The organism is Leptospira langatensis (genome assembly GCF_004770615.1).
GTDB classification, from domain to species: domain Bacteria; phylum Spirochaetota; class Leptospiria; order Leptospirales; family Leptospiraceae; genus Leptospira_B; species Leptospira_B langatensis.
Genome location: NZ_RQER01000006.1, coordinates 288,358 through 519,043 on the forward strand (window position 1 = coordinate 288,358; position 230,686 = coordinate 519,043).

A 230,686-nucleotide genomic window follows, 5' to 3' on the forward strand; every position below is an offset into this window, starting at 1 on the left:
GCCGTATTAGCTTACACATATTTTAATAAAAATCTACGTCATAAGCTCCCTGTTTCGGCTAACGATTAACGGCTAAAGGTAGCTATTGATTGGAGAAAGCCAACGTTAAGTCGTTTTATACCAAATCACGACAATTATGGAAATTTATTTCCAACACCCAATCATATAACGGAGTACTTGTGCAAGATCATAGATAAATAAGACGATCCAAACTAACGCCGTAAAGCCGAGCCTTTAAGGGATATTCAAATAAAATTCACCTTGAGAGTAAGTCTTATTACTTGAAGGAGAGAAGGCACAAAACCGTTGTTTTAAGATGGATTTTTTCCTGAAAATAAGTCATATTTCTTTACAGGAACCTTCCTTACTCGTAGGCAAAATGAAACTTCTTCCGAATCTAAACTTAAGATCCAAAGCTGTATTTTGCGTCTTTTTGGCGTTTGCTGGATTCAACAACTGCAAGCAAACTCCTAAAGAGAAAGTAAGAGCAGTTCTTTCCGATGCTAGTATGTCCGAAGAGGAAAAGATAAAGGCCGTCGCACTTACTCTTTTTGGTGAAAGGTTAAAGGAAATAGAGATCACTTCCAACCAAGATGAACAAGGCTCCAAGTACGATATCTATATGGGCTTTGGTGGTACTTCCGCACTTACTTTTTTAGAATCTAGCCAGTACGCGATCCGGATGAAAGTGGAGTTAGCTTTGGAAACCTATCGTTTCCTACAGGCATTAAATGAAATTCGTTTTGGAAAGTATAGAATGAGTCTGATCAAGCCATTCTTCATAAAGAACGGAGCCACTAGAGGGATCGAGGAATTCGAGATCTTTAGATTTAGAACGAATGCCGAGGAGATCAAGGCCATCTCCGGATTTAATGAAACGGATTCCTTCGACGCGGATCGATTCGACTCACCGAGTGCGCCGGTAATGATCGTATTAAACGAAATGATGAAACTCTGGCAGATCGAACTGGATCAATTCGCAAGAGTGGAAGTCAAGTAAGCAAAGACCTCATTCTTGCAGGGAAGTTGGTAAAGATCCCGTCTACTCCCAAACTGATCCCTTTCTTGAGTTCTTCTTCCGAATTCAAAGTATAGACTAGGACTTTAAAGCCTTCTCCTTGGATCTTGGAAACGATCTCGGGGTCCAGCTCATGTATCGAAAGATTCAAACTAAACGCATTCAGACGAAATCCTAACTCTAACGCGTCCATCCAAGAAGAAGACTCTTCTCCGATCAATATCCCTAACTTTGCATCTACGGAAAGCTCCCTCAGTCGAGCGAGAGAATCCCAGCAAAAGGAAGAGAATAAGGTCTTGGAAAAAAGGGAATTCTTCTTTGCGTAATCGATCAATTCCTGTTCGATCGCGGTCTCGATCGGTATCTCTTCGTACGCTGTGGATTTGATCTCTACATTCAAACCGATCTCCTTGTCCTTTAGAAAGTCCCAGACTTCCCAAAGATTCGGGACCGGTTCCCCTTTGAATTTAGGATGCTTCCAAGAACCCGCATCCGAATTGCGGATGGCATTATAAGAAAGATGACGGATCTCTCCTTTTTTATCGGTGGTCCGATCCAAGCTATCGTCATGAATGACTACGATCTGATTGTCCGCAGAGTAAGTGATATCCAATTCTATCCAATCTGCTTTGATCTCTACAGCTTTACGGAAAGATAATAGAGTATTTTCCGGATATTCCCCGCTATCCCCTCTATGCGCGATGACCCACGGTTTAGGAATGGAAAAAGGATCGAGGCCCACTAGAATGCAAGGCCCACAAAAAGGTTCAAGCCGAAGCTAGTACTAGGCAATCTCTCGCTATTCTGATAGGCATATTTCCGATACAGTAGATCTCCCGTGCTTGCAACTCGATCCGAATAATAGAGATCCGAAACGGAGAAGGAACTTTTGTACGGAAAATACCAATTATAAACCGCTTCCCATCCGAAGAAGAAGCCGGACTGGGTTTGGAATCGGAAGCCCGTCCCTATACCTGCAAAATTACGAGGTCCCGAACTGAAGGAATCCTTTTCGAATCTGTAGGTCTTACCTGCGGCCTCCCAATAAAAATTGGATTCGTTCCTCAGATAGTTTTCCCTTCCCAACCAAAGAGAAAAGAAGAAGGGAGAGTCCAACAAATATCTCTGCACGAAAAAGGCTCCGCCCCTGTATTTATCTTCGATGTTTCTCAATCTTCCGAAAACGTTTTGACTGGGATAGAGAGCATAACCTACATCATTATCGAAACGGTTCACATAAGTATTGCTATATGCGTTAAACCCGATCGCCCATTGGGAATCCAACATTCGGGCCACTTGGACCGAGTAATATCGATCAAAGGCAAATCCGCCGATCTGGTTCTTGAATTTTTCCCTTAGATCCGACTGACTGGGCTCCGCCGGTTTTCTATCCGGAGGAAGACCGTTTAAAGGACTTGGTCTGGGAGCATCTTGGGATTTTTCGATGGTAGGAGCCTCTTGCCCAAAGACCCGGACAGAATGAAAGAATAAGACGGATAATAGAACAGTCGAAATAGAAAGGAATCTGAAGATCGAATTTCGGGGGAAGGACATCCCTTGCATAGACACCCGAATGGGCAAAATGTCAAGCAGGGCGAAACAGATAAGAGGAAGAAATTAGCAGGCGAGAGAGATCCCACGCCCGCTTTTAGAACAAAGGGATTAAGCTTTTGCCTTAGTAGCAGTAGCTTTGATCGTGTCAGCTACTTCAGCAAGTTTTGCTTTAACAGCCTCGAGTTGTCCTTCCGGAACGCGTTTCTTAATTTCTTCAGAAATTTGGTTGTACTTTTCTACGATTTTAGAGCGAGTATCTTCGTAGTTTTTTCCAGCCACAGTGGAAACTTCTTTAATCTCGTTCAGAAGCTTGTCAACAGACTCGCGGATCTTAACGGAAGTTTCGGAATTGTCAGCAGCACCTTTAGCGACTAGTTCACCGTAAGTTTTTTCTAGGTCGCCTTTCGCTTTGTCTAAACCTTCCTGACCTGATTTCAAAAGACCGATACCAGCGTTCAGAATATCCAACAGTTGCTTTTCCATTTTTCTCTCCTTTAGGCCCGCGTATTTAGTGCGGCGCACAATCCACTTTTATTGCACCGCACAAAAAGGGTCAATCGAGAATTCATAAAAAGGGAGAAAAAATAGAAAAAAATTATTCTTGGGAAGAAGGAAGTTTTAAGGCCGGATGCAGCTCGGGATAGGTTAGATCCATCTTCTCCAGACGTTTTCTGACTGCCTTTGTGATCAGATAGTCCCGGAACCATTTCTTATCTGCGGGGATGATCTCCCAGGGAATGGCATCCTTGGAATGATTGAAGATGAATTCGTATGCGTTTTGGTACTCATGGAATTTTTCGTGGGCGTCCAGATCACTCGGATCGAACTTCCAATTCTTAGTAGGATCGACCATTCTCTCTTCGATCCTTTTCTTCTGTTCTTTCTTAGAGACATTTAGAAAGAATTTTAGGATCTGAGTATCATTCTCTCGCACCAGATGATCCTCGAAGAAGCAGATCGCATCCAATCTAGAGTGAAGCCTCTCCTTATCCAAGGACCCTTGTACATAAGGCACAAGTATATCCTCATATTGAGAACGATTGAAGATCTGGATCCATCCCTTTGCAGGAACCGCCTTGTGGATCCTCCACAGGAAATCGTGACTCAGTTCTTCGTTCGTAGGAGCCTTCCAAGCCTGGCAAGTACAGCCTAACGGATTCAGGCCTGCGAATAATTTCTTAACGCTGCCGTCCTTTCCGGAGGCGTCCACTCCCTGCAAAACGATAAGCAGGGATTTTTTCTTACTCGCAAATAGCCTAGTCTGTAACTCTGAAATTTTTTCGAGATCCTCTAGACGGATCCTTTCCGCTTCTTCCTTTTCGATGGATTCCGTAGGTTCTGTAGAATATTCAGAGAGTTGGATCATGTATTTTACCAGCGAGCGATATGATTCTCGGCCCAGCCTTGTCCGCTTTCAATCCTAAATTCGTTCTTACCGACTCGAAGCACTCCGTCAAAACTTCCGATCATCTGGTCTACTTTAGAGGCGATGATCCCGAAATTAGAAGCTGCCTTTCGATGGAAGTCTGGAGTGAATACCAACTCTACCGCCTTGCTCTCTTTGCTGTAGATCATCCAAGGTTTTTTCGGATCCTTCTTATCGAATTCAAATGCAACCACAGAAGGGATCTTATAGATCCTACCGTTGATCAATAAAGCGTTCTCAGTGGTTCCCGTTCCGTCTGTCCATCCTCCGCCCAGATTGACCCCGTACACCTCGTTAGATACGGGTCGGTACGACATGGATGCCCAATTCCAGTGAGTGGAATAAGGCCAGACCCCTCTTCCGTAATCCAGAACGGCAAAAGAATCCTTGGGTTGGAACTCGTAGGATCTTGTACCGAACTCTACCTTTCCCTTTACACCAAGTCCGAATAATTTATGAGTATATTGAAAACGATTTGCGCTCCAAGGAACGACAACATTCAGGCTTTCCCATTGATTAGGGATTTCTAATATAAGATCCGCTTTAATGGCCTTCGGGCTACCTTTCATAAAGTCTACGGAGATCAGATAAGCCCCGTCTTCTCTTGTTTTAAAATCCAAGAAACCTTGTTTTCCTTCGAAACGAGCGCTACTAGAAACGGTTTGTCCAAGGAGAGTGCCTTTTCCAAAAGGAGTGATCACTGTACTTTCCTGGAATTCTCCTGTCTTACGATCCAACCAATAACAGAAAATGACTCCCGCATAATCCAGATCGGAAATCGTAAAGGAGGCTAAAAAATTCTTATCATAGAAGCACCAGTAATTCCATTTTTTCTTTCTGGGCCAGTGACCTTGGACATTACATCTATGTATCGGGGTCTTGGACCAACCGATCCCGTTGCGATTTACTTTTCCATTCGGGCTGCATAAAACCGAAGCCTGTTGGATTTCCGTTTCTAAATTCATGTGCGCTTACGACAATAATCCGAACGGATTCTGACTCACAATGATTTAATCTAGATCTCTTTTGCGATTTTTCCCAAGGTTTGGATTGCGGATAAAACCCTAGGACCCATAAGAACTCCTGCATTGATCCTGAAATTACTCACGTATTTTCCGGATAAGGAGAAAAGATTTCCTGGTACCAAACTGATCTTTTTCTTAGCCGCTTGGAATCTAAGTCTCCTGGAATCTTTTCCCTTCGGAAGTTCGATCCAAAGTAAGAAGCCTCCTTTCGGGATCGGCACAACGGTTCCTTTCGGAAAATGCTCCAAGAAAGAATCCGCATAAGATAAGACGAGTCCGCTCAACCTTCTTCTAAATTCCCTTAGATGCCTTTCGTGAGCCAAGGAACCGATAAAATAAGAGGCCGCCAACTGGGGAACGGCCGGCAAGGAGATGGATTCTACCAATCTCAATTGTCGTGCCTTCTCCACTTGGTCTTTTGCAGTGATCATCCATCCGATCCGTAAGCCGGGATTCACTGATTTAGAAAGAGAAGAGACCTGAATGACTATGCCTTCCTTATCCAAAGAAAGAAGAGAAGGAGGACGAATTCCTCCCGCATGTTGCAGGTCCCCGTAAATATCGTCTTCTAAGATCCTGATCCCGAATCGATTCGAGATACGAAGTAGTTCTTTCTTAGATTCTGTGGGCATAAGACTACCGCTCGGGTTCGAGAAAGTAGGGATCGTGATCAGGAACTTAGGAGCTTCTTTCTTGGCGACGGAAAGATAAGAATCCAGATCCAATCCTGTATAAGGATTCGTGGGGATCTCAACCGCCTTTAGTTTCAATTTTTCTAATATTTGATACAAAACAAAATGAAGAGGAGATTCCACCGCAACCTTGTCTCCGGGCTTCAAAGAAAGACTTAACGCGGAAAACGCCGCCTCGGAACAACCCAACGTGATGAAAACCTCTTCGGGAGAAACCCTTCTTTCCTTTCCGGAGGCTCGTATCGCGATCTTCTTTCTAAGCTCGAATAGACCTGCTGCGTCAGTGTATTTATATACTTGCTGATCCTTTAAGGATTCCTTATATGCTTTTTGCAAGGCCGAATTCGGCAAGAACTGTGGATCGGGGACAGCCGCACCGAAAGGAATAAAACTAGGATCCGCTAGCTCCGACATCAAGGAACTGACTTCCTCTGGAACGCTAGGGTTCGGAACTCGTACCGGTTTTCCCAACCTGAATTGGGAGAATACTTCCGGACGAGGAAGAACATAATATCCGGATCTCTCTCTTCCGCTGATAAATCCCCTCTCTTGCAAGATACCGAATGCTTCTACAGCCGTAGAGAGATTGCATTCTTCCGAGGAACAGATCTTTCTTAAGGAAGGAAGTTTGGAGCCCGGAGGAAATTCTCCTGATTCTATCCTTCCGATCAGCGAGACTGCGATCCGAGAGTATTTTGTATGAGCCCGATCTGTACTGGTCATAAAATTGATTTCTGTATCTGTATGGGAGATCTGAAACAATGTATAAACAATCCATAAGGCATGAGCAAGCTAATTACAAGATCCGGGTCGAATTTTACGGAAAGCTTTCGACCTTCTTCCAGAACGAGCAAGACCCCAGTCTCGGTTACTAGAGATATACTCAAGGTTATAGATTCGCCTAACGTGATCTCTTTTGCCGGAGGACTTCCTGACGATTCCTTGTTCCCAGTGCAAGAATTGACGGAGATCTTTCAGAGATCGGCGCTTCAAAAAGGACCTAAATTGTTCCAATATGCGGACACGCAAGGTCATCCGGATCTAAGAGCCTGGATCGCAGAACGATATTATCATGGATCTTCTCCCGAAGAGATCATTATTACTAGCGCTTCCCAGCAAGCATTGGATCTTGTCAGTAGATATTTTATTGAAGAAGGTTCCAATATCATCTTAGAAAGACCAAGCTATCTAGGAGCCATCCAAGTATTCTCTTCTTATTCCCCCAATTTTCTTGGAGTGGATTATGATCCGGAAGAAGGTCCGAATACGGAGCAACTGGAACATATCTTGCGAACTTCTGCTCAGAAGCCCAAGTTCTTCTACTGTATTCCTGATTTCCAAAATCCTTCCGGAGGTTCTTACTCTTCCAAGGTTAGGGAAAAACTCAGCGAGATCTCTTCGTCGTATGGTCTTCCTCTTTTAGAGGACACTGCCTATAGAGAACTCAGCTTTAACGGAAATATTCCGATTTCCTTATATGATCTGGATCCGGAGCGAACGGTTTCCATTGGGACCTTCTCCAAGACATTGTCCCCTGGCCTAAGAGTGGGTTGGATCCGGGCCCCTAAACCTATGATCCAAGATCTGATCGTTCAAAAGCAGTCTATGGATCTGCATTCTCCTACCATCGGCCAAGAACTAGTATTCCAATTCGTTTCTTCTTCCAAGTACGAGGCTCATCTTTCTAAGATCAGGGACGTATATAAACGAAAAGCCCTGCATACTTCCAAATGCTTGCAAGATACATTCGGATCTTCGATCCCCTTTCGTGTTCCGAATGGAGGTCTCTTCTTCTGGCTGGAATTTCCGAAAAGCATCGATACGGACGTGCTCTTTCGAAAATCATTACAGGCGGGACTGGCCACTGTTCCTGGCTCCGCCTTTTATATAGGAGAACCGGTCCGCAATCACCTTCGCTGGAATTTTTCTAACGCAAGCGAAGAAGAGACCGAAAAAGGGATCAAACGACTTTTCGATATTTATTCTTCACTCTGAGAGCAATCGCTCTTCCCTACTTTTTCAACACGCACATGGATCAGGACGCGAAGTAGAGCCGAAAAAATAAGCTGTTAGTAGTTTAGGTTTTTATGAAGTAGAAAGGAAGGAAAAAATATTCGGCGGGAAGAAACTCCCGCCGATATGGGAGGTTCAAAGGGCTGATTAAGCAGTTTTCTTTGCTGGAGCTGCTGGAGCAGGAGTTGCTTTTTTAACAACAGTCTCAGTAACTTCGCTGAATTTAGCCTTAATAGCGTCAATTTGCTCTTGAGGAACGATTTTCTTAGCTTCCTCAACAATTTGGCTATAGATTTCAAGGGCCTTAGCGCGAGAATCTTCGTAGGTTTTGTTAGCTGCGGTGGTCAGTTCTTTCGCTTCGTTCAAGAATTTGTCTACGAACTCACGAACACGAACAGAAGCTTCTGAATTGTCGGAAGCGCCTTTAGCTGCGAGTTCTTGGAAACTCTTAGTAAAATCTGCTTTCGCTTTTTCCAGACCTTCTTGACCGCTCTTAACAATACCGAGACCTGCGTTTAGGATATCTAGAATTTGTTTTTCCATTTTGTGCTCCTTGGGCGCGTCGTTGTGCGACGCACAATCCACTTTTAGTGCATAGCACAACGGTCGTCAAGGAAAAAATGAAAATTTTTTCCAGAGCCTTTTTTTGGCCCGAAAAATGCAATGCGACGCAATTATGTCAGAGATTTTGGGTTTATTCGCGATTTGGAGCGAATCTGAATAAGGATTTGTTTAGGAGGCGAATATTCATTTCGGTCGCTGTCTTTAGACCGGAATAGAGAAGCAGGCTCTTCTTGGCTATGGACAATCGTTCGTTCTTCTTTTCTTCTAAGGTAAGTTCCGTATCATAACCCTCTGTGATCGCCAAGATGACTCTCTGTAAACTGATGCCCAAAAATTCGGTCAGTCCTTTTTTCGAACTGATCGCATCGTCTATGGAGGATATTTCGCGTAACGCGACTCGGATAGAATCCTTGTCCTTCTCTCCTTTTTGGATGAGGTCGTAGATCTTCTTAGACAAGGCTTCTCCCTTACCTACTTGGATCTTGAATTCTTTTAATTCCTTATGAACTTTGAGAAGGGATCCCAACATGTTCTTCCGATCGATTGCCGGCTCTTTGGGAGATCGTATCTTAAGCCGGACTTCCTCTACTGCTGACAGATCGGTAGGATTTTCTTGGAACCAATTGGCAAAGTTTGTAGCGATAATTCCCTCAAGCCTCGCCCCGTCCTTGCCTAGGTTTCTCCAAGGACGATCCTTTTGTCTTTCTTCAAACCATTTCTTAAAGATAAGAAGTTTTTCGTTTGTCCTTAGTTTCTTTCCGTTTACAGACTCTACCCATTTTGCGGGAAGCGCAGTCATTTGTTTATAGTTATGATGTTCCCGTCTAAACTTACGTGATTCTTGGAAATTCAGTCTTTCCTCCAAGATTGCCCCCTTACAATGGGCTTGTGTGCCCGGAAAGGAAAGATCCTGCCCTAGCAATAGTATGGATCTTGCATCCATCTTCTCCGCAAGACTGGTTGCATTCGTAGAAACAGATCCTCCGAAATCTACGGACCCTAATCCTTCTGGGGTCGCTTCTTCTACCAGTTTGATCCAAGGAAAAGGAGAAGAAGTTATAAATTGATCTCTCTCCATATAAGGCATTCTTAATGAATGATAGGAAGTGGTCGGATCGAATACAAACCTGGCCTTGCCGGTATAGCCTTCTAAATATTTGGAATTGAGAGGCTGAGGATCCACGCTGAATACTAGATCCGGATCTATTCCCATTTTTTGAAGGATGAGTAACGCAGTATCTACCGCGATCAGTAGGAAATTTTCCCTATATTCCTTTAACTCAGGTAAGGAAAGATAGAGAGAAGGACCCGCTCCGCAGACCACCACATCCACTTTGGATCTGCAGATACCGAAGAGTTCTCGGATCGGTTGTAGATCCGCTAACTCCGGAAGATTTCTGAGAAAATTCCCGGTCCAGACCTTCTCAAATCTAGTAAGTGTAGCTGTATTTACATCCTTTTTATGAAAGAATGTTTCCGCAAGAAATCTGAGTTCCTGGTATTCTTCCGTCTTCCATTGCAAGCTTCCTCTATGAGGGATAAAACTGACCGGCAATCCCGAGATCCCTTTAAAGCCCTCGTAAAACGCATTTTCCTCATACGGAGGAAGGAATACTCTCAATCGCCCGGATTTTATGAATTCGGAAAAATCGTAGATAGAGAACGCATAACGTATGATCTCCGGAAATGGTTCCATCCAGACACAGATGATCTTATCGAATTCGAGAGCATGCCTGATGGAATAACCGAGCCCTGCCCCGAAGAAAAGGAATGCTCTCTCTTCGTCTCCCTTATTCAACTCGGCTAGTTGTCGAACGGATTCTGTCCAAGGATCTCTCGTACTATGTAAATAAACGGTACCGATCTTAAGAGTAGGAAGGCCTGTATTCGTTTCTAAGAGCTCTAATTCCTGTTCAGAAGATTCGATCCTCTCCGCAGCCTCTGGAGCTAAGCTTCTAAGGATCTCCAGGTTTTTCTCTAACAGTTCCGAGTTAACCTCGTTCATTGGAAGAATATATTGATCCTTTTTCCTTCGTACGAAGATCCTGCTGCAGGTTCTTGTTCGTAACAGAATCCGCTTCCGTGCAGTTTATAAGGAACTTCTAATGGAGCGAGTAGCTCTATGACTTCTCTCTTGCTTTTCCCGGAAAGATCAGGTAGACGATCCGACTTGTAATGCAAAGGTTTGCGATCCAGCTTGGGAAGTCGAACGTCTACGGTTCTTTCTCCCTGCTCTATGATAGGAATGATATTCTCTACCACTTCTCTGAATACGGGAGCGGCAAGTCCTCCTCCCGTATGGCTGTCTCCTCTCGGCTCATCGAATAAGATCAAGCCAACGACTTTAGGCTTATCCGCAGGAAAAAATCCTAAGAAGGACGCGGACCATAATCCGTCTTGGTATCCTCGACCGGATACGGATTTCTGTCCTGTTCCGGTCTTTCCGGCGATGGAATATTCTTGGATATAAGCGTTCTTTCCCGTTCCGGCTTGGACCACTCTGGTCATCGCTCTCAAAAGTTTTTCGGTACTATATTCTTTGATCCCCACGGGAGCTTCTTCGGAGCGGAATTCATGCAGCACCTCTCCGTATGGATCGGTAATATGGGAAACTACTCTAGGAGTGATGAACCTTCCCCCATTCACAATGGAAGCGGCGGATGCAACTAGCTGGATCGGAGTTACGGAGATCCCCTGTCCGATCGCCATGAACATAGGAGTCGTAGGAGTCCATTTGTTCAAGTTCGGCATGTATCCGACCGACTCATTCGGAAGAAGTCCCGATCTGTCCCCAAAACGAAATCGCTTCATATATTCGAAAAGTACATCGTTCGGGATCTTAGAAGCCGCTTTGATAATACCGGCATTGCAAGAATACTGCAATATCTCCTCTAAGTTGACCTTTCCGTGGACGTGAGTGCATTTGATCCTGGTCTTTCCGTAATCCACATAACCTGGACATTCGAATTTTTCGTCCGGACGTATTAAATTTTCATTAAGTAATATACTCGCGAGAAAGATCTTCATCGTGGAACCGGGTTCGTATACGTGACGAACGGCCCAGTTGGTATGAGTATATTCTTCGAAAGAGGCATATCGATTCGGATCGAAAGAAGGAAAACTCGCCATAGCCAATATTCTTCCAGTATGGATCTCCATTAGGAGCCCGACTGCTCTTTTGGCTCCTGTCTCTTCGAATCTTTTGCCTAATGCTTTTTCTAATTTGAATTGTATAAGACCGTCCAAGGTCAAATGCACGTTAGCCCCTCGAGTCGGATCGCTATCCGTCGGGGTCATGAGTTCTCGATTATAATAATATTCTAAACCGGAGAGAGCCTTATCGTCGTCCATTCCTGTAAAGCCGATAAGGCTCGCCGCGAGACTTCCATGAGGATATACTCTCTTGAATTCTCTTTCTCTACGAACTCCGGGCAAGGCCATTTCCATGACCCGACTCGCTGTCGTATCGTCTATCTCTCTCTTTAAAAGAAAGTATCTGCTCTTCTCTCGGATCAAGGACTCGATCCTTTCCGGAGGAATGTCTAGATATGGAGAGATCTGTACTGCGGTAAAGTTCGGATCGTACACATTGCCTGGGTAGATCCCTATGGTAGAAGAATCAATGGAAAGAGCCAGTTCAATCCCTCTCCTATCGTAGATGGCTCCTCTTAGGATCCTTTCTCCGTTCTTGAATGCGATCTCTCTATCGTTGAAGAAAACTAGAAAGCCGACACGAAATAGGAGCCCTGTAAAAAATACGCAGAGTAGAACGAATAGGATCGTGAACCGTTTGCGGTTTAAGAGATTATAATCCATTCCTTCGATTCTTTCCCATTTCTAGTTTCGGCCTTTTTCAGAATAGGAGAAGAGCTTTTTCAGTACAAGTGAAATCTTCTCCTTTTCCTTAGACTAAAACCCATTAAGAACGGAGCTTTTCGAAAGAAGTCAGTTCCCACATCTCGAAGTTGGAAAGACCCAAAGGAACCTGCAATGTCTAGAAACTTGCGATCACCTTTCCTCTGAGTTTTCGAAAAGGGATCAGCCCATAGTTTCGGGAGTCGGTGGAGAACTCTCTGTTATCCCCTAATACCAAAATATATCCCGGAGGAATGCGACCCGAATCTCCTATCTCAATATTCCCCGCAACACCGATCACAGGAAGAATGGAATTGGAAGGTGGCTGTGTTTTATAACCTGAATTGATGAATGGCTCTTCGAGAGAAGAATCGTTGATGAGTATCCTTCCCTCCGAAAAACGAAAGAAGTCTCCTTCTAGACCGACCACTCTTTTTAAACTGAGTTCCGTTCCGATCCCATCCAAGACAAGAACATCGAATCGATCCACACTCGGATCCCAGAGAGGAATCACCCAAGGACCGATCTGAGCCGGGAAGCCCCATTTTTTTACGATGACCCAATCATTTTCCTTATAGCTAGGCATCATGCTAGTCCCACTGATCAAATAGAATTGGATCACGAAGATACGAAGAAAGAGCACAAGGAAAACGGCAAAGAGTACCGGGAAGGCTAGCCTAATCCATCGAAAGATCGGATGATTCAATGAAGTAAAATAACGAATCAATGACTGCATGGATATAAACTGACATATTTATACTTAAACTCCGAGTGATCGAGAAAGAAATTGTCTTGCAGGCTTTTAAATTTTCTCCGAATCTTAAGCAATGTCCTCGAACAGTCCAGTCTCCAGCTATATTTCTAGATTCCAGGCCGAGAAAGGTTCCATAAAAGCCTTTTTATCCAAGTTTCCTTTTTACGGAGACATCCTGAAAAATCATCAGTATTATGATGCGGACAGACTCGCAAGAGCGGAGCTTTCCAAAAGATTGGATTCCTTAAAAGAACCGATCCGAAGGATCGAAGAAGATTTCGTAAAAGACAGAAGGTTGGATCTAATCGGCTCTACAGAGGTCTTACTTTCACTAGTGGAAAGATTGAAAAACGAGATCGTCGGTGCAAGCTACGGATTGAACGGACTAGGTACCGGTTTCAAGGCTACCGAATCCGAATTAGAAGCGCTTGCAGAATGGGATTATTCCCTTCTTCATCATGCCGAAGAATTAGCCGAAAAGTGTAAGGCTCACGGTCTGACTAGGGAGTCTACAATGGACTCGGTAAGAGATTGGGTAAGCAAGTTCCGAGGAGAACTGGACGAATTCGATTCCGCTTTGAAGAAAAGAAGGGATGTCTTTCTAAAACAATAATCTGATTTTTGATTTGCCCTAAGTTAATACGGGAATAAAATATTTCCAAGGAGTTTGTATGGCATTAATAGACGTGATCAAATACGAGGGACAACCGGGAGAAGTTGTCTGGAAATTTCCCAGAAACGATATCAGTACTTTCGGACAACTCGTAGTAAACGAAAGCCAAGAGGCTATCTTCTTTAAGGAAGGGAAAGCCCTGGATGTTTTCGGAGCGGGAACCCATACCTTAAAGACCGGTAACGTTCCTATCTTGGAAAAATTGGTGAACCTTCCCTTCGGAGGACAAACTCCTTTCACTGCCGAAGTGGTTTTTATCAACAAGGCATTGGTGCAATTGAAATGGGGAACTCCCGCACCTGTCCAAGTCGAAGATCCGAAGTACATGATCACTCTGGGTCTGAGAGCAAACGGTTCTTATAATATCAAGATCACGGATTCAAAAGCATTCGCAGTGGGAGTAGTAGGAGCAAGAGGCGCTTACACCCAGGACCAAATTGATAGCTTCTTGCGTCCTATGATCGTGACCAGACTGAGTGATTTTCTGGCAGAAGTGGTCTTAAAATCGGGCGAGCCTATCACCAAGCTGAACCAATATCTGGAAGAAGCTTCCTCCGCAGGAAAAACAAAGATACAACCGGACTTCTCTAAGTACGGAATTGAGGTCGTGGATTTCTTCGTACAATCCATCAACTTCGATCAGAACGATCCGAATTTCCAAAAGATCCAAAAAGTACTCACAGACAAATTCGAGATCGAAACCCTCGGCGGAATGTACCAACAAAAAAGGATGTTGGATATCGGAGAGGCTGCAGCCAAGAACGAAAGCGGAAATGCAGGCCAAGGAATGTCTGCGGGCCTAGGTCTTGGTATGGGAATGAACATGGGAAATATGATGTCCGGAATGGCAGCAGGCCAGAACAATACCGGAGCAGCAAATAACCAAAACGATGCGAGCGCTCGTCTCCAGAAACTGAAGAGTATGCTGGATCAGGGCCTGATTTCCCAGGAAGAATTTGATGCCAAAAAAAAGGACATTTTAAACTCTATCTAAAGTATGAGTTTAACCTTCACCAAGTTGAAAGCGGAGTTCCGCTGTATCAACGATTCCTGCGGAGCTACTTACGATCTGAACGAGGTCGTATACGAATGTCGTAAATGTGGGAGCCTTCTACAAGTCTCCCACGACATAAACGCTCTCAAGGAAACTTCCGGAAAGGAATGGAGGGAATTATTCGACTCTCGATTGGGTTCGGTAAAATTCCCGAATACTTCCGGCATTTGGAATAAGAGAGAATGGGTTCTTCCTCAAGTAGAAGATTCCGAGATCGTAAGTTCCGGTGAAGGTCTATCGCATTTATTTCATTCCGAAAGACTGACCAAGCATTTCGGTTTGAGCGGATTATGGATCAAACAATGTGGGATCTCTCACACCGGTTCCTTCAAGGATCTTGGCATGACCGTTCTTCTCAGCCAGGTCAAACATATGTTAAATGCCGGAGTCAAGATCCGTGCAGTTGCCTGTGCGAGCTCCGGAGATACTTCTGCTGCCCTAGCTTCTTATGCTGCCAAAGCAGGAGTTCCAGCCATCATCTTCTTGCCCGCAGGTAAAGTCTCTCAGGCACAATTGATCCAGCCAGTTTCCAACGGAGCAAAAGTAATCGCACTCGAAACAGACTTCGACGGTTGCATGAAGATCGTAAAAGAAGTCACCAAAGAAGCCGGGATCTACTTGGCAAATTCCATGAACAGTCTCCGCATCGAAGGACAGAAAACGATCGCGCCTGAGATCGTGCAGCAGTTAGAATGGAATGTTCCGGATTGGGTGATCATTCCTGGAGGAAATCTAGGTAACGTGTCTGCATTAGGCGCAGGCTTCGAGATGGCCAAGGAATTAGGACTCATCGATAAACTACCGAGGATCGTGCTTGCCCAAGCGGAGAATGCGAATCCATTATACCTTTCTTATTTAAAGAATTTTGAAGAATTCAGTCCTATAGATGCAAAACCTACTCTTGCTTCCGCAATCCAGATCGGGAACCCGGTCTCCGTGCAAAAGGCAATCCGCACCTTAAAGAAATTCAATGGGATCGTAGAACAAGCGAGCGAGGCTGAACTTTCGGAGGCTTCTGCCAAGACGGACCTATTTGGATTGTACAATGATCCTCATACCGGGGTTGCGCTTGCGGCACTCTACAAACTCAGGACCAAGGGAACCATTTCCAAGGGAGAAAAAGTGGTCGTCATATCTACCGCTCACGGTTTGAAATTCACCGAATTCAAACTCAAATTCCATGAAGGAAAGATCCAAGGGACGGACCCTAAATTGGCGAACGTTATTCGCTCCTGCAAGCCAGAGGTAGGAGCCGTAATGGACGAAATTAGCGGTTTTTTGAATTCAGGTACGACTCTTAATCTAAAAGATATTCTGTAAGGTTTACCTGGAAAGGGCAGAAGACTTATTTCCTTACAAGTAAACGCTTGTTTTTTTTCAATTTTGCCTGAAATTATCTCTTCTTTTTTCGTAACACATTTTCGTTTTTTTCTCGTAAGCGAGGTAGGGTCCGTATAATCGAGAATCCAAATGTACGAGGGAATCGAGGAACTTCCCCAAGAATTCCTCTTCGAGGTCGAGACGGCCGTAAAAAAAGAAGAGCCGATATCGATCATTACCTACGTCCTGAGTACTCGGGGCGAAAATAAACTCAAACATATCCTTCAAAGTATACTCTCTAAATATCACAGAGAGGATCTAATCGAATTACTATTCACTTCCGCAAAAGAGCTGATCGTTAACGCGACAAAAGCAGCCATCAAACGCGTTCTATTCAAAGAGCTGGGTTTGAATATAGGAGATCCATCCCAGTACGACCTAGGAATGGAATCTTTTAAGGAAAACCTGGTCAGCAGAAAATTCCCTTATTATCGCAGAAAGATGAAGGAGCATGGTCTCTTCGTAAAAGTTACTGTGAGTTTTTCTTCCGATCGGATCGTTCTTCTCGTGCAGAATAATTTTACATTAGCAATACGAGAAGAAAAGAGGATCCGAGAGAAATTCGTTCATTCGAAAGAATTTGACAATCTCTTCGAATACTATATGAAATACGGTGATACCACAGAAGGTGCAGGAATGGGTATCACAATGGTTGAGATACTGGTAGCCCAAAGCGGCTATGACCGGCATTTGTTTACTATCTATAGTAGGCAGTCCGAAAATAGAACGGTTGCCAGAGTCGAGATCCCATTAGCGGATTCTTATGTACCTCGAAGACAAAGATATCAAAAATGGTTACAAGAAAAGGCTAGTGGCTTAGCATGACCTAATAAAGCCGCTAATATCGGTTAGGCCTGAGCAAACATGGAACAGAACCCGCAAACAAGCAAGCTCCAAGAACAGGCGAATCAAATGAATCTTGCCTTGGAATCCGTTCATACCGAAGAACAAGCAATCGAATTAATCCAAGGCAAAATCAAAGACGCCTATTTACTCAAACTACGGATCGATATCGAAAATAGAGCCGGAGTAGTTTTGGGATTACTCTCCCGATACAAGAACGAATTTCTGGAATTATACTCTTTATTCTCCAACGCTCCTACGATCCGTAAGATACGGACTTTCGAGGACTTCGGACAGATCTCTCACGATATCGCCGAAGCTGCGAGAGAAGAAGCTCCCGATCCGGGATTGTCCGAACAGATCGGAAGAATACTTCACACGAAGTTAAATAAACAAATATTAGAACAATATTATCCTATGTGGGATCGTAACGATCCTTCTGCTCTGATCAATCTCTTGGAGAATCAGATCAAGACTGCGATGAAGATCAATATGATCCGAGTCCAAGCCGACGTAGAATTCGTTTCCAGTTTGAAATGCAGAGGAAAGAGTTTCTTCACAGGTATAATACAGCCTATCGCAAAACCTCCTGAAGAAGTTGCCGAAGGCAGCGGTCCTGTGGACAATATCGATCCGGAAAAAGCGGCAGTGCTTAGACAGATCGAGACTATTCGCAAGGGCTTCGGAAGAGTGGTACAGGCTAAGACAATTCTCTCCCCCGTAAACGGGATCGACTTCGACGAGCTAAATGAAGGAGACAAGATCCTTCTGCAACTCCCTGCGGTTTCTCCTGAGGAAAAGGCGATCGCTAAGACCTTGGGTGCGATGGACAAGGATGGGAATGTTAAGCCTGTAATCGGTACCTTTGTAGGGATCGCTTCCGGCAAGAATGAATATCATATCTTTGCAAAAGGACCAGCAGGTGCGCTCTTGCAAGCCTTCGAAGAAAGACCAGTCCGTTTAGCCAGACCTAAGACTGCCGGAGGGGCTGCTCCTCGTCCTGCGGGAATGTCCGGCAAATCCGAATCCGGCGGTACTCTCAACTATGTGATCTTAGTGGGAGTGGTTCTCCTAGTGGGACTGCTTGCGTTTATTCTTTTGAAATAAGGAAACACGAGCGAACGGCTCCAAGAAAATAAAAAAGCCTCTCAGATCCGAGAGGCTTTTTTGTATCAGGATCGATCTTCTTAATCTTCTTAACCGACTACCAGATTCACAAGTTTGCCAGGAACATAGATCTCCTTTCGGATCTGCTTGCCATCCAAGAAGACTTGCACTTTGTCCAAGGCCTTTGCGATCTGGAGAGCTTCCTCCTGTCCTATTTCTTTCGGGGCCTTGAATTCTCCTCTTAGCTTTCCGTTTACCTGTACTACGATCAGTATCTCGTCATCCGTTAAATACTTTTCTTCGTAACTTGGAAAGGCTTCATAGGTTAAGGAATCCTTTTTGCCTGCCAGGGCCCAAAGCTCTTCCGCCAAATGGGGAGCGAACGGTGCGATCAAAAGCAGGAATGTCTCCAAGATCTTGCGTGGCCTACGAGTACTAGGTGTCAGCTCGTTCACGAAGATCATCAACTGAGAGATCGCTGTATTGAAGGAGAAATGATTGATATCGTCTTCTATCTTCTTGATGGTCCTGTGAAGTATCTTTAATTCGTCTTCGTTCGGCTCTATGTCTTCCAAACGGAAAGATTCCTCTGCTCCGGAATGATACAATCGCCAAACTCGATTCAGAAAACGAAAGACACCTTCGACTCCTCTGGTGCTCCAAGGCTTGACCATCTCGAACGGTCCCATGAACATTTCGAAAAGTCTCAGACTATCCGCTCCGAAATTTGTGACTACCTCGTCCGGATTGATCACATTCCCGAGAGACTTGGACATTTTTCTTTTGTCTTCCCCCAGGATCAGACCTTGGTGAACCAATTTCTTAAAAGGCTCCGGAGTGGTCACATGCCCAAGGTCGAATAGTACCTTATGCCAAAAGCGAGAATACAATAAGTGGAGTACAGCATGTTCCGCTCCGCCCACATATAAGTCCACGGGCATCCATGCCTTTTCCAATTCGGGATCCACAAATTGTTTCGGGTTCTCCGGATCAATATAACGCAGATAATACCAGCAAGAACCAGCCCATTGAGGCATGGTATTCGTTTCTCTGATCCCGATTTCTCCGGTTTCCGGATCCTTGTATTTCAACCAATCTCCTGCTAAAGCCAAAGGAGATTCTCCCGTTCCGGAAGGTTTAAATTCTGATAAATTAGGAAGTTCTAATGGAAGTTCCGATTCTGGGATTGCCTTACTGACCCCGGAAGGATAATGCACGAGAGGGATCGGTTCTCCCCAGTATCTTTGGCGGGCAAAGAGCCAGTCTCTTAGCTTGAACTGTACTTTCTTACGGCCGATATTCTTCTTTTCCGCCCAATCGGCGATCTTTGAGAATGCATCCTTGTATTTGAGACCGTCTATGGAGATCTCAGTAGAAGAAGAATTGATACAAACAGATTCCTTGGAATCGAAGGCACCTTGAGAAAGATCTCCTTGGATAACAGGTACAATTTCCAGGCCGAATGCCTTTGCGAACTCGTAGTCTCTTTGGTCATGGGCAGGAACAGCCATGATAGCACCTGTCCCATATCCATATAGAACGTAATCTCCGATCCAAACTTGGATCTTCTTAGAAGGATCCGCAGGATTCAAAACATAAGCACCCGTAAAGACTCCGGATTTTTCTTTAGAAAGTTCTGTTCTATCCAAATCACTCTTGAGAGCAGAAGTCTTTTTGTATTCCTGCACCTTCTCCCATTGTTCGGAAGAAGTAAGTACATCCACTAAAGGATGTTCCGGCGCAAGGACCATATAGGTCACACCGAATACTGTATCCGGACGAGTGGTATATACCTTCACACCACCGAGGCTGAGCTCTTTTACATTCCGAAGTTTTTCGTCCAGTTTTGCTTTCGCTTCTTCTACCCTTTTGGAAGTAGAAGATTCAAAAGGAAAAACGAGTTCAAGTCCCTCACTCTTTCCGATCCAATTCTTTTGCATTTCCAATGTGGATTGAGGCCAAGAAACAAGACTTAAGTCCTCTAATAATCTCTCCGCGTACGCGGTGATCCGCATCATGTATTGGCGCATCGGCTTGCGAACCACTTCGTAGCCCTTGCCTACCCATTCCTCTACTTCTTCGTTTGCAAGAACGGTTCCCAAACCGGGACACCAGTTTACAGGGATCTCCGCTTGGTACACTAAACGGAAATCGGAGAGTATCATATCCTTCTTTGCATTTGGATATTCCTTCCAATCCTTTGCGGAGAAGGCTTCGAGGTCCTCGAATCCTTCCGATCCTTTGGTCTCGAACCTTTTGATCAACTCGGAGATCGGTTTTGCTTGGGAAGCCTGCGGATCGTACCAGGATTCATACAGTTTCAGGAAGATCCATTGGGTGAATTTGTAGTATTTCGGGTCTGTGGTGGAGATTTCTCTATCCCAATCGTATGAAAGACCAATCAATTTGATCTGTCTTCGGAAATTATCCACATTTTGCTTGGTAGTTAAGGCAGGATGGATGCCTGTTTGCATAGCATATCGTTCTGCAGGAAGACCAAACGCATCCCATCCCATCGGATGAAGGACTTCAAAGCCTTTCATCCTCTTGTATCTGGAAACTATGTCCGTTGCCGTATAGCCCTCAGGGTGTCCAACGTGCAATCCCGCGCCTGAGGGATAAGGAAACATATCTAGACAATAGAATTTTGGCTTCTTAGAGTGTAGATCCGTCCGAAAAGAAGAGCCTTTTTCCCAGTATGATTGCCATTTTGATTCAATTTCCCGAAACGGATAGTCCATACCGTGAAGTTTTTTAGTCCGGCCTAGAATCCAATTCTTTTTTATGAAGCAGAAGGACCTTTCAGAAAGGGAACCTTACCGTACATACTCGGTCAGAAATGAAGAAAGCCGGTAGAAACCGGCTTTTAAGGAGCAAACTAAGCTGTAATTGCTTAGATGTAGTTAAAAATGGGATGGAAGGAAACGAACTTATTTACGTATGGAGTCAATAACCTTAATCAATCGTTTAAAAGTTTGGTTCAAGCAGTCACGACATAGATCGTACTGAAAGAGATTCGGCGTTTGTTTGCCGCATCCTTTGCAATTGAGTTGCTTGCTTTGCGCTCGGGTGAGTTCCGCTTCTTGTTCGTTGAATTCCGTCACAGTTAGTAATTGCATTTTGCTCCCAGAAAAATCCATCTAATATGTTTTTATTTACGGAGTGTAAATAAGTCCGAAGGTGAGTTGCGTTTTCGGCTCTCGACTTCCGTATGTCGAGAGTTACTTTATAAAATCGGCTCATTCTAGAGTCAAAAAAAATTAGGTTGGATGTTTGTGAAAATGACTGCAATTTTTTTGAAAAAAAATTCCAAGCGCGCTTTCCTTTGGAATAGTTTTTCAAGTACGGTTTTTTGCGAAGAAAATAAATTTCCGATCAAATGCCGAGTTTAGGTCAGTCAAAAACAGAAGGTAGGTGCACATTGTTATCGATCACAGGCTTAAACAAGTCTTACACAGTTGCTGATCAACAGTTTAACGTATTAAAAGACGTTTCATTCCAGATAAAAGAAGGAGAATTTGTTGCGATCATTGGTCCTTCCGGCTCCGGCAAGTCTACGTTACTAGCTGTTTCAGCAGGATTAGATAAAGCAGACTCAGGAAAAGTATTATTAGATGGAATATCCTTGTTCGAAAAAACGGAAGACGAACTTGCTAAGATTAGAGGAAAGCAGATCGGATTCATATTCCAAAACTTTCAACTGATCAAAACGTTAAACGCACTAGAGAATGTTTGCCTTCCTCTCGCTTTGACCACAAACCTATCCGAAAAAGCGATCCAGGATAAGGCTATGTTCTGGTTGGAAAAAGTAGGCATCGCCCATAGAGCGCATAACTTTCCTAGCCAACTCTCAGGGGGTGAAGAACAAAGAGTTGCAATCGCAAGATCATTTATTCATGAGCCTAAGTTATTATTCGCCGACGAACCTACTGCAAATCTAGATAAGAAGAATGGAGAGAATATCATGGCTCTCTTGAAAGGATTGAACAGGGATAGAAAATCCACTCTATTAGTGGTCACTCACGATCCCAAAGTAGCAGCGATCGCAGATCGTGTCCTAGAAATGAGGGACGGAGTCATCTTAAACTCAGGAAAGTCCAAACCTTCTCCTAAGAAAGCCATTCAACGCGGGAAGAAGAAATGAACCTAAGCTTCTTCATCAAGGTAATGTTCCGAGAGATCTTCTCGAAAAAGACTTCTTCCTTACAGATCATATTAGCGATCACGATCGGAACAGGTGCCGTACTTGCAGTGCACTCATATAGAGATCAGTTTTCCCAATCCATTCTAAAAGAAGCCAAGAATATCATGGGAGCGGATCTGGTTGCCACTTCGCCTTCTCCTCTTAATGAGAAACAAACAGCGTTTTTAAGGGGAGAATTGCCAAAAGGAAGCAAATCCTCCGAATTAGTGCAGTTCCCTTCTATGCTTCGAAATCCTAAAAACCAAGACTCTAGCCTTTCGTTAGTAAAGGCGATCAAAGGGGAATATCCTTATTTTGGAGAAGTAGAAACCGATCCTAAGGGTGCGTATAGAGCATTAAAAACGGGAGAGATCCTTCTCGAAAGCAGCCTGATCCAGAACCTGAAGTTAAAACCTGGTGACGAAGTTCAATTAGGGGAATCCGTTTTTATCTTAAGAGGAAGTCTGCTCAAAGAACCTGGTATGGCAGGGAATTTTCTTTCGATGGCTCCAAGCTCCATCATTCATAAGGATTCTCTTGCAGAAACCGGATTGGAACAAAGAGGCTCTAGGATCAATTACCAGATCCCCGTCCTTCTTCCTAAGGGAACAGATGCAAGCGAATATAAGAAAAACAAGTTTAAGGAATTTGCAAGAAACGATCTGATCCTGTACGAAAGCACGGAAGCAAACTCAGGGTCTCAAAAATTCCTTACAAATACTTTGGATTTCTTTTCCTTATTGGCATTGTGCGCGTTTTTCTTAGGCGGGATCTCGATCCTTCTTACAAGCAGAGCTCTCATTCGATCCAAAGCGAATACATTCGCTATCTATAAATGTTTAGGCGCAGGTCCCAATCTAGTCTCCGGTTTAGTACTAGGAGAACTTTTGCTTCTCTCCACGATCGGTGCCTTATTAGGCTTCGGATTCGGGATCTTCTTACAGAACCAGATCCCGAATTTAGCGGATAGTGAGTTCCGTTTCGAACCCAGTTCCGTTCCTACGTTAAAGGCGTTCTTATGGGGATTCGTATTAGCTTGGGTAGTTCCCTTAGTCTCCGCTTGGGAAAGTCTCTCTAAGTCCAGAAACCTGAGTCCGATGTATGCATTGAAAGCGGACTTTGCAAGCGAGCTTTCTTCCGTTCCCAAACCGGAATGGAGGCAATCTATTTCCTTCGTAGCGGTATTCGGTCTCTTCTTCTTGCTTGCTTGGTGGGAAACTGGAGATTGGATCAAGGGACTGATCCTTTGTGCAACCCTTCTGTTCTTGCCTGTATTAGTATATTTAGGAATTTTAATATTCCGGTTCGGGCTCAGATTCGCGCTAAATAAACTGGAATTGTCCGCAAGTCTTAGGATGGCCTTTCGAAAATTGGACAGACCTAGAACAGGATTGCCTTGGGTGGCGGTCGGACTCGGATCTTCCGTGTTCGTTCTTCTTCTCAGTTTGTTCTTAAGCGATAGTCTCTTGGAATACAGCGGAGCAAAGGACAAAGAAAGAAGACCGAATATGTTCATTCTAGATCTTCGTCCGGAACAACTGGATACGTTTCAGCACACCGCTTCCAAGTTCAAAGCAGAGAAGATGATCATCTCTCCTGTCATAGGTGCGCGCTTATCTCACATCAACGGAGAATTGATCAAGAGAGAGGACATGGAACTCTCCGCACTTCGAAGAGATTGGAGATCCACTGCAAGAACTAGAGAATACTTCTTATCGTATCGGGAGAATTTATATCCTACGGAAAAAGTGACGGACGGAGACTTTTGGAGGAAAGGAGAAGAAGACCAGATCTCAGTAGAGAAGGAATTCTCCAAGAACCTAAAAGTGGATCTCGGAGACAAACTCACCTTCTCCATTGGTGGAGTGGAAGTCACAGGAATTATCCGGAATTTCAGGACAGTGAACTGGTCCGATATGAGGCCGAATTTCGTGGTCTTATTCTCCAAAGGTATCTTGGAGAAGGCGCCTAAATTCTATTTGAGTTCCTTCTTACTCGAATCGGCCCAAGATAGATATGCTTTGCAAAAAGAGCTGATCAACGAATATCCGAACCTGACCATCGTCGATACCGAAAAGGCGATCCGATCCTTCTTAGTGATCCTAGAAAAGATCTCCTTTGCAATCCAATGGATGACTGCTTTGATCGTAGTATCTTCCTTATTACTCATCCTATCTTCTTTGGAATTGAGTAGAAAGGAAAGATTAGAAGAGACCTCTCTTTTACGGATCATAGGTGGATCCAGAGATTTCTTGCGAAAGTATTTCTTAGCGGAATCCCTTCTACTCGCAAATATATCCTTCTTCTTGGCGTTCGGGCTGGTATGGGGAGTTTCGGAATATCTTTCTCAGGCAATCTTCGAGATCCAAAGCACCATCCCTTGGCTGCAGATCGCGATCTATTATCTTGGATTGAATGTTGCAGTAGCAGGAATGTATTTCACTGCCTTACGCAAAGAATGGAAGCGAAGTCCGACTCTATACTTAAAAGAAGTCTAATAGAGTAGAATTATCTTTGAAGGAAGCTCCTTCTGCAGAGATGCGAAGGGGCTTTTTTATGGAATGGGAGAAATCGACGGGCGCAGTCGGCTTTTTCGATCAGTAAAAATGCGGTCTTTATCGTAAGGATCGAGCGATCAGGTTCTTGGTCTTCGTTTCGTTCAGAGCGGAACAGACTTTGTAGTTGGAAGCAGTAGGACATGCAGCAGTTCCTGTGATCTTGCAACCCTTGCTTTCGCAGCGTTTGCGTGTATCGAAGGAATCCGTTCCGGAGAATCTACAATAATCCCTGCACATATCGGAGCTTCCTTCTGCACAGAGATAACAACCATCTGCGGAGACCGATTGAACGGAAAAGAAAAATACGAAGATAGGAACGAGAAGAAAGTAACGAAGCAAGCCTTGCAAAAAAATCACCCAGGTTCTGTATTCACCTGGATCAAGAACATCAACCCTTGGGTTGGCGATCAAGGTTTTTCTTTTCCGCCTTTTCGTCCAAAAATTCGGCGAAATCGATCTGCCCCTGGATGAATTTCAGATTATAACGGCTTTCGTACAATAAGAGTCCGCTCGCAACGAAAAGAAAGACTCCTCCGAATAACGCCAAACCGGTGGAGATCCAAGCAGCGGAACTTCCTGCAGCTACTATAATTCCTAAACTCAAACTAGAAGCTACAAAGAAGAGAGTCGCAGTATAAAGTGCGGCCATGGATTTTTGGATGAGGTTTGCTCTTTTCTTTTGGACCTTGAGTTGTCTGCGAAGATATGCGGAGCGTTCTTCCGGATAAGAAGTCCTTCCGTCCACGATACCTTCTATCTCGTTCTTAAGAAGATTCACTCGATCGAAGATCCTTCCTAATCGATTTGCTGTAGAGAAGATAAGACTGGCACTTGCGGAGATCAATACTGCGGGAGCGATCATCCCGCTTAAGGTCTCTGTTCCCAAAAGAGAAGTAAGCATCTAGTTCAGCATCGGATCTTTGGTATGTTCTACGAAGTACTTGTACAATCCGCCCTTGCTCTTCAAGGCCTCTTGCCAAGTTGCTTCCGGATCTTCCGTAAAGATCCATTCTGCATTCGGATCGTGAACCACCCAAGATTTGCGTTCCATTTCTCCTTCCAATTGAGCTGCTCCCCAACCGGAATATCCTTGGTACACATTGAACTTAGTTTTATCAGGATGTTCTAATAATTCGATCAGAGCCTCAAAGCTTCGAGCTAAGTAGACTCCAGGAATCACTTCGATCCCAGGTTGTTTCAACTTAGGGTTATCATGAAGAATGGAAACATAGGTTGGATCCACAGGACCCCCCGAATAGATCGGAAGAGAACCGTCGATACCATCCGGGATCCCTTGGATCACATCGTTCAAGGAAACTTCCATCTTCTTGTTTAAGACTAGGCCGAACGCTCCGGAGTTATCGTGCTCGACCATGAGGATCACAGTACGATTGAAATAATCCGTTACGATAGAGGAATTTGATATTAGTACTTTGCCGCTGAATCCGTTTTCCATACTACCCGATCAGTTTTTATGGATTTCTTTCAAAATTCTATACGCGATTTCCAAGGTCTGGATATCGGACTTACCGTCCACCAGAGGTTCCGTTTCCTTCAAGATGCATTTCACGAAATGTTCCTGCTCCTGTTTTAACGGATTATCTTTGTGCACAAAGATCTTCTCGACGATCGACTCTTGGCGGTATTTGATCTCGCCTGTCCTGAGTAGAATGTCCGAAGTCGCCTGTCTGTGCAGTTCGATCTCTTGATCGCTGAAATCCAAAGTGATATAAACATCCTTTTGAGTGATGTTTAAGGTCCTAATTTTCGATTGGGTATTTCTGCTTGCGGAAATATTTGCGATAGTGCCGTTCTCAAAATGAAGAATGACAGCCGCAATATCCTCGTGATTGGAAACCACTTTAGTTCCCACAGCACTTAGATATTTGACGGGAGATTTTACAAGATTCAAAACGATATCTATATCGTGGATCATCATATCCAGTACGACACCTACGTCTTTGATCCTAGGGTTGAATGGGGCCAATCTCCTGGATTCTACGAGCAAAGGCTCGGTTACGATCTTGCCTAACTCCAGAACGGCTCCGTTGAATCTCTCTACGTGACCAACTTGCAGGACCAGATCGTTCTTTTCGGAAAGAGCGACGAGTTCCTTTGCCTGCTCCAGGGTTTCTGCGATCGGTTTTTCCACCAGAACATGTTTGCCGGATTCTAAAGCCTTCTTCGCGATTTCATGATGTAAGAAGGTAGGAACTGCGATCACGACTGCGTCCACATTCTGGATCAGATCGTTTACCGTGGAGAATGCGGAAGTCTTATGCTTGTCCGCCATCTGTCCGGCCCTCTCCGAATCGGAATCATAGATACCGATCAGTTCCGCATCGCTTAAGCTTTTTGCCACGTTCACGTGGTACTGGCCCATATGGCCTGTTCCAATTACTCCGATCTTGACTTTTTGGGTCATGAAACTTCCTTTATGCAGGTTTACTTATTCGTAAAAATCTTGCCCTTGGAACCGGAGACTCCTTCTCCTGATTCGCGGGCAAATTCTTCGATCAATTCTCTTTGTCGTCTAGTTAATTTTTTAGGGATCTCGATCTTAACGATCACATGTTGATCCCCTTTTCCATATCCGCCAAGATATGGAATTCCATGTCCCTTCAAACGGAAGACCTGTCCGGATTCAGTTCCTTCCGGGATCTTCATCTTAACTTTCTTGCCGTCGATGGTAGGAACTTCTATGTCCCCGCCTAAGATGGCTTGGGTAAGACTGATCTTCTTACTTAAGATCAGATCGTTTGCTTGGCGCTCGAATAATTCATGTTTCTTAATATGTGTTACCACATACAGATCGCCGTGAGGACCACCGTTAGGTCCTGCTTCCCCTTCTCCGGAAACTTTCAAGCGGCTGCCTGACTCGATACCGGGCGGGATCTTGATATTGATGGTGCGACGTTTTTCGACCAAGCCTTGTCCATGACAGGTCTTGCAAGGATTTGAGATAATGGTTCCTTTGCCTCTACAAGTACCGCAAGTAGTGGCAACGGAGAAGAAACCTTGGGATCTACGGATCTGGCCTGAGCCTCCGCAATCCGGACAGGTAGAAGGAGTACTTCCTTTTGCTGCACCGGATCCTCCGCAATCAGAACAGGTTTCCAGTCTTGGGATTTCTATCTTATACTCTCTGCCTAGAGCAGCGTCTTCGAGAGAGACTTCTAGATTATAACGAAGATCGGAGCCTCTCAGCGGGCCTGACCTGCGTCCACCGCCGCCTGGCCTTCCCCCACCACCGAAGAAGTCTCCGAAAATATCACCGAAATCCCCGAAGATATCAGAGAAGTCCGTATAGGCTCCTCCTCCGAATCCGCCTGCGCCTCCGGCGCCCACACCTGCCTTGCCGTATTGGTCATACGCTTTGCGTTTATTCGCGTCGCGTAAGACCTCGTAGGCCTCTGTGGCTTCTTTGAATTTTTCTTCGGCGGCTTTATCACCCTGATTCTTATCAGGGTGATATTTGATGGCTAGCTTCCTGTATGCGGACTTAATTTCTTCGTCAGTCGCAGTCTTGGAAACCCCGAGGATATCGTAGTAACTCTTGTCACTCATGTCTTAGTTACTTTTTCTCATCGTCCACTACGGTATAGTCCGCGTCCACGACCTTTTCTCCCTTTGCTTGGGAATTGTCGGAACCTTCTCCCGCACCGGCACCGTTTGCCTCAGGACCTGGCTCTTGTCCAGGAGCACCCTGAGAATAGATCTTGGTACCGATCTCGGAAGCAAACTTGGTCACGGATTCCTTAGTAGCGTTGATGCGGTTCAAGTCACCGGACTCGATCGCCTCTCTGGCTCTCTTGATCTCGTCGGCAGCCAATTGCTTCTCGCTGTCAGAAAGTTTGTCACCTGCATCAGCGACTGCTTTCTCCAGAGAATAAGTAATGGTGTCCAACTCGTTCTTGGCTTCGACTAGGGATCTCGCGGCCTTGTCCGCAGCAGCATGCGCTTCTGCATCTTTTACCATTTTAGAGATCTCATCTTCGCTCAATCCGGAAGAAGATTCTATGCGGATCTTCTGTTCCTTGCCGGTTCCCAGATCTTTTGCGGAAACATGAACGATACCGTTCGCATCGATATCGAATGTAACCTCGATCTGAGGAACTCCTCTTGGAGCAGGAGCGATCCCGATCAGATCAAATCTTCCTAATGTACGGTTTCCTGCCGCCATATCCCTTTCTCCTTGGAGAACATGGATAGAAACAGCGTTTTGGTTATCCGCAGCCGTGGAGAATACCTGAGACTTCTTAGTCGGGATCGTAGTGTTTCTCTCGATCAACTTGGTCATAACGCCACCGAGGGTCTCGATACCCAAAGAAAGAGGAGTTACGTCCAGAAGAAGAACATCCGAAACTTCTCCCGCAAGCACACCACCTTGGATCGCAGCACCGATTGCCACTACTTCGTCCGGGTTCACGGAACGGTTCGGCTCTTTGCCAAAGATCCCTTTTACAAGTTCTTGGACCGCAGGAATACGAGTAGAACCGCCGACCAGGATGACCTCATCGATATCGGAAGCTTTCATACCTGCATCACGGATCGCGTTCTCACAAGGAATACGAGTTCTTTCCACTAAGGCGCGAGTCAACTGATCGAACTTCGCTCTGGTAAGGTTCATATCCAAGTGTTTTGGACCGGTTGCATCCGCAGTGATGAACGGAAGGTTGATCTGGGTCGCCATGGTTCCGGACAACTCGATCTTTGCCTTCTCCGCAGCTTCTTTCAAACGCTGCACAGTGTTCTTGTCTTGGGAAATATCGATCCCGTACTGCTTCTTGAATTCGTCGATCATCCATTCCATGATGACCATATCGAAGTCATCACCGCCTAAGTGAGTGTCCCCATTTGTGGACTTCACTTCGAAGACGCCGTCGCCCAACTCAAGGATGGAAATATCGAATGTTCCACCACCTAAATCGTAGACAGCGATCTTAGCATTGCTCTTCTTCTTATCGAAACCGTAAGCGAGAGCGGCTGCAGTAGGCTCGTTGATGATACGTTCCACTTCGAGACCCGCGATACGACCCGCATCTTTGGTTGCTTGGCGTTGCTCGTCATTGAAGTACGCAGGAACAGTGATAACAGCCTTGGTTACTTTATGGCCCAGATAGTCTTCTGCAGTCTGCTTCATCTTCTGAAGAACTCGTGCAGAGATCTCTTGTGGAGTGAACTCACCGGTAGCGGTCTCGAATTTCACGCCGTCATTGCCGCTACGAACCACTTTGTAGGAAACGTGTTTCATTTCCTGTTCGGCCTCATTGAATCTGCGACCAATGAAACGTTTTGCGGAACGCACGGTATTCACCGCGTTAGTAATTGCTTGGTTTTTAGCGAACTGACCGACTAAAGTTTCACCCTTTGCGGTAAAAGCAACGATAGACGGAGTGGTCCTAGCACCCTCGGAGTTCTGAATAACGACAGGATCCCCGCCTTCCATAACGGATACGCAGGAGTTTGTGGTCCCTAAGTCGATTCCGATGATCTTCTCTTTTGACATTTTGGTTTCTCCTTTCCGCCGGTCCGAAATCCATTCGACCGAAACGGATCATCATAAATCCTAAATCTGCGGCCACAAAGCCGCTCCGAAGTTAAGCCTTCGGTTTCCCTATCCTAACTCTCGCAGGTCTTAAGGAGAACTTATCCTCGTTATCCTTAATATAGAAGCCTGCCTGATAAACTTCGATCACAGTCTCTTCGGAATACTGATCGCCTTCTTCCGAAGAAAGAGCTTCCATCAGAGTAGGATCGAACGGTTCTCCCTGAGGAGCATGTCTAAAAACATTCGATTTCTCTAATACGGAATAGAACTCTTTCAAGATCATTTCCACACCTTCAACGAAAGGCTTAAGCTCTTCCGTAACGTTTACACCGGACCTTACACGATCCAAATTATCGATCGGAGTCAGAAAACTCGCCACGAGAGACTTGACCGCTTCTCTCTTGATATTGGAGAATTCTTGGGCGGTCCTTCTCTTATAGTTCTGGAACTCCGCTCTCTCACGGGTCCAGGAATCCTTTAAGGATTCGATCTCTTTCTTTGCAGCATCCAATTCCTTGCGCAAAGAATTTTCTGCGGTTTCCGGTTGTTTTGCTTCTCCAGGATTCTCTCCCGAAGAGGTTGCTACCGCTTCTTCTTGGCTCATCTCTCTATCATTTCCTTGCATAGATTCATTACTACTTACTAATGCGCGTGATCATCTCCGAAACGAGTTTCGAAGTAAAGTCCACCAAAGGAAGGGCACGATGGTAGTCCATTCTCTGAGGACCAATGATCCCCATGGCACCGATCCTCTTCTCGCCCATCCTATAACCGGATGTGATAATGCTCACACCGCCCATCAAACCGTCACCGTCCTTGCCGATCACGGTATACACACCGTCATGTTCGGAATATTCCCCAAACATACCCGTCAGGAACCTCTTATCGTCCAGAAGAGCGAGGACCTGATTCAATCTCTCTTCTTCGTCGTCCCGGAACCTACCGTAGAGGTTCTTGAGCCCGTCGATATAAAGCGAAACCTCCGAATTATCGGGAGTCATCGCCGCAGAAAGCACATTAGACACTTTATAAAAATCTAATGGACCATCCTTTCTCAGAAGAAGGGAAGGGATCACCTTCTCCTGGATCTCGAACATGTCGTAGCCCTTGGCGTTATCGTTCAGATACTTGGAGATCTGATACAATTCCTCCTGGCTATAATTCCGATCTAAGAATACGCTACGGTTCAGGACCGCACCCGATCTCATGACCATGATCATGAGGACCTCGTCCCCATGCACATGGATCAATTCCACATGCTTGAGAGTATCCAAGCTCTTGGCAGGACCGAGAACCACACCCGCAGAGTTCGAAAGGCTCGCAAGAACGCTTGCAGTCGCTTTCAGGATCTGATCCAGCTTAAACTGCATCTTCAGGTATTCTTCTTGGATCCTCTGCTTCTCCTTGATCGTGAGTTCGTAAACCACCACCAAAGAATCCACATAGAAACGATACCCACGCTCTGTAGGGATCCTACCGCCCGAGATATGACGGGAAGCAAGATAGCCCATGTCCTCGAGCTCTTTCAACACCGTCCGAATGGACGCCGGAGAAAGACCAATATCATGCTTATCAAACAAGGTCTTGGAGCCAACCGGACGATTCTCTTGAATGAATTCGTCCACAGTGGCCTTGAGGATCATCCTATGTCTCGGGGAGAGTTCCATTCCTTTCCTTTAGCACTCTGGCTATTAGAGTGCTAATCACTCCCTCAAGTTTCCAAAAGATTCGGAAAAAAGTCAAGAATTTTGGGTTTTTACAAGGGAAAGGAAGGTGGAGTGAGCCCCGACTGGCCCTTGAGGGATGGATTTCGCTGTGAGAGCGCAGGGAATGGGGAGGAAGGAAGGAGAGGGGAATGGTGGGCGAGAGGGAATACCTCCGTTTGGAATATTACCATGGTACCGCTGGGCTCGGTTTTTGGTTGCGGGGTAAGAAGTACGGCTGGTGGAAGTGGGGAGGAAAGTGGATGGGAATACGGGTGAGTTTGGTGGATTGTGGGGGAACGGTTTAGGGGGAAGGGTGGAGAGTGGGTGCGGCGATTTTTAATGAGAGAGTAACGTACGTACTTTACAGATTTTTGATGGGATGGAAAGTTACTCGCGGTTGATTAACATTCATTGAGCCCAAAAATTAGGAGATTTAAATGCTAGCTCTTAAACAATTCCAAACTGTAATAGATACAGACTATCGCGAGTATGTGACTATTCGGTCCGAAGAAAATAGATTTAAAAATGAAGACATCGATAATTTACTCCTAACCAGATCTTTGGTAGCATTCTATTTAAAAAATTTCGCAGGTTGTGCGGAAGATAAAATTATTAAACATATAGTGGATGGCTTTAAAGATGGGGGAGTTGACGGAATTTATTTTAGCGAGATCGATAAAACATTGCATTTAGTGCAATCAAAATGGATTAAAAATGGCACCTCCGGTATAGATCTAGGAGATATAAACAAGACTATCTCAGGAATAAAGAATGTAATGATTCCTAAATTAGAGGACTTCAATAAAGAAATAAGGGATTTGGAAGAAGAGGTTAACAAAGCATTACTTGATCCAAATATTAAAATAATCTTTTCAATAGTATCGACTACTGAGCAACCTTTGTCAAATGAAGCTAAACAGGCGATCGAAGATTTCTTGGCTGAACAAAACCGAGTTACAAACTTCATTCATTTTGAATATATCAATATAAAATCATTACACGATGTTTTGCGAAGAGGAGCAATGGATGTTCCAATCGATACCGATATTATGCTTTTAAACTGGATTGACATTTCCTTACCAGTAAAAGCTGTATATGGGATGATTAATGGAAGCGATCTCGCTACATTACTTGAAGAGAATAGTAAACGAGTCTTTTCTCCTAATATTCGATATTTTTTAGGAAGAACAGAAGTAAATGAATCCATAATAGAAACAGCAACAAAAAACCCTGATCTCTTCTGGTATTTAAATAATGGCATCACCGCAATTGCAAAGACTTTTACAAAGAAGGCGATTGGAGGAGCATCTCATGCAAACGGAATATTCGCTTGTCAAGGTTTATACATAGTTAATGGCGCCCAGACAACAGGAGCCTTACTCGAAGCTAAAAGGCAAGGTATTAACCTCGAAAAAGTCTTAGTAGGAATGAGAATAATAGAGGTTAGCGAAGCAAATGTAGAGTTTGGCACAAGCGTAACTAGAAGTAATAATACTCAAAATCGAGTAGATAGTCGAGATTTCGTGGCACTTGACCCAGTTCAAGAAAAGATATATCAAGAGCTTTTATTGGAAGGTATTGTTTACACTTATAAGTCGGGAGATATAATTCCGGAAAACACGGAAGGATTTAGTTTTGAAGAAGCAGCTATTTCACTAGCTTGTGCATTAGATAATGTTGAAATTATGGTTCTTGGCAAAAGGGAAATATCTCGCCTGTGGTATCAAACGGATAAAGCACCTTATAAACGATTATTCAATCAAAGCACAGAGGGCCCGTATATATTTAGAAAAGTTAAGATAATGAGAAAAGTCGAGAGTTGGATAAAAACAAAGCGAAGTGGAGCATCAAATAGGGACAATCTAATCCTCGTCCATGGCAATCGCTTCATCTTAATGCTAGCCTTTAACATATTGGCAAAAATTCCAGACGTCGAAAATGAGAATTACTCGGAAAAACAATTAGATTCATCAATAAACTACGCTTTTGAATCTCTTAAATCGATAATTGACACTTACTACAATGAAGATCAGTTAGCGAGTTTATTTAAGAATAATGAAAAATGCAATATGATAAAGCAGCTTTCAAATCTTTAAAAGAAATGCCGCCAAACCTTTCTCCATAAAGTCACTATAAAATGATGAAAAAGAAAAAAGATTCAAAAGTTGTAATAATATTGGGTGCAGGATTTTCTGCGGGGACAGATCTTCCGATTCAAAGCCAATTGTTAAAAGAAGTCGAAAAACACTTTTCAAAGCGAAAAACAGGAAGTTGGTCAAGATTTAACAAATTTTTTCGTGAAATTCTGGGGAAAGATATAGCTGCGTTCCCAATCGAAGATATATTCACCATTTTAGACAAATGTCTAATTGACTACGAGCAATTTCATGGTCGCTCAATAGAAGAAATAGAAAGCGCAAACCAAGATATTCTTCATTCCCTACGTAATTTCTTAATTACTCGAACAAGCGAAGTCTTCAAAAAGCAAAAAAATAAATTTAAAAAATATTCTGAACTTGCGAACGGATTGTTAGCTATTCGCAAGAAATTTAAAAAGAAAGACAAGATATCAATTATTTCTTTAAATTGGGATAATTACTTTGAGAAAATGCTACTCTCAAAAAGGACTAACTTTAAAAAGCTTGGCTTAGATTATTGTACATACGATTATTCATTTGGAAATAATCGGTGGATTCCTAGTATTCTTAGAAAAGCAAAAGGTCAATTAAACTTAAAAATATTAAAACCACACGGTTCAATTAATTGGGGATATTGTAATAATTGCGGACGGTTATATATCACCTTTGGTGAGGCTCGGCTTCAAAAATTTCAATGTATAAAATACTGTAATAAAATTTTTCGGAGAGGTATTCATTTAACTCCATTAATGATTACACCTACTTTTTTAAAAGAGATATCCAATAGAAGTTTGATAGATATATGGAACAATGCAGGTATAGAACTGTCTGAGGCGTCCAGAATAATTTTTATTGGTTATAGCTTACGACCTGAAGATTTTCATTTTCGTTTTTTACTTTTGAAACATGTATCTCCAAAGGCAGAAGTCTATGTTTTCGATCACGTTGATCAGAACAATGTGAGTAAAAAAGAAATCGAAAGAGAATTTTATAACCGCTACAGAAATTTCTTTCAAAAGAATAAAACTTTAAAATTATCTATTGCTGGTTGGGAAAATGAGATCGAAAAAATCTTAGGACTTTTAGAATAAAATTTTTCGAACGATTGTTCTGTGTAAACTCTTAATTTCAGGACTCTCCGTACTACTTTTAATTAATAAACTATAAACTCATTTTATAATAAAGGAAAATTAATTGTCTAAATTTGTATTTGTTCTTGGGGCAGGGGCATCGGCAGAAGCCGGAGCGCCAGTCATGACTAATTTTATTCATCAAGCTGAAACGCTCTATCGAAATCCTGGGCTTGAGTTAGATCGTAATAGCTTTGATTTAGTAATAAAAGGACAGGGCCTATTGCAAAACGCAATGGCAAAAGCAACGATCGACGTTAATAATGTCGAAGATTTATTTACCGCTTTTGAAATGGCGGCTTTATTTGGAAAGTTAGGAGATCTTCCTGAAGATCAAGTAAAGATGTTGCCAATGGCTATGAAACGATACATTTTAGAAACTATCGAATATTCAGTAAAATTTCCAGCTCAGGGTTCTTCTTTTTCTTCAACACAAGGGCATGAAAATATGATTCATTATATTGGAAAGCTAAAGGAGGCAGATTTTTTAAAATCTTGGGACGATATTACTTTGATAACATTCAATTACGACCTTTGCATTGAAACAGCACTTTTATCTTCAGGAATTCCTTTTTCATATTGTATTGATGATTCTCAGAAAAGAGATACTGTCAGAGTATTAAAATTACATGGATCAATAAATTGGGAATTAAACGATAAGGGATTAATTGAAGAAAAAATATCGGTTCGACAATTAAGAAATTTGATTTTCGTTCCCAATGGATCAAAAAGGATACTTCGAGTAAGCAAATCTGTTGAAAATGCATATATAGTTCCACCCAGCTGGAATAAATTATATCATCATGAGAAACTAGCCAAAATTTGGAGGGAAGCATGTGATAGTCTAGGTGATGCGAATCAAATTTTTGTCTTTGGCTATTCTTTTCCTGAATCAGATCTTCTTTTTCGTTACCTATATGCAATTGGATCGATGGGAATTTCGATTATAAAAAATTTTTTCTACATTGATCCAAATATATTAAATACTCAGAAAGTTCAGGCCATATTAGGACCCGCTGTAGAAAAAAAATTCATACCGCTTAATCTAAAATTTGGTGATTCTTTTGCTTCACTATCTGACGATTTTTATTTTTCTAAGTTGTAATTTCTCCCCCCAAATGCTCTACCTTATCCTCAAATACCTCACCACCGCAGCCTTAGTCGTACTCATCTCCGAGATCGCACGACGAAACGATCGAATTGGCGGACTCATCGCGGCTTTGCCGATCGTAACACTACTAACTTTACTCTGGCTGAAATTTGAGGATGCGGGAGAGGAAAAGATCTCCAATCATGCGTATTATACGTTTTGGTTTGTGCTTCCTACTTTGCCGATGTTCTTAGTGTTTCCGAAATTGAATCTACTCTTTGGATTTTGGATCGCTCTTGCTTTGAGTGTGGTTCTGACGATCGTTTTGTTTTTTATGTTTGTACTTGTTCTCAATCGCTTTGGGATTAAGCTACTTTAGTTTTCAGGACTAACGGCCTTGTTGGTCTACATGTTTTAAAACGGACTTTACATTCGAAAGATTTTCCCTTCTTTTGGTTGCACCTATGAAAACCAAGATCCGATCTGCTCTCCACTGGTTACTCGGTCGTCACATTTCTGCAGGTCTGCCTGAAGAAGAGCGACGCTCTTTTCAACTTACCGCCAATACTCTTCTGAGCCTAGCAATCATAGTGTTCTTGTCTTGGCTGCCGCCTGTTCCAGAGAACCTAGTCGGACTCTTACGCGCAGTGAATATTGCCGGCTTACTGGAACTTACCATTAGCTGGGTTCTGTTGCGAAGAGGCTATATGCTGGCTGCACAGATTTTCTTGTGTTTTGCTACATGGATCCAGTTGCTCACTATCATTTTCACTCTTCCCGGCCAACAAGCATACATGTATCTATCGGTAGGAATGCTTCTACCGTTGCTCGTCGTTGTTCGCAAACATAAAGTTGTAAGAATAGTTCTTGCTCTGATCCCATTTTGCCTGCTTATCGCGCAGCAGACCTATTTTAAGATCCTCGGAGGCAAAGCCCTCTATGGCGAGGAGCCTAAGGTTTTCCGAGCTGACGAAGTCCTTGTGGATGTGGTCGGAAGTCAGTCACTTCTTCTTTTGCTTGCATATCTATTCATTCGTAGTCGAGACGAGGCAGAAGCGAAAATACAAGCAGAGCATAAAAAGTCGGAACAACTTCTTCTCAACATATTACCGGAAGAAATTGCTCAGGAATTAAAAGAGAAGGGAGTGTCCGAACCGCGACTCCATCGCAGCGCAACAGTTTGTTTCACCGACTTTAAGGGCTTTACCCAAATCGCAGAGACCATGTCACCCACGGAACTTGTCGCAGAGCTCGATCGCTGCTTCTCTTATTTCGATAGTGTAATGGAGAGACACAATCTAGAGAAACTCAAGACGATCGGAGACAGCTATATGTTTGCAGGTGGCGTCCCGGAGTCGAACAAAACGCATGCGATCGATTGCGTAATGGCTGCTCTGGAGATCCAAGCGTTCATGAATCAGATGAAGGAGATCAAGGCGAATCAAGACCTTCCCTATTGGGAACTTCGCCTCGGCATCCACTCCGGCAATTTGGTAGCAGGTGTTATTGGTGAGAAGAAGTTTGCGTATGATGTTTGGAGTGATACTGTCAATACAGCGAGCCGCTGCGAATCATCCGGCATCCCGGGTCGTATCAATATTTCCGGTGCTACCTACGAATTGGTAAAAGACTTCTTCGATTGCGAATACCGAGGTGCTGTGCCTGCCAAGAATAAAGGAAAAATCGAAATGTACTTTGTGAATGGACTCTTGGCTGATCTTAGACGAGCAGGAGAAGAGCGCATTCCAAACGAAGAGTTTCGTAGACGATATGAAGGACTGAAGGGTATGTAACCGATCTTTGCCAGTGCGCTTATTCCCCAGCAGGTGGTTCCCACAACTCTACTTTATTTCCTTCCGGATCGATCACCCAACCGAACTTGCCATATTCCGAGTCTTCGCCCTTGTCCGGTACTTTGAATCCATCTTTTCGAAGTGAGTCCAAGAGTTCTGTGAGATTATCCACTCGGTAATTGATTTGGTAGGAAGAGTTGCCTAGTTTCTCACTATCAGGTCCGAATATGGACCAAGCAGTGCTGCCCTTGAACGCATTGCCCGCTTCGTCCGCCCATTCGAAGACCGCTCCACCCCAATCGTTTACAGGAACACCTAAATGTCGTTTGTACCATTCCCGTAACGCGACTGGATCCTTTGCTTTAAAGAATATTCCACCGATCCCAGTTACTCTTGCCATAATCTTTCTCCATTTTTATTCGTTAGAAAATTACTTTCAATCCCGTTTATACACTCACGACCGATCTGTCTTCGGTAACGAGCATGCTTCCTTCTTCTCCGCGTAAATTGACTGCGTCTTTTCCGGGTGTGACTCCGAAGAAGCGTTTATACTCTCTACTAAACTGAGAAGGACTTTCGTATCCGACCCGGAGAGCTGCGTTATGCGCATTGAATCCGTCCAATGTCATTAGGATTCGTGCTTTGTGCAAGCGCACGTTCTTGATATATTGCAAAGGCGACGCGTTTGTGACCGCCTTGAAATTTGCATGGAATGTGGATACGCTCATCCCTGCATCCGATGCCAATGTCTTGATATCCAAGTCTTCATGAAAGGACTCATGGATCCGGTCCAACGCCCTCGCGATCTGGAAGAAGCGTCGATTCCGATAGGCCAAGGCCTGGAGCGCCCCTCCTTCTTCGCTGCATAATACTCTATAAATGATCTCTCGTACGATCATGGGTCCTAAGATCTTTCCGTCTCTTTGCGAGGCTAATGCTTCTAAGAGTCGTATAGCCGCGTCTACAAGCGTGTTCGTAACCGGAGCCGAATAGATCCCTTTAGGTAAGGACTCCTCATGATACTGAGGATCTTCCATATCGAGCAATATCTCTCCTACAGAAGCGGGATCTACTGTAATATAAATTCCTAATACTGGTTCCTTCGCACTCGCCGTTGTTTCGCATTCGATCGGTAGCGGCACGGAAACAACCAAGTAGTTCGTAGGATCGTAGGTATATACTTCTTCACCCAGAAAGACCCTTTTCTGTCCTTGGGCGAGGATCACGATCCCTGGTTCGTAAGACTTCTGCACTCTAGGCGCGGAGCTATCCCTTCTGAAGATCCGCACTCCTTTCAAACCGGAGGCCTGGACTCTTTCTTCCGGTAAGAGTTGCATGAGTAACTCTACCATTCGCGCTCGTCTTTCTTCAGTGACCGATTCGGCTTTTCCCTTTCCCACAAAACTATCTTAGCATACTTCGTAAAAGAAAATGTCATTTTTTATGGTCATTCGTAGAATTAGGCAAGAATAAACAGGATTCGATATTGATAGGACGTTTTTTTTGGATTAAACTGTAGCTACTTAAGTAAGCCGATCCTTACTTGAATACGGAGAAACAAATGAAAATCCTTACATCTAGAGAAACGATACTGCAATGTTTCATAATAATCCTCTCACTCTCCTATCTTTCTTTGGCCTGTGCTTCGACTCAGCCAGCGGCTTCCGATTCCGAAAAGGGATCTTCTCAAATGAAGATCTCTTCCAGCGATCAAAGGCCCGCTGCTTCCGGTCCAAGTGATTACTTTACAGGTGCTGTTAAGATAAATCCGCTTTTCCAAACAAATGAAACTTTCAGAAGCGCAGGAGCCTATGTTACCTTCTCTCCGGGAGCACATAGTGCATGGCATACTCATCCTCTTGGTCAAATGTTGATCGTAACGGAAGGTTCCGGCTTAGTACAGGAATGGGGAGGTAAGATCCAAGTGATCAAAAAAGGTGACGTAGTCTGGACTCCGGCAGGAGTTAAGCATTGGCACGGAGCTTCACCTAAAACTTCCATGACCCATATTGCGATCCAAGAAAGTTTAGAAGGTAAGGTTGTGAATTGGTTGGAAAAAGTAAGTACCGAAGAATACAATGCTTTCTCTAAAACCAATAAATGAGTTTTCCTCTCATCCTTCTCCTAAACTTTTGCATTGGAGCGATTATTTAGCAACATGCAACAGTTCGAAAACGTCACTATTATCAAAAAAGCGAATGTTTACTTCGAAGGAAAAGTCACTAGCAGAACAGTGATCTTTGCTAACGGGGAGAAAAAGACCCTGGGCATACTCATGCCGGGAGAGTATGAATTTGGGACCGCAGAAAAAGAGATCATGGAGATCTTGGATGGCGATCTACTCGTTCAACTTCCAGGCGATCCGAATTGGAAAGAGATCAAAGGCGGGCAGTCCTTCGAGGTCCCTGCAAATTCCAAATTCAAACTCAATGTGAGATCCTTAAGCGATTACTGCTGTTCTTACTTAAAGAATTAATGATACAGGGATCTTCTTTCACCGGAATTAATCCCTCCTGGTCCTATTTATAGGCCTTTCACTCTAGTTCTCCCACTTGACAAATTCTATCAAGTGGTTACACTGCGGTCCTTGAGTCTGCCTAATCCGAGAAATCGGAGCGGAGGAACCATTTTTTGGGGCAAACCGCTAAGCGGGGGATATCTCTCATTCCCAGCCCGTCAGCTAACTTCGTAGGCACGGAGAGAAGACCTGGAGGACGCACCTCCCATTCTTCCGGCTCATCATAAAAAGACCAAAGCCTTCTCATATCTTCTGATCCAGGAGAAGGCCCAAAGATTAACCGTCGGAGAATTGAAATGAAAGTTTTGATATCGTTCGCCAATCCCAAAATGGGCGCCAAACTTTTCGGTTTGGCTCGCGCCTTGTTTTCCAAGAGCGCAAAGAACCTTTTCATTGTGGCCCTTCATGTGGTTTCGGTTGAATCCGAATCCGAAGGATTTCCCTTATTAGCAGAAGATGAGATCTTCCAAGCAGTGAGAGAAGAAGCTGCCGGATCCGAATTCCATTTTGAGACAGTCGGCTTTCCTTCCGATTGGATCGTACCGGGGATCGTTGAAACTGCTAAAAGCAAAGAAGTCGACTTACTTCTGTTAGGTGCTTCTCGCTCTCTCTTCTCCGACGATCTATTAGGGGGAAAGGTAGGTGACGTGCTGAGAGAATTATCCGATCTGGACATCGCAGTACTAGCGGATAACGGATTGAATTCCCCGATCGAACCGATCATCTATTCTCCCGGCTTGGAATCCGCTCCTCTCTTTCCTTTCTCTAGCGGGCTTTCCATGTTCATAGAAAAGCCGATCCCGGTCCTGGCCGGTTCGGGACAAGGAGAATACAGTTTAGAATCGCCGGACAAATTCAAGCCCTGGCTCCCCTTCTCCTTAGCCGCACCGGATCCTGCGAAAAATCTGAATCTTGCCATAGTAGAGTACGGAACCTACAAATCCTTTCATTCCGTTCTCCTGGACAGAAAACATCTTTCTTTTCTGATCTTGCGTAAGGGAAGATAATTCGAATTCTATAAGCTGATCATAAGTCGACGTATTTCTAGAAAATACGAAATCAGGTGAAGATTCCGCCAAGCCTTTCCGTCTTACATAAAATGGCCACTATCCTGGACTTCGTTCATAGCGTTTTCACCAAAGTCTATTCCAAAGACTCCTTTATTTTTAAAGAAGGGGACGAATCCGACGGGAACATGTATTTTCTATTCCAAGGGAATTTGAAGGTCTTCAAAGATCGTCCCGAAGGTTCCGACAAGGCCATCAAAGAACTGTTCCCTGGAGAATTTTTCGGGGAACTGGCGCTCATCTCCGGACGCACTCGCGCCATGTCTGTGCAAGTCCTTTCTCCGAACGCAAAAGTGGGAGTCTTGAACAAATCCGTTTTCGAGAAACTCGAAAAGACCAGTCCTCAATTCCTTCTTCTTCTTTTAAAGAATACTTTCGAAAAACTGAATCGAGCCGAAGCAAAACTAGAATCCCTATACGCCGAGATCCATAAAAAAGAAGAAGAAGCCGGCCCCGTTCCTACGATAACGCCGGCAAGTCCTTCGGAAGGAGCAATCATATGAGCATCAATATATTAGAATTCATTAATAATGTTTCTGTCCGTACATTTTTAGCAGGAGAGACGATCTTTCGGGAAAAAGATCCTTCGAACGGAATGATGTATTTCGTTTTTACAGGAGCCTTGGAGATCCGAAAGTCTTACGACGGAGAAGAAAGGGTTATCCGTAAACTGGAGCCTGGAGCATTTTTCGGAGAGATCGCACTCATCAATAATGTTCCTAGAGCGGCTACCGTTAAGGTCATCACGGAGAAATCCAAGATAGGTATCTTGGACCAAGATATGTTCTACAGGATAGGACAGACCAATCCTAAATTCTTTTCCCTTCTTCTAAACACTACCATCCAAAGATTGGTTTCCGTAGAAGATGAGATTGCAAGGATCAGCTCCGGCCAAGTCATCAATCCTTTGAGAAAAATGGACTGAGCTTTTTAAGCGGCCTTTTTCTTTTCGGATGTGTCTGGCCTGTTATTCCCTGCAAAATATCTTTCTAACAGAAATGTGAATAAGTAACAGCGAGATACTCCGTGCCTTCTTGCAAGTAATCCCAAACGAGCCCAATCCCCTGGATCCGGCCTAAAATTCAATCGCGTCCATTGTACCTTTGTTTCTTTTCTTTTTCTTTGGTAGAGTAGAAGGTTTAAGTGAGGATTCATTTTCTCTTTTTCCTCCATTTCCTTAGAATATAAAAAAAGAAGATCCTTTAAACAACTGGCTTCCGCTCTATCTTCTTTCCATTCCATTCTTATCTTCCGATGGAAATTCTTAGGAAGTAGGAGCGTACAAACAGGCATCGCGTTGCTCGCAGAACGTGCCTTTAAGGACCTGGACTTGGTCCTCTTCGGGTTTTCGATCAATTTCAATTTCATAGAAGGACAGGGCCCTTTCGAAAAAGACTGCTCGCACTTTTTAAGAATTTATTCGAAAATTGTTTCTAGGATCCGATTTCAGTCTTACTTTCTTTTGCAAATCGGATCTAATATACGAGGAAAAACCAAATGTCGGATCGAAACGATTTAGAATACGCAACTCTTGGTGGAGGATGTTTCTGGTGTGTCGAAGCCATCTACCAACTCGTGGAAGGTGTGGAGTCCATCGTTTCCGGTTATGCGGGAGGTTCGGATCCTTCTCCCAATTATCGTTCTGTTTGTGAAGGCCGGACAGGCCATGCAGAAGTGATCCGTATCGGCTTCGACCCGAAGGTGATCTCTTTCAAGAATATCCTGGATATTTTTTGGGAAGCTCATGATCCCACGACCCGAAATCGCCAAGGCAATGACGAGGGTCCTCAATACAGAAGTATTATCTTATACGAATCTGCGACTCAGAAAGAGATCGCGGAAAAGTCTAGAGAAGAATACGGTCCTAAGTTTTCTTCTCCCATCGTGACGGAGATCGTTCCTCTGGAGAAATTCTTTCCGGGAGAAGGGTACCATCAGAATTATTTTAGGACCAACCCGGCACAACCATACTGTCATTATGTGATCCGTCCTAAGATCGAGAAGTTCTTAAAGAAACACTCAGTTGGGTAAGTTCACAAAGAAAGTAGTCCCATCCGGAGATGTCTCGAAGTGTATGGAACCGTCGTGATTTTCCACGATGCGTTTCACTATATCGAGTCCGAGTCCGGATCCTTCTCCGGGAGCCTTGGTCGTAAAGAAAGGCTCAAAGATCCGTTCCTGTATGGATTCAGGAATTCCAGGTCCTGTGTCTGAGATCCGTATCTGTATGGATTCCATCTTTGGTTTGCAGATCTTGATCTTTAGGATTCCTTTAAAGTTCATCGCCTGCGCCGCATTGTAGATCAGGTTGGTCCATACATGCAATAGATCGTCCGAATAAGCTTGGATCGCAGGCGTATGTTCGTATTCTTTTACGATCTCTATTCCGGACTTCAATTGGTTCTGATAGATCGTGAGCACTGTATCAATGCTTTCTTTCAGATTTACTTCGGACTTAGGCCCGCCCGTCCTGAAATGAGAAAAGTTCTTGAGAGCATATACGATCTTAGAGGTCCGATCCACGGACATTTCTATGAGCTTAGAACTCCTATTCGCAATAATTTCGTCTAACGCGTACTGCAGGATCTCTCTTGTCTTTTCTCCCTGAAATAATTTAGGATAATCCTCCAACGCATTTTCCAGGCCGGCCTCCACCAGTCCTTCGGCAAGATTTCTGGATTCTTCGATACCAAGTTCTTTCAACTTTGCCTCTAAGATCTTTGTCTTGGCTCTTACTTCTTTAGGAGGAAGGATCTCTTGGTACCTTCTCCCCTGGGTGAGAAGGTCTTCGAAATCCTTGGCAGTCTCCACATTCAAATTCCCTAATACAAAAGCGGCTGCCTTCATTTTTTCTATCGGGCTCATAAAATGGCTCTTTACGGATTCGTTTGCGGCACGTATGACTCCGATAGGATTATTGATCTCATGTGCAATCCCGGCTACGAGTTGTCCCAGTGCCGCCATTTTTTCGGAAAGTACCAACTGATTTTGGGTCTTTTTTTGGTATTCGAGTGCCTCTTCTAATTCTCTCTTGTTCTTTGCGATGAGTTCGTTTTGTGCTGAGATCTCGTTGTTCAAGATCCTCAACTGTTCCGCTTCTTTCCTTTCGGAGATGTCCTTGACCATATTGATCATTCTGGCCTCTCCGTCTATCATCGCAAACCTTGTGGAGAATTCGACAGTGAAGATGCGTCCGTCTTTTGCTCGGAACAGAGTCTCTTCGTTGTATAGAAATCCTTCCTTAGCGATCTGCTCCTTGAAGTGATCCCTATCTTTCGGATCGGCCCAGATACCAAGCTCTATACTCGTCTTTCCGATCGCTTCTTCTCTAGTGTAGCCCATCAAACGAGTGAATCCGTCGTTGATATCTATATATCTTCCGTCCTCGAAATTGGAAATGGAACTCGCATAAGGACTCAGTTTAAATACTTTGGAGAATAATTCCTGGCTCGCCTTGATCTCTTCTTCCGCTAGATATTTTTCAGTAATATCTTGGCCAGTGCCGTAAGCCAAAGAGTGATCCTTGTATTTTCCATGTACGAGAATGTATCTCTGTTTTCCGTCATCTCCCTTGGCTTGAAAAATAAAATCCGCAGAGTAATTCGGATCCTTCCTATAATTCAATGCTTCTTGTAGGACGAGTGAGATCCTTTTACGATCCTCTTCGGCCTCCACATATTTTTGTAAGAAGGTCTCGAAACTCAATGTGATGGATTCCTTCGCATCTTTTTCTCCTAGTAGGATCCGATATTCCTTGCTAAGGGTCAAGACCAAGGTATCCACATTTAGGATCCAGCCTCCCAACTTTGCAGTCAGATGGGCCTGTGAAAGTTCCTGTCGGACTCGATTGAGACCTCCTAATCCGAAACGCATCAGAACGAAAGTCACAAAGAAACCGATCGAATTACCGACTAACGCGGCCCAGTGCTCAGGAAGTGTAGGCGCCGGGATCTTTCCCTTTTCCATCAGGAAAATACTGAACGCTCCCGCAAAAAAGGAAGCGAGCGCATACATCAATGCCACGAAATTTCCCAAGAGCATGGACGCGAGAAGTATGATCACCATGAAGAGAGAGAACGCTGTCGCATGCACTCCTCCTTCTTTCCTCATGACTAAAAGAAGTGCTAACCATTCCAAAAGAATGAATAGATGGGCTCCTAGTTTGATCCTACCTTTCTTTGCAAGTATATGACAAACGATCACTGCAGCAGGGATCAGATAGAAAGAATAGTAAACATCCTTTGGTTGTGAAACTAGAGGATGAATGATCCTGAATAGAACGGCCACGATCAAAGTGACATACATTAAACCATAAAGAAGCCGAATGGATACAGCCTTCTCCGCATCGGTATGGACCGGCGGGGCCAGTATCTTTTTTAGATAGGAAAATAACATGCGAATCGAAGGACTCACTGATAATAAATGAGCGGAGGTCAAAAGCTGGAAAGCCTGATTTCAGATTTCGGGAAAAATTGACTAAGAATTCCTCCTAATCCGAAGTACATAATATTGCTTTGAACTAAGTCTCTTACCTATTTCAAGTGATCCGCCTTCGATTTTTAGTTCTTAATGGGTGCTTTCATGAAAAAAATTTTTGCCTTACTAGGTCCGGATTGGATAATGTAGGCTATGAACTTCCTAAGAGTCTTGTTCCCTTCTCCTTTTAAAATCCATAGATTGATCGAAGTTCTGAGCGTTTTTTTATTTTTGATCTTATCAGCACTCTCCATCTGGAAGTTTAGTGTACTGGCAAAATCCTCCTTTTTAGATTCTTATGCTTCTCTCTCTTTTCGATTATTAGGTCTCTTATTCTTGGCTTATATAACCGCAGACTTTGTTTCCGGCTTCGTTCATTTCTTGGGAGATAGTTTCGGAGATGAAAATACTCCGTACGTGGGTCCTGCATTTATCTTTCCATTCAGGGATCATCATGTGGATCCGAAAGGGATCACTCGGCACGATTTTGTGGAGACCAATGGGAACAATTGCCTGGTCTCTCTCCCCATTCTTCTCTATTGCTTTTATGCACCGTTAGAAAGCGGTATATTTCCTTGGGCCAGGACTTTTTGGATCCTAGTATTGATCGGTATTTTCTTTACGAATCAGATCCATAAATGGGCTCATCAGGAAAAGCCTTCCAAGCTAGTCCATTACTTGCAGAAAAAAAGATGGATCCTTTCGCCGGACCATCACCAGATCCATCATACTACTCCGTATGACACTTATTTCTGCATTACCACGGGTTGGTGTAATCCTTTTCTGCACAAGATCCGCTTCTTTCCCTTCGTGAAAGGAACGATCCGATCGATTATAAACGTTTTCAGCTTCTCGAATAAAAACAAACATCGTTCTTAATGAGACTCTAAAACCCTTTTATGAATTTTCCTTGATTCATTTCTAGGAGAATAGAGCATCGCGGGTATGCTTCGTTTCATTTCGGCGCTTCTCGCCTGTGTCCCGCTAATCGTTTCCTGCTCTGCAAGCATAGCTCTCAACGGAGAACTAGTGCATCCCAAGACGTCTGATAATTGGGATCTGACTCTGGAACATTTTCCTCCCGCGGCAGGTTCTTCCGCAAAAAAATATCCTGTCATTCTCTGCCATGGTTTTATCGCGAATCGGATCTACTTAAAGATAAATGAAAAGTCTTCTATCGTTGCGAACCTCCAAAAAGAAGGGTACGATGTATGGCTTTTGGATCTGAGAGGAAAACAAGCGGCAGGTTCTCCTTCCTTATTCTTCGGAGATAAGACATTCGATTATTCCATAGATGAGTACATCAAACAGGATGCGGATGCCGCCATCCAGTATGTACAAAAAGCCACCGGAAAGGATAAGGTAAATTGGATCGGACATAGCATGGGGGGAATGTTGCAATACGCTCGCCTAGGGAGCCTTGGCGAAAACCGAGTTGCGAACTTTGTAGCGATTGGATCTCCCGTGATCATGGATCCACCTTCCGATGCATTGAAACTCTGGTCTGCATTCACCTGGGCCACTCATCTTTGGCCTGCAGTTCCAACGGAAACTTGGTCCGGCATCCGGGGAGGGACTGGCATCCCCTTCTTCCCTAAGAAAAGTTTCGAAGAAGTCTTTTGGTATGAACCGAATATCGATCCTAAGATCGTAAGCGGAGTATACACTACTTCCATCGCGACAGTCACTAAAAGAGAAGTCCGACAAATGGAGAAGATCATAGAAACAGGTTCCTTCCGATCCGAAGACGGCAAAATGAACTATGCAGAAGGTCTTTCCAATATTAAGATCCCTGTTCTTTTGGTCGCAGGTAGAAGGGACAAACTAGGTTTTACTTATTCTCTTCGCTACGTGTACGATCAGTTGGGAAGCACCGACAAGACCTTATTCATTCTGTCCAAAGGAAAAGGCCATTCGGAGGATTACGGTCACACAGATCTAGTCGTCGGTAAAAAGGCGGACGATGAAGTATTCCCCACCATTCTACAATGGTTGAACAAGAGAAATTAATCCGGATCAAATCATGAAATTACAGAAACAAATCGGTTTTATCTTAGCCCTTCTTTCCCTCGCTTTATCCTGCACAAGATATGCGGTGATTACCGAGGAAAAATTCAGAAAACAGACCGCCAATATTACGCCTAACGTATATCTCACCACATTCTCGGATGTGAACTCGGAATATCCTCCAGTGCTTTTGCTAGATCCAGTACTCGTAAACAAAAAGTCCCTCTATCTGGGTGACTATCATGGATTGATCGGGGTATTAAGCGGGAACGGTTTCTCCGTATGGTTGCTTCACTTTGAGACCTATCCGGGCTTGGATCTAAAGGATATCGGAGAAAAGCTGATCCCTCAGGCGGTCTCTCAGATCCAAAAAATAAGCGGCAAGAAAGAATACATCCTAGGTGGAGTTTCTTTAGGAGGACAGGCAGTCCTTCAGTACATTCGATCTAAAAAAGATCCTTCTATTTCCAAGGCTTTCTTCTTAGGAACAGGAATGGATTATAAGTACAACGACAGTTTCTTGGACGATATGAAAAAGGAGAAGAGACTGGGCACAGATGTATCTAACGCCTGCAAGAACAAGGACAGTTTCTGTTCTCGTTTCATTTCCTTGGACGAGGACAATCCTACCACTCTGTATCTCTACCAAACACTTTGGAACTTCCTGCCCAACTTGGAGGAAAATCCGAAAACTTGGACCGATTTCGAAGCAATGGATTTTCCCACACTCTTTATTGCGGGCAAGATAGATAACATAGCAACTGCAGAATCCATTCATCCTGTGTATCGTAGAAAAAGAGGAGCCACTCAATTCTACGAAGCGGGCAGAGACAACGGAGGAAGCATAGACTACGACCACCTCTCCTTGTTCGCCCACGAAGACGCACCTTCTGAAATATATCAGAAAATCGCAGACTGGCTTTCCAAGAAGAAGGGAGACTGATCCTTCTATCGGCCCGAGCACTCGGGCCGATCCTCTCAAAGATACAATATTATACTTTTATTAAATACAAAAAAATCGGATCTACAATCCGTAAAACGATTTGGAAAGAATCCAAAAAACTGCGTATGCGCAAACCAGCTTCAGCCCGGTCTCTTCCAGCCTAACTTATCCAAGACTTTTTTGATATCTTCCCAAACGTCTCGCTTGAGGGGACTGTTCTCTCCGCCATTGCGGATCACATAGCTCGGGTGATAGGTTGGCATCACAGGGATCCCATGAAAATCCCCCCACTGGCCTCTCAGTTTAGTGATCCCTTCTTTCGTCCGAAGAATGAACCGAGTAGAAGGATTTCCCAGAGTAATAATCACCTTAGGTTGTATAACGGAGATCTGACGGAGTAAGAAAGGAGAGCAAGCGATCACTTCGTCGTCTTCGGGAGGACGGTCCTTCTCGAATTTCAAATCCACCGTGGGACGGCACTTAGTGACGTTTGCGATGTATACGTGTTCTCTCGGAACTCCCATGCCTTTCTCGATGATACGAGTCAGTAGTTCACCGGCCTTCCCTACAAAAGGGCGACCGGTCAGGTCCTCTTGTTTGCCGGGACCTTCTCCTATAAACATGACTTCCGCATTCGGATTTCCTTCTCCGAAAACGGTTTGGGTCCGAGTACTACTCAACTTGCAGCGAACGCAAGGCTCCACTTCTTTTTGGATAGAAGCTAGCTCTTCTGATTTCGAAGACTCACTCATCTTGGTCTTACCGATAAAGAGAACCCATTATCCTGCAACCAATTTCCCAAAAAGAGACTGGCCGAATTTTCACAGATCTTATAGTTTAGATCCATGCACGGGCATCACCATTCTCACGAGGATCATGACCACGACCATTCTCATCCGTTCGGTCATCATCATGGACCGGAGCCGGAGAATTCCCGAGCATTTTTATACGCGTTCGTACTCAACTTCGGATTCGCTTTAGTTGAATTCGTAGGAGGATATTTCTTCCAAAGTCTTGCGATCTTATCCGATTCCTTACACGATCTAGGCGATAGCGGCTTCTTGGCATTAGCTTGGATCTTCCAAAAGATTGCGAATAAACCTAGAACCCAGACTTTTACCTTCGGCTACAAACGACTCAGTCTTTCCGCAGCACTTGTGAACTCTTTCGTCCTATTTGTAGGTTCTCTCGCAATCCTCTTCTTTGCAGTCGGCAAATTGCAATCTCCTGCTTCTCCGAACGGTTGGGGAATGTTCGGTCTTTCCATATTAGGTGTGATCGTAAACGGAGCGGCGCTTCTCAAATTAAAAGGCGCGTCCGGATTGAATGCAAAGACCGCCTTCTTGCATCTGCTCGAAGACGTATTAGGTTGGGTCGCAGTGCTTATCGGAAGTATTGCAGTCATCACTCTGGGTTGGGGCTGGGTGGATCCTTTCCTTTCCATCCTCATTTCTCTTTGGGTGGGTTTTCAATCGTTTCGTAATTTACGAAAAATTTTATTACTTCACTTGCAATCTTCTCCTGAAGGGATCGATACAAAGGCATTGCAAGATCGTATCTTAAAACTGAAAGGCGTCCAATCCGTTCACGATCTTCATCTCTGGTCCATGGACGGGGATTATCATGTACTCACTCTGCATGTGGGAATGAAGGGAACTTCTATCCTAGAAGCCCAAAAGCTAAAGGAGAAGATCCGAACGATCAGCCAAGAATTCCATATTCCTCACGCCACGGTAGAGGTGGAACCTGCCGGGGCCGCATGTCCGTACCAAGAATGCTAAGAGAATAAGAACCAAGGAAGTTCGGAATTATACTTTTGTAATGGGACATAATCCCTATTTGCAATAAGCCCAGGTTTTTATAGGATCAGATCAGAAGAAGGAGGATCCAAAGCCTCCGATTTTTCGGGCCCTTCTCCTTTCTTATAAAGTCCTCTACCCACTGCTCCCTTCTCTACTTGACATCGTGGCTGACCCCCGGATTTTGGTGGTTATGAACCAAAAAACGGCTAAACTTCTCAAAAAATACGCGGAAGCAAAAGGTATTAACGAGAAACAGATCAAACGCGAATGGCTGGTTTTAAACGAATTCCAAAAAGACCAGAAAAGACAGGAAATCCTGAAAGAGTTGGTTAAAAAGTAATCTTCCCTTTTTGTTCCTTCAGACCGACTGAGATCCGTCGGTCCGTTTCCTTCTCCGCATTCTATCTTTAGGATCCGAAAAGAAAGTCTGCATTCCATTCAACTTCTTTCGTTCGTCCTTTTATCTCCATGGAAGAAATAGAACTCACCAAAGAATTTCGCTTCGACGCGGCCCATTTTCTCCCCAACGTACCGGAAGGTCATAAGTGCAGAAGAATGCACGGTCATAGCTTTCGCTTCAAGATCCATCTGAAAGGTCAGATCGATAAACATACCGGTTGGCTCATGGACTTCGCAGAAGTCAGCAAGGTAGTGAAACCTCTTCTGGAAAATCATTTAGACCATTATCTTTTGAACGAAGTACAAGGTTTAGAAAATCCAACGAGTGAGAATATCAGTGTTTGGCTTTGGAAGAAATTGAAACCGGAACTTCCTCTTCTGCACAGGATCACTCTTCACGAAACCTGCACAAGCGCCTGCGTATATGACGGCCCCGCTGAATAGATCGGTTTTTCATGAAGTCAGAAAGACCTTCTTCTAAATCGAACGGCGTTCGAAAAAGTTCCAAGCTCCCAAAAGCTGTCGTACTTTTTTCGGGAGGCTTAGATTCCACTACTTGTCTTTATAAAGCGATCCAAGACGGTTATTCCCCTACTGCTCTTTCCTTCGATTATAACCAAAAGCATAAGGAAGAATTAAGATCCGCAAAGAAGATCGCAAAACTCTTAGGCATTCCTCATCTCATTCAAAAACTACAACCGGACTTCTTTCAAGGTTCTTCCTTAACGGAGAAGAAGATCCGAGTTCCTAAGAATGCTTTGGGCCATACAAAGATCCCGAACACCTATGTGCCCGGCAGGAATATCTTATTTTTATCCTTCGGTGTTTCTTTGGCGGAAGGGATTTCTGCCGAACGCCTGTACATTGGTGTAAACGCTTTGGATTACTCCGGTTATCCGGATTGCAGACCCGAATTCATCAAGGCTTATGCCGAGGCGATCCGTTTGGGAACCAAGATGGGAGCCGAAGGAAATCCTCTCGAGATCTGCACTCCCTTGCAATACTTGGATAAGAAAGAGATCGTTCTTTTAGGTTCTCGTTTGGGTGTTCCCTTCTCCCTTACACATTCTTGCTATGATCCGATCCAGGGCAAACCTTGCGGAAAATGCGACTCCTGCTTGCTTCGAAAAAAGGGTTTTCAGGAAGCAGGCATCCCAGAAAAGTGAACGAACAGATTTTAGGGGTCCGGTTTTCTTAAGTTTTCTCACCGGTTGCCCTCAAGGAAGCTAATATGGAACAGTTCGTAAGCTACCTGACGATATTCTTGATCGCAGTATTCGTAGGAATCGAGGTTATCAACCGTATTCCTCCTCTTTTACATACCCCTCTTATGTCAGGCTCGAACGCTATTTCGGGAATTACCATTATCGGGGCCATCTTAACTCTTCATGCTTCTCACAGTTGGATCATACAAGTTCTAGGATTTATCGCAATCGTGGGCGCGACCATCAACGTGATCGGAGGGTTCGTAGTAACTCACCGCATGTTGGGAATGTTCAAGAAAAAGGATTAAACTCTAAATGGAAAAAGCGTACATCAACCTCCTTTATCTAGTCTCCAGTATCCTTTTCATTATCGGATTAAAACTTCTATCTCACCCTAAGACTGCAGTGAGAGGGAACTTTACCGGAGCATTCGGTATGTTCCTAGCAGTGGTGGGAGTATTCTTAGAATACGGAACCATAGAGCGCAGCGATATCATTCTGATCGGCTCGGCTATCTTAGTAGGAACTGCGATCGGAGCGTATATCGCTCTGAAAGTGGAAATGACAGGAATGCCTCAACTAGTTGCTCTATTAAACGGCTTGGGCGGACTAGCTTCCTTCTTAGTCGGTGGGAACTCCCTTATGGAGATCCTGGAAACCGGAAAGAACACCGAACTGCTGAATAATCTTCAGTTCACCATTTCTACTGCAGCAACTGGTATCATCGGTGCGGTAACCTTGACCGGTTCCTTAATCGCTTTCGGAAAACTACAAGGCTTGGTTTCTGAGAAAGCTGTCCGCTACTTCGGAGATCAGATCGTAAAAGTTCTCTTCTTGATCGGAGCCATTTATTTAGGATACCTGAACGTTACCCAACCTACTAAGATCGAATGGTATTGGTACGTCGTCCTTGTTTCTTCCATCTTAGGAGTTCTATTAGTAATGCCTATCGGTGGCGCCGATATGCCGGTAGTGATCGCGCTTCTGAACTCTTATTCCGGACTTGCTGCTTCCGCAACCGGATTCGTATTAGGAAATAATGTTCTTATCATCTCCGGATCTCTTGTAGGAGCTTCCGGGATCCTACTCACACAGATCATGTGTAAGGCAATGAACCGTTCCCTTCCGAACGTTCTATTCGGAGGATGGGGAGCTGCGGCTTCTTCTGCTCCGTCTGGAGATATTTACGCTGGTAAGACCAAAGCTACTTCCGCAGAAGAAGTGGCAATGTTACTGGATATGGCGCAAAGAGTCGTAATCGTTCCTGGTTATGGAATGGCGGTGGCTCAAGCCCAACACGCAGTCCGTGAACTTTATAACCAGCTCACCGACAAGAATATCGAAGTTGAATTTGCGATCCACCCGGTTGCGGGAAGGATGCCTGGACACATGAACGTTCTTTTGGCAGAAGCGGATATTCCTTACGATAAAATGAAGGAAATGGACGAGATCAATCCTACCTTCAATACCGTAGACGTTGTGATCATCAACGGAGCGAACGACGTGGTAAACCCTCTGGCTAAAACAGATCCAGGTTCACCAATCGCAGGTATGCCGATCCTGGATGTAGACAAGGCAAAGACGATCATTGTGATCAAACGTTCCTTGAGCCCGGGATTTGCGGGAGTTCCAAACCCACTCTTTATCCAAGATAATTGTCTTATGTATTTCCAAGATGGAAAGAAAGCCACTCAGGAAATCGTAACAGCTCTCAAAGAGACCTGATAAAACGCAGAAAGAATTTCATTTTTAAGGAAATGGTTCTTGAAAAAGGGAGGCTTGCCTCCCTTTTTTATTGGAATAAGCCGAAATGAACGGATCGTACGAGGTAGAACTTGGCTCAAGAATTCAAGGATTATAGCGACGAAGTTAGATTGCACAGGTACAGCATTGTGCGTTATCTGCTCGTCATCGTTGGGACTATTTCTCTTGTACTCGGGATTATCGGGATATTTACCCCAGTACTTCCTACGACTCCGTTTTTGCTCTTAACGGCAGCCTGTTATGCCCGAGCCTCTCAGAAATTTTACAATTGGCTGATGAACAATAAGTACTTTGGGAATTTTATCCGGGACTGGAGAATTCACAAAGCCATCCCGCTTAAGGCAAAGATCATCGCGGTCGCTTCTATTGTGATCACAATGACTATAAGTGCGATCTTTGCCCCCATTATCTATGTGCGGATCGGAATGGCAATCATAGGGATCTGCGTGATCGTTTATATCCTACGTTTTCCTACTAAGAAGAAGGAAGACTGAACTTCATTATGCTCTCGTGAATGTAATCAAGTCAGAGAGGCCTCCATTCCCATTCGGATAAAGAGGGTTTCCCCGATCTTTAAGAAAGATTTCTCAATTATTGTAAGGATTTCTAGAAGGAAGCATATGATAGACTTTCGGATCGTTATCTTTGATCAGTTCAGCAACATCCAACGCTTCTTGGATCTTGAGTTTCTTTTCCGGTTCTTCCGCCATCCAAGAACTTACGAATAATTCCAATCTTCTATAATCTCGGATGAAGACTAAAGAGCGAAGATAGTTGATCTTGTCCTCTTCGGACAGGATCTTAGACCCTGCTATGACAGAGTATGTATTGGCGGAAGCCCTGTAATTCGAAGTATGAAAATATGCATGTGCCAGAAACCGTTTCTCATTGAAGGAAAGATCCGGAAATTGGTTATACAGCTTGATCGCTTTTCTGAAATTCTTATCCAGATCCATAGTCAGACGAGCGTAGATATGCGCAAATTCCCGATGTAAGAATCCTTCTTTAGCGAATTCCTTGCATTGGGCCAAGGCCTCCGCCTTATTCCCCAATAGAAAATTTACTTTCAATAAAACTAATTTAGCATTTCTATAATTCGGTTTTAGTTCTATTCCCTTCTCCGCTTCGGCTTTTGCTTTGATATACTGTCCTGTTTCGAAATACGCAAGAGCCATATTTAAACGGTAGAAAGGATTATAATTCGCAAGCTCCACTGCTTTCTGGAAATAAGGAACGGAAGATTCCCATTTGCTTCTTCTTACGAAGATCATTCCGAGCAAATAATAGGAAGGATCATGTCCCGGATTCAATTCTACGGCCTTGAGTAAAGCCTTTTTGGATTGAGGATATCTTCCGAGAGCGTACAAATAAGCGCCCGTCAGATAATGGAATTCCAAACAATCCGGATCCAGTTTTTTCAGTTTCTCGATATTTGCCTGTGCCTTAGAAAGATTATTAGATCTTAATAGATTGATCGTTTCCGTATTCAAGGCAAGGATCTGGTACTTCCTACGTGAAAGTTCGCTCTGATCCGTAGGTTGCGGAGGAGGAGGAAGTTCTCCTTCGGGAGAAGGAGCAATGATCGACTGGTTCTCATCCGCTCCCGCCTCGGCTTCCTTGGCTTGCAAAGAAGTCCCCAAGACAAGAACGGAACTAAAGAAAAGAAGAAGTATCTTTTCTCTGCAAAGGATCATTCGGCTACGACGCCAACCTTCTTATAGATCTCCGTATTGTTCAGATCCGGATTGAAAAGCTCCAATTTATCCCTATCCGCTTTCAGGATAATGTAGCGGATCTGAAAGCCTAGATTCAGGAAACGGAACAATAGCTCCGGAGAATTGGATTTCGTATTCTTCTCGAATAACTCGTATTCGATCTTTCTTTGCTTTTCGGAATCTTCCGGATTTTCATAGATCGCAAGTCCGGGACGAAGAAGGGTCAGCTTAGAAGCCTTGCCTGCGACGGCGTCTTGGCATTGTCCTTCAGGAGTGCAAGTGGAGGTTCTTTCCCAGATCCCAAGGATCCTTTCCTGTATAGGAGCGGAACAACCGATCGCAAAGGAAAAGATCAGGAGAGAAAAAAGAATTTTTTTCATGGGAGCCAGGCTAACCGGCCTAAGAAAGATGTCCAGGGAATTCCGAGCTCGGAGAAGGATAGATACGCCCCTACTTTAAATTCGCTGAAAGTACTCGTCTATCTTCAATACTTCGAAGGTTTTCAGAAGATCCGGATGGATCTCTCGGATATCGATCTCTATTCCTTCCGATTTGGCGTTTTTACAGAACCAAACCAAGGAACTGATGGAGATAGAGTTCATCACAGGGATTTTGCCCAGATCCAAGACGATTTTCTTGGGTTTTTTGGCGATCGCGTCCATCAGCTCGTTTCTGAACGCATAATAGTCATTGAAAAGGGCTGTTAGTTCCGGTTTGATCTCGATAATCTCCGAATGTTCTGCCATTTTCAGTTATATCCCTTTTTTCGGCCTCTCAGCTAAAATTTTCGGCCAGATTCCTTTTTTTATCTTCGGGAAATTTGAAATTCAACCGAAATTTTATTCGGGAGAGCTTTATGTTCCAAAAAACCCTTTTCATGAAGACCCAGGACCTGTTGGAAAGAGGAATGAATACCGCTTCTTTAAAAAGAAGGGTAATTTCCGATAACATCGCAAATGCAGATGTTCCTCATTTCAAGAGAAGTGAAGTAGTTTTCGAATCCATGATAAAGCGAGCGTTGGAATCCGAGAAGATCGAGGAATCCAAAGCAATTCCTACGCGTATCGAAGACGAACGTCATATATCATTTTTTACTCCATTAGATTATCGTACCGTAAAACCGAAGGCCCAGGTAGACTACCTGACTACAATGAGAGCCGATGGGAATAACGTGGATCCTGAAAAGGAAGTCGTGGATGCATCCAATTCCCAAATGCAGTACATGATGATGTCAGAAAGACTGAATGCGAACTTCAGGGATTTAAAGAACGTAATGAGGCTAGCCTAATCTCGCTTTGGCGACATAGCTAAGAAATAAGGGAAGGATCATGGGACTTTTTACTGCAATCAATACTTCCGCCACCGGGCTTTCCGCACAAAGGCTCCGGATGGACGTTATCGGAAACAATATCGCGAACGCCACTACGACTCGTAATACGAACGGAGATGGACCGTTTCGTAGGGACAGAGTCGTTCTCACTCCGGTCAATCTCAGGACCCAATGGAGAAGTCCTGTCTATCCTTTCGGCCTAGACGCTGGCGAAGGAAGAGGAGTAAAGGTAATGAAGATCGAGAAGGACATGAGCCCTCTCCGATTGGTTTACGACCCGACCCACCCGGATTCCATACAGATCGGTCCTAAAAAAGGCTATGTAGAAATGCCGAACGTAAATATAGTCACCGAAATGACGGACATGATCTCTGCTTCACGTTCCTACGAGGCAAACGTACAGATGATCAACGGCTCCAAGGCAATGTTCAATAAGGCTCTGGAAATCGGAAGAGCGTAATTTAGGAGATTCTAATGCAAGTAGACTTCAATTCCAAACTATGGTACACTTATAATTCAGGTTATTCCGATTCCCGTTTTCCTCTTTCTCCAAAAGGAGATAAGGTGAGCGTAAATGTACAAGACGATCGTCATTACGCCGACGTAAAAGAGCCTGTCTCTCCCGATTTCGTTGCCGAAAGCTTTTCGGAAGCGATGAGAAACGCATTTCAATCCGTAAACGATCTGCAAGTAGAAGCAGATAATCTGACCCAAAAAATGGTCTATGATCCGAACAGCGTGGACGCTCACGAAGTCATGATCGCATCCGAGAAAGCGAGAGTGGCGCTGACCTTCACCAAAACATTGGCTGATGGTGTAGTCAGAGCTTATAGAGATCTCACTTCGATGAGATAATCTTTCTAAACTAATTTTAGATTCGACTATTCCTTCTTAGGAATAGGATGGGACCATGTCCGATCTGTTTGGTTGGTTCCTTGATGGGCTCATTCTATTTGGAGGATTCCTATCTCTTCTTCTCTTTGTAGGAGAATTTCCTTCGGATAGAAGGAACCTATTCCAAGTATTTTTAGCACTTACTCTAGCAAGCATAGGTTGTATGCAGCTTTCTAGTTCGTTGGTATTGAACCAAAATTCTGGCCAAGACCAGGCCTTGAAATTTTGGACCCTACCCTTGCTCTATCTTCCACCGGCCTTTGCTTTTCTCACGGTTCTATCTCTTTCCGAAGACGATTTTAGATTCCGAAGTCGGCATCTTATTTTCTTTTTACCTAGCCTGCTAGCGCTCGGAGCTTCGATCTATTTTAGAAGTAGCGGAGAATATGTAAGACCTCCTTGGAATTTTGGGATCGGTTCGGGTCCTGCTTTTTCCGGGTTAGGACTCCTCTACTTAGGCGCAGGTTTTTTTTCTCTTAGCTTTTCCTTCCCTATCTTGAAGGCGCTTTTAGTAATAAAAGAAGCTAGGGCCAAATTCCTATTCACGATCTTCTGCTTGGATTCGCTTCTAGTTTCCGTTCTAGGGATCTTAGGTTTGCTATACCATCCGATCTTCTTGAAGCTTTCTCTCGTTGTTGTTTCTCTCGCAGTTTCTCTAGTATATTATATACGTAGAAAGTATTTCGATCTTCCGGAAGTGTTGCGTTCCGACTTGATACAGGCTAAATATGCGCGTTCTAGGCTCCAAGGTATGAACACCGAACCGATCCTGGAAAATTTAGATCGTCTATTTTACGCGGAGAAGTTGCATAGAAGGGAAGATCTGACCCTTGCCGAACTCGCCAAGGAACTTTCCATCACATCGCATCAATTGTCGGAACTATTAAACAACCGCTTAGGCAAAGGATACTTTTCTTTTATCAATCAGCATAGGATAGAGGATGCAAAGGAACTTCTTAAAGGAACAGACAAAACAGTTCTAGAGATTGCGATGACGGTCGGGTTCAATAACCGCTCTTCCTTTAATGAGGCTTTTTTAAGGATTACCCAAAAAACTCCGATTTCCTTTCGAAAAATGTATAAGCCTTTATAACGCCGGACGACGAGGACTTTTCTTTGTCGTATCTTCTTCTCATCAACTCCTTGAGAGGAAATCAAATGCAAACACATACAATCTCTACGACAGGCAGATCAGAGACTTCGCCTTGGATCGGCTTAATAACTAAGGTCTTTCTCGGGATGAACCTTGCCGTTTATCTCGCATTTACGATCGCTTTCTTCCTGTTTCCGGTCCCTTTGGCGGGAATGATCGGACTCTCCGTCCATTCCAGCGCGGCATTAGCGGATCTTAGAGCGATGTATGGAGGAATGTGCTTCGGAGTAGGACTGCTGATCTTTTACGGTTTGAACAAAGAGGATTTTAAGATCCCGGCGATCTTACTTTCCGTTGCCAGCGCGGGAGGTCTTTTTCTAGCAAGACTCTATACACTGTTATTGGATGGTCCCGGAAACGAATACATTTATCTAAGCATGATCACCGAGATCGGCTCGGTCTGTATAGGACTCTGGCTCTTGAAGAAACGATAAAACAAAAAAGGCGGGATGAAACCCGCCTTTCTCATTTATGGACCGTAGACGATCCTAATTTTCCGGATCTTTACGGCTTGATCTTCTTGAGAAGTTTCAGATCCGCCTTGTTAAACACTGCGATCTCGGTTTTACCGGAAGCTTCTTCTTTTCCGGTCACATAGATCTTCTCACCAAAGAAAGTAACGTTGGAGTTAGGAGAGATCTCCTCTTCCGTTCCTGCGGTCTTCTTCAGGCCCTTATCGAAGCGGCTCAGGAAATATTTTCCATTCCTTTCTTCGAATGCGTAGATATCCTCTCCTTTCAGGATCATAGGAGAACGCCAGAACACGGAATCAGCGGACCAAACCGCAGGCTTTAAGGTCTCTTGATCGATCAGGATCAATTTATGAGCGGCAGAGTGGTCCGACTCGTAACCTACTACCAAGGCCTTTCCATCTACGACTTCAAAGGTACGTCCGCAGATCTTATTGAAGTCCCCTTTGAAGATGGTATCGTCTTTTGCAGGGTCCAATAATTGGAGTTCGTTGCTATAATGTCCGTCGGACGTATACTTCAGAGTTTTTAAGAAGAGGATCTTTCCTCCGACCACGTTTTTGTCGAAGTCTTCTTTCTGCTTCTGTTCTTCCTTAACGGTTTCCAGTTCTTTCTTGGTATCGGAGAGTTCCTTCTTCAATTCTTCTTTGGATTTATTATCATCCGATTTAGAGGAACTGCTAGAACCTCCGGAAGAAGAAGGAGAATCCTTCTTTGAATCGCTCGAAGAGGAAGATGAGGAAGAAGATTTGGAATCCGATTTACGGGACTCTTCCTTCTTAGCGATCTCCTTTTCTTTTTCTTTTAACTGTTGCTCTTCTTTCTTAGCGGCTTGTTGCTGCTGTTGAGCAGTTTTACGCTCTTCTTGCTTTTGCGCGATCTTCTGTTTGTTCTTAACAGGATCCTTGTTCAGCTCTTGTAATTCTTTCTCTGCGGCTCTGTCTTTTTGAGAAGCAGCTTCTTGTTGTTTTTTGTTCTCATCTTTCTTTTCTTGGAGCTTGCGCTTTTCATCTTCCAACTTTTGTCGCTGGAGATCGTCCATTTTCTTCTTGTCTTCTTGGCCTTCTTTCTTTTTGTCCAGGTCCTTGTTGACTTCGTGCTCTAGCTCGTCCGTATGCAGATCCTTTCCGTCTTCGGAGAGAATGCTTGCGACAATTGGAATAATGATCTGGGTCTTTCCCGCCCAATCCGTATAACGTCTAGCGATACCGATCTTATCGGCCTCGACATTCTTCACGACCTCGTCGTTGTATTTGCGTTTTACGTAATTTGCATTCTTGCGATGGATCGCATTGTAATATAGAATATAGGTTGCGAGTGTTTCCGAGTTCTGTTCCGAATACCCGAAATTGGATTTTACATAGCCTGCGATGATCCTTTGTACGGAATTAATATGTCCGTACTCGGCATCTTTTCCTAGGCTGATCAGGTCGGCTCCGAACTTCTTTTCTTCCGGAAGAATTCGGATCGCAGTGATCCCGTCCGTGCTTGCAGGAGATTTCGGATCCTTCTTCAAAGCCTCGGCGAGGGCTGCTCCGGTCTTAGCATTGCTACCCTTTGTCTCTTCATCCGCTCTCGCAGCAGATCTGTTTACGAAGTTTACTTTTCCGGAAGATCGAACTTCTCTTTCTCCCAATCTGGGTCCGCCTTGAGCGAGCAAAGGAAGCACCAAACTCCCTGCAAAGAAAATGAATACTGCCAGTCGAATCCGTGACATGATGAGGAACTCCTTAGAAACGCAGATATATCCCTGAAAAAAAGGAATCGGGATACGATTCGCTATCATACGATTTTAGCAAGGACTCTGCCAAGGATTTTTCCATGCTTCCTGGGATGCTCCCTCGGAAGAAAGTTGCCTCTCAGGACTGGGTTTTTACCTTAACCTCATGAGCGAATTTGAACGTCGAATTTACAATTTCTACGGTGGCCCGGCTATGTTACCTACCCCAGTTATGGAGAAGGCAGCCTCCGAGTTCCTAAACTACAGACGTTCCGGCATGTCCATCATGGAAGTGAGCCATAGAGGAAAGCTTTTCGAGAAGGTCCTGGACGAATCTCTGGCACTCTTGAGAGAACTACTTTCCGTTCCTGAAAATTACGAAATTATGTTTCTATCCGCGGGTGCGAGCCTTCACTTCTCCGCCCTCCCCCTCAATTTATTGCACGAAGGTGAGTCCGCTGATTTTGCGATCACTGGGATCTGGGCCAAGAAGGCGATGGAAGAAGCGCTTCGTTTCAATCCCGTAAAAAAGATCTACGACGGCGAAGATCATAAATACACCGAGGTTCCCGAGCTGGACGACTCCATGGTGAATCCGGGAGCGGCCTATGTGTATATCACTTCCAATAATACTCTATTAGGATCTCGTTATCCTAAATTCCCGAAACTCACCAAGGCTCCTTTGATCGCAGATATGACTTCCGAGATCCTTTCTCGCAAGATCGATATCAGTCAATTCGGGGCGATCTTTGCCGGAGCCCAGAAGAATATCGGGCCTTCCGGTCTGAGTGTATTAATTATTCGTAAAGATCTTTTGGGACGTTCCAAGAGAACCATCCCTGTCCTGATGGATTACGCTTTGACCGCAAAGAATAAATCCATGTACAATACTCCCCCTACTTACTCTATTTATATGTCCAAATTGGTCTTCGAATGGCTCAAGGAAAAAGGCGGAATAGATGCGATCGAAAAGATCAATGAGGAGAAGGCCAAACTTCTCTACGATTATCTGGACACCACTTCCTTCTATCAGGCTGCTGTGAAACCTTCTAGCAGATCCGTTATGAACGTGGTCTTCACTCTCCAAGATAAAAATCTGGAGTCCAAGTTCTTAGCCGGTGCGGAAGAGAAAGGACTCGTCGGATTGGAAGGTCATAGATTAGTAGGCGGACTCAGAGCTTCGATTTACAACGCAATGCCAAGAGAAGGCGTCGTCGCTCTTATCGATTACATGAAGGAATTCGAGAAGAAGGCTTGATCGAGGCTACGCAGATGAAACGGAACCTTTGCATTCTCAGTCTTCTTCTATTCGGTTTGCAAAGCCTTTCCTCGGCTCCCTTATTCTTTCGTACGAGCATTAGCACTGGGAACTGTTTCTCCGCAGGGAATGGTTCCAAAGAAGTAAAGGATTTCTATAAATCCAAACTTTCTCCCGAAGAACGAACCAAGCTTGCCGATCTTCTCGCAGAAGAAGAGGCCAGGTCCCTACTCAAAAGTCTGGACTGCGTCCAAAAACTGAATCTTTCCAAGGAAGATAAGAACACTCTGATCTTGGATCATATGAGGCACAGGGATCTAAGAGACGCACTGTACTCTCATTATGAGAATCATCTACTCTCCGACGAAAAGACCATCCGACTTTCCGCTTACGAAGAAAAGACTCTCCGTACATTCTTAAGCGCAAAGAAAGAGCTATTGTCCAGGCTCAACCGAGCGGAGTTGGAATCCTTATCGGACAGACCCTTACCTTTTTCTTCCTTCCAAAGTACGTACCTAGCGATCTTTCTGCAGCATTGGGAATTCTATCAGATCGCTCCCGACTTTATCAAAGAAGCTTTATTCGATTAAGGTCTTTTTCTTCTTTTTCGTCATTCTACTGTAAATTGCTTGAACGGGGGAATTCTCGTAGGTACGGTACCCTTAGAACATGAAAAAAATTGGTATCGCTTCCGATCACGGCGGTTTCGAACTAAAAGAATACCTCCGAAAAGAATTAGGAAACTCCGTTGAGATCGTTGACTACGGAACAAAGGACGAATCCTCCGTAGACTATCCCTTAATCATTGCAGAAGCCTGTAAAAAAGTTCTTTCTAACGAAGTGGAAGGATTGATCGCCCTTTGCGGAACAGGGATCGGCGCTTCTATCGCAGCCAACCGCCATAAGGGGATCCGAGCGGCTCTCTGCCACGACGAGTTCACTGCCGAAATGTCCCGCAGGCATAATAACGCAAACGTTCTTGTATTAGGCGGAAGGGTTCTTGGAAAAGACCTCGCAGTTCGCATCGTGCAAAAATGGCTCACCACTACTTTCGAGGCTGGACGCCATGAAAGAAGAGTGGGACAGTTAGACACCATCGTTTAATCGGATCATATTCTGGGATGCGAAACAAAGTCTTATTACCAATCTCTCTGGTCGGTTTAATTTGTTTCGCTGTCCTGATCGTCTCCACTATCTCCGCGGAGACAAATTCCTTCTCCTTAAGTTCCTTTGTCTTAAAACAGATCCGTCTGAGTACAACGGAGAATGGGACTCCCAAATTGGATCTAAGCCCAAGAGATAGAAAAGAAGGCGCGGATCTATTCTTAGACTTCGAAGAAAAAGAAGCCTCGGACCTTGCGGACAAGGCCGGCGGCTATAGAATATTATCTTCTTCTTATTTACCAGATCCAAGCAAGTCTCACTCGGGAAAGAAATCGGCGGGATTCGTGGGCAAACGCTCCGGGATTAAGATCTCCGGCAAGACAAAAGGAATACTGACCAGCTCGGATATCAAAGAGGAATTTTATATCTCCTTCTTCTTGTTGCCTGGGACCCTGGACAAGGAAGCCGTCCTTCTTTCTAAGGAATTATATACCAGAGGACGAAAGTTCGGCTGGGATCTCAGGATCAAGGACGAGATCCCTATATTAGAATTCCGTAACTTTTTCCAAAAAGAAGACAAGACCCATGTCTCTCTGAAACTTGCGGGAAGATCCAGGATCTCCCGCTCCGAATGGAATCATTTCATTATACAGATCCGCCCCGCCCAAAGAGAAGTAGTCTTCTATATCAACGGAAAGGAAGTAGATAGATCCTCCGTTTCTAACAAGGAACCGATTGTCCGGATCGGATTCCATCCGGAAGACAGCACTCCCTTCAAAATAGGAGAAAGCTTTTACGGATGGTTGGATGATTTCTTGGTCGCGAAGGGTGCGCCCGATCCGGAAGCGCTTTCTACTTCCTACGAAGGACAAAAGTACGATCCTTCTTCCTTTACTGCTGAAGCAAAATTCGGAACGGCTCTCTCTCCTGTATATCGTACTAAATATACCAATTCATTTCCTGAAAGCGTCTTCATAAAGGCGAATGTACCCAAGTCTTCCGTGCTTGAGCTGTATTTCCGTTTTTCTCCTAAGATCTTCGGAAGAACGGAGGAAGGACCTGCCTGGAGATCCGTCGACCTTAGAAAGATAGAAGAGGAATATAAAGAAGACGATCCAGCCCGAGAAACCGAGGAGGAGTCCGCTCCTAGAGGGAAGGCATCCAGCTATAGAATTCCTTTGGATCGGATCTGGAACGGTAAAGTTCCCGGATTCAAATACTATCAGGTAAAAGTGAAATTCAAAGCGGACTCATTAGCAAAGACCAGTCCGGAACTAGAAGCATTATCTTTTTCTTATAAAGAAACCCTTCCTCCCGTCAAACCTATGGGCTTGAAGGTAGTCTATTTCGACGACAGCTATCCGGAAGCAGGGGACAGCCCTCGGGTCTGCCTGAGCTGGACTCCGAACCCAGAAAGGAATGTACAACAAAAAGGCGGATATGTGATCCACTACGGCGTGGGTCCGAATCGAATGGTGGGCATTCTAAAAGGCACGAGCAAAGAATTAGAAAAAGGCAAAATGCCTGTTCTAACCACGAACGGAAAGACCAAGCTAGCCATGAGCGAATATCTGGATCCGATCCAGGGAGAGGATTCATCTTGTCCGAAACGGAACGAAATGAGTGGACCAAAACTCTGCCAATGCGTGGACAATCGACTCATCAGTCTGAACGCAGAGAAACCGGAAGAAGATTCGGAAGATCTTCCTAAGCCCAAAAAAGGAAAGGGAAAACGAAAACCGCTAAAAGATCCGTACGATAAAAAGCTTTTATTCCTACAGAAGGGTCTAACGTTCTATTTCAAGATCGCAGCCTATAATTCTTTCTACGATCCTTCGACGGGTGCGGACCAGTTGAGTCCTTTAAGCGACCCCGTCGAGGTCTACTTCCTGAGCGAGTAGTATTTTTACCAGGCTCTGCTCCTTCCACTTCCGATCCAGACAAAGTATTCCATCCAGATCCGCAAGAGAGGCTGTAGCAACTTCCACCCATTCTTCCCAGCGCAAAGAAGTAGAAGAAGAAAGTCGGATCGCGAGACTGATCTCCTCTTTTCGAACAGGAAGGAATTCTAAGAATAAATTCTTGGCCTGATTCCAAAGGATCTCCCGTTTCACAGGATCCGATTCTTTTGCTAATAGGTTTTCTAAACTCGGAAGGGCTAATACAAATAGATGATTCTTTTTCGTGAGGGATTCCATTGCCGAAAAGACAGAGCGTCTAGAAGTCGCAGAACCTCTGACCAGCTCTTTGAAACATTCTGAGGACAATAGTAATTTCAAGCAGAAGCTTCCGGATAGATTCTAGTCAGCTCTCTCAAGGCTTCCAATCTTTGGTAGGAATCGGATCGGAAGATCTCGTTTCGAAAGCAAGTGCGAAGCAGCTCGGAGGCGGAGAGCTCTCTTTTCTCCGCTTCGGTCCTTAATAGTTCGAATTCCTCTTCCGTGAGGAGCATTTGAAATCTTCTTTCGACACGTGCCATTACTCCTCTTCTTTCAGTTCCTTTTCGTTTTTCAAGTAGGTTCCGTAATAAATTTTAGAATCTACGATCTGACCTAGGCTCTCATAGATCGCGGCAATATTGAAATTGGCCTGGTTCAAACGAAAATCCTGCTTGAATGCTTTCTTAAAAAGCTGGATCGCCCTGTCCTCTCTTCCCGCATACCATTCGGTCATGGCCCAAAGAAAAAGCCATTTTCCCAGGTCCGGATCTCTGGGAGCGATCTTACTCAAATGCCCCAAGGCCTCTTCGAAAATGCCGGCAGATCTCAGATAGTTCTCGCGGATAGCCTTGATCTTTTCCATGCGCGAGAATACGTCTTCGGAATGCTCGGGAAGAGGAAGATCGGCCCTCCAAAAAAGAGCGCGAGCCAAGTAGAGACGGAACATCAGCTCACTCGGGTTCTTCTTCACATATTCTTCCAGAAAGGGAAGACTCTCCGCTTCTTTCCCATTCTGTTGAAAAGCTAGGATCTTTTCTTTAGCCGCCTTATTCCATTCCCTACGGTTCTCCTCTTGGGCAAAAACGGAAACCGAGAATAGAAGAAGAGATAGAACTCCTAAGAGGCGTATTAAGAAAATCTTAAATATAAGTATAGAGATTCTTTCCATTTTCCGGATACGGAAGGGTCTGTATTTCATACGGTTGACCCAGTGATTCCATGATCTCTTTTAGCTGACCTTGTCTTTCTTCTCTGGAGAGAACGAAGATCTCGGAAGGAGAAACGCCGAAGCCGTAATCTTCCGAATCGAGGATGGGCTGGATCTTTTCCAAGGCATTTCTTCTCCATTCTTCTAGAACCTGGTATTGCAAGTCCACCGAAGGTCGGATCTTATACAGATTGCATCTGCTTCTTTCTCCGTGGGTCGCCCAGCGCAATAAAAGGAATTGGATCTGGACCAGGTCCCGTTTGTCTTGGATCGCATGAGAAGCCTGCTCTATCTCTAATTGTAGGAAAGCATCTTCTACAGGTTCTATCGAGTTCTCCACATTATCACGGATTTGATCGGCCAAATCGTTGTTTGGTGGATCGGGGAATAATAAGAAAAATCTAAAGTCCAATCCCGATCTAAAAAGCGGAAAGGACACGATCCTCATCACTCCGTCCAGATCGGCCATATCGAACTTCTTTCGAAAGAAGTGATCGTTCCTTTTTTCTTCCGTTACGTCTATGATAGAAACGTCTCCGGTCTCTTTTCCTAAGAATTGGTCCCCGTATAAGAAGATCATATTCTGGCGACTATAAGGTTGCAGTCCATACGAGACCACTGGAAGATAAGCGCCTCTTCTTCTATCGTAAAAATGGATACTGAAAGATCTTAGATGCAAAGAGGAGAAGATCGTTAAATAATATTTCAACAGAGAAGACATGGGAGTATCCAAACCTTGGTGGATCTCATCCAATACTTCCAAGATCTTCCTTTTCTCTCGGATAGGTTGCTTCTCCAGCCAAGTCTTGAATTTTTCGGAAAGAGGAAGCTCCTCGTTCGGATCTGTCTTTCGGATCCCCCACCAAGCCCTTGCCCATAAAAAGAACCTAGACTTATGCTGAGGAGAAAGACCTCTTGCAGCCTTAAGACCGATTTCCGCAAGTCCTGTGACTCTTAACGCTTTCGCAAGGAGACCGGAATCCTTTGGACGATCGCTGATCTCTATTTTTTGGATTTCTTCCGCTGGAGCGACAGTCTTTACCTTCTCCACAAGTTTAGCAAGTTCTTCGGTAAAGATAGATTCTCTCTTTTTCTGAACGGGAGGAGGAAGTTCTGCGATCGTAACGGAGCCGGTGAATTCGGAAGCACTCGGCTCCAAAGATCTCTTCTCTCTTAAATATTTAGGAGTTAAGAAAGAATCCTGAGGAAGATCGAAAGGCAAAACGTAGAAGGTACCGGATGAAGATGCATGCGTCTCTAGGGTCGCTGGCTCCGGTTGAGTAACCATTTCAGGAACTTCGGGGATCTCCTGCATTTTCTTGGCTTCTATCTGTTGGAAGGTACCCTCTTCTATCCTTTGGGAGAGAAGTTGGATCAATCTAGAAACTTCAGAACGCCTGTAGATCATGACTGCCTTGTTCCTACGAACCAAAAGAATGCAAAGATCCAAAGCCAGAAGAAGACCGAAGAATATAGGAAATAGAAGTAGGAACAAATTCGGTTCCGTAGGAACTAACAATAAAATTCCTTGGATGAATCCGATCTTGTCGTCAGAATAGGAAGCGTAATATCCTCTGTATGTTTTCTCTCCCAATCGAATCTCTCTGAAATCCGTGCCGGAGTCTTTCATAGAACGCAAAAGTTCTTCGGAGATCCTACGAGGATCCGCCTTATCTCCCTTCTCTTCCCAATTAGAGAAGGAGCCGACCTTAGGTTCCGGAACGAAGTATTCTACCTTGTCTTCGATGGAGATCCTAAATCTATCTTTGTCTAAGATCGCTAGGACCGCGATGGACTTTTCTTGTATAGGTACGAATAAGACCGGTTCATTCTCTAGGATCAAGAGCCTACTGATCTTCCCTTCCCAAGATTGAGAAAGTACGAGCCTTTCCTTCTCATCCGAGAATTCCAGATCCGGAGTGATCTTTAAGATAGGATCCCAGGTTGTGAATGTTTTTACAGGAACGAAAGAAGAATCGATCCCGAGTTCTTCCGGTTTGGATTCTCGGATATCCTTCTCCAATTCCAAGACATCTTTATTAAAAGAAGAAAATACGGAATCTAATCTGGACTTATAAAATATTCCCGAAGGAAAATACGGCTCCAACCAAAGTATCATGGAGGAGAATAAGAATGCCAGTGAAAGAACGAGTCTGAGTTTAGAGCCGATCATCTAGTCCTTTCCCGAACGAGCCCGAGTAAGCGGACCAATTCTGTTTTCATTTTTAGTGTGTCTTCTCTCTCCGAGTATCTTTTTTCCGCTCGGATCGTATACAAAATGCGAGAAGCGAGGATCCCGCCTAACAAAGAAAGAAGGGATGCGGATATTGCCGCCAATATCAATAACATCTCTTGGGCTCTGGACTTTCTCGGATATGCCAGAAAAATCTCCATATTCCCTTGGATCATCTTTTCCCAGACCGGCCTTTGCAGAAAACGACCTGGCTTGGAGAATTTTTCGAGCAAAGCATGAGTCTCTACTTCTCCCCCTTCTCTCTGAGTAGGATCGATCGACTCTTTTGTCTTTTCAGGAAGCAAGGGACTCATAGGATCCAAATTGGTTTCTAATAGCTCGTAACCTTGGTCCGTTTTTCGAAAGGCCCAGTACAATACTCCTTCTGAAAATTCCCTAGGAAGATATGTACTCTTGGCACCTGTGGATTCCTGAACGATCCTTTCTCCATCTTCTTTCGGAATTTGGAAATATAACTCCCCATTCGCGCTTCGATACAATAGGAATTTTTCAGTGTCTTCCTCCCAGCCGGATCTGGGAACTTCCAAACCTAAAAGCCTGAGCCCGCTGTGAAAAGCAGGTCCTTCCGGATCCGAAGAATACATGGATCTGAAATTATAATCGTAAATACGTACTAGCTTTAAACGAAAAGAAGAACGTAGGGACTTACCCAAAGATTCCGCATTCTTATCCGAACTGAGATTGGAAAATTGTCGGATCGTATATTCGAATCGAAGTCCCAGGTCGCAGTAGGGATCTTCGAGCCGGTGGACCAGAGTAGAAGAGAAGAGCTCTTTCTTCAGTTTTGGAAGCGAACTAAGAACTGGCACCGGAGAGAAGAAAACCGCATCCACCCACTCGGAAGGTAAAAAAGGGATGGAAACCAATGCAGGACATAGGAGTATCAGAGAGAGAATTCTAGATCTTCTGCTACTTGTACGAGGGTTCACCTTTCTAGTATCGGCGATTCTATCCTAAAGAATCAGTCTAATTCAATAGGAGAGCGCTCTTCTTTCGGGCTATAGAATGATATTTTATGTATTTATAGATGGGATCGGATTCGGGGAAAACAATCCGGAAAAGAATCCTTTTGCGAAATATGCAAAAGGGATTTTCCTTCCCCTAGGCGGCAAAGAGATCCCATCGGATGCTCCTTCTCGTCTCAAGGACCTGGTCTATCTCAGAACGGATGCCAGCATGGGAATCAAGGGACTTCCTCAGAGCGCAACCGGTCAAACTTCGTTATGGACCGGGATCAATGCCTGCCAGGTCCTGAACCGACATATGAGCGGCTTTCCCACTTTCACTCTCAAAAGGATCATCGCTAAGTATTCTATCATTCGGATCCTAGAAGAGAACGGATTTAAGGCTGATCTTCTAAATTGTTATACTCCCGGATTCGCCGAACACGTTAAAAAAAATCCTCGGCACGTATCCGCTTCTACATTGATCCAAATGGCAGCCGACAAACCGCTCAAAGGCATGAACGATCTCCGTGAGGGGAAGGGATTGTACATGGATATCAGCCGTGATTTCCTACGCAAGTTCGGAAGGGAATTCATAGACAAAGACGATCCTGTCTTAGAACTCCAAGACCCGTACGAGACTGGCAAGAATATAGTCCCAGCAGTCAAAGAGGATCATACTCTTTGCATCTATGAATATTTCATCACGGACAAAGTCGGTCATAAGATGAATTGGAAGGGTGCTCAGAAATGCATCCAAGACTTGGAGGAATTCTTACTTGGGGTCTTGGAAGCTTTGGACCCGGAAGAAGATCAGCTCATCATCACTTCCGATCACGGAAATCTAGAAGACCTCACTGTGGATGTTCACACTTTGAATTTCGTGCCCACGATCCTTTACGGAAAATACACGGATCAAATGAAGGAAAGTATCAAGGCATTGAAAGATATTCCTCATGCTATCTATAATAGCTTAGGAATTAAGATAGAAATGTCCGAACAAGAATTTGTTCAGACTTCGGCATAATTCGGCTTAGCAGCCCTTTCCGTCAGTAACTCTTAATATTTCCAGTCATCGTCCAAACGATTGTCGTCATCGTTGGAAGGCTTTGTCTTAGCCGTATCGCTGTCCTTGTATTTCAGATCGTCCTCGATCTGGTCCAAAGCCTCTTTTCTCCAAGTTTGAGCCTTCTTTCCGATCGGAGAATCCGGATTGCGGTCCGCAGCATCATGGAATACGGAGGCAGCCTTCTCATATTGGCCGTTGCGGAAATAGATCGTTCCCTTGCGGAAGATTGCAGCCTGGTCCATAGTACCATCAGAATTTTCTAATATTTTATTCAAATATTGGATGGCGGTTTCCGGTTTTCCTACTGCATCATAACTTTCCGCTATATAATACCAGGCTTGTTCTCTCGCCTTCTCGCTAACCCCTATGTCTAAGGCCTTTTTGAGGGTCTCGATCGCATTGTAGTACTGCTTATGAACATATAATTGTCTTCCCTTCTCCAGAAGGCCGGAACGGAATTCCTTATCCACAGCTACCTTGTCCGGGTCGAAATATGCATCCGCTTGCACATAGTCCTCATACACATCGTACGCGGACCAGTCCTTGCCCATTCGACGAAGAGACTTACCCCAGCGAACCCGAGCCTTCACGTTCTCAGGATCTTCCTGCAATGCGAGAACATAGTTCTTTCTGGACTGATCGTAATTGCCCTTCTTCATATAATAATCGGCAATCGCGGAAAGAGCATTTGATCTGAGTTTATTATCGCTGGAAGTACGAAGCACCTCTTCTAGATGGCCTTTGCCTTCTTCGTCTCTATTCAAAAGAAGAAGAAGGTTCCCTAGGCCGTAAGCGACCTTGGCTTTCTCTTCTCTCGAAAGACCTTCCTTCTGGTTCAGCTCTCTAAAGATCCCTAGGGCTCTCATCTTATCACCGGTCTTGTCCAGAGCGGCACCTAGATCGTACTGGATACGGAAAGAAAGATCGGAGCCCAGATCCTTGGAAGAAAGCTCTGCGAAGATGTCCAAAGCTTTCTCTGCCGATTTAGGATTGGAATGCTTTAGGAATTCCTCACCTTCGCGGACCTTTTCCAGGATAGTACGATTCGAAGAATCGTTATCTTGGATCACCGCGGTATAGATGCCGGTCAACAAGCCGGCACACACAAATAAGAATCCTGTTACTAAAATGATGGAACGGTTCATCTTCTCCCTCCGCCAATCCTGGACAAACATTGCTTGGTCCAGAATTCGGTTCGTTCCGGATTATATGCCTTAGTATCTTTCTGTACAAAATACTTTAAAGCTTTATTATATTCGCCTTTTCTATAATAAGACATTCCCAAGTAGAACTTGGCCTTTCCTCGTAAGGAATTATCTCCCGATCCGGAATAAGGACCCAATTGTCGGATCGCCTCCGCATAATCGTCTTTCCAGAAAGTCGACTTCAAGATCCGATCCATTTCCTCTTCGGAACCTTCGTCCTTCTGGACAAGAACAGGGGCCTTTTCTTCATTTTGTACAGTCTTAGGTTCCTCTTCCTTCGGTTTGGAATCTTCCTTGGTCGGTTCAGGTTCTGCAGTATCCTGCTGATTGTTCTGATCGGGACCAGGATTGATTCCTATGGCAACAAAAGACTGATCCAGAGTAAGAGTAAAATCCTCTACGTCTCCCCTTTTTACAGTCACACCGAAATAAACGGTTCCCTCGGAAGGCTTCATACGGATCATCACGTTCGTATCCGGATGAGCAATCTCGCCTAACTTCTTCACGTTCCCACCTAAGAATGTGGAGACACCACCTGATAAAGGTTTGAGCGCTTGATAAATGGAATATACCGTATTCTCGTCCGCCTTTGTAGGAGGCTTCCAATCCAAACGGAACCCGCCTTCCACACTAGTAGCGTTCAGATCTCTCACATGCATCTCATCGAAGGAGAAGTCAGGATTGGTCACTACGGAGTCGTCTTCTTTCGGAGGCTTCCTCTTATCCTGATCGTAAACATAGAAGTGACGGATAAATGATTGGTTCTGTACCAGAGGCAGGACTTCCTTTAGACCTTGCTTTACCGAAACCCCATAGTACAATGTCTGAGATTTACTGAGATCCTGATCTAAGAAATTATTCTCAGGATGGGAAACTTCCGCAAGCTTCTCTGCCTTTCTCATCAAACTTAAACTGGATAAAGGCTCGGCAGATTTATAGATCGTATAAATTGTCTCTCCCGGAATTCCTTTTGGATAAGGTTCCCAGGTAACACGAACAAATTTTCCTTCTCTCTTAACTGCTATGTCCGTTACGCGAGCATTGTCGGATAAATACTTTTGCTCTTCCGCAGGAGGGATCTGGTTATTCACCGGAGGATTTTGGTTGGTAGGAGGATTCTGCACCGGAGGAGGATTGCTCGGCTGGGGATTATTCTCGATCACTACCGGAATAGTCGTAAAATTCCGATTCGCAACCAAACGAATATCTTTTCTACGAACATGATGTGCTAGCACTACAGCATAATAATACGTCCCCGGTTTGAGATTGTAATCGTAGATCTGATTGACCCCGTTCGCAACTCCGCTTGGGAATTTTCCTAAAGAATCTGCAATATAACATTTATCCGGACTATCTATGATCCCAGAAGATCTGGCCACAATGATCTCTCCTGTTTCACGAGGAGGATCCCAAGAGATTCGCACAGACTTCCCATCGCGAAGCACTTCCACATTTAGGGATCCCGCAACGCTCGAACCGTCACCTCCGCCGTCCAAGCGGATATCTTGCTGAGCGCCTAGAGAACCTCCCCACAAGAGGAAGCAAAAAAAGGCTGTGGTCCAAAGGCGAATTTTCATCTGGAAATAAGGTTCCGAATTTCATTATCGGCCTTCCGAATCGAATTTTTTACTTCGGTTTTTCGCACAAAGGAAAGAAAATAATAAAAGAGGGGAATTTGCAAAAGTCTCTTTGTTTGCTCTTGACCGAAAGAGGCAGATAGAAGACATAATACGACTTCCGGTCTTCCGATGATTGATATCGAATACTATTACGATCCAGAGTACCAAAATTTTCTTCTCTCTAGTAGACGAAGAGAGCTTACGCCACCTGAAGTAGTCTTTAAACATTTTTCGTTCAAGGACGTGCAGAATATCGTAGATTTCGGAATGGGACTGGGTTTTTGGACAGAGCCTCTTCTGAAAGCCATTCATAAAGAAGGTTGGGTCTGGGGAGCGGAATGTAACCAAGACTTCCTGGACGAAGTACTCCATTGGAAGAATCGAGAAGATATCCAAAGATTCACTCCATTCTTTATGGAGAAAGCAGACCGTCCCTTGTTACCCGAATGGATCCCTGTTCCCGAAATGATCTTTGCTTCCTTAGTATTGTCCACATTTGCAGACCCTGGACAGGCAATGGACGGACTCATTCGCTCTATGAAAAAGGGCGGGCGACTCATCGTTCTAGATTGGGTCAAGAACGAGTACCCTGTGGGACCTCGTATCAACGATAAGATCTCTTTGGATAAAATGAAATTCCTTGCGGAACAGTACAAGCTCGAGATCGTAAAAACGGTCCGGATCAGCGAAAATGTCTATGGCTTAGAGATCCAGTCCGGCCCTGAATTCGAGTACGGCTATTACGATCTAAGAGAAGAAGAAACGTATTCGGAAGAATTGATCAGATCCTAATACTCTCTTTTTGTTTTTGATCTTTTGACAAGAGAGAGAAAATCCCTGCTCAAACAATTTAAAGACTTCTGAATACTAAAAGGGACTTCTAGTTACTTTTAAATACAACTGCGCTGGCTTTAGCGGCGCAGTTTCTTCCGAACCTGAATCGGAAAAACGCGAAATTCTAAACCGCAGCCAAGATCCGTCCGGAAACTTTCCCTTCTTTTCCATTCTCGGGAATATATTCGCCAATCTCTACTGTCAGAAATTGACCTGGACTTAAACTGCGAAGGTCCGATTCGGGAAGGACCACTTTTAAATAATTATCAGTCACTGCAATTCCGTCTTTCTCTAAGACAGCTTCTCTCTTTTGAGCGAATTGACTTTCTGCATAAGATCTATGTAATCTTTGCGAAAGCTGCATGAGAGTGTGAACTCTCTCTTTCTTCTCTTCTTTTGAAACTGTTTCCGGATATTCTTCTGCAGAAGTATTCTTGCGTACGGAGAAGGGGAATGCATGTATTTTAGCAAAACCTAATTCGTCTAGGATTGTACAGGAATCTTGGAAATCGCCTTCAGTCTCTCCGGGGAACCCTACGATCACATCCGTTCCTAAGAATAGATTGGGGACCTTGGATTTCGCGAGTTCTATCCTCTTTCGGAATGTTTCCGGAGTATAACTTCTCTTCATTCTTTTCAGAATGGATCTGCTTCCGCTTTGCAAAGGCACATGCAGGAAAGGAGTGAATCTAGGATGAGTAAGCAATTCGGCAAGCTCCACTCCTACGTCCGGAGGCTCGATAGAAGACAAACGAAGTCTAGAATATTCTAATTTATTCAGGATGGCTTCCAACATCTTAGGGAATGCTTTTCTTCCATCGGAATCCCTATACCAACCCAGGTTCACTCCGGTCAGCATGATCTCTCCTACCCCATTGTCTTGGAGAAAGGAAACCTGATCCAGAACATCCTTCCAGTTTCGGGAAACTCCCTTGCCTCGAGCCTGAGGGATCTTGCAATAAGAACATTGGCGATCGCAACCGTCTTGGATCTTTAAATAAGCCCTGGTATGTCCGTGAGGTAAAACATCAGAGTAGGAAAATCGATCGGAGATCTCAGGAGAAGCGGAGAAAATCCCTTCCTTTTCCAAGATCAATTGAGGAAGCCTAGACTTGTCCTCATTACCGATCACTCCTGCAATCCCAGGAATGGATTCGATAGAATCCTTGTCCGTTTGGGCGTAACATCCAGTCACCCAAACCTGAGCGCCCGGATATCTCTTGATCGCATTTCGAATAATATTACGATTTCTTGAATCTGCCTTATTGGTAACAGTGCATGTATTGACTACGACCACATCCGGAATATCTTCCCCAGTCGCAGTAGAATATCCATGCTTGCTTAAGGACGAGAAGAGTCCGTCCGACTCGAAAAAATTCAGCCGGCAACCGAGTGTGTGAAATAGAACCTTTTTTTCACCCTGCGGATAAGGCATTGATCCTGGCCTCGACCCTTCTTAGATTCCCTTTGATCTTATCATCTTCCGGTTTCAGTTTCAAAGCGGATTCCAATTGTTCTTTGGCGCTCTTCAATTGTTCGAGTGCCTTTTTGATGTTTCCACGCTTTGCCTCTTGGTTGCCAGCTTTTTCATACACCAAGCCCAAGTTGTTCAAAACACTCGCGTTAGCCGGAACTAAGGACTGGGCCCACTTCAAACTGACCTCTGCCTTTTCCGCACTTCCTAAATAGAAGTACACCTGCGCCTCTAAGACCAGAGGACGATAATCGTTCCCGTCTTCGGATTTCAGTTTCTCGATAACAAATAGTGCGTCTCTTGCTTTTCCGTTATAGAGCAAGGTGGTCGCGTACAGAAGTCGGACTTCCCTGTTCTTAGGATTAGCCTCGTAGGAATTTCGAATGATCTCTAATGCGTCGCTATTCCTTCCCGCTTGGATCAAATAACGAGCGAAGTCCATGCTGACCGCAGGATCGCCTGGTTTTAATTTTAATGCCTCAGACCAATGAGTTGCTGCGGACTTGGTCCTTCCCGCATTATAATGGCAGAAGGCAGCAAGATAATGCGTTTCGTAAGAACGCTTTCCTTGTTCGTGAAGCACTCGGATAATCTCCAATGCTTTTTCAGAATTGCCTTTTTGGAACTCGGCCAGAGCGGATTGATAATCCTGCCCGTCTTGTGCGATGATTGTCCCTGTGGAAAACACGAAAAGTATCAGGGAGAATAGGATGATGTTTCCTTTGTGCATCTGTCTCTTTTCTGGCAGGGGAAAGATTTTTTTAAGTAGGAACCCCCATCGACTTTGTATTCAAACAATCAATCAAAGAATGAAAAGGTTCTACCGGGTCGATGAAAACGATTATACTTGGATATCGAATAGAAAGAAAATGCTCGATTCTTTCTTCCGAAACGATCTGAAAATCTCCCGTTTCTAGAACGGGTAAACCATCCAAATTCCTGTAGATCTCGTATTCCTCGTGATCGAGGAAATCGGACAACAGCATATAACCGGATCCGAAATAGACCCCGCCTTGGAAGTAGTATTTGTAGAGGACGCGTACCTCGGGAAGAAATAAATCGGGCTGGAAAACGCAGAGAGAGATTTTTTCTATCCCTGCGACAGTCCTGATTTTACGCAGATGGAACCAAACCTTACGAACGAGGAGATACAAAAGTACAAAGATCACGGGAATTAGGTACGGCATAGACTTTCTCTTTCATAGCCTCCGTTCCCGATTTCGCCCCCGTTTTGAAGCAGAGGCGAGATCGATTTTACACTAGCGCAGGTTCTTCGGAACGCTCCGGATTGTTCGGAGAACTTCCTCCGTCCTTCTGGTCCGCCGGTTTATAGTCGGTCCAAGCCTCTTCCGCAAAGTCCAGTTTCCCTTCTTTAAAGGATACTGTGATCTTAGTAGGCTCTTTGTAAGCGCCTTTGAGAGTCTGAACAGCCATATAATCTTCCAATTCTCTTTGGAATACTCGGCGAAGAGGACGTGCTCCGAATTTCTCGTCGTAACCCACATCCATGAAGTGATTCTTCGCTTCTTGGGTAAGTTCGATCTGGATCTTCTTGTCCAGAAGTCTCTTATTGGTATCGCGGATCATGATATCCATGATTCCCATAAGCTCTTCTTTTCTCAGCGGTTTGAAGTAGACTACTTCGTCGACGCGGTTCAAGAACTCAGGGTTGAAGTGTTTCTTCAACTGTTCTCTTGCCTGGTCGGACTTGTATTTGTCCTCTTCTCCCGAACGATCCTCGAATCCGAGTCTTACGGTGCTAGAGATCTCTTTCGCTCCGATATTCGAAGTCATGATGATGATCGCATCACGGAAATTGACTTTGCGCCCCTTGGTATCCGTCAGGTTTCCTTCTTCCATTACTTGTAGAAGGATATTGAAGATATCATGGTGAGCCTTTTCGATCTCATCCAACAGAATGATAGAATAAGGCTTCTTGCGAACGAATTCAGTCAGCTGTCCGCCATCATCATATCCTACGTAACCTGGAGGAGCCCCGATCAATCTACTGACCGCATGTGGTTCCATATACTCGGACATATCCACACGAAGCATCGCGTCCTGATCTCCGAATAGGAACTCAGCCAAAGCCTTTGCAAGCTCTGTCTTACCCACTCCCGTAGGCCCAAGGAAGATAAAGGATCCAGTAGGTCTTCTTTCTGCCTTGAATCCGGTCCTTGCTCTACGCACTGACTTGGCGATCTTCTCGATCGCGTCGTCTTGTCCTACGACTCTTCGTTTAAGTTCTTCTTCTAAGCGTAGAAGTCTAGCAGACTCGTTCTCTTCCATTCTTTGGAGAGGAATTCCGGTCCACTGTGAGACCACAGAAAGAATATCGTCTTCGTCGATGGAGACTGCGAAGTCGTCCAGTTTCTCCTGCCAAGATCTGATCTTTTCTTCCAGAACTTGTTTCTTACGATTTACTTCGTCTCTGACTCCGGCAGCTTTTTCATACTCTTGAGAACGGACCAGATCTTCTTTCTTTTGAGAAAGCGATTTGATCTCTTCTTCCAAGTCTTTCACCGCTTGCGGACGTGCGCAGTTTGCAAGTCTTGCTTTTGCTCCCGCCTCGTCGATGATATCGATCGCCTTGTCAGGAAGGTATCTATCGTTGATATATCTATGAGATAGTTTTACGGATTGCTCCAAAGCACGATCCGAATAACGGACCTTGTGGTGAGCTTCATACGCTTTCTTCAGTCCGGTTAGGATCAGAATAGCGTCCTCTACCGAAGGCTCGGCCACTTTCACTACTTGGAACCTTCTCTCCAGAGCGGAATCTCTCTCGATATACTTGCGATATTCCGTGCTAGTAGTTGCTCCGATACATTGCAACTCTCCACGAGCCAAGGCAGGCTTCAGGATATTTGCGGCATCTACCGCGCCTTCTGCTGCTCCCGCTCCGATCAAAGTATGCAACTCATCGATAAAGATAATGATATTGTTCGAAGAAGAGATCTCTTTCATGATCTTCTTCAATCTTTCCTCGAATTCTCCTCTGTATTTGGTTCCTGCGATCAGGCTGGCCAAATCCAAGGAAAGAACTCGTTTATCAAAGAGTAGATCAGGTACGTTCTTTTCTACGATCGCGAGAGCCAAGCCCTCGACGATAGCAGTCTTACCCACTCCGGATTCTCCCACAAGAACAGGGTTGTTCTTGGTCTTACGGGAAAGGATCTGGATCACTCTTTGGATCTCATTTGCTCTTCCGACCACAGGATCTAGTTTTTTATCTCTGGCAAGTTGTGTTAGATCGCGTGCAAACTCATCCAAGATAGGTGTCTTGGTCTTTTCGGCACGCGGCGTTCCTGGCTGTGCGGTCGGTTGGCTGGATACTCCCACGGTGCTAGTCGGAGGTGCGCCTAGCAAGCGGAGGATCTCTCCTTTGATGACATTGTAGTTAACGCTGAATGAATACAGCGCGCCACCTGCGATATTGTTATTATCGCGCAGCAATGCGAGAAGGATATGCTCAGTTCCCACATAATTATGTTTGAGACGTTTTGCCTCTTCCTTGGAAAGCTCGATGATCTTTTGATATCGATCCTGTCCTTGGGCCATGTCCATCAACAAAGTACCGGAGTTCTCTCTGGTCCTTCTTTCTACTTCTTTACGAAGTTCGTTCAGATTGATGTTCAAGTTATTTAATATCTTGATCGCGACCGAATCTTCTTCCTTCAACAAACCTAATAAGATATGTTCAGGGCCTATAAATTCGCTACCGAGACGCTTTGCTTCGTCTTGCGCGATCTCGTTGATTACTCGTTTTGCTCTTTTAGTAAATTCCAACATGTGCACGCCCTTCCCGCTGGCTTCTGTAGGTTAGACTGTATTCGCATCCAATTTCCAACTAGGGAGCCGGATCTTCCCTTAAAGAATATATCGGATGACTTAATCAAAAAGGATTATGGGGCAAGGATGGTTTTGTCCCATCTTTTCCGCTTATTACCAGTAAGGCTAAATAGGAAACCAAATTGAAAAAGGAATTTTTTCGATTCTGTCCGAAATTTTTTCGGAAAAACACCAATCTCTGCTTCAATTCTTCCCGATAGAAGCCCCAGTCTGTAGGCAATCTAAAGCCGGAAAGATCTCCAGTCTCCGCAAGGTTTGCGGGAATGGATACTGATAACTTATCTCCATGTCCCGAGTTCGTCGGGCAAGAATTCACGAAGCCAATCCCCTCTAAGAAATCAAACTGATCCTCGGCCCAGAATTTTTGTAAAAAATCTGATCCTAGAATAGAGTTTAGCTCCAGAAGCGAATCGGTTACATATTCCCAACGAATATGATCCTCGTCTCCTGCTACTAAAGTCCCAGAATTCCAAGGAAATCTATCGGCAAATTCCGGAATTTTAGGTTTTTTTTGAGGAGGCGACGCTCCTTCTTCCTGATTTTGAGAAGAAGACTCCAGAAACTCCCGCAAGAATCGGTTCGTTTTCTTAGATTGTTGGGGATAAATACTATTCCGAGGATTTCTGGCTACTCTAAATCTATAAGTAAAAGGCAACCGATAGGAGTCGATCCTCTCCAGTCTTTCCGGCAAAGAGATCCGTTCCCAATCTTCCCAAAAAGAAGCAGATATCAATTCGGGAAGAGGCTTCCAATCCTCGGCCGCTTGGTTCGGAATGAATTTGGTGTATTCTTCTCCCAGGAATCGGACACAATGAAAGCAACCTATCTTGCCCTTGTCCTTCCAGTCTAGAAGGGTTAAGCCGCAATAGACGCAGGCTTCCACATCATTGCACCGTTTGCGGGGAGACTACAGGTCTTAGCTTTCCTTGAAAGATCTGATTTCGTTTATGGGCAAGCGCTGCAAGCTCCATATCGTGGGTTACGAGGATTAAACTGAATCGCAAGTCCTTTTGCAATTCTTGGATCAGGTTCATTAGATTTCTTGAATTTTCTCTATCAAGATTCCCTGTGGGTTCGTCCGCAAGAATGAGTTTCTTTCCCGCGACTAGAGCCCTTGCCACTCCCACTCTCGCGCTTTCTCCTCCCGATAATTGAGAAGGATAACTGTCCAATCTGTCTTTCAGGCCGACCTTTTCCAAGATGGAAACCGCTTCGTCTTTTGCCTTATTGGGGGAATAACCCCTGATGAGTAGAGGTATAGAAACGTTCTCTAATGCGGAAAAATCAGGAAGGAGCAAATGATGTTGGAATATGAATGCGATCTTCTCTGCACGGAAGGCTTCTTTCCCTTTTTCGTCCAGTTCGGCCAATTTGATTCCACAGACTTCAACTTCTCCGGAATCGAATGTGTCCATTGCGCCTAGGATATTCAATAAAGTTGATTTTCCGATCCCGGACTTTCCTTCGATGGAGAAGATCTCTGCTTCTTCGACATCCATATCCAATCCGTCGATAACGGAGAATTCTTTTTCTAGGACATGATACTTTTTGACTAGGTTTCTGATTTTAATGATACTCACGTTAGTCGTTCCTTATCGTGTCCACTGGGTTCAAGCTAGCGGCCCATCTGGCAGGAAAATATCCGGCGATCCCGGATAGGATCGTGGCCGCTGTGGTCACCATGAAGATGAATGCGATATTGATATCCACTGGGATCTGATCGAAGTAATAGATCCTTTTAGGCACTAGCTCTACAGGACTCCAATCCGATCCGGAAAGTGCGGCAAAGTCCGGTCCGAACATATTGATGATCTCTTCTATCCCACCCACGATGCTTTCCAAGGAATTTGCAAGAAAGATGCCTGTCACTCCTCCGATCAAGGAAGCCAGGATCCCAACCAGCATAGCATTCAGCGTGAAGATCAAAAGTATATCGGAAGAAGGAAGCCCAAGAGCCTTTAATACACCGATGGACTTTCTCTTTGCTCTCACTAACGAGTAAACGGAAGCAACCATTCCGAGCGCGGCCAAGATAATGAATGAGAAAACGATAATAGAGATGATCGTCTTTTCCAGTTTAAGAGCTGCGAGAAGATTTTCTTGTTCTTCTGCGATCGTTCTCACAGAAAGGGATGCAGCCGATTCGACTTCTCTTTCAAACTCTGCGTCGGAGAATAATCTATGCAGCTTTCGTTTGCAGAAGGCGAGATCGTCCAAGGACTTCACCTTGATCGTGATCTGATTCACCGCTTCTCTCATTTTAAAGAATCTTTGTGCGGTAGGAAGCGCCATATAGACAAAGCTGGAATCGAACTTATAATTTCCCGTCTTAAAGAAACCGGAGACCCTGAAATTCTCTACGCTGACTTCCACACCTTTTCCGAGAGAGAACCTTCCTCCGGGAACTGCGAGAGTGAGTTGCTTGCCGAGTCCGAAATTGTACAGATCCTCCATTTCCTTTCCAAGGATAATGAAGTTCTCCTTACTCATCTGCGTTAGTTCATCTCGGTTGTAATGGACCACTCTCGGAAAACTAGGCAGCTTATGAGCGAGCAGATCCTCGACACTAGTAACTGGAACTGCTTTGATCAAGACCGGATAGAAAATATTATATCTTTGGATAAGACCATGACTTTGGATCCCTCCTTCGACGGCGAGGATCCTGGATTGAAGCTCTGGGGTCTTTTCGATGAACTGTATGATCTTTTGGTAATCCCGGATCTCTCCGCCATTGGAACTACTTTCTATTGTAATATGTTCTCCACCCTGCCACAGAGATTCCTTCAATTGTCTTTGAAAACCATTGAAGATGGATAAGACTACGATCAAGAGGGAAACTCCCACTGCCATCACGATAAATGAGACCCTAGATTTCAGGGACAAAAGACCGGTAACGCGAGAGCCTCTGATATAACGGGAAGTAAGAAGAAGGATTAAAGGAGATCTTTTAAAGAGGAAATTCATCGGTTCAGCAGGTGAAATTAAACATACCCGCAAAATTCCTTAGTTTGACAATTATCAGATTTCGATGCAGGATGTCAAAAAAAAGTCGATACTGATTTGGGCTCAGAGTAGTATCGGTCTTTCATTCGAAATTTTATGCCATCCGAACAAGTTTATTCTTTATTATTCCAATCTAGAGATAGTACCTCTTCTCTGTATATCTTATTCGGGGGGATCGTAGATCCGGTTTCTAGCCGTATAGAGAAATTTGAAGTTGTAGCGGTAGGAAATAGCGAACTCATCAATATCCCTCTTTCCGGAGCCACTTACAAAGACATTACAAACGTCTGCCAAAAGATCAAGTACGAAGGAAAACAACTCAAGAATCTTACGAATAAACTCCAAGAATTATTCCAAACGAGCGGCCGCTCCGACGATTTCATGGAACAATTGATCCATTATATCAATAAGAGAGAAGACGATAAGATCCGCTACCTGATCAATCAAATCGGGAACCAAGCAATGGGAAATACCAAGCCGGATATTACACTTTGGTATTCTTTGATCGATCGGGGAAAGATAGATGAGGCTGGAAGTTCCAAGTCCTCCTTTGAAACTCTTGATACCGAAGAGGCTCCCGAAGTCACTCCCGACGAGGCTCCGGTCATTCCGATCGGAACTCCTACAGGTATCGATGCGAATATTCCTGCAAACGCAACCAGGATCCAGTTCAAGTTCATTCTTTCTCCTGTATCTGGGATCCCGGTCAATCAGTTGAGACCAGGGGATCAGATCGTAGTCCAATTGATCGGCAGTGATCCTGCCACTCTCGGTATCATAGACGTGATGAAATTGAAAATGGAAGACGGAAGTATCAAGCCTGTTCCTGCGACTGTAGTCGCTACGGAAAACAAGGGAGTGGAAAACGAAACCGTCATCAAGATCGGGAATGATATCTTCGGCAAGATCTACGAAGAAGAGAACTCTATCAAGGTCCGCCCGTACACTGGAGATAAACCTGCAGCACCAAGAGGAAGCGCAAGCTCTGCCTCATCCGCATCTTCCGCTTCTCTGGAGGCAGGAGAATCCAGCCTGCTTCTTACCGTTCTCATTGCCTTGGGAGTCGTGGGGATCGGAATGGTTGCCATATTCGTCTTCCTATTTTAAACTTTTTGGATGAAGAGAATCCGGCTTAGAGAAATCCTAGTCGTTACAGCGTCAGCAGAATGAAATCCCGAAGCCAACTGATCATCGCATATATCATTCCCTTCCTTCTTTTACTCGTAAGCGTATTCCAACTCTTCTTGCAGCCTACGTTCCTGGATGCAAACGACACTTCTACCATGGAAGCCTTGTTGGATGGAACAGGCAAGGAACCTGCTTCCGGTTTTTATTTCCAAGGCGGTGCGATCTCTCAGCTATTTTTGACCCAAAAGATCATCGCTGAGATCAACGACCCTTCTCTTCCTACTGACTCTCAGCCGGAGGAGACCAAGGACAGACTAGGCCGGGTCCTCTTAGGGCAGAAGATACAGATCTTCTTCTATATCTTTCTGGCAGTCCTTTCGTTTACTTCCTTTATCTCTCTTTATTATAGAGCCTTCTTCTATGCATTCTTGAACCGGATCTTGTATTTCTTCGGGATCATCTACGCGCTTACTGCGTTACCTACGTTAGTCGGAGCTACGGTTCGCACTCCGGATTCCGTGGCATGGATCCTTCCGATCGTAGTGTTTTTCTTGGGATGGATCATCGGTATGATCTATCTGATGGTCTCCATCGGTTCTATTTTCAAAAAGGATCCTGCGGAAAGATTTAGCGCTCTCCAAAATTTGAGAGAAGACGAAGCGGAATTCAGGACAGGAAAGAAAGCGGACAGCGAGACTTTCTGGACTTCCGTTTGGCATTTCTTCGGGATCCTGGCATTAGGGACTTTGATCGGAGACCTGATCTATATTCCTCTATTCGTTCTTCAGAAAAATTACTCCGAGCAATTCGGAATATTGCTCATATTGGCGATCATCCTTCTTTCCGCTTTCTATATCCGGAATTATCTGAAATTCGGCAAAAGCTCCGAACTGGGAAAGTATCAGAACCTGGCTTTAGCATTCGGCTATTTGCAAGCGAGATTCATTCGGATCATTCTCTATATCAATATCATACTAGTGATCGTATTCGTTTTCGTGGTGGTCTTGATCGTTTGGCTGAATTCCAATTTCGGGATCTTAAAATCCCTGTTTCCATCCATCGATAGCGGACAAAATCTCTAAGGAATTCTTTCCGACCACATAGCAAATTGCTATATGAGAAAACGTTAATATAATATAATACGTTCGATCCAAGACCCTGCGAAATGCGGTAAAGATCCCTAAATGAGTAACGAGCAAGGAGAGCAGAAATGCCTCTCCTGCATAATGAGTGAAAGTTAAGTAAAAGCTAATATAGATCGTTAGAGAAACGAAGCTCCAACATGCGAACTTCTCCCATCCGGATCTTTGCATCTTAGATCATCCGCAGTGGGATTTTTGCTCTTCGACTTCACAGAGTTTTTTCCCGTCCGGAGCAAATATCGTACGAGAGAGGAATTTGCCCGAATCGTCGAACACTTCTACAGATTCGGTTTGGCGATTCGGAAAATAATAAAACCAGGTCCGGATCTTCTTTCCCTTGGAATAATAACCGGAATATTCCAATTCTCCGTCCTTAAAGAACTTCTGCCAGAAATCAGATTTGAATCCGCTCTTGTAGTGGCCTTTTACTTCCAGGTTTCCTTCCGGATAATATCTTTCGTAGGGTCCGTCTTCGTTCCCTTCATCCCCGTTAAATTGGGCCGCTAAGTCTTTGGGGCCTGTACCGAATTTCTGTTTTATATAGACTTTTCCGTCCGGAAAGAACCAGGTCCATTCCCCCACTCTCGATCCGTGCTCGTAATTCCCCTGAGCGGACACGCCCTCTTCCGTACGAAGATAAGACTTGCAAAATCCATGATATAGCTTGGCTTCGTCCACTGGACACTCGAAGAATAACTTTCCATTATCGTAATATATTTTGCTGATCCCGTTCTCTGTCAGAACGTATGCGTTCATATTCCGATCGTGTTTTGCGTTCGCAGGCAACCCGGCTGGACGATCCGCAGGCTCACAGGAAAAGAAAAATAGGAAAGAAAAAAGAGAAACTAAGAAGAATTTCATTTAGTCGATGGTGAATTTCTTGGTAACGAGGATCTCATCTTCCTCGTTCTTGATCTCAACTTCATACGCGCCTTCTTCGTCGAAGAAAGAATCGTCGTAGTAAGTTTGGAACTTATCGAACCTACGCTTGAAATCTTTTTCTTGGACACTGATCTCTTCTCTAGAATCATCTACCTTATAGATCGTGAGCTTGATCTTATCCGGAGAGAACCAACCGCCTCTTTTATAATAAATGAAAAAATCCTGCCCGTGAGTAAAATGATATTCCTTTTCGGAAGTCATTCCGGAGACCTTGTCGGGACTCATCTTATCCACATCCATATAGATCTCATGCTTGGAAGGCCAGATCCACCAAACAAAGGCTACAACCAAGAAGACGCCGAGGATACGGATCCACTTTTTATTCCCGTTGGAATCACGGTTTCCTATCTGGGTATATTCTTCTATCCTCATGTCGTTGTTTACCTTGAAGAGGGGCTCCTTTTTGGGCAATTGTTTTTCCCGGCTTTTCTCTTGGTCCAAAGGCCTAGACTCGGTTTCTTTTGGGATCTCCGGTTCTTGTTTACGTACATCCTGAGGAGGATTTGGAGAAGGGGTCTCGTCCGGAGTTCGGACTTCTCCGCCCAAGGTTTTTCGGACCGCATCTCCCGCCGCTTTTTTCAAAAGATCTTTTTTAGAGTCTGACTTCTTAGCCAAGAGAGAATACCTCTTCTGTAAAGTGAAGGTATGCTTTCGTCGCCTTATTCTTAGGTTGGTATTCGTACAGAGATTGGTTCAATAGATGGGCTTCTTCTACCGCAACGGAAGGAGGGATCTTGGAATCGAACAAGCGAAGGTGTTCTTCTATCATGGGCACGACAGTTTGGGACATGGTAGTCCTTTGCTGGAATAGGGTCAATAAAGCTCCTAGGATCTTTAGTCCCGGATTGAATCGTTTTACGGTATTGCTCTTCGCTTCCAGGATCGCCTCTATCCCATCTAAAGAAAATTTAGAGACCTGTAGAGGAACGATCAAACCTGTCGCAGCAACGAAAGCATTCATTGTGATCAAAGAAAGACTCGGAGGACAATCGATCACTACCCAATCGAAATCGGAAGAATGAGGCTCCAATGCTTCCTTTAAAATAAAGAAACCGTCCATCTTTCCTGCCAAGAGAACATCGATCTGGGTCAGCTTAGAAGAAGAAGGAAGAAGATGCAAACCTTCGATCCGGGTAGGGACCATGATCTCGGAAAGAGGAGCCTTCTCGCTAAAAAGAGAAAAGGAATCCTTTGCGGACTCCGACTTGGATTCGGGAAAGACCGAACTCGCATTGTTCTGAGCGTCCAGGTCGATGAGAAGGACCCTCTCTCCCTTTCTAGCCAGACCGACCGCAAGATGCACGGATGTGGTGGTTTTTCCCACTCCTCCCTTCTGATTCGCAATACAAAGAGTTTGTTTCATTCAAAAATCCGTTGCCGGTACTGGTCCGCTTGGAAGAATAACTCCATAGGCCTCTAAAATTTCAAGGATAAGGAAAAAACTCATCCTACAAATTCGGGGCAAAGAGGTGTTCTAGTGCAATATGAAGTGATCATCGGTTTGGAAGTACACGCACAGCTCAATACGAATTCCAAAGTATTTTCCGATAGTCCCTCTAAATTCGGTGCGGCTCCCAATTCACAAGTTTCTTCCGTTTGCTTGGGACTGCCGGGAGCTCTTCCCGTTCTGAACGAAGACGCTCTTTCCAAAGCGATCATGGCGGGACTCGCATTTGGCTCGGACATTACTCTTCATACTAAATTCGATCGAAAGAATTATTTCTATCCGGACCTTCCCAAAGGATACCAGATCTCCCAGTTCGACAGACCGATCTGCGTCGGAGGAGGGATCAGTTTCACTGTCAAGGGTGAGGACAAACCCAGATACGTCAAACTCACACGCATTCATATAGAAGAAGATGCCGGAAAACTGATCCACTCTGCGGACCCAAAAGTCCCTCAGTCGTATGTGGACTTGAATCGAGCGGGAACCCCTCTCATTGAGATCGTATCCGAGCCGGACATGCGTTCTTCCGACGAAGCGTATTATTATCTATTAGCTCTCAAATCAGTACTCAGGTACATTCGTGTATCCGATTGCAATATGGAAGAAGGTTCCCTTCGATGCGATGCGAACGTTTCCATTCGTCCGGTCGGTTCGGATAAATTCGGAACAAGAGTAGAGATCAAGAACCTGAACTCATTCAAAGCAGTTAAGGCGGCCATCGACTACGAAGTAGAATGGCAAAGGGATATGTACAGCCAAGGAAAGACCTTCCCACAACAGACAAAGCTTTGGGATTCCGCGTCTAACGTAACCTTGACCATGAGAACTAAAGAGATGAGTCATGATTATCGTTATTTTCCGGATCCAGATCTTCCTCCTGTCATTCTTACCAAGGAGACTGTCGAAGATATTCGTAAGACCTTACCGGAGCTTCCTGATGCCAGAAGAGATCGTTTCGTTCAATCCTTAGGACTTCCTAAATACGATGCGGATGTACTTACAGCAGAAAGAGAGATTGCAGATTATTTTGAGGATGCACTGAAAGTTTCCGGAGACGCAAAGAGAACTTCTAACTGGGTCAAAGACGAAGTGCTCGGTATCGTAAACAAGGAAAGCATTACAATTTCAGAATTTAGCGTGGGACCGCAAAGAATAGGCGGCCTAGTAAAACTGATCGCTGACGGAAAGATCTCCGGAAAGATCGGAAAGACAGTCTTCGAAGATATGCTCTCTAGCGACAAGGATCCAGAAACCATCGTAACCGAAAAGAACCTGATCGTAGTACGCGACGATAAAGAGATCGAAAGGATCGTGGACGAGGCAATCGCTGCCAATGAGGACGCAGTCCAAAAGTACAAGTCCGGAAAAGACAGGGCCCTCGGCGCGATCGTAGGTTATATCATGAAAGTCTCTAAAGGCAAGGCCGATCCGAATCTGGTCAACCAAATGCTTTTGGATAAATTGGGACCGCTTCCTCCCAAGGGTTGAGGCGATTGCGCCTCGGAGAAGTTCATGCTTCCTTAGGCGCAGTCCAATAATAGTGCAAAAAGGATTCACTCAGTTTGAATCCGAAATGCTCATACAAGATCCTGGCCGCTCTATTATCAGGATGAGTTTCCAAACCCATCCCTTTTCCGCCGCATTTCACCACGAATGAAGCAGCCTCTCCCAGTAGTTTTCTGGCGATCCCACTCCTTCTTTCGCTCTCTCTTACATAAAGATCGTTTAATATATAATCTTTTTGGATACTGAGAGAAGAAAAAGTAGGATACAATTGAGCAAATCCCAATAAGCCTCCGGAGCCTTCCGCCACAAGAAGGATAGAATCCTTATGCAAAAGCCTATCTTCTAAGAATCTCTTTGCTGCATGCACATCGGAAGGAAATCTGTAAAATCTCCGATATAGATCGAATAATTCCGCGAGCTCTTCTAAGTCGGATCTAGTGGCAATTCTGGTAAGGATCGTAGGCGCGTTCTGCATGGTTCTCCGTTTAGCGAAAAAAGAGAATACCCTAAGTCCCGAATAGGATCTATTCTATTTTTATAAATAATAAAAAAATTAAAAACAATTGGGAGAGAGTAAGGCTTTTGTCCCTAAATTTTGAGACCAGGACTTAGGATAGAGCAAAAAGAATTCCTTGTTGGTTCCCGGATTCATTACCCAAGGATCTTTTTCATTCCAAAACTCTAAATTAGTAGTGAACAAAGGATTAGAGATCACTTTTGAAACGTTTGTTTCTCCGGAACTCGCCAGATTCAAAGCCTTCTCTATGTGCTGTATTCCTTCGCATTTTCCTTCTTTTGCACAAGCCGCAAGTACACCTACTATAAAGACTGTAGTTAGCGTTAATACTCCCGCATTATATAAATTCTTTATGTTCCCTTTCCAATTCAGACAGGAAATATTCTTCGGATAATTTTCCCAGGCTTCCGGACGAAAAGGTTCTCCTTCATGCTCGAATTCCAGACTGGACAATTGCAAAACTTCACGAACAGAGTTATTGTTCCGGATCCTTACAAATACAAGGTAGTAATTAGAGGAAAGCCTGAGAAGAATCGACCGATCATCCTGTACGAGAAAATTGGAAAGGACTGCATCCGACCAATCCGCTTCCGTATCCAGGACCTCTACGGAGATATTCAACTTCGTCTCTTTGTTCGGAGCGATCTTTTTCTTCAAAACCACTCGAGTTGGTAATTCGTTCGCAGCTTTATGAGCCGAAAAATTTCTCTCGCTCTTATCTGCAGTCATGCATTCCAAAATCGTAAAACCAACTGCAATATATAGAAAGTACTTCAAAATTCGCATCGGAACATTCTTAAGGGATGCTTTCTCAAATTCAACGATAGTCTAAAAAGCAAAGGCAATTTTTCGGATTTTTTCCTTCTCCAATTGTCGCAGGAAGTCCTACAAAAAAACTGGCATTTCGGCGTCGATTTCCGGACTAAGAATCAGAGATTCGCCCTCACTCCGCTTGACGGAGATCTGACCCAAATTCTATTATGTCCCTTGGTATGGAAGACTTCGCCCACCTTCATCTCCACACAACATACTCCATGCTCGACGGGGCGATCCGCATTAAAGAGCTAATGCAACATGTGAAGGAATCCGGAATGAGTTCCGTTGCTATGACGGACCACGGAAACATGTTTGGTGCCATAGAGTTTTATAACGAAGCAGTTAAAGCCGGGATAAAACCTATTATCGGATGCGAATTTTACGTTTCTCCCAACAGAAAGGCAGAAACCGAAGTAGTCAAGATCGCAGACGGAAACGCATATCATCTCATCCTGCTCGCAAAGAACGAAGTAGGTTACAAAAATTTAATAAAGCTCGCGAGCAAATCCTATACGGAAGGCTTTTACAAGAAGGCCCGTATCGACTACGACCTATTGGATCGGCATAGCGATGGCTTGGTCTGTTTGACTGCATGTCTTGCCGGGGAAGTAAACAGAAAGATCCTAGAAGGAAAGGAGCCTGAATCCTTCCAACTTGCTGGAAAACTGAACGAGATCTTTAACAAAGAGGACTTCTATCTAGAGATCCAAAACCACGGTATTCCGGAACAGGAGATCGTGGCCAAGGGGGTCTATGATCTCGCTCAAAAGACCGGGATCAAACTAGTCGTAACGAACGACTCTCACTTCTTAAAGAAAGACGATAAGGAAGCTCAGGATATTCTTCTTCGTATCGGAATGAGAAAAACCATCGAAGACGAAATGGAATTCGGCTTTAACCAGCACTTCTATGTAAAGTCCCCTGCGGAGATGAAGCTTCTTTTCCCGGAACTTCCTCAGGCATATTATTCCACCCTGGAGATCAGAGACAAAATCGATCTGAAATTGAAATTCGGAAATCATCTTCTACCTGAGTTCACCGTACCGCAAGGATTCGATGAATACGGCTTTATGGAAACGCTAGTTTGGGAAGGGATTTCCCAACGTTATCCGGAAGTAACTTCCGAGATCAAAGAGAGAGTGCAGTTCGAATTGAACACGATCAAGAACATGCACTTCGCGGGTTACTTCTTGATCGTCCAAGACTATATCAATTTTGCCAAGAAAACCGGGATCCCTGTGGGCCCAGGTAGAGGTTCCGCTGCCGGTTCGATCGTTGCCTATGCATTAGGAATTACGAATGTAGAACCTCTTCAGTTCAATCTACTCTTTGAGAGATTCCTGAACCCGGATAGAAAGGACATGCCCGATATCGATACCGACTTCTGCGTGGAACGCCGAGAAGAAGTGATCAATTATATCCGGCACAAGTACGGCGAAGATCGGGTCGGTCAGATCATTACCTTCGGTTCCCTGGGAGCAAAGGCAGCTCTCAAGGACGTGGCAAGGGTCATGAACCTTCCGTTCGAAGAATCCAATCGGCTCACTAGCTATTGTCCAAGCAAACCGGGGATCACCATCGACGAAGCTCTTGCGATGTCGGGAGATTTGAAACAGGCTAGCGAGAAAGACGATCTGAACAAGAAGATCTTTGCGATTGCAAAACGTTTAGAAGGGAACTATAGACAGCCTGGTCGTCACGCAGCCGGAGTTGTGATCTCTCCTTTTCCTTTGGATGAGGTCGTACCTCTTTCCACAGTTGCAGAGAAGGATAAGCCAGGCGTTCGGTCCATAGTAACCCAGTATGAAAAGAATAATCTAGAATCCGTCGGCTTGATCAAGATGGATATCCTAGGTCTCAAGAACTTAACCACTCTGAACTATGCGGTAAATCTGGTTCGAGAAAGACGCAAGATCGAATTAGATTTAGATAAAATACCTTTGGATGACGCAAATACGTATGCGTTACTCAGAAAAGCAAACACTCTCGGTATCTTCCAGTTAGAATCCACAGGGATCACCGATCTTGTGGCTCGAAGCCAAGTCTCGAACTTCGACGAGATCGTGGCCTTGATCGCTCTCTATCGTCCCGGTCCAATGGAATCGGGGATGTTGGAAGAATATTTGGAACGCAAGAGCGGTAAGAAGCCTGTAACTTACCCCCATTCTTCTTGCGAAGTCATCTTAAAAGAAACCTTCGGACTTACCGTCTACCAAGAGCAGGTGATGAGTATCTCCAGAGTCGTGGGCGGATTCACCATGGGTGAATCTGACATGCTCCGTAAAGCAATGGCCAAAAAGAAGAAGGAACTCATGGATCCTCTTCGTGTTAAGTTCGTTGAAGGGGCTCAGGCCCAAGGCCATGCTAAGAAATTCTCCGAAGATCTTTTCGATCAGTTGGAAAAATTCGGTGGGTATGGATTCAATAAATCCCACTCGGTAGCGTACGCATTAGTTACCTATCAAACCGCTTACATGAAGGCAAATTTTCCTACCGAGTACATGGCTGCATTGCTCGCAGGAGATCATTCCAAAACTACGGATATCGTAAAGTATATCAATAACGCCCGCGAAATGGGGATCAATGTACTTACCCCGGATGTGAACGAATCCGATGTATCCTTCTCCGTGATCGACGATCACACCATCCGATTCGGGATTTCCGCAATGAAGGGAGTGGGAGAAGGTGCTGCAGAAAATATTATCGCAGCTAGAAAGTCCCTGGGCGGATTCAAAGATATCACTGAGTTCATGATCCATATAGATACTCGGATCCTGAACAAAAAGATCTTAGAAGCTCTCGTCCAAGGTGGGGCCTTGGACTCCTTTGGCTTCACACGAAAATGCCTCTTCGAGTCCATGGACAGTCTCGTTTCCTTTGCCCAGAAAGAGCAGGAAAGAACGAAAGAAGGACAATTCTCCTTATTCGGCGACGCAAGCGCTTCCTACGAATTCAAACTTCCTAAAAACGCAGACGAATGGGAATTAGAAGATAAGCTTCGTAGAGAGAAAGCCTTCACCGGGATCTATCTCTCCGGTCACCCTTTGGACAAATACAAAGGCCATTTAAAAAGCTTAAACTCGGTTCCTATCGAGACCTTGGATAATATCAAGGCAGGAACCAAAGTAGAGATCGCAGGAGTATTAACTTCTCTTAAAATAAAATTCACCAAGAAGAAAGAAGAATTCGTAAACTTCAAATTAGAAGATAGAACAGGCGAAATTGAATGCGTAGCCTTTCCGAAGGTCTATCAGAAGTTCAAAGATATCCTAAAAGAAGACCAGGCCGTATTCCTAAAAGGAGATCTGGATCGGATCGAAGCAGGAGAGTCGGAGCTCAGAGGACAGATCAAAGTCAATAGTTTCGAGATCCTCAACGAGACCACCATCGAAGACAAGATGGAAAAGGCTCTTCATATCCGACTCGAAGACCGACACAAAAAAATGCCGGATATCATAGGCCAGCTTCACACACTACTGGCCGCTTACCAAGGAAACTCAAACGTATACTTCCATATTATCTCCGGCAACGAGGAGAAGAAGGTAATCCGCGCTCATAACCATTATTCTATCCAACCCAATCCGGAACTGATGAATCGTTTGGTAACTTTATTGGGAGAAGGAAGCGTCTTCGAAAGCTTCGGGGATAATGTCCGGGTTTATAAATCCAACGGAACCAAACAAGCAGTTCAGATCTAACGGATCCGAGTCACGTAAAACGTAAATGTTTTCTCGGAAAGGTTTTGGCGAAAGTCCCAGGCTAAAACCTTGATCGTATTCTCACCATTACGAAAATCTAAATTACCAAGTAAATATTGATCCTTGTAATACAGATCGTTGAACGGGAATCCTTCCGAATTCTTCCATTCTCCCTTTTCATAATGTAAATTGGAGAAGCTCGCCTTTTTCAATAATTGGCCGTTCAGGGAAACTTGGATCTGCGCCACTCCCCTTCTTTGGCCGGATTTTTTGCCTGCATCCTGGATACCGACTGTAACCGGGAAGGGTCTGGAGATATTGATATTATCCCCATCATTGATCTGGCTGAATTTGCTTTCGTCCTGATGGACCAAAAGATTTCCGATCGCAGGAGGAGTCTCATCCTCGACCGGCGCTAAGACCTTCATCGGGTCTTGGATCGTCTTTCCGAAATCCTTTAGTAAAACAAAATGTAGGTGCGCACCGCTAGAGTGGCCTGTGTTTCCAGTATAAGCGATCTTTTCGCCTGCCGCGACCAAACGCTCGTCTAACAAACCCGGGAGCCGACCGTCTTTCAGGTGGTAATAAGAGGAATAAATCCCATTTCCATGATCCAACCAGACCGAATTCCCTGTTCCGAATTCTTCCCCGAACGGATCGTCTTCGCCAAACCGCGAATAAAGGATCTTACCTTCTGCCATTGCCAAAACAGCTTCTCCGGAGGAGGCAATATCCATTCCATTATGAAAATGGTCCCCGCGAGATTCGCCGAAAACGGAACTAACTTTGTTCTCGATTCCGTCGGTTTTCACCGGGAAAAGAAAATTTATTACTTTATCGTTTTGTGCAAAGGTGCTTAGATGGAACGCGGCCAAGATAATTCCGAGATATATAATACGTCTCATATCGCTTGGCCCCCTGGTGCAAGGTTACATAAAGAATGAATTTGTCAAAGGATAAAACCCTCGACCTGGTTACCCGCTGCGGGGAAGGAGACGAGGCCGCACTCAAATTATTCTTCGAGTCCTATTCCGAAGATATATACAACTTCCCGATGAAAATTTTTCATCTCAGCGAAGACGATGCTGGCGACTTCTTCTTGTACGCTTTTGAAAGATTGAAAACAGGAGCGAGATTCTCCAGTTTCAAGGGAAAATCCAGCTTCCGCACTTGGTTCTATTCCGTCTTACGTAATATGCTCATTGATTGGCAAAGGACCAAGAGAGAGCTCAAGATCACCAATTTAGGCAAGATCAATAAAGAAGGAAAAGAATACGCCACTATCGAGGACGAGCCGGATCTAAGACCCGATTTGGTGGAAGAAGCTCAGGAACTCACAAAACATTTCCATCAGGTTTTGGGAGAGATCGGCGTAGAGAAACGAGTTATTTTCAAATTATCTTATATTTACTATCTCAACTTGGACGAAGAAGAGATCCAATTCTTGGTGAGCAAAACGAATCTCACCCTAGACGATATAAAGAAGAAGATCCTGGAACTCAGATCCGAACTTTCCAAGAGAGAAGAGGAAAATATTCGCATGGAGGACAAGATCACGTCCCTCTATCTGAATATTTTGGAACTGAAAGAAAAGCAGACTGCTACCGTCAAAAAGGCTCCAATCCTCCCTCAAGAGATAGATAAAACCTCGCAGGCATTAAAAAAGAAATACGAACAGAGAAAGAAACTGCTAGAAAAGCGCAAGAAAGGCCATTTCCTAGCCCGAACCCCCTATCGAGAGGTTGCAGATCTATTGGGGATCACGGAAGGGAATGTCAGCGTTACTTTGTTACGTCTGATCGAAAAAATACAAAAAAAACTCAAATTCTCGGAATTGTCTGAGTAGAAAGAATCGTCATAAAAGCTATTGGAGCGTCGCACTCAAATGGAATCCAACCGCGAACAGAACTCGGTGCCAGAAATCATCCAATCTCTCTTTGAGGGAAAGGCGGACGTATTGTCCAGCCTGGATAAAAACACCGAACTACAGAATGAACTCATTCAAATGGAGGAAGCCCTCCAGGCGAGTTTAAAAGCTGCAGGAGAATCCTATTTCGAATCGGCATCCCGCCAGCACCAATTCCAATCTTTCCAAGAGGAATTGGACCTCAATAAGGCCGAACTGAATGAGGGCTGGCAGGTAAAACCGTTTCCTGAATATCTAAAAAGATACGTAGAAATTGAACTGTCCCGTAAGGCACAGGGCAAAGAATCTATCGTTGTCAAATTAGGAAAATCCGGAGCTCAGCTTTTCGGAAGTCTGATCGAAAGCTTACAGATCAATACTCGTGTGGACTACGCCCCTGCTATGCGTTCCGCAGTGGCAAAAGCGCCTTCCGCATCCGAGTTTATCGTTTTCGAAGAGAAAGTAGATAAAGACTGCAAATTCACTTACCAAGTCGTACAAGAAACCGATGAAACCGCTTACTTAAGTGTCAAAATCGAATGTCCTAGACCGGAAGATTTCCAAAGGGTAAATCTTTCTAAGGACGGAAGATTCATCCTTTCCAACCAATTCAATTCCGAAGGGATCACGAATTTCTCCGGCCTGAGAGAAGGAAAGTACACAGTCGAGTTTCAGGGAAAAGACTTGTCTAAATCCATCGACCTCTTTATCCTTTTGGATTAAGGGCGAGCTAACAGGTTTCCTCTATCGGATTTTATGTCCGATCGGAGGAAAACATTTAGGCGCAGTTTTCGATCCAAATGCTGAACCTAATTATAGACAGAGTCGGTGCGGTAAACGTATTCAACGTATTGGACAGCTCGGGTAGCGGATCCGAGTCACACCTTCAGTCCACCATGGACGAGGATCTCATCCTCGAGTATATTAAGGAAATCGAAAACTTAGTCCGCGTTTCCGTAGCAATCCATCAGAAATCCGTTCAAACACCTACACTAGAAACCGACATACTTCACGATCTAAAGATCTTGGGAGAGACATTCTACGACCAGTTCTTTCCGAGTGCCATCCAAGAGAAGCTAAGGCTCACCACCGAGAAGTTCCTGCATTTCAATATAGATCCTAAACTGGGAGTGATCCCTTGGGAGCTCCTACACGACGGAACCTGCTTCCTTTCGGATAAATTCTTTATCGGTAAGACTGTAAGGGGGGAGGCTAATAGCGCAGCATTCAAAGAAAAAGAAAAGCTAAGAATGCTCATTATCGCAGACCCGACAGAAGATCTAGAATGGGCCCAGAAAGAAGGGGAACAGCTCTTTAGAGTATTGAGTGAGAAGGTACCAAGTTCTCGCTTAGAGATCGAGTTCATAGGCGGACGCCAAGTTACCAAACTCAAACTTCTCTCCTTGATCAAAGGAAAGAATATCATCCATTATTCCGGACATCTGTATTTCTCAGACGATCCTCTAGAAAATGGATGGCTGATCTCCGAAGGAAAGATCCTAAAAGCAAGAGAGATCAAAAACTCCGGATTCAATACGGACATGGTCTTTTCGAACTCTTGCCAATCGAACAAGAGTACGACTCGAAACCTGAATTCGGATCTGATGAATAATTTCGCCGGATCCTTTTTGATGTCGGGGATCAAAAGTTTTATCGGGACCAATTGGGAGATCGCGGACAACCAGAACACGATCGATTTCACGATCCAATTCTATACGAATTTATTCGCGGACAAGAGCATTGGAGAATCTCTCTATCTCGCAAAAGAACATGCGAGAAGGAACTATGATCCAAGCGATCTGACTTGGACGAATTATAGTCTGCATGGGCAACCTATCATTCGAGTCGTGTCCGATCCTTCCAAAGGAAAACCGGTCCATAAGATCATTAACCCTTCTTTAATATTCAAATTCTATCCTAGCGCAATTGCATCTTCTTATTATCAATTCACCGAAAGACAAAAAGAAGAATCCCTAACTTCCTTTCAATTAATGGAATGTTTGATCCGGTCCTTCGAAGAGTTCTCCAAGATACTCGGAGGGATCCTGTTCAGTGATCACCAAAACCATTCTTTAGGAAAATACATCCCGAATAATCCGGACGACGCTTACAATATCGAAAGATGGTGGGAACTGATCTTTCAATGCCTTCATGACTTCAGAAAATTAGAGATCACTCCCGTGGTTACCGATCTCGCAGAGATCCTTTTTGCAAACAAGGATACGATCCAAAAAATGATCCAATGGATGGATCTCTATTCCAAGGGACAGATCCAGCCTGAATCCGCAGACGGCTATCTGATCACCTTCCAATATTATTATGAAAATCTTCTTACTGAGTTAGAGGAATTAGAAAGGATCAGCATCTTCTTAGTGTCCACGAACTCGAATACGCATCTATTCTTTCGCGGACTGAAGCCTGAGTCTTCCTTAGTGGCTGCTCCAATGATCAAACAGGACTTTATCGGAGAGCAAATTGAGAAGTACAGAGGCAAGGTAATCGTATTCCACGAAGACAGATTACAGATCTTCCCTCTCAATTGCAGTATCGTCGAAAACCCTGAAACCAAAGATCTTGAGTTGGCCTTTTTAGGATTCCTATCCAGCAAACCGGGAAATCTGCCTCACGGCGGTATTTGAGTGGGCCTCTGCCAACCTTCCGCAAATGTTCCGTTCTCCTGCGGAGCCTGCTGCGGACTTTTTAATCTAGAACTTCCTCCGGACAAACTCCGAAACGTTTTGAAAGAAAGGACTGAGACCTTTCAACAAACTGTAGACTTCGGGAAGCCCTACACAATGGCCGAGTTTAGAAAGGTCAGAGAAGATGCGGAGAAAGACTTCGCAAAGAAAGATCCACTCACCTACAATTGCCCTTTCTTAGGAATGCTTTCGGAGGAAATTACTTCGTCTTCTGAGACCAAAGTAAGAAGTAGGATCGGTTGTATGATCCATCCGGTGTATTCCGGAGATGCTCGTAGTCAGAATTATTCCTTTTACGGAGCTTCCATCTGCCAGGCTTACGATTGTAGAAATAAGGAGAGAAGTCTCACAGAAGAATGGGAAGAGATCTTTTCCGAGTTCGCAGACGATTCCTTTTCATACTCTGCACTCGCTTCCGATTATAGGACCATAGATCTGTTAGAAGGTTATTTGGCCGAAAAAGGATTCGATCCTTCTTCTTGGTTTACCACTTACAAGGAGAAGATTAGAGAGATACTGAATATTAAGTTCCAAAAAGCGATCTCTCTTTGGAATACTTCCTTCGAGCTAGAAATGGAAAGTCCTCCACCCTTGCCTTATAAAGATCGATTAGCTAAATGGCTGGGCCTGGAATCGGACGATCCCAGGCTTTAATTAGATTAGAAGAATAATAATCTAAGAAATGCAGATCTCTCGGATCGCAGGAAAGGATTAGCCCGCAGATCCGTTGGAATTTTTCTTTCCGATATCTTTTTTAACTTCTTCTACTTTGGAATTTACTTGGCCGGCTAGACCTTCAACAGAGCGTAACGCGTCTTCGATGTACTTACGAAGATTATTAGCTACTTCACTTTGGTCTTGGGAACCTTTTGCGGAGAGCTCTTTAAATTCTTTTTCCACTTTCAAAAGAATGCTATCGGCTTGTTCTCTCAGAGTCTTTGCGGCTCCGATCGCGAAATTCAATGCCTCTTTGATTTCCTTTTCCATGCTTCTGTTTCCTTTATTTATATATTAATTATTTATGCGGCGCACAACGCTTTGTCAAGAACTTACGATCTACGAAGGCATAAAAAAGGAGTAAGAGAAAAATTCTCCTACTCCTTTTGAAATTGGGTCCCGGCTTAATTAACCGAGCTGAGGTCCGAAAGCGGTGAAATCGTAATCTTTGGAACCTTCGGCATATTTCTTGAAGTTCTCAATGAACATACCTGCAAGTCTCTTAGAAGACTCATCGTAAGCAGCTTTGTCAGCCCAAGCCTCGCGAGGATCCAGAATGGAGCTATCCACACCTTCTACAGTTTTAGGATATTCTACTTGGAAAACTGGATGTTTCACGAACTGGGACTTATCGATGTTTCCGTTCATGATCTCGTCGATGATCTTACGAGTAGAAGGAAGATTCATTCTCTTACCTACTCCGTATGCTCCACCTACGAGTCCGGTGTTCATCAGATACGCGCGAACGTTATGCTTGCGCATCTTCTCTCCCAAGAGTTTAGCATAAACGGTTGGGTGAAGGGTCATGAACGCAGCACCGAAACAAGCGGAGAAAGTAGCGGTAGGCTCTTTAACTCCTCTTTCAGTTCCTGCAACTTTTGCGGTATAACCGGAAAGGAAGTGATACATCGCTTGCTCGATAGACAAACGAGAAACTGGAGGAAGAACTCCGAATGCATCGTAAGTCAAAAAGATGATCACTTTAGGATGACCGCCTTTGGAAGGAACTTGGATGTTTTTGATGTGGTAGATAGGATAAGAGACGCGGGTGTTTTCGGTTTTGGCTGCAGAGCTGTAGTCGACCACCTTTGTCTTTTCGTCGTAAACCACGTTCTCGAGAAGTGCATCTCTCTTAATGGCTTCGAAGATCTCAGGCTCGGTCTTAGGATCCAGGTTGATCACCTTAGCGTAGCAACCGCCTTCGATATTGAAGATACCGTTATCGTCCCAACCATGCTCATCGTCTCCGATCAGTTTACGGTTCGGGTCGGTGGAAAGAGTTGTCTTTCCTGTTCCGGAAAGTCCGAAGAAAAGAGCGGTGTCGCCGTCTTTATTTCCGACATTCGCAGAGCAGTGCATAGAAACGATCCCTTGCAGCGGTAATTTATAGTTCATTACCGAGAAGATCCCTTTCTTCATTTCTCCGCCGTATTCAGTTCCACCGATGATGCAAAGTTTTTTGCCAAGGTGGAAGATCACGAATACGTCCGAGTTCAGACCATGTTCTTTGTATTTCTCGTTCTTAACGCCACAAGCGTTGATGATTGTGAACTCAGGAAGAAGGTTCGCCAATTCATCTTTAGTAGGACGAATGAACATGTTCGTACAGAAATGGTGCTGCCATGCTTTCTCGGAAACGACTCTCAGACCGATCCTGGTTTCAGGGTTCGCTCCTGCGTATCCGTCGAAAACATAGAGTTTCTTACCGCTAAGGTAATTTACACATTTCTCATAAAGCTCATCGAAGACTTGCTCCGAAGCTTTGAAATTGATATGAGACCACCAAATATTTTTGTTAGAAGTAGGTTCATCTACGAAATATTTATCTTTGGGGGAACGACCGGTGAAAATCCCGGTATCAACCATCATAGTTCCGTTAGAAGAAAGCACCGTTTCTCCGTTATTCTTCTCGTGTTCGAAAATTTCGTCGTATGAAAGGTTATGGAAGACTTCGGAGGGCTCGATTCCGAGCTCCTTCAGTCCCTTCACTTGCGTCTGGGCCTGCATTTGGCTCTCCTTATTGAGATCGTATTTCGATTTTTTTTTGCTTCAGGATACCGTCAATTCGGAACCGGGTCGGACTTAGAAGCAAGCCGTAAATCCAACCCGTATTTTGTCTCTTTAAGGCTAATTGCCTCGCAGATTATTGCTGCTGTTGCTGATCTTGAAAATCCTTGCGGTTCCCGAAATCGTCCCCTCTATCGCCCCTATCTTGGTAGTTTCCGCGATTTTGGTTCTTATTTTGGAAATCCTTGCGATTTCCGCGATCCTCTCCGCCTCTTTCTTGGCGATCATAGCGATTGCGATCGTCTCTGTCCCCACCCTTGTTGCCACGGTTCTCTTTTTCATTGCTGCGGTCTCCTTTATCGGAGCCACCACCGTTCCCGTTAGCCTTGGTAAAGATCATCTTACCGGCAGCAGTTTGGATAATGGAAGTAACAGTGACCTTAACTTCTTTGCCGACGAGATGTCCGCCGTTCTCGATCACCACCATGGTTCCGTCTTCTAAGTAACCGATACCTTGGTTTTCGTCCTTACCTTCTTTGATGACTTGGATCCCCAATTCTTCACCGGGAAGCACCACTGGTTTCAGGGCGTTTGCAAGAGTGTTCAGGTTTAACACCTTCACTCCTTGGAGTTCAGCGACCTTGTTCAAATTGAAATCGTTGGTAACGATCTTGCCACCGGTGTCCCTAGCGAGCTTGATCAGTTTCGCGTCCACTTCTCTTGTGTCGGAATAGTCTTTATAAGTGATCTTTACTTCGATAGAGCCTTTTCTTTGGAGCTTATTCAGCATCTCCAAACCTCTGCGGCCCCGAGCCCTCTTGATCGGATCGGAAGAATCGCTGATCAATTGAATCTCTCTCAACACGAAGTTAGGAAGAATGAGAGGCCCATCGATAAAGTGTGTATCAGCAATATCTAATATTCTTCCGTCGATAACCACGGAAGTATCCAGGATCTTATCTCTGACTTCATCCTTATTGATGGAAGCGACTCCAAACGGATCGACTAAAGAGGTAGGACCTCCACCGCCGCCTCCGAAAACGGAAAGACCGGGTTCTTTCGCAAAGGATTTTCCGGCACGTGCGCCGAAAAGCCCTAAGATCAAATACAATGCTAGGTTCAATTCTTCAAAACGGATCACGGTTCCTAAAAACCAAGCGACTCCGAAACCGATCAGGGTACCAACTCCCACGCAGAAAATAACGTCTCCGCGGAGTTTAGGAAATAGTTTATTTTCACCGAACAAAAGTACGAGAGAAATTACGAGTACAAGCCCCGCACTAGAGCCTGCAAATACTAGCTCCTGAGTTTGTTTCTGCGTTACAAAGAACGACACCGAGGAGAGTACGACGGCCGTTAAGCCTTTATAGAAATATGCCATAACTCAAATCCTTCGAATATAGATTCGAGTTTTAGCGGAATTATTCTTCGTCTATATCTACTGTTGCTACGGGGATTCTCTCTCCCGGAGCGAATGTACTAGCTAAAACATCTGAAACAAGGTTTCCAGCTTCTTCTTGAGAAACACCTTTGCTTAGGGCGACTTCCATCTTAACTAGATTGTACGCACTTTCGTACAATTTACGTTCCATGATGGACAGTTCTTTACCGTTTGCCCTACGGAATAAATTCCTGCACACATCCGCCACTTCGAAGATCGAACCGGACTTGATTTTGTTCAGATTATTTTGGTATCTGATCTTCCAGTCCTCTTCCGTATCGATCTCATCCTTTTTGAGCAGATTGATGACTTTCTTAATGTCCTTCTTGTCGATAATAGGTCGTATACCAACCTGTTTTGCCTTATCGACTGGGATCATAACCTTCATCTTGCTACCCTGGATTTCCATTACGTAGCACTCTTTTTTCTTTCCCAGGATAACCTTTTTAGCGATTTCGGTGATTTCACCTACTCCGTGGATCGGATAGACGACGTAGTCACCTACGCCATGATCGTAGCCAGATTGTTTCTTTTTGCCAGCCAATTAGTATTAAGACTTCCGTTAAAACTCTGCCCAAAAATATAGCAAATTTTGGGGCAAAGTCAAGGAAAAAATGATTTTGGTTCTCTGAGCCAAAAGACTCTTAGAAAATCTTAGAATTGAAGCTTATGCACCGCAGTGCGATGGAAAATCGGATCGTTTAAAGGACGAATTAAATCCATTGCTTTCATGGCTTCTTCTTTGCCATAAAAGTAACCGACGTACAATTCCCCTTGCTTGGAGCGGAAAAATCTTCCCTGGAACTCCGGTCTTGCTCTTAGCAATTTCTTTCCAATCTCCATGGCCTCAACCGAGTCTTCGGTCGGGATCGAGAGGAAATAATTTTCCTTATCGGAACGAGCTGGGAATTTCAAACCGTTCGATGGAGCGGGAGAGTTTACATTGGATACGGAAACATTCTCCGAAGAGCTCGATTGGTTCGAAACGGAAGAATTTTCCGAAGAAGAATTCTCTCTCTCTTCTACGGACTGCTCCACCTTCTGAGAGGATTTTCCGGCATTATAAAAAGACTGGGTTTCGTTCTGAGCGAATGCCTGCTCCTTCTGATCCAAGCGCAAACCTACAACAACGCCTCCGGTAAAAATGGAGATGGCCCCGACTAAGACCAGAAAGATGGAACGAGAACTTGGAAAAGAACGAATAGGGGAAGAAGTTCCCCGAACATGCTGGATGGTCTGCACAGTAGGAAAGGACTCTCCCGAACGAGGGGCCTGGCCTCGATTCCCGGTTTGTTTGAGTCTTCTAGAATAATCTATGTTTTGCATGCATCTACCGGCGCCTAAAGGAATAGGCTCTCTTATTCAATATCGGTAGATGAGAAGATCCGCCCCGGTTTTTTTAAGCGAAAACGGAACGAAACCGGCGAAATCAAAAGAAAAAGCCGAAACGAATGTTTCGGCTTTCCAACGAAGCGAAGAATATTCCCCGCTTTCTGTTTATCTGAACTTATCCTACCAAATAAAGTAGAGGGAAAAGATAGATCCAGATCAAGTCGACTACGTGCCAGAATAGACCCACACCTTCGACAGGAGTGTAGTATTCGGGACCTACTTTATTTCGGATCACTTTCAAAAGTACCCAAAAGATCAAGAAGGCTCCGGCCAGAACGTGCAAACCGTGGATACCGGACATTACGAAGTAGAATCCGAAGAACAAAGGCCAGTTCTTGGTATTGTTCAAAAGAGTCAGGTGTTCATATTCGGTCTCGTCCAAATGCAGTTTATGCTCTCTCTCTTCTACACTAAGTTTAGAAGCTTCTGCAAGAAGAGCACCTACTTTGGTGATTTTCTCACCGGAAGGACTGAGTTCTTCTTCGTATGCATATTTGCCTGGAACAGTTCCTACGTGGAATTTGTGAGTGTACTCGAAGTATTTCACAACCATGAAGATCCCAGCACAAGCGATCGTCACTGCTAATGCGATGATCGCCTTGCTTCGGAGTCCTCTTTGCACATAGTTAATTCCCAAAGCCATGGTAAAGGAACTAAAGAGAAGAACGACTGTGTTCAAGGCTCCCAGAGTAACGGAAAGTTGCTTACTTCCCGCATGGAAGACTTGAGGATACAGTGAATGGTAGATTGAATATCCTACGAACAATCCGCCGAACATCAGGATCTCAGTTACTAAGAATAACCAAATCCCTTGTTTAGAAGATTCGTATTGGTGTTCCGCGCTATCAAAGTGATGAGCGTGGTGGAAACCACCCGCGTGATTAGCGGTACTCATATGGCCCTCCGGTCAGTACTGGGGTCTTTTCAAAGTTTTCATGTGGAGGAGGAGAAGGAATCGTCCACTCGAGGGTTTTTCCTCCGAACGGATTCATACCTGCTTCTTTTCCTTTTAGAAGAGCAAGGATCACTCCAAAGAGCCCGACCAAGAATCCGGTCCCAATCAACCAGGATCCGAAAGTGGACATTTGGTTCAGCTCGGTAAATGTAGGAAGATAATCGTAGTATCTACGAGGCATTCCCATATTTCCCAGGATGAATTGTGGGAAGAAGGTTACGTTAAATCCTGAGAAGATAAAGACCCAGGAAATTCTTCCGATCGTATCATTGTAAAGCTTACCGGTAACTTTAGGGAACCAGTAGATCAAGGCTCCCATAAGAGCCATCAAGGTTCCTCCAACCATCACATAATGGAAGTGCGCAACTACGAAGTATGTATCGTGGAAGTGAACGTCCATACCGGTAGAAGCCAGATACACTCCAGTCAAACCGCCGATGGTGAAAAGGAACATGAATCCGAGTGCGAATAGCATCGGAGAATCCATACGAATGCTTCCCTTATACATGGTAGCGATCCAGTTGAACAACTTGATCGCAGTAGGAACCCCTACAAGCATCGTGATGAAAGAGAATAGGATCCCTGCGAACTCGGATTGTCCGGACACGAACATATGGTGTCCCCAAACCAAGAAGGAAACTCCCGCGATTGCCAAGGAAGAGTAAGCGATTGCGGTGTAACCGAAGATCGTCTTACGAGAGAAGGTGGCAACCAACTCGGAGATCACACCCATTGCTGGAAGGATCATGATATAAACCGCAGGGTGAGAATAGAACCAGAAGAAGTGCTGGAACAGAACCGGGTCCCCGCCCAATTGAGGATCAAAGATACCGACTCCCAGAGTCTTCTCCGCAATCAAAAGAAGCAGAGTGATCGCAAGTACCGGAGTTGCCAGAACCTGTAAGATCGCTGTGGAATAGAGCGCCCAAACCATAAGAGGGATCCTGTTCATGGTCATTCCAGGAGCACGCAATTTGTGAGTGGTAACGATGAAGTTCAGACCGGTCAGGATCGAAGAGAATCCAATGATGAATACTCCCAGAACCATCGGGATCACACCCAATCCAGTTTTAATGGAAGAATAAGGAGTGTAGAATGTCCAACCGGTATCTACGTTTTGCATGAACAGAGTGGAACCGGTGATCGCAGCTCCGATCATCAGCATGTACCAGCTCATTAGGTTCAATCTTGGGAAGGCGACGTCTTTTGCTCCGATCATGATCGGTAGAACGAAGTTTCCAAAAATTGCAGGAATTCCCGGAACGATCACCATGAACACCATAATGGCTCCATGGTAGGTCATCATTCTATTGTAAACGTCTGCGGAGAAAAGGGTTTTCCCCGGTGTGAATAATTCGGCGCGAACCAAAAGTGCAAAGACCCCTCCTAAAAAGAAGAAGCTCATGATTGCGACAAAGTACATGATCCCGATACGCTTATGATCTAAAGTCGTAAGCCAGGACCAAATCCCCTTTTGGTGATTCAGGTAATTATGTTGATCGTGGGCCATTGTCCGTAATCCTATTTAAGGGTCTTAATGAATTCGATGATGTCCTTGATCTCTTCCTCTTTGATCCTTCCTTGAAAGGAGGACATTGCAGGAGGGAATCCAGCCACGACTTTCGCGGTAGGAACAAGGATGGATTGTTTGATATAAGCATCGTCGGCAACTACGGAAGATCCGTCGGCAAAGTCTCTCTTATTGCCGTAAAGTCCCTTGAAGCTCGGACCAACAATTCTGGAACCGTCGATGGAGTGACATCCGCTGCAACCGAGGCTACCTTTGAACAAGGCCTCTCCTCTTTGCGCAGGGCCAGCATCCGCTGCTCCGGCTTTTTTACCGATCTCTGCGGCTTGCCATGCTGCGAATTGCTCTGAGTCAACGACTCGGATCGTAGCCATCATGTTGGAGTGCTTGGTTCCGCAATATTCAGTACAGAATACGGTGAAGTCCCCTTTCTCGATCGGAGTGAAAGTGAAAGTGGTCCTTCTGCCAGGAACTGCGTCCATTTTGTTCCGAAATGCAGGAACATAGAAACTATGAAGAACGTCGTCGGAGGTAAGAACGAAACGGATCGTTTTGCCTAATGGCACTACTACAGTTTCAGGCTTTAAGAGAGTAGAATCAGGAAGATTCGGCTCTAATTTGTCGCCTGTTGGGCTGTTTATCTCGATGCCATTCGCATATTTGAAGGTCCAAGCCCATTGACGAGCGGTTACGTGAACCTCAACATCGCCTTTCTCGCCGACTTTGCGAAGGTCATGGAACACATCCCATCCCCAAGCAAAGATCACCATCATGATCACGAAAGGAATAAAGGACCAAAGAAACTCTGCAAGAGTGTTGTGCGTGATATACGCGCTTTTTTGGTCCTCGGTTTTCCTTCTATACTTGAAAATGAATATTACCATTCCCCCGATGAGAATGATAAAAGAGATAAGGCCCGAAACAAGAAGAAAGATGTAAAGATTATCCACATCTCCCGATTCTTTAGTCGCTGGAACCGGCATAAAGCTTGTAGCCGGAATAAAAGAGAACCAATTCATCGGATCGAAATCACTCCTTCCTTTTTTATACTATACTAGACGAGTTTTGTTTCTTCCAAAAGAGGAATAAGAACGCTGCAAGAACGAGGACGGTGAGAAAACCGCCGATTCGCATGATATTGAATGCGTATAATGTATACCTATTTTTGGATGGATCAAATTGGAAGCAAAAAAGGGCAACGCGGTCGGTCAAATCGCCGATTTTGCCATCTCCAGCCTCCACAAGAGACAAACGCAGCGTGCGTTCCTCCACCGGAATTCCTTTCAAATAGCGTGAAATCTTTCCTTCGGGAGTAATGACATACGCAACGGATACGTGAACCCATTGGTCGTTATAAGGATTCCATTTATAAGTGAAACCGAGGCTGGATGCAAGTGCCTTGATCTCCGGATCGTTCCCGGTTAGAAAACTCCAACCGCTTCCGTTCCCTCTGCCGTAATCTTTGACATAAACCTCTTTCTTTTGTTTTGCGAGGTCCGGTTTCTCTTTCGGATCGAAACTTACGGCAACATAATTGAATTCTTTACCAACTTCCCAACTCAGTTCTTTGAGAGCGTTCGAAAGTTCGTTTAGATAAAGATTACATAGAGTAGGACATCTGTAATATACTAGGGTAAGAAGAAGAGGTTTTCCTTCTTTGAGATAATCCCCGATGCGAACCTGCTTTCCGTCTTCGTCGATGAAGCTCAAATTAGGATCGATGGAATTGCCTAGCTTTTCTTCTAAGCCTACACCTTCCAACTCGGGAGGAACAGCATGAGCTGGCAGCACTCTTTCCGAATCGTAGGATAAAAGGGAGAAGAAGGGTAAGAAGAATATTAGGACCGCAGCAACTCTTTGAACCCGCTGCAGTAAATTGCGAGAGACCAAGTTCTTAGTCCTTGCGATCTTCCTTATTTTGCCGGCGCCGAAGTGTTAGAAGGAGCTACTTTATTGTAGTCTTTCACTCCGTGGTGGAATGCGCTAAGATACACAAAATAAAGAATGTTTGCGGTCAACACGACCACGAAAGTCCAAAAACCTGCCTTATTGTAATGGTCGTTGTTTTGGCTCATGGATAAAGGCTCCTAAATATAAGAAAAAAGCGATTCGCTCTGTTGAGAAGCGAAGATAGCAACCAGTCTCGAAGACCTATACTTTTTTTGGAAGCGTTTTTGTTTTTAGGGATCTCTGAAGATCCGCATTCGACATAAAATCCGTGAGAATCAGTCTCAGAGCAAACTATGGTTCAAATCGATACTTACCAAATCTCTTGCTCCAAATCCCGCCCGCTCAAGTATGGTAACAAAGCTCGGATCTACGAGCGAAACAGAATGACCGCATCGAATTATTCTCATTTCGGAAAGTTTTCTCGCTTTCTACTCATATATACCGTTCTTATCTTTTTAAATCTTTTATACGGACCATTGGTGAGAGCTACCGATTCAGGTCTTGCTTGTCCTGATTGGCCTTTCTGCTTCGGAAAAGTTTTCCCTGATTTCGATTTCAAGATCTTCATGGAAGTAGGTCACAGATTCTATTCCATGTTCTTGGGTTTCATCTTGATCGGCGGAACTGTTTGGACTGCCAGCGTTAAAGAATTAAGAAAACCTTTTCTTCCTTATTTCATTGTAGGGATCCTTTTGATCCTCTCTCAAGCTACCTTGGGAGGACTTACTGTTCTCTGGTCATTGGATCCTGCCACAGTGAATCTTCATTTGCTCAATGCGATCCTGTTCTTGCTCTGCATTTTTACCGCGACCTTGAAATCCATCCATCTCAGGAATGAAACTCAAACGAATGAATTCGTTTCCGGTAACTCCCTTCTAATGAAAGAACAGATCCCTCTTCTGATCGGAGTACTCTTAATTTTCTTCCAGATCATTTTGGGAGGAAGGGTAAGTTCCAATTACGCAGGCCTCGCTTGTTTGGAATTCCCGACTTGCAACGGAGAATGGATCCCTTCCGTTCCCGAACCTAAAATGCAGATCCAAGTCCAGCACAGATTCGGTGCATACTTGGTGGCATTTTATCTTTTAATAATAAACCTTTATGGAATATTACGAGAGTTCTCCCCAAAAACCAAGAAATATGTACGGATGGCAATCGTTCTACTTTTAATTCAGATCGGATTAGGGGTCGTAAACGTTTATATGAAGCTCCCTAAGCTGATCACTGCGGCCCATACCGGAGTAGCGGTCCTTCTATTCTTATCCGTGTATGCGATCTGGTTGCAAAGGGCATCCGAACTGCCCAAGGAAAAGGTAGCTTAATATGAAAGATTTCCTTTCCGATTGGAACCAGATGATCAAGCCGAGAGTGAGTTCTCTCGTCCTTGCAACCGCAATTCCTGGAATGTATCTTGGATCCACTGAATCCCCTAGCCTACTTCTTGTTTTCACGACCTTGCTAGGTACATTCTTAATGTCTTCTGCGTCCTTTATCTTCAACCAAGCATTGGAGAAGGACAGGGATGCAAAGATGAAACGCACTGCAAACCGTCCGATCCCAGCAGGAAGGATCAGCATAACCACTGCGATCATCGTAGGGTTCCTAATGACGGGACTCGCATTTTGGGTACTGTATTATTTTGCAAATCTTCTGACTGCGATCTGCGCGTTCGCGGCGTTGCTTGCCTATGTCTTTCTCTATACGATCCTATTAAAGCCTAGAACACATCAGAATATCGTAATAGGCGGTGTGGCCGGTTGCGTGGGTCCTTTGATCGGATATGCAGCAGTCAGTAATAATCTTCCCTTACCTGCTTGGATCCTGTTCTTAATGATTTTCTTATGGACCCCGGCTCACTTCTGGGCGCTTGCCATTTTCTTAAAAGAGGATTACAGCGATGCAAACTTCCCAATGCTTCCTGTAGTAAAAGGGGTCAAGGAAACGGGACGTTCTATTCTGTTCTACACTGTACTCTATGTAGGCTCAGTATTTGCATTCTATTGGGCCGAGCCTTCTATGGGTGTTTTGTATATGGCGGCCTCGGTTATCCTGAGCATATCCATCATTTATCTTTCGATAAAGCTTTTGAGAAATCCTGAGCCTAAGTTCGCGAGAGGATTCTTCTTCTTTAGCATTCTTCACTTGTTTTTGATCAATATACTGATCCTAGTGGATCACGCGATCTCTTCCTAAGGTTTGCAACGGATCAGACTTCCGTCTTTTCTGAAGAATATCCTCATCTCCATTCCTTTCTCCGGTGCGATCGCATGGTAATCTAATTTGCATTCTCCTTCGATCGGAGAATGAGGATTGCGAGGAAGTTTGTCTTTAGGACACCAGAATCTTTCTTTTTCAGAAGTGTAGAGGCGCCAATCAGACGGATACAAGGGATTAATCCCAGCGTCCAAGAATATATTCCTGGAAAGTTCGGAAGGTTGGTAAGGACTTCCTCCTCCGTGAATTCCTACGAAGATGTCCATTCTATCGTCTCGGATATACAGAGGCGATCCAGTATCGTTCAGGCAAAAGTATCCGTCATGATGTTTGCCATCCGGCATTCGGATCCGTTTCTCTTTGATCTTAGGAATATAGGCAAGTGCTCCGATCACCTTAGATTTACTGCAGGAAGAGATCTTGGATCGCAACTTCTCGCATAGGTCCTTAAAACTGATCGCAAGAGTCCGATAGGGATAGACCTGATAATTATAGCCAGCGCCCCAACCCCATTCCAGATCGTAGAGTTCGTATTTTCCTTCTCCTGCGAAATGGTATTTCTTCCCATCTTTTGCGATCCCACTTCCTTCCCAGCGAACCTGTTCTAGAAATGTCGCAGAGGCTCTTCCTATTTCTTTTCCCGAAGTAGAATACGCGGGGATCTCGGTGCCAGGAAAGGCCTCTTCTAAGGCGAGATGATAGTAGGTCGGATAATAGGCGCCAAGACTCTGTGTTTCCACATTCCCCAATGCATCCACATCTTCTTGTTGGAGTAAATGATACAATGACTTAGGAGAATGATCCCGACTCGTCTGCATGGGACGAAACCCACTTTGATAAGCAAGAGGCTTCAATTGTTTGCGTGGATACGCACAACTTTTCTTGGAAGAATTCCTGATCTTCCAAGTATCCGCGTTTTGCGCAAATTCCTCCAGAACGACCGCCTCTCCGTGAAAGATACGGATCGTCTGATTTTCCGAGATCCTGCACTCACAGCCTTCTGTAGCGCCTACGCATAGCACCTTTGCGTATATAGGGGGACTTTGGCTAAATAGGATATTGGGGAAGAATAGAAGAAGGGAGGAGAGCAACATCCCGCCCCCCAAAGGGAGCGGGACCAGTTTTTTCCGAGAAAAAAGCAATCTTAATCGTTGCTTTCTCCGTCGCTTGAACCGCCGAATCCTCCGGAAGGAAACAGGCTTGGTGCAGGCGTAGGCTCGGGGGTTGCAACTGGAGCTGCAGGACGAGCCACCGGTTTAGAAGCAGGCTTCTTCTTAGCCGCTGCTTTCTTCTTAGGAGCGACTTTTTTCTTGGCTGCTTTCTTTTTTGGGGCTTTGACTAGCTTTTTCTTAGCTACTTTCTTTTTGGCCGCCTTTTTCTTAGGTGCGGCTTTCTTCTTTGCTTTCTTCTTAGCTACCATGGTAGATACTCCTTGTATCTGGGGGAAATCTTTCCGTTATTTCTAGAGTAAATTTCCACTCGTAAGACTTGGAGCAAAAAGAGTAAAATCTTTTTTCATTTTCTTTCATTAAACAAGTTAAAACGATCCATCATACTTTAATGAGATCGTTAACTTGCACTGAAGGAGTATCCTAGATCACCTAAGCTCTCTTCCGGAGAGCGAAGTCGATGACTGATCAAGAAGGTTTTCACTAAACCTTTGCCTTTTACTTTGATTTCTCCCCTTTCAGTTAAAGCAAAATCGGATCGAATTAGATCTGCAGTCGATTCCGTTACCTGAATTTCACCTGCGACTCCATGAGATTCCATTCTGCTCGCTAGATTGACCGCATCGCCCCAGATATCGTAGATGAATTTCTTAGTTCCGATCACTCCAGCGACCACTGGACCGGTATTGATCCCGATCCTCATGCGAAGTTTAGTGCCCATTCTCTTCAATCGGAACCTGGAAAGTATCTCTTTCATATCCCAAGCCATATGAGCGACTAACAGAGGATGCATTTGATTGGGTACAGGAAGCCCTCCCACAGCCATATACGCATCTCCGATGGTCTTGATCTTCTCTAGTCTATATTTCTCGGCCAATACGTCGAAATGAGAGAAAACTTCGTTTAGGATACGAACCACAGACTCAGGCTTCATAGAAGCGGAGATCTTGGTAAATCCAACAATATCAGCAAAAAGGATGGATACATTCGGATAGCTGTCCGCAATCAGACCCACATTGGACTTCAATTCCTCGGCTATACTTCCTGGCAGGATATTCAGAAGAAGCTTCTCCGCTTTGTCCTGCTCTATCTGGACTTTTTCGTATGCGTTAGCGATCTCTACCCTTGCCTTTTCATTCTCTGCGAGAGTGGTTCTCACCGTATCTAGAACCAAATTGTAACGTTCTGCGATCTGACCGACTTCGGTAAAAGGTTCCACGGGAACATCCACAGCCAAATCTCCTGTTTTTCTTTGGTAATCCATCGCGAGAAAGAGATCGATCAGCTCGGTAGTTGCCTTATGCTCCGAGATATTCAGTCCCATTCTCTCTTCGTCCCCATCGACCCGGAGAGAAGAGAACGTATTCAGAAATTTAAAGATACACCAGGACAAACCGAATGCGAATCCTCCTACGGAAACGATCCCGATGATCTGGATCACGAGTAGAGAGGATCTCTCGATATTCGGATCGATCAATTTCAGATTCCCGAAGAGTCCTACTGCGATCGTTCCCCATATCCCTCCAATCAAGTGAACTGGGATGGCTCCGACTGCATCGTCTATCTTAAATCTTTCTAAGAGTTTTTCGGCGGGAAGTACCATTGCACCCGCAATGCTTCCAATAATCGCGGCCTGGATCGGAGTAAAACAGTCCGCTCCTGCAGTGATCGCTACGAGTCCAGCAAGTGAGCCGTTCAGAGGAGCAGTCGCTTCCGGAAATCCTTTGATCAACCAAGCGGATAGCATAGCAACCATCAGGGAAAATCCGGAAGAGATGATCGTATTTAAAATAATGCCGGGAACTTTTTCATTAAATCCTAATGTACTTCCTCCGTTGAAGCCCATCCATCCGAACCAAAGAAGGATCCCGCCTAGCATTGCCATAGGTAAATTACTTCCGGTGACTGCCTTGGCTCCTCCTTCTTCCGGAAATCTTCCGATACGAGGTCCCACTACAAGAAGAAGTGCGAGCGAAACCCAACCTCCCACGCTATGCACTAGAGTGGAACCAGCGAAATCATGAAAACCTTTGGACGCGAGCCATCCGTGTTCTTCTCCCGTTAAACTTCCGCCCCAACACCAATGTCCTGCGATCGGATAGATAACACCTGAGATCAAAGCCGTTGCGATCAGATAAGAATGGAATTTTAATCTTTCTGCAACTGCACCTGAAACTATGGTGGCAGACGTTCCACAGAACACTAGTTGGAATAAGAAGAATGTAGGAGGCCAGGCCTTTCCTTCCGGAAAGACGGGAGCGAATAAGGAAGTCCCTATGATCCCGTTCCAAGTCGCTCCAAACATAAGACCGAAACCGAATGTGTAAAAGAGAAGAGTTGCTACTCCAAAATCGGCCACGTTCTTGATGGCCACATTGATGGAGTTCTTGGCACGGGTCAGCCCCGACTCTAGGACAAGGAATCCCCCCTGCATGATCAAGACTAGACCGGAACAAACTAAAACCCAGAGAATGTCTATTAAGCTCTTCTCTATATTCATAAAAGCGAATCCCTCCGAAAAAGATCTCGTTCTATTAGAACTTCGCTTATTAATCTAAATTATCGGAAGAATTTTATCCCGATCGAAGAAGACGCAAGCGGGAAACCTTATTATAATTTAATAAAGAAGGATGATAAATGGCCGGTATACCCCTCCCTCACTCGAGTAGGTCCTTTCCCTGTAGATGGTGACGACCCCTCCGTGAAGTCCCGGAATCGAATCCGATTCGAGAGAAAATGCGATTTTTTAGGAAACACTGTTTTTTTTCGAACGTAACGTCCGTTCTACAAAGTCTTATAGAAAACGGCTAAAGCAGGCATTTCGGTTGTGAAAAAAGCCTTTCCCTCCCAAAGTCCTGTTTTAAACAGGGATTAACTCTAAAAAACCTATAAATGTTGGTATGTTCATGAGGGAAATTAAAACCGTAACCGTCCTCGGCGCTAATGGGACTATGGGCGCCGGATCCGCAGCTATTGTGGCAGCCTTTGGTAAGGCAAAAGTCCACATGCTTGCTCGGGACGTAAATAAAGCAAAAGAAGGGATCGAAAAGGCCATTTCATCCATCAAAACGGACACAATCCGTCCTAGATTAATTCCCGGTTCTTATGACCAAGATTTGGAAAAAGCCGTTTCCGAATCAGATTGGGTTTTCGAACTCGTTGCCGAAAGCTATGAAGTAAAAGAGCCTATCAATAAGAGAATCGCTAAGGCTCGTAAACCCGGTACGATCGTTTCTACGGTATCTTCCGGACTTTCTATCGCTCGTTTGGCGGACGCTTTTGACGAGGACGGAAAGAAACATTATTACGGAACTCACTTCTTCAACCCTCCGTACAAGATGATCCTCTGCGAATTAGTGACTCATGCAGGGAACGATAAAAAAGTTACCAAGAAATTAGGAGAATATCTCGCTAAGACCCTTGGACGCGCAGTCGTTTATACGAACGATACTCCTGCATTCGCAGGGAACAGGATCGGATTCCAGCTTATCAACGAGGCTGCTATCAAAGCGGAAGAATATTCCGACAAGGGCGGTATCGCATTGATCGATGCGATCATGAGCGGTTATACGGGAAGAGCGATGGCTCCTCTGGACACTGCTGACTTCGTGGGTCTGGATGTGCATAAAGCGATCGTAGACAACCTCTATGAGATGACTAAAGACGCGGCGCATTCTACTTTCAAACTCCCAGGTTATTTCCAGAAGTTGATCGATAAAGGTGACTTAGGAAGAAAATCCGGACAAGGTCTCTACAAGATGACCAAGACTCCTGACGGAAAGAAAGAGAAGCTTTATTACGATATCAAAGGCGATCTTTATGTGCCGGTCCCTAAATTCGATATTCCTTTCATCAAAGAAGCAAACCGCAGAATCGGCGAAGCAGATTATATCGGCGCTATGAACATAGTGAAAGAAGCGAAAGGACTCGAAGCGGATATCGCTCGTTACTTCATTGCTCGCTATGTAAGCTACTCTCTTTCTCTCGTAGGAGAAGTTGTGGAGACAAAGGAAATGACTGACCTTGCAATGGGAACAGGATTTAATTGGGCTCCAGCATCCGCATTCGTAGACTTCTTAGGCGGACCGAAAGAAGCAATCAGTCTAATCACTAAGGCTAAACTTCCGGTACCGGAAATATTGGCAAAGGCGAAAGCAGGAAAGCCTTTCTATCAATTGAAAGATATCCTGGACGCTCGTTCTCTTTTTAAAGGATAATAGGGGAGGAAAGAATCAATGAAAGACGCAGTTTATGTACTCGGTGGAGAACAAACAGACTTTCAGCGCAACTGGACCAAAGAAGGAAAAACCTTCATGTCCTTATTCCGCGAAGCCGTACAAGATGGATTGGAAAAAGTCGGTCTTACTCCTGACGAAATCAAAAAGCTGAACAAGCAAAATCGCATCGGAGTGTTCGTAGGGAACTTCGACGCAGAGCAATATGCAGTCCAAGGACATATGGGCGCATTCTTAACCGAAGTAGATCCTTGCTTCTATGGAGTTCCTGGAGCTCGTTACGAAGCTGCTTGCGCATCCGGTTCAGTTGCTCTGGACGCTGCTCAAACCAAACTTCGCTCCAAAGACTATGATGTTGCTATCGTAGTAGGTATGGAGATCATGAAGACTGTTTCTTCTTCCGTAGGTGGCGACTTCTTAGGAACCGCAGCTTATTACGAAAAAGAAGCGAAGGGAGTCCAATTCCCATTCCCTAAACTTTTCGGAAAACTCGCGGACGTTCTATTAGAGCGTTACAAGCTGGATGAGAAGCGTTATATGGGAGCTCTTGCTGAAATTTCCAGGATCAATTACGCTAACGCAAAACGTAACCCGAAAGCCCAAACTCGTTCTTGGTTCATGAACAAAGAACATGCAAACGCTCGCGGCGGTGAATTCAACATGGCAGTAGGCGGACGTCTTGCGATCACCGACTGTTCTCAGGTAACCGACGGTGCAGCTCTTGTAGTTCTCGCTAATAAGAATTACGCAGAAGAGTTTGCTAAGAAGAAGGGAACCAAACTTTCCGCTTATCCTAAGATCAAAGGTTGGGGACACAGAGTGGCTCCTATTACTTTCGATGCGAAGGTTGCCGAATCCAAAGGGGACAAATGGGTTCTTCCTTGGACTCGCCAAACCGTAAAAGATGCATATGATCGTTCCGGTTTGAACACCAAGGATATCGACGTGTTCGAAACTCACGACTGCTTTACCTCTTCCGAATACGCAGCGATCTCCGCTTTCGGGATCACTCAGCCAGGCAAAGAGCACGAAGCGATCGAAGACGGTGTGATCGACTTTAACGGTAAGAAACCGATCAATCCTTCCGGCGGGCTCATCGGTGCAGGACATCCTGTGGGAGCTTCCGGTGTGAGAATGATGTTAGACATCTACAAACAAGTTACCGGAACCGCAGGTGACTACCAAGTAGAAGGAGCTAAAAACGGACTGATGCTCAATATCGGAGGATCAGCAACCACCAACTACGTGTTCGTAGTAGGAAAATAAGTTCTTTCTTAAAAAAAGGATGGAAAAGCCCGGTAACCCCGGGCTTTTTTATTTTATCAAAGGCTTGTAGGAACTCCTACAATACGCGGTTTAACAAACTAAAGTATAGGATCGACGAATGGGTTTACGCACCACAAAAGATTGGAATCAATTCTTACTCAGATTTTTCGTAGCCCTAGGAGTTTGGGAAGTAGCCTCCGTAACATTAAGAACTCTTTTATTTTCCGTTTTCTACTACGATCCGAACTTGAAAAACTTCTTCATTCCTATCTCTCAGATCGTCTGGGTAGGACCGATCGTAGCGGACTTGATCCAAGTTTTCTTTTTAGGACTCTTGGTGACTCTTGCGAGGCCTTCTCTTCCCTACGGACTTTTGGGAGGATTAGTCGCAGGACTCTCTTTTTCAATCGCGGCTTACGCAGCCCCTGCCCTCGCGATCTCCCAATTTACGGGAGCCTTTCCGATCAAACTTCTTTGGCTCTGGGTATTTTACCAGTCCGTGCTAACCTTGATCGGAGCCTTTATCTTCTCCTTCTCTTCGGAAGAAGAATAAGCGACGCTTTTCCTCCCATCCAGGTAGCTTTCATTCTAAAATCCGGAATATCGGGAGGAAATCGCATTCCTTTCGGGTCCTAATCATAAGAAGATCGATCCATTCTTCTTTCTGTATGAAAACTTTTGCGCAAATCCTGATCTGCATTGTTCTAAGCGTAAACGTATTCGCAGAGGATAAGGATCTAAAGCTTATCCCGAACATCCCTCTCTATACTCTGGACATGGAGAGAAAAACCTTGTACCAAGAGTTGGAAAATTTGAAAGAAGGGGACTTGGTCATTATCAATTTCACAAGCTCCAACTGTCCTCCTTGCAAGGAAGAAGTCCCGAATCTATTACAATATTCTAAAAAATGGAATCTATCCAATCCAAAGAACAGATTACATTTATGGATCGTGTTTTTAGGAGATGATGCCATCTCCGCTTCCGAATTTGCCAAGAGCCTGGGCGTGCAGAAGCCTACCTCGGTTTACTTCGATAGCTTTCAGACGAGTATGAGGATCCTCGACTTTCCGGGAACCCCCACTACATTTGTGCTTCGAAAAAAGGAAATCCTATTCAAAGAATTCGGTTATACGGAAGCGAATTGGTCCAAAATGATCTCAGTGTTAGAGAATAGGAAATAAGTCTTGAGAATTTACTTCTATCATTCTTCGGACGGAGTGCAAGATAATATCCGTAATGGGAAAGATCATCTCCGTTTCATCACTCTCTTAGCTCTGTTTGCATTCCTTCTCGGAGCCTGTGCGAGTGCAAATCCAAAGCAGATACTCGATCCGGGATATGTAGAAGTGGAAGCAGAGGGCCAAACCCCGATCGAGGCCGAACGAAATGCGAAGCTTCTCATGTTGGATAAGGTCCTAGGAGAATTCATCGAATCAAATTCGATCCTTTTGGATTCGGGCACGAAAGAGTTCTTAGTACAATCTTCCAGAGAAGGTTTCATCCGGGACTTCAAGATCCTGCGTCGCATTGACACTCAGGGAAAGAGCAGCATTCTTGCCTCCGGTTTTGTGAACGCAAAGGCAGCCGGCAACGCTTTGGAAGAAAGATATAAAATTTTAGGAAAACCTAAAATACTCGTCTTTGTAAGCGAGAAGATAGGAGATTCTACTTTGCAAATTTCAAATACGCAAAGTGAGATCAAACTTCTCTCCTTACTACAAGGATTCGAATTATCCGATGCGAGTTCTAAATTTAAAAACTCATCCAGATATAAGCCGGACCCTAAAGCTGAAAACCGGCTCGACTCAAGAATGGATCCAAGGTCCAAACGTTCCTCCAATTCAGAACTAGATCCGAATTCTAAAAGCTCTTCAAATTCAGAAGAAGACCTATTTGAGTCTGCCAAGGTCCTAGCTCAAAAAGAGAATTGCGAACTTTTGCTTTTCGGAACCTTCTCCGTAAGGCAGGGCGATAGAGTTTTGGAATCTTCTTCTTTAAGATCCATATATGCAAGTTTTCAATATAAATTGGTGGAGGCCCAAAGTTATAGAGTGCTTGCTTCCGATACTGCTTATGGTGGAAGCCCTGCAATCGATCTGCAGTACGGAACGGAAAGAGCTAGAGAACAGATCTTTACCCAGCTTGTTCCCGCATTGAAAAAGAAATTATCGGAAGAATGGAAAAGAGGACATTCCATTCGGATCGAGATAGAAAAGATCTCGTACGACCAATTTGTAGACTCGGAATTCGCTTCCAGAATTCGTTCCTTAAAAGGTGTGAACTCCGTCTTAGAAAGAGGGAAAACGGAGAACGGTAGGATCCTAATTGAGGTAGAAGCATTGTTTGACGCGGGAAGATTATATTCCCTCTTGAAAGAATTCCAACAGGACCTAGGTTTAACTTTTCGTAATAAAGAGATCAATGGGAACTACCTTCTCTTGGAAGCTAGCCCCTTGCAGGAAAGAGTAGGAAAATGAAATTTAGGAATATAAAGTTTCGGATCTTGGATCTGCCCCCTATTCTCCTGAAATTCGCTTTGAGATCTCTTTTGATCCTCGGCCTTTTCTTCTCTTTTGCGATATCTGAGAGATCCCTTGTCTCTAAAGAAAACTCGATCCCTAAGATCTATGTGCACAATTTTAAACTTGAGACGGGAGTTCCCAAATCCTTAGAGAATCGTTTTAGGAACGGAGTCATCAATTCCATCCTGCATAATTTCGAAGGAAAATATAATATTGCCGATGACGATTCCTTAGCGGCTCTTTTGAAACAAGCGGAGTTGAAGCAAAGACAGAATTGCAGCGATGAGATTTGCATGAAGCAGATCGCGGACGCAATCGATGCGGATGAACTCATCTCAGGAACTATTTTCACTTCCGGCAAAGGATATAAGATCAATCTCCGGGCCCAAAAAAGAGATTCGGTAGCTCTCACATATACGATCAAGATTTCTTTCGATCTGGAATTTCCGGAATATCAGATCGATTATTATTCTTCGGAAGCGGGTCGAAAACTCATAGATCCGAAATACTCTATTAATTTTGCAGCCGCGTATCCAGGACCCACGGATAAAGTTGAGTTCTCCAATTTTAAGATCCAAACGGATAAGAACGGAGAGATCAATGCCTTAGATTTCAAAACGGAAGATCAAAGTGCGAAAGGTCTTTTGGATGCGATCCGACCCAGGCTTTCTTACGCGGACGAACTTGTTCGAGAAAAGAAATACGAAAAATCGATCTCTGAATATATCCAGACCTTGGCAGCGCTGGAAGAAAGATTATCAGACAGATCCAAAAAAGAGATTTCCGATTATCTAAAGGCGATCCGCTCTAAGATCTCCTCTGCATATTTCTTATCTTACCAGGACTCTCTCTCTAACTTGGATTCTAAAGCGAGCAAAGGAGGAGAAGTCTCCGACTTAAAGAACTTAAATTCGGATTATAAAAAGCTAAAGCTTTCCTATCTCGCCAAGACGGCGGACGTGTATAGGTTGAAAGACTTCGAAAAGGCGTTAGACGATAGGATCGAAAAGACCAGTCTTGCGGTTTTTGGTTTGGAAGAGAAGGAGGGAGATCGCAAGTATTCCGACTTCGATTTTACGGGTGCCATCCAAAGTTATAGATCGATCCGAAACGATCTCTCTAAGATCAAAAATAATCCGGACTTCTCCGCCGTAAAAGCAAGGATCGAAAGGAAGATTGTTACTTCTGAGATCACTGGTCGTTCCTATTTGCAAAGTAAGCTTTCCGGATTCTATCAGAGTTTGGAAAAGTCCTTTCTCGCAGAAGGATTGGAATCGGATCCCGAATCTAAGAAGATCCATATAGAAAAGATCCGAGATGGATTTAGAGCCGTGTTAGAAACCCTTGGCAGATCCGAATTTGTTTCGGAGGAACAGATCAAGAACTTCAATCAATTCAGGAACCAAACCGCATCCAAAGTAGGAGAGAATTTATTCGATCAATCCAAAGCGGACCTTCTTCTTTTAGAGGCGATCGATAGAAAGTCGAAGATAGAAATAGATTCCTGCATCAAACTGGGAGCCAATCCGAATGCCGTCGATCCTCACTCCGACAAGACAGCTGCCGAAAGATTGGCGGGGAACGATACAATCCTCATCAGTGCCGATTCATTAAAGATACTTAGAAATTCCCTGAAGACGAATTCAGATCTGGATCTGCAGTTCTTCGAATCCATTCGACAAAGGAATTTAGACGAGATCGTTCGATTTGTATTAAGAGGTTCAGATCCGAATACAAAGGACTATTTAGGGAACACCCCTTTGCATAAGACAGCAGGCTTCGGTTATTATGAAGTCTCCAGTTTTCTTTTGCAGATAGGAGCGGAATTGAATTCCAAGAACGGGGACGGAGAGACTCCGCTTCATAGAGCGGTAGCTCACGGTTTCTATGACCTTGCAGGATTGTTCTTGCGATCGGGCGCCAATCCGAATGTGACCCGAAATGATGGAATGACCCCTCTTCATCTATCCGTAAATTATCCCGAAATCGTTTTGATGTTACTGCAAAGAGGCGCCGACGTGAATATGAAAAACGACGACGGATGGACTCCTTTGCATAAGGCGGCGGAAAGTGGCGACCAAGAAGCATTGAAGCTTCTTTTAAGGGCAGGAGCCAAGGTTAACGAGAAGGACAATAACGGTTGGACCCCGATGGACTGGGCGGTGCAAAAAGATAGATACGAAAATCCTAATATAGTGAAGATCTTAAAGACCGCTGGTGCCGAATGTCAGGTGAATTGCGTGGAATGAATACTCTTCGAGTACTCTTCTGGACTCTTGCCTACCATCCGCTTGAAGTCTTTGATAAAATGCGCCTGATCGAAATAGCCTAGATCCAATGCAAACTGCGCCCAATCCACCTCTTCGGTGATCCTTTCTAAAACCTCGTGCATTCGATATCGATTGATCACCCACTTAGGACTGACGCCCACATACTGATTGAACATTCTTTGGAGATTTCGGATCCCCAAACCGAACATTTTGGAAAGATCCTCCACCTTGAGAATAGAGCGATCTTCGATCACTCTTTCCACGAGCCGGTTGATGAGAATAATATTCTCGTCCTTCTCTTCTGGTAATCTTTCGAATAAAAAATCTTCTGCGAAATTCACGAGATCCGATTCCGATCTTAAACTAAAAACTTCGTCTTCTAAAGGCTTTGTAGGAACTCCAAAAACCTCTTCGATCGTGATCTCCTTGTCCGTAAAATCGGAAACAGGCTTCTTATAGAATGGGTAGAAGGCGCCCGGTCGGAACTTGACCCCGAAGACCCGGTTCCTTCCTTCTAAAGACTTGGTGAATTTACCGCTTACTACGCCGAAAATCTTAGTATTATCTTTTTCGAATACTAGATGTATTGTGGGATGAGGAAGATTCTCCTGGACCATAGGCCCCGACTCCCGCATGTCCCATCGAACAGACCAATAATGCTCCACATAAAAACTCAAAGAGTCTGAAGGAGCACTGAGGGTAAGGTTCCAATTCTCCCCCGCCATGGATCGAATGATGCCTCTTGGTTTTCTCAGATCCGTTTTCAATATAATCCTTCTTGCTTTGCTAAAAATACGGTACTTGTCGCGTTTTTACAATCTTTTTGTTTAGTAGATTGCTATTCTATTCTCAACAAATGCAAAGCACAACGCTTGCGCATTCTCAGGAGAATGAAATGGAAATCAGATATGAGATCTATATAGCCGCCCGACCGGAAGAAGTTTGGAAAATACTAGTATCGAAAGAAGAAAGCGGTAAGATCTTTCATGGCTGTGGGATCGAATCCGATTTTAAAGTAGGAAGTAAGTATGCTTATATCGGCCCTGGGATTGCAGGGGACAGAACCGTCCATGTAGAAGGAAAGATATTGGACATCGTACCGAACCAACTCTTGTCCACAAGCATGGTAGTGGGCTCCGTTTATGGAGCGCATTATGCAGATTTCGAATCCAGAACGATCTACAAATTAGAAGCTTTCGGAAAACTCACTCGTTTGATCCTGATCAACGATCAGATCAAAGAAGGGGATCCTTCGTATGAACGTTCTGCAGACGGAGGATGGGCCAGAGTCCTTTCCTCGATCAAGAGTTTAGCGGAAACAGGAAAACCTCTAGAACTTCCGATGGATTGAGAAATAAGAAGAAGGCCGAGCCTCTCGGCTTTTGAACTTCTTTAAACTTTTTCTAGCATCTTTCAGATCCGGTCGAGATTAACGATAGAGGCTCTATAAAGATCGAATGGGAAATGAAAGATGGAAGGGCGCCCGATTTGAAAAAAATGATTCTGAAATTGAAGGATCCAAAATAGTACTTTAGATAAAATGATTGTAACGGTTAATTCCCATCGAGTCTATAAAAGATCTTCAAGTTCTCATTTTCTCGAATCACATGTAAAAGAAACTCTGATTGCGGATCTTCTTTGAAGCGATATCTAAATTGCATGCAGCCAGGCCGATCTGCAACAGTCGAATATATATTTTGATTACAACCTTCTTTATCATATTTCCAACCGTTTGCAACGGCAGCTTTTTTAAAGATCGAATCGATCTTCTTAGAATTCCTTTGATTCTTTAAACTTATGGAAAACGTTCCCCATTCAGAAAAAATGTCCGCTTCTCTTTCAAAATACGTTACTTCTCCTTTCGTTATCCGAAAGATAAAATTAAATTCCGGACCGAGAATATCACGGCTTAGTTTTTCACGATCCGGAGGAGGATTCCAGACTTTCGGTTTCTCCTCACAACCGAAGGCGAATAGGAGCAATAGGCAAAGTATCCAATAATTCACTTTATTTAATATAATTCCGATCATGAGCTTTCCGAAAGATTCCTATAATACTAAATACAATTTCACTCGACATTCTTTGATCTAAAAAAGGATTTATATACCTTCTTACTCGCAAATCGACAAGGAGAGAGATCGAACATCGATAATTTTTCTGCGGATAAAGCATGAAATGATATCCACAAAGATTTTCCGATAAGCGGAGCTTTAAACTGAAAGAAGTTTATTTAAAGATGAAATGATTTGGTCAGCTAAGTAAATTTTTAAACTAAAGAAAGTTCTTCAAATTTCTTTAAATCGTCTTCTAAGATCTTTCGGATCCAATCCGGGATCGGAATAGAGATCTTATTACGATGATCGAAGGAAACCTGAACGGTCTTTGCCTTTGCAAATGTTTCCTTCGTTTCCACATGACGAATGATAGAAGTAAACTCCCAGGATTTATTTCCTATCTTCGAAACGCAGGTGCAGACCTCGATGGGATCCATCAATTCCACTGCTTTGATCAGATCCACTTCTATCCTTGCTAGCAAGAAAGGGACGTCGTAGATATTCTGGATCGAAAATCTTTTGGAACAATAGTCCACTCTTCCGATCTCGAGATAGGACATGTATCTAGCGTTATTGACGTGGGCGAAAGGATCCAAATCGTTCCATCGAGTTTGGATCGGAGTGATTACCATATTAGAATTGTTTTAAGAACCTTAGATTTCCGGAATGCAAATAACGGATATCATGGATCCCGTATCTCATCATGACCAGACGATCCAGTCCTAGTCCGAACGCGAATCCGGTCCATTCTTTCGGATCTAATCCGTTCAGCTTGAATACGTTCGGATGAACGAGTCCGCAAGGCATCAGCTCTAGCCAACCGGAATGTTTGCACACGGAGCATCCGCTTCCACCACAGACCTGGCAATTGATATCTAGTTCGAAGGCAGGCTCTACGAAAGGAAAGAATCCCGGACGAAGACGGGTCTTGACTTCTTTTTCAAAAACTTTGGAGAGTAGGACTTCCATAGTATAAAGCATATTTCCTGCGGAGATATCCTTACCTACTACCATTCCTTCTATCTGATAGAAGCTTGTCTCATGAGAGGCGTCCACTTCTTCATAACGAAAGACACGGCCGGGGCCTATGATCTTAAAAGGAGGTTTCAGTTTTCTTAATGCTCTTACTTGGATGGCGGATGTATGAGTCCTAAGTAGATTTCCGTCTTCGAGATAGAAAGTATCCTGCATATCTCTTGCTGGATGATCGTCGGTAAAATTCAAGGCGCCGAAATTATTGAAGTCTGTCTCTACTTCAGGCCCATCCCAGACCTCGAAGCCCATAGAGGTAAAGATATCCTCTATTTCATATTGTATTTTTGTAATAGGATGAAGAGTGCCGGGTTCTGCCTCGCCCAAGGGCCTAAGCACATCGAACCATTCCTTTTCGGATTGTTCTTTGAAGCTTTTTACTTTCAGATTTTCCCTAGTCTTAGCTACGATCTCCTCTAAGTTTCGGGAAAGATCGTTTGCCTTCTGGCCCACGGTCTTCTTCTCCTCAATGGAAAGAGACGCGAGGTTTTTCAGAACGGAAGTAAGCTTGCCCTTCTTGCCAAGATACTCGTTCTTGTTCTTATCCAGATCCGCCTCGTCTGCGGAAGATCCGATCAGACGATTGGCTTCTTCAAAGATCTTGTCTAATTCTTCCGATAGATTCATTTCCTGGACCCGACCAATTCCTTTAAGGAAGGATAAATACCGCCGAATGCCCCATTGGACATCGCCAAGATCAGGATTTTATCCTTCTCGAATTGGGGAAGGATTTTCTTAAGTCGATTCACCAGATCTTTAGGATCCTTGCAATAAAAAGGAAGCGTTCCCGAATGCTTTGGAAGCTTCAGGATCAGCTTTTTCACATCCAAGCGATTGTCTTTAGAGACCTTTTTCAGATTGAAGATCTCGGTGATCATTGTCACTGCCGAACCCTTGAATGCGAAGGAGTATTCTTTTTGGAAAACATTCCTGTGAGAAGTAGCGCTACGAGGTTCGAATAAACTAATGATCTTAAAGCCTGGGAATCTTTGTTTCACGGATTTGATCGTTTCTTCTACCGCCACAGGATGATGAGCGAAGTCCTCTATCAAAATACTTTTAGAAGACTCGAAGAGTATCTCCTGCCTTCTCTTGACTCCTGCAAATGTTTCCAATGCGTCTAAGAGTTTCTCTTTCGCATTCGGGATATTTTCCTTCTTTAGGATATCCTCGCAGACTCGGAGTGCGACTTCTGCATTTCTATAATTATGATTCCCGAAGAATCTAGGACGAAGCACCCTAGATCCCGAGAATAGATCACCCTTCTTCCAAGCAAGCTTGGAATCTTTTCTATTGAATTCAAAGGCCTCGGATTTCACGAACTTGGAGGCTTCTGCACAAATACGTTTTAAATTCGCAGCTCCGGACCAGTAATAAACCTTTCCGTTCCCGGGAACCAATCGGAGTAAACGGGAGAACATCGTCTCTATCTCGCCTATGTCCTTGAAGATATCCGCATGATCAAAATCTAATGCATTCAGGACCGCATATGTCGGACGATAATGCAGGAACTTAGATGCTTTATCGAAGAATGCAGTATCGTACTCGTCCCCTTCGATCACGAAGTATTTTCCATCCGTGAATTCAAATCCCGGGAATCCATCCTTTCTGATCCCACCCACAAAGAGACCCGGCTTTAGTCCTACTTCTTTCAGAAGATGATGGATCATAAATGTGGTCGTAGTCTTTCCGTGAGTTCCCGCTACTACTACAACCTTTTTGCCTGCGAGAATGTATTTCTCCAGAGCGGAAGACATGGACGCATATTCCAAACCGGAATTCAGTACTTCTTCGACTTCGGGATTTCCTCTGGAGATCGCATTGCCGATCACGATTAGATCTTTACCTTTGACTCTCTCCGCATCGAATCCTTCTGCATAAGGAATTCCCCACTCTTTCAACTTGTCGGACATGGGAGGATATACCCCCGCATCGGAGCCAGAAACCTCATGTCCCAGGCTTCTCAGCATAGAAGCTAAATTCCCCATGGCGATCCCGCCAATTCCGACAAGGTGGATTTTCAATTTAATATGGTCCTTATGATATTATAAACGAAAGTGAATACTAAAGAAATACTTAATAGATACGCCATTCCCACTAAGAAAAACAGGAGTGTCTCTTTGGAATCGACACCGCTGACCCGTTTCATTCCTACAAAACAAAGGTAGATCGAGTATAGGAAAGAGATCCCGATCAATCCGAGATTCAACGGACCAGGTAGGATCCAAAAAATCGCAGATGCGGAGAAGGGCAAGAATGCAACCGTCAATACATCTGCCGGAGGATAGCTTTCTCCTTTGACCCGATCTACTTTCTTATAGAACACTCTTAATACATCTAGTTGAGATACTACTAGGAGAACGACAGGATACAATAGGATAGAAGTAAAGACCCCGGAAAAAAGAGAAAACTCCACTTCGTCTGAAAAGAGCCAATCCAAAATGATCTTGAGCACATTCCCGGAGATCTTGGAGATAGGAGCAAGCGCCCAAAGTGCATAATGTAAACGTAATAGTTCTTTTCTTCCTAATAAGGAATCCCTTAAATACAGATCGAAGGCTTCCTGTGGAGCCTTGAATATCTTTTCCAATAAGGATAATTTGGATTTTTCCGTTTCCGTAAGCGGGTTCTGTGAATTGATGAGTATCATTGTTTCCTAGGAGCCGCTTTCTTCGGATTCTTTTTGGCAGGCTTCACTATTTGTTTAGCATCTTGGATCTTAGAAACCGCATGTTGGATCTTTAAAAGACTTTCTTCTACGATATAGAAAGGAGGCTCCTTAAAGCTTCCGTTCACAATTCGGACCACAGGGCTCAGTTTCTTTTCTCCGATCGTGGTTGGCATATGAAAACGGTATATGATCTCATTCCCGTCGGAAAGCAAAACCTTCAGGCTGGCTAAGGAGAATTCATTTTTATTCGAATCCGGAGCAAGAATAGTTCCCACACCGAAACCGGCTCCGTCCGCAGAATCCGGAAAAAGTTCGACTTTTAGACTGGTTACGGATCTGTACAATTCTTCTCCCAATCTTGGATCGATCAGGATGACTGCGCCGGAAAGCCTGCGCCAGAAGTTCTTTTTAATGTTCTTCTCTTCATAAGGAGTGTTGTCCACTCTGATGGATTTTCCGCTCTCATCTATGTATGAAATTTCTTTAATATACTCTTTATTTAGGCTCAGCAACGCCTTGAGCCTAAAATCGTCCGGACCTTTCTGGAATCTGTCGAATAGATAAGAGGAAACGGTCAACAAAACGGGAGAAGTCCCCGCATCTAATACGATCCGAGTAGAATTGGAGAAATGTTTCCTTCCGATCCGCAAAGTCCTGGATTGATTTCCGGAATAGATCACCAACTTCGGGGAATCTTCTCCCACATATAAGGAATCTTTAATAGAAATTCCTTGAGCTACAGGCTCTGTGCTTTTTACTCTAAAGACCCCGAAATCCCGGATGGTATTCTCCGAATTGTATCCACCTTCGAACTGGATATTCTTTCCCGTCTCCTGGTCCAGATTGGAAACTACAAAGAATTTTCCTCCTTTTCGGATCCCATCTTGGACCGAAATAGTAAAAGGCTTATTGAAGAATTTCTCATCCGTTTTCTCCAACCATTCTGAGCTGGGAGGAAAATACTCGACCCTATCGATCGGAAATTTCCAATACTGGATCTCGTTCACATCTTCCTTGTTCTCTTCAATCAAGAAGAAGGCTAGGAAAAGAAGAACTGCCGCGCCAGCGAGAAGATAAAGTTTATTTCTCATCTGATTCCCCGACCCTTCTTCTTCGCACCACATAGATGGATCCAAGTCCGGCGATCAGCCCCGGAAAGAGAAACATTCCTAAGATCCAAACCGCACGTTTCTGTCCGTCCGTTAAGGAAACGGTCTCAATTTCTTCTTTCTTAGGAGGGATCGCAGGTAGGCTGACGTCTTGGTACATCCAGGTAGAAGCCGCTCCCGCTAACTCATAGTTGGCGGCATAGGGAAGATACTGGTCCGTGATCCAGGAAGTTCCCGAGAAGATAACGGCCCTACCTTCTTCTTCCGATCTTGTTTCCGGAATAGAAGGAGCCTCATTTGCATCTTTGCTCTCTGCCGGAGGAAGTCCGATTTGGCTTGCGGATCTGAGAACTAAGGCAATCGGAACATTCTTCTTATCGTCGCCTGCGTCTTGTTTCCCATTTGAATTCGCATCTAAATAGGAGTCTCCGCCGGTTTCCAAAAGAATATAGGAATCCAGATCCTTCGCTTGCGGATCTTTAGGAGCCTTGGGTTCGAAATATCCGCCATATGGGAAAACGACTCCATTATCTTTCTTTGATAGAGATTCTTCGATCGCATGCTTGCGGAAAGATTTAGCTATCACGAGCCCGGGTTGGGAAGGGATCTGAGAGAGAGTCGCCTTTACGAAGGCATAACCGGCGCCTTCCAGTAGCCAGTCGAAGTTCTCTCCTCCTTTCTGCTCGATCGTGATCAGGAGCTTACCCTTCTTCTTTTTACAGAATTCTAATATAGCCGCGCGAGCTTCCGGGCCAAACGGAACGGTAGGGCCCGCAATCACTAGGAATTCTGCATCGTCCGGGATCTTAGGCGGCCAGTTGTTTTGGAATCCGAGCCCTTCTACCTTGAAATTCAAAAAGGAGAGTCCCGCAGTCAAACGGGTCAGCTTTTCATTGGGAAGATTTTGGAAGACCTGAGAGTAACGTTCTCCGTTTGATTGAGTGAAATAGACTTTTCTTTCTTTGGTAGTTATATTCGTGAACGCTTGTACCAATTTTCTTTCCAAGTCTTCCAACTCGGACTTATCTTTCACACTTACTTTTTGTTCCGGATAAGGACCCTTTGTACTTCCACTCTTACGATAACGAAGAAGTATATTTCCGTTAGAGACCTGTCCGAAATCTGCGAGTTCATCCAGTTCCACATCCGCATTGATGAACTTCACCTTAAATCCCGGATGAATAGAACCCAATTGACCGAGTAAGATCTCCAGATCGGGACGTATTCTTCGGAGAGCAAGAGCGGCAGATTTATCAGAGCTAGGAGCGTTCTCCAAGGGCCTAGGATAGAATGCGACTACGTCCACTTCTCCGCCATCGGGGATCTGTTTCAGAATCTTTTTTGCCTCGGGAGAAAAGGAAAAGACTCCCTGAGAGCTGAGATCGAAATTTCGGTTACGTATTACAGAAATATAATTTGCGACGATCAAAAGAAGAAGAAGGATCCCTGTTCCCAGAAAGAAATCCCTGACTAGGCTTTGCTTTCTTCCCTTCAAACTGGATTGGCTCTCGAAACTGCTTCTTTCCCATTCTCTTAAGATCCCTAGAAATACGCTTCCTAAAACGGAAAGTACCAAGAATACCAAGAGAACTTCTCTCAGACTGTCTACCCATACAGGAGAAGTCCCCGCTTTCTGCAGGGTCAGATCTTCCAGATAGATCCTTAAGAAATAGATCCCAAGCGCAAAGACTCCCAAACCGGAAGAGATAAGAAGATTCGTCTCCTTCTCCCCTTTCTTAAATCCCAGATAAGACAAGGCTCCGGAAGAAAATATCGTGATCAGAACAACTAGAGAAAGTAACCAACGTACTCCAGAACTGCTGAACGAATCATAGATCGGGAAAAAGAGTAATAGAAATGCAATGGATGCCCAAGAAAGGATCCTATGAGTTAGTTGATTCTTCATCCTCTCCATCTCCTAGATTCCAAAACTTTTACGGTCAGATATAAGAAGAAAATCGTTCCGCTGATAAAGAACACTATACTGTTCAATGGTAAAACGCCTTTCGAGAAACTGATAAAGTGGGAGAATATGTGTAAGTGAAACAAGACCTTACGGGTTACCGCATCGAATAAATGGGAGAAGTATCCGATCACCCAAAGGGTAAGTAAGATCGAAATGGAGATGAGCATTGAGATCATCTGGTTCTTTCCTAAACTGGAACCGAACAAGCCGACTGCAAAGGTAAATAACCCAAGCAAGAATACTCCGATTGTCCCGGAGGCAACGATATAGAAGGGAGCCTTCCAGAAGAAGTACAAGAACACAGGAAAGAGCCCGTCCACTACGACAGAAACAATGGCACAAACAAATGCTCCGAACAGGAACTTGCCCACTACGATCTCCAGATCGGAGATAGGAGCTGTGAACAGGAACTCTAAGGTCCCTCTATTCCTTTCTTCCGTGATAGAACCCATTGCTACGATTAACATCGCGATCAACATGGTGCTCATGAAAGATACAAATGTGATTACGGTTGTTTCAGTATAATTCGTTCCGGAGTTGAAATTCAAGATCAGGACGAATAATGAATTTAAGAAGGCAGTTCCTCCTAAAACCAAAGGAGCCAAGTATGTTCCGAAGAAAACTCGGACTTCTTTCCAAAAGATCCATTTAATATTTCGAAACATTCGATTAAACCTTGTTCATGAAGATTTGTTCTAAGGTCACATCCTGTTTGCGGATGAATTCAGGAAGGATACCGGAAGAAGAGATCCCGGAATATAATTCTTCTTTGAACTTTCTCTCGGAAGAAGTGTTGATTAGGAATGTGGAACCGGTTGCATCCTCACTCACAAACCGAAGAGTAGCCCCCGACTTACTTGCGATTCCATTCAAATAGGTTTCCGTTTCCGATCTGGATTTTCCGGAAAGAGTAACTTCTAATCCCGAAAGGTTTTCCATCTCCTTCTCCAATTCTTGGCGATCGCATTGGTAAACGATCCTTCCCTTATGAAGGAATAGGAATCGATTGCAGGTCTTGTATACTTCCGGAAGAATATGGCTCGAAAGAAGAATGGTATGATGCTCTCTCAGGCTTCCGATTAGGTTCCGGATCTCAACGATCTGTTTCGGATCCAATCCGGAGATAGGCTCGTCCATGATGATAATTTCAGGATTTCCTAATATAGCCTGAGCGATCCCGACTCTTTTTCTGAATCCTAAGGAAAGAGTCTCGATCACCTTATCCTTTACGGAACCTAGATCGGTGAGTCCGATCACTCGATCCAACTCCGATCCGAGATCTTCTTCTGCCACTTGCTTGATCCTTGCTGCAAAGGTGAGATACTCACTCACCGTAAGTTCCGCATAGAGAGGAGGAGTTTCCGGCAAGTAGCCGATCTTCTTTTTCACTTCCAGAGGATGTTCAAAGGTATTTAATCCGTTTAACTCGCATAACCCGTCGGTGGCCATGAGATAACCGGTGAGTATTCGGATCGTCGTAGTCTTGCCTGCTCCGTTCAATCCGAGAAGTCCTACGATCTCTCCCTCTTTGAGTTCGAAATTGAGACGATCAATCGCCAATTTCCTTCCGTAGAATTTGGAAAGGTTCCTTACTTTTATCATACTGCTTCTTGTCCCGATAAACCGGGGATTGGGGATATTTCTAATTAGAAGGGTTTTGGAAAGAATAAGCTCATGCGGTCCCGAAAGGGTCAATCATTTTCCCGCAAAAGACCGGAGATGCACTCTTTGCCCATTCTCAAACGAGGAGCTTTTGCATTCTAATGTAACACTCGTTCTTTATGAACGCCATTTACCGGCTAAAAGGTCGATAAAAAAGAATTGCGAGCCCAAGGCTTTAAAGAAAAGCATCTTCTAACGACTTAAACAAGGCATTGTATGACAGTGGCAAACTTTTTAAACGAAGCAAAAGCTCAGGGCAATAAACTATTTTTGCAATTCGGCGGTCAGGGATCTCCATGGCTGAAAGAACTCGCAAAAATTTACGAATCAGAACCTTCTCTAAAAGAATTATTTGATACTGCCTTCAACGCTTTGAAAGAAGAACTTCCGTCTTTGGACAAGAGCATTATCTCCCAAGGATATGATTTCGAAGCTTGGCTCAAAAATCCAGAATCCGCTCCGGATGAAAATTATCTGAGCAGCGCTACGGTTTCCATCGTCGGGATCTTCCTTACTCAGACAGCAAATTACGTCTCTTTAACTCATAAAGGCTTTCCTACTTCCGAACTGATCGCCAACTCGATCGGAGCTTCCGGCCATAGCCAAGGTATCGTTCCGGCAGTCCTGGTTTCCTTGGGAAAAGAAGGCGCAGATTTCTATAAGGAATATGCAAAATTCATAAAATTCATCCTTTATTTAGGCTACAGAGCTCAACAACTCTACGGTATTTTCAATCCTTCCGAAGAAGTCCTGAAAGGGAACGAGGAGATCGGAGACAAACAACCCGCTCCAATGGTTGCAGTTATCGGTTATACAGCAGCGGAACTTTCCGAAAGAGTAGCGAAGACAAACTCTGAACTTGGATTGTCCGGAGACAAGGCGATCTATGTTTCTCTTTTCAATACTCCTGATTCCAATATCGTATCCGGAAATCCGGAAGCTCTTCTTGCTCTCCGTAAGAAATTCAAAGCGGAGATGGATGATAAGAAAGTAAAATTCGTATATCTCAAAACCACCGCACCTTTCCATTGCCCGATCATGGACGCTACCGAGCAAACCGTTCCGAAAGATATGGAAAGGATCGGATTCAGCTACAAGGGTTCCGATCTGAAAATCCCTGTTTATTCTATCTTCGACGGAAGGAATTATCAGAACGAAGCAGACGTTAGCCTTCCATTGTTCAGAGAAGTACTGATCAAGGCATTGCATTGGAAAGAAGCAACATCTGCCTTCGTGAACACTCCCAAAGTAGTAGGTATAGATTTCGGACCGAGCGTAGTTTCTCAGAAACTCACTCAGGCAAACCTGGGAACTTCCGAAAACAAGATCTACAGCACTTCCAGTCCGAAAGACATCAAAGTCCTTTTGGCATAAGTAAGATAGGCTCGGATCTATCCGAGCTCAAAAAGAGAAAGGCTTCCGCTATGGATTCGGTTCAAAAATTCCTAAGAACCACTGTCCGGCGGCTGCCTTTTCTTTTTCCGGAACATCTCCGGCAAAAATTACTCTTCGAAGTACTCGCTCCCTATCGAGAAAAAGAACTCCCCTTCTTAGGCAAATCCGCATTCCAAACGGGACAGCATTGCGAATTGCAATTATGGAAGTCCGTAAAGGAACCTTCTTCCGATCCTGACTTCTCAAATCAGTATATCTCTCACAAGCAGAAATCCTTATTAAGAGAGATCGCTAACAGACTCTATCCGAAAGCGAAGCATGCAGGTTATAAAGATTCGGTCACTCGGGAAATGTTATCCCAAGGACTTCCTGTTAGAGGCGCCTGCATTCGAACTGAGTTCTTTGATGTAAGGGCGGACTTCATCTTGCCCGCCGACGGAGGCTGGGAAGTAATCACAGTCAAGGCTTCTTCTTCCGCCAAGAGATCTCATGTATCCGAACTTTCTTTTATTCGAATGGTTCTAGAAGAAGCCGGATTCAAAGTAAGTAAGACCGCATATCTCATCATCAACTCAGGTTATCATTTTGTAGAAGGAGAAGTCGATCCGAATCGTCTCTTTCATCGCAAGGATTGTAGTGTAGAGACGGAGGCTTCTTTAGTACAAACGAAAGAGAAAGCGTACCGTCTTTTGGAGATATTGGAAAGGGAGAAATTCCCTTCTAGATCTTCCGTGAAACATTGCGATCATCCTAGAAGCTGTTTCTTCCCGAATGCATGTTATGCGGAAGATCCTCCGGGAGATCTATTCACTCTCAGAGAGGGAAAAGATATCACGTACCAACTCTGGAACCAAGGGATCCGAAATCTGTCAGATGCAGAGATCAATAAGGACTTCACAACAAGGCAAAAGATCCAGATCGAAGCTGTCAAAAGCGGAAAGGAATATATAAACTCGGAAGCCTTGGTCGCATTCTTAAACAGATTAAAATTCCCATTATACTTCCTTGACTTTGAAACGATCAACCCTCCGGTCCCAGTCTATTCCAGGACCAATCCGTTCCAGCACGTTCCCTTCTTATATTCACTACATGTACTTCAAGAAAATCTAATAGAAGAACCGAAAGAATACCATTACTTGGACGACAACAAGAAAGATCCTAGGCTTGGAATACTGGAATCCCTTTCTTCTCAGATCCAACCAGGCGGAACTGTGATCGCTTTCAATGATAACTTCGAAAAGAGATGCTTGAAAGAATCCACCGATACATATCCGGAATATAAGAAATGGTTCCAATCTATAGAACCCGATTTCATGGATCTGGCAAAGCCGTTTTGGGATTACGACTATTATCATCCGGACCAAAAAGGGACCACCTCTCTTAAGACTGTTCTTCCCGTTCTAACAGGGGTGGATTATAAGGATCTGTCCATACATGCCGGTCATACTGCAAATGCGGAATTCCTTAGGATCAAAACGGAGCCGGTTCTCCCTGAAGAAAGGGCCAAGGTCGAAGCGGACCTGATCGCTTATTGCAAGATGGATACATTTGCTTTGGTTTTGGTCCTGAGAAAGTTAGCGGAGAAGTTGGATTGGCGTCCGAAATAAGAAGTAACAAGAGAGCAATGGAATGCATGTAGGAATTCCTACCAAAATCCGACTTGTCGGGAGGGGTCCTGAGATTTCCCTATCCTTAGAATGGCGACTCAAAAGAGCATAAAGAAAATCGTATTAGCATATTCCGGGGGATTAGATACCTCCGTAATTCTCACTTGGTTAAAAGAGACATACGGCTGCGAAGTAGTCGCGTTTACAGCGGACGTGGGCCAAAAAGAAGAGCTTACTGGCCTAGAAGAAAAAGGCATTAAGACCGGAGCTTCCAAAGTTTATATTGAAGACCTTCGTCTGGAGTTCGCCAGAGACTTTATTTATCCCGCTATCCAAGGCAATGCAATCTATGAAATGAGATACTTGCTCGGCACTTCTCTCGCAAGACCTTTGATCGCAAAAGCGATGGTTGAAGTCGGCAAGAAAGAAGGAGCCGATGCATTTGCACATGGTGCCACCGGAAAAGGAAACGACCAAGTTCGATTCGAGTTGGCCTTCAAGTCCTTGGCTCCTGAAAAAGAGATCATCGCCCCTTGGAGAACCTGGACCTTCGGCGGAAGAGCGGACCTGATCGAGTATGCAAAATCGAAAGGGATCCCAGTTCCCGTTACCGCTTCCAAGCCTTACTCCATGGACAGGAATTTAATGCATATCTCTTACGAGGGTGGAATTTTAGAAGATCCTTATAGAGAACCGAACGAGGACATGTTCTTACTCACTGTTTCTCCGGAGAAGGCACCGGACTCTCCCGAATATCTGGAACTGGATTTCCATGAAGGGAATTGTGTGGCAGTCAACGGAAAAAAACTCAATCCGTACGAAGTGGTAGATACATTAAATACAATCGGCGGAAAACACGGGATCGGAAGAGTCGATATCGTAGAGAACCGATTGGTCGGCATCAAGTCCAGAGGAGTGTACGAAACTCCGGGTGGCACCATCCTATTTCACGCGCACAGAGATCTGGAATCCATCACGATCGATAGGGACACGCAACATCATAAGGATAAACTCTCTGCAGAGTTCGCGGAATTGATATATAACGGTCATTGGTTCTCCCCTAGAATGGCTGCGGTCCGAGCATTCATTTCCGAGACCCAAAGATATGTCACTGGTACAGTAAAGGTAAAACTATATAAAGGAAACTGCATAGTCGTAGGTAGAAAATCCCAGGTTTCCCTTTATAATCCGGAAATGGCGACTTTCGAAAAAGAAGAGCTCTATAACCAGAAAGACGCAGAAGGATTCATTAATCTTTACGGGCTTCCAGCCAAAGAAGCGGCGAGGTTACGAAAAAAATGACAAAGCTTGCAGTATACCCTGGATCCTTTGATCCGTTGACAAGAGGACATTTGGATATTCTCCAAAGGTCTCTCGGACTTTTTGACAAGGTCATCATCGGAGTCGCAGTGAATTCGAATAAGGCGCTTCTCTTCTCTATCGAGGAAAGGATCGAGTTTATTCGCGAAGCGACAAAAGGATGGACCAATCTGGAGATAGATACCTTCGAAGGATTGACCGTGGATTACTGCAAGAAGAGAGGAGCGAAGAGCATCATTCGAGGATTGAGAGCGGTTACCGACTTCGATTACGAATATGCAATTTCCCTAATGAATCGCAAACTCGCGCCCGAAGTGGAAACCATCTTTCTGATGTCTTCCAATGACTACTCTTTCGTTTCTTCCACAATCGTAAAAGAAGTGGCTCGTCACGGAAGGGATGTATCGGCTCAAGTCCCTGAGCATGTAAGCAAGGCTTTATTGAACAAATTATCCAAAGGCAAATAAGGAAAACAAATGGCTAGAACATTTATCATGATCAAACCCGACGGAGTTAAAAACAAACATGTCGGTGATATTCTACAAAGGATCGAAAAAGAAGGATTCAAGATCTTAGGACTTAAATATCTCAAACTTTCTTTAGAAGACGCAAAACAATTCTATAAAGTGCATTCCGCTCGTCCTTTCTACAACGACCTTTGCAGCTATATGTCTTCCGGACCTATCGTTGCTGCGGCTTTGGAAAGAGACAATGCAGTTCAGCATTGGAGAGATGTTATCGGAGCTACCGATCCTAAAGAGGCTGCTGCAGGCACTATTCGTGCCCTCTTTGCGGAAAGCAAAGAAGCAAATGCTGTCCACGGTTCCGATTCTGACGATAACGCAGCATTAGAGATCAGCTTCTTCTTCAAAGGGAACGAACTGTTCTAATAGAACAAACCTTCTCCTTTTAAGGCCCGGGGTACCGAAAGGACTGCCGGGCTTTTTATTATTATCTTATAATATACATCGCCTAACAATCGTTCTTTAAAAGCCCGGGCATCTCAAGCCAAAACAGACAGCTTATATAAGAAGATCGAAGATCGGAAAAAAACTTTCTATATATTAGAAAAAATTCTTGTACTTTTTGGAAATATCTTTCTCAATTTTCCCCACGTAGGCGAAATAAAACCACAGTTTCGGCCGAAGCTAATAATATGAACGCAGTGACCAAAGAGCAAATTATCAAGCACAGTCGTATCATGGGCAAATATAGAAAAGACACCCTATTCGATGGCTCCCCCGATTGGATGGACGATGTTCTGGAAGTGATCTATTCTCAGGATGAATTCCTGGGAGATAAGCCGGATATCGATCTAGATATAGAATAAGGATCCAAAGATCCTTTAGTTCCCTGTTAGGACCCTCGATTCTCTCAATATCTTTGCGATTTCGGGACGACAGCTTCCGCAACCGGTTCCGGCACCAGTGCTTGCACCGATAGCTTGAACAGTATGGATTCCGTTTTGGATTTCCTGTTCTATATTCCCCCTTCCTACTCCATTGCAGGAGCAGACTAATGCTCCTATCGGAGGCTTCAAAGGAGAAGATCCTGACAATAGTCGATCTCTTTTATCTCCTAGCTCAATACCAGAAGAGATCATTCCTTTAAACTCTGCAAATTCCGATTTATCTCCTACAAGAATAGCGCCTACTAATCGGTCTCCCTTTAAGATACACTTCTTATAACGCCCTCTTTTCCTATCTAAGAAAGTGATCTCTTCATACTCGTCAGTAAGTTCGTCCATAGGAGTATCAGGCAAACGAAGAGATACGAGTTCTAATCCGGGTATCTTTAATAGATTCGAATGCATGGACCCGTTATAAGAACCGAACTTATATCCGTAAATATGCCACGCAGCGATCTCGGCTTGCTCTTCGGTCGCTGCTACTGTGCCGTACATCCCGCTAGCATGCTCAGCTACTTCTCCGATCGCATAAATATCCGGGTCGTTGGATTGGAGAAAGCCATTCACTATAACTCCCGACTTACAATGCAGATTCGCGTCCTTTGCCAGTTCAAAGTTAGTCACTGTTCCCATTGCATAAACGATCCCGTCCGGACTGATAACGGATCCGTCCGCAAATTTCACATTCTCCAGTCTCTCGGTACCGGTAACCTTAGAGATTTCCGTATTGAATAAGATACGGATCCCGCGTTTTTCGATCTCTTCCTTCAGTATTTCACCGGCGATCGGATCCAATTGCTTCGACATGAGCCGATCCGTTCTTACGACCACAGTCACTTCTACATTCAAAGATCTTAATGCAGCAGCTAATTCCAGTCCGAGAAGGCCTCCCCCGACGATCAACGCATGGGTATTCGGGACGAAAAATCCTCTGATCCTATCCGCATCATTTTTGGATCTAAGACTAAAGATCCCGATCATTTGCTCGGGAATATATTTGGGGACAGAAGGGCGACTTCCTGTAGCTATGATGAGTTTATTATAAGAATATAAATTACCTTCCGAATCCTTTACTTTTTTTCCTTCCGGAAAGATCTGAGAAACACTCGTCGAGGACTTGACCTCTATATTCCAAGAAGAAATCTCTTCCTCGCCTACTCCGGATAATTGAGAGAAATCTTTCTCACCGCTGATCAAGTCAGGCAAAAGGATACGATTGTAAAAGGGATGTTCTTCTTTGCATAGGATAGTGATCTCATCATCGGGAGAAAGCGCTCTGTATTTTCGTAGAAAGGCCAGGGTCCCATTCCCTCCACCTATAATGACGATCTTTTCCTTTTGCTTTTTGTACGGAGACACTTGCACCGCGGAGATCTTAAAGCCGGGTTGCTTAGAAAGAGGATCGAAGCGAGAACTAGTTAAGTTATTCGCTCTTGATTCGTCGTTGCCATTATTCCTTCCCCAATGCATGGGAAGGAAAACTGTCCCGACTCGGATCGTTTCCGTAAGAGTAGCTTTTACTCGAACGCTTCCTCTTTCATTCTTGATCTCTACGATCTCGCCTTCTGAAATTCCTCTAGCCTGAGCGTCCCCAGGATGGATCTCCAAATACGGTTCTCTTTTATGCTCATTAAGTTTTCGCACCTTTCCCGTGCGAGTCATAGTATGCCATTGGTCCCTGATCCTTCCGGTAGTCAGGATCAAAGGAAATTCGGGACTCGTTCTTTCCGATTGGTCTTGAGGTTCAACGGAATGGAGCTTTGCCTTTCCATTCGGTCGATAGAATTTTCCATCTGCAAATAATCTAGGAGTTCCTCCATGGCCCTTTGAAGGATAAGGCCATTGGACGGATCGTTTCTCCTTTAGAATGGAATAATCCAATCCGCTAATATCAATATTCGTGCCTTGCGTTAGTCTGCAATGTTCGAGAAAGACATCTTCTTCATCCTTGTAATCGAAAGAAGGAGCAAATCCCATCTTCTTAGCAAAGTCCACGATGATCCAGGTATCCGCTTTAGCTTCTCCCGGGGGGTCGAAAACCTTAGGTAGATACGTTATGCGCCTATCTGAATTCGTCATCGTTCCCTGCTTCTCGGACCATCCGGCAGCGGGGAGCACATAATGCGCAAAAGGAATGGATTCATGTCTTGCGGAGATATCCTGAACAACGACTAACTCGGCGTTCCTAAGTCCGGCTTCGACCGTCCTAGCGTCAGGTAAACTTACAGTGGGGTTTGTGCATACGATCCAAACTGCCTTCATCTTGCCTGTGCTAAGATGTTCGAACATTTCAGTCGCGGAATATCCAGGCTTGTCCCGAACGGATTCCACTCCCCAAAAATCGGCAACCTCTCTTCGATGATTTTCGTCGGCAAGATTCCGATGTGCGGGTAAGAGATTGCAAAGGCCGCCTACTTCTCTACCTCCCATTGCATTCGGTTGACCAGTCAAGGAGAAGGGACCGGAACCAGGTTTACCTATCTTGCCGGTAATTAGATTCAAATTTATTAATGCTAGATTTTTATTTACACCTACAACGCTCTGGTTCAATCCCATCGCCCAAAGAGTAAGAAATCCTTTGGCATTAGAGATCATGCTTGCAGCGGATTCTATTTTATCGATAGGCACTCCACATACATCCGAGTATTCCTGCATCGTATTTAGAAATACGTTTTCTTTCAGCTCTTCAAAACCTTCGGTATGAGCGTCAATAAAAGGAATATCGACGGAGTCTGTCTCTATCAACCTCCTAGCGATCGCATTGAACAAAGCGATATCCGTTCCGGGAATGATCTGAAGATGCAGATCCGCATCTTCACAACTTTCTGTTCTTCTAGGATCGACTACGATCAGCTTTACGTTCCGATCCGAATTCCTTCTGGCCTCAATTCTTCTAAATAGGATAGGATGACACCAAGCCGGATTTGCACCTGCGATTAAAAAGCAATCCGCAAGTTCTATATCTTCATACGAGATAGGAACACTGTCCTCACCCAGAGACATTTTATATCCGACTACCGCAGAACTCATGCATAGTCTTGAATTCGTATCTATATTATTTGTTCCGAGAAAACCTTTGGTAAGTTTATTTACCACGTAATATTCTTCGGTAAGTAGCTGACCCGAAACATAAAAGCCCACCGAGTCCGGACCATGATCTCGGATCAACTGTTGGAAGCGTATGGCAATCTCGTTAAGTGCCTTGTCCCAGTTTGTTCTCTCTAACTGTCCTGTTTTAGAATTTCTTGATAAAGGATAATGAATGCGATCGCTTCGATCCATCACCGTGTGATGCAGATTCATTCCCTTGGAACAAAGCATCCCTTTATTTGCAGGATGGTTCGGATCACCTTCTACCTTAAAAGAGTTCGGGCTCTCCTTATGGATCAATATGCCACAGCCGACCCCACAATAAGAACAGGTGGTAGCAAAACTGTTTGTTAGATCCACCTAGAAAGGTTAGCAATTAACGTACCAGTAAGTTCGATTTTACCGGATCTTCTTAAAACCGGGAGTATGGATCCTAAAACGAGTACAGTGCCTAGCTAATAAAATAGTAAAATGATTAATATCATGTTCATTTTCTATACTGTACGTCAAAAATCTGCCCAATTTCTAGGAAAATTATCCCCTTTTTTAGAACAAACAGTATTAAACAGCCTCAAAATATAAGTAGAATCCGTTCCGCCCGATCCTGTTTTGAACCCAAAGGAAAGAGTGAACTACTCGTTTTAGTAATATTGTAACTGCTCTGGCACGTATTTTGCTAATTCAATGAGGAGAGCAATTATCGAGCTCCGTTGGAGACTTATTTAAATGAAAAAATTCAGAGAGTTCCTTGCGGTTGGGCATTTTCCATCCCTTCTCAGTTCCTTTCTATATTTCGATTTCAGTTTTATGGTTTGGATGCTTCTTGCTGCATTGAGTGTCTTTATCACAGAAGAATTCAAATTAGGGCCCGCGCAAAAAGGAATGTTGGTTTCCATTCCTTTATTAGGAGGGACCCTACTCCGGATCCCTCTAGGATTACTCTCCGATAGATTCGGATCCAAGATTGTCGGCTTATGCGGAATGGGCGTGACCATGATCACCTTGGTTCTCGGTTGGCAATTTGCAAACACACTGCCCTTGGTTTTTTTGATCGGCCTTCTTTTAGGAACGGCAGGTGCAAGTTTCGCAGTCGCCCTTCCTCTTGCAAGTAGATGGTACCCAAAAGAATATCAAGGTTTAGTAATGGGAATTGCGGGAGCAGGAAATAGCGGCTCCGTATTGGCAACACTCTTTGCTCCAGACCTTGCTAGATCTTTCGGCTGGCATTTCGTATTTGCGCTGGCTTTGATCCCGATGAGCTTTGCCTTTGTCTTCTTTCTTACATTCGCAAAGGATTGCCCAGGAACTGCATCAAAAAAACCTTTATTACAATATCTTGCACCGATCCAGTCTAGGGATGCTCTTCTTTTCTGTCTTCTCTACAGCGTAACATTTGGAGGATTCGTAGGTCTGACCAGTTTCCTTCCTATCTTCTTTCACGATCAATACTATGTAGATAAGGTAACGACCGGATTGTATACTTCTTATTGTATCTTCGGGGCAAGCTTAGTGCGACCAGTCGGAGGTTATTTGGCCGACCGATTCGGAGGGGTTCCGATCCTTCTTATGGTATTCGCGGGAGTCGCTACTTGCTTGATAGGGATCTCTTGGCTCCCATCGATAGCATTCATTCTACCGATCTTTATAGTCCTCATGGTTTTCTTAGGAATAGGAAACGGTTCCGTCTTTCAATTGGTGCCGATGAGGTTCCGTAAAGAGATCGGTATCATTACAGGATTCATCGGAGCCTTCGGTGGTCTTGGCGGATTCCTTGTCCCAAATCTTTTGGGAGGTATGAAGGCAGTCTCCGGAAGCTTCTCCTTCGGGTTCGTCGTTTTGGCAATAGTCGTAACGATTGCGGCACTTCTTCTTTTCATAATGAACACTTTCGTCTGGGAGAAGGCGGAAACTTCAGGAGCGCTGGAATTAGAATCAGCTTAGTCGCATTACTGTTCACTGTATAAAGGATATATAAAATGAAACGGAAGTTAGTCGTAATTGGAAATGGTATGGTGGGTCACCGATTCGCAGAGAAGATCGTGGAATTCGGCGGCACTGAAAAATTCGAGATCACAGTTTTAGGCGAAGAACCTAGAAGAGCTTATGATAGAGTACATCTATCCGAGTATTTTACGAACCGCTCGGTAGATTCCCTCTATTTATCCGGCTCCGACTGGTACAGGACAAATGGGGTCCGACTCCTCTTATCTCAACCTGCAATCTCCTTAGATATCGTAGCTAGGAAGATCGTCACATCCGCGGGAACTGAGCTTGAGTTTGACGAATTGGTTATTGCAACAGGATCTTCTCCGTTTATCCCGAGCTTTGAAGGCTTGGATAAAGAAGGAGTCTTTGTCTATAGAACGATAGAAGACCTAGAGAAGATGATGAGCTATGCGAAAGGTATTTCTAAAGTCGCCGTTCTAGGAGGAGGACTCTTAGGCTTAGAAGCAGCCAAAGCCGTTTTAGACATGGGAAAAGAAAGCCATGTAGTCGAATTCGCATCCCGACTCATGCCAAGACAATTAGATGAAGCTGCATCCGCCATTTTAAAGTCCAAGATCGAATCCTTAGGGGTTCGGATCCATCTCCAAAAAGAAACGAAGAAAGCCTTAGGAGAATCCTCTTTTGCCGGCTTAGAATTCGTAGACGGTTCCGTTTTGGATGTGGATATGCTCGTGATCTCCGCAGGTATTCGTCCAAGGGACGAATTGGCAAAATCATCCGGCATCGAAGTAGGCCCCAGAGGAGGGATCCAAATAGACGACGAACTCAGGACAAATGTCTACGGAGTATATGCCATCGGTGAGGTCGCACTTCATAAAAATATGATATATGGATTGGTCGCACCAGGTTATGAAATGGCCGAGGTCCTGGCTTATAATCTCTGTAGCCCAGGAAAGTCCAAACAGTATTTAGGTTCGGACCTTTCTACAAAACTCAAATTGATCGGCGTGGATGTAGCTTCTTTTGGAGACGCATTAGGACTGCAAGATCATCTTCCGATCGCGTATACAAATCCGAGGACCGGAGTTTATAAGAAATTAGTCCTTTCTCCCGACGGTAAAAAGCTAAAGGGAGGGATCCTAGTAGGAGATGCGGAAGCGTATTCTAATCTTCTTACATTATATTTAAATAATGTCGATCTTCCTGCGGAACCGGAACGATTGATTGTTGGATCTCCTTCCGAGGAAACTTCTGCACTTGGATCTCTTCCTGATGATGCGAAGATCTGCTCCTGCAATAATGTTTCCAAAGGCGATCTCTTGAACGCGATCCGTTCAGGAGCTTGTTCCGATCTGAGCGGCCTGAAAGATTGTACTAAGGCAGGAACAGGATGTGGAGGCTGTGTTCCTCAAATGAACTCTCTCTTGAAAGAAGAATTGAGAGCGCAAGGAAAGGTTGTCACCGAACATGTTTGCGAGCATTTCAAATATTCAAGACAGGAATTATTCCAGATCGCAAAAGTAAAAGGGATCCAAAGTTTCGAAGAAATGATCCGTTCTCATGGAATGGGGAACGGATGCGAGGTTTGTAAACCTACGGTAGCTTCTATTTTAGCGAGTATCTATAACGAACCTATTCAGAAGTCGAAGCATAGAGAGATCCAAGATACGAACGATAAGTATCTTGCGAATATCCAGCGAGGCGGAACATATTCCGTCGTGCCTCGTATTCCGGGCGGAGAGATCACTCCCGAAAAACTGATCGTGATCGGACAGATCGCAAAGAAGTACGAACTCTATTGCAAGATCACAGGTGGCCAAAGGATCGATCTACTAGGAGCGAGAATGGATCAGCTCCCGGATATTTGGAGAGATCTGGTCGAGGAAGGTTTCGAAAGCGGTCATGCCTACGGAAAAGCAATGAGAACTGTAAAGAGTTGCGTCGGCTCCACTTGGTGTAGATACGGAGTACAAGATAGCACCGCCTTCGCGATTCGCATTGAGGAAAGATATAGAGGTATCAGAGCTCCACATAAACTTAAATCTGCAGTATCCGGTTGCATTAGAGAATGTGCGGAAGCAAGAGGTAAGGACTTCGGGATCATTGCCACTGAGAAAGGTTGGAACCTTTATGTGGGCGGGAACGGAGGAGTGAATCCTAAACATGCTATCCTTTTAGCAGCCGACCTAGACGAAGAGACCTGCGTTAAATACATAGATCGATTCATTATGTTCTATGTTCGAACTGCGGATAAACTTACTCGTACTTCTGCTTGGTTAGAGCAATTGGAAGGTGGGATCGATTATCTGAAAGATGTGATCATTAACGATCGTCTTGGGATCAACAAAGACTTGGAAGCAGAAATGGAATCCCTAGTCGGAAGCTATGTCTGTGAATGGAAAGACGTAGTAGAAGATCCTGAAAAACAAAAGAAGTATAAACATTTTATAAACAGTGGGGATTCCGATCCTACAATTAGCTTTATAAATGAAAGAGGACAAAAACGTCCGATCGACTGGCCAAAAAAAGAAGCAGTCGCGAACTAGGAGATCAACATGAATTCTATTGTAAAAGAACCAGTTTGGATCCCAGTGGGACCTGTTTCCGAATTCTCAGAAGAAGGCGGAGTCTGTGCGCAAGTAGACGGAACTCAGGTCGCTGTTTTCCGTTTCAGCTCTAGGAACGAATGGTTTGCCTGTGAGAATCGATGCCCTCATACAGGGGACATGGTCCTATCCAGAGGAATGATAGGTGATTCAAAGGGTGAGCCAAAGGTGGCATGTCCAATGCACAAGAAATCCTTCTCTCTTCGTACGGGAGAATGCATTAGCGGAGATGAATATTCGATAAAGACGTATCCTATCCATATCGAAGATGGAATGGTCTATATCGGAATTGAAAAACCGTAAGAGGATCTAAAATGAAATCCTCATTGGGAAAGGTATATTTGGTCGGAGCAGGTCCCGGAGATCCGAACCTGCTCACCGTACGTGCCGTAAAATTACTCAGAAAAGCGGACGTGATACTGTACGACGATCTAGTCTCCGCTGAAGTATTGAAATACTGCCGAAGATCCGCAATCTTAGAGTATGTAGGAAAAAGGATCGGACAGCATAGTTGCCAACAAAACGAGATCAACCGTAAACTATCCGAATTTGCACAAGAATATTCTAATATAGTACGGCTCAAGGGAGGAGATCCCTCCATTTACGGAAGAGCCGGAGAAGAGATAGAGCATCTAGCCTCCCTCGGTATAGAATGCGAAATGGTGGCAGGAGTTACCACTGCTTCCGGCGCAGCCTCTAGTCTAGGAATTCCTTTGACTCATAGGGATTACGCCAGAGAGATCCTATTCTTGTCCGGTCATAAGAAAACAGGAAAGAATCCGGAAAGCTTTGAAGACCTGCATTTAGAGGGCAAAACAGCTCTAGTATACATGGGACTAAACAGTTTAGAAAGTATCCGAGAGAACCTGCTTGCTTCCGGAAATTCGGAGTCTACCCCGATCGCCTTTGTGGAGAATGCTACGACTCCCAAACAAAGAGTCGTTGTAGCAACCCTGGGAGATTGCATAGCCAAAGCGGAGGATTTCGATATAAAAACTCCTTCCCTATTGATCCTGGGCGAGATCGTTCGCTTCTATATCGAGCTGGAAAAGATCAAAGAACAGGGAAGGAATCTGATTCTGTCGGATCTGAAATCCTAAAATTTCTGGTAATCTTCCTCGGTTTGCGATTCCCTTGATCGGATGCGGATCTTCGCAAAAGAGGGATCATGAACGATATTACTGGAAAGAAGACGACACTTCGCACTGCTCAGGCGGAAGGATTCGTTTTCTGCCAACCGGAAACCTTAAGGCGGATCCAAGAAAACGACCTGCCTAAAGGAGATCTATTCGGAGTTGCTAAGGCCGCGGCCCTACTCGGTTCCAAAAAGACTTCGGAACTCATTCCTCATTGTCATCCGGTTTCTATAGATGGATTCCAGGTGGAATTTGAGGTCTTAGAAGGGAAAAATGCGGTACGGATCCAGACCACCGCTAAATCCATCGGAAAGACCGGGATCGAAATGGAGGCCCTTACTGGGGTTTCCGTAGCTGCATTAGTAATTTATGATCTACTGAAGCCTGTAGATAAGGAACTCTCTATCTCTGACATCAAGCTACTGGAGAAGAAGGGAGGAAAAACCGACTCTCAGATCACCAAGTTTGCCGCAGGATCCAAGGCAGGCATCCTGGTCTGCTCCGATTCCGCTTTCGAAGGCAAAAGAGAAGATGGATCCGGAAAAACAATATTAGAACTTTTGAATGAACACGGAGTGGAAACTCTTCAGTACAATGTGGTTCCGGACGAACCGGAGGCGATCCGCAAGAATATCCTAGAATGGACCAAGCTAGGATTGGATCTGATCGTAACTACGGGCGGGACCGGCTTAGGTCCGAGAGACAATACCGTAGATACGATCCGGGAGATCTTGGACCAAGAAATTCCAGGGATCGCAGAAGCGATGCGCTCCTTCGGCCAAGACAGGACTCCTTTTGCCATGCTTTCTCGCTCTCTTGCGGGCAGGATCGGAAAGACATTGATCGTCTGCGTACCAGGTAGCACGAACGGGGCAAAGGAGAGTATGCAGGCAATTCTCCCTGCTATTTTTCATGCAAAGAAGATGATGAGAGGAGAAGGTCATTGATCTCTTTCCCAGAAGCAATCCGATTGATAGAATCTTCCGCAGCCGAAAGCGAGATCGTTTCCGTTCCTCTAGAACATTCTTCCGGAAAGATCTTACGAGAGAAGATACTTGCGGATCGGGACTATCCTCCCTTTAACAGGGCCACCATGGACGGGTTTGCGCTGCGATCCCAAGGTTTTTCCAAGGACAGGATCTATTCTTATAAGAGAGAATTACATGCCGGCGAATCCTTCTCCTTAGAAGAAGGAGAAGAGACCATCCGTATTATGACCGGTGCTCCTGTTCCGGAGGGATTCGATCTTGTGATCAAGGTAGAAGATTCAACCGATCTGGGAAACTCGGATGGAAAAAGGCAAGTCCGCTTCGATACGGACAAGACTTCTTCTTTTTCGAATATAGCGATCCGAGGAGAGGATCTAAAAAATGGAGAAGAGATCCTTTCGGAAGGAACTAGGATCAGCTCTTCTATTTTTTCTCTTCTCGCTTCCTTAGGAAGAAGCCGGATCCAAATATCAAAACTTCCTAAAGTACGGATCATCTCCACAGGAAATGAGATCGTGGGCCTGGAGGAGACTCCGAAGCCTTGGCAGATCCGAGATTCTAATTCCTATTCGATCCGTTCCCTTCTTCAAAAATACGATATCAGTCCGATCTCGATCGTTCGAGTCGGAGACGATCTTTCTCAATTGGAAAAAGCAGTCCTCGAAGGATTAGATTCTGACATACTCATCTTGTCTGGTGGGGTATCCATGGGAAACTTGGACCTCGTCCCCAAGGTATTAGAAGGCAACGGAGTGCGAGAGATCTTTCATAAGGTCCGCATCAAACCGGGCAAACCGATCTGGTTCGGAATGAAAGGGAGACAAGCAGTCTTCGGTCTACCAGGCAATCCTTTTAGCGTACAAGTTTGCTTTAGAATCTTCGTAGAATCTTATATTCGAAAATTCCTATGTCTCCCGACAGAATCTTCCCTTCTTCTTCCCTTTTCCGGCGAGAGAAAGAAGAAGAATCAACTCACAGAGTTCTTTCCCGTTCGACTTGAGAAAAAGCAAACCACAGTATTAACGGAAAACAAGAATAACGGTAGTGGGGATATTCGAGCCGGAATTTTTTCCGACGGGCTCGCAGTTCAATTTTCCGAAAAAGAAAAAGTCCAAGAGGGGGAACTTTTAGAATTCTACCCGTGGAATTAATCCAGATTGACCCGGTCGTATAGAGGAATGAAATAAGACTGACGACCGGAGGGTAACATGACAGCCAAAAAGAAAATCGCAGTAGCCAAAGGGGACGGGATCGGACCTGAAATTATGGACTCTACTCTGCGAATTCTGGAAGCCGCCGGCGCAAAGATCGAACCAGTCTTCATCGATATCGGAGAACAAGTTTATAAGAAGGGCCATAGTGCGGGAATAGAACCTTCTTCCTGGGACATATTAAGAGAAACGAAAGTATTCTTTAAGGCCCCGATCACTACTCCTCAAGGTGGAGGTTACAAAAGTCTAAACGTAACCGTCAGGACCACTCTCGGACTGTTCGCAAATGTTCGCCCTTGTATTTCTCTTTATCCGTATGTGGATACCAAGCATCCGAAGTTAGATGTGGTGATCGTAAGAGAGAATGAAGAAGATCTGTATACCGGAATAGAGCACAAGCAAACCTCTGATACGGTCCAATGCTTGAAGTTGATCTCTCGTCCTGGCTCCGAGAAGATCATCCGTTATGCATTCGAATATGCTAAGGCCTACGGCAGGAAGAAAGTCACCGCCATGGTCAAAGACAATATCATGAAACAATCCGACGGGCTCTTCCATGAGGTCTTTAAGGAAATCGCAAAAGATTATCCGGACTTAGAAGCTGCTAGTGAGATCATCGATATTGGTGCCGCTCACTTAGCGGAAAGGCCTCAGACTTATGACGTAGTAGTGACCCTGAATCTGTATGGGGATATCATCTCTGATATAGTGGCACAAGTAGCCGGCTCTGTTGGAATGGCAGGTTCCGCAAATATCGGAGAAGTAGTTTCCATGTTCGAAGCGATCCACGGATCCGCTCCTGATATAGCTGGAAAGAATATTGCAAATCCAAGCGGGCTTTTGAACGCCGCGGTCATGATGTTGGTCCATTTAGGACAACCCGATATTGCTGCCAAAGTACAGAACGCATGGCTTCTTACGATCGAAGAAGGGATCCATACCGGAGATATTTTCAAAGCAGGAGTCAGTCGCATTAAGGTCGGAACCAAGGAATTTGCGGATGCAGTCATTGGGAACCTAGGACATTTACCTGAAAAATTCAAACCTGTTTCTTTCGGAAAAGCAAAAGCGATCCATATTCCGGAATACAAACGAGTGGCCTTGCAAAAGGAACTAGTCGGAGTAGATGTCTTCTTGGATTGGGCTCCTGGTTCTCCCGATGAGTTAGGAAAGAAGTTAAGTGCGATCGCAGGAGATTTGAAACTCAGAATGATCACGAATCGCGGAGTAAAAGTATTCCCGGACGGAGCGCCTGAAACCTTCCTAACAGATCATTGGAGATGCAGGTTTGTAAGCTCGAACACAGTAGACGGGGATGTAGGAAATAATTACGCCCCTATCCAAGCAGAACAAGTGGCTAAACTTTTATTGAGAGTCGCGGAGGCTGGGTTAGACAGTGTGCAAACGGAAAATCTGTACAAGTTCGAAGGCAAGAGAGCCTTTTCTTTGGGTGGCGGAGAATAATTAGATAGCTTCGTGATTTAGGATTTTCTTAAACGAATCCAAAGAGACAGGCTTAATGATATAATCCGTAACGAGAGGGATCTCTTTGGCTCTACGCAGATCCGAATCGTCCACAGAAGAACTCACCATATAGATCACAGGCTTTTTGGTCAGCGAATTCACAAAGTTCGCATATTCATCCAGGAATTGCCAACCGTCCATGAAAGGCATATTGATATCCAGGAAAATAAAATCAGGGATAAGATCGGGCTCGCTCTTATGTTCCTTTAAGAAAGTGATCGCTCCCTCTCCGTCCGGGAATACTTTCAGGCTCTCGACTGCACCGGTTTTCTCTATCGTTCTTTTGGCAATCTCAACGAAGATTGCATCGTCATCCACAAGCAAAAGTTTCTGTTTTTTAGATAGTAAATTCATTCGCTCTCGATAAATGGATCGTAAACTTGGTGCCCTTTCCAGGAACACTTTCCACCTGGATCTCCCCGCCCAAGGATTCGATCTGGTTCTTTGTCATGAACAGACCGACCCCTCTACCGTCCGTGTTACGGTGAAATCTCTTATGCAATTTAAATATCTGATCCCCATGTTTCTTTAAGTCAATTCCTAATCCGTTGTCCTCAACTTCTAAAATATGATTTCCGTTCAACCAATATGTCCTGAAACGGATCTTAGGACTTTCCGTATCGGATCTATATTTTAAAGAATTTGAAAGCATGTTCAAGAAAATGCTCTCCAGGTATACCGGAGGATAAACGATAGAAGGTGATTCGGAAAAATCAGAGACCACTTCCGCCCCACATTCCACGATCTGTCCAAAAAACATGGACCTTACTCTCGAAAATACGGAATCGAAGAGCAGCTCCTCGGAGGTTATTTTCGGGCTTTGACGGATCTTGATCACCTCAACGATCTCATTCAATGTGTTCAAGAGTTGATCGGAAGTCTTCTTGAGATATTCCATGTACTCGAGTTTTTCTTCTTCCGTTTGGGACTCTTCCAAGAACTTAACGAGCGTGCCAATATTTCCGATCGGAGATCGCATATTATGAGAAACGATCTGATTGAATTCTTCTAGTTGGGAGATCCTTTCTTTTAAATGATTTCCTATGGATCTAAGACGGGCATTCTTTTCCCTGAGAATGTTTTCCAGAATTCGCTTACGAGATATGTCTTGGATCTGAGAAACGATAAACATCAGTTCGCCGGAGTCCTTTCTCACGGCAACCCCGGTAATGAATACCCAGACGATATGTCCTTTCTTATGCACATATCGTTTTGCGAATTGTGCCGAATCCTTTTCTCCGGCAATCATCTTCTGAAATGCGGTAGCGCCTATATGGATGTCTTCGTGATACGTAACGTCCTGAAAGCCCTTGAACAAAAGTTCTTCAGGTTGATAACCCAACATTTTTGCAAAGGATTGATTGACCTCTAGGAAATAGCCTGTCTTGTCCAAGAGAATGATCCCATTCCCTGAGCTATGGAACGCTTCTGAAAATTTTTTCTCGCTGAGGCGGATCTCTTCTTCTACCAATTTAGAAAGAGTGATATCCTGCATAGCCCCGTAGACACCCACAATCCGTCCACCTGAGTACGTAGGTTTTCCTTGGGTACGGACCCAGATCACTCTTCCCGATTCCGTAAGCATTCTATGTTCTACAGAATAAGATTCTCCCTGTTGGTAGCAGCGTAGATTCTGTTCTCGTAAGCGCTCTCTATCTTCCGGATAACTGTATTTTTGATAAACAGTTTCTCTATCTATCCCAAGACTAGGATCTCTTTCCAAGATCCTATAGATCTCCGAAGACCAATAAATGGTCCCATCCTCGACATTCGATTCCCAAGCGCCCACCTTTGCAAGTTCCGCCATGAGAGAAGAAAACTTCTTCTCCTGTTGGAGGTTCTCCGTTAGTTGCACTTGAGAAGTAACATCCCTAGACGCAGTATTAAGATAAGCAATCTCTCCCTTTTCGTTCTCTACTGGTTGAGTAAGGGTTTGGAACCACACATAATTTCCGTCCTTCTTCAAGAAACGGTACTGAGTTGCTATCGTAGGTTGACCTGACTTAGCAGGTTCATGAGACTCCAGTCGGATCCTTTCTCTATCCTCAGGATGGATGAATTCGTACGGACTACGACCCAACAATTCTTCGGGCTTGAATCCAGTAAGCTCTTCTAGCGCCGGATTAATATAAAGATAGATTCCTTCCTTATCATGAAGGCAGATTAACTCCCGACTCTTTTCTACTAGTATTTTGTACAGGTCCGTGCCTGAGCTGAGACGGATTTCTTCTTGTTGCGGAATCTGATCCATAAGTCGCAAAGTCGAATTCCAGTACTAATACATAAAAAGACGATTTAGACGAGTACATTGTGAACTGGAAAAGATGAAAAGTTTGGAATCCTCCAAAAAGACAGAAAAAAACCCTCAATCCGACTCATTTGAAAGAAGGATAGGAAAACTAGATAGAACAGTCTAGTTCTTTCAATGTTTGGTTCCGATCAAAGCCATTTCAGATATATCCCTGACATGGATCGGACCCAAGAAATCTAGGATCTCTTTTTTATGATAGGATCTTGAAACGTATAAAAGCGGAGAAAGGATCGAGAAAAGAGAAAGATCTAAGAAAGGAAGGACTCTGTCGCAAAGACTCTTCTATTAAGGAAATATAATAGAAAAAAGATCCGGGAAGGATCTTTCGGCCGGATTTACGACCGAAAGAAAGGAGAATATTACTCTCCGTCGTCGCCTATTGCTTCTACCGGACAGATTTCCTTGGCCTTACGAGCTGCTATCACTTCTTCAGGGGAAGCAGGTTGTTTATGAAAGTAAACCTTGGACTCGTCGTCGGTATATTTCAGAAGCGTAGGAGCCTCTTCCAAGCAATCGTTACAAGGAACGCAGCTATTATCGATATAATATTTTCCCGGTACGTTTTCCGGAACCTTGTCGTTCTTATCTGCCATATGGATACCAGGGATTATCGAACAGTTGGAACGTCAAGTTGGTTTTCCGTATAAGCGAAGTATGTAAGGATTGACAGTGCCTAGGATCTAGGCAAAAACACTGCCATGGCAAATTCAGCCCCTCGCTTCTCACGCAAAACTTTTCTGAGACTGGGAATCGCCGGAACAGGTGCCTTGGTCTTAGGAAGTTCCATTTGTATCCTAAACCGATCAGGTCGGACCCTTCCTAAGTCCCTCTTCTTCTCCGGATCTGAATTAGAGACTCTTGGAGCATTATCCGAGGCAATCCTGCCGGAAGGTCCAAACGTTCCCACTTATAAGGACGCAAAAGTCTTGGAAAGATTGGATGAAGAATTCTTCTTCGTGGATCCTTTCTTAAGCGAGGACTTCAAGACCTTGGTACTGGTCATGGAATATCTTCCCTTCTTCCATTGGAAATTTTCCCGCTTCTCCAGAATGTCCCTAGAGTCGCGTAGGAAATTCCTTTCGGAATTGAACGACTCCGATTCGGATCTGATACGAGCGGTATGGTCCAATTTAAGAATGCCTATCTTTTTGATGTACTATGGGCATGAATCCACTTTTAAGATGATCTCTTACGATGGCCCGTTCGGCAATCCTCCGGAAAAACTGAGTGAGTCCAGAATATATTATAATAAACTAATAGGAGGCTCCGATGTCGGGTAAGATCTTCGAATGGAAGAACCTAGGAGAATCCAAGGAGATCCGCACTGAAGTCCTTGTGATCGGAACCGGATGCGGAGGAGCTACTATAGCGTACGAACTTGCAAAGGCAGGCAAGAAGGTAACTCTTATCGAGGAAGGCGGTTATTATCATACGGGAACCTTTGATAACCATGAATTAAATATGGCGGGGAAGGTTTCCGCAGAGAGGAATATGGGCACCACCGCAGATGGTACGATCAATATCGTCTATGGAAAGAATGTGGGCGGAGCCTCTGTGCATTATTGGGCGGACAGCTATCGAACGCCTAAAGACAGATTGGAATTATGGAAGGATAAATTCGGGGTCCAAGGCCATGGCCCGGAGGATCTAGAACCTTTTTGGAAAGAGTTAGACGAAACACTGAATGTCCATCCAGCTAAGGAAGAGAACTTCAATCGGATGAGCCAATTGGTCCGAAAGGCTTCCAAGGAATTGGGATGGGAAGGAAGTCCGGTCCCGCAGGCTAGAAAGAATTGCCAGAAGTCCGGACATTGTATGCAGGGTTGTATGTTCGGAGCCAAACAAAGCCAACTGATCACTCATATTCCCCTGGCGATCGCATTAGGAGCGGATCTTTATGCGGATACCAAAGCACTCGAACTAGAGATGGAAGGCGATCGAGTAGTGGGACTCCTAGCTGCAGTGATCGATCGACCTTCTCAAAAAGAATCGGAAGTTCGCCTGAACTTTAAGGCGGATATAGTCGTAGTCGCAGCAGGAGGATTCGGAAGCTCTACCTTCCTTCTTCGCAATGGGTTCAAGAAAAAGTTACCTGCATTAGGGGAATTCCTGGCGATCAACCCTTCTCCTTTCGTTCACGCATTGTACAAGGAACCGATCATACAATGGAGAAATATTCCCTCCGCATACGGAGTAGAAGAATTCCGATTAGCGCGCTTCAATGCAGGAACCTACAAGGAAGGCGGTTATCTTTTGATGGCCAATCAACTCCAACCAGGAGCGATAGGCGCTCTTGTGCCAGGTTTCGGAAAGGAACATTTCGATGTTATGAAGGAACTCCCACGTCTAGGCGGGACCATTGGCTGGATAGACGATCCCGATTCGGAACTCGGAAGAATAGAGATCAAGTCCGGAGGAAAAAGAGAGGTCCAATACGAGTTCGGACCGCTTACTAAAGAGATCCTAAAAGATTGCATTCGCAAACAAGTGCTCCTGAATTTCCAAGCCGGAGCGGAGAAGGTCATCCTTCCCGACTTGAAACGGACCACATTGAATAAGGTACAAGAAATTTCCGCAGTAGACTCGCTTCCTTTGAGTCCCGCTTCTATGGCAATGGCAGCTCCTCATCCTGCAGGAGGTTGTAGAATGGGACTGGATCCCAAGAATTCAGTCGTGGATTGGAAACATAAGGTGCATGGGATCTCGAACCTATTCGTAAGCGATTCCAGCGTTTTTCCAACGGCGGTTTCTGTGGATCCAAGCTATACGATCATGGCATTCTCGAAACGGGCGGCTCAGTTCATCTCGGAAAAGAAAGCCTAATATCGTTCGAAGCTTTTAGATCGAATCTCCTTGACCGAACAGGTCTTTGGAAAATCATCGTAATCGCAACCAGAACCGGAGAGGTGTCCGAGCGGTTTATGGTACTTGCTTGGAAAGCAAGCGTAGGGTAACACCTACCGGGGGTTCGAATCCCCCCCTCTCCGCCACTGCTTCCCCTAGGAGCGTGCAATGGAACCGCTTGGCAAAACATTCCTCTGGATCGGCGCCCTCTTCTTATTGCTTGGAGTCTTTTTCGTATTCGGCTCCAAGATCCCGTTTATCTCTTCTCTCGGAAATTTACCCGGAGATTTCAAGATCGAAAAGGAAAACTTCAGGTTCTATTTTCCATTCGCTACTTCCATACTGATCAGCGTGGGACTTTCCCTTCTCCTTTATATTTGGAATCGACTAGTTCATTAAGAAAATATGATAGGTCCGGAAGAATTTCCCCTCTTTAGCCAAAGATTCGAATTTCACTCCGGAGAGAACGAACTCTATTTTCTAGTAAAGCAATACAAAGAGAAGGAAGAGAATTGGATCGATCTGACTCTCTCCAACCCGACAAAGGCAAGATTGGTCTACCCTTCCGAGGCAATCCTACATTCCTTAAGCAAGCCCGGGGGAATAGAATACGATCCTAATCCGAAAGGGATCCTTTCCGCAAGAGAAACGGTTTCTCTCTACTATAGAGAGAGGGGATTGGATCTTTTGGCCGAGGATCTGTTCTTAGTTTCTTCTTCTTCGGAAGCGTATTCATATTTGATCAAATTGCTTTGTGATCCGGGAGACCAGTTGCTCATCCCCAGTCCCGGATATCCATTATTCGAATTCGTTTCAATGATGGACTCAGTCGATTTCGATTCTTACCAATTGGAAGAAGGTTCCGATTGGAAAATCAACTTCTCCGACCTGGAATCCAAGATTACCTCCAAGACAAAGATCGTATTCGTAGTCTCTCCGAATAATCCGACAGGAAATATTCTTAGCCCGGAAGAATTCGAAAAACTCAAAGCTCTAGCAAAAAAGAAGAAGTTTGCGATCGTGATCGACGAGGTATTCATCGATTACGTTGAGGATCCTTCTTTGCCACGGATCGATCCTAGTCATTCCGATGTTCCGATCTTTACTGTAAATGGGATCTCTAAGATACTTGCCCTTCCTCAAATGAAACTCTCTTGGATCCATGTATCCGGGCAAGCCGATTGGAAATCCGAATGCAAAGAAAGATTAGAGATCATCGCAGATACCTATCTCTCCGTAGGAACTCCGATCCAACTAGCTCTTCCTGAATTATTTCAATGGAGAAAGATGATCCAAGGTCAGGTCCAGAGAAGGATCCAAAGAAACCTGCAAATTATAGAATCACAAATAAACGGAATGAGAGAAACAGAGGTCGCTGGAGTACCCGGATCCCAAAAAGATCTTCCTAAGATCCGGATCCAAAACCCGCAAGGTGGTTGGTATTCTATCTTACGATCGGACCTCTGGAAAGAAGAGGAAGAGTTCTGTTTACAACTTCTAAAAGAAGAAAAAGTTCTCATCCATTCCGGTCCCATGTTTGGCTTTACAGAAGGCTCCGGTTTCCTCGTTCTTAGTTTGATCCTAGAAAACGATGTATTAGAAGAAGGCTTAAACCGACTGATCCGTTTTGCGAATCGGTATAAATAAGCTCTTTATTCCCGCAATCCCTAGCGTAAATCTCATCTATCTTTCAGGACCTGGACTTTAGGATCGATAGATCAGATCAATTTCTGCATAGTGCTCTTGTATTGCTTTGGAGTAAGTCCTGTGGACTTTTTGAATTCCACATTGAAAGAGGTTTTAGAACCGAACCCAACTGTGAAGGCGATATTCAAGATATTATCTTCTCCAGTATGTAAAAGACGTTTCGCTTCTTCTATTCTCTTAGAATTGATATAAGCGGCGAACCCCATTCCGAGTCTAGAATTCAAAAGTTCCGAAAGTTGGTGAGTGCTCAGACCTATCTTGTTTGCCACAAGCTGGATGGTAATCTCTTCCTGTAAGAAAGGTTTTTCTTCGTTCATTAACGCTTCCAAGGCGCTTAGGGATTCATCCACATCCAAACCGGAGATCTTAGAGCGTACATATCTAGGCTTATTGATGAACTCGCTTAGAGCTTCCAAAAGGCTGTTCTTCTCCTCAATGTTCCGAGAATATTTTTGTACGATATTATACAGAAGGATCAGTAGATCTGCGGGAAAGAAAAGAGGCACCGAATACACGGTAAAGAACCCATATTCCAAATACCCCATATAGTAGAAAATACTAATATATCCTAGAGTCATATATAAACCCCAGGATACCAAGAACAGGTTCAGCTTTCGATTTCCCCTCCCTCTCAGATAAATACCTGAGATCAGGATCATCGGGATAGAGACCGCATAAATGATCTCGTTTGTCGTGGTCAAATATGCAATTGTCTGCATAGTGAATATCAACGGAAGCGTAATCACTAAGATCACGGAAAACAGGAAAAGCAACCGATCCACCCAAGGAAGAAATGTCTTCGTATCCAAAAACCTCCTGATGAACAGGAATCCGAAGGCGCCACCCAAATTAAAGAAAAAGTAATTTATCTTTTCTGCCGAAAGAGGACTATCTTCCCAAAATATCTCTATCGCATTTCCATAATTTACGTCGTAGGAAGCCCCCATACAGAATGCATACCCTGTATACAACAGAAACTCTCCGTAACCGGTTGCTCTGTAATAGAGCAAAGCCACAAAGATCAGCAACCCATACAAACAAGCGGATAAGGAAAAGAGCCCAGTCTCAATCGCAAGGTTGGACCTCACACCTGCCTCATCCATGATCTCAATGGGAAAGGACATGATGGATTCCGACTTCAATCGAACTAAGTATTCCTTTTCTTCTCCCGGATCTCCTTGCAATAGAAAGGTGGGATAGAGAACGGTCTTCACTGGCCAATTAGATTTTGATAATGAATCGCCCACTCTTTGGATAGGAGCTATCCCATTTGGGGTATACAACTCCGCTAAATCATGCGCCTTCCAACGAAGTACGAAATAAATATTTTCCCGAATTTCGGGACGAAATTTAATTCTGAATTTTATCCAATATGCTCTTTTGGAAAAATTGAAATTTAAGGCGTTTAAACCCAGCTTCTTCCAACCTTTGGAAGAAGAAACTGAAGGCGGAAATTGATTCGTGTCTTGCTTCTCCCAAACAAATAACTCTGGCGTAATGTTTTTGGTATGCTCGTTCAGGCCTAAACTGAATGAAGATTCTTTTCCTGTAAGGGAGAGAACTCCTGATAAAAAAATTAGAATATATAAACAGCCCCGAGCCATGCGGTTAAAAAACAATTTTTCGTGAATCGATACGAAGCAAACAAAAAACGTTCATGTCTATAATCCCGAACGACCTTCGACTTTTTTTCGTGTATGATATATTCGTAACTAAGGTTTTCGATCTATTACTTGATTCACATCCAGTAAGCGATCTTTCGAAACCTTGAAAACGTCTTTGAGACGTTCACTATTCGCCTTGCCTCGGACGAGTTTATCCGCTTGTCCGAATCATTTCAAAGCCCGCTGCATAGCGGGCTTTTTTTTATTCTTACGTTATTAAACGTATTCGTTCTTATTTTAACCGATTCTTTCCGAATTTCGAGCTTGCTTTTTACTTTTTTCCAAAGAATTTGTCTTACCTTGTCACACTGAACCTTCCAAAACGATCCTATTATACGGAAGGACAAACAATAAGGATCTTAAGAATGGAAAGAACCGTATCGATCAAAGATGAATTCACGGATACGATCCATTTTGCTCTAGAGGGAAAACCAAGAGCGATGGAAGATCTTCTGGAAAGGATCCAGGATTATATCTTCAATCTTTCTCTTAGAATGCTTTGGGATCCACACGAAGCAGAAGATGCCACCCAAGAGATCCTTTTAAAGATCTCCAATAAACTCTCTGGCTTTCGTTTCGAAAGTAAGTTTACTACATGGGTTTATTCGATAGCGAGCCATCATCTCCTTTCTCTAAGACGACCCAAGAATATCGTATATCTAAGTCGAATGAGGGATAGCATAGGCTTAAGGGCTAACACTGAAACTATCGAGGAGCAGATCGAAGAAAAGATCTTAGAAGAAGAGATCCGCTTTGGTTGCGTTCATGCAGTTTTATTAAAATTGAATTCGGTAGATCGACTCGTATACGTACTTTCTACCGTTTACGGTATGGCAAGCGAAGAAGGTGCCGAGGTAGTAGGGATCACTCCCGAGAATTTCAGACAAAAGCTTTCTCGTTCCAAGAAAAAACTCTCCGATTTTCTTTCTAAAGAGTGTGGATTGTGGATCGATCAAAAGACCGCTTGTCCTTGCATCGGGATCTCTAAGCATTTACTTCACCAAAATAAAGAGAACGGAAAATTCTTCATGGAATTGAAGAATTTGAAAAGAAAGAATCCTTCTCTAGAACATTCCAAGGTCTTAGAAGATCTCAAGAAACTAGATCGACTAGCGTGGATCTATCAGAGCCAAGGAGTGTACGAGGCTCCTTCTGAAATCCTGGAAAACCTAGGTTCCGTCTAAATAAACTGCTTATAGGATCTCTGTTGTTCGCAAAGAGATGATTAAATCCAATCCGAGGGTTTCGTCAAACCCAGTCTTACGAAGTCCCTCAAGAAGCCTCTGTAACGAGTCAGTATTTCATTTTTATTATGCTCTGCCGGACGAAAGATCCCTTTCTTAGAGAATAATTTCATAGGCTCTTCTTTGATATCGGACCAAGTACCTACCTCTAAAGTCAAAGGAAGAAATTTAGAGCCCCAATCCGCTTGCTCAGAATATAGATCCTGATAGTGATCATAGAACTTATCCCAAAGATCCCCGTGAGTCGTATAACTTGCACTTTGCGGCCCGTAAGCAAAATTGATATGACCGCAATGTTCCTTAAAGTAAGAAGAGATCTTTTCATAAACACCAGTATCTGGACATGGCTTATGAGTATAAGCATAAGGCCACCATACATTGTCCACAGTTCCGAAGCCGGAGTGCAGATCTAGAACGGGCAATACCGCATCTTGTATCTTGAAGAATTTTTCGAAAATGGTCCTTGCTAATGTACGGGACTCAGGCTCTAATCCATGTCCTCTGAAATAAGGAAGTTTATTGGAGAATTTCTGGCCTCCAAAAAAAGGAAGAGGCTTTTCCGCATCTATTCCTGAATTCCTCATTAGATCCACACCGGCAGGATTCGATCTTGTCTTGGCGGCAACTCCTCCCGGATTCACGATCGGGATCACTACGAGTCCTAGTTTTCCCTTTTTCAATTCAGGCAAGTAGCCGGTGGATTTCGGATTGATAATATATTCTAGGAAGTCGATCAGGATCTGTATCCCGATGGTCTCGAGCCCGTGAACTCCGGCGGTGATCCCGATCGGATGATTTGCCAGACCTTCCTTAGTACCGATCTCTAAACTATAGATTGGAAAACGAAAACCTTCTTTAGTTCTCCGAGAAAATCCGGCTTGTTGGATCTTGACTAGCTTACCGCCTAATTTTCCGATCCTGAGCAATCGCTTTTCATAACGGTTGAGTCGTTTGATTCCTCTGAGCAAGGGTCTGCCCTCCAGACATTTCGATTTCTAGTTTCCTCGGAATGGGCTAAGGCCCTTAGATCCGGCCTTTTGCATGGCCGAGACTTTTAATCTATGTTTATCCGTTAGAGTTTTGTATTTGGTCCAGCCATTTACAATCTTCGGATAAATTTGCGACTCCCTTTTTGATCGAAGAACATTGCGCTTCCGTTGCAGTCTTGAAACAGGAAATGGTCCTTTCCAAAGTGATTCTAGGATCTTGAGAAGGGTACGCGTATACTTTCGTCTCCTTAAACCTTTCTAGGCAAAAATCCTTTCTTAGTCTTTTTTCCAGAATAGCGGCGGCATCCGCGTTTAAGTTCTTCAGATCGTCCTGAGCGCAGTCTCTGATCTTTTCGCAATATCTGGATACCCAGGCAAGTCCGCTGGAATCTGGAACCCCGGCTCTATCCATTTTCCATATCGCTTCAGCAGCCGGAGAGGGCTTCTTTTTCTTTGCACAATCTAAAGTGAAGGACGCCGCGAATAATACGAGGATCAGGCTGAGCAGTACCGTTCTTTTTTTATGTACGGAGATCATTCTATTCTTCTTTTCCTCGCTTGCGTATGATGATTTCAATTCTTTCTTGAGAAGCCTTAACTTCTGGACTAGGACCTTCTTCCGGTCCTATCTTTCGGAATCCACTGTAAGCTTGGACCGAAACTCTGTCCTTGGGGATCCCGTATTTTTCCGAAAGGGTTTCCGCAACCAAGCTCGCGCGATGCGCGTTGTATTCCCAGATATTTCGGAAACCTTGGCCTGCTTGTTCCGCATAAGGTACTTGGACCCTAAGAGTGATGTCCACATCCATTCCTTGAGCGACTTCCGCAATTTTCTTAAATGTAAAATCGGTGTCCTCGTCCGGTTTAAATTCACCTTCTCCTAAAGAAGGAGCAAAGATCTGAATGCGTATCTCCTCCGCCTCGTTCATACCGATAAAGAGTTTGGTCTTCTCTTTCATCTTCTTCAATGCATAAGAGATCCTTTCCCAGAATCGGTACAATTGAGTCCTAGGTTGGAGTAACGGATCATCTTCGATACTGATATTCGATCCCTCAAAGAAGGATTCGCCTAGACCGAATCCGCCTCGAACCAGGTCGGCTACTTGCTTGAGTTTGTTTTGGTCTACTTGGGAAATAGAATATAAAATGATAAAAAGTCCAAGAAGAAGGGTGATCATGTCGGCGTAAGTCAAAAGCCAACGATCTCGGTTCTCTTCTCCCGAGCCTTCTTTCTTCTTGTATCTGGAGAAGCGGGATCTACCGTTCACCACTCAGACTCCGTGGTAGAAGTTTCTTCAGGAAAGGAGGCACGTAAATATTCCCATTCTCTTTGTTCCACCTGCTCGATAAAGGAAACGAAGATCTCAGGCGAAACTGGCAGGACTGCGTTATACGCCTTTTCTACTGATTCGAATAGAAGGGAAACTCCTAATATGGATGCCATGAACCTGGCCGGTCGAATTAAGTATGCGGCAATGGGCTTATGCGCTAGCTCGTAAAAAGTCCGAAGATTATGAAGAACGATCTCGAGTTGCTTTTCTCTTTCTTCCTGATGACCGTAAGCCAAATATAGCTGATCGTATTCCTCTCGGCTGAGTTTATGACCGTCCCAACCCCTGAGGATTAAAAGCCTTGCCATCTCTCCGTCCAGTTGGTCCGTAAGATTGTTCAATTCGATCAGAGTTTCCAAATTAGCCCGGGATGTTTCCTTCATCATTCCCTTTACTCTTTGGTACGTGTCCATTGCTAGATGCATCCAAGCATCCTTTCCGTCCAAATTGTAGATCGTCTCGAAGAAATACTCTACCATAGAAATCGTTTCTTCTAGATGAAAATAATCCGCATAGAATTTGCGGAATCTTTCCACCTGAGCGCGGACCACTTCTATCTTAGCTTGCTTGAGTTTATGTTCTTCGAAACTGCTCACGATAACCCGATCTATTGTTTGGATTTCCCTCTACTAACGAGAGAAAGAGGATAACTACGAAAGCCTTGCTGGTCTACTTCAGTCTTTACGGAACTGAAATCCGTAGGGAGATTTACCTTGTCCCGATAGGATTTGGAAGTGGATCTCACTAGAATATAAGGGACCTCGTCCGTATCTGGAGTATATTTGAATTTTACTCCGTACTTATGATTTCTAGCCCAGCCTTCCTTCGTAATCTCTAATAAAGGCACTGTCGAATTGATATATTTTTGGTTAGAAGAGAAGATAGAAGATCCGGCTGGATATGCCTTCAGTCCTTCTTTGCCAGAGTCGATCTCTAGTTTTCCTCCCAGAGGAAAAGAAAGACTGATATACGTTGTTCCAGAAAAGGAGCCTCGATTCTTAAACCAGATCACAACTTCTTCTTGTTTACCTTTGGACCACGAAGAAGGAGCCTCGACTGTCATCAATCCGGGAGCAGCAACATTCGGGACATCAGGAACCAATTCCCAGCCGTTAAAATTAAAATTCTGTGCGTAGGTCCGATTGTTCGGAAAGATCGTGAGATTCTTCTCTTCTTTATTATAAGAGAAATCGATTCGCTTGGATTTAGGAAGGAACTGATGATCCTTTAATACTGCAAGACCGTTCAGTATCTTCTCCCCTTTTCGCAACACATAAGGAACGGAGAAAAGACCGATCGGAGGCTCTTCGCTCAACACTTCTAAGAATAAACTATTAAAGGAATCCCCAGGCAGTTCTTCCATTAGAATTCTTTTAACTACGTAGCCCGCCTTTTCGGACTTCTCATCATCTCCCGGTTTCCAAGAAGAGGATTTATTATCATAGTGAAACGGCCCAATATTCAGAAGATTGAACTGTAACTTGGATTGGAGCACCCATTCGTCGTTTTGTTTCTTGAAAACGGCAAGTATCTCAGAAGTCCCATTTCGGACCAGCGCAAAGGATTCCAAGGCAGGATCCTCGTCTAAGTTCCCGAGTTTCTTTAAGACCACGTCCGGGCTTTTTTCTTCGGAGCTAGGAACGGTAAGGGAGATGATCTTAGAATCGGATGGGGTCTTGGAATTGCAGGCGACAAGAAGGCCTATAAATAGAACGGAACTAAATACTTTTAAGAGAGATAAGGATCGGGACATATTCTTACATAACAGCTTCTTTCTAAGAAAAGTCCATGTCTATCTATTTCCAGGCTATGATCCGCTTCCTAAGCCGAGTACTGACTGAGCGATCCTGGCATTTGTACTACTTTCGTAATCGTCTTGGTACATCCCCAATCGATCCGCAAATTCTTGTGAAAGCCCTGCCTTGGTCCTAAGTTCCGGAAAATAGAAGAATCCCTTTGCCCGTCTAGGAGTGAATGGGTGAACCAATAATTCTCTGTATCTTTCCCATTGATCCTCGCCGGAAACTCCTTCCGAAAAGATTACCTTAGCTCCTCTCTTTACATGACGGATCTCATCTTGATGAACGATCTCCATGATCTCTGATCTCTTATAGTCCTCGAATTTTTCGAAGGCCTTTTGGTAGATAAGAGAGAAATCCAGATTCGCTCCTTCGAAGGTAAGAGCCATGATCGCATAGAATTTATGCAAGCTCTGCATATTCGGAGTCTGCTTCCAAAAAATATAATTCAAAGAACGATCACCTAGATCCATTCCCCAAGCACGAATAGAATCCAAGTACAAGCGAAGATGCTTTTGCTCTTCTAAGATCGTTTTGTACATGCTCTTTCGAACGGAAGCAGGAGCGTCTTGGAATCGTAAAATTCCCCAGGCAAATAATTCCACCGCCATGAGTTCATGATTCGCAAACTGATGCAGGGAGAGTACTCGATTCTCTTCGTTGTTCAGATGCTCTACTCGAGGCATCTTGGATTTCTTATCCGAGAAAGAGATCTTTGTAGAACGTTCCGGTTTGTCGGGAGGAATATAATTCGGCCAAAGGATATCTTCCGGCATTCTTTCAGGAGAATAGAGTTTATCTTCCAGTTTCCCGGAACCGATCAGAAAAGCGGCAAATTCGTTGAGAGTCACAAGAGAAGAAAATTAGACTGGATGCTTTTTGGAATCGAAGGCGAGTTCTATGATGGATCCTCGAATGCTAGAATCATTCGGATCGGAAGAAATCCTACCTTCTTTGCAATGATACATGATCTTAACGGAGTCCATTAGGGATTGCATGATAAGTAGCCCCTTACCCAAGTTCCTATGTTGCGTAAGAGTTCCTCTTAAAGGAAGAAGTTCACATTTCGCATCTTGGTAGGTCTTAACCTTCTTCAAGAATTCTTGCAGAGTAGAAGGTTTCGCCTCAGTCATCTGAGCTTCTATCTTCTCTTTCTTGAGCCCTGAGCCGTAGTCCACGATCCATAGAACGAACTTGGATCCGTTTACGATCCATCTACAGATAATGGTTTCTTCGGAGCTAGAATTACAATTTGCTGAAATGGAATTCGTGAGGGCCTCGTCGGCAGCCAATTCGATCTGTTGGATATCCTTAGAAAGAAAAGTATTCTCTTCCAGCGATTGTCGAAGAGCTTTTCGGAAGTCTCTGATGCTGGCCAGATCAGGAGGAAGGAACATAACGTACGAACCCGAATGTTGCCTAACCAAAAGTGAATCGGCGGTATCCCTCATGTCTGTCGGACTGTCCCTCTACTAGTAATACAGACTGGAAGGGGGGTTTTGCAACAAAAAACCCCCAAAAAAACCCTATGAAAGGGAAATTCCTACCTGTACTGAAGTTTTCTCTATTCGTTTGAGTAGCTTTTCCTTCCCTAAGAGAGGGAAAAGGATCGGCAACTCCAGTCCATGAGCCTTACCAGTAGCAGACACTCGTATCGGCATGAAAAGAGTCTTTCCCTTCTGCCCGGTAGTCTCACCTGCTTTGGCCATTAAACCTTTATAATCCTCATCGGTTTTCGGTTCCGAATTCCGTAGTAGCTGATAAAAAGTTTCTACAACTTTTGGAGAAGATTCCTGACCAAGAATTTCTTTCGCTTCTCCTTCTTCTACTTGGAGTTCAGAGACGAAGAACTCAGCGATATAATCCGGAGCCTGTCTGAGATTATCCAAATACACTCGTACGCTATCCACGATAGACTGTAGTTCAGGGCTCTTAGGATCTCTATACTCTATAGGAATATCGTTTCGATTCTCCATAAAGGGAGCTAACGCTTCCGTCACCTTCTCTATCGGAAGTTCGCGAATGAATTTGTTGGACAACCAATTCAATTTGGACTTAGGGTTCATCGCTTCTGCGATCTGATCCAGGCTGGAGAAATTGGTTGCGACCTCTTCTTCTCCTTTAGGTTTTTTGAATACATCAAAAGTAGAAGGAGACTTGGAACAACGATGTACATCGAATGTCTTTGTTAGAATATCTCCCGGTAAGAACTCTTGTCCGTCGGGAGAGGTCCAGCCAAGCAAAGCCATATAATTCAAGAATGTTTCTGGCAAGTATCCCAGATCACGGAAGGCTAAGATAGAAGTCGCACCTGCACGCTTGGAGAGTTTCTTTCCGTCCATTCCCACGATCTCGGATGCGTGAGCAAACTCGGGAACAGGAAAACCTAAAGCCTCATAGATCAGGATTTGACGAGGAGTATTGGAAAGATGTCCCACACCTCGGATCACATGAGAGATCTTCATGAGTCCGTCGTCCACTACCACAGCATAATTATAGGAAGGAAACCCGTCCGACTTCACGATAATGAAATCACCGATCAACTTAGTCTCAAATTTCACTTTTCCTTGGATGATATCGTCGAAGATAAGAGTTTTGGATGGAGTACGAAAGCGAACCGAATACGGAACTCCGGCGTTCAGCTTCTCCTGTACTTCTTGCTCGCTCATATTCGCGTGCAATCCGTCGTACACATAAGGCACACCCATAGCCTCGGCCTGTTTCTTCTTAGCCTCTAATTCTTCTTGGGTGCAAAAGCAACGGTACGCTTTTCCTTCGGAGATCAGCTTTTCCGTGTATTCTTTATATATAGAGATCCTTTCGGATTGGATATAAGGACCGTGAGGACCGCCGGCTCCTGGACCCTCATCCCATTCTATCCCCAACCATTTCAAGGATTCTAGGATGGTCTTAAAGGATTCTTCGGTAGATCTGGTTTGATCCGTATCTTCTATCCTTAATAAAAACTTTCCGCCTTGGGCTTTTGCGTATAAGTAATTGAAAAGAGCGGTCCTTGCACCGCCCACATGAAGGAAACCCGTAGGAGAAGGTGCGAACCTGGTTCTAACTTCCTTATTTTCTGGCATTGTCGTAATCTTTTAAGAGGATGATTGGATAGTTCTTCAAATCGGCTCTTGCGGTAAACGGATTATTGCCGTTTGCATCGTAAAAATGGGTCTTTACCAATTCTTCCTTATCGGTCCTTTTTCGATTCAATAGATTCTCAGAGACGAGTAGATCTTCGGGGAGAATGCCCCAAGCCCAACGTACGCCCCCTTCTTCTTTGAAGATCCAAACCGGCAATCCATCTTGTGTAAAGGGAAGATAACGAAAGATCTGATTTCTATAGTCGTAGTCCGCATACGGGAAACTCATTCCTAAAGGATGAGTATAATCTGTAGAAAGACTACTTCTTCGATTTCTAATATTCTCCCAATTCAAAGTGAAATCCTTTCCGAGAGAACGATATTCACGAGCAACCCAAGCGATCCCTTCCGGAAGAAAATCGAACACGATCCCCCAATCCGAGATCGTAAAATATTTAGGAGAAGAAGTACCTATCCCAGGACTCATCGAATCTCCTTCCCAATTCCATGAAGAGACAGATTGAGGAAGAAAGAAAATTGTCTTAGGATTTTCCGCATCTCCCTGTTCCAAGCGAGTTGCTCCCGTATAAACAGCAGCCTTGAAACTCAGCTTAGGGAAATACATCCCTTTGGGAAGAGAGCCTTGGAATTCTTCTTTAGTTTCCCAGAGGTCCACTTCCCCACTCCAAACTTTTTCTTTATTGGGAAGGGTTTGCACTACTAGATAACGCAGATGTCCCGGCTGGCTTCGATAGGATTCCGAGTTCTGAGAAATAGAGCTTAGGTTCCAGAAGATCCGAGTGCTAGGCAGGTCCTTAGGAGATAAGGGTTTATTTCCTCCCAATCCGGAGAGAAGAGTACAGGACTCCAACAGTACAAGGCAGAGTAAGATCCGGATCGAAGAGCTTACGGAAAAATAAAAATGAGACTTTAGTTCCAAGGATATACTGCCGGAAAAGGGGATTTCTTGAAAAACTCTCGGTTTTAGGCCGAATCTTCAAGGAAAAACCGGGAAATTTTCTTTCCTTATCGGCGTTTCCCAATGAGAAAGTAAGAAAGTCTGTGATTCGGTCTGTCGCATTATAAAAAGAATGTACAGATTCGAGCGATATTTTAAAAGGTTGACAGTAAAACCGTCCTAAAATCCTTTGGCAATAAAAGTCCTATGAAAGATTCCAATAAATCAGGCAAAGAGAACTTCCCAAAAATAGCTTTTGAGGATCAGGTCAACGACGATCAGCGGAAATATTCCCGCTACGTCTGCGATTCTAGAGCAATTCCTCACGAAATCGACGGCCTGAAGCCTGTTCAAAGAAGGATTCTTTGGGCAATGTGGAATTCAGACGCGAGAAACAGATTCACTAAGACCGTAAAAGTCGCAGGTCTCGCTATGGGATATCACCCTCATGGGGACCGTTCCATCCAAGACGCTCTTTCTCAGATGGCTCAGGACTTTACATTCGCGAATAATCATCCTTTAGTCGCTGGAGAAGGTACTTTTGGAGACGTATTGGATCCGGGAGCCATCGCTTCTCCTCGATACACAGAGGTAAAGCTTTCTGACTTCGTAAAGGATCTGGGATTCTTTGAAAGCTTACCCGATATAGATTACGTTAAAAACTACGACGAAACGGAAGATGAACCCATCCACTTCGTAGGAAAAGTTCCTATCGTTCTATTGAACAATATTATGGGAATTGCAACCGGTTTCCGTTGTTTTATTCCCGGACATAAACTTTCCGCAATCATCAATTCTCAAGTCAACTATCTCAAGACTAAGAAGCCTCTTCCTTTAAAACCTTGGTACAAAGACTATAAAGGCGAAGTGAAGATGGCAAAGACCGAGGCGGGGAATATCACGATGACTACCACCTTCGGTTTTACTTGGGAAGGTGATACCCTCTATCTTACCGATGCTCCTATGAACTGGAATAGGGAGAAGGTGATCAATCTTCTGGATGATATTCTGGAAAGAAAAGACTCTTGGCTGAAAGACTATGTGGATCATTCCAGCCAAACCTTCCGTATAGAATTGAATTATAAGAAGGGAGAAAAACCGAGCGCGAAAGAAATCGCTGCGGTAATCTCCAAAGAAGATACCCAAACTCTCGCAAATAACGTGATCACGTATGACGGACGTTTGAAGAATTTCGGGCCGGAAGAGATCATCAAAAGATTCTGCGATTTCCGCAAGACCCACCTGATCCGCAGATTCAAGCGTTTGGCGGGTTTGGAAGAAGAGAAGATCGCAAGAAACTCCGAATTGATCCGTTTTATCAAAGAGAAATGGAACGAGAAAGTAATCGATATCAAATCCAAAAAGGATTTCGAAGAGAAGCTCCAAAAGTCTAAATTCGTCTATTATGAATGGTTGGCTTCCATTCCCATCTATCGGATGACCTTGGAAGAAGTTCGCAAATGCGAAGAAGCCATCGTAGAAGCTAAGACTGCCCTTTCCAGATACCAGGGCTTGGTCAAAGAAGATAAAAAATTAACCGAATTCATGATCGGGGAATTAACCGAACTCAAGGATAAATGGGATAAGGAATGAGTACTGCCAAAACCAAAACCGAAAAGAAGCCCGCAGCAGCTAGCGAACGGAACTTCAAGAAACTCTCCAACGTAGAACACGTAAGGATGAGGACCGGAATGTGGTTGGGACAAAATTCTGCATCCACATTCGAGCAGCATTTTTTCCGCAAGAATACAGACGGAATGTACGAGATCGTACATGAGGAATTAGAAGACGTTCCTGCCAAGCTAAAGTGTTTGGACGAGGCTTGCATGAACGCGGTCGACGAATACCGCAAGAACCAAAAAGACAAATCTATTCCTGAAAAGGATAAGATGTCCAAGCTGATCATCCAGCTTTCTTCCGACAAAAAAACCGTAACTGTTTCCGATAACGGCCGCGGGATCCCCGCTAAAAATGCGGAAGGCGTATATCTCCACCTGATGTATGGAGAGAACTTCGACGATCATGTCAAACAAGACCATGTCGCCGGACAGAACGGAGTGGGTATCTCTCTCGTAAGAATGGTTTCTTCCTATTTCAAGGTAAAGACTACCAACGACGGAGTTACTTTCAAAAAGCTATTCTCTCTTCACGAAGACGCAAAGAAGCAAATACGTTCTTATAAGCTCTCTAAAGAAGATACTGAAAGGGTTTTCTTATACTTCGACGAGCACGGAAAATTCGAGGATTGTCCTCTTCTTACCAAGGATCAGATCGATAAGCTCCAACCTATTTGCAAAAAAACGAATATGATCGAAGCGATCGAAAAAGGAACAAAAGAAGATCACGGAACTTCCGTGGAGTTCGAGTTAAGTCCTAAGTATTTCAATAATCTGGACGTTTCCTTTAACGTAGATCTCATGAAGCAATATCTGCAAGATATCGCTATGACGAATCCTGGCCTCGAAGTGCAATTCGTTCATAAGGGAAAAAAGGATAAGTACAAGTTCAAGAAAGGTTTGGAAGAGATCTTCTCTCATTCCGAGCTGACCTATTATAAAATGGATTATCAGGCTCCCGCTGCCGGAACCCAACTTCACCTAGAAGCGTATCTGGTGATCGGACAGAATAAGAACCTGACTTGGGTGAACTCTATCTTTGCTCCACAAGGCGGTTCCGCGATCGAGTATTTGGAAAACAGACTTTGCGATGAGATCCGTAAGAAAAGCCAGATCGTTTCTCTCGAGAAGAAGTTGAAGACGAGCTGCACTCGTAACGACGTCCGGAACTGTTTCCACATGTATGTGAACATGAGGCTCTTAAACCCTCGCTTTAAGTCCCAGGATAAATCCTATCTGATCAACGACTTGAACGAAGACATTCGTAACGCAGTAGATAAGCATCTGGATAAATTCATCAAGAAAACAGGCCTCTTGGAAGAAGTAAAACTCCAAATGGAAAAGAGAACCCAGCTCAAGGCTTTCGAAGACGCACAACGCGGATTGAAGAAGGCGAGCAAGATGAATATCCCTAAGCTCATGCCTCCTACCGGAAAACCAAACGATCCGGGTCGAGTATTATTCGTGGCGGAAGGAGACTCGGCGATCGCAGGTCTTCGCCCAGCTAGAAATCCGAAATTGCATGGCTTATTTCCTTTAAGAGGAAAGCCCATGAACTGCAAGGGAGTTTCTCTCGCAAAGGCAATCGCTAACGAAGAGTTAAAGAACATAGTTGCGATCCTCGGACTTCCGTTGGACCAAAAAGTAAAATCCATAGATGAGCTGAATTACGAAAAAGTAAGTATCATTACAGATGCGGACTTTGACGGATACGCGATCCGTTCACTCATGCTTTCTTTCTTTTATGAGTATTGGCCGGAACTATTCGAACTAGGTCTGATCCATATTTCTAGCGCGCCTCTCTACGAAGTAGATGTGAAAATGGGAGATGCAAAGAAGTCGGAAACTGTCTTCTGTATCGATGATAAAGACTACGATGCTTTGATCAAGAGAGTGGAAAAATCAGGCGGTCAGGTCCTGCGTAAAAAACGGAACAAGGGATTGGGAGAAACAGGCAAGGAAGCAATGAAGTTCGCGGTGGATGAATGTATGACCAAGATCACCATCGGGAACAAGAAAGAGGCTTCTAAGATCCAAAACCTTTGGTTTCACAAAGACTTTGCAGAACAAAGAAGGGATGCGATCTCCGAATACGCAATGAGTGTGATCGAGGACTAAGATCCTTCTGGACCCGGGAGCACTCCCGGGTTTCTATTTAAATTTAGTTTTTCGAAGTAGGATGGATCACTAAGAAACTCGTGCCTTCATTGTCGCCAAACGAATTTATCTCATCCTTTCTATCTTTTAAGATCTTATAGCAAAGTCGATAAAAGGCAAGCTCTCCATCAATTAAACCAAATTCACCGCTCGGATCGCGGAGCTGAGAGCCGCTTCGATCGTACCCGTAATCTCGCCGGTATGCTCTCCTGCGAAGAGGATCCGATCGAAAGGCTTTCTCAATATAATTTCAGATCCGAAGCTTCCTGGTGGAAAGATCGCAATCCCGTTCGGAACGTATTCTCCTTTGGATTCGGTAAAATATATTTTTTGGATCTGCAGATCGTTCTTCAGTCCCAGCCTACTTAAGGTTAATCGAATATACTCGACCTTCTGATCTTGGTTGGCAGAATCGAATACGGAAAATCTATCTCCACTTGCAATAATCCCCAATACCTTATCCGATCCGTCGGATTTTGTTCCGGCATCGTACAGGAACTGAGCCGCAGCGTCGGAATGAACAGAGAAAGGAGTAGAATCCCAAGGAGCCTCTTTGAGCACTAAGAATGTCTTGAATATCTGGGAGTATCTTACTCTAAGAGCGGCGAGTAGCTTTTCCTTATCCAAACCTGGATTCCATTTCACTTTAGAGATCTGGTTTACAGGCAACGTGCAGATACAATTGGAACCGGTGAATTTCCTTCCTGAGGCAGTGCTCACCGTTACCCCATTTGCATCCTGATCCACGGAGAGAACCGGATCGGAAAATACGAACTCTGTATTCTCGATATTGAGCACGAGAGTCTTGGCTAAATTTTCCATCCCCCCTTCTAAGCGGCTATTGCGTTTGGGGAATTGTGCCAGATCTCCTAGCACCTTCTCTGCAGAAAGAACTCGAATACCATCTCCATAATGTAATGATAATTTATGGTTTAATAATACCAGATCCTCCGCAGAAATGCCTTGGTATAGAAGATAATTATAAATGCTGATCCGATCCAACTCTTGTTGTTGGGTCGTATTGAGTTTAGAATTTTGTGCTACTAGTTTGCTTAAGGTATCTTGGGCCTCAGGACTCATATCCCAAGCGCCTGCTTTCTTATAAGTTCCTAAGAATAGATCCGGCTGTAAAGGAGCAGATTGCAATTTCAATCCCAACTCTCTTACTAAACTACGCACCGTCTTGTCCTCGGAAGAAACCCATTCCCCGCCTAAGTCCACTACGTTCCCGGAAGGATCGGTAACGGACCGTACCCTTCCTCCGACTCTATCGGTAGCTTCTATCAAAGTGACTTTGCTTCCGGTCTTTCCTAATAGATAAGCAGAGTATAATCCGGCAAGACCGCCACCTAAGATGATGACTCTTTTTCCTGAGCTAGTACCTTGTGCTCGGATCTCTCCTTTACGTGTTCCTAGTAGTGCTGCTGCCGTTAAGACTCCGGCCTTTAAGAATGTAGATCGACTGAATTTCATCGCATGTCCTCGAGAGAGTCTTCAAACGGATCCTCTGATCTTATTTTCGGTCATAAAGAAAGATCTTTCTCTCACTTTTTAGGAAACCATTCTCTTAGAAAACGGTCCAGGTTTTTGCCTTGCCAATGAAAGTATCGAAACAAAACCTGGTACTACGCTTTCAGGGAGGAAGTTGGGTGTAAATCCCACGCTGACCCGCAACTGTGATGTCCATCTTTGGATGGAATAAGCCAGATCTTCCCCGCGATACAATAAACCTCGAGGTTGGGGTGTATCGTAAATCTCGCCTACCAGCGCATCCGCGCTTCTGCGAGGGGGCCCCGAAAGCGATGTCGGGGCTCTCGAACGGAAAAGTAGATCTTTTGTTTAAGGAACGAATCGACTAAACCACTTCAGGTGGCTATGTCGGATAACGTATCATTCTTTGCTAAGCTCTCTTTCTCCCAGATTCCGACGAAATCAGGAGAATAAAATGAAAAAAATCAACAACTCGTTCACGACGATCTTAGTGCTGATCGCCATTTCTCTTTTTAACACTGGATGTTTCGAACCAAGCTCGGGCAATTCTGACGAAAATGTTCTAGGATTAGTCGCTTTAAGTACGATGAATCCGATCGCAGGTAATTATTCCGCTTATAACGGAACTCCCGATTTTCCTGGAGATTCTTACAGTGCAGATGGATCCCAAATCACCGGTGAATTAGCAATATCGAATACACTAGTTGCGCAGACATTTATCGATGCAACTTATGGAAATAGTTATCTCTACGGGATCATCAAAGAGATCAACGTTGCTAAACAAGTTGTCTATGTTCAATTCAGAGCTGATTCGAGTTACTCCCAAGGAGACTTTGCTTGGTACAGATGGACGAATAACGGCGGTTATCTGTATCTTTGCCCCGACCTCTCCGGAGTTTCTTCTCAAACTACCTTAGCTTCAGCTAAAGCGGACGATCTTGATACGTATTCCGATCCTACAAATATCAATGCTGGTTGCGGATTGAATAGCGGCTTTAGTCCGACTTTCTGGACCAGATTGCAGAAGAACTGATCTCCATTTTGTGTTAGTGAGGACAATGAAATGAATACTTTTAAATTTATGGTCTTCTACATTTCGCTCTGCTTGATCCTTTCCAATTGCGGAGGATCGGGAGGAGGAGATGAGGCTGCAGCGCTTGCACTTCTTGGAAATTCATCCGCTCCTGCTTATTCTAGTCCTTGTGATTCCTTAGTTCCTGAAACAGGCAGAGGTGTTTTTGTCGCGGACCAACTCATCTCTGCTCCCGGAAATACCGGTATCGGTTATAAAAACGCAAACTGTGCAGCGGATGGGGTCCGAGGCCAGGGAGAATTCAACGGCTCCTTGGACGTTTATACTCTGGCTGCGACCGGAAGCGGAGCCTCCATCATTCTGGGTTGGTCCGGAGGGAAGGTGCAACCTTCTACTGGGATCGATTTCATCGTATACGAGAATCCATTCTTCGTCGGAGTCCAAAATAGTTCCAATCCGTTCAATGCGGTTTTTCTAGAACCGTTGATCGTTGAAGTCGGGAATGATCAGACGAATTGGTGTGGCTGGAACCCGGCATATACCAATTCCGATCCCTATACATTCTCGAATAACCCTACATACTGGAATCGTTTTGCGGGAATTACTCCTGTAGCTTATAACCAAGATTCGAATCCGATGACGGTTGCTGAGGTATTCGACACGGATATAGTGAACGGAGGTGGCGGCGGGGATGGTTTCGACCTATCTGACGCTAACTTTGGTGACAGTGGAAGCGGTTGCGATAGCACCTTAAAGAGTAATATTCAAACAAATGGATTTACTTACATAAAGATCTCCGCTGCCAAAACCATTCTCAGCTCTTTGCCTATAGACAGCGCTCATGCCAATCCAGATATCGACGGAGTCGCCGCAAAATCGGTTAGTCCTTAATTAAAAATTTATTATATGTGAAAAACTGTGATCAGACCTAAAGAAGTTCATCAATTGGATTTAGACAAAACATTACGCCATAAGATCGATACTAAGACCAAGCCACTAGGAGCTCTAGGTAGGCTGGAAAACCTCGCGTATCAGATCGGAACCATTCAGAATACCGTTCATCCTGTTTTAACCGACCCTCATCTGCTTGTGTTTGCAGGAGATCACGGTCTGGCTGATTCGGGAGTTTCCGCTTTCCCAAAAGAAGTTACTTACCAAATGGTATTGAACTTCCTGAACGGAGGCGCAGCGATCAATGTCTTCTGTAAACAACATGATATCAGCCTACTTGTGGTAGATGCCGGAGTCGCAGGAAATTTCGAACAGGCACATCCGAATTTTATTTCCGCAAAGATCGCATCAGGAACTCGTAATATTCTAAATGAACCCGCAATGACAAGAGAAGAATGCGAAGAAGCCATCCGTATCGGAGGAGAGATTGCCAAGACCAAGGTTCCTTCTTCTTGTAATGTAATCGGTTTTGGGGAAATGGGGATCGGAAACACTTCTAGTGCGTCCTTACTCGCTTCCGTATTCCTGGATCGTAGCGCGGAAGAAATGACGGGAAGAGGAACTGGTCTTGACGACCAAGCTCTCTCTCGCAAGAAGCAGATCCTGACCCAATGTAGGGAAAAACATCCGGTCAATGCAAAGGATCCGATCGAAGTCCTTTCTAAATTCGGAGGATTCGAGATCGCTATGATCTGCGGTGCCATGCTTTCATCTTTCAAAGAGAACCGCTTAATCATAGTAGACGGTTTTATCGCGAGCTCCGCCTTCTTAACCGCGTTTAGGATAGAACCTAAGATCGCTCGAAACGCTATCTTCGCTCATAGATCTTCCGAGCAAGGCCATAAGCTTATCTTGGATTTCTTCGATGCGGATCCGATCTTGGATCTGGGTCTTCGTTTGGGAGAAGGTACAGGCTGTGCACTGGCATATCCGATCCTAGAATCTGCCCTAGCTTTCCTAAGAGAGATGGCAAGTTTCGAGTCTGCCGGAGTGTCCGAGAAAAAGGAGTAAGGCGAGAGTAAATTCTCGCTGCTATTCTATTCGGGAAGTTTAATCTCGGATCTGCATGCTAGGATTCATTCGAAAAGAGCTGATCATTTTTCTTACTTCGGTACGATACAACACTCGTATTATCGTTCCCGCTTGGGTGGAACATTCGGAAGAATATCTTAGCTCTTCTTCTCGTTATTTTCCTTTAGTAGGATGGATCGTCGCATTCCTATCGGGTCTGGTTCTTTGGATCGCGAATCTTTCCCTACCTTGGGACGTTAGTGTTGTACTTTCCATGGCCGCATCCGTTTTGATCACGGGTGCCTTTCACGAAGACGGATTCACGGATGTTTGCGACGGATTCGGTGGAGGTTGGACCAAATTAAAGATCCTTGATATAATGAAAGATAGCAGGATCGGAGCCTTCGGAACGATCGGGATCATTTTAGTTCTTCTATTAAAATTTACTTGTTATAGATCTATGAGTGATTTCAGTATCGAGATCTTGTTTATTGTAATACTCGCATCTCACTCTTCTAGCAGATTTTGGGCTCTCTTGATGACGAAAGCACTCCCGTATGCAAGAGAAGACGAGCTCTCTAAGGCAAAACCGATCGTAAAGCAAATGAGAACATCGAATGTGATCATCGGGTCTATCTGGGGGTTCTTACCTTGGCTAGGGTTTTTATATATTCCGAGTATTCCCTCCAAGTTGGCGCTAGGATTTACGATCCTTCCTTTTTTGCTCCAGGCATTTGGTTTTTTGTATCTTCGAAATTTCTATAAACGTTGGTTAGAAGGTTATACCGGAGATTGTCTAGGAGCAGTGCAACAAGTAACTGAAATCCTCTACTTGATCGGGATCTTATCCGCATGGAAATCATTCTAATACGTCATACGACACCGGAAGTAGAGCCCGGCACTTGCTATGGAAAGACTGATCTTGGTCTTCCTTCCAGCTTTGAAACAGAAGCGGAGAATGTTCTAAAACTATTACCTTCTCAAGTGCATTCGATCCGTACGAGTCCGCTCTTTCGTTGTTATAGTCTAGCCGAGTTTATCAGCAAGAAAATGGAATCTTCTTCCTTCTCTCCTGCTTGGAAGGTGGATGATAGGATCCAAGAACTTAATTTCGGGGAATGGGAAGGCCGTCTTTGGGAAGACCTCCCTCGCTCGGAAACCGATCCTTGGATGGAAGATTATGTAAACATAAGACCTCCTTCCGGAGAAACATACAAAGAACTACAAGCGAGGATCTCATTGTCCTGGTCGGATTCCCTACAAGAAGGAAGGGCCTGGGAAAGACTCAAGAAGGAAGAAGGAGATCCTTCTGAATATAAAGAGATCTGGTTAAGCCACGGCGGCCCAATTCGATGTACGACAGCTCTTGCGCTGGGGCTTCCCTTGGAAAATTCGTTTCGCTTGGTACTTGAATACGGTTCTGTCTCCAGCCTGCGTATACGCTTCGGAGAGTCGGAATCCTATCCTCAACTATGCTACTGGAATAAAAAAACAAAGGAATAATCATCTGACATAAGTTGGATCTTAGCGTTTCGCCTAAGGGAATATTCCTTTTCGCCGATAAGAAATTTAGTCGGCCGTACTATGTTTTCATTTTTTGACTCTTATCACGATCCGAAGAATATAAGGTCGAGCTTTCTCCGGCAAGCTATCCTAACTTGCCTTCTCTTTCTGTTTTGTCTCACTTCTTCTTTATCTTCCGCTCCGGAACTTGCGGCACCTTCTCCGAATGAATCGGCAAAACTATTCATCTTAGATGCGAGCGGTTCCATGAACGAATACCTAGGCATCTATCAGAAGATCCATCTTGCAAAGAAGTATGTTCGACATTATGCAGACTCATTACCTGAAGAAACAGAGATCGGATTTATCGCATACGGAAATCGTCTGCCTGGATGCCAATCTTCTCGTCTTTATCAACCATTAGAAAAAGGGAATAAACCTCAGTTCAGGAATAAACTCTTCGGCCTTACACCTTCCGGAGCGACCCCCTTGGCGGAATCGATCCGGATCGCAGGCGATTATATTAGCAGAAGAAAGATACCTACAGAGCTGATCTTAGTTACAGACGGAGTGGAAAGTTGCTACGGAGATCCGGAGAAGGAACTAAAGGTTCTCAAACAAAAAGGAATCGATTTCAAGATGAACGTGCTTGGGCTCGGACTCAAGCCGGATGAAAAAAAGATCATGGAATCGCTCGCAAAGAGCGGAAACGGCAAATACTATAATGTGGATGGAGATAACGATTTTTATTCCGCAGTAGATGATCTCTTAAAGCAAGAACCTCATGTGAAACGAACCAAACCGGAACCGGGCAAAAAATCCCCGAAAGTCAGGATCGTCCAGATCGATACACTTCCTACGGATCGAAATGAGAATTTGTACGGAGTCAGATTCGAGTTTGAGAATGCAAACTCAAACAACCAATGCGTATTATTGAACCTAAAACAGAACACCCCCTCATCAATAGATCCAAAAGATTGGAATAAGAATCGCGCCTCTCATCCGGAAAATGTGATCAGAACAGACCAAGCCTGTTTTAAGGACCAAAAAGGAGAAGGGATCTTCAAGATCCATCTCCCCAAGGATCTCACTTTGAACTTGGAATTAGAACTCTGGGACATGCAGGACATCCCGAATCCGGTAGACAAAAGCGGAGAGAGATCCATTCGAGACTGAACTTACACTTTAGTATTTTATAATTTTCTACTGCAAAAAATTGAGATCAAATTCGCTCGGACAGGTCACCTTATATTCTAAGCGGATCTCCTTCTTTCCGGAGGGAGGAATTTCCAGATTCCATTCATAGATCCCGGAGTTCGTGCGATATTCCTTGGATCCTGGTGTGGTCGAATCCGGATTTATTTCTACCTTTACGCTAGCGACTTCGGAAACAGGGATCTGGTCACGAATGATCACCGTCTTGGTTTCCTTTCCGAAATTTTCCAGGTTAAGATACACCCTTCTTTCTAAAACCTTTTGGCTGGAAATGATCCCTTCTCTAGTCTGATTCGTTTCCTTGCGATAGGAAAGTCGCAAGCTCCCTTCCGTTCCCAAAGAAACGGTTAATGTGTCCTTGGGACTAACGTAACCGATCTTGGTCCTTCCCACCAAGCCAGAACTTCTGAAGAGAGAGACTTCTCCCGGCAAGATCGGAAAATCACCTGTATTCTGCATATCCGCTTCCAAAAGAGGGAACGGTTTATAACGCGGCGCCGCGATCGTTCTTACTTTGATCGGAGCAGTGAACGCTAGCATTTCGAATTTTCTGGATTCTCTCTGAGAAGCCAAGGAGATCGCCTTAGGCAATCGAAATAAGAAGCCGCTTCCTCTTTCGCTCGAGGATCCTCCTTCGTTGGAAGAAGGAAGATTGGATTCTTCGTCGGCGACTTGAGCAGCGCCCACTGCTTGCGATTGATTTACGAGTACTTCTTGTTTGGATCTTATTTCTACATCGAATAATCTTTGCGGACGAAGACGATTCCTTCTTAAAGAAAGATCGGGACGGGTTGTGGATAAGAGCAACTGAACTCCTCTCCAATCCTCTCCCGTTTCCTGACGGATCTCAGCTATATATTCTAGCCGAGCCTTACTCAAGGAATCCTCTGCGGTCAGAATATAGGCCGGTCTCCAATCCGCGTTGGACACTAGGTAACTCAAACGAAGATCGACTGTCTTATTTTCTGAACTAGTATTTACGATCTGCACCCAAGTGATCCGAGTGCTCTTCTCCGCTTGCGAGAGAAGGATAGAAAGTTGGGCCCTGGCTTCTTCTAGATCGGTTTGTAATCTCTGCTTTGCCTTTTCGATCTTTTCCCATGCGGCAAAGAGAGAGACCGCCTCCTCTCTGGTTTTTTTCAGATAGCTTCCCCATTGCTTTCCGTCTTCTTCTACTCTTCCGTAGAAAAGGTTTCGACTGACCGCTTCCGAGACTTTGGTCCTAAGCTCCTCTAAGAGTTCTTTTTCCGCCTTTAGATCATTCTCTTTTGCTAATATAGCCTCGAGTTCCTTCTCCATTCCTTGGACTTTTTTCTGCAGCTGCGCCACTTCAGGATTAGAGGCGGCTGTCCCTTCTTCTTTCCAAGTCCTGGAACCTGTGACCTCCACCTGCGGAGAAGACGTGCTAGCGGTGAGAGTCTCTTCTAAAAGGGAAACGGGAAGGTTCGAGATCTCAATCTTATTCGCACCGGGTTCCAATTGCACCTTTCCAGTTCGCAAGATCTGAGCCGTTCCTTGGTGAACAGTAACCTCTTTGATCGGAAGAGTCGCGTCCTTTCCGAAAGCCGGTATCGCTACGAACAAAATCAGGAAGGCAAGAATGGAATTCTTAGAGTTCATTAGGTTTATTGAATATTTCATTTTCTTACCTCAGTAGGAACCGTTTCCGGAAGAATCTCTTAGAACATTATCCGCAGGGTAAGAAACAGTGTATTCGAATTCTATTTTCTTACTTGCGCCTGCACCCAATTCGAATTCATAAGTGAGTATCCCTTCTTCGGACTTACTTATAGGCTTATCTGCGCCCTGGGTCCACCGGATCTCCACACTATCGTCCACTGTATAAGGAATCCTATCGATGAGACGGACCGGCACCGATCTTCTTTTATTATTCTTCAAATTGATAGAGACCCGATATCGAACCGTTTTCTTCCGAGAGATGATGCCAGATTTATCTTCCAGCTTTTCCTCTCTTCGAACCACTTTGATATCTTTGTCTGGACCAAGCTCCATTCGGATCGTCTCTCCCGGTTTCAATGTGGAAACGGAAGTAGTTCCCAAAAGATTCTCTCCGGAATAGATCTCTAACGGTCCCGCCAAGAGAGGCTCATTCTCCGAATTCGAAGAAACTATATTCAAAAATACGTCTTCGCTAGTAAGTGGAGACGTTTCATAGCCAGGCTGAACAGAAACCATTCTCTTTCTTAGAAAAACTCGGTTCAATGTTCTGTCGGATGGAATTCTTTCTCTGGACTGAGCCACATATCTGAAATCGAATCCTTCAGACGAGACTCCGGGAGCGATCAGTGTGTTGGAATACTTCTTATCCGAGTTGAGTTGAGAAGAACGATTCAGAAGGTTCTGTACCTCCGTTTCTAATTCTTTCAGTTCTTTTCTAGAACTTTCTCTCAAACTAGAAAATCTTCTGAGTGCTTCCTTCCCGTAACGAATGGATTCCTCATAAGAACCTCGATCGAAGCTGCTTTTTTGATTCGTCAACTCACCTTGGAGTTGGTTCATATTTTCTTCCACTCGGATCGAATTGGATCTGTCCTTATAATTTCCCTCTATCAAGGCCCTTGATTGCTGCAAAGGACTTTGGGCTTCCATTCGCTCTTTCGCATAATCTTCATTAGGTGCATCTGCCTTTGACTTTTGGGCCATCGGTTTTGCCGGAGCCATTCGTTTGGATTCTTTCTTAGCTGTAGCAGCCGCACCTGCCATAGGAGAAGGAGCTACATCCCTACTATAAGCTTCCGCGGAAGGATAATATTCATTTGCCTGAGGAATGATCACTCTAGAGCTGATCCTTTGCTCTTTGTATTCAGGCAAATCGATATCTTGGTTCGGATTCGCTGTGGAAAATTCCAATCGAACGTTCTTCCAATCTTCTCCGGTCTCGTTCCGAACCAACGCATGCCAACCAAGCTCTGCTTCTTGCCCATTCTGCTGGAGTTCCAATGTATAACGAGGATACCAGATCGCACCTCTGATCAGATATTTATATTCGAAAGGAAAGGTGGTGGCGGAATCCGACTCCACATCGATCCTGATCTCTTTTCTTCTTAGAGTATCCCCCTCTGCGAGATGGGAAAGTTTGGTCGTTACGATATAGAATTCTTCTCGGATCCGATCCAATTCTTCTAATTTTGTTAAGCGAAGTCTTGTATTTCCTTCTACAAGATCCGCATAGGTCTTGCGAAATCCGGAGAAATTCTCGGAGTCGATCTTTTCGACCGCTCCTTGCTCTTCTCTGATCGTAGGTTTGATGGATTTTAGAGCGGTCTCCCAATCCAAAAGATCCTGCACTTCTCTTGATTTTGTAGATAATGAGAGAAGAAGAGCATCTTTTCTCTTTTCTAGTTCTTCTGCTTCCTGGGATTTCTTTCTACGAGAGGCCTTCTCCAAAACCCGTATCCCTTTGATCTTGAATTTCTTGTTCGGATCCGTAAAGGTCACTATGACACTCTTATCGAGGGAAGATATAGGCACTTCTCCCAATAATACCTCCGACGGACCCGCAGGAAGTTTAACCTCTGTTTGGCGGGTTACATAGACCAGGTCGGAATACAAGAGTACAGAATCGATCCTAGCGAAAGAAACCTGGATAGGATTCTTAGAACCCTTCTCTTCCTCCGTAACTGCGACCGGTGCGTCGCTTCTAGAAGGGTCCGAATCTTGGGCTTGGGAACCGAGTCCGGTTAAGAGAAAGACAAGCAGGAGAAAGAGAGAGCGATAGAACCGAGAAATCATAGGTTCTAAGTGGATACTCTCCCTAAAGAGTCTCGTCAATTTATTTTCTACATATAAAAAAGCGCCTCGGATCCAAGGCGCTTTCAGATAGAAACGGGACGATACGATTTAGGATCTAAACCGTTTTAGGAGAATATCCTTTGATACTAAAGAATCGTTTTTGAGAGAGCAAAAAACCTCCCAATACGCAGAAAGAGATCACAGCGATCTGCTGCATCAGTGTGGGAAGGTATTGCAAGGTCTGTAAAGGTAAGACCTTTAGCAATTTTTCCACATGAGTGAAATCGAATGGATACACATAGGTCAGCACTGCGATCGAAGCCAAACGGATCAGCTCGGAGATCATCCCGGAAGTCTTTAGCTCGAAGATGGCTCCTATATTCCAAAGAGTCCAGAGCACATAGAATCCCAAAACGAGCATCTCCAATAAGGGCAGCTCGCTTTTAAATTCAATATAGACCATTGCGGCTCCCAATCCAAAGAAGAATTGAATAATGCTATAAAGAGTGAGAGTGTACGGGATCTCCGTATTGAACTTTTTGTAATTCACTCTATCTATCTCCGGAGGGACCACAGACTCGCCAAGATCCGCAGGCTTCCAACCAGGAGGCATGATCCAGACTTTCAACTTATCCTTCCAATTTTTGGTCTTCCAAGAAAGGAGAAGAAGTTCTTCGAAATAATGGAACTGTGTCCAGATAGGACTCCAGGTCTGCATCGGCTTTACAACTCCAAAGATAGGCTCTTCCTCTTCTTCTTTAAAGGAACCGAACATTCTATCCCAGATCGCAAATGTTCCCGCATAATTCTTATCGATATATTTCGGATCCCTTCCGTGATGCACTCTGTGTTGAGAAGGAGTGTTAAAGACCCATTCGAAAATACTAAGCTTAGGGATCGCACGGGTATGAAGCCAGAATTGATACGCAAAATTGATCTGGATACAAAGAGCAAACATGACAGGAGGGAATCCCATCACCGCAAGCGGGAGGTAAAAAGGAAGAGAGAAGGTATTCTGCAGTACTCCCTGACGCAGAGCTACGGTAAAATTATAATCTTCGCTCTGGTGGTGAGCCACATGAGATGCCCAGAAGATATTGATCTCGTGTCCGAACCTATGATACCAATAATAAAAGAAATCCGCCAACACATAACAGAGCACCCAGGCGACCCAAGAGCCGTTTGAAAAATTAAAAATCCCAAACTTTGCATACACCCAAGCGTAGACGCTTAGTAAACCAAGAGTAATGAATACGGTGAACACTTGCATGAAGATCCCAGCGGACAGATTGTTCACGGAATCCTTGAATCTATAAAAAGGCTTGGATCCGATCAAGGACCACAACACTTCTACTGCGATTAACACGAAGAAAACGGGAGTGATTAACTCTATTATATTCTTTTCCATCTCTAAACCGTCTTCGAATCTCTCTATAGCGATCGATCGGTCAAGAAAAAGAATGGAGGCAGATGAATTTCTGCCTCACCCAAAGGGCTATTGAAAATAACGAACGTTATTTAATTAAGCCTAAATCGGAAAGGTTTAGAAGAATAAACTCACTGAAAAGTTGAAGGACCAAATATATCCGCCATAGCTGTAGCTTGGATTTCTTTCCGTAGGATTGTACTTGGTTACCCCCACACTGGACAATTGTTGGTTCATGATCGCAAAGTCAAAGATGACAGGATTCTTCAATCGATCCTTTAAGAATGCATAGTTTCTACCGCTGAATAGATAAGAGAAACCTACGCTATAGATGATGCGATCGTTATCCATCCAGTTATTCGCTCCATGATATACAGGAACCGGACTAGGCCTCTTGCCGATACCTGCTCTGAATTTCATAGAAGGACGAAACGCATACTCCGCTCCCAAACGATAGTTAGTAGTATCATGGAAGTTCAGAGGCTCTGAATATTTTTCTTTAATGCGAGATAACTGGTAAAGACTCCACTGCTCTCTATTGATATCGAAGTTGATCAGGATCTTTTGGAAGGGTCTGAATCCGATCCCATAAGAATACACTCTCGGGTTGTACTGATCCAAAAGAGCCAGATCGAAATCCAACTGAATTCCCAAAAGAGTGGTTTGCGCTCTGGCAGGGATTGGGTCCGCAGATAAGTATGTCTCTCTCTTGTACGAAACCCCCATATTCCATTTACCATATGTGAACTGAAGACCATAAGTAGGATTTACCATAGGTTTCAAAGTCAAGACCACTTGAGAGTTCGCTTGCACAGGATCCGGAGAGATAGGAACATCTTTTAAGAGGATTGCACCGGAACCTCCAGCTAACGCAGTCATACCGATACCGGCAAAAAGACGATCCTTCCAAAGTTCGACTCCCACTCCGGCCATAATGGTAGGACGTTCGTCACTCTTTCCCGACTGTAAATATCTAGGAACAGTCGGGTTCTGATCGTTCACCACCATCAAATTTCCAGTAGCAGGAAGAATCGCATTCAAACCGAAACGGATCGTTCTGCCAATATCAAAGATCTCGTTCAAGTTCATTGTAAAACCCAAACCGACAAAGCTATCGTCCGGGTTCTTGGTATTTTCGTTCCTAGGAGCGTTATTCTTCAGAGTAGGGTTTGCATAGGTTCCTAAAAAAGTAACCTCATGCGCGGGACGAGCGGGGCGAGGAAGCGGTTTGTAAGCGAACATCCCATCTTTGAGATTGAACCAAGCTCTTTTATACCAAGGCCCGGTTGTTCCTGGAGTATCCTGAGCATCGCTTGCAAGAATGGGACCTCCATCCTGAGGAATCGGGTTTCCCTTGTCGTCCTTAGGAGCATCCGGCCCGTTAGCCGCTGCTTCTTTTTCCTTATCTTTCAGATCTAAGTATGCATTGTATAGATCTGCTTCGTTTAATCTTCCTAATCCTGCAACGTTATAGAACACAGCAGAGGAATTGTTAACTGTAGCAGTTTGTGCGCCAGCCATCCCGGCCCCTGTGGGATGGGCGCCATATATATCCCCATAGCTTCCGGCAGTAAGTTCGGAAAAACTCACTCCCAGTATTCCCAATAGAAACGCGAAGGTCAGTCTCGCATGGGAGATAATTTTTTTACTTAATAGAATGTTTCGCATTGTCCCTTTCCTGATTGAACCAAGTCTTAGTTTAATTCTTAACAGTTAGAAATGGCTGATCTCTTTATTACACATCAGTTATTTTTTAAAAATTTTCCGTATCTTAGCCCAAAGGCCAAAATTGTCGAGTAAAAACGGAAAAAGAACCATTAGGTGATATTTAGCGAAATTTAATGAAATAAGTAGAATTTAATTAATAATATAGGTTTTTTGTAAAAGAATGAACGCTACATATATTTTTGCATCTATTCTTAAAATTGAAAAGAAACAGGGAATTTAAGGAGAAATCGGGCGGGAAGATCTAGTTCTCTCGAAGTAGATCGAGATAATGTCTGCATATCGGAGATATCCCAGATACTTCCCCTCTTCCTCGACAGCAATCTTATCCATTCCATTGTCCAAAAGGGTTTTGAAGGCAGCTGCAAGACTAGTAGAAACGGAGATCGGACGAATGGAAGTATCTGCCGCATCTCCCACGAGGACCAAGTTTTTGGTCAGGGCTCTGCCCTCGGAATAAAGCCGGATATTTCTAAGAGAGAGCATCCCGAAGTATTTTCCCTCTGGGTCTAGAACGACATAGTCGCTGGCATTGATCTTGATCGAATCTTCTTCCAAATGAGAAAGCAAAGAAGAAGAGCGGATCACCGCAATGTTTCGGAGCTTATCCGAAATATCCGAGATCCGGATCTCTTCTAAAAGATCCCGGTTCATATCCCAGTAATGAGCAGGGGATTGGAAGCGTGTTCCTTTTTGGCTCTTGTATAGATTCAACTTGTGAGAAAGAACAAAAGAGGTGATCGAAACGATCATCAATGGAGGAAGAAGATAATAGCTACCGATAATCTCACAGATCATCACCATTCCCGCAATCGGAGCGCTTGCGATTCCAGCGTAAAAAGCTCCCATTCCCACCAACACAAAGGAAGCGATAGAGACCTTGTATCCTAGGATCAATTTTGCCAGGGTTCCTACTGCGCCTCCTAGCATTCCCCCAATAAAGAGAGAAGGACCGAACATTCCCGCGGAGCCTCCTGTTCCGATCGTAAAGGAAGTGGTTACAATTTTCAAAAAAGCGAAAAGAAGAAAGCAGAGAACGATCAATATGTCCAGATCTACGCGCAAGCTATTTGCAAAAAATTGAATATGATCCGAGCCCGAATTACTTGCAACTCCTACACTTTGAAAGAAGGACCCGATCTTACTTTCGAAGTGATAGGTCCCTTCTAATATATCTTGTAAGAAGCCGGCACCTGTTCCCATGACTTCCGGTAAGAAATATCCGATGATCCCCACTGGAATTCCTCCGATGGCAGGTTTGATCCAGATCGGAAGGTGCCAAGTCTTGGACCAATTCTGGATGAATTGAAAGCTTCGGATAAGGAAGGCTCCACTCAGATAACAAACAATCCCTAGCATCAGATAGAATATGAGTTCCTTGTATGCTTCGAACCCGATCTCCGGGACCTTGTAAACCGCTCCGAACCCGTTCAGTGAAGAATAAACCAAGTATGCAGTCACGGAAGATATAATGCAAGGAACCAAGGAATCGCTTTCTATATCTTCTCTATACACCATTTCCACAGAGGTCAAAGCGCCTCCTAACGGTGCATGGAAGATCGCTCCCAGGCCTCCTGCGGTCCCGGCAAGCAACAGGGTCCTTCTGGCTCTCGCTCCCGCCTTGGTAAGATTTGCAACCAAGGAACCGAAGCCCGCGCCAATGAGAGAGATAGGCCCTTCTTTTCCTCCGCTTCCTCCCGAAGAAAGCGTAAAGATGGTCGCTATGGATTTGATCACTGGGACCTTAGGGTCCACTTTTCCTTCCTTATTATGAAAGGAATCGATGAGTGAATCCGTTCCTGTTCCCGAAGAATCGGGAGAGAATTTCCAGACAATCCATCCGGTGATCAATCCACCAATGATAGGTAAGAATAAAAGCGCCCATCTTCCGAGAAGAATAGACGATATAGGATTTAGAGAAACGTAATATTCCCCTCCGGAATGAGTTTCTTGTAAGCCCGCGATCGATGCCAAAGAAATATATTCGGCCCAAGCAAGCGCTCTGGAGAATAAAAAGGCACCAAGGCCGGATACGATCCCCGTGATCACACAGTAAAGAAACAAGGACCTTCGGCCCTTGATCCTTATATAAGAAGAAATAGAATTTTCTTCGGGTGCTAGTCTAGAAAAGAATCCTTTAAGCATAAGATCTATTCTTAGAAAGACTTAGTCGCCGAAATCTCCATGATCCGATTATGTGTATAGGTATCTTGGATACCGCCGATCAATCTATAGATCCTAGGAATGATCAATAGTCCCAAAAAGACCGGAGCTCCCGGAGAATCCAAAACGTTTCCGGAATGAGCTGGTTTATGCATATAGTTATCTAGGGCGCTGTTCTTTTCCATTGTGGTCGTAGCATAGTAATAGCCAAGCCCTGCGAGCAAAAGATCCAACATGATGTATCCGAACATTCCTTTTAAACGATCAGAACCACCATAGACAGGAGATCGATTCGCATTATAGTAAACGGAAGCAGCCGGTTGGATCAAAGCAAGAGCCCCGCTGTACAAATAGCTTTTATTATAAGGCTCTAATTTCCCGTCCGCATAATCTTCTAGATTCCTGGAACCTGTCCCGAAGCCTCCGGTAATTTCCTTCTTGGTCAATTCTTCCATGAGAAAATTACGAAATACTCTTTCGGCGCCCTTTTTAGGAGCCTCCACTCGAACGATACTCATCTTCTCTCGTTTTGCGAGACCCAGGACATACACATCGAGTACGAGAGGAGAATACCATTTAGTTACGTATCTATAAGTGAATCCTTTCGTATTCTTGTCGGAAATCACCCGATCAAAAGTAAGTCGATTCAAGGCAGAAATGATCCTGGTATCGTTCTCTCCGGGATCCCCCTCTAGTTCGAAAACTTCTCCTGCAAACAGAGAGGAGGAAAAGAAAAGAACGGAGGCGAAGATCGCGGAAAATTTTATACATCTATAATTCACTTTCATTAAGACACCCGATTTCCCAAGAAGAATGCTGCTAATAGCATAGAACTATTGTACGTAATATGAGCCGTGATCGGAACCCATATATTAGAAGTTTTTAAATAAGAAAGACCGAAAGAAAGACCCACGAATACAAGCAGGAAAGGTCCTATGATGGATCCTCCCGCGCTATAATGTACGATCCCGAAGACTACAGAAGTCAGGAACAATCCTATATTCGGCATATTCTTTTCCATAAAATGTTTAAGTAAGAATCCTCTAAAGAAAGTCTCTTCCAGGATTCCCGCACCGAAACTGATGGCAAGCATGGCCCAAGTCAAAAGTCTCCAATTTCCTTGCAGGTTCTGGGAAAGGATCAGTTCGAGATGATTCGATTGAGGTTTTCCTACGAAAAAAAAGATAAGTCCGCTAAACACATTCACAAAACAGAATGTGGCAAAGCCGGTCACTAATCCGGCAAGAAGTCCCCGAGCTCCCAAACTATCGCTGAAGTCGGCCACTTCTACATTTGCAATTTTTCGAATGAATAGATAAGCCGGGACCAGGAAGCAAAGTCCCCAGATGACCCTGTCTATGGAAAGAAACCAAGGCCTTTTGGTGATCACAAATTCGGTATAATCTCTCAGAGCTCTCTCCACAGAAGCGGGCTCTCCCCAGGCGATCGTCTGAGGAACAGTCTCCGAGACCTCTTTGGTCCTATAGAAACTCTGCTTTGGGGTCTTGAAGGAGAGAGCGGTCTCGATCTGTATCTTGGTGATCTCTTGGTACAGAAGCATTCCCAAGAAGAGTACAAAAACTTGGATCAGTCCAAGGACGAATATGTCTTTGCCTTTATTCGGCTTTTGGTCTTCGATTTCCAAATCCATTCCGGGGGCCCCTCCAATCATTTACCGGGGAATTTTTGCGTCATTGTTTTTTTAATTTCTGCCGAATAGAAGGATGATATGCCTTCTTCTGAAAGACATTCCTTTCGATTCGCGAAAGCCTCTCTTGTTTTCATTCTCTCATTCATTCTAGATGCGGAACTGCATGCGGTCTACGATCTAGTTCCTCTTCACAGCTTGGAATATTCAGACTCGAAGATCGTTCGGGTCCGAGAAGAAGTAAAATACAACCTGCAAGTATCCGTTTCCAATTTGGAGCAGAAGAATCTAATGCCTCTTAGGTTCCTGAGCTACAAGGTCGGAAAACAGGACACATTCTTTAAGATCATGGCCAGGACCGGAATGGATCTGGACACTCTCTCTTCCGTGAATCAGTTGGCTTCTCCCCAAGATATTTATCCCGGGATGGAATTATTGATCCCGAATATGCGCGGAGTATACGATTCCGAGGAAACCTCGTCGGACGATTCGAGTAGAAGAAAGGTCGCATCTCGCTTTCGCATTTCCCCCAAGTTCCTATACTATGATGACCAGAGAAAGTCTTGGTTCGTTCCAGGAAGAGGTCTTCCTAAGGAAGAGAAAAACTTTTTTTACGGTTTGGTTTTTTCGGATCCTTTAGCGGAAGAAGGTCGCATCAGTTCTAAGTACGGAAAAAGAAAGGACCCGTTTACTAAGAAGGACACCTTTCATGGCGGCATAGATCTCGCAGCAGAAGAAGGAACCCCAGTCTATGCTTCCGCAGATGGGATCGTTTCCTTTTCCGGAACCAAGGGTGGGTATGGGAGTTTGATCGTATTAAAGCATTCTCTGGGATATGAGACTAAGTACGGTCACCTAAGCAAATTAATGGTGGATCCGGGAACCAAGGTAAAGAAGGGACAGCTCATTGGAAAAGTTGGAATGACTGGAAGAGCTACCGGTTTTCATTTACATTTTGAAGTATTGCGAAATAGTTTGAGACAAAGACCCGTCTTTCACGGTCATGTCTGATGCTACGATTTCTTTATTCCCGCCATATATTGAGAGGAATTCTTTCTTTTCTATTTGTCGTATTTGTACTCGGCATTCTAGTACTAATCGGTTGGAATAAGACAAACCCGATTCCGTATTCTGTAAATTCCTCTATTCCTCAAGGCGAAAGAGATCTATTACTTTTTTCTAAACCAGTCAATGTGGACTCTCCCATCAAAGAGCCTTTCGGATTGGCTGTGGATACGAAAGGTTCCATTTATACGGGATCTTCCGATGGGAATATCTATCGGATCAAGACAGACGGAGACCCGGAGGTATTTGCTAAAACCTCTGGTCGTCCCTTGGGACTTGCATTTGACGGAAAGGGAAATTTAGTAGCCTGTGTTTCCGGACTCGGACTCGCATTCTATGATGCTGCCGGAAAGGAAAATGTTTTAGTACGAGAGGACTCACAAGGAACTCCATTACAAAATCTGTATGGTCTTGCCATAGCTGCCGATGGAACCGTTTATTTCACCGAAGTAAGTCGAAAGTTTTCGTATGAGGATTCCTATCTAGAAGAATTGGAGTCCCAAGCAAACGGAAGGATCTTATCGTATCATCCTCGCACCCAAGAAGTAGAGGTCATCTCGGATGGAGCGAATCACCCTACTGGGATCGGACTTTCCGCTTCTGGCACATTCTTGATCTACGCCGAAAAATACAGACATAGGATCTCTCGTCTTTGGTTAAAAGGAAAGGACGCAGGTAAGGATCAATTTTTGATCACGAACTTGCCGGGGAGTCCAGCCCTGATCAGCCTGGATGAAGAAAACCATTTTTGGATCGCTCTTTCTTCTCCCAGACATTTGGGAATGGATAAGATCCAAGATTATCCTTTGATCAAAAAAATGATCGCAGCATTGCCCTCAGTACTTCGCCCGCAAGAAGGAGAACTTGCATACGCATTATCCTTGAGCGAAGAAGGGGACGTACTTCTAGCGCTTGCAAATTATTCTACCGATGCTTTAGGATCCGTGACTTCTGTGCTGCAGTACGGGGGAGGATTGATCTTGGCGGGAAATTCTTCCGAAAAGGTCTGGAAGTGGAAATTCCAGACCCTGGAAATATTCTTCTGAAGAAGCGCTTCGAATAAAGCGCCTCTTCATTATAGAATTCTAAATTACATCGATCCGAGTAATTCTCTGAACTTATCCAAAGAATATCTTTCTACGAATTCTCCAAAGCTTTCGTTCGCCTTCCCGTCCTGTTTCCAAACGGAGAACGCTTTTTCAAGCTGCACCGGAATATCCGCAAAGGCTACTTTCTTAGCAACGTAATCGCCTACTTTGGTTCCTTCCGGATTTCCGCCAAAGAAGAGTGCATATTTTCCACCGGCCTGTTGGCCTACGATCCCGATCTCGGCGGAATATGGTCTTGCACAACCGTTCGGGCAACCGGTCATTCTTACGATAGGAGCTCTGTCGTTCAGACCCAATTTATCGATCACCGCTTGGATAGAATCCAACAGTTGAGGAAAAGTCCTTTCTGATTCGGTCAGTGCCAGCCCGCAGGTAGGAAGAGCAGGACAAGCCAAGGCCCTGTCGTACAAAGGCTTAGGAGAAGCAGGATCAATATTAAATTCTTTTAATTTAGCTTCTAATTTTGGACGGTCCTCTTTGCGGATGCCCATTAGCACTAAGTCTTGGTCTGCAGTGACCTGTACGTTCAAATTGAATTCGTCTATGATCTTTCTTAAGGCAGTCTTCAGCGGTTTGTCAGCGAAGTCCTTAATCCTTCCGGAAAGAGTATGGAACCCTAGAGCCAAGGTACCGTCCGCTCTCTCTGTCCAACCCAAGTACTTAGGAGTCTCCCATTTAGGAAGTTTGCGATCGGTATCGAATTTCGCTCCGGATCTACGTTCTACTTCGGAACGGAACCATTCTGCTCCCTTCTCCGCAAGAACGTATTTCAAACGAGCATGCTTGCGATTCGTTCTATCTCCGAAATCTCTATGAGAAGTCACGATCCCTTCCGCAACGGAGATCAGATCTTTTTCCGGGATCCAACCGAGCAGATCCGCCGCTCTAGGATAAGTCTCCGGTTTATTATGGGTCATTCCGAGTCCGCCACCTGCGAAAACAAAATAACCGTCTATCTTTCCGTTTGCATCCAGAGTCGCAGCAAATCCCATATCGTTGGTATAGATATCGACGGAGTTATCGCCTGCAAGAGTCACTGCGATCTTGAACTTTCTAGGAAGGTAAGTCTTTCCATAGATCGGATCCTCTACCTCTTTGTTTAATTGGGTCTCTCCCAACCAAAGCTCCGCATAGGCAGTACTCTTATATTTGAAATGATCGGAGATCAATTGAGCCACAGGATCTAATTGAGTAAGTTCTTTGGTTCCCCAAGGATTCAATGCTTGGGTAACGTTACGCACCACATCTCCGCAAGCTCCCATGGTGGATAGATTCACCTTATAGACCGCTTGCATGATCGGTTTCAGATCCTTAAGAAGAATAGTATGCATCTGAATGGACTGACGAGTAGTTAAACGGAGAGCTCCGCCTCCGAATTGGGTTGCAAGATCATCCCAAACTGCGTATTGCTCCGCTGTAAGCCTTCCACCAGGGATCCTGCCCCGGATCATGAAAGACGTAGGGTTTTCAATGAAGTCCCCGTTTTCGTCCTTTCGACGATCCCTGTCTTTTTGCTGGTACATCCCGTGGAATTTAATCAGCTGCTTGTCGTCTTCTTCGAATCCGTCCGCACCGGTCTCAATAGCTACACCGATCTTTCCTCTGAGTCCTTGAGAGGCCGTTTTTATATGTTCGACTTCGCTGAGTTCTTTTTGCTCTGACATTGATCTAATTCGTCCTTCTGTTAGCTTCTTATAACTTCTTGTTTAGCGAGAGATATTTTTCTTTAAATTCGTTCAGTAGAAATTTCAAGGCTGCCTTTCTCTGGTTAGCATCGCCTAATTTTTGTTTGCTGAGACTTCTAATATGTATTAGATCCTCTAAGTCTGCATCATGTTCCGGAGGAAGGATCTCTTCTAAGATCGTACGAACGCTTCCTGCGAGTCCTGCAAATTCACCTTGTGTGGAGACTGCTACTCGGATCGGCCCTCTATCAAAGTATGCGGAAGAATAAAAATCGCAATACGTCGGATCGTCGGCACAGTTGATCCAGATCCTTTTCTCTTTTGCATACTCCACCAACTTGCGATTCGTTTCTCTATCGTTTGTAGCGGAATAGATCAGATCGAATCCGTCCAGATCGGATACCTGGATCTCCTTTGTTTCGATCTTAGCCTTGGGAACTGCAGAAAGTAATTCTAATATTTCGGGTCTACACTCTTTTGCGATAACAGTCAGCTCGCAACCTGTGGGTACCAAGTGTTGGAGTTTTTCGAGGGCAACATTTCCCCCGCCTACGACCAGGACTTTCTTCTCATCTAGTTTTAAGAATACAGGAAGAAGTTTGTTCATGCTTCTTCTCCGAAGGATCCTTGTCCGTGCATAGGGAGGTCGGATCCTTCTTCCATTAAGTTGACTACCGGACCTATATAAATGATCCCTGGTCCGGGAGTTTGTTTGGAGATCCCCTCTTCTGCGATCTTTCCAAGACTCGTTACAGTCGTTCTTTGCGTCTGAAGACTCGCATTCTCCACTAACGCAACAGGGAGAAGGCGAGATGCTCCGTGTTCGATCAATCTACTTGCAATTTTTTGAATGGAAGAAGTTCCCATAAAAAGAGCGATCGTTCCCTTGAACTGTGCAAACCAGGTCCAGTCGGTCTCTTCTTCCAGAACGGTATGGCCGTCCATGATGAGTACTTGTCTGGACAATCCTCTATGAGTTAATGGGAATCCTGCTCCGGAGGAGCCTGCACTCAAAGCGCTTACTCCAGGAACGATCTCGTATGGGATCTGTTCCTTTTTGATGGCGATCAATTCTTCTCCGCCTCTTCCGAACAAGAAAGGATCTCCGCCTTTTAAGCGGACTACGATCTTGTTTTGCAGAGCATATCGTACGATCAGATCTTGTATCTCGGTTTGCGTTGCGGAATGCTGACCGGCTCTCTTCCCAACATAATGAACGATCGCCGACTCCGGAAAATATTCCAGAAAAGAAGGATCGAGCAAAGCGTCGTATAATACTACTTCAGCTTTTTTTAATATATTTAGGGCGCGCAGGGTCATTAGCTCCGGATTTCCGGGCCCAGCTCCGACTAAATATACTTTTCCCTTTCCTTCTTGCATTCGATCTAAGAATTAATTCGATCCGGAGATCATTCCGGCTCCAACGGTGTTATTCGTGCCTTCGTCCACTAAAACAAAACTACCGGTGCCTCGATTCTCGGAATAAGGATCGAACGCGATCGGTTTCGCTGTACGGATCTTGATCCTTCCGATCTCGTTTAACGCGAGCTGAGGCGAATCCAGTTTTTGGTGGGTTTGTATATCGATCCTGAAAGTAATCTCTCTCACTGCGGACTTGACGGAACCTGTGGTTTGTCTTAGGAGATATTTGTTTCCAGGAACAAGTGCTTTAGAGTCCATCCAACAAACATCCGCTTCGATATCCTGAGAAAGATTCGGAAGCTGCTTCTCCGTTACGATCATGTCTCCTCGGCTGATATCGATCTCATCTTCTAGAAGAATGGTAACTGACATAGGAGCAAACGCTTCCTGTACTTCTCCTTCATGAGTGAGAATCGCCTTGATCTTAGAACGATGTCCGTTCGGAAGCACGACAATATTTTCGCCTTTCTGAAAGACGCCGCTTCTTACTTGGCCGGCATATCCTCTAAAATCATGATGTTCTTCGGTTTGAGGACGGATCACATACTGGACCGGAAACCTAGGTTGGTGCTTGTGCTCGTCTTCTTCGAGCTCCAGATCTTCCAGATACCCCAAGAGGGTTTTGCCCTTCCACCAAATCATATTCGAAGAAGGATCCACCACATTGTCCCCGTTCAGTGCGGAAATAGGAATGAATTCCAATCCTTTAAAATCCAGATCGGAAGCAAAATCGATATAATCCTTTTTGATCTCTTCGAAACGTTCTTGGGAGAATTCGACCAAGTCCATCTTATTCACACAGATGATTACATGAGGGATCTTTAATAGAGATGCGATATACGAATGTCTATAAGTCTGTTCGATCACTCCTTTGCGAGAGTCGATCAGTATGATCGCAAGATCCGAATTAGAAGCACCGGTCACCATGTTCCGAGTGTATTGGATATGCCCCGGTGCATCCGCGATGATGAACTTTCTCTTAGGTGTGGAGAAATATTTATAGGCCACGTCGATCGTAATGCCTTGCTCTCTCTCCGCCTTGAGTCCGTCGGTAAGAAGGGCCAGATTGATCTGTCCGTTTACTTGATTCGTCTTTTCAATCGCTTCCAATTGGTCTTGGAATACGGATTTACTATCGTATAGAAGACGTCCGATCAGAGTGGACTTTCCGTCGTCTACGCTTCCCGCAGTGATAAAACGCAATAAATCCATCAGAAATAACCGCCTCTTTTACGTTCTTCCATCGCAGCTTCGGATCTCTTATCATCTAGTCTGGATCCTCTTTCAGTGGTCCTGGAAGTTTGGATCTCTCGAATAATATCGTCTAGGGAATTCGCCTCGGATTCCACAGCCGCTGTACAAGTCATGTCTCCCACAGTCCTGAATCGAACCGTTTTCTCTTCTACCTTATCGGAAGAATCCAGGGTCACGAACTCGGAAACCGGGAAGACAACGTTCTCTCTCCACACGATCTGTCTTTTATGAGAAAAATATAATGAAGGAAGAGGAATATTCTCGCTACGAATGTATTCCCAAACATCCAGCTCAGTCCAGTTGCTGATCGGGAATACTCTAACATTCTCGCCTACATGGATCTTTCCGTTATAGATATTCCATAATTCAGGCCTTTGCAGCTTTGGATCCCAGCTTCCGAACTCGTCCCTTACGGAGAAAACTCTCTCTTTCGCACGGGCCTTTTCTTCGTCTCGTCTCGCTCCGCCGATACAAGCGTCGAACTTGAATTCTGCTATAGTGTCCAAAAGAGTCACAGTTTGGATCGCGTTCCTACTGGGGAACTTACCCTTCTCCTCTACCGCTTTTCCTTGGTCTATGGAGTCTTGCACGTATCGTACTATGAGTTTTTCTCCGATCCGCTCCGCAAGATCATCACGAAATTGTAATGCTTCCGGAAAGTTATGACCGGTATCTATATGGACCAAAGGAAAAGGGAACTTGCCAGGACGAAATGCCTTCAAGGCAAGATGGACCAGAGTGATCGAGTCCTTCCCTCCGGAAAATAGAAGAGCCGGCCTTTCAAATTGAGCCGCAACTTCTCTGAGTATATAAATGGATTCCGCCTCTAGTTGCTGAAGATGCGACAAACGAGTTCGAGTCGTCATGCTTGTGATCCTTTTTTTCTTACCAGTTTTCCGTCGACCCAATGCAATCCGCATTCTTTGGTGACTTCGTTTTCCCACCACCAACGGCCCGCTCTAAAGTCTTCTCCTGGTTGGATAGAGCGAGTGCAAGGAGCACATCCGATACTAGGATAGCCTTTATCATGCAAAGGGTTATAAGGAATGCGATTGTCGTGCACATACTGTTGCACACGGTCCCAAGACCAGCTTAGGATTGGATGGAATTTTAAGATCCCTCTTCCTCCATCCAACTCTACTTGCGGAAGATCTTCTCTAGAGCCGGATTGATCGTTTCTGATCCCGGTGATCCAAACTTTCGCGCCTTTCAGCGCTCGATTCAAGGGAACCACCTTACGAATATGGCAGCATTCTTTTCGATTTTCAATCGAATCGTAAAAGGAGTCGGGACCTTTTTCGTTCACGAGATCTTCTACCGCTTGCGCATCCGGAAAGAAGGTCTGTATCTTCTTCCCATACATGCCGTTGGTCCTCTTGTGAAGCTCATAGGTCTCGCTGAATAGGCGCCCCGTATCTAATGTAAAAATGCGAATATCCAGGTTCTGGGAATAAATGGCGTGGGTGATGACCTGATCTTCTAAACCAAAGCTGGTCGAGAAAACCGCCTCTCCTGGGAACTCCTTTGCGATCTTGGCAAGGGATTCTTCCAGACTTAAGCCTTGTATTTTAGCTTCCAGCTCGGAGGGACTCATAAAAATCGAACCTTCATGACTCTCAAATTCAGAATTGGGAATAGTCAATATAATGTACCAAAGTTTTATATATTGGACTTTCCGTAAAGTATAGTTGAGGGATTATTACAAGGATTCTGGGAGAATTCTAGGAGAACAGTGAATTTTTCCCAAACGATCGGCTCTTTATGTCTAGAAACCTTGTTCGGTGTATCTGCCCTGGGTACGGCCTTTTTTCTAGAAGGAGGAAATTAGATCTCTTTCTAGGAAGAAAAAACCAAAATCCAATACACATAGATCTACACTCTAATGAAACATTTTAGAATGCATTCTGAGAAAATGATCTAAGATCTTTCTTTTATTTTTATAGTTTGTTCAATATACGATCTAGATCCTTCGCCAAACATACCGTTAGTCCTCTTGCAAACTAAACATCGGTCTATTCGTATTCTATAAATTTCCTTTCCTTCTTCTCTTCTTCGGATGATAAATGGATGTAATTGACGACTTACTTATTGTCTAAAAATCTGGAATAGATGGGATCATATAAAAAGAATATTCTAGGGATGGTTTCTAAGTATTCCGTCTGGGTCGTGCCTTCGGTTATCCTTCTTACTGACGTAATTGTAAGGGACGAGATCTTGCCTAGCTTTAAGCCTTTACAGTGGGCGTTTTATTTTCTCTCTTTCGTTTACTCAGTGATTCTTTATTCCGCTGCGATCATTGCATTAAGATTATTGCATCAACTTAAATCTAAGACGATCTATTTCATTGCACTCTTTTTCTTAGTGAACTTTTATACATTTGCGATCATCGGATCATACGGATATTATTCTTATACTGGGATCATGCCGAACTTCTTTGTGTTCTCCTTTATATTCAACGAGCCTCTGAATAGCTGGACCATTCTTGCAGGAGGAGTCACTAAAGGCGCTGTCTTTGGAGGAATTGCGTTATTCGTCCTTATAGGGATCTCCCTTTGGCAAACAACCATTAAGGAACCTTTAAAGTATAAATACCAAGTTCCCGTTCGGATCTCTGTGATTGTGCTCTTCTTGGCGATCAGCGCCTTCTTACATAATAATACCCGATTTAACGATCAGGTCTATGTTTCCGATACGAATACGATCGCTTTCGTTTGGAGGAACTTGTACAACCATCTCACTGGAGACAGTCTCGGTTCTGCCGGACTCCAATCTAGGAACAAACCTAAGTTAGGAAGACTGAACTCGAACCCGAACTTCAACGTTCTATTGATCGTTACCGAAAGCCTTAGAAAACTGAATCTGAATATTTACGATTACGATAAAAGGATCACGACTCCCTTCTTATCCAAGTTAATTGCAGGTGCAGATCCGAATCGTTACTTCTTATTTAAGAAGGCGTATTCCAATTCTAGTTCTACTTTATTGTCCTTTCCTAGTATTTTAACAGGTGTTTCTCCTTCTCAACCTGTTCCGATGACCCACACATATCCTTTATTCTGGGAATATGGAAAGGCTGCGAATTATTCTACCTTCTATATCACCAGTCATAATCTGCAGTGGAATAATTTTGAAGGCTTCTTTAGGAATTCAGGCATCGACCTTCTTTGGGACAAGGAGAAGAGCGGGCTCAAAGTATTCAATGATATCGGGATCGACGACCGGGAGACTGTAAAAGAATTCAGACGATACCTTTCCGAATTGAAAGCGGAGAAGAAGAAGTTCGCGGGAGTCCTTCATTTCAATACAAACCATTTCCCTTATATAGTCCCGGAAGATTCCCAAGAATTTGCAGTCGATAGCCCTGTAGATCAATACGATAATTCAGTACGTCATATGGACAAACTCCTGGAGGAAGTCTACGGATTCTTAAAAGAAGACGGTTTCCTAGAGAACACCGTAGTCGTCTTCACCTCCGACCATGGAGAGGCCTTGTTTGAGCACGATTACTTGGGACATATAGATAGCAATTATATCGAGACAGTCTCTATTCCTATGCTTCTTTACATTCCTCCTGTGCTGAAGGATTCAGTGAACCTGCAAGCCATTCGTAGGAATACGGAAAAGCCCGTTGCGAATACGGACCTGATCCCGACCATCATAGACATTCTGAATTTAGAGAATGATGTAAGTGTTCGAAATTACACTTCTCATCTAGAAGGAAAATCCCTGATCAAGGATATCAGCGGTGATAGAAGGATCATCATTACCAATAATAACGAGATCTCTCTCTATAAAGTCGGGATCAGTTATATCAAAGGGAATTATCATTATATAATGAATATGACTTCTAGTCCTGCGCAAGAACGTCTATTCGATCTTTCGACAGATCCTCAGGAACTGAAAGATCTATGGGCAACTACAAGTGAGGATTCCAAGATACGTTATAGAGAGGAAGTCCTAGATTGCAATGTCTGCGTGGATCTTTTCGCATCTCAAGGAATTCCTTTCCGAAGAACGGAAACTGAGGCCGTAAACCTAAGAGGAGGAACCCTGGTAAAACCGGCTTCCTTCTAATAGATAATAAAAAAAGAATATTATACGGAGCTGCCCGAGCCCTGCTTCTTCTCCGCAGAACGGGCCTCGTACTCTTTCCAAAAACGATCCAGCTCTTCCTTATTTTCCGGTTTCGTATGCCAGCGTCTATGTAACCAGAAATAATCCGCTGGATGCGCGTGTACTTCTTTCTCTAAGCGCTTGACCCATCTATAGGTGAATTCTCTCTCCCAAAGTTCCGGTTCCTTTCTAGGGTCCAGATCCGGTCTTTCAAATTCTTCTAGATGAAAGTACAGCTTCCCAGTTTCGTCGTACCAGCTACTACAGAAAATAATGGGGGCATCGGTCATTCTAGCAAACGTTGCAGGACCCATAAAGGTAGACGCAAGATTTCCTAGGAATGGAAAGAAGGTCCCTGTCTTTCCTGCATCCTGATCGGAGATAAATGCGACTAGCTTTTTTTGCTTCAATAGAGTGAGGGCCTTTCTAGGACTTTCATCCGTATAGATCAAACTGATGTTTTGGCTCGCTCGATTCCTTTCTATCCAAGCATTGGACCAAGGATTGCTCTGCCTTTTTGCGAATACATATAGATTATTCGCTTTGGGAACCGTATAGCAAAGGCTAACTCCCATGGTCTCCCAATTCCCCAAGTGGCCCAATACTAAGATCCCTCCCTGGCTCAAGATGCGTTCATGAGTTTCTTTATTGGGAAGAAGTTCCACCCATTTGTCTATGAATGCCTGGTTCATCCGAGGTTCTTCGCAGAACTCATTGGCCATATGAGAGAGTACTCTGAGATTGTGCTGGATGTACCCTTGGATCTCCGCTTCGGTCTTTTCCGGAAAAGCGAGACGGATATGCTTTTCCATTCGTTTCCGAACGGCACCTGTTACTTTTGCTAAGAAAAGCACGAGGTAATATAGAACCTTGCCTCTAAAAACATATGGAAGGAAGGAAAAGCTGCCTACGATCATTCTCGCGAAAACATACTGAAAGAACTTCTTTACTTTCTTTCTTTCGCTTCTAGGAACCGGGTTGGACATGTTAACTACTTCAATATTTCAAACGCGCATAACAAGAAGAATTTCGTGAGTTTTTACTCGAGATATAAGTGAATCGGTTGAATATCCAATTCAAAACGAAACCCTGGTTAGGTCTTATTCATGTAGAGTTTTGCCAAGATTAAGACGACCCTTTGAGGTAGATGCGTTGATATGCGCCTGAGTAATATAGATCAAAAAACAAAAAGCCGGAGAAAATTCCTCTCTTCCGTTCTTCCTATCCTTTTTCTTTCCATTTTATTTTTTGCCGCAGATCAGGACAGATTTGCAGCCGATCCTGCAAAGGTTGAACACAAAGATAAGGCCTTCAAAGGATTTAAATTCCCACAAGATCATTTGTTCCACAAAGGTTATAAGGTCGAATGGTGTTATTTCATCGGGATCTTGGATACAGACCAAGGAAAGCAACTCGGCTACGAGCTTAGTTTCTTTCGTGCGTATCTAGGCTCCAAGGTTGCCGTATATCCCGTACATTTTGCAATCTCCGATATGAGCGACGAAACGCATAAATTTACGCAGACTCTGGAAAGAGAGTTAGGCGATGTAGCGGGACAAAACACAACTTCTCTTTGGAGCGGCGATTATCGGATGGAAGTTACCGGTCCCGGAAGTATCACCATCTCCGCATTTCCGAGAACGGAGGCTGGTTTCGGTTTAGAACTGGAACTTTCTTCCAAGCCTAAGGATGTTTTGGTTCACGGAAAGAATGGAAAATCTTTCAAGAGCAGGACGAATCCGAAATTCTACTCTCATTATTATAGCGTCCCTCGAATGGAAACCAAGGGTTCTCTCTATTTAGAAGGAAAAGAATACAATGTAAGATCCGGCACGAGTTGGATGGATCATGAATGGAGTAGCCCAGAAGGTTCAGAAGCGAACTTCGATCTTTCTTCTAAGGATATTTCTTGGGATTGGATCTGTATCCAAATGGAAGATGGATCGGATATCATGGCCTTCAATTTTAGAAGCAAATCGTCCCCGGTGGCGGAGACATTCGGAACGTACAGAGGACCGGACGGCAAGGTAATCCTTTTCGAAAAAGAGAACGAGTTGAGTTTTCAGTCGGAAGATAAGACCTGGAAGAGCAAGGTCACGAATATTTCCTATAAATTAAAATGGAAATTAATTTCCGATCGTTTCAAACTGAATATCTCTCCTAAATTCGAGGAGCAAGAATTCGACGCTCGCAGCAGCACCGGTCTGGCATATTGGGAAGGCGGAGTGAACGTGAGCGGGGAAATAGACGGAAAAACCGTAAAAGGGATCGGGTATTTAGAGCTAAAACCTTCTCGTTAAATATTTCATCGACCGAATCCTAAGAAAAGATCTTTATCCGTAAATACGGACGTAGAAAATTGTTGGATTCTGTAGGAACTCCTACACCCGCAGAACAGGGCAAGAACTGAGATGAGAAACTATTTTCTAAAAAGAATGATCCTGATCCTTCCTACCATCCTAGGGATCACTTTTATAGTATTCATCCTCTCTCATCTCGCCCCCGGCGGTCCCTTAGAAAGAGAGATCGCAAAGTTAAGAGGCTACGGAAGTGCGGAAGGAGCCCAGGCAAAGAGGATCAGTACAGAAGAGATCGATCTTCTGAAAAAGAAACTCCATTTGGACAAACCACTTCCTGTCGCTTATTTGTATTGGTTATCCGAAGTAGCGCAACTAGATCTCGGAGAATCTAGATTGCATTCCCGTCCCGTAGACGAATTGATCTTCGAAAAGATCCCTGTGTCTCTTACCTTCGGGCTTTCCGGATTTTTGATCTCTTATCTGATCTGTATTCCACTAGGGATCACCAAGGCCATTCGCAGTGGGGAAAGTTTCGATAATAGTACAAGCATTATCATTCTGATCGCGTATTCCATTCCCGTCTTTGCACTATCCATGCTACTCCTGTTCGTATTCGCTTCGGGGGAAGTATTCTCCTGGTTCCCACTCGGACATGAGATCTCCGACGAGTACGAAGGCCTTGGCTTCTTCGAGAAGATCGTAGATCGCTTAGATCATATGTTCCTGCCGGTGATCTGTTACGTGGCAAGTTCCTTTGCGGTTCTCACTCTACTAATGAAGAATTCTCTCTTGGATCAGATCTCCAAAGAATATGTTCGTACTGCGATGTCCAAAGGCCTGTCCTTCAAGGACGCCATCTACAAGCATGCGTTCCGAAATAGCTTGATCCCGATCGCGACAGGATTCGGTTCTAATCTGAGTTTAATACTCGCAGGGTCTCTTATCATAGAACTAGTCTTTAGTATAGACGGGATCGGGCTACTTAGCTTCCAAGCGGTGACGGAAAGAGATACGGATCTGATGATGGGACTTCTTCTTATACAGAGCCTTCTTTCCTTAGTGGGAAATATTCTCTCCGATCTTTGTTACGTACTCATAGATCCTAGGATCAATTTCGACGCATGAACTCCTTATTCCAAAGAAGATTCGAAAAATTTAAAGCAAATAGGAAGGCATGGATCTCTCTTTGGATCCTTGGCCTTTCCTATGGGATCTCGTTGTTCGCTCCCCTTCTGGTCAATAACCAACCATGGATCGTTTCCTATTCAGGTTCTTGGAAATTCCCCATCTTCTTTTATTATACGGATAAGGATTTCGGAGGCACGGAGCTTTCTCCTACGAATTATAAAAGGCTCGCGACTAGGGAAGATTTTCAAAACGGAAGCAATTGGGTCCTCTTTCCACCAGTATCTTACGGTTATAACGAAGATAGTTTGGAAACTATGGAGAAGGACGATAATCCTCCTTCTGCTCCGAACGCAAAGCATTGGTTGGGAACGGACGACCGAGGAAGAGATGTATTCACTCGTATCTTTTATGCGTACAGGAACTCTCTTAGCTTCGGTTTAATACTCGTATTCATAGAATTCCTTTTCGGGACCATGATAGGCGGGATCCAAGGATACTACGGAAAAAGGACCGATATCATCTTACAAAGATTCATAGAGGTCCTCTCTGCCATTCCCTTCTTATATTTGATATTAATCATGGGCTCCTTCTTCGGAAGAGGATTCATCGTTTTGGGAGTCACTTACTCCGCATTGAGTTGGATCGGTATCAGTATGTACATGCGCGGGGAATTTTATAGATCCAAGACGCTTACCTATGTGGACGCAGCAAGAGCCTTAGGAGTTAGCTCTTGGAAGATCATGAGGAATCATATCCTTCCAAATGCTCTGACTCCTTTAGTTACGTTCCTACCGTTCACTTTGATCGGAGCTATTTCCATCTTAAGCGCGTTAGACTTCTTAGGATATGGGATTCCGGCCCCAAATCCTTCTTGGGGAGAGATGATAAGCCAAGGAAGAGAGAATATCAGAGCCTGGTGGTTGATCGGATTTCCTTCTTTGGCTTTGGCTCTAACTATCTTATTATCTTCCTTTGTAGGAGAAGGAATACGGGATTCTTTCGATTCCAAGGACAAGGTAGTGTACGAATGAAGAAGGAAAGCATTCTCACCGTATCCGATCTCAATCTGGAACTTCTGAAAGAAGGAGAGTACGTTCCTTTATTGGAGAATATCTCTTTCGATATCAAGAAGGGAGAGACTCTTGCTCTAGTCGGAGAATCCGGCTGTGGCAAATCCGTCTGTTCTGTTGCATTAACCAAACTTCTTCCGTTGAACTTGTTTCGCTATTCCAAGGGAGAGGTATTATTCGAAGGCAAGGATCTGTTAAAAGCGGACTCTAACTCGCTTCGAAATGTCCGAGGAAACAAGATCGCTTATATCTTCCAAGAACCCTTCTCCGCATTGAATCCTTTGTTAAAGATCAAAGAACAAATGTGCGAGGCTTTTATTTCTCACCAATTAGGAAGTCGCAAAGAGGCCGAAGAAAAAGCGGAATACCTTTTAGCTTCGGTGGGAATTACCGATATAAAGATGCGGATGAATTGTTATCCCCATCAATTGAGCGGCGGGATCCTACAAAGAGTCGGGATAGGAATGTCCTTAATGTGCGATCCTGAATTACTGATCGCCGATGAGCCTACCTCCGCTTTGGATGTGACCGTTCAAGCTCAGCTTGTGGATCTGCTACTAAAATTAAAAGAGAAGCTCAGCCTGTCCGTCCTGTTCATCTCTCATGATTTCGGATTGGTCAGCCATATCGCCGATCGGATCTGCGTTCTATATGCCGGAAGAGTGGCGGAGATCGGAAGCGTGGATGATGTATTGGATCATCCTTCCCATCCTTACACAAAGGATCTGCTGAATTCCCTCCCATCTCGATTTGCAAAAACAGGGATCTTCCAACCGATCGAAGGAAGAGTCCCTTCTCCCGGAAACTATCCGAACGGTTGTCATTATTCGAATCGTTGCAGACATGCATTTGCCGATTGCAACAATTCCAAACCTACATTAAAGAACCAGAATGGACATGAGCATCTTTCCGCTTGTTTCTTGAATGAGAAGAAGGAGGTCTTGTCGTGAGCCTGTTAGAGATCAAGAACCTTCATGTAAGCTACGGAAAGGAAACCTTCTTCGGAAGGGAAAAGTCCAGCCTCAAGGCCGTCGAAGATGTAAGCCTGGAATTAGAACAAGGCGAGACCTTTAGTCTTGTTGGAGAATCAGGTTGCGGCAAATCCACCCTAGGACGAGCGGTGCTTCGCCTATTAAAACCCGATTCGGGATCCATCTTCTTTCAGGGACAAGAGATCCTCGGGCTAAAAGAGAAAGACTTTCTGCATTTTAGAAAGAAGATACAGATCGTATTTCAAGATCCTTACTCGTCTTTAAATCCGCGCAGGAATATTAAGGATATCTTAACTGAAGGCCTGTTCATTCACGGGCAGTACACGGACCAGGAAGCGGAGAAAGAAGCGTCTGCAATTCTCGAAAAAGTCGGACTCTCTCCCGATATCCTAAGCAGATACCCTCATGAATTTTCCGGAGGACAGAGACAGAGGATCGCAATTGCAAGGGCCTTGATCCTAAAACCGGAGTTCGTACTCTTAGACGAAGCGGTCTCCGCCTTGGACGTTTCCAACCAAGCACAGGTGCTTTCCCTGCTCGCTCAGCTTAAACAAGAATTCGGTCTTTCTTACCTATTCGTTTCTCACGACCTGGGGATCGTTAAATCTATTTCGGATAAGATCGCAGTCATGTATTTGGGAAGGATCGTGGAGATCGGGAGCAAGGAGAAGATCGTAGAAAGACCTTCGCATCCTTATACGAAGGCTTTGTTCGGTGCAGTCTTTGAAGTCGAAAATCGAAAAATAAGAAAATCTCCCTTACAAGGAGAGGTCCCGAGCATTCTAAACAAACCGAAGGGATGTCATTTTCATACTCGTTGTCCGATCGCACAGCCAATCTGTTCACAAGAGATCCCAAAATGGAAGGAAATCGGTAACGGACAGAAATCCTTTTGTCACTTTCCCGACGGAAACTAAACCATGCGCTCCTGGGACGTAATCAGCGGTTATTTAGAAGAAAAGAGGATCCGATATATTACGATTATCGCATTTTTCTTTTTAATATTTGCTCTGATTATCTATATTCCATTCGTAGAGAAGAAGGAAGTATATAAAGAATTCATACTAGATCAGCTCAGGAGTTCAACAGGGCTTGATATCCAAGTCGCCCAATCCGATCTGTATATTTTTCCATTTCCAGGAATAGAACTAGATCAGATCGAGATCAGAAAGAACTCAGTCCTCATCGCTGTAAGCGACAAAGTCGATATAGATATTTCTTGGTTTGGACTTCTGAAAAGAAAGATAGAGATCAGGGATATTTCCATCAACGGTGGCTCTCTCTATTTGCAACGTAGAAAGGACGGCTCCTTTGATCTTCATGAATATTTAAAGGATGAACAGAAGAAGAAAGAAACCAAAACAAACGTTACTATACTTCTAGACGACGTAAATTCGAAGATCGGGCTCAGCGCTAGCGATTTTATTTCTGCGGCATTGAAAAACCTAGAAGTAAATAATTTTACTCTGGAATACAGAGAAGATAATCACGACCGAAATTATAAGGTTTATTTCAATAAGTCCAAAGCATCCGTTTCCTTCTATGAAACGGATCTTGATATTACGTTCAACGGTTCCATAGACGATCAACCTATAGATCTGGAACTTTCCGGAGCTCTTTTAAAATTCCCGGTAAATTGGGAGAAGGTAAAGTTCTCAGTCGTTCTGAAAATCGAAGACCTCTCTCTTTCCCTTCTTAGGGATCTATTCTTCGTATTCCCTTTGGCCGATTTTTCCAAGACAAAAGTCTCCGGACGAATAGAGGTCTATAAAGAAGAAGGGAACGAACTCAGTTTCAAGCTTCGGAACCAGATCAAGGATTTGGCATATAAAGGCGGATTGCCATTTGGGAATATAAAATTAAACGCAGATTTCGATCTGGATCCGATCCAAAAGAAGATCGCATTTCCTTTCGTAGAGGCTCTTTGGGAAGGGGTGGCCAAGGTAAACGCAAAAGGTAGCGTAAACTGGAAAAATAGAAGTTTAGGACAGTTCTATATCAAATCGGAATATGGGGATTATCATAATATTCTAAAGGTTTCAAAACTCTTCCAAGTCAAGGAAGATCTTTTCGATAAGGACAGTCCTCCGGGAATTTTCTATTTTACCGGAGAGTTCAACAACCTATTCGCATTCAAACATAGGTTTCCGTACATCAGTTTAGAAGCTAAGTATGTGGATCCGATGATTTCTATTCCGAAATTCCATGCTTATATCTACAACGGAGAGATCATCGGGAAAGCAAAGATCTACCCTATGATCCCTCGCATCGAGGTAGAGGGAGACGCCCATCGCTTACAAGTGGATCGGGTCCTTTTACCGTACGTTTCGGAAAGAGTAATGATCGGCGAGCTGTCCAGTTGGTTTTCTTTCGAAACATTCATCAAAGATCGTTCCAAGGACGCGGTCACGGAATTGTTTGCAAATATGAAAGGAGTCGGGAGCCTTACTGTGCAAAACGGTGAACTTCTAGGTTACGCGAACTTCATGATCCCGGTCTTAAATACTGTGGGAAAACTGATCGCTTTGAAAGGAGTGGATGGAAGAAAATTGCAGTTCACTTCCCTCAAGTCGGATGTAAAGGTTTCCGGAAATCAGATGTTCTTCCCCAACTTGAAGCTAGAGATCGCAGATAGCGGAATGGACGTGGATGGAAGAGGAAGCCTAGGCTTCGACAAGAAGATCGATATGCGACTGCATCTTCGGCTCGGAGGAAAATACTTGGGTCGAGGACTCCATGTTCCTATTATATACGCAGGCACCTTTGGCAAAAGTATTCCGTACGTCGACCCGATCTGGTTGGGAAGCATTTATACAGGAATGACACTGCTAGGACCGTATCTCATTCCGTTAGGCGGCCCTTATGCTGGCGGCGTAGCGGGCTCTGTGATCGGAGAATATGTGAGAGATCTTTGGGACGGAGTTACAGGACTCTTTGGCGGTGGAAGTTCCGAGCCGGATCCGAAAAAGCAAAAAGAGAAATGATCAAAAATCCTTTTTCTGGATCTCTTCTTTCGTAGGAAAGATCAAATTTTGGTTCATCAAATCGTGACTTAAATTCAAGAAAGAGCCTGCTTTACGAAAATGAGAGTCGCAGATCTTAGGATCCGTTTCGCAAAGAGTGACTTCTCCCCTTGGTCCGATTGCAGAGTACTTCAGATTTCTATTTCCATCCACGAAATGTATATAGAATAAATTCGATTCGATCCAACCGATCAAGTTCCCATAAGCAAAGTACGCGGATTCTGTTCTTTTAGGTACGAGAAGATTGCGGCCCATGGCTGAGAAGTAGGTTTCCTTTCCCACTAAGCCTAAGATCGTCGGGATCACATCCAATTGAGAAGAATTGCGATTGTCAATTGCAGGTTGTATCCTGCCGGGAGCGTAGATCAAGAATGGAATATTCCTATCCTCGTAATAATCCAAATATCTATGGTGAGTATGATCCGCTACAAAAACGAAGATCGTATTATCGAAGTAATTGGACTTCTCCGCGCGAGTCATGAAGTCATGGATGGCCCAATCCGCATAATGATATACGTTCAAATATTCGAAGTCTCTTTCATCCTCCCCGAAGATCCTGAACTTAGGATCCGGAGCTCTATAAGGATAATGAGTAGAGAGAGTCAGAGAAACTCCCAAGAAAGGCTTCTTGGATTGGGAGATCTTGTCGTGCAAAACCTGCAAAACGTCTGCGTCGTCGTAACCCCAAGCACCTAATTTAAATTTATTGAATGTAGCTATCTCTTTCTGACCAAGAACAGTATCGAATCCCCAATGAGGCATGAGAGTCGCTTTATTATCGAAACTCAGATCTCCTCCGGTCACGAAGAATGTTTCGTATCCTAGATCCTTGAAAATATTTCCTAAGCCTGAGAAATTTCCCAATACTTGGTGAGTACGGACCACAGTCAGCCCCGGTCTATCGGGAAATCCGGTCAAGATAGACATCATTCCATTAGTCGTTCTTCCACCGGAAGCAAAGAAGCGAGTATAGAATCTTCCTCTACGAAGGAGTCGATTGAAATTAGGAGTAAGTTCTTTTCCGGAGATCTTTCCGTCGCCGATCGGATCTATAAACTTACCTGTCCAGTTTTCCAGAAGGATAAGAACGATATTCGGAGGCTTGCCGGGATTCGTTTCCTTTTGCTTCCTAAGCATAGGATATTTCTTTCCTACAAACTCCGCTCCTTCGTAAGAAACTTCTTCCTGAACAATACGGATCGCTTCTTCTTTTTCGATCTTAAGATAGTTCGGAACGGATTGGCTCTTCAAATCCATAATAGATGTGAAGACACCGTTCAAAGCGATATTATTTACGAAAGAATGTCCGGAGACAATTGCGTTGCTTGCTCTTAAAGGAGTTTCTTGCACCCCACCTCGGATCGCAAATATGACCACTACCAAGATAGCAAAGGATAGGAAACTGTCCCGTTTCCAATTCTGCGGGTTGTATCTATACGGATTGTATCTTAAGAATAGGACTGTTGATAAGGGAAGAAAGACCAAAAGAAGCAGGCAGGCAAGCACCGCTAAGAACGGATTGTTTTCAAAGGCGGACTTCAGGATCACTCCCATGTCCTTGCCTATGAATACGAAACCCTCGTATCCGATATGTTTGTTAGCATTTTCAAAATAAACGATATCAGCAATCAGGTGAGAGATAAGCCAAATACCGATCAAGATCGGAAAATAACCCCAGATAAAATAAAAGAATTTGAAACGATTTAAATACGGAAGACAGGACAAGAACGCAAACAGACCTAAGAGCATTGCGATCACGGAGATGTCGAAGCGAAATCCGACTAGGATCGCAAGCAGAACCTCGCTTGCGGTTGCTCCTTCTAAGCGATATGCATAGACCCAAAGAAAAGCAATTTTATATATGATGAGGATCAGTTCGAAATAGACCGCATATCCTCCGATCAATTTAAGATTCGTTGGTAATCTATATCTATTCATTCTGAATTAATTTATTAGTTTTCATCATGAGTCTCAGGGGCAAGACAAAAACGAATTCGAACTTATGTGAAAACTTCTGAATCGGTGATCCGATTGTGTTCTAATGGCGACCAAGGTACGAATTTGATAAGAGAAGAGCTATATCAGTTTAGATCGAGACCTTCTAATCGTAGCACTTCCAAAGCATTACTGGATTGAACTACTCCTGATCGTATTTTATAATCGAAGGTCATTTTTCCGTCTTTGATCTCTTCTCTGAAATGGAATAAGGAAAGGTCAGGCAGGTCGGCCAACTCCAGGTCGTGGGTTGTGATCATTCCGAACACATTATATTCTCTTAACTTGTTGAGGATCCCCTTGCAAGCGATCGTCCTCTCTCTCGAGTTGGTGCCTTTTAGGATCTCGTCTAAGAGTACCAAACGAGCTCGACTTTTATCCGAGACTTCCTGTAAAATGCTGCCTAATCGCCGGACCTCCGCATAGAAAAACGAGATCCCTTCGTCGACCGAGTCCTCATTTCTGATACTCGTATATACTTCTAGGATTGGCGTCTTAAATTCGGAAGAAGGAACGGGAGCTCCGGCCATCGCAAGTATGCCCGAAATCCCTAAGGCTCGTAGATAGGTAGTCTTGCCTGACATATTAGAGCCCGTCAAAAGTAGAAGTTTACCAGGAAACATTGGATCCAGGTCATTCGCCACTCTCTTATCGGAAGGAATCAGAGGATGCACTAAGTCCTTGGCACTGATCAATGCTTCAGGACTATTTTCTTTTTCTAATATAGGAAAACTGAAATCCGGCTCAATCCACTTTAAGTTTGCCAAAGGCAATAAGGAATCCAGTTCGGCCAGATCTTCGAATGCGGAAAGAACGGATTCTCCTTTTTCTTTCCACCAATTAGCATATCTTCTCCAGACCCAAAGATCGAATAGGAATAAGACGTTCAATAAACTATGAGCCAAAGGAGACTGAGTGTATGCGGCAAGGTCAGCTATCTTTTGCAATCTCTTCCAGTAGCTTCTTAAACCCTTTTGGGTCCAGTTCGATAGATAAACCTCACCTCGGACTGAACCCAAGTTAGCGGAGCGAAGATAAGATAAAAGTTTACCCAATTCACCTAAGGTCTCGGAGTCTTCTGCGATCGGCCGGATCATCTTCAGAGAGATGCCTCTATAGAACCCGAAGAAGGAAAGGTTTAATAAGAAAAATCCGAATCCCCAGGTCTGGTCGAATAGAAAACTGCCAAGTACGATGATCCAAACGAGTACGACCCAGATCGGAAATAAGAAACGGATCGTACTACCGAATTTCCCTAACGCATTTGTCCAAAAATCGGTCGGCCGGTCCGTAAATAAATGAAATGGAAAATCCTGTTTCTCCGTATCCGATTGTTCCGCAGAGAGGCCCTTGAATTTTGGAATATAAGAAGGAAGCTTTTCTTCTTCTCCTTCTTTGCGAGCGGGGAAGGAAGCTTCATACAATCTCAATTGCCTGAGAAGCTTTTGGGCAGTTCTTTCTTTCGAAGAAAGAGCTTGGACCGCAGATTGTCGGGCTCGGATCCGATCTTCTTCGGATCTATCCCAGAAATAATGCAAGAACCCAGAATTTGCCTTCGGAAGTACGGTAGTATCTATCCTAGAGAAGATGCCCTTCTCGCCCAAAAAATCCAGATCTTTGGTCCAAGAAGGAAGATCGGAGCTTAATAGTAGATTTTTATAATATTCCTTCTTAACTTTCGGATACGATCTTGCATCCAAAAGAATGCGTGCCTTTTGGGTCTTTAGAAGATCGATCCAAATCTTGGATCTTCTGATCTTATCCTTATGGTCTTGATAAAGAGAGAGAAGTTTATAGAAACCTGCGAGTATCAGAATGGCAGGCAAATAGAACAGTTCCGAATCGAGACGAAGCAAATATACTCCAACGACCCAAGCAATAAAACCAAGGAAAGCGATAAGACGAAATGCGGAAAGATAGGATAAAGTGGATTCTTCTTTTCGAACGATCCAGTCTAGGCGGGAAATATTTCGATCGAGTCGATCAACCCTTTTGAGGGTTTTCATACTGCTAAGGTAACATTTTCGTAGTTTTCGGTCTCTCTTTTATAGATCTCGTGATCTAAAAGTCGAACGAGAGAACCCAAATCCTGCATCAACCATCTGGAAACCATTCTGCCTCTGTCTCGACCGCGGAATTTATCCACATAGACATAGCCGAATAGATCTGTGCCGTACTCGTACACGACGAAACGACCCGATCTTTTACCGGTTTTATTTTCCAGTCGGATCTGCATTATAACCGAATTTACTCCGTACTTTCTTTTCGTACAAGAAAAAAATATCTCAAGTATTTTCGCAAGTTCCCGAAGTACAGTTTGGGAGAAAGCTTCCTTCCAAGGATGGAAAACGGAACCTTCTCCTTCTTTTCACCCCAAATGGGTCGCACGGAGGCGATTTATGATATATCCAGAAATGGATCCGGACCTGCGGAGTTCTTTCGCAAAAATCGGAAAGACCTTTGCCAATCTCACGAACGATACAGTTCTTCCTGAATTCGGCTTAAATGCAAGAAACCTTTTAAATAGAAAACAAATGAAGATCTTAGTGGAAATCCGGAAAAAAAGGATCAATTCCACTCAATGGAACAATTTTCAAAAAGACTAAACCCAAACCAGAGCTCTTCTCTACCTTTTAGCCCAAGGTAGAGCGGAGATCCCATCTCAGATTTCCTATCCTTCTTCCAATCCATTAATCGATATTCCAATCACTGACGAGTCCTTACCGATCTATTCTAAGCGCAGCAGAATGAAAGCTGTTCCTCTCTAAACATACGCCTACTGGAACGTATAGAAACAAAAAGGCCCCTCGAGCTATCGAGAGGCCTTATTAAGATCAGCTATTTTTGATCTTAATATTTTGTTTTGGTAGAAGGTAGTTTTACGTTCAGGATCACATCCACTTCCGTAACTTCTCCTTCACGGACCACGATATTGGAGTTATTCAAGTTCAAGTCTTCCGCAAAGGAAGCTTTGAGCTCGTATTCTCCCGGTTTCAGGTTCGTAAACCAGAAGTTCCCGTTTTGATCCGTGTTCAACTTTTGGATCCCGGTCACACTGGTGATCGTTGGCATATAGATAGGCTGGTTCAATACGGGGTTGTCCAAGGTACGGTAGAAGACCTTGCCGCGGATTGCTCCGAAACCGCTCATAGAAGTTACCACTTCCAACTCGTTTCTCTTATTCGGGATCACTGCCTGGGTCTTTTGGATCTCAGGATAATCGTCCGCTTGGATGGTCACCTTATGAACACCTGCAGGCACTCCTTTTACAGTGAGAGTGTAAGTTGCTCCGGGAATGAGTTTCCCCATCTTCTTAACTGCTCCCCAATAATTGGAGACTTCGGAGGAAATCGTCTTATCCACTTCTTTGTCGTCGATAAGAACTCGGATCGAACGATTGCCCACTCTCTTCTTCCCTGTTGTTAAACGAATATCAGGAGGAAGATCCGAAACTCCGTACGCTCTGTCTTGGATAATGGTGGTCTTGATCACCAGATCCCCTTTTTGATTCGTAGGAACCACAGGAGGCTCTTGGTTAGTAACCACTGGAGTCTCCGGTTGAGGCTTAGGTGGATCTACATCCGGTACAGGAGTAGGATTTACCGGCGGTTTAACAGGCTCTATAGGTTTAGGAGGATCCGGCTTCTTTTCCCCCGCGAGGAAGATACCAGATGCGTTACCCGAAATCTGAGGCACTTGCTCATGATCGAATTTCTTGGCCATAGCCACAGTCTCATCCCTAGATGAGAAGAATGCTTCGAGAGCTGTGACTACATCGTCCTGGTTCAAGTCCGCACTGGACAAGGCTCTTCCAAAATTGTAAGTGAAGATACCATGATTAATCGTGCCACCCACTTCGATCGCAGTTTGGTTATCGTCCGCACTGGAAATAATGGCTTTATCTTGAAAATAGAAATCTTGGGAATCTTGTTTAACGGTTCCATCGCTACCTTGTGGAATTGGGACAGGAGCGGAACCTCTCGTGGCCTTTCCTTTCTTAGCGATCCCTCCGGAGAAGCAGCAGTCAAAAACGAAAACTGTCTTTGGAGATTTGATCCCAGCGAGATAATCGTTCAACTCGTCGTCTGACAAGTGAGGACGATCATAGCAAATGATCAAGTTTCTCATTCCGTTCTTGGCTTTTTCATCCCTTTGAAAGGCCCCATGTCCGGAAAAATATAAGAATACGGTATCATCCGACTTAGCCTTGGACGCGATCGCTTTGATCTCGCGTTGGATATTGTCCTTGGTTACGTCCTTTCCTAAAACGATCTTGATATCGTCGAATTTCCCTACACGCCTAATCTCATCGTGTAGGTATTTTGCATCCGCTTCACAAAGATTTAACTCGGGAATTCCCGCCTTGTTCCCTTGGTAATTGGATCCGAAGATTAGGCCTAGCCTCTTCTGTGCGAAAACATCACTGGAAAACAAAAAGAGAGAAATTCCGATTATGGAAAATAAGGATTTCAATCAGAGCCTCCTGGCTTGGGTGTCTCAAAATAGCAAAAACAAAAGCTTTGTCATTATTTTTTTGCCTACTAACAAAAAAGGCCGGAAAATTCCGGCCTTTTCTTTCGTTGCTTTGAGATGAAATAGATCTTATTTACCCAGCCATTTCATCATGCCGCGTAATTTTTTACCGACCGCTTCGATCGGGTGACCGGCATTCTTTTCTCTCATTTTATTGAACTCAGGATAACCTGCTTTTGTCTCTGCGATCCAAGCTTTAGCAAACTTAGAACCGTTTGCTTTTTGGATATCGTTCAGAACTTCTTTCATGCGAGCTTTTACTCCAGCGTCGATGATACGAGGTCCGGAAACATAATCTCCGTATTCAGCAGTTCCAGAGATGGAATAACGCATACGAGCCAAGCCACCTTCATAGATCAGGTCAGTGATGAGTTTTACTTCGTGCAAGCACTCGAAGTAAGCGATCTCAGGATCGTAACCTGCTTCGGTAAGAGTCTCGAATCCTGCCATGATCAGGTTAGAAAGACCACCGCAAAGAACTACTTGTTCTCCGAAAAGGTCAGTCTCAGTTTCTTCTTTAAAAGAAGTTTCTAATATACCTGCTCTTCCGCCGCCTACTCCGGCTGCATGAGCCAGAGCTCTTTGCTTTGCTGTTCCGGTTGCATCTTGATTAATGGCGATCAAGCATGGAACTCCGCCACCTTCTACATATACTCTGCGGACTAGATGTCCTGGTCCTTTTGGAGCAACCATGTAAACGTCTACATTCTTAGGAGGTTGGATGAATTCGAAATGGATATTGAATCCGTGAGAGAAGACCAGAGCGTCTCCTTCTTTCAAGTTAGACTCGATGTCCGCCTTATAGATATCCGCTTGGATCTCATCCGGAGCGAGAATTTGAATGATATCAGCTTTCTTAGCAGCCTCGGAAACGGAATACACTTCGAAACCAGCTTCTTCAGCTTCTTTCTTGGATTTGGATCCTTCTTTCAAACCGATGATGACCTTGAGCCCTGAATCTTTCATGTTCTGAGCTTGTGCGTGACCTTGGCTTCCGTATCCGATTACGGCGATGGTCTTTCCTTTTAATACGTTAAGATCCGTATCTTTATCGTAGTATAAATTGGCCATGGTATGGTACCTCTGATTCTACCTTTGGAACCTTTAGATCGCCCTATGATTTTAAATGAGACTTAATGTAGAAAGCCTCTATCTCGTCCGAAGGACGGGCAACGATCTGAAAACGGGAGTCGAACCGGTTTCTAAAGGGTCGTTTTTACAAAACATTGTGAAATGGCCCATTCCACAATCTAAATTTACTTAGTGGCCCTTCGATTTCAAGAGCTCGTCCAACTTTCTTACTCCTGGGTTCTCTCCATCGATGGATTGAGCCGAATCTAGAACGGAACGAGCCTGAGAGAAGCGACCTAGAAGCCTGTAGTTATCGCTTAGATTGATCAGATTTGCCAGACGATGAGGCTGAGAGATTCGGACCTTCTCCGCAGCAACCCCGGCTTTATCGTATTCCTTCATATGTTTGTAGCAAACGGATAACAAAAACCAAATATTGGGGGAATCCGGATCTTCTTCTAGATATTTCTCGAACCAGCGAGAAGCAAATGCATATTCTTTTCGATCATAATAGACTTGCCCTAGAAGTCTAGATGCCGGTTTGAAATTGGGAGAAGCTTCTATAGTTTCTTCTAAGAGAACGATCGCGGTCCCTATCTCTTTCTGTTGTAACAGCGCCTTCGCTTCCGCGTATTTGCGAAGAGCAGATTCGGAAATCTCGGCCTTTGTCTCTTCTAGGTTCGGAGCCAATTGTTCTTGGAACCCGATCCGGATCAAAGAGAGGTCATCCGACAAGGCCCCCAATCCGTGGATCTTAGCCACGAGTGTGTCCAAATCTCCTTTAGAGTCTTCGACCGTTTTTAAGAATAGATTCTCGTCGGAGTTCATCACCCAGGAAACCCCATCTTCCGTAAGATTGATATCATCCCTTCCATCGGAGCCTATATAAAGGACATCTCCGGGAGAAAGTTGGAACTCCAAGATCTTAAAGCTCATTTCGGTAGGCGAGCCTAGTTTACGTAAAGTTAATTCGCTTTCTAGGAAAGAGGCCTTCCCATCCCGAAGCAGCACCGCCCAAGGATGCTCCGCGTTGAAATAGTACATCTTTCCCGTTCTATCGTTGAGCACCCCCAAGATCGCAGAGGCCATCATCACTCCGTCGAAAGTACGGAAGATATCGTCCAATTCTCGATAGGCTTCTTGGATCCATTCCTCGGGAGAAACGTTCAGCACCTTTCCCTTACTCGCGGACCTGGCCATGATATTGTTCATTGCCGTCCCAAGTACGATCGCTCCACCGGCTCCCTGCATGGATTTTCCCATCGCGTCCCCGTTCAGGAACATGGTCCATTTCTCTTTTTCCGGCCCGAATAGAAGATTCCCGCTAATGCAGATGTCTCCTCCGATCTCCGATTCCTTATTCTTAAATATGAATTTCTTCTTTTGCTCTATATAAAAGTTCGTAGTGATCTGAGCGGAACGATTCCAGTTCGTCATCAATGGTTTGCTTAAGAGAGAAGTCAGGAAGTAATCCCCGTCTTGCTGCACCTTGAGAGCATGGATCTCTTCCATTTTCTCGGTGACTTCTCTTGTTCTTGCTTCTACTTTTTCCTCTAAGGTATCAGCATATTCTTCCAGTTGAGTCTTTCCTTCTAGAATACTTCCCACCATTTTGTTAAACGAATCGCTCAAATAACCGATCTCATCCTGCACAAGTACAGGAATGCGAACGGATAGATTTCCTAAATTTACTTCTCCGACCCCGCTGATCAGTGTGTTCAATGGACGGACCAAGCTTCGATTGAAGAATACTGGAAATAAGACCAGGATCACAAATACAAGACTGACGATGAGAAGTACGATCCAGCGATTCGTATCGTCTAGGAATTTCCGATAATACAGATAAGGGAACGCGACCTGCAGAGTCCTTTGCCCGACCTCATCCCGAATATAATAAGAATAGAATAAGTCTTTCGCAGACGGAACGTAATCTTCCCGTGCATTTTTAGGGAAATTTATCGTGGATATTCTTTTCGAAAAATTCTCCGACTTAGTATTTTCCAGAATATCCTTTTGAGAAACACTTAGGTTGGGTTCTACTCCCTGATTTTTAACCAGAAGCTTGGGCTTGCTAGCAGAATCGGAAAGGGAAACTATATATGCGATAGAGGAGCCTTCCGTTCTTCCTGTATTCAAATAGGTTAATGCTTCTTTTAAGCTGATCTCATCGAAGAAACTTTCGTTCTTGAGATTAACTACCGTAGAGAACCCTTGCGCAAATACCAAACAAGTCGCTACGGTGATCCCTACGATCTTTGTCATAAAGGAAGTCTTATCCACTGTATTATTAATGAATAATATGATCAGCGTGAAATACCCTAAGATCATAAAGCCAACGTACAGCTGTTGGAAAATATTGAAAGTGATCACACCTTCTCTCAATAAGAGATTCGAAACGATAGGCACCAAGTAGGTGACGATCATTCCCAATGATATTTGGAAGAGAGGTTTTCTATCTTCCTTCTCTGCCCGGATCAACTTTCTGACCTGGATAACGATCATGATAAAAGTAAAGACCAAAAGGAAGATCGCAAGAATGCTCCCGACCTTTTGCGGGTAAGTATAGATCTGCCCTGTGAAATCGAATTTAGGACGGTTCGTTAAGATCTGATAAAAGGAATATATGATCGTAAGAACCGAGATCGAGATCAACGTCCCGATCACATACTTTGTCTCCTTTGGATTCTCGTTCTTAGGATACAGATAGGCAAATATACAGAGAAAGACGCTTCCGAATAGGGCACCGAAACCGGTAAGCATTCTATGATAGGAGGCAAAAGGATAAGGAAAGATCGCGGAGAGAAAGAACCCGAAATTTACCAAAAAGACCAGGAAGAATAAAAGCAGGAATGCGCTAGTATAATTCGCCTTCTTCCTAAGACCGGCTAAAAAGGCGAAAACTACGAATGTAAAAATGGAACAGATGAGCGAGGAGATCGCCCATGAGTTAAAATAAACCATGGAGCGACTTTTCTAATCCCTTATCCTTAGAGTTCAAGGTTTTTCCGTAAGGAATAAACCGGATTTTTGCCAACCTAGCGATCATCCTTGGGAGGCAAGGATCTGGGCTTCCATCTCCAGGGTCTTGATCGTCTCGGAAAGCATCTCACTCTTATGCAAAAGGGACTCCATGGAACTTTGTAAAGAAGAGACCGAAGTCATGATCGCGCTGGCGCCTACGGATTGCTCCTTGGAAGCAGTTTCAATATCTGAAGAAAGATTTCTTAAAGAAGCGAGGCTGTTCAAAAAGCGATCGTTTACGATTTTCTGTTCGTTCAACAGCTGATTCAGTTGCTTAAAGCTTTCTAGGAAGTTCAAGAATAGGTTATCTTGCTCTCTCACTTTTTCACTGGCAGTATGAGCTGATTTCTGTCCGTCTTGAACGTACTTAGTACTCTCGTTGATGATCTTAGAGATCCGATCCGCGTTTTCGGAACTGCTTTCTGCGAGTTTGGATACCTCGGTAGCGACTACCGCGAAACCTCTCCCGGCTACACCCGCTCTAGCCGCTTCGATCGAGGCGTTCAAAGAAAGTAAATTCGTTCTATCCGCTACATCGGACATGATCTGGTTTACTTCTCCCACAGATCGGAAGGAACTTCCCAAAGATTCGAGTGAAGTTCTCAGACCGTCCACGAATTGGCTTACTGCCTTTCCTGCATCCAGAACAATTTCCATATTCTTGTCCAGATCGGAAGAATGTCCGGAAATACGATCGATCAAAGTATTCAGATTGCGACTTTCGCCCAGCAGGTTCTCGATCTTTCCGAATTGATCGTAAACCTTATTTGCAGATTGCTCCGTTTGAGCCGAGAATTCCTCCATCGTAGAACTGATCTGTTCGAAAGATGCGGCATGACTGCTCACTACTTCCGAAAGATCTTCCGAGAAGTCCTTTAGTTTTTTTGAATTCTCTCTTAAGGAAACTGCGGACTCGGTCATCCGGATTTTTCCTTCTTCCAGATCTATTCTGGATTTTTCCATTGCCTGTGATTTTTCTTCCTCAACATTTTTCAATCGAATGAAGATCTTGATCACTGCGACCACTATAAAGGATACGGTGAATAGGAAGAGCATCTTAGTGATCTGCTCCGACATGGATGCATACCCCGGAGTGATGGAAAGCTGGCTGTCCTCGGAGAACATCACTCCCGTATGCGCCGCATTGACCACTACTAATGTCTGTGCAAGCACGGTAGAGAATCCCACCATATAAACGAACCGAGGAGATAAGAGCAATCCGGCGTAGATAATATAAATAACGTTAATTGTATATAATACCACTTGCTTGATGATATTTGAGGAAAGCTTCACATCCTCCGATGTGGCACCCACCATCACCAAACAAAGAACGAATACATCCACAATGATGAATACCTTGGCGAGAAGCGGAGAGACGCCCGTTCCAAATCGATTCTTTAGGAAGGAATACGTCACATAAAGGACCATGACGCTTGTCCCGATTATATACAGAGTATTTTGCAAGAACGTACTTCTTTTATAGCCCATGGCTATGGATAAGAAGTACAGAATAGTAAGTCCGAGCCGGATCCGGTTGATCGTGATCGGCCCTTGGCCTAGGATTTTTTCTGTTTCGGAACGTGTTTCCATCTAAGAATAGCCCGCTTGGAAATTTATTTATGATTTAGTATTCAAGACGGGTAAACAGAGAATAAATCGATCTTTTTTCGGATATCAAATCATGGAAAATCTATAGCAAAAGAAAGGTAACGTGATCATTATCAATGTGTAATCAATTGATTTCGTCTTTCGGATTCCAGTTCTTTCTTAGCACGTCCCGAATACGTAGCACCGCCTCGTTATTCGGCTCTAAATGGAGCGCGGTTTGGACCATGCTCATCGCTCGTTCATAATTCTTTAATGCGATATATATTTGAGCCAGATTCATTAGATTTTTGAAATGATCCGGTTCTCTCAGTCTTAACCTTTCTCCGAAATCCAATGCCTTTCTAAGTTGCCCTGCCTTTCTGGCTGCAAAGGACGCAACATAGAGAATTTCCTTATCAACAGGTTTGATATTCAAATAATCTTCCGCATAATGAGCCGCTTTAGAGTAATCCTTGAGCTTAAGGAAGAGTTTGATAAAGTTCTTCTTCACTTCCGGAATCCGACTGTCCAGATTCTCCGCTTCCTCTAGATAAGCGATCGCCTCTTCTATATCCTTGCTTTGAGAAGTTTCCTTGGCTCTGCGCAATAGATCTTTGATCTTTAATTTTTGCTCATCCTGATGGCTTAGCTCGGATGTAGTCTCTTTGAAGGAAAGTCGGATCAAAGAAAGGTCGTCCGTAAGCGGGCCTTTCGACAAAATAGAGTTATAGATCCCTTGCAGATCCCCTCTTCCTTCTTCTACTAAAGAAAGGAAGAGTTTTTCGTCATCGTTGATGATCCGTCCGCCTTCCGAATCGGTTCCGATCAGAATATCGTCCCGTCCGTCCGAACCTGCTATGATGATATCCCCAGGTTCTAATTGGAAAGTCTTGATAAAGATCCTTCCTTCCATACCTGTGGTCCCGAGTTTTCGGAACATCAGCTCGTCTTCTATAAAACTAGCGATCCCATCCCGATACAGAACAGTCCAAGGGTGCTCTGCATTAATAAAATATAATATTCCAACCTCATCGTCCACTAGACCCATCACGGAAGAAACAAGCATGGACCCGTCAAAACTCTCAAAGACCTTATGAAGCTCAGTGAATGCGTTCTTGAGCCATCTCTCCGGAGACTGGTTCTTCATCGCCTCCGCGAGTCTAGTTCTCTCGATGATAGATTCAAAGACTGCGCCTAAGACCAAAGCTCCGCCGGCTCCTTGCATGGATTTTCCCATCGCGTCTGCATTTAAGAAAACAGTGTACGATCTTTCTTTCAGCTCGATATGATTGGAGATGTTTAAGTCTCCACCGATCTCGTCATGATATCTTCTGAAAGTGAATTTCTTCTTTTGCTCCATTAAGAAATCCACTTTAACGTTTTCTTGGACTGCTTTGTTTGCGCCCAAAGGCTTGATCAAAAGAGAGGTTAAGAAATAGTCCCCGTCCTGTTGCTGCTTGAGTTCCTGCACTTCTCCCAAGGTTTGTTCCAATTCCTTGGTTCTTTCTTTCACCTTTTCTTCCAGTTCGTTTGCGTATTGCTCCAGCCTTTTGCGAGCAGCCTGGATAGAGCGAGCCATTCGGTTGAAGGAACGAGCGATAAATCCGATCTCATCTTCTACTCTTGGCTCCAATCTGTATTCCAAATTGCCTGAGTTGACCTCGGTCAATCCCACAACCACCTCGTCCATGGGTTTTACCAAGGCGTTTTGGAAGAAGAACCTGAATCCCACGATGATCACAAACATCACCGCAAGTAAACATCCTACCAAGACTAAAGAAGGATCGTGGATGAATGCACGATAGGATTTGTATGTAAAACCAACTTCGTAGATCTTTCCGCTCTCCGGATGTACAACTAAATAAGAAACATAGTATTGAGGCTTCTCATCGCCAACCGAATAAGTTTTGGTCCCTCGATAGATCCTTTCTCCCACTTCTAAGATAGGAGCTAAAGGAGGAAGCACCACTTTACTGATCTCGGATCCGGAGGTTCCCGATTTTAGTTCTGGGTCTACCTTGGCCTTAACCTTTTCCAGGATGCCGGAAAGACCGACTTCCTTTGCAACGAGTAATTTCTCCACTGCCGGCGAATCCGACTTATTCGGTAAGTGAGAGAATTTACTCTTCACTACTTTCAGTTTTTTGTTCAGGAACCGAAAGAAGTCCAAGACATCCGCATCGGAAACGTTCGCGTTTTCCTTGGATTCCAAAAATTGACGAAGTCCTTCTTGGTACGCGTAAAACTCTTTAGGAGCCTCAGCCAAGATGGCTTTGGATGTTTCCCATCTTTGTTTTGCGGGAAGATTTCCTAAACGAGTGAGATTGCGAGCGATATAAAAGAATCGAAGCTCTAACCTGTCTTCTGCATCGGATCGAAGATCCTTGAATCCTCTTTCAGTCAGGAATTTATCTTCTTTCGGATCGTAAGAGATCAGATATGCAAAGCCAGGAGGTTCTTCTTCGTGAAAGACAGTCAGTTTAGCTTCTTCTCTCTTGATCAGGTCAAAGGAAGAATCGTATCCGTTCAAGATCGTAAATCCTACCAACTGAAAAGCCAAAAAGAAAGTGGCCATACTCACGCCTACGATCCGGCTAAGAATAGTAGTCCTTTCCTTGGTTGCGTTTACATAAACGATCAGAATTAAGAAGAGTCCTAATACGAGAAGAATGTCCGCAGTCTGTTGATACACTGCTCTAGATACGGTACCTTCTCTACTTAATGCGTTTGTGATCCCAGGAAAGAGTGTGATGATAATATACGTTAGAGTAATATAGATGACCGATCTTCTCTCCGCCCCTTTTTCTACAATCGCTCTCCAAATCGCCGCTATTAGAAAGATCGCATTGTACAGAAATACAAGTAAAGAGAATATCTTATAGAATAAATGGGTTTCGAATTCCCAGTAATGACTTCCCATCACGAAGGTTCTTGTGGATTTTAAGGAAAGAATAATATAGAAAACGGCGGTTGTGAGCACTCCCGCATACAGAAGAACATATATTATCTTTCCAAGCTTAACCCTTCTTGGATTCGGAAAGTAGAAGAAGAAGATGAATAACTGAGTGTACCCGATCATCGGGAAAGGAATTACGATCCATCTGTGAAAGATCGTCCAATCTTCCGCAGAACAGAATGCGATCGCATATCCGAGATGAAAGATCGTGGTGGATAAGCTAGACACTCCTAAATGAAAGGCAGCCTTACTTCCGTCCTTGATCGTCAAAAAGAAGAATGATACATAAAGAGAGAATAGAGACGCGAGTAAGGATCCGAAGAAATAAAAATTGAAATAAAGAGGGTCCATAAAAGGCAGCCTTTGAAAATTAACGGAGAAAGCTCTTCGTCAAGGAAAAATGTAATTTCCCAAAAATCCAGAAGGGAGAAGACGAAATCTTTCCCGAAAAACTAACAAAAGAAAACGATTCTAGGATCCAAACTTATACTTGGCCGCCCCAACAGATATATTTGATTTCCTGGTACGCCTCAATCCCATATTTAGAGCCTTCTCTGCCGATACCTGATTCTTTCACTCCTCCGAATGGAACCTGTTCTGTAGACAAGATCCCCTCGTTAACCGCAACCATTCCCGCTTCTATGGATTCGGTCATTCTCCAGATCCTAGCAGGTTCGTTTGTATAGAGATAAGATGCCAATCCGACGGACGTTGCATTTGCGATCTGAAGAGCTTCTTCTTCCGTTTTAAAGGAACGGATCGGAGCTAAGGGACCGAATGTTTCTTCTTGGAAACAAATAGAGGTTTCTGAAACATTCGAGATCACTGTAGGTTCGTAGAAGTTCCCTCCGAGAGAATGGGATTTTCCTCCGACCCAAAGCCTTCCTCCTTTTTGCAACGCGTCTTTTACATGAGAATCCACTTTATGCAGAGAAGCGGAATGGATCAAAGGCCCTTGGTTTACACCTTCTTCGAAACCGTTCCCTACCTTGAACTTAGAGACTTCTTCGGAAAGCTTGGATGCGAATTCATCTGCGATCTTTTCCTCGACCAAGAAACGGTTCGCACAAACGCAAGTCTGTCCTGTATTACGAAATTTTGATGCGATCGCTCCTTTTACCGCTTCTTGCAGATTCGCATCCGCAAATACGATAAAAGGAGCATTCCCTCCCAACTCCAAAGAGATCCTTTTGATCTGCTTTGCCGATCTTTCCAACAAAATCTTTCCTACTCGCGTGGAACCTGTGAAACTGATCTTCTTCACACTCGGATTATCCAAGAATTCATCTGCGATGACCTCCGGCCTTCCTGTGACTACTTGGAAGACTCCAGGAGGAAGACCCGCCTCTTGTGCGAGTACTGCCAAAGCAATTGCAGAATACGGAGTCAATTCGGAAGGCTTAGAGATCACGACACAACCCGCGGCTAAAGCAGGACCCACTTTACGAGTGATCATAGAAGAAGGAAAATTCCAAGGAGTCAGGATACCTGTTACGCCGATAGGTTCTTTCCAAGACAAAAGTCTTAATTCCTTTCTATGAGTGGGAATGATATCTCCGTAAGTACGCTTTGCTTCCTCTGCAAACCATTCCAGATAAGAAGCAGCATAATCGATCTCACCTCTGGATTCAGATAGAGGCTTTCCTTGCTCCAAAGTCATGATCTTCGCTAAGTCTTCTCTATTTTGGAGCATTAAATTGGCCCAGTTACGCAAGTACTTCGCTCTTTCTTTGGGAAGGGTTTTGGACCAAGTCTTTTGCGCCTTCTCCGCAAATTGAATCGCGCTCCGAACCTCTTCTGCAGTAAGATCAGGGATTGCACCGATCTCCTTTCCGTTAGAAGGATCCTGAACCGAAATGGTATTGGAAAAATCTTTCCATTGTCCTGAATAAAAATTGCTGTTTCGAAATAAGGATGCTTGGGCTAAATTTAGAGGATTCATTTTAAACTATCCTAATTGATTCTATCTAATCCAAAGAGAAGTAAACGTTTTTTGATTTCGTCCAGTCTTTTCACAAACGGATTTCCTTGATTAACACATGTTCATTTATGCTTCTCTCAAGAAGTAAAAGAAGGAACTGTGATCGAATTGTAAGATCGATCCTATCGATAGCATTCGATCCGTATTTTCATTCATTGCATATTTCTCTGAATTTCTTGCATATTACTCTCTCAGGACCTATTAATCAGGAATTTTATTTTTTATAGAAAGTAGGGAATTCGTGTATGTGAATTGAATTTACGGATACTTCAAAAAATATTGGTTACATGAGAAGAAGTATAGGTACGTTAACGTTCATCCTCTTCGTCTCTACAAGCGGCTTAGGAGAACTTTTAGGAGTTACCATCCGCACCGCATCAGGTAGAGTTTTCGAAAAAGTCACCATCCAAAAAGAAACCGAAACAGAGTTAGAGTTCGTGAGCTTGGATGGGGTCATTATTCGAGTTCGAAAAGACAAGATCAAACAGATCACAGAAGATCGTCCGGACACAACTCCTGAGTTGACTACAGACGAAAGCGTTCCAACAGGAGCCGTGAAGCCTCAAACTCCGGTCGATACCTTACCGGAGCATTCTATTCTGCTTTCCCAATCTGTTTCCAACGATGGTGCCTTTCAAGGTTCCGATCTATTCGGGGAACGCCAGGCAAGAAGGAATGGAACCTCTTATAAGGATTTCTACCAAGCCTACTTTCTGACTACGAGCGTAGAACTATTAGGTTTACCTAAAGCGTTTAAACTTGGTTTAACCATGATGAACCCGATGGTAGACAGAAGCAATACGGATTCAGATCTAAGAATGCAATCCACTCCGGGAGGACCGGATCAATCCGATCTAGTAAATAAATCTTTGGCAACCGGACAGTTACAGTATGATCCGAACCAGGTAAAAACCCGCAAAGAGCAGAACGGTCTCTATGATTATCTGTTTACTAGAGCGATGTACGATCATGAGACGAGACTCGGGACCTTCTCCGCAGGTTTCTTATTCATCAACCAAAACCAACCAGGTTATGCGATGAGAGGATATTGGGTGATCGGATGGAAGGCTCCGTTCTGGGAATGGTTGAGCCCTACGATCTCCATTAACAATAAAATGTTAAACGACTTTGGCGGGGTCTTCCAGGGAACTCATAACTATCGTTTGAGCCTAGGCCACGAATTTTTCAAGGGAGAGACTTTCCGTATTACCCCTAGCTTGGTAGTCGGTTATGCAGAAGTGAACGATAATATCGATCGGAAAAAAGGGATCAGCGACGTCAGCCCTAGGCTCCAATTCGATTATGGAAAATTCTTCTTTGCAGCGAATATGATGTACAGGGCAACTCCAGCACTTGTGGATAACGGCACATATACGCCGAATATCGGGATGTATGCGGATAATAATCCGAACGATGGATTGACTGTGGATCCCTCTAAGGCTTTCGGATACAAGAACGAACTGATCGTCAATTACTTGAATTCTTTGTCTACCAACCCGGCAGTGCAAAGAAGCTTAGTGGACCATTATCAACAACAGCATATCGTGCATATGATCTTCTTCTATAATATCGGATACACGATCCGTATTTGAAACAAGATCACATCAAATATAAGAATTGAAGGGTGGCTGCAAGCTCCATGGCCCAAGCCACCCCGATATTAATTATAATTCCTGCATATACCGATCTCGTTCTATAGGAGATCATGCCTAATACGAATCCCCCGAAAAAAGATCCCAGGGCCTCGAAAGAGGGCTTAGTAAAATGCAAAAGCCCGTACAAGAAAGCCATCGCTAAGACCGCAGGTTTACTTCCAAAACGATCCGAAAAAGGCAAAACCATGAATCCCCGAAAGAAAGTCTCGAGGGCTACAAAGCCGAGTGCATACGCAATCTCAAAGACCAGGATCCAAACCATCGGAGGATAATCCAAATAACCGTCCGGCAAGCGATTCGCAAATCGAGGATAATACGCCAAAAAAGAAACGGAGAAGGAAGCAACCAATATCACAGGGATCATCAATCCAAGAAGAAGGATGATCTCTCCCCATTTCGAACCTACATTTAATCCCAAAAATCTATCCGAATCTTTACTTTTCCAGATCCAGAAAAGAGGGATAACCCCATAGATACATACATTGCTCAGATAATTCAAAGACATTATCGCAGGTCGAACGGAAGAAGCTTCCAAGAAGGAAAACACACTAGTATCTTTGAATCTTGCGGAACTTACCAATGCAAGAACGATCACAACTCCCAGGACAAATGGAAATGCACTCTTCCATTCTTTTAGTTTTCCATATAGGGCCAGCGAGATCGGATAGATGATCAGAGCTCCTAAAGAATAAAACAAGAAGAAGAAAAGAAGAAGGGCCTCTTGCTGATCCTTCAAGGTTACGAAGATCGTAGGAACAAAAATAAAACGATAGTTCAAAGCCCAAAGGGTTATAAAAATAAGAAGGACAGCGGCAAAGGAAAACCAATCCCTCTTAGTCTGAAAAAAATCCTTTAAACTTTCTTTCAATAAAGACAAGACCTATCTCCGAAACTCTTATCGAGCTTTATTCGGAGATAATTCTTTTCTTCTACTAGGAGTCCATCGTTTTAGAGGAGACTTTATCTAGAGAGTTTTGCTTTTTCGGGGAATACGATAGAACCGATCCCGAACGATTTCTCGAATTCAAAGATATGAATCTGGTCCGATTTGGGAGGGATCATGGACATTGCCCTTTCCGTCATTGCTGTGATCGATAAGGAGGGATTCACGCCGAGATTCACTGGGATCATGGAGCTATCGCACACTCTCAGATTTCGATACCCGAATACTTTATTCTCGAAATCGATCACACCTTCTTCCGGATCGGAGCCCATCACACAACCGCCCATGATATGACCGGTGATCGGTGCGTTCAAAAGTACGTCGTTCAAAGAACTACGAGGAAATCCTCCGATCTTCTTCGCGATCTTGCGAGCAGTTTGATTTGCGATCGGAATATAAGAAGGAGTCTTTTCTCCTTCGGTTAAGGCCGAGGTCATGGATCTCTCGAAAGGCCAGGCCATTCTTCTTTCACGGACGAGTTTTACCTTATTGTCCAAGGTTTGCATTACGAGAAGGATCAAAGAATTCTTCGCAAAACCAAAAGGCCAAGATGCTTTCAAAAAATATAATGGATGAACAAGCATGGTGAAGAAGTACTTTAAAGAACGGGGAAATTTTCCTCCTCCATCGG

General features: G+C 44.3%; 209 protein-coding genes, 1 tRNA gene and 2 riboswitches (1 of these 212 cut by a window edge). Of the genes, 97 read left to right on the top strand and 113 right to left on the bottom strand.

All coding sequences use genetic code 11. From position 1 onward, the window contains the following. Nucleotides 1–379: 379 nt before the first annotated feature. Nucleotides 380–1,000 carry a hypothetical protein gene (locus EHO57_RS10620; protein ID WP_135644934.1) on the top strand — a complete coding sequence of 207 codons (621 nt, stop codon included), beginning with the start codon at nt 380–382 and terminating at the stop codon, nt 998–1,000. Here the strand turns inward: EHO57_RS10620 and EHO57_RS10625 are convergent. The 6 genes from EHO57_RS10625 to EHO57_RS10650 all read right to left on the bottom strand — a co-directional run bounded on the left by EHO57_RS10625 (nt 993) and on the right by EHO57_RS10650 (nt 6,438). Next, nucleotides 993–1,760, bottom strand: coding sequence for a glycerophosphodiester phosphodiesterase (locus tag EHO57_RS10625; RefSeq protein ID WP_135644932.1), 768 nt, complete (start codon nt 1,758–1,760; stop codon nt 993–995). The genes EHO57_RS10620 and EHO57_RS10625 overlap by 8 nt on opposite strands. Then, nucleotides 1,760–2,572, bottom strand: coding sequence for a hypothetical protein (locus tag EHO57_RS10630; RefSeq protein WP_135644930.1), 813 nt, complete (start codon nt 2,570–2,572; stop codon nt 1,760–1,762). Before EHO57_RS10630 ends, EHO57_RS10625 begins: the two co-directional genes overlap by 1 nt. A gap of 108 nt (nt 2,573–2,680) precedes the next feature. After that, complete coding sequence (locus EHO57_RS10635) at nt 2,681–3,055, bottom strand: phasin-related domain-containing protein (protein ID WP_135644928.1); 375 nt, start codon at nt 3,053–3,055, stop codon at nt 2,681–2,683. A gap of 112 nt (nt 3,056–3,167) precedes the next feature. After that, nucleotides 3,168–3,935, bottom strand: coding sequence for a PPK2 family polyphosphate kinase (locus tag EHO57_RS10640; protein ID WP_425460783.1), 768 nt, complete (start codon nt 3,933–3,935; stop codon nt 3,168–3,170). Nucleotides 3,936–3,943: 8 nt separating this feature from the next. Continuing rightward, entirely contained in the window at nt 3,944–4,963 is a 1,020-nt protein-coding gene (locus EHO57_RS10645) for a DUF2804 domain-containing protein (RefSeq protein ID WP_135644924.1), read from the bottom strand. 50 nt (nt 4,964–5,013) lie between these two features. Beyond that, on the bottom strand, nt 5,014–6,438 hold the full coding sequence (locus EHO57_RS10650) for an aminotransferase-like domain-containing protein (protein WP_135644922.1): 1,425 nt from the start codon (nt 6,436–6,438) through the stop codon (nt 5,014–5,016). 60 nt (nt 6,439–6,498) lie between these two features. On the opposite strand from EHO57_RS10650, the gene EHO57_RS10655 reads away from it, so the two are divergent. Beyond that, a complete protein-coding gene (locus EHO57_RS10655; protein WP_135644919.1) occupies nt 6,499–7,710 on the top strand; it encodes an aminotransferase-like domain-containing protein in 1,212 nt (403 codons plus the stop codon). A 165-nt stretch (nt 7,711–7,875) separates the two neighbouring features. Here the strand turns inward: EHO57_RS10655 and EHO57_RS10660 are convergent, their stop codons facing one another. The 4 genes from EHO57_RS10660 to lepB all read right to left on the bottom strand — a co-directional run bounded on the left by EHO57_RS10660 (nt 7,876) and on the right by lepB (nt 12,883). Continuing rightward, a complete protein-coding gene (locus EHO57_RS10660; RefSeq protein ID WP_135644917.1) occupies nt 7,876–8,271 on the bottom strand; it encodes a phasin-related domain-containing protein in 396 nt (131 codons plus the stop codon). 151 nt (nt 8,272–8,422) lie between these two features. Then, nucleotides 8,423–10,297 carry a motility associated factor glycosyltransferase family protein gene (locus EHO57_RS10665; RefSeq protein ID WP_135644915.1) on the bottom strand — a complete coding sequence of 625 codons (1,875 nt, stop codon included), beginning with the start codon at nt 10,295–10,297 and terminating at the stop codon, nt 8,423–8,425. Further along, nucleotides 10,294–12,108 (bottom strand): penicillin-binding protein, encoded by a 1,815-nt coding sequence (locus EHO57_RS10670; RefSeq protein WP_135644913.1) that lies wholly within the window; start codon nt 12,106–12,108, stop codon nt 10,294–10,296. Before EHO57_RS10670 ends, EHO57_RS10665 begins: the two co-directional genes overlap by 4 nt. A 178-nt stretch (nt 12,109–12,286) precedes the next feature. After that, complete coding sequence (gene lepB, locus EHO57_RS10675) at nt 12,287–12,883, bottom strand: signal peptidase I (protein WP_135644911.1); 597 nt, start codon at nt 12,881–12,883, stop codon at nt 12,287–12,289. A gap of 91 nt (nt 12,884–12,974) precedes the next feature. On the opposite strand from lepB, the gene EHO57_RS10680 reads away from it, so the two are divergent. The 5 genes from EHO57_RS10680 to EHO57_RS10700 all read left to right on the top strand — a co-directional run bounded on the left by EHO57_RS10680 (nt 12,975) and on the right by EHO57_RS10700 (nt 17,958). Further along, a complete protein-coding gene (locus tag EHO57_RS10680) occupies nt 12,975–13,514 on the top strand; it encodes an LIMLP_15305 family protein (RefSeq protein ID WP_135644909.1) in 540 nt (179 codons plus the stop codon). Nucleotides 13,515–13,572: 58 nt separating this feature from the next. Then, nucleotides 13,573–14,568, top strand: a complete 996-nt coding sequence (locus tag EHO57_RS10685) for an SPFH domain-containing protein (RefSeq protein ID WP_135644907.1) — start codon at nt 13,573–13,575, stop codon at nt 14,566–14,568. 3 nt (nt 14,569–14,571) lie between these two features. Beyond that, nucleotides 14,572–15,948 (top strand): threonine synthase, encoded by a 1,377-nt coding sequence (thrC, locus tag EHO57_RS10690; protein ID WP_135644905.1) that lies wholly within the window; start codon nt 14,572–14,574, stop codon nt 15,946–15,948. Between the two features lie 150 nt (nt 15,949–16,098). Next, entirely contained in the window at nt 16,099–16,833 is a 735-nt protein-coding gene (locus EHO57_RS10695) for a hypothetical protein (RefSeq protein ID WP_135644903.1), read from the top strand. 39 nt (nt 16,834–16,872) lie between these two features. Then, nucleotides 16,873–17,958 (top strand): LIC10486 family protein, encoded by a 1,086-nt coding sequence (locus tag EHO57_RS10700; RefSeq protein ID WP_135644901.1) that lies wholly within the window; start codon nt 16,873–16,875, stop codon nt 17,956–17,958. Nucleotides 17,959–18,047: 89 nt separating this feature from the next. Here the strand turns inward: EHO57_RS10700 and leuS are convergent, their stop codons facing one another. Both leuS and EHO57_RS10710 read right to left on the bottom strand, forming a co-directional pair. Continuing rightward, on the bottom strand, nt 18,048–20,699 hold the full coding sequence (leuS, locus tag EHO57_RS10705) for a leucine--tRNA ligase (protein ID WP_135644899.1): 2,652 nt from the start codon (nt 20,697–20,699) through the stop codon (nt 18,048–18,050). 189 nt (nt 20,700–20,888) lie between these two features. Further along, a complete protein-coding gene (locus EHO57_RS10710; protein ID WP_135644897.1) occupies nt 20,889–21,098 on the bottom strand; it encodes a hypothetical protein in 210 nt (69 codons plus the stop codon). Between the two features lie 281 nt (nt 21,099–21,379). On the opposite strand from EHO57_RS10710, the gene EHO57_RS10715 reads away from it, so the two are divergent. Together EHO57_RS10715 and EHO57_RS10720 are read left to right on the top strand one after the other, a co-directional pair. Then, a complete protein-coding gene (locus EHO57_RS10715; protein WP_135644895.1) occupies nt 21,380–22,102 on the top strand; it encodes an ABC transporter ATP-binding protein in 723 nt (240 codons plus the stop codon). Beyond that, nucleotides 22,099–24,639, top strand: coding sequence for an ABC transporter permease (locus tag EHO57_RS10720; RefSeq protein ID WP_135644893.1), 2,541 nt, complete (start codon nt 22,099–22,101; stop codon nt 24,637–24,639). The genes EHO57_RS10715 and EHO57_RS10720 overlap by 4 nt, the downstream gene beginning before the upstream one ends. A gap of 117 nt (nt 24,640–24,756) precedes the next feature. Here EHO57_RS10720 and EHO57_RS10725 read toward each other — a convergent pair whose 3' ends face one another. The 8 genes from EHO57_RS10725 to hrcA form a co-directional block, all read right to left on the bottom strand. After that, nucleotides 24,757–25,047, bottom strand: coding sequence for a hypothetical protein (locus EHO57_RS10725; RefSeq protein ID WP_135645469.1), 291 nt, complete (start codon nt 25,045–25,047; stop codon nt 24,757–24,759). Between the two features lie 40 nt (nt 25,048–25,087). Beyond that, nucleotides 25,088–25,600, bottom strand: a complete 513-nt coding sequence (locus EHO57_RS10730; protein ID WP_135644891.1) for a DUF2721 domain-containing protein — start codon at nt 25,598–25,600, stop codon at nt 25,088–25,090. Beyond that, entirely contained in the window at nt 25,601–26,155 is a 555-nt protein-coding gene (locus tag EHO57_RS10735) for a YqgE/AlgH family protein (RefSeq protein ID WP_135644889.1), read from the bottom strand. 9 nt (nt 26,156–26,164) lie between these two features. Further along, a complete protein-coding gene (locus EHO57_RS10740) occupies nt 26,165–27,124 on the bottom strand; it encodes a Gfo/Idh/MocA family protein (protein ID WP_135644887.1) in 960 nt (319 codons plus the stop codon). Between the two features lie 20 nt (nt 27,125–27,144). Beyond that, nucleotides 27,145–28,266, bottom strand: coding sequence for a molecular chaperone DnaJ (dnaJ, locus tag EHO57_RS10745; RefSeq protein WP_135644885.1), 1,122 nt, complete (start codon nt 28,264–28,266; stop codon nt 27,145–27,147). A 7-nt stretch (nt 28,267–28,273) separates the two neighbouring features. Beyond that, nucleotides 28,274–30,208, bottom strand: a complete 1,935-nt coding sequence (gene dnaK / locus EHO57_RS10750) for a molecular chaperone DnaK (RefSeq protein WP_135644883.1) — start codon at nt 30,206–30,208, stop codon at nt 28,274–28,276. 91 nt (nt 30,209–30,299) lie between these two features. Then, nucleotides 30,300–30,875: a nucleotide exchange factor GrpE gene (gene grpE, locus EHO57_RS10755; protein WP_425460780.1), complete on the bottom strand. Its 576-nt coding sequence runs from the start codon at nt 30,873–30,875 to the stop codon at nt 30,300–30,302. A gap of 10 nt (nt 30,876–30,885) precedes the next feature. After that, entirely contained in the window at nt 30,886–31,917 is a 1,032-nt protein-coding gene (gene hrcA / locus EHO57_RS10760) for a heat-inducible transcriptional repressor HrcA (protein ID WP_135644879.1), read from the bottom strand. A gap of 188 nt (nt 31,918–32,105) precedes the next feature. On the opposite strand from hrcA, the gene EHO57_RS18785 reads away from it, so the two are divergent. The 6 genes from EHO57_RS18785 (at nt 32,106) to EHO57_RS10785 (ending at nt 38,107) form a co-directional block, all read left to right on the top strand. Further along, on the top strand, nt 32,106–32,261 hold the full coding sequence (locus tag EHO57_RS18785) for a hypothetical protein (RefSeq protein WP_167882271.1): 156 nt from the start codon (nt 32,106–32,108) through the stop codon (nt 32,259–32,261). A 132-nt stretch (nt 32,262–32,393) separates the two neighbouring features. Continuing rightward, nucleotides 32,394–34,052 (top strand): AIPR family protein, encoded by a 1,659-nt coding sequence (locus tag EHO57_RS10765; RefSeq protein WP_135644877.1) that lies wholly within the window; start codon nt 32,394–32,396, stop codon nt 34,050–34,052. A gap of 41 nt (nt 34,053–34,093) precedes the next feature. After that, on the top strand, nt 34,094–35,185 hold the full coding sequence (locus tag EHO57_RS10770) for a hypothetical protein (RefSeq protein ID WP_135644875.1): 1,092 nt from the start codon (nt 34,094–34,096) through the stop codon (nt 35,183–35,185). Between the two features lie 103 nt (nt 35,186–35,288). Then, the gene (locus EHO57_RS10775) at nt 35,289–36,329 is read left to right on the top strand and encodes an SIR2 family protein (protein WP_135644873.1); all 1,041 of its coding nucleotides are present in this window, start codon (nt 35,289–35,291) and stop codon (nt 36,327–36,329) included. A 13-nt stretch (nt 36,330–36,342) separates the two neighbouring features. Next, complete coding sequence (locus tag EHO57_RS10780; RefSeq protein ID WP_135644872.1) at nt 36,343–36,693, top strand: DUF3147 family protein; 351 nt, start codon at nt 36,343–36,345, stop codon at nt 36,691–36,693. Between the two features lie 85 nt (nt 36,694–36,778). Further along, a complete protein-coding gene (locus EHO57_RS10785) occupies nt 36,779–38,107 on the top strand; it encodes an adenylate/guanylate cyclase domain-containing protein (protein ID WP_135644870.1) in 1,329 nt (442 codons plus the stop codon). 19 nt (nt 38,108–38,126) lie between these two features. Here the strand turns inward: EHO57_RS10785 and EHO57_RS10790 are convergent, their stop codons facing one another. Both EHO57_RS10790 and EHO57_RS10795 read right to left on the bottom strand, forming a co-directional pair. Beyond that, on the bottom strand, nt 38,127–38,507 hold the full coding sequence (locus EHO57_RS10790) for a VOC family protein (protein ID WP_135644868.1): 381 nt from the start codon (nt 38,505–38,507) through the stop codon (nt 38,127–38,129). 46 nt (nt 38,508–38,553) lie between these two features. Then, complete coding sequence (locus EHO57_RS10795) at nt 38,554–39,459, bottom strand: AraC family transcriptional regulator (RefSeq protein ID WP_135644866.1); 906 nt, start codon at nt 39,457–39,459, stop codon at nt 38,554–38,556. Between the two features lie 209 nt (nt 39,460–39,668). On the opposite strand from EHO57_RS10795, the gene EHO57_RS10800 reads away from it, so the two are divergent. The 5 genes from EHO57_RS10800 (at nt 39,669) to EHO57_RS10820 (ending at nt 42,617) form a co-directional block, all read left to right on the top strand. Next, the gene (locus tag EHO57_RS10800) at nt 39,669–40,211 is read left to right on the top strand and encodes a (R)-mandelonitrile lyase (RefSeq protein ID WP_210410027.1); all 543 of its coding nucleotides are present in this window, start codon (nt 39,669–39,671) and stop codon (nt 40,209–40,211) included. 54 nt (nt 40,212–40,265) lie between these two features. Further along, nucleotides 40,266–40,583 (top strand): pyrimidine/purine nucleoside phosphorylase, encoded by a 318-nt coding sequence (ppnP, locus tag EHO57_RS10805; protein ID WP_135644864.1) that lies wholly within the window; start codon nt 40,266–40,268, stop codon nt 40,581–40,583. Nucleotides 40,584–40,691: 108 nt separating this feature from the next. Further along, nucleotides 40,692–40,816: riboswitch (cyclic di-AMP (ydaO/yuaA leader) on the top strand. A gap of 105 nt (nt 40,817–40,921) precedes the next feature. Continuing rightward, complete coding sequence (locus EHO57_RS10810) at nt 40,922–41,632, top strand: universal stress protein (protein ID WP_135644862.1); 711 nt, start codon at nt 40,922–40,924, stop codon at nt 41,630–41,632. Nucleotides 41,633–41,688: 56 nt separating this feature from the next. Then, complete coding sequence (locus tag EHO57_RS10815) at nt 41,689–42,195, top strand: Crp/Fnr family transcriptional regulator (protein ID WP_425460781.1); 507 nt, start codon at nt 41,689–41,691, stop codon at nt 42,193–42,195. Beyond that, entirely contained in the window at nt 42,192–42,617 is a 426-nt protein-coding gene (locus EHO57_RS10820; protein ID WP_135644860.1) for a cyclic nucleotide-binding domain-containing protein, read from the top strand. The genes EHO57_RS10815 and EHO57_RS10820 overlap by 4 nt, the downstream gene beginning before the upstream one ends. Nucleotides 42,618–42,622: 5 nt before the next feature. Here the strand turns inward: EHO57_RS10820 and EHO57_RS10825 are convergent, their stop codons facing one another. Continuing rightward, the gene (locus tag EHO57_RS10825) at nt 42,623–43,060 is read right to left on the bottom strand and encodes a DUF1564 family protein (protein ID WP_135644858.1); all 438 of its coding nucleotides are present in this window, start codon (nt 43,058–43,060) and stop codon (nt 42,623–42,625) included. A 129-nt stretch (nt 43,061–43,189) separates the two neighbouring features. Here EHO57_RS10825 and msrA point away from each other — a divergent pair, with 129 nt between their 5' ends. Beyond that, nucleotides 43,190–43,723: a peptide-methionine (S)-S-oxide reductase MsrA gene (gene msrA, locus EHO57_RS10830; protein WP_135644856.1), complete on the top strand. Its 534-nt coding sequence runs from the start codon at nt 43,190–43,192 to the stop codon at nt 43,721–43,723. Here the strand turns inward: msrA and EHO57_RS10835 are convergent. Then, on the bottom strand, nt 43,712–46,087 hold the full coding sequence (locus EHO57_RS10835; protein WP_135644854.1) for a PAS domain-containing sensor histidine kinase: 2,376 nt from the start codon (nt 46,085–46,087) through the stop codon (nt 43,712–43,714). The genes msrA and EHO57_RS10835 overlap by 12 nt on opposite strands. A gap of 234 nt (nt 46,088–46,321) precedes the next feature. On the opposite strand from EHO57_RS10835, the gene EHO57_RS10840 reads away from it, so the two are divergent. From EHO57_RS10840 to EHO57_RS10850, 3 genes are all read left to right on the top strand, one after another. Further along, nucleotides 46,322–47,047 (top strand): fatty acid desaturase CarF family protein, encoded by a 726-nt coding sequence (locus tag EHO57_RS10840; protein WP_135644852.1) that lies wholly within the window; start codon nt 46,322–46,324, stop codon nt 47,045–47,047. A 66-nt stretch (nt 47,048–47,113) separates the two neighbouring features. Continuing rightward, on the top strand, nt 47,114–48,178 hold the full coding sequence (locus EHO57_RS10845) for an alpha/beta hydrolase (RefSeq protein ID WP_135644850.1): 1,065 nt from the start codon (nt 47,114–47,116) through the stop codon (nt 48,176–48,178). 13 nt (nt 48,179–48,191) lie between these two features. Further along, nucleotides 48,192–49,118: an alpha/beta hydrolase gene (locus EHO57_RS10850; protein WP_135644848.1), complete on the top strand. Its 927-nt coding sequence runs from the start codon at nt 48,192–48,194 to the stop codon at nt 49,116–49,118. 140 nt (nt 49,119–49,258) lie between these two features. Here EHO57_RS10850 and EHO57_RS10855 read toward each other — a convergent pair whose 3' ends face one another. Next, complete coding sequence (locus EHO57_RS10855; RefSeq protein WP_135644846.1) at nt 49,259–49,870, bottom strand: uracil-DNA glycosylase; 612 nt, start codon at nt 49,868–49,870, stop codon at nt 49,259–49,261. Nucleotides 49,871–49,963: 93 nt separating this feature from the next. Between EHO57_RS10855 and EHO57_RS10860 the strand changes: the two genes are divergently transcribed. The 7 genes from EHO57_RS10860 to EHO57_RS10885 all read left to right on the top strand — a co-directional run bounded on the left by EHO57_RS10860 (nt 49,964) and on the right by EHO57_RS10885 (nt 54,782). Continuing rightward, nucleotides 49,964–50,899 carry a cation diffusion facilitator family transporter gene (locus EHO57_RS10860; protein ID WP_135644844.1) on the top strand — a complete coding sequence of 312 codons (936 nt, stop codon included), beginning with the start codon at nt 49,964–49,966 and terminating at the stop codon, nt 50,897–50,899. Between the two features lie 211 nt (nt 50,900–51,110). After that, nucleotides 51,111–51,260: a hypothetical protein gene (locus EHO57_RS18795; protein WP_167882063.1), complete on the top strand. Its 150-nt coding sequence runs from the start codon at nt 51,111–51,113 to the stop codon at nt 51,258–51,260. Nucleotides 51,261–51,388: 128 nt separating this feature from the next. Beyond that, nucleotides 51,389–51,763, top strand: coding sequence for a 6-carboxytetrahydropterin synthase QueD (gene queD, locus EHO57_RS10865; RefSeq protein WP_135644842.1), 375 nt, complete (start codon nt 51,389–51,391; stop codon nt 51,761–51,763). An 11-nt stretch (nt 51,764–51,774) separates the two neighbouring features. Beyond that, on the top strand, nt 51,775–52,485 hold the full coding sequence (gene queC, locus EHO57_RS10870; protein ID WP_135644840.1) for a 7-cyano-7-deazaguanine synthase QueC: 711 nt from the start codon (nt 51,775–51,777) through the stop codon (nt 52,483–52,485). 65 nt (nt 52,486–52,550) lie between these two features. Next, nucleotides 52,551–52,832 (top strand): NAD(P) transhydrogenase subunit alpha part 2, encoded by a 282-nt coding sequence (locus EHO57_RS10875; RefSeq protein ID WP_135585178.1) that lies wholly within the window; start codon nt 52,551–52,553, stop codon nt 52,830–52,832. A 7-nt stretch (nt 52,833–52,839) separates the two neighbouring features. Next, on the top strand, nt 52,840–54,249 hold the full coding sequence (locus EHO57_RS10880) for an NAD(P)(+) transhydrogenase (Re/Si-specific) subunit beta (RefSeq protein WP_135644838.1): 1,410 nt from the start codon (nt 52,840–52,842) through the stop codon (nt 54,247–54,249). A gap of 110 nt (nt 54,250–54,359) precedes the next feature. Continuing rightward, complete coding sequence (locus EHO57_RS10885) at nt 54,360–54,782, top strand: YbaN family protein (protein ID WP_135644835.1); 423 nt, start codon at nt 54,360–54,362, stop codon at nt 54,780–54,782. 93 nt (nt 54,783–54,875) lie between these two features. On the opposite strand, the gene EHO57_RS10890 is transcribed toward EHO57_RS10885, so the two are convergent. From EHO57_RS10890 to EHO57_RS10900, 3 genes are all read right to left on the bottom strand, one after another. After that, nucleotides 54,876–55,982, bottom strand: coding sequence for a tetratricopeptide repeat protein (locus tag EHO57_RS10890; protein ID WP_135644833.1), 1,107 nt, complete (start codon nt 55,980–55,982; stop codon nt 54,876–54,878). Next, nucleotides 55,979–56,383 (bottom strand): LIC10301 family lipoprotein, encoded by a 405-nt coding sequence (locus EHO57_RS10895; RefSeq protein WP_246050649.1) that lies wholly within the window; start codon nt 56,381–56,383, stop codon nt 55,979–55,981. Before EHO57_RS10895 ends, EHO57_RS10890 begins: the two co-directional genes overlap by 4 nt. Before the next feature lie 75 nt (nt 56,384–56,458). Further along, nucleotides 56,459–56,749: an STAS domain-containing protein gene (locus EHO57_RS10900; RefSeq protein ID WP_135585170.1), complete on the bottom strand. Its 291-nt coding sequence runs from the start codon at nt 56,747–56,749 to the stop codon at nt 56,459–56,461. Nucleotides 56,750–56,859: 110 nt separating this feature from the next. On the opposite strand from EHO57_RS10900, the gene flgB reads away from it, so the two are divergent. The 5 genes from flgB (at nt 56,860) to EHO57_RS10925 (ending at nt 59,814) form a co-directional block, all read left to right on the top strand. Continuing rightward, nucleotides 56,860–57,291: a flagellar basal body rod protein FlgB gene (gene flgB, locus EHO57_RS10905; protein ID WP_135644829.1), complete on the top strand. Its 432-nt coding sequence runs from the start codon at nt 56,860–56,862 to the stop codon at nt 57,289–57,291. 40 nt (nt 57,292–57,331) lie between these two features. Continuing rightward, on the top strand, nt 57,332–57,793 hold the full coding sequence (gene flgC, locus EHO57_RS10910; protein WP_135644827.1) for a flagellar basal body rod protein FlgC: 462 nt from the start codon (nt 57,332–57,334) through the stop codon (nt 57,791–57,793). Nucleotides 57,794–57,807: 14 nt separating this feature from the next. Continuing rightward, the gene (fliE, locus tag EHO57_RS10915; RefSeq protein WP_135644825.1) at nt 57,808–58,188 is read left to right on the top strand and encodes a flagellar hook-basal body complex protein FliE; all 381 of its coding nucleotides are present in this window, start codon (nt 57,808–57,810) and stop codon (nt 58,186–58,188) included. Nucleotides 58,189–58,243: 55 nt separating this feature from the next. Further along, nucleotides 58,244–59,320, top strand: a complete 1,077-nt coding sequence (locus EHO57_RS10920) for a helix-turn-helix domain-containing protein (RefSeq protein ID WP_135644823.1) — start codon at nt 58,244–58,246, stop codon at nt 59,318–59,320. 65 nt (nt 59,321–59,385) lie between these two features. Beyond that, the gene (locus EHO57_RS10925) at nt 59,386–59,814 is read left to right on the top strand and encodes a DUF4345 family protein (protein ID WP_135644821.1); all 429 of its coding nucleotides are present in this window, start codon (nt 59,386–59,388) and stop codon (nt 59,812–59,814) included. Nucleotides 59,815–59,884: 70 nt separating this feature from the next. Here the strand turns inward: EHO57_RS10925 and EHO57_RS10930 are convergent, their stop codons facing one another. After that, nucleotides 59,885–61,567, bottom strand: coding sequence for a P83/100 family protein (locus tag EHO57_RS10930; protein ID WP_135644819.1), 1,683 nt, complete (start codon nt 61,565–61,567; stop codon nt 59,885–59,887). A gap of 169 nt (nt 61,568–61,736) precedes the next feature. Here EHO57_RS10930 and serC point away from each other — a divergent pair, with 169 nt between their 5' ends. From serC to EHO57_RS10950, 4 genes are all read left to right on the top strand, one after another. Beyond that, complete coding sequence (gene serC / locus EHO57_RS10935; RefSeq protein ID WP_135644817.1) at nt 61,737–62,828, top strand: 3-phosphoserine/phosphohydroxythreonine transaminase; 1,092 nt, start codon at nt 61,737–61,739, stop codon at nt 62,826–62,828. A 14-nt stretch (nt 62,829–62,842) separates the two neighbouring features. Further along, on the top strand, nt 62,843–63,418 hold the full coding sequence (locus EHO57_RS10940) for a hypothetical protein (RefSeq protein WP_135644815.1): 576 nt from the start codon (nt 62,843–62,845) through the stop codon (nt 63,416–63,418). Between the two features lie 79 nt (nt 63,419–63,497). Then, a complete protein-coding gene (gene rpiB / locus EHO57_RS10945; RefSeq protein WP_135644813.1) occupies nt 63,498–63,932 on the top strand; it encodes a ribose 5-phosphate isomerase B in 435 nt (144 codons plus the stop codon). A 17-nt stretch (nt 63,933–63,949) separates the two neighbouring features. Further along, the gene (locus tag EHO57_RS10950) at nt 63,950–65,833 is read left to right on the top strand and encodes a fibronectin type III domain-containing protein (protein WP_135644811.1); all 1,884 of its coding nucleotides are present in this window, start codon (nt 63,950–63,952) and stop codon (nt 65,831–65,833) included. Here the strand turns inward: EHO57_RS10950 and EHO57_RS10955 are convergent. From EHO57_RS10955 to EHO57_RS10975, 5 genes are read right to left on the bottom strand one after another with little or no spacing between them, the layout of a single operon-like run. Beyond that, nucleotides 65,795–66,211: a hypothetical protein gene (locus EHO57_RS10955; protein ID WP_135644809.1), complete on the bottom strand. Its 417-nt coding sequence runs from the start codon at nt 66,209–66,211 to the stop codon at nt 65,795–65,797. The two genes, EHO57_RS10950 and EHO57_RS10955, sit on opposite strands and share 39 nt — an antisense overlap. Continuing rightward, nucleotides 66,208–66,411 carry a CopG family transcriptional regulator gene (locus EHO57_RS10960; protein WP_167882269.1) on the bottom strand — a complete coding sequence of 68 codons (204 nt, stop codon included), beginning with the start codon at nt 66,409–66,411 and terminating at the stop codon, nt 66,208–66,210. The genes EHO57_RS10955 and EHO57_RS10960 overlap by 4 nt, the downstream gene beginning before the upstream one ends. Continuing rightward, nucleotides 66,411–67,010: a tetratricopeptide repeat protein gene (locus EHO57_RS10965; RefSeq protein ID WP_135645461.1), complete on the bottom strand. Its 600-nt coding sequence runs from the start codon at nt 67,008–67,010 to the stop codon at nt 66,411–66,413. Before EHO57_RS10965 ends, EHO57_RS10960 begins: the two co-directional genes overlap by 1 nt. Before the next feature lies 1 nt (nt 67,011). Further along, on the bottom strand, nt 67,012–69,252 hold the full coding sequence (locus EHO57_RS10970; RefSeq protein ID WP_135644807.1) for a hypothetical protein: 2,241 nt from the start codon (nt 69,250–69,252) through the stop codon (nt 67,012–67,014). Further along, nucleotides 69,249–70,262: a hypothetical protein gene (locus tag EHO57_RS10975; protein ID WP_246050650.1), complete on the bottom strand. Its 1,014-nt coding sequence runs from the start codon at nt 70,260–70,262 to the stop codon at nt 69,249–69,251. The genes EHO57_RS10970 and EHO57_RS10975 overlap by 4 nt, the downstream gene beginning before the upstream one ends. A gap of 76 nt (nt 70,263–70,338) precedes the next feature. Here EHO57_RS10975 and EHO57_RS10980 point away from each other — a divergent pair, with 76 nt between their 5' ends. Then, on the top strand, nt 70,339–71,304 hold the full coding sequence (locus tag EHO57_RS10980; RefSeq protein WP_135644805.1) for an alkaline phosphatase family protein: 966 nt from the start codon (nt 70,339–70,341) through the stop codon (nt 71,302–71,304). Nucleotides 71,305–71,336: 32 nt separating this feature from the next. On the opposite strand, the gene EHO57_RS10985 is transcribed toward EHO57_RS10980, so the two are convergent. Together EHO57_RS10985 and EHO57_RS10990 are read right to left on the bottom strand one after the other, a co-directional pair. Beyond that, nucleotides 71,337–72,491 (bottom strand): tetratricopeptide repeat protein, encoded by a 1,155-nt coding sequence (locus tag EHO57_RS10985; protein ID WP_135644803.1) that lies wholly within the window; start codon nt 72,489–72,491, stop codon nt 71,337–71,339. Further along, nucleotides 72,488–74,128, bottom strand: coding sequence for a tetratricopeptide repeat protein (locus EHO57_RS10990; protein WP_135644801.1), 1,641 nt, complete (start codon nt 74,126–74,128; stop codon nt 72,488–72,490). The genes EHO57_RS10985 and EHO57_RS10990 overlap by 4 nt, the downstream gene beginning before the upstream one ends. 171 nt (nt 74,129–74,299) lie before the next feature. Between EHO57_RS10990 and EHO57_RS10995 the strand changes: the two genes are divergently transcribed. Continuing rightward, complete coding sequence (locus tag EHO57_RS10995; RefSeq protein WP_135644799.1) at nt 74,300–74,962, top strand: class I SAM-dependent methyltransferase; 663 nt, start codon at nt 74,300–74,302, stop codon at nt 74,960–74,962. A gap of 166 nt (nt 74,963–75,128) precedes the next feature. On the opposite strand, the gene mtaB is transcribed toward EHO57_RS10995, so the two are convergent. From mtaB to EHO57_RS11030, 7 genes are all read right to left on the bottom strand, one after another. Next, the gene (gene mtaB, locus EHO57_RS11000; protein ID WP_135644797.1) at nt 75,129–76,439 is read right to left on the bottom strand and encodes a tRNA (N(6)-L-threonylcarbamoyladenosine(37)-C(2))-methylthiotransferase MtaB; all 1,311 of its coding nucleotides are present in this window, start codon (nt 76,437–76,439) and stop codon (nt 75,129–75,131) included. Continuing rightward, nucleotides 76,420–77,208, bottom strand: coding sequence for a tetratricopeptide repeat protein (locus EHO57_RS11005; RefSeq protein ID WP_135644794.1), 789 nt, complete (start codon nt 77,206–77,208; stop codon nt 76,420–76,422). The genes mtaB and EHO57_RS11005 overlap by 20 nt, the downstream gene beginning before the upstream one ends. A gap of 31 nt (nt 77,209–77,239) precedes the next feature. Beyond that, nucleotides 77,240–77,665 carry a hypothetical protein gene (locus EHO57_RS11010; RefSeq protein ID WP_135644792.1) on the bottom strand — a complete coding sequence of 142 codons (426 nt, stop codon included), beginning with the start codon at nt 77,663–77,665 and terminating at the stop codon, nt 77,240–77,242. A 67-nt stretch (nt 77,666–77,732) separates the two neighbouring features. Beyond that, a complete protein-coding gene (locus EHO57_RS11015; protein WP_135644790.1) occupies nt 77,733–80,270 on the bottom strand; it encodes an ATP-dependent Clp protease ATP-binding subunit in 2,538 nt (845 codons plus the stop codon). A 103-nt stretch (nt 80,271–80,373) separates the two neighbouring features. Next, nucleotides 80,374–81,213, bottom strand: a complete 840-nt coding sequence (locus EHO57_RS11020) for an ATP--guanido phosphotransferase (RefSeq protein ID WP_210410026.1) — start codon at nt 81,211–81,213, stop codon at nt 80,374–80,376. A gap of 1 nt (nt 81,214) precedes the next feature. Further along, nucleotides 81,215–81,910 carry an ABC transporter ATP-binding protein gene (locus tag EHO57_RS11025; protein WP_135644788.1) on the bottom strand — a complete coding sequence of 232 codons (696 nt, stop codon included), beginning with the start codon at nt 81,908–81,910 and terminating at the stop codon, nt 81,215–81,217. A gap of 1 nt (nt 81,911) precedes the next feature. Then, nucleotides 81,912–83,294 (bottom strand): ABC transporter permease, encoded by a 1,383-nt coding sequence (locus EHO57_RS11030; protein ID WP_135644786.1) that lies wholly within the window; start codon nt 83,292–83,294, stop codon nt 81,912–81,914. A 135-nt stretch (nt 83,295–83,429) separates the two neighbouring features. Here EHO57_RS11030 and EHO57_RS11035 point away from each other — a divergent pair, with 135 nt between their 5' ends. Both EHO57_RS11035 and EHO57_RS11040 read left to right on the top strand, forming a co-directional pair. Further along, nucleotides 83,430–84,440, top strand: coding sequence for a hypothetical protein (locus EHO57_RS11035; RefSeq protein ID WP_135644784.1), 1,011 nt, complete (start codon nt 83,430–83,432; stop codon nt 84,438–84,440). Between the two features lie 59 nt (nt 84,441–84,499). Further along, entirely contained in the window at nt 84,500–85,543 is a 1,044-nt protein-coding gene (locus EHO57_RS11040) for an LIC_10230 family protein (RefSeq protein WP_135644782.1), read from the top strand. Here the strand turns inward: EHO57_RS11040 and EHO57_RS11045 are convergent. From EHO57_RS11045 to EHO57_RS11060, 4 genes are read right to left on the bottom strand one after another with little or no spacing between them, the layout of a single operon-like run. After that, nucleotides 85,499–85,774, bottom strand: coding sequence for a hypothetical protein (locus tag EHO57_RS11045; RefSeq protein WP_135644780.1), 276 nt, complete (start codon nt 85,772–85,774; stop codon nt 85,499–85,501). The genes EHO57_RS11040 and EHO57_RS11045 overlap by 45 nt on opposite strands. A gap of 6 nt (nt 85,775–85,780) precedes the next feature. Next, nucleotides 85,781–86,464 carry a toxin-antitoxin system YwqK family antitoxin gene (locus EHO57_RS11050; protein WP_135644778.1) on the bottom strand — a complete coding sequence of 228 codons (684 nt, stop codon included), beginning with the start codon at nt 86,462–86,464 and terminating at the stop codon, nt 85,781–85,783. Further along, a complete protein-coding gene (locus tag EHO57_RS11055; protein WP_135644776.1) occupies nt 86,465–87,160 on the bottom strand; it encodes a hypothetical protein in 696 nt (231 codons plus the stop codon). After that, nucleotides 87,153–87,908: a ParA family protein gene (locus EHO57_RS11060; protein ID WP_135644774.1), complete on the bottom strand. Its 756-nt coding sequence runs from the start codon at nt 87,906–87,908 to the stop codon at nt 87,153–87,155. Before EHO57_RS11060 ends, EHO57_RS11055 begins: the two co-directional genes overlap by 8 nt. Nucleotides 87,909–88,022: 114 nt before the next feature. Between EHO57_RS11060 and gatB the strand changes: the two genes are divergently transcribed. Beyond that, entirely contained in the window at nt 88,023–89,480 is a 1,458-nt protein-coding gene (gene gatB, locus EHO57_RS11065) for an Asp-tRNA(Asn)/Glu-tRNA(Gln) amidotransferase subunit GatB (RefSeq protein WP_135644772.1), read from the top strand. A 22-nt stretch (nt 89,481–89,502) separates the two neighbouring features. Here the strand turns inward: gatB and EHO57_RS11070 are convergent, their stop codons facing one another. Together EHO57_RS11070 and EHO57_RS11075 are read right to left on the bottom strand one after the other, a co-directional pair. Then, entirely contained in the window at nt 89,503–89,973 is a 471-nt protein-coding gene (locus EHO57_RS11070; RefSeq protein WP_135644770.1) for a GNAT family N-acetyltransferase, read from the bottom strand. Nucleotides 89,974–90,051: 78 nt separating this feature from the next. Beyond that, nucleotides 90,052–90,801 (bottom strand): hypothetical protein, encoded by a 750-nt coding sequence (locus EHO57_RS11075; RefSeq protein WP_135644768.1) that lies wholly within the window; start codon nt 90,799–90,801, stop codon nt 90,052–90,054. Between the two features lie 206 nt (nt 90,802–91,007). Here EHO57_RS11075 and dnaE point away from each other — a divergent pair, with 206 nt between their 5' ends. Next, nucleotides 91,008–94,529: a DNA polymerase III subunit alpha gene (dnaE, locus tag EHO57_RS11080; RefSeq protein ID WP_210410025.1), complete on the top strand. Its 3,522-nt coding sequence runs from the start codon at nt 91,008–91,010 to the stop codon at nt 94,527–94,529. Here the strand turns inward: dnaE and EHO57_RS11085 are convergent. After that, nucleotides 94,526–95,434: a M23 family metallopeptidase gene (locus EHO57_RS11085; RefSeq protein ID WP_167882268.1), complete on the bottom strand. Its 909-nt coding sequence runs from the start codon at nt 95,432–95,434 to the stop codon at nt 94,526–94,528. The genes dnaE and EHO57_RS11085 overlap by 4 nt on opposite strands. A 35-nt stretch (nt 95,435–95,469) precedes the next feature. On the opposite strand from EHO57_RS11085, the gene EHO57_RS11090 reads away from it, so the two are divergent. The 4 genes from EHO57_RS11090 to EHO57_RS11105 all read left to right on the top strand — a co-directional run bounded on the left by EHO57_RS11090 (nt 95,470) and on the right by EHO57_RS11105 (nt 99,788). After that, a complete protein-coding gene (locus EHO57_RS11090) occupies nt 95,470–96,375 on the top strand; it encodes an RNA polymerase sigma factor (protein WP_135644765.1) in 906 nt (301 codons plus the stop codon). A gap of 39 nt (nt 96,376–96,414) precedes the next feature. Further along, a complete protein-coding gene (locus EHO57_RS11095; protein WP_135644763.1) occupies nt 96,415–97,158 on the top strand; it encodes a hypothetical protein in 744 nt (247 codons plus the stop codon). Nucleotides 97,159–97,235: 77 nt separating this feature from the next. Then, a complete protein-coding gene (locus tag EHO57_RS11100; RefSeq protein ID WP_135644761.1) occupies nt 97,236–99,074 on the top strand; it encodes a CHAT domain-containing protein in 1,839 nt (612 codons plus the stop codon). Further along, nucleotides 99,075–99,788: a hypothetical protein gene (locus tag EHO57_RS11105; RefSeq protein WP_135644759.1), complete on the top strand. Its 714-nt coding sequence runs from the start codon at nt 99,075–99,077 to the stop codon at nt 99,786–99,788. 57 nt (nt 99,789–99,845) lie between these two features. Here the strand turns inward: EHO57_RS11105 and EHO57_RS11110 are convergent, their stop codons facing one another. From EHO57_RS11110 to EHO57_RS18800, 10 genes are all read right to left on the bottom strand, one after another. Beyond that, nucleotides 99,846–100,121, bottom strand: coding sequence for a phasin-related domain-containing protein (locus EHO57_RS11110; RefSeq protein WP_135644756.1), 276 nt, complete (start codon nt 100,119–100,121; stop codon nt 99,846–99,848). 138 nt (nt 100,122–100,259) lie between these two features. Next, nucleotides 100,260–101,858 (bottom strand): phosphoenolpyruvate carboxykinase (ATP), encoded by a 1,599-nt coding sequence (pckA, locus tag EHO57_RS11115; protein ID WP_135644754.1) that lies wholly within the window; start codon nt 101,856–101,858, stop codon nt 100,260–100,262. A 136-nt stretch (nt 101,859–101,994) separates the two neighbouring features. Continuing rightward, entirely contained in the window at nt 101,995–103,239 is a 1,245-nt protein-coding gene (locus EHO57_RS11120) for a PIN/TRAM domain-containing protein (protein WP_135644752.1), read from the bottom strand. Nucleotides 103,240–103,279: 40 nt separating this feature from the next. Next, nucleotides 103,280–103,843, bottom strand: a complete 564-nt coding sequence (locus tag EHO57_RS11125; protein WP_135644751.1) for a CarD family transcriptional regulator — start codon at nt 103,841–103,843, stop codon at nt 103,280–103,282. 110 nt (nt 103,844–103,953) lie between these two features. Further along, a complete protein-coding gene (locus tag EHO57_RS11130) occupies nt 103,954–104,625 on the bottom strand; it encodes a hypothetical protein (RefSeq protein WP_135644749.1) in 672 nt (223 codons plus the stop codon). 181 nt (nt 104,626–104,806) lie between these two features. Then, nucleotides 104,807–105,586, bottom strand: a complete 780-nt coding sequence (locus EHO57_RS11135; RefSeq protein WP_135644747.1) for a cytochrome c oxidase subunit 3 family protein — start codon at nt 105,584–105,586, stop codon at nt 104,807–104,809. Beyond that, entirely contained in the window at nt 105,573–107,156 is a 1,584-nt protein-coding gene (gene ctaD, locus EHO57_RS11140; protein ID WP_135644745.1) for a cytochrome c oxidase subunit I, read from the bottom strand. Before ctaD ends, EHO57_RS11135 begins: the two co-directional genes overlap by 14 nt. 11 nt (nt 107,157–107,167) lie before the next feature. After that, nucleotides 107,168–108,193, bottom strand: a complete 1,026-nt coding sequence (coxB, locus tag EHO57_RS11145; protein WP_210410024.1) for a cytochrome c oxidase subunit II — start codon at nt 108,191–108,193, stop codon at nt 107,168–107,170. A 25-nt stretch (nt 108,194–108,218) separates the two neighbouring features. Then, complete coding sequence (locus tag EHO57_RS11150) at nt 108,219–109,046, bottom strand: SCO family protein (protein WP_425460784.1); 828 nt, start codon at nt 109,044–109,046, stop codon at nt 108,219–108,221. Between the two features lie 41 nt (nt 109,047–109,087). Beyond that, nucleotides 109,088–109,249, bottom strand: coding sequence for a hypothetical protein (locus EHO57_RS18800; protein ID WP_167882267.1), 162 nt, complete (start codon nt 109,247–109,249; stop codon nt 109,088–109,090). 258 nt (nt 109,250–109,507) lie between these two features. Between EHO57_RS18800 and EHO57_RS11155 the strand changes: the two genes are divergently transcribed. Further along, complete coding sequence (locus EHO57_RS11155; RefSeq protein WP_135644741.1) at nt 109,508–110,446, top strand: COX15/CtaA family protein; 939 nt, start codon at nt 109,508–109,510, stop codon at nt 110,444–110,446. Nucleotide 110,447: 1 nt separating this feature from the next. Then, nucleotides 110,448–111,317: a heme o synthase gene (gene cyoE, locus EHO57_RS11160; protein ID WP_135644739.1), complete on the top strand. Its 870-nt coding sequence runs from the start codon at nt 110,448–110,450 to the stop codon at nt 111,315–111,317. On the opposite strand, the gene EHO57_RS11165 is transcribed toward cyoE, so the two are convergent. The 3 genes from EHO57_RS11165 to amt all read right to left on the bottom strand — a co-directional run bounded on the left by EHO57_RS11165 (nt 111,314) and on the right by amt (nt 115,007). Then, complete coding sequence (locus EHO57_RS11165) at nt 111,314–112,480, bottom strand: RlpA-like double-psi beta-barrel domain-containing protein (protein ID WP_135644737.1); 1,167 nt, start codon at nt 112,478–112,480, stop codon at nt 111,314–111,316. The two genes, cyoE and EHO57_RS11165, sit on opposite strands and share 4 nt — an antisense overlap. A 2-nt stretch (nt 112,481–112,482) precedes the next feature. Beyond that, nucleotides 112,483–112,758, bottom strand: a complete 276-nt coding sequence (locus EHO57_RS11170; protein ID WP_135644735.1) for a hypothetical protein — start codon at nt 112,756–112,758, stop codon at nt 112,483–112,485. A gap of 149 nt (nt 112,759–112,907) precedes the next feature. Beyond that, nucleotides 112,908–115,007, bottom strand: a complete 2,100-nt coding sequence (gene amt, locus EHO57_RS11175) for an ammonium transporter (RefSeq protein WP_135644733.1) — start codon at nt 115,005–115,007, stop codon at nt 112,908–112,910. Between the two features lie 406 nt (nt 115,008–115,413). Here amt and EHO57_RS11180 point away from each other — a divergent pair, with 406 nt between their 5' ends. The 6 genes from EHO57_RS11180 to EHO57_RS11205 all read left to right on the top strand — a co-directional run bounded on the left by EHO57_RS11180 (nt 115,414) and on the right by EHO57_RS11205 (nt 122,779). Then, nucleotides 115,414–116,724: a 3-hydroxyacyl-CoA dehydrogenase family protein gene (locus tag EHO57_RS11180; RefSeq protein WP_135644731.1), complete on the top strand. Its 1,311-nt coding sequence runs from the start codon at nt 115,414–115,416 to the stop codon at nt 116,722–116,724. Between the two features lie 18 nt (nt 116,725–116,742). After that, complete coding sequence (locus EHO57_RS11185; protein WP_135644729.1) at nt 116,743–118,008, top strand: acetyl-CoA acetyltransferase; 1,266 nt, start codon at nt 116,743–116,745, stop codon at nt 118,006–118,008. A 118-nt stretch (nt 118,009–118,126) separates the two neighbouring features. Further along, the gene (locus EHO57_RS11190) at nt 118,127–118,561 is read left to right on the top strand and encodes a hypothetical protein (RefSeq protein WP_135644727.1); all 435 of its coding nucleotides are present in this window, start codon (nt 118,127–118,129) and stop codon (nt 118,559–118,561) included. A 115-nt stretch (nt 118,562–118,676) separates the two neighbouring features. Continuing rightward, nucleotides 118,677–119,189: a TlpA family protein disulfide reductase gene (locus EHO57_RS11195; RefSeq protein ID WP_135644725.1), complete on the top strand. Its 513-nt coding sequence runs from the start codon at nt 118,677–118,679 to the stop codon at nt 119,187–119,189. A 3-nt stretch (nt 119,190–119,192) separates the two neighbouring features. After that, nucleotides 119,193–120,485, top strand: coding sequence for a hypothetical protein (locus EHO57_RS11200; RefSeq protein WP_135644723.1), 1,293 nt, complete (start codon nt 119,193–119,195; stop codon nt 120,483–120,485). After that, on the top strand, nt 120,482–122,779 hold the full coding sequence (locus tag EHO57_RS11205; protein WP_135644721.1) for an ankyrin repeat domain-containing protein: 2,298 nt from the start codon (nt 120,482–120,484) through the stop codon (nt 122,777–122,779). The genes EHO57_RS11200 and EHO57_RS11205 overlap by 4 nt, the downstream gene beginning before the upstream one ends. Here EHO57_RS11205 and EHO57_RS11210 read toward each other — a convergent pair. Then, nucleotides 122,758–123,567, bottom strand: coding sequence for a helix-turn-helix domain-containing protein (locus EHO57_RS11210; RefSeq protein ID WP_135644719.1), 810 nt, complete (start codon nt 123,565–123,567; stop codon nt 122,758–122,760). The genes EHO57_RS11205 and EHO57_RS11210 overlap by 22 nt on opposite strands. Before the next feature lie 128 nt (nt 123,568–123,695). On the opposite strand from EHO57_RS11210, the gene EHO57_RS11215 reads away from it, so the two are divergent. Beyond that, nucleotides 123,696–124,151 carry an SRPBCC domain-containing protein gene (locus EHO57_RS11215; RefSeq protein WP_246050652.1) on the top strand — a complete coding sequence of 152 codons (456 nt, stop codon included), beginning with the start codon at nt 123,696–123,698 and terminating at the stop codon, nt 124,149–124,151. A 202-nt stretch (nt 124,152–124,353) separates the two neighbouring features. Here EHO57_RS11215 and EHO57_RS18805 read toward each other — a convergent pair whose 3' ends face one another. From EHO57_RS18805 to EHO57_RS11255, 9 genes are all read right to left on the bottom strand, one after another. Beyond that, nucleotides 124,354–124,830 carry a hypothetical protein gene (locus EHO57_RS18805; protein ID WP_135644717.1) on the bottom strand — a complete coding sequence of 159 codons (477 nt, stop codon included), beginning with the start codon at nt 124,828–124,830 and terminating at the stop codon, nt 124,354–124,356. A gap of 236 nt (nt 124,831–125,066) precedes the next feature. After that, a complete protein-coding gene (locus EHO57_RS11220) occupies nt 125,067–125,486 on the bottom strand; it encodes an acyl-CoA thioesterase (protein WP_135644715.1) in 420 nt (139 codons plus the stop codon). Between the two features lies 1 nt (nt 125,487). Then, the gene (gene pheS / locus EHO57_RS11225) at nt 125,488–126,513 is read right to left on the bottom strand and encodes a phenylalanine--tRNA ligase subunit alpha (RefSeq protein WP_135644713.1); all 1,026 of its coding nucleotides are present in this window, start codon (nt 126,511–126,513) and stop codon (nt 125,488–125,490) included. After that, a complete protein-coding gene (locus EHO57_RS11230; protein ID WP_135644711.1) occupies nt 126,510–127,910 on the bottom strand; it encodes a UDP-N-acetylmuramate--L-alanine ligase in 1,401 nt (466 codons plus the stop codon). The genes pheS and EHO57_RS11230 overlap by 4 nt, the downstream gene beginning before the upstream one ends. Then, on the bottom strand, nt 127,907–128,536 hold the full coding sequence (locus tag EHO57_RS11235; protein ID WP_135644709.1) for a hypothetical protein: 630 nt from the start codon (nt 128,534–128,536) through the stop codon (nt 127,907–127,909). The genes EHO57_RS11230 and EHO57_RS11235 overlap by 4 nt, the downstream gene beginning before the upstream one ends. Then, on the bottom strand, nt 128,533–129,648 hold the full coding sequence (locus tag EHO57_RS11240) for a DUF4340 domain-containing protein (protein WP_135644706.1): 1,116 nt from the start codon (nt 129,646–129,648) through the stop codon (nt 128,533–128,535). Before EHO57_RS11240 ends, EHO57_RS11235 begins: the two co-directional genes overlap by 4 nt. Further along, on the bottom strand, nt 129,638–131,572 hold the full coding sequence (locus EHO57_RS11245) for a motility-associated ABC transporter substrate-binding family protein (protein ID WP_135644704.1): 1,935 nt from the start codon (nt 131,570–131,572) through the stop codon (nt 129,638–129,640). Before EHO57_RS11245 ends, EHO57_RS11240 begins: the two co-directional genes overlap by 11 nt. Then, a complete protein-coding gene (locus EHO57_RS11250; protein ID WP_135644702.1) occupies nt 131,569–132,297 on the bottom strand; it encodes an ABC transporter permease in 729 nt (242 codons plus the stop codon). The genes EHO57_RS11245 and EHO57_RS11250 overlap by 4 nt, the downstream gene beginning before the upstream one ends. A gap of 4 nt (nt 132,298–132,301) precedes the next feature. Beyond that, a complete protein-coding gene (locus EHO57_RS11255) occupies nt 132,302–133,234 on the bottom strand; it encodes an ABC transporter ATP-binding protein (RefSeq protein ID WP_135644701.1) in 933 nt (310 codons plus the stop codon). Nucleotides 133,235–133,510: 276 nt separating this feature from the next. Between EHO57_RS11255 and EHO57_RS11260 the strand changes: the two genes are divergently transcribed. The 6 genes from EHO57_RS11260 to EHO57_RS18810 all read left to right on the top strand — a co-directional run bounded on the left by EHO57_RS11260 (nt 133,511) and on the right by EHO57_RS18810 (nt 138,946). Next, the gene (locus EHO57_RS11260; protein WP_135644699.1) at nt 133,511–134,668 is read left to right on the top strand and encodes an ACP S-malonyltransferase; all 1,158 of its coding nucleotides are present in this window, start codon (nt 133,511–133,513) and stop codon (nt 134,666–134,668) included. A 50-nt stretch (nt 134,669–134,718) separates the two neighbouring features. Then, nucleotides 134,719–136,296 (top strand): DUF2779 domain-containing protein, encoded by a 1,578-nt coding sequence (locus EHO57_RS11265; RefSeq protein ID WP_135644697.1) that lies wholly within the window; start codon nt 134,719–134,721, stop codon nt 136,294–136,296. A gap of 90 nt (nt 136,297–136,386) precedes the next feature. Then, nucleotides 136,387–137,598 (top strand): argininosuccinate synthase, encoded by a 1,212-nt coding sequence (locus EHO57_RS11270; protein ID WP_135644695.1) that lies wholly within the window; start codon nt 136,387–136,389, stop codon nt 137,596–137,598. Next, a complete protein-coding gene (coaD, locus tag EHO57_RS11275; RefSeq protein WP_135644693.1) occupies nt 137,595–138,083 on the top strand; it encodes a pantetheine-phosphate adenylyltransferase in 489 nt (162 codons plus the stop codon). Before EHO57_RS11270 ends, coaD begins: the two co-directional genes overlap by 4 nt. A gap of 9 nt (nt 138,084–138,092) precedes the next feature. Next, a complete protein-coding gene (locus EHO57_RS11280; RefSeq protein WP_008593886.1) occupies nt 138,093–138,506 on the top strand; it encodes a nucleoside-diphosphate kinase in 414 nt (137 codons plus the stop codon). Between the two features lie 266 nt (nt 138,507–138,772). After that, on the top strand, nt 138,773–138,946 hold the full coding sequence (locus EHO57_RS18810) for a hypothetical protein (RefSeq protein WP_167882266.1): 174 nt from the start codon (nt 138,773–138,775) through the stop codon (nt 138,944–138,946). 15 nt (nt 138,947–138,961) lie between these two features. On the opposite strand, the gene EHO57_RS11285 is transcribed toward EHO57_RS18810, so the two are convergent. After that, nucleotides 138,962–142,474 (bottom strand): nitrate reductase, encoded by a 3,513-nt coding sequence (locus tag EHO57_RS11285; RefSeq protein WP_135644691.1) that lies wholly within the window; start codon nt 142,472–142,474, stop codon nt 138,962–138,964. A 366-nt stretch (nt 142,475–142,840) separates the two neighbouring features. Here EHO57_RS11285 and EHO57_RS11290 point away from each other — a divergent pair, with 366 nt between their 5' ends. From EHO57_RS11290 to EHO57_RS11320, 7 genes are all read left to right on the top strand, one after another. Then, nucleotides 142,841–144,055, top strand: coding sequence for a nitrate/nitrite transporter (locus tag EHO57_RS11290; protein WP_135644689.1), 1,215 nt, complete (start codon nt 142,841–142,843; stop codon nt 144,053–144,055). A 35-nt stretch (nt 144,056–144,090) separates the two neighbouring features. After that, nucleotides 144,091–146,607 carry a nitrite reductase large subunit NirB gene (gene nirB, locus EHO57_RS11295; protein WP_135644687.1) on the top strand — a complete coding sequence of 839 codons (2,517 nt, stop codon included), beginning with the start codon at nt 144,091–144,093 and terminating at the stop codon, nt 146,605–146,607. Between the two features lie 9 nt (nt 146,608–146,616). Next, nucleotides 146,617–146,970, top strand: a complete 354-nt coding sequence (nirD, locus tag EHO57_RS11300; protein WP_135644685.1) for a nitrite reductase small subunit NirD — start codon at nt 146,617–146,619, stop codon at nt 146,968–146,970. 11 nt (nt 146,971–146,981) lie between these two features. Beyond that, on the top strand, nt 146,982–147,767 hold the full coding sequence (gene cobA, locus EHO57_RS11305; protein ID WP_135644683.1) for a uroporphyrinogen-III C-methyltransferase: 786 nt from the start codon (nt 146,982–146,984) through the stop codon (nt 147,765–147,767). A gap of 68 nt (nt 147,768–147,835) precedes the next feature. Next, nucleotides 147,836–148,750: a bifunctional molybdenum cofactor biosynthesis protein MoaC/MoaB gene (gene moaCB / locus EHO57_RS11310; RefSeq protein ID WP_135644681.1), complete on the top strand. Its 915-nt coding sequence runs from the start codon at nt 147,836–147,838 to the stop codon at nt 148,748–148,750. Then, complete coding sequence (locus tag EHO57_RS11315; protein WP_135644679.1) at nt 148,747–149,943, top strand: molybdopterin molybdotransferase MoeA; 1,197 nt, start codon at nt 148,747–148,749, stop codon at nt 149,941–149,943. Before moaCB ends, EHO57_RS11315 begins: the two co-directional genes overlap by 4 nt. 57 nt (nt 149,944–150,000) lie before the next feature. Continuing rightward, nucleotides 150,001–151,467, top strand: coding sequence for an NADP-dependent isocitrate dehydrogenase (locus EHO57_RS11320; RefSeq protein ID WP_135644677.1), 1,467 nt, complete (start codon nt 150,001–150,003; stop codon nt 151,465–151,467). Here the strand turns inward: EHO57_RS11320 and EHO57_RS11325 are convergent, their stop codons facing one another. The 3 genes from EHO57_RS11325 to EHO57_RS11335 all read right to left on the bottom strand — a co-directional run bounded on the left by EHO57_RS11325 (nt 151,468) and on the right by EHO57_RS11335 (nt 154,431). Next, nucleotides 151,468–151,881, bottom strand: a complete 414-nt coding sequence (locus EHO57_RS11325; RefSeq protein ID WP_135644675.1) for a response regulator — start codon at nt 151,879–151,881, stop codon at nt 151,468–151,470. After that, entirely contained in the window at nt 151,865–153,778 is a 1,914-nt protein-coding gene (locus EHO57_RS11330; protein WP_135644673.1) for a PAS domain-containing sensor histidine kinase, read from the bottom strand. The genes EHO57_RS11325 and EHO57_RS11330 overlap by 17 nt, the downstream gene beginning before the upstream one ends. 419 nt (nt 153,779–154,197) lie before the next feature. Next, entirely contained in the window at nt 154,198–154,431 is a 234-nt protein-coding gene (locus EHO57_RS11335) for a ferredoxin (RefSeq protein ID WP_135644671.1), read from the bottom strand. A 105-nt stretch (nt 154,432–154,536) separates the two neighbouring features. On the opposite strand from EHO57_RS11335, the gene EHO57_RS11340 reads away from it, so the two are divergent. The 5 genes from EHO57_RS11340 to EHO57_RS11360 all read left to right on the top strand — a co-directional run bounded on the left by EHO57_RS11340 (nt 154,537) and on the right by EHO57_RS11360 (nt 158,329). Continuing rightward, the gene (locus EHO57_RS11340) at nt 154,537–155,118 is read left to right on the top strand and encodes a hypothetical protein (RefSeq protein ID WP_135644668.1); all 582 of its coding nucleotides are present in this window, start codon (nt 154,537–154,539) and stop codon (nt 155,116–155,118) included. Beyond that, complete coding sequence (locus EHO57_RS11345; protein ID WP_135644666.1) at nt 155,108–156,661, top strand: FAD-dependent oxidoreductase; 1,554 nt, start codon at nt 155,108–155,110, stop codon at nt 156,659–156,661. The genes EHO57_RS11340 and EHO57_RS11345 overlap by 11 nt, the downstream gene beginning before the upstream one ends. A 77-nt stretch (nt 156,662–156,738) precedes the next feature. Continuing rightward, nucleotides 156,739–156,828: transfer RNA gene (locus EHO57_RS11350), tRNA-Ser, on the top strand. 22 nt (nt 156,829–156,850) lie between these two features. Beyond that, nucleotides 156,851–157,081 carry a DUF2905 domain-containing protein gene (locus EHO57_RS11355; protein WP_135644664.1) on the top strand — a complete coding sequence of 77 codons (231 nt, stop codon included), beginning with the start codon at nt 156,851–156,853 and terminating at the stop codon, nt 157,079–157,081. Nucleotides 157,082–157,087: 6 nt separating this feature from the next. After that, complete coding sequence (locus tag EHO57_RS11360) at nt 157,088–158,329, top strand: pyridoxal phosphate-dependent aminotransferase (RefSeq protein ID WP_135644662.1); 1,242 nt, start codon at nt 157,088–157,090, stop codon at nt 158,327–158,329. A 71-nt stretch (nt 158,330–158,400) separates the two neighbouring features. On the opposite strand, the gene EHO57_RS11365 is transcribed toward EHO57_RS11360, so the two are convergent. Continuing rightward, nucleotides 158,401–159,993, bottom strand: a complete 1,593-nt coding sequence (locus EHO57_RS11365; protein WP_135698316.1) for a 7TM diverse intracellular signaling domain-containing protein — start codon at nt 159,991–159,993, stop codon at nt 158,401–158,403. Between the two features lie 425 nt (nt 159,994–160,418). On the opposite strand from EHO57_RS11365, the gene EHO57_RS11370 reads away from it, so the two are divergent. After that, nucleotides 160,419–161,237, top strand: coding sequence for an RNA polymerase sigma factor (locus EHO57_RS11370; RefSeq protein WP_135644658.1), 819 nt, complete (start codon nt 160,419–160,421; stop codon nt 161,235–161,237). A gap of 41 nt (nt 161,238–161,278) precedes the next feature. On the opposite strand, the gene EHO57_RS11375 is transcribed toward EHO57_RS11370, so the two are convergent. The 9 genes from EHO57_RS11375 to EHO57_RS11415 all read right to left on the bottom strand — a co-directional run bounded on the left by EHO57_RS11375 (nt 161,279) and on the right by EHO57_RS11415 (nt 169,442). Continuing rightward, a complete protein-coding gene (locus EHO57_RS11375; protein WP_135644656.1) occupies nt 161,279–162,265 on the bottom strand; it encodes a M14 family zinc carboxypeptidase in 987 nt (328 codons plus the stop codon). A gap of 97 nt (nt 162,266–162,362) precedes the next feature. Further along, on the bottom strand, nt 162,363–162,824 hold the full coding sequence (locus EHO57_RS11380) for an LA_2478/LA_2722/LA_4182 family protein (protein ID WP_135644654.1): 462 nt from the start codon (nt 162,822–162,824) through the stop codon (nt 162,363–162,365). 1 nt (nt 162,825) lies between these two features. Then, the gene (locus EHO57_RS11385; protein WP_135644652.1) at nt 162,826–163,554 is read right to left on the bottom strand and encodes an OmpA/MotB family protein; all 729 of its coding nucleotides are present in this window, start codon (nt 163,552–163,554) and stop codon (nt 162,826–162,828) included. Further along, the gene (locus EHO57_RS11390) at nt 163,551–164,213 is read right to left on the bottom strand and encodes an FFLEELY motif protein (RefSeq protein WP_135644650.1); all 663 of its coding nucleotides are present in this window, start codon (nt 164,211–164,213) and stop codon (nt 163,551–163,553) included. Before EHO57_RS11390 ends, EHO57_RS11385 begins: the two co-directional genes overlap by 4 nt. Before the next feature lie 11 nt (nt 164,214–164,224). Then, nucleotides 164,225–165,370: an LIC13341 family surface-exposed protein gene (locus EHO57_RS11395; protein WP_135644648.1), complete on the bottom strand. Its 1,146-nt coding sequence runs from the start codon at nt 165,368–165,370 to the stop codon at nt 164,225–164,227. Between the two features lie 54 nt (nt 165,371–165,424). Continuing rightward, nucleotides 165,425–166,267 carry a DUF455 family protein gene (locus EHO57_RS11400; RefSeq protein ID WP_135644645.1) on the bottom strand — a complete coding sequence of 281 codons (843 nt, stop codon included), beginning with the start codon at nt 166,265–166,267 and terminating at the stop codon, nt 165,425–165,427. Between the two features lie 12 nt (nt 166,268–166,279). Further along, a complete protein-coding gene (locus EHO57_RS11405; protein WP_210410023.1) occupies nt 166,280–166,867 on the bottom strand; it encodes an ATP-binding protein in 588 nt (195 codons plus the stop codon). Nucleotides 166,868–166,942: 75 nt separating this feature from the next. Beyond that, complete coding sequence (gene gltX, locus EHO57_RS11410; RefSeq protein ID WP_135644640.1) at nt 166,943–168,502, bottom strand: glutamate--tRNA ligase; 1,560 nt, start codon at nt 168,500–168,502, stop codon at nt 166,943–166,945. Further along, entirely contained in the window at nt 168,489–169,442 is a 954-nt protein-coding gene (locus EHO57_RS11415) for an LIC_13346 family putative lipoprotein (RefSeq protein WP_246050655.1), read from the bottom strand. Before EHO57_RS11415 ends, gltX begins: the two co-directional genes overlap by 14 nt. Nucleotides 169,443–169,667: 225 nt before the next feature. On the opposite strand from EHO57_RS11415, the gene EHO57_RS11420 reads away from it, so the two are divergent. Both EHO57_RS11420 and EHO57_RS11425 read left to right on the top strand, forming a co-directional pair. Continuing rightward, a complete protein-coding gene (locus tag EHO57_RS11420; RefSeq protein ID WP_135644638.1) occupies nt 169,668–171,053 on the top strand; it encodes a DNA gyrase subunit A in 1,386 nt (461 codons plus the stop codon). Next, the gene (locus EHO57_RS11425; RefSeq protein WP_135644636.1) at nt 171,050–173,194 is read left to right on the top strand and encodes a toprim domain-containing protein; all 2,145 of its coding nucleotides are present in this window, start codon (nt 171,050–171,052) and stop codon (nt 173,192–173,194) included. The genes EHO57_RS11420 and EHO57_RS11425 overlap by 4 nt, the downstream gene beginning before the upstream one ends. 171 nt (nt 173,195–173,365) lie before the next feature. On the opposite strand, the gene EHO57_RS11430 is transcribed toward EHO57_RS11425, so the two are convergent. Beyond that, the gene (locus EHO57_RS11430; protein WP_135644634.1) at nt 173,366–174,706 is read right to left on the bottom strand and encodes a flavin monoamine oxidase family protein; all 1,341 of its coding nucleotides are present in this window, start codon (nt 174,704–174,706) and stop codon (nt 173,366–173,368) included. Between the two features lie 150 nt (nt 174,707–174,856). After that, nucleotides 174,857–174,988, top strand: a riboswitch (adenosylcobalamin (AdoCbl) riboswitch). Nucleotides 174,989–175,178: 190 nt separating this feature from the next. Between EHO57_RS11430 and EHO57_RS11435 the strand changes: the two genes are divergently transcribed. The 6 genes from EHO57_RS11435 (at nt 175,179) to EHO57_RS11460 (ending at nt 180,398) form a co-directional block, all read left to right on the top strand. Further along, nucleotides 175,179–175,757, top strand: coding sequence for an LIC13354 family exoprotein (locus EHO57_RS11435; protein WP_135644632.1), 579 nt, complete (start codon nt 175,179–175,181; stop codon nt 175,755–175,757). Between the two features lie 30 nt (nt 175,758–175,787). Next, the gene (locus EHO57_RS11440) at nt 175,788–176,648 is read left to right on the top strand and encodes an LIC_13355 family lipoprotein (protein ID WP_246050656.1); all 861 of its coding nucleotides are present in this window, start codon (nt 175,788–175,790) and stop codon (nt 176,646–176,648) included. A gap of 27 nt (nt 176,649–176,675) precedes the next feature. Next, nucleotides 176,676–177,719 carry a nicotinate-nucleotide--dimethylbenzimidazole phosphoribosyltransferase gene (gene cobT, locus EHO57_RS11445; RefSeq protein WP_135644630.1) on the top strand — a complete coding sequence of 348 codons (1,044 nt, stop codon included), beginning with the start codon at nt 176,676–176,678 and terminating at the stop codon, nt 177,717–177,719. Nucleotides 177,720–177,774: 55 nt separating this feature from the next. After that, nucleotides 177,775–178,587: an adenosylcobinamide-GDP ribazoletransferase gene (locus EHO57_RS11450; RefSeq protein ID WP_135644628.1), complete on the top strand. Its 813-nt coding sequence runs from the start codon at nt 177,775–177,777 to the stop codon at nt 178,585–178,587. Continuing rightward, nucleotides 178,572–179,222: an alpha-ribazole phosphatase family protein gene (gene cobC, locus EHO57_RS11455; RefSeq protein ID WP_135644626.1), complete on the top strand. Its 651-nt coding sequence runs from the start codon at nt 178,572–178,574 to the stop codon at nt 179,220–179,222. Before EHO57_RS11450 ends, cobC begins: the two co-directional genes overlap by 16 nt. Nucleotides 179,223–179,303: 81 nt before the next feature. After that, nucleotides 179,304–180,398, top strand: a complete 1,095-nt coding sequence (locus tag EHO57_RS11460) for a vWA domain-containing protein (RefSeq protein ID WP_135644624.1) — start codon at nt 179,304–179,306, stop codon at nt 180,396–180,398. A gap of 27 nt (nt 180,399–180,425) precedes the next feature. On the opposite strand, the gene EHO57_RS11465 is transcribed toward EHO57_RS11460, so the two are convergent. The 7 genes from EHO57_RS11465 to EHO57_RS11495 form a co-directional block, all read right to left on the bottom strand. After that, nucleotides 180,426–182,078 carry a mucoidy inhibitor MuiA family protein gene (locus tag EHO57_RS11465; protein WP_135644622.1) on the bottom strand — a complete coding sequence of 551 codons (1,653 nt, stop codon included), beginning with the start codon at nt 182,076–182,078 and terminating at the stop codon, nt 180,426–180,428. Between the two features lie 9 nt (nt 182,079–182,087). Then, nucleotides 182,088–184,190 (bottom strand): DUF4139 domain-containing protein, encoded by a 2,103-nt coding sequence (locus tag EHO57_RS11470; protein ID WP_135644620.1) that lies wholly within the window; start codon nt 184,188–184,190, stop codon nt 182,088–182,090. Between the two features lie 115 nt (nt 184,191–184,305). After that, entirely contained in the window at nt 184,306–185,598 is a 1,293-nt protein-coding gene (locus EHO57_RS11475; RefSeq protein WP_135644618.1) for a sterol desaturase family protein, read from the bottom strand. Nucleotides 185,599–185,733: 135 nt separating this feature from the next. Beyond that, nucleotides 185,734–187,284: an OmpP1/FadL family transporter gene (locus tag EHO57_RS11480; protein WP_135644616.1), complete on the bottom strand. Its 1,551-nt coding sequence runs from the start codon at nt 187,282–187,284 to the stop codon at nt 185,734–185,736. A 276-nt stretch (nt 187,285–187,560) separates the two neighbouring features. Beyond that, nucleotides 187,561–189,486, bottom strand: coding sequence for a chloride channel protein (locus EHO57_RS11485; RefSeq protein WP_135644614.1), 1,926 nt, complete (start codon nt 189,484–189,486; stop codon nt 187,561–187,563). An 11-nt stretch (nt 189,487–189,497) separates the two neighbouring features. Beyond that, nucleotides 189,498–190,292, bottom strand: a complete 795-nt coding sequence (locus EHO57_RS11490) for a hypothetical protein (protein WP_135644612.1) — start codon at nt 190,290–190,292, stop codon at nt 189,498–189,500. Beyond that, a complete protein-coding gene (locus EHO57_RS11495) occupies nt 190,292–191,155 on the bottom strand; it encodes a CPBP family intramembrane glutamic endopeptidase (protein ID WP_135644610.1) in 864 nt (287 codons plus the stop codon). The genes EHO57_RS11490 and EHO57_RS11495 overlap by 1 nt, the downstream gene beginning before the upstream one ends. Before the next feature lie 78 nt (nt 191,156–191,233). On the opposite strand from EHO57_RS11495, the gene EHO57_RS11500 reads away from it, so the two are divergent. Both EHO57_RS11500 and EHO57_RS11505 read left to right on the top strand, forming a co-directional pair. Then, nucleotides 191,234–192,163, top strand: a complete 930-nt coding sequence (locus EHO57_RS11500) for a peptidoglycan DD-metalloendopeptidase family protein (protein ID WP_135644608.1) — start codon at nt 191,234–191,236, stop codon at nt 192,161–192,163. Further along, nucleotides 192,163–193,263 (top strand): SMP-30/gluconolactonase/LRE family protein, encoded by a 1,101-nt coding sequence (locus EHO57_RS11505; protein ID WP_135644606.1) that lies wholly within the window; start codon nt 192,163–192,165, stop codon nt 193,261–193,263. Before EHO57_RS11500 ends, EHO57_RS11505 begins: the two co-directional genes overlap by 1 nt. Nucleotides 193,264–193,307: 44 nt before the next feature. Here the strand turns inward: EHO57_RS11505 and EHO57_RS11510 are convergent, their stop codons facing one another. Genes EHO57_RS11510 through EHO57_RS11535 form a run of 6 tightly spaced genes read right to left on the bottom strand, consistent with a single transcriptional unit; the run spans nt 193,308 to nt 199,281 of the window. Beyond that, entirely contained in the window at nt 193,308–194,990 is a 1,683-nt protein-coding gene (locus EHO57_RS11510; RefSeq protein WP_135644604.1) for an NADPH-dependent assimilatory sulfite reductase hemoprotein subunit, read from the bottom strand. 28 nt (nt 194,991–195,018) lie between these two features. Continuing rightward, nucleotides 195,019–195,618, bottom strand: coding sequence for a precorrin-2 dehydrogenase/sirohydrochlorin ferrochelatase family protein (locus tag EHO57_RS11515; RefSeq protein WP_135644602.1), 600 nt, complete (start codon nt 195,616–195,618; stop codon nt 195,019–195,021). Beyond that, on the bottom strand, nt 195,615–196,391 hold the full coding sequence (gene cobA / locus EHO57_RS11520) for a uroporphyrinogen-III C-methyltransferase (RefSeq protein WP_135644600.1): 777 nt from the start codon (nt 196,389–196,391) through the stop codon (nt 195,615–195,617). The genes EHO57_RS11515 and cobA (EHO57_RS11520) overlap by 4 nt, the downstream gene beginning before the upstream one ends. Nucleotides 196,392–196,403: 12 nt before the next feature. After that, a complete protein-coding gene (locus EHO57_RS11525) occupies nt 196,404–197,645 on the bottom strand; it encodes a sulfate adenylyltransferase subunit 1 (protein ID WP_135644598.1) in 1,242 nt (413 codons plus the stop codon). Next, nucleotides 197,645–198,553 carry a sulfate adenylyltransferase subunit CysD gene (gene cysD, locus EHO57_RS11530; protein WP_135644596.1) on the bottom strand — a complete coding sequence of 303 codons (909 nt, stop codon included), beginning with the start codon at nt 198,551–198,553 and terminating at the stop codon, nt 197,645–197,647. Before cysD ends, EHO57_RS11525 begins: the two co-directional genes overlap by 1 nt. After that, nucleotides 198,550–199,281 carry a phosphoadenylyl-sulfate reductase gene (locus EHO57_RS11535; protein ID WP_135644594.1) on the bottom strand — a complete coding sequence of 244 codons (732 nt, stop codon included), beginning with the start codon at nt 199,279–199,281 and terminating at the stop codon, nt 198,550–198,552. Before EHO57_RS11535 ends, cysD begins: the two co-directional genes overlap by 4 nt. 515 nt (nt 199,282–199,796) lie before the next feature. On the opposite strand from EHO57_RS11535, the gene EHO57_RS11540 reads away from it, so the two are divergent. Then, nucleotides 199,797–201,761: a sulfatase gene (locus tag EHO57_RS11540; RefSeq protein ID WP_135644591.1), complete on the top strand. Its 1,965-nt coding sequence runs from the start codon at nt 199,797–199,799 to the stop codon at nt 201,759–201,761. A 20-nt stretch (nt 201,762–201,781) separates the two neighbouring features. Here EHO57_RS11540 and EHO57_RS11545 read toward each other — a convergent pair whose 3' ends face one another. Continuing rightward, nucleotides 201,782–202,786, bottom strand: a complete 1,005-nt coding sequence (locus EHO57_RS11545) for a lysophospholipid acyltransferase family protein (protein ID WP_135644589.1) — start codon at nt 202,784–202,786, stop codon at nt 201,782–201,784. A gap of 171 nt (nt 202,787–202,957) precedes the next feature. Between EHO57_RS11545 and EHO57_RS11550 the strand changes: the two genes are divergently transcribed. The 6 genes from EHO57_RS11550 to EHO57_RS11575 all read left to right on the top strand — a co-directional run bounded on the left by EHO57_RS11550 (nt 202,958) and on the right by EHO57_RS11575 (nt 210,274). Then, complete coding sequence (locus EHO57_RS11550) at nt 202,958–204,100, top strand: lipocalin-like domain-containing protein (protein ID WP_135644587.1); 1,143 nt, start codon at nt 202,958–202,960, stop codon at nt 204,098–204,100. Nucleotides 204,101–204,211: 111 nt separating this feature from the next. After that, nucleotides 204,212–205,225, top strand: coding sequence for an ABC transporter permease subunit (locus tag EHO57_RS11555; protein ID WP_135644585.1), 1,014 nt, complete (start codon nt 204,212–204,214; stop codon nt 205,223–205,225). Beyond that, nucleotides 205,222–206,259: an ABC transporter permease subunit gene (locus tag EHO57_RS11560; RefSeq protein ID WP_135644583.1), complete on the top strand. Its 1,038-nt coding sequence runs from the start codon at nt 205,222–205,224 to the stop codon at nt 206,257–206,259. Before EHO57_RS11555 ends, EHO57_RS11560 begins: the two co-directional genes overlap by 4 nt. Further along, a complete protein-coding gene (locus tag EHO57_RS11565) occupies nt 206,256–207,248 on the top strand; it encodes an ABC transporter ATP-binding protein (protein WP_135644581.1) in 993 nt (330 codons plus the stop codon). The genes EHO57_RS11560 and EHO57_RS11565 overlap by 4 nt, the downstream gene beginning before the upstream one ends. 2 nt (nt 207,249–207,250) lie before the next feature. Further along, the gene (locus EHO57_RS11570; RefSeq protein WP_167882279.1) at nt 207,251–208,207 is read left to right on the top strand and encodes an ABC transporter ATP-binding protein; all 957 of its coding nucleotides are present in this window, start codon (nt 207,251–207,253) and stop codon (nt 208,205–208,207) included. A 3-nt stretch (nt 208,208–208,210) separates the two neighbouring features. After that, nucleotides 208,211–210,274 carry an AsmA family protein gene (locus EHO57_RS11575; RefSeq protein WP_135644577.1) on the top strand — a complete coding sequence of 688 codons (2,064 nt, stop codon included), beginning with the start codon at nt 208,211–208,213 and terminating at the stop codon, nt 210,272–210,274. Here the strand turns inward: EHO57_RS11575 and EHO57_RS11580 are convergent, their stop codons facing one another. The 3 genes from EHO57_RS11580 to EHO57_RS11590 all read right to left on the bottom strand — a co-directional run bounded on the left by EHO57_RS11580 (nt 210,275) and on the right by EHO57_RS11590 (nt 214,544). Beyond that, nucleotides 210,275–212,251, bottom strand: a complete 1,977-nt coding sequence (locus tag EHO57_RS11580; protein ID WP_135644575.1) for an LTA synthase family protein — start codon at nt 212,249–212,251, stop codon at nt 210,275–210,277. It lies immediately after the preceding gene. Between the two features lie 143 nt (nt 212,252–212,394). Beyond that, the gene (locus EHO57_RS11585; protein ID WP_135644573.1) at nt 212,395–214,314 is read right to left on the bottom strand and encodes a MutS family DNA mismatch repair protein; all 1,920 of its coding nucleotides are present in this window, start codon (nt 214,312–214,314) and stop codon (nt 212,395–212,397) included. Continuing rightward, nucleotides 214,311–214,544 carry a hypothetical protein gene (locus tag EHO57_RS11590; protein ID WP_135644571.1) on the bottom strand — a complete coding sequence of 78 codons (234 nt, stop codon included), beginning with the start codon at nt 214,542–214,544 and terminating at the stop codon, nt 214,311–214,313. The genes EHO57_RS11585 and EHO57_RS11590 overlap by 4 nt, the downstream gene beginning before the upstream one ends. 163 nt (nt 214,545–214,707) lie before the next feature. Here EHO57_RS11590 and EHO57_RS11595 point away from each other — a divergent pair, with 163 nt between their 5' ends. Beyond that, a complete protein-coding gene (locus EHO57_RS11595; RefSeq protein ID WP_135644569.1) occupies nt 214,708–214,914 on the top strand; it encodes a hypothetical protein in 207 nt (68 codons plus the stop codon). Nucleotides 214,915–215,158: 244 nt separating this feature from the next. Here EHO57_RS11595 and EHO57_RS11600 read toward each other — a convergent pair whose 3' ends face one another. The 6 genes from EHO57_RS11600 to EHO57_RS11625 all read right to left on the bottom strand — a co-directional run bounded on the left by EHO57_RS11600 (nt 215,159) and on the right by EHO57_RS11625 (nt 227,418). Next, the gene (locus EHO57_RS11600) at nt 215,159–216,781 is read right to left on the bottom strand and encodes a caspase family protein (RefSeq protein WP_135644567.1); all 1,623 of its coding nucleotides are present in this window, start codon (nt 216,779–216,781) and stop codon (nt 215,159–215,161) included. A 129-nt stretch (nt 216,782–216,910) separates the two neighbouring features. Continuing rightward, a complete protein-coding gene (gene ilvC / locus EHO57_RS11605) occupies nt 216,911–217,912 on the bottom strand; it encodes a ketol-acid reductoisomerase (protein WP_135644565.1) in 1,002 nt (333 codons plus the stop codon). A 189-nt stretch (nt 217,913–218,101) separates the two neighbouring features. Further along, on the bottom strand, nt 218,102–220,873 hold the full coding sequence (locus EHO57_RS11610; RefSeq protein ID WP_135644563.1) for a SpoIIE family protein phosphatase: 2,772 nt from the start codon (nt 220,871–220,873) through the stop codon (nt 218,102–218,104). An 81-nt stretch (nt 220,874–220,954) separates the two neighbouring features. Beyond that, nucleotides 220,955–222,523, bottom strand: a complete 1,569-nt coding sequence (locus tag EHO57_RS11615) for a methyl-accepting chemotaxis protein (RefSeq protein WP_135644561.1) — start codon at nt 222,521–222,523, stop codon at nt 220,955–220,957. Between the two features lie 142 nt (nt 222,524–222,665). Beyond that, nucleotides 222,666–225,827: a SpoIIE family protein phosphatase gene (locus EHO57_RS11620; RefSeq protein ID WP_135644559.1), complete on the bottom strand. Its 3,162-nt coding sequence runs from the start codon at nt 225,825–225,827 to the stop codon at nt 222,666–222,668. A gap of 133 nt (nt 225,828–225,960) precedes the next feature. Beyond that, nucleotides 225,961–227,418 carry an NAD-dependent succinate-semialdehyde dehydrogenase gene (locus EHO57_RS11625; RefSeq protein WP_135644557.1) on the bottom strand — a complete coding sequence of 486 codons (1,458 nt, stop codon included), beginning with the start codon at nt 227,416–227,418 and terminating at the stop codon, nt 225,961–225,963. Nucleotides 227,419–227,744: 326 nt separating this feature from the next. Between EHO57_RS11625 and EHO57_RS11630 the strand changes: the two genes are divergently transcribed. After that, entirely contained in the window at nt 227,745–229,049 is a 1,305-nt protein-coding gene (locus EHO57_RS11630; protein ID WP_135644555.1) for a hypothetical protein, read from the top strand. Nucleotides 229,050–229,056: 7 nt separating this feature from the next. Here the strand turns inward: EHO57_RS11630 and EHO57_RS11635 are convergent, their stop codons facing one another. Then, entirely contained in the window at nt 229,057–229,989 is a 933-nt protein-coding gene (locus EHO57_RS11635; protein ID WP_135644553.1) for a type II CAAX endopeptidase family protein, read from the bottom strand. 83 nt (nt 229,990–230,072) lie between these two features. Further along, nucleotides 230,073–230,686 carry the 3' end of a GMC family oxidoreductase gene (locus EHO57_RS11640; protein WP_135644551.1) on the bottom strand. Its footprint extends 1,105 nt past the window's final position, so the window shows 614 of its 1,719 coding nt (coding positions 1,106–1,719); its start codon lies beyond the right edge, outside the window; its stop codon occupies nt 230,073–230,075.

Coding starts and splice junctions, on each gene's coding strand:
- EHO57_RS10620 (WP_135644934.1), top strand. CDS start 380: ATGAAACTTCTTCCGAATCTAAACTTAAGATCCAAAGCTGTATTTTGC.
- EHO57_RS10630 (WP_135644930.1), bottom strand. CDS start 2,572: ATGTCCTTCCCCCGAAATTCGATCTTCAGATTCCTTTCTATTTCGACT.
- EHO57_RS10635 (WP_135644928.1), bottom strand. CDS start 3,055: ATGGAAAAGCAACTGTTGGATATTCTGAACGCTGGTATCGGTCTTTTG.
- EHO57_RS10645 (WP_135644924.1), bottom strand. CDS start 4,963: ATGAATTTAGAAACGGAAATCCAACAGGCTTCGGTTTTATGCAGCCCG.
- EHO57_RS10650 (WP_135644922.1), bottom strand. CDS start 6,438: ATGACCAGTACAGATCGGGCTCATACAAAATACTCTCGGATCGCAGTC.
- EHO57_RS10655 (WP_135644919.1), top strand. CDS start 6,499: ATGAGCAAGCTAATTACAAGATCCGGGTCGAATTTTACGGAAAGCTTT.
- EHO57_RS10660 (WP_135644917.1), bottom strand. CDS start 8,271: ATGGAAAAACAAATTCTAGATATCCTAAACGCAGGTCTCGGTATTGTT.
- EHO57_RS10665 (WP_135644915.1), bottom strand. CDS start 10,297: ATGAACGAGGTTAACTCGGAACTGTTAGAGAAAAACCTGGAGATCCTT.
- EHO57_RS10670 (WP_135644913.1), bottom strand. CDS start 12,108: ATGGATTATAATCTCTTAAACCGCAAACGGTTCACGATCCTATTCGTT.
- lepB (WP_135644911.1), bottom strand. CDS start 12,883: ATGCAGTCATTGATTCGTTATTTTACTTCATTGAATCATCCGATCTTT.
- EHO57_RS10680 (WP_135644909.1), top strand. CDS start 12,975: ATGTCCTCGAACAGTCCAGTCTCCAGCTATATTTCTAGATTCCAGGCC.
- EHO57_RS10685 (WP_135644907.1), top strand. CDS start 13,573: ATGGCATTAATAGACGTGATCAAATACGAGGGACAACCGGGAGAAGTT.
- thrC (WP_135644905.1), top strand. CDS start 14,572: ATGAGTTTAACCTTCACCAAGTTGAAAGCGGAGTTCCGCTGTATCAAC.
- EHO57_RS10695 (WP_135644903.1), top strand. CDS start 16,099: ATGTACGAGGGAATCGAGGAACTTCCCCAAGAATTCCTCTTCGAGGTC.
- EHO57_RS10700 (WP_135644901.1), top strand. CDS start 16,873: ATGGAACAGAACCCGCAAACAAGCAAGCTCCAAGAACAGGCGAATCAA.
- leuS (WP_135644899.1), bottom strand. CDS start 20,699: ATGGACTATCCGTTTCGGGAAATTGAATCAAAATGGCAATCATACTGG.
- EHO57_RS10710 (WP_135644897.1), bottom strand. CDS start 21,098: ATGGATTTTTCTGGGAGCAAAATGCAATTACTAACTGTGACGGAATTC.
- EHO57_RS10720 (WP_135644893.1), top strand. CDS start 22,099: ATGAACCTAAGCTTCTTCATCAAGGTAATGTTCCGAGAGATCTTCTCG.
- EHO57_RS10730 (WP_135644891.1), bottom strand. CDS start 25,600: ATGCTTACTTCTCTTTTGGGAACAGAGACCTTAAGCGGGATGATCGCT.
- EHO57_RS10735 (WP_135644889.1), bottom strand. CDS start 26,155: ATGGAAAACGGATTCAGCGGCAAAGTACTAATATCAAATTCCTCTATC.
- EHO57_RS10740 (WP_135644887.1), bottom strand. CDS start 27,124: ATGACCCAAAAAGTCAAGATCGGAGTAATTGGAACAGGCCATATGGGC.
- dnaJ (WP_135644885.1), bottom strand. CDS start 28,266: ATGAGTGACAAGAGTTACTACGATATCCTCGGGGTTTCCAAGACTGCG.
- dnaK (WP_135644883.1), bottom strand. CDS start 30,208: ATGTCAAAAGAGAAGATCATCGGAATCGACTTAGGGACCACAAACTCC.
- grpE (WP_425460780.1), bottom strand. CDS start 30,875: ATGCAAGGAAATGATAGAGAGATGAGCCAAGAAGAAGCGGTAGCAACC.
- hrcA (WP_135644879.1), bottom strand. CDS start 31,917: ATGGAACTCTCCCCGAGACATAGGATGATCCTCAAGGCCACTGTGGAC.
- EHO57_RS18785 (WP_167882271.1), top strand. CDS start 32,106: ATGGTGGGCGAGAGGGAATACCTCCGTTTGGAATATTACCATGGTACC.
- EHO57_RS10765 (WP_135644877.1), top strand. CDS start 32,394: ATGCTAGCTCTTAAACAATTCCAAACTGTAATAGATACAGACTATCGC.
- EHO57_RS10770 (WP_135644875.1), top strand. CDS start 34,094: ATGATGAAAAAGAAAAAAGATTCAAAAGTTGTAATAATATTGGGTGCA.
- EHO57_RS10780 (WP_135644872.1), top strand. CDS start 36,343: ATGCTCTACCTTATCCTCAAATACCTCACCACCGCAGCCTTAGTCGTA.
- EHO57_RS10785 (WP_135644870.1), top strand. CDS start 36,779: ATGAAAACCAAGATCCGATCTGCTCTCCACTGGTTACTCGGTCGTCAC.
- EHO57_RS10790 (WP_135644868.1), bottom strand. CDS start 38,507: ATGGCAAGAGTAACTGGGATCGGTGGAATATTCTTTAAAGCAAAGGAT.
- EHO57_RS10795 (WP_135644866.1), bottom strand. CDS start 39,459: ATGGTAGAGTTACTCATGCAACTCTTACCGGAAGAAAGAGTCCAGGCC.
- EHO57_RS10800 (WP_210410027.1), top strand. CDS start 39,669: ATGAAAATCCTTACATCTAGAGAAACGATACTGCAATGTTTCATAATA.
- ppnP (WP_135644864.1), top strand. CDS start 40,266: ATGCAACAGTTCGAAAACGTCACTATTATCAAAAAAGCGAATGTTTAC.
- EHO57_RS10810 (WP_135644862.1), top strand. CDS start 40,922: ATGAAAGTTTTGATATCGTTCGCCAATCCCAAAATGGGCGCCAAACTT.
- EHO57_RS10820 (WP_135644860.1), top strand. CDS start 42,192: ATGAGCATCAATATATTAGAATTCATTAATAATGTTTCTGTCCGTACA.
- EHO57_RS10825 (WP_135644858.1), bottom strand. CDS start 43,060: ATGAAATTGAAATTGATCGAAAACCCGAAGAGGACCAAGTCCAGGTCC.
- msrA (WP_135644856.1), top strand. CDS start 43,190: ATGTCGGATCGAAACGATTTAGAATACGCAACTCTTGGTGGAGGATGT.
- EHO57_RS10835 (WP_135644854.1), bottom strand. CDS start 46,087: ATGTTATTTTCCTATCTAAAAAAGATACTGGCCCCGCCGGTCCATACC.
- EHO57_RS10840 (WP_135644852.1), top strand. CDS start 46,322: ATGAACTTCCTAAGAGTCTTGTTCCCTTCTCCTTTTAAAATCCATAGA.
- EHO57_RS10845 (WP_135644850.1), top strand. CDS start 47,114: ATGCTTCGTTTCATTTCGGCGCTTCTCGCCTGTGTCCCGCTAATCGTT.
- EHO57_RS10850 (WP_135644848.1), top strand. CDS start 48,192: ATGAAATTACAGAAACAAATCGGTTTTATCTTAGCCCTTCTTTCCCTC.
- EHO57_RS10855 (WP_135644846.1), bottom strand. CDS start 49,870: ATGAGTGAGTCTTCGAAATCAGAAGAGCTAGCTTCTATCCAAAAAGAA.
- EHO57_RS10860 (WP_135644844.1), top strand. CDS start 49,964: ATGCACGGGCATCACCATTCTCACGAGGATCATGACCACGACCATTCT.
- EHO57_RS18795 (WP_167882063.1), top strand. CDS start 51,111: ATGAACCAAAAAACGGCTAAACTTCTCAAAAAATACGCGGAAGCAAAA.
- queD (WP_135644842.1), top strand. CDS start 51,389: ATGGAAGAAATAGAACTCACCAAAGAATTTCGCTTCGACGCGGCCCAT.
- queC (WP_135644840.1), top strand. CDS start 51,775: ATGAAGTCAGAAAGACCTTCTTCTAAATCGAACGGCGTTCGAAAAAGT.
- EHO57_RS10875 (WP_135585178.1), top strand. CDS start 52,551: ATGGAACAGTTCGTAAGCTACCTGACGATATTCTTGATCGCAGTATTC.
- EHO57_RS10880 (WP_135644838.1), top strand. CDS start 52,840: ATGGAAAAAGCGTACATCAACCTCCTTTATCTAGTCTCCAGTATCCTT.
- EHO57_RS10890 (WP_135644833.1), bottom strand. CDS start 55,982: ATGATCCTTTGCAGAGAAAAGATACTTCTTCTTTTCTTTAGTTCCGTT.
- EHO57_RS10895 (WP_246050649.1), bottom strand. CDS start 56,383: ATGAAAAAAATTCTTTTTTCTCTCCTGATCTTTTCCTTTGCGATCGGT.
- EHO57_RS10900 (WP_135585170.1), bottom strand. CDS start 56,749: ATGGCAGAACATTCGGAGATTATCGAGATCAAACCGGAACTAACAGCC.
- flgB (WP_135644829.1), top strand. CDS start 56,860: ATGTTCCAAAAAACCCTTTTCATGAAGACCCAGGACCTGTTGGAAAGA.
- flgC (WP_135644827.1), top strand. CDS start 57,332: ATGGGACTTTTTACTGCAATCAATACTTCCGCCACCGGGCTTTCCGCA.
- fliE (WP_135644825.1), top strand. CDS start 57,808: ATGCAAGTAGACTTCAATTCCAAACTATGGTACACTTATAATTCAGGT.
- EHO57_RS10920 (WP_135644823.1), top strand. CDS start 58,244: ATGTCCGATCTGTTTGGTTGGTTCCTTGATGGGCTCATTCTATTTGGA.
- EHO57_RS10925 (WP_135644821.1), top strand. CDS start 59,386: ATGCAAACACATACAATCTCTACGACAGGCAGATCAGAGACTTCGCCT.
- EHO57_RS10930 (WP_135644819.1), bottom strand. CDS start 61,567: ATGTCACGGATTCGACTGGCAGTATTCATTTTCTTTGCAGGGAGTTTG.
- serC (WP_135644817.1), top strand. CDS start 61,737: ATGAGCGAATTTGAACGTCGAATTTACAATTTCTACGGTGGCCCGGCT.
- EHO57_RS10940 (WP_135644815.1), top strand. CDS start 62,843: ATGAAACGGAACCTTTGCATTCTCAGTCTTCTTCTATTCGGTTTGCAA.
- rpiB (WP_135644813.1), top strand. CDS start 63,498: ATGAAAAAAATTGGTATCGCTTCCGATCACGGCGGTTTCGAACTAAAA.
- EHO57_RS10950 (WP_135644811.1), top strand. CDS start 63,950: ATGCGAAACAAAGTCTTATTACCAATCTCTCTGGTCGGTTTAATTTGT.
- EHO57_RS10960 (WP_167882269.1), bottom strand. CDS start 66,411: ATGGCACGTGTCGAAAGAAGATTTCAAATGCTCCTCACGGAAGAGGAA.
- EHO57_RS10970 (WP_135644807.1), bottom strand. CDS start 69,252: ATGATCGGCTCTAAACTCAGACTCGTTCTTTCACTGGCATTCTTATTC.
- EHO57_RS10980 (WP_135644805.1), top strand. CDS start 70,339: ATGATATTTTATGTATTTATAGATGGGATCGGATTCGGGGAAAACAAT.
- EHO57_RS10985 (WP_135644803.1), bottom strand. CDS start 72,491: ATGAACCGTTCCATCATTTTAGTAACAGGATTCTTATTTGTGTGTGCC.
- EHO57_RS10990 (WP_135644801.1), bottom strand. CDS start 74,128: ATGAAAATTCGCCTTTGGACCACAGCCTTTTTTTGCTTCCTCTTGTGG.
- EHO57_RS10995 (WP_135644799.1), top strand. CDS start 74,300: ATGATTGATATCGAATACTATTACGATCCAGAGTACCAAAATTTTCTT.
- mtaB (WP_135644797.1), bottom strand. CDS start 76,439: ATGCCTTATCCGCAGGGTGAAAAAAAGGTTCTATTTCACACACTCGGT.
- EHO57_RS11005 (WP_135644794.1), bottom strand. CDS start 77,208: ATGCACAAAGGAAACATCATCCTATTCTCCCTGATACTTTTCGTGTTT.
- EHO57_RS11010 (WP_135644792.1), bottom strand. CDS start 77,665: ATGCCGTACCTAATTCCCGTGATCTTTGTACTTTTGTATCTCCTCGTT.
- EHO57_RS11015 (WP_135644790.1), bottom strand. CDS start 80,270: ATGTTGGAATTTACTAAAAGAGCAAAACGAGTAATCAACGAGATCGCG.
- EHO57_RS11030 (WP_135644786.1), bottom strand. CDS start 83,294: ATGAATTTCCTCTTTAAAAGATCTCCTTTAATCCTTCTTCTTACTTCC.
- EHO57_RS11035 (WP_135644784.1), top strand. CDS start 83,430: ATGCCATCCGAACAAGTTTATTCTTTATTATTCCAATCTAGAGATAGT.
- EHO57_RS11040 (WP_135644782.1), top strand. CDS start 84,500: ATGAAATCCCGAAGCCAACTGATCATCGCATATATCATTCCCTTCCTT.
- EHO57_RS11045 (WP_135644780.1), bottom strand. CDS start 85,774: ATGCAAAGATCCGGATGGGAGAAGTTCGCATGTTGGAGCTTCGTTTCT.
- EHO57_RS11050 (WP_135644778.1), bottom strand. CDS start 86,464: ATGAAATTCTTCTTAGTTTCTCTTTTTTCTTTCCTATTTTTCTTTTCC.
- EHO57_RS11060 (WP_135644774.1), bottom strand. CDS start 87,908: ATGAAACAAACTCTTTGTATTGCGAATCAGAAGGGAGGAGTGGGAAAA.
- EHO57_RS11070 (WP_135644770.1), bottom strand. CDS start 89,973: ATGCAGAACGCGCCTACGATCCTTACCAGAATTGCCACTAGATCCGAC.
- EHO57_RS11075 (WP_135644768.1), bottom strand. CDS start 90,801: ATGCGAATTTTGAAGTACTTTCTATATATTGCAGTTGGTTTTACGATT.
- dnaE (WP_210410025.1), top strand. CDS start 91,008: ATGGAAGACTTCGCCCACCTTCATCTCCACACAACATACTCCATGCTC.
- EHO57_RS11085 (WP_167882268.1), bottom strand. CDS start 95,434: ATGAGACGTATTATATATCTCGGAATTATCTTGGCCGCGTTCCATCTA.
- EHO57_RS11090 (WP_135644765.1), top strand. CDS start 95,470: ATGAATTTGTCAAAGGATAAAACCCTCGACCTGGTTACCCGCTGCGGG.
- EHO57_RS11095 (WP_135644763.1), top strand. CDS start 96,415: ATGGAATCCAACCGCGAACAGAACTCGGTGCCAGAAATCATCCAATCT.
- EHO57_RS11100 (WP_135644761.1), top strand. CDS start 97,236: ATGCTGAACCTAATTATAGACAGAGTCGGTGCGGTAAACGTATTCAAC.
- EHO57_RS11110 (WP_135644756.1), bottom strand. CDS start 100,121: ATGGAAAAGGAAATCAAAGAGGCATTGAATTTCGCGATCGGAGCCGCA.
- pckA (WP_135644754.1), bottom strand. CDS start 101,858: ATGCAGGCCCAGACGCAAGTGAAGGGACTGAAGGAGCTCGGAATCGAG.
- EHO57_RS11120 (WP_135644752.1), bottom strand. CDS start 103,239: ATGGCATATTTCTATAAAGGCTTAACGGCCGTCGTACTCTCCTCGGTG.
- EHO57_RS11130 (WP_135644749.1), bottom strand. CDS start 104,625: ATGCAAAACATAGATTATTCTAGAAGACTCAAACAAACCGGGAATCGA.
- EHO57_RS11135 (WP_135644747.1), bottom strand. CDS start 105,586: ATGAGTACCGCTAATCACGCGGGTGGTTTCCACCACGCTCATCACTTT.
- ctaD (WP_135644745.1), bottom strand. CDS start 107,156: ATGGCCCACGATCAACATAATTACCTGAATCACCAAAAGGGGATTTGG.
- coxB (WP_210410024.1), bottom strand. CDS start 108,193: ATGAATTGGTTCTCTTTTATTCCGGCTACAAGCTTTATGCCGGTTCCA.
- EHO57_RS18800 (WP_167882267.1), bottom strand. CDS start 109,249: ATGAGCCAAAACAACGACCATTACAATAAGGCAGGTTTTTGGACTTTC.
- EHO57_RS11155 (WP_135644741.1), top strand. CDS start 109,508: ATGACCGCATCGAATTATTCTCATTTCGGAAAGTTTTCTCGCTTTCTA.
- cyoE (WP_135644739.1), top strand. CDS start 110,448: ATGAAAGATTTCCTTTCCGATTGGAACCAGATGATCAAGCCGAGAGTG.
- EHO57_RS11170 (WP_135644735.1), bottom strand. CDS start 112,758: ATGGTAGCTAAGAAGAAAGCAAAGAAGAAAGCCGCACCTAAGAAAAAG.
- amt (WP_135644733.1), bottom strand. CDS start 115,007: ATGAATATAGAGAAGAGCTTAATAGACATTCTCTGGGTTTTAGTTTGT.
- EHO57_RS11180 (WP_135644731.1), top strand. CDS start 115,414: ATGAGGGAAATTAAAACCGTAACCGTCCTCGGCGCTAATGGGACTATG.
- EHO57_RS11185 (WP_135644729.1), top strand. CDS start 116,743: ATGAAAGACGCAGTTTATGTACTCGGTGGAGAACAAACAGACTTTCAG.
- EHO57_RS11190 (WP_135644727.1), top strand. CDS start 118,127: ATGGGTTTACGCACCACAAAAGATTGGAATCAATTCTTACTCAGATTT.
- EHO57_RS11195 (WP_135644725.1), top strand. CDS start 118,677: ATGAAAACTTTTGCGCAAATCCTGATCTGCATTGTTCTAAGCGTAAAC.
- EHO57_RS11205 (WP_135644721.1), top strand. CDS start 120,482: ATGAAATTTAGGAATATAAAGTTTCGGATCTTGGATCTGCCCCCTATT.
- EHO57_RS11215 (WP_246050652.1), top strand. CDS start 123,696: ATGGAAATCAGATATGAGATCTATATAGCCGCCCGACCGGAAGAAGTT.
- EHO57_RS18805 (WP_135644717.1), bottom strand. CDS start 124,830: ATGATCGGAATTATATTAAATAAAGTGAATTATTGGATACTTTGCCTA.
- EHO57_RS11220 (WP_135644715.1), bottom strand. CDS start 125,486: ATGGTAATCACTCCGATCCAAACTCGATGGAACGATTTGGATCCTTTC.
- pheS (WP_135644713.1), bottom strand. CDS start 126,513: ATGAATCTATCGGAAGAATTAGACAAGATCTTTGAAGAAGCCAATCGT.
- EHO57_RS11235 (WP_135644709.1), bottom strand. CDS start 128,536: ATGATACTCATCAATTCACAGAACCCGCTTACGGAAACGGAAAAATCC.
- EHO57_RS11240 (WP_135644706.1), bottom strand. CDS start 129,648: ATGAGAAATAAACTTTATCTTCTCGCTGGCGCGGCAGTTCTTCTTTTC.
- EHO57_RS11245 (WP_135644704.1), bottom strand. CDS start 131,572: ATGAAGAATCAACTAACTCATAGGATCCTTTCTTGGGCATCCATTGCA.
- EHO57_RS11250 (WP_135644702.1), bottom strand. CDS start 132,297: ATGTTTCGAAATATTAAATGGATCTTTTGGAAAGAAGTCCGAGTTTTC.
- EHO57_RS11255 (WP_135644701.1), bottom strand. CDS start 133,234: ATGATAAAAGTAAGGAACCTTTCCAAATTCTACGGAAGGAAATTGGCG.
- EHO57_RS11260 (WP_135644699.1), top strand. CDS start 133,511: ATGACAGTGGCAAACTTTTTAAACGAAGCAAAAGCTCAGGGCAATAAA.
- EHO57_RS11265 (WP_135644697.1), top strand. CDS start 134,719: ATGGATTCGGTTCAAAAATTCCTAAGAACCACTGTCCGGCGGCTGCCT.
- EHO57_RS11270 (WP_135644695.1), top strand. CDS start 136,387: ATGGCGACTCAAAAGAGCATAAAGAAAATCGTATTAGCATATTCCGGG.
- coaD (WP_135644693.1), top strand. CDS start 137,595: ATGACAAAGCTTGCAGTATACCCTGGATCCTTTGATCCGTTGACAAGA.
- EHO57_RS11280 (WP_008593886.1), top strand. CDS start 138,093: ATGGCTAGAACATTTATCATGATCAAACCCGACGGAGTTAAAAACAAA.
- EHO57_RS18810 (WP_167882266.1), top strand. CDS start 138,773: ATGAACGCAGTGACCAAAGAGCAAATTATCAAGCACAGTCGTATCATG.
- EHO57_RS11290 (WP_135644689.1), top strand. CDS start 142,841: ATGAAAAAATTCAGAGAGTTCCTTGCGGTTGGGCATTTTCCATCCCTT.
- nirB (WP_135644687.1), top strand. CDS start 144,091: ATGAAACGGAAGTTAGTCGTAATTGGAAATGGTATGGTGGGTCACCGA.
- nirD (WP_135644685.1), top strand. CDS start 146,617: ATGAATTCTATTGTAAAAGAACCAGTTTGGATCCCAGTGGGACCTGTT.
- cobA (WP_135644683.1), top strand. CDS start 146,982: ATGAAATCCTCATTGGGAAAGGTATATTTGGTCGGAGCAGGTCCCGGA.
- moaCB (WP_135644681.1), top strand. CDS start 147,836: ATGAACGATATTACTGGAAAGAAGACGACACTTCGCACTGCTCAGGCG.
- EHO57_RS11320 (WP_135644677.1), top strand. CDS start 150,001: ATGACAGCCAAAAAGAAAATCGCAGTAGCCAAAGGGGACGGGATCGGA.
- EHO57_RS11325 (WP_135644675.1), bottom strand. CDS start 151,881: ATGAATTTACTATCTAAAAAACAGAAACTTTTGCTTGTGGATGACGAT.
- EHO57_RS11330 (WP_135644673.1), bottom strand. CDS start 153,778: ATGGATCAGATTCCGCAACAAGAAGAAATCCGTCTCAGCTCAGGCACG.
- EHO57_RS11335 (WP_135644671.1), bottom strand. CDS start 154,431: ATGGCAGATAAGAACGACAAGGTTCCGGAAAACGTACCGGGAAAATAT.
- EHO57_RS11340 (WP_135644668.1), top strand. CDS start 154,537: ATGGCAAATTCAGCCCCTCGCTTCTCACGCAAAACTTTTCTGAGACTG.
- EHO57_RS11345 (WP_135644666.1), top strand. CDS start 155,108: ATGTCGGGTAAGATCTTCGAATGGAAGAACCTAGGAGAATCCAAGGAG.
- EHO57_RS11355 (WP_135644664.1), top strand. CDS start 156,851: ATGGAACCGCTTGGCAAAACATTCCTCTGGATCGGCGCCCTCTTCTTA.
- EHO57_RS11360 (WP_135644662.1), top strand. CDS start 157,088: ATGATAGGTCCGGAAGAATTTCCCCTCTTTAGCCAAAGATTCGAATTT.
- EHO57_RS11365 (WP_135698316.1), bottom strand. CDS start 159,993: ATGGCTCGGGGCTGTTTATATATTCTAATTTTTTTATCAGGAGTTCTC.
- EHO57_RS11370 (WP_135644658.1), top strand. CDS start 160,419: ATGGAAAGAACCGTATCGATCAAAGATGAATTCACGGATACGATCCAT.
- EHO57_RS11380 (WP_135644654.1), bottom strand. CDS start 162,824: ATGATCTCCGTACATAAAAAAAGAACGGTACTGCTCAGCCTGATCCTC.
- EHO57_RS11395 (WP_135644648.1), bottom strand. CDS start 165,370: ATGTCCCGATCCTTATCTCTCTTAAAAGTATTTAGTTCCGTTCTATTT.
- EHO57_RS11405 (WP_210410023.1), bottom strand. CDS start 166,867: ATGAGGGATACCGCCGATTCACTTTTGGTTAGGCAACATTCGGGTTCG.
- gltX (WP_135644640.1), bottom strand. CDS start 168,502: ATGCCAGAAAATAAGGAAGTTAGAACCAGGTTCGCACCTTCTCCTACG.
- EHO57_RS11420 (WP_135644638.1), top strand. CDS start 169,668: ATGAAAGATTCCAATAAATCAGGCAAAGAGAACTTCCCAAAAATAGCT.
- EHO57_RS11425 (WP_135644636.1), top strand. CDS start 171,050: ATGAGTACTGCCAAAACCAAAACCGAAAAGAAGCCCGCAGCAGCTAGC.
- EHO57_RS11430 (WP_135644634.1), bottom strand. CDS start 174,706: ATGAAATTCAGTCGATCTACATTCTTAAAGGCCGGAGTCTTAACGGCA.
- EHO57_RS11435 (WP_135644632.1), top strand. CDS start 175,179: ATGAAAAAAATCAACAACTCGTTCACGACGATCTTAGTGCTGATCGCC.
- EHO57_RS11440 (WP_246050656.1), top strand. CDS start 175,788: ATGAATACTTTTAAATTTATGGTCTTCTACATTTCGCTCTGCTTGATC.
- EHO57_RS11450 (WP_135644628.1), top strand. CDS start 177,775: ATGCTAGGATTCATTCGAAAAGAGCTGATCATTTTTCTTACTTCGGTA.
- cobC (WP_135644626.1), top strand. CDS start 178,572: ATGGAAATCATTCTAATACGTCATACGACACCGGAAGTAGAGCCCGGC.
- EHO57_RS11460 (WP_135644624.1), top strand. CDS start 179,304: ATGTTTTCATTTTTTGACTCTTATCACGATCCGAAGAATATAAGGTCG.
- EHO57_RS11465 (WP_135644622.1), bottom strand. CDS start 182,078: ATGAAATATTCAATAAACCTAATGAACTCTAAGAATTCCATTCTTGCC.
- EHO57_RS11470 (WP_135644620.1), bottom strand. CDS start 184,190: ATGATTTCTCGGTTCTATCGCTCTCTCTTTCTCCTGCTTGTCTTTCTC.
- EHO57_RS11475 (WP_135644618.1), bottom strand. CDS start 185,598: ATGGAAAAGAATATAATAGAGTTAATCACTCCCGTTTTCTTCGTGTTA.
- EHO57_RS11480 (WP_135644616.1), bottom strand. CDS start 187,284: ATGCGAAACATTCTATTAAGTAAAAAAATTATCTCCCATGCGAGACTG.
- EHO57_RS11485 (WP_135644614.1), bottom strand. CDS start 189,486: ATGCTTAAAGGATTCTTTTCTAGACTAGCACCCGAAGAAAATTCTATT.
- EHO57_RS11490 (WP_135644612.1), bottom strand. CDS start 190,292: ATGAAAGTGAATTATAGATGTATAAAATTTTCCGCGATCTTCGCCTCC.
- EHO57_RS11495 (WP_135644610.1), bottom strand. CDS start 191,155: ATGGATTTGGAAATCGAAGACCAAAAGCCGAATAAAGGCAAAGACATA.
- EHO57_RS11500 (WP_135644608.1), top strand. CDS start 191,234: ATGCCTTCTTCTGAAAGACATTCCTTTCGATTCGCGAAAGCCTCTCTT.
- EHO57_RS11505 (WP_135644606.1), top strand. CDS start 192,163: ATGCTACGATTTCTTTATTCCCGCCATATATTGAGAGGAATTCTTTCT.
- EHO57_RS11510 (WP_135644604.1), bottom strand. CDS start 194,990: ATGTCAGAGCAAAAAGAACTCAGCGAAGTCGAACATATAAAAACGGCC.
- EHO57_RS11515 (WP_135644602.1), bottom strand. CDS start 195,618: ATGAACAAACTTCTTCCTGTATTCTTAAAACTAGATGAGAAGAAAGTC.
- cobA (WP_135644600.1), bottom strand. CDS start 196,391: ATGCAAGAAGGAAAGGGAAAAGTATATTTAGTCGGAGCTGGGCCCGGA.
- EHO57_RS11525 (WP_135644598.1), bottom strand. CDS start 197,645: ATGGATTTATTGCGTTTTATCACTGCGGGAAGCGTAGACGACGGAAAG.
- cysD (WP_135644596.1), bottom strand. CDS start 198,553: ATGACGACTCGAACTCGTTTGTCGCATCTTCAGCAACTAGAGGCGGAA.
- EHO57_RS11535 (WP_135644594.1), bottom strand. CDS start 199,281: ATGAGTCCCTCCGAGCTGGAAGCTAAAATACAAGGCTTAAGTCTGGAA.
- EHO57_RS11540 (WP_135644591.1), top strand. CDS start 199,797: ATGGGATCATATAAAAAGAATATTCTAGGGATGGTTTCTAAGTATTCC.
- EHO57_RS11545 (WP_135644589.1), bottom strand. CDS start 202,786: ATGTCCAACCCGGTTCCTAGAAGCGAAAGAAAGAAAGTAAAGAAGTTC.
- EHO57_RS11550 (WP_135644587.1), top strand. CDS start 202,958: ATGCGCCTGAGTAATATAGATCAAAAAACAAAAAGCCGGAGAAAATTC.
- EHO57_RS11555 (WP_135644585.1), top strand. CDS start 204,212: ATGAGAAACTATTTTCTAAAAAGAATGATCCTGATCCTTCCTACCATC.
- EHO57_RS11560 (WP_135644583.1), top strand. CDS start 205,222: ATGAACTCCTTATTCCAAAGAAGATTCGAAAAATTTAAAGCAAATAGG.
- EHO57_RS11565 (WP_135644581.1), top strand. CDS start 206,256: ATGAAGAAGGAAAGCATTCTCACCGTATCCGATCTCAATCTGGAACTT.
- EHO57_RS11575 (WP_135644577.1), top strand. CDS start 208,211: ATGCGCTCCTGGGACGTAATCAGCGGTTATTTAGAAGAAAAGAGGATC.
- EHO57_RS11580 (WP_135644575.1), bottom strand. CDS start 212,251: ATGAATAGATATAGATTACCAACGAATCTTAAATTGATCGGAGGATAT.
- EHO57_RS11585 (WP_135644573.1), bottom strand. CDS start 214,314: ATGAAAACCCTCAAAAGGGTTGATCGACTCGATCGAAATATTTCCCGC.
- EHO57_RS11590 (WP_135644571.1), bottom strand. CDS start 214,544: ATGCAGATCCGACTGGAAAATAAAACCGGTAAAAGATCGGGTCGTTTC.
- EHO57_RS11595 (WP_135644569.1), top strand. CDS start 214,708: ATGATATATCCAGAAATGGATCCGGACCTGCGGAGTTCTTTCGCAAAA.
- ilvC (WP_135644565.1), bottom strand. CDS start 217,912: ATGGCCAATTTATACTACGATAAAGATACGGATCTTAACGTATTAAAA.
- EHO57_RS11610 (WP_135644563.1), bottom strand. CDS start 220,873: ATGGTTTATTTTAACTCATGGGCGATCTCCTCGCTCATCTGTTCCATT.
- EHO57_RS11615 (WP_135644561.1), bottom strand. CDS start 222,523: ATGGAAACACGTTCCGAAACAGAAAAAATCCTAGGCCAAGGGCCGATC.
- EHO57_RS11620 (WP_135644559.1), bottom strand. CDS start 225,827: ATGGACCCTCTTTATTTCAATTTTTATTTCTTCGGATCCTTACTCGCG.
- EHO57_RS11625 (WP_135644557.1), bottom strand. CDS start 227,418: ATGAATCCTCTAAATTTAGCCCAAGCATCCTTATTTCGAAACAGCAAT.
- EHO57_RS11630 (WP_135644555.1), top strand. CDS start 227,745: ATGAGAAGAAGTATAGGTACGTTAACGTTCATCCTCTTCGTCTCTACA.